The 165,616-nt window shown below is 37.9% G+C and carries 145 protein-coding genes, 4 pseudogenes and 3 riboswitches; of the genes and pseudogenes, 36 read left to right on the forward strand and 113 right to left on the reverse strand.

Annotation, left to right across the window (positions count from 1 at the left end; translation table 11 throughout):
* Positions 1 to 145: 145 nt before the first annotated feature.
* Both odhB and F7731_RS15335 read right to left on the reverse strand, forming a co-directional pair.
* Positions 146 to 1,405, reverse strand: coding sequence for a 2-oxoglutarate dehydrogenase complex dihydrolipoyllysine-residue succinyltransferase (odhB, locus tag F7731_RS15330; RefSeq protein ID WP_151535662.1), 1,260 nt, complete (start codon positions 1,403 to 1,405; stop codon positions 146 to 148).
* Position 1,406: 1 nt separating this feature from the next.
* Entirely contained in the window at positions 1,407 to 4,250 is a 2,844-nt protein-coding gene (locus F7731_RS15335; protein ID WP_151535663.1) for a 2-oxoglutarate dehydrogenase E1 component, read from the reverse strand.
* A 394-nt stretch (positions 4,251 to 4,644) separates the two neighbouring features.
* Positions 4,645 to 4,762, forward strand: a riboswitch (SAM riboswitch).
* Positions 4,763 to 4,981: 219 nt separating this feature from the next.
* Between F7731_RS15335 and F7731_RS15340 the strand changes: the two genes are divergently transcribed.
* The 6 genes from F7731_RS15340 (at position 4,982) to F7731_RS15365 (ending at position 15,306) form a co-directional block, all read left to right on the forward strand.
* Complete coding sequence (locus tag F7731_RS15340; RefSeq protein WP_151535664.1) at positions 4,982 to 6,094, forward strand: methionine biosynthesis PLP-dependent protein; 1,113 nt, start codon at positions 4,982 to 4,984, stop codon at positions 6,092 to 6,094.
* 50 nt (positions 6,095 to 6,144) lie between these two features.
* The gene (locus F7731_RS15345; RefSeq protein WP_151535665.1) at positions 6,145 to 8,010 is read left to right on the forward strand and encodes a bifunctional homocysteine S-methyltransferase/methylenetetrahydrofolate reductase; all 1,866 of its coding nucleotides are present in this window, start codon (positions 6,145 to 6,147) and stop codon (positions 8,008 to 8,010) included.
* The gene (gene metH / locus F7731_RS15350) at positions 7,988 to 11,434 is read left to right on the forward strand and encodes a methionine synthase (RefSeq protein WP_151535666.1); all 3,447 of its coding nucleotides are present in this window, start codon (positions 7,988 to 7,990) and stop codon (positions 11,432 to 11,434) included. The genes F7731_RS15345 and metH overlap by 23 nt, the downstream gene beginning before the upstream one ends.
* A 208-nt stretch (positions 11,435 to 11,642) precedes the next feature.
* The gene (locus tag F7731_RS15355) at positions 11,643 to 13,982 is read left to right on the forward strand and encodes a xanthine dehydrogenase family protein molybdopterin-binding subunit (protein ID WP_151535667.1); all 2,340 of its coding nucleotides are present in this window, start codon (positions 11,643 to 11,645) and stop codon (positions 13,980 to 13,982) included.
* The gene (locus tag F7731_RS15360; RefSeq protein WP_151535668.1) at positions 13,979 to 14,818 is read left to right on the forward strand and encodes an FAD binding domain-containing protein; all 840 of its coding nucleotides are present in this window, start codon (positions 13,979 to 13,981) and stop codon (positions 14,816 to 14,818) included. The genes F7731_RS15355 and F7731_RS15360 overlap by 4 nt, the downstream gene beginning before the upstream one ends.
* Entirely contained in the window at positions 14,815 to 15,306 is a 492-nt protein-coding gene (locus F7731_RS15365; protein WP_151535669.1) for a (2Fe-2S)-binding protein, read from the forward strand. The genes F7731_RS15360 and F7731_RS15365 overlap by 4 nt, the downstream gene beginning before the upstream one ends.
* A 23-nt stretch (positions 15,307 to 15,329) precedes the next feature.
* On the opposite strand, the gene F7731_RS15370 is transcribed toward F7731_RS15365, so the two are convergent.
* From F7731_RS15370 to F7731_RS26520, 3 genes are read right to left on the reverse strand one after another with little or no spacing between them, the layout of a single operon-like run.
* Positions 15,330 to 15,716, reverse strand: a complete 387-nt coding sequence (locus tag F7731_RS15370; protein ID WP_151535670.1) for a hypothetical protein — start codon at positions 15,714 to 15,716, stop codon at positions 15,330 to 15,332.
* A gap of 17 nt (positions 15,717 to 15,733) precedes the next feature.
* Positions 15,734 to 16,057, reverse strand: a complete 324-nt coding sequence (locus F7731_RS15375; RefSeq protein WP_151535671.1) for a YqzG/YhdC family protein — start codon at positions 16,055 to 16,057, stop codon at positions 15,734 to 15,736.
* The gene (locus F7731_RS26520) at positions 16,054 to 16,200 is read right to left on the reverse strand and encodes a hypothetical protein (RefSeq protein ID WP_170289718.1); all 147 of its coding nucleotides are present in this window, start codon (positions 16,198 to 16,200) and stop codon (positions 16,054 to 16,056) included. The genes F7731_RS15375 and F7731_RS26520 overlap by 4 nt, the downstream gene beginning before the upstream one ends.
* A 139-nt stretch (positions 16,201 to 16,339) precedes the next feature.
* Between F7731_RS26520 and F7731_RS26525 the strand changes: the two genes are divergently transcribed.
* Positions 16,340 to 16,504: a hypothetical protein gene (locus F7731_RS26525; RefSeq protein ID WP_170289719.1), complete on the forward strand. Its 165-nt coding sequence runs from the start codon at positions 16,340 to 16,342 to the stop codon at positions 16,502 to 16,504.
* 163 nt (positions 16,505 to 16,667) lie between these two features.
* On the opposite strand, the gene F7731_RS15380 is transcribed toward F7731_RS26525, so the two are convergent.
* A complete protein-coding gene (locus F7731_RS15380) occupies positions 16,668 to 16,871 on the reverse strand; it encodes a zinc ribbon domain-containing protein (RefSeq protein WP_425482018.1) in 204 nt (67 codons plus the stop codon).
* Positions 16,872 to 17,035: 164 nt separating this feature from the next.
* Here F7731_RS15380 and F7731_RS15385 point away from each other — a divergent pair, with 164 nt between their 5' ends.
* Positions 17,036 to 17,428 (forward strand): globin domain-containing protein, encoded by a 393-nt coding sequence (locus tag F7731_RS15385; protein WP_151535673.1) that lies wholly within the window; start codon positions 17,036 to 17,038, stop codon positions 17,426 to 17,428.
* A gap of 27 nt (positions 17,429 to 17,455) precedes the next feature.
* Here F7731_RS15385 and F7731_RS15390 read toward each other — a convergent pair whose 3' ends face one another.
* The 3 genes from F7731_RS15390 to F7731_RS27095 form a co-directional block, all read right to left on the reverse strand.
* Positions 17,456 to 18,022 (reverse strand): glycerol-3-phosphate acyltransferase, encoded by a 567-nt coding sequence (locus F7731_RS15390; protein ID WP_151535674.1) that lies wholly within the window; start codon positions 18,020 to 18,022, stop codon positions 17,456 to 17,458.
* Between the two features lie 141 nt (positions 18,023 to 18,163).
* Positions 18,164 to 20,038 carry a beta-propeller domain-containing protein gene (locus F7731_RS15395; protein ID WP_170289720.1) on the reverse strand — a complete coding sequence of 625 codons (1,875 nt, stop codon included), beginning with the start codon at positions 20,036 to 20,038 and terminating at the stop codon, positions 18,164 to 18,166.
* Positions 20,039 to 20,173: 135 nt separating this feature from the next.
* Entirely contained in the window at positions 20,174 to 20,302 is a 129-nt protein-coding gene (locus F7731_RS27095) for a hypothetical protein (RefSeq protein ID WP_281352552.1), read from the reverse strand.
* A gap of 296 nt (positions 20,303 to 20,598) precedes the next feature.
* Here F7731_RS27095 and F7731_RS26530 point away from each other — a divergent pair, with 296 nt between their 5' ends.
* On the forward strand, positions 20,599 to 20,739 hold the full coding sequence (locus F7731_RS26530) for a YwzD family small protein (RefSeq protein WP_170289717.1): 141 nt from the start codon (positions 20,599 to 20,601) through the stop codon (positions 20,737 to 20,739).
* 48 nt (positions 20,740 to 20,787) lie between these two features.
* Here F7731_RS26530 and F7731_RS15400 read toward each other — a convergent pair whose 3' ends face one another.
* The gene (locus F7731_RS15400) at positions 20,788 to 21,132 is read right to left on the reverse strand and encodes a ferritin-like domain-containing protein (protein WP_246197237.1); all 345 of its coding nucleotides are present in this window, start codon (positions 21,130 to 21,132) and stop codon (positions 20,788 to 20,790) included.
* Between the two features lie 270 nt (positions 21,133 to 21,402).
* Between F7731_RS15400 and F7731_RS15405 the strand changes: the two genes are divergently transcribed.
* Positions 21,403 to 22,401, forward strand: coding sequence for a thermonuclease family protein (locus tag F7731_RS15405; protein ID WP_246197231.1), 999 nt, complete (start codon positions 21,403 to 21,405; stop codon positions 22,399 to 22,401).
* A 215-nt stretch (positions 22,402 to 22,616) separates the two neighbouring features.
* Here the strand turns inward: F7731_RS15405 and thiT are convergent, their stop codons facing one another.
* Positions 22,617 to 23,216 carry an energy-coupled thiamine transporter ThiT gene (gene thiT, locus F7731_RS15410; RefSeq protein ID WP_151535677.1) on the reverse strand — a complete coding sequence of 200 codons (600 nt, stop codon included), beginning with the start codon at positions 23,214 to 23,216 and terminating at the stop codon, positions 22,617 to 22,619.
* A gap of 67 nt (positions 23,217 to 23,283) precedes the next feature.
* Positions 23,284 to 23,386: riboswitch (TPP riboswitch) on the reverse strand.
* Positions 23,387 to 23,577: 191 nt separating this feature from the next.
* On the opposite strand from thiT, the gene F7731_RS15415 reads away from it, so the two are divergent.
* Positions 23,578 to 25,305 (forward strand): AAA family ATPase, encoded by a 1,728-nt coding sequence (locus F7731_RS15415; RefSeq protein ID WP_246197232.1) that lies wholly within the window; start codon positions 23,578 to 23,580, stop codon positions 25,303 to 25,305.
* Positions 25,306 to 25,477: 172 nt separating this feature from the next.
* The gene (locus F7731_RS15420) at positions 25,478 to 26,710 is read left to right on the forward strand and encodes an ATP-binding protein (RefSeq protein WP_151535678.1); all 1,233 of its coding nucleotides are present in this window, start codon (positions 25,478 to 25,480) and stop codon (positions 26,708 to 26,710) included.
* A 243-nt stretch (positions 26,711 to 26,953) separates the two neighbouring features.
* Here F7731_RS15420 and F7731_RS15425 read toward each other — a convergent pair whose 3' ends face one another.
* From F7731_RS15425 to F7731_RS15465, 9 genes are all read right to left on the reverse strand, one after another.
* Positions 26,954 to 27,673, reverse strand: a complete 720-nt coding sequence (locus F7731_RS15425; protein WP_151535679.1) for a cytoplasmic protein — start codon at positions 27,671 to 27,673, stop codon at positions 26,954 to 26,956.
* An 18-nt stretch (positions 27,674 to 27,691) separates the two neighbouring features.
* Positions 27,692 to 28,411 carry a polymer-forming cytoskeletal protein gene (locus tag F7731_RS15430; protein WP_151535680.1) on the reverse strand — a complete coding sequence of 240 codons (720 nt, stop codon included), beginning with the start codon at positions 28,409 to 28,411 and terminating at the stop codon, positions 27,692 to 27,694.
* Between the two features lie 14 nt (positions 28,412 to 28,425).
* Complete coding sequence (locus F7731_RS15435) at positions 28,426 to 29,049, reverse strand: YhbD family protein (RefSeq protein ID WP_151535681.1); 624 nt, start codon at positions 29,047 to 29,049, stop codon at positions 28,426 to 28,428.
* 101 nt (positions 29,050 to 29,150) lie between these two features.
* Positions 29,151 to 29,921 carry a divergent polysaccharide deacetylase family protein gene (locus tag F7731_RS15440; protein ID WP_151535682.1) on the reverse strand — a complete coding sequence of 257 codons (771 nt, stop codon included), beginning with the start codon at positions 29,919 to 29,921 and terminating at the stop codon, positions 29,151 to 29,153.
* A 91-nt stretch (positions 29,922 to 30,012) separates the two neighbouring features.
* Complete coding sequence (locus F7731_RS15445; RefSeq protein WP_151535683.1) at positions 30,013 to 31,086, reverse strand: ABC transporter substrate-binding protein; 1,074 nt, start codon at positions 31,084 to 31,086, stop codon at positions 30,013 to 30,015.
* Positions 31,083 to 31,886, reverse strand: a complete 804-nt coding sequence (locus F7731_RS15450; RefSeq protein WP_151535684.1) for an ABC transporter permease — start codon at positions 31,884 to 31,886, stop codon at positions 31,083 to 31,085. The genes F7731_RS15445 and F7731_RS15450 overlap by 4 nt, the downstream gene beginning before the upstream one ends.
* On the reverse strand, positions 31,883 to 32,686 hold the full coding sequence (locus F7731_RS15455) for an ABC transporter permease (RefSeq protein WP_151535685.1): 804 nt from the start codon (positions 32,684 to 32,686) through the stop codon (positions 31,883 to 31,885). The genes F7731_RS15450 and F7731_RS15455 overlap by 4 nt, the downstream gene beginning before the upstream one ends.
* A complete protein-coding gene (locus F7731_RS15460) occupies positions 32,676 to 33,782 on the reverse strand; it encodes an ABC transporter ATP-binding protein (protein WP_151535686.1) in 1,107 nt (368 codons plus the stop codon). Before F7731_RS15460 ends, F7731_RS15455 begins: the two co-directional genes overlap by 11 nt.
* 203 nt (positions 33,783 to 33,985) lie before the next feature.
* The gene (locus tag F7731_RS15465) at positions 33,986 to 35,164 is read right to left on the reverse strand and encodes a metallophosphoesterase (protein ID WP_246197233.1); all 1,179 of its coding nucleotides are present in this window, start codon (positions 35,162 to 35,164) and stop codon (positions 33,986 to 33,988) included.
* 240 nt (positions 35,165 to 35,404) lie between these two features.
* Here F7731_RS15465 and F7731_RS15470 point away from each other — a divergent pair, with 240 nt between their 5' ends.
* On the forward strand, positions 35,405 to 36,430 hold the full coding sequence (locus tag F7731_RS15470) for an AI-2E family transporter (protein ID WP_151535687.1): 1,026 nt from the start codon (positions 35,405 to 35,407) through the stop codon (positions 36,428 to 36,430).
* A gap of 22 nt (positions 36,431 to 36,452) precedes the next feature.
* Here F7731_RS15470 and F7731_RS15475 read toward each other — a convergent pair whose 3' ends face one another.
* Together F7731_RS15475 and htpG are read right to left on the reverse strand one after the other, a co-directional pair.
* Entirely contained in the window at positions 36,453 to 36,680 is a 228-nt protein-coding gene (locus tag F7731_RS15475) for a regulator of G-protein signaling domain-containing protein (protein WP_151535688.1), read from the reverse strand.
* A 161-nt stretch (positions 36,681 to 36,841) separates the two neighbouring features.
* On the reverse strand, positions 36,842 to 38,722 hold the full coding sequence (gene htpG / locus F7731_RS15480) for a molecular chaperone HtpG (protein WP_151535689.1): 1,881 nt from the start codon (positions 38,720 to 38,722) through the stop codon (positions 36,842 to 36,844).
* 245 nt (positions 38,723 to 38,967) lie between these two features.
* Between htpG and F7731_RS15485 the strand changes: the two genes are divergently transcribed.
* Positions 38,968 to 39,417 (forward strand): SRPBCC family protein, encoded by a 450-nt coding sequence (locus F7731_RS15485; RefSeq protein WP_151535690.1) that lies wholly within the window; start codon positions 38,968 to 38,970, stop codon positions 39,415 to 39,417.
* An 87-nt stretch (positions 39,418 to 39,504) separates the two neighbouring features.
* Here F7731_RS15485 and F7731_RS15490 read toward each other — a convergent pair whose 3' ends face one another.
* The 26 genes from F7731_RS15490 to F7731_RS15615 form a co-directional block, all read right to left on the reverse strand.
* Positions 39,505 to 40,497, reverse strand: a complete 993-nt coding sequence (locus F7731_RS15490) for a hydroxyacid dehydrogenase (RefSeq protein ID WP_151535691.1) — start codon at positions 40,495 to 40,497, stop codon at positions 39,505 to 39,507.
* A gap of 11 nt (positions 40,498 to 40,508) precedes the next feature.
* The gene (locus F7731_RS15495) at positions 40,509 to 41,702 is read right to left on the reverse strand and encodes a thiolase family protein (RefSeq protein ID WP_151535692.1); all 1,194 of its coding nucleotides are present in this window, start codon (positions 41,700 to 41,702) and stop codon (positions 40,509 to 40,511) included.
* Between the two features lie 114 nt (positions 41,703 to 41,816).
* Complete coding sequence (locus F7731_RS15500; protein WP_151535693.1) at positions 41,817 to 42,965, reverse strand: acyl-CoA dehydrogenase family protein; 1,149 nt, start codon at positions 42,963 to 42,965, stop codon at positions 41,817 to 41,819.
* A 13-nt stretch (positions 42,966 to 42,978) separates the two neighbouring features.
* A complete protein-coding gene (locus F7731_RS15505; protein WP_151535694.1) occupies positions 42,979 to 43,755 on the reverse strand; it encodes an enoyl-CoA hydratase/isomerase family protein in 777 nt (258 codons plus the stop codon).
* Between the two features lie 16 nt (positions 43,756 to 43,771).
* Positions 43,772 to 44,410 carry a 3-oxoacid CoA-transferase subunit B gene (locus tag F7731_RS15510; protein ID WP_151535793.1) on the reverse strand — a complete coding sequence of 213 codons (639 nt, stop codon included), beginning with the start codon at positions 44,408 to 44,410 and terminating at the stop codon, positions 43,772 to 43,774.
* A gap of 4 nt (positions 44,411 to 44,414) precedes the next feature.
* Positions 44,415 to 45,131 (reverse strand): CoA transferase subunit A, encoded by a 717-nt coding sequence (locus F7731_RS15515; RefSeq protein ID WP_151535695.1) that lies wholly within the window; start codon positions 45,129 to 45,131, stop codon positions 44,415 to 44,417.
* 87 nt (positions 45,132 to 45,218) lie between these two features.
* Positions 45,219 to 45,989: an IclR family transcriptional regulator gene (locus F7731_RS15520; protein WP_151535696.1), complete on the reverse strand. Its 771-nt coding sequence runs from the start codon at positions 45,987 to 45,989 to the stop codon at positions 45,219 to 45,221.
* Positions 45,990 to 46,003: 14 nt separating this feature from the next.
* Positions 46,004 to 46,876 carry a 3-hydroxyacyl-CoA dehydrogenase gene (locus F7731_RS15525; RefSeq protein ID WP_151535697.1) on the reverse strand — a complete coding sequence of 291 codons (873 nt, stop codon included), beginning with the start codon at positions 46,874 to 46,876 and terminating at the stop codon, positions 46,004 to 46,006.
* Between the two features lie 328 nt (positions 46,877 to 47,204).
* Entirely contained in the window at positions 47,205 to 48,545 is a 1,341-nt protein-coding gene (locus tag F7731_RS15530; RefSeq protein WP_246197234.1) for a flavin monoamine oxidase family protein, read from the reverse strand.
* Positions 48,546 to 48,610: 65 nt separating this feature from the next.
* Positions 48,611 to 50,044: an amino acid permease gene (locus F7731_RS15535; RefSeq protein WP_151535699.1), complete on the reverse strand. Its 1,434-nt coding sequence runs from the start codon at positions 50,042 to 50,044 to the stop codon at positions 48,611 to 48,613.
* 91 nt (positions 50,045 to 50,135) lie between these two features.
* Positions 50,136 to 51,233: an aromatic ring-hydroxylating oxygenase subunit alpha gene (locus tag F7731_RS15540; protein ID WP_151535700.1), complete on the reverse strand. Its 1,098-nt coding sequence runs from the start codon at positions 51,231 to 51,233 to the stop codon at positions 50,136 to 50,138.
* 230 nt (positions 51,234 to 51,463) lie between these two features.
* On the reverse strand, positions 51,464 to 52,207 hold the full coding sequence (locus tag F7731_RS15545; protein ID WP_151535701.1) for an amino acid ABC transporter ATP-binding protein: 744 nt from the start codon (positions 52,205 to 52,207) through the stop codon (positions 51,464 to 51,466).
* A gap of 12 nt (positions 52,208 to 52,219) precedes the next feature.
* On the reverse strand, positions 52,220 to 52,903 hold the full coding sequence (locus F7731_RS15550) for an amino acid ABC transporter permease (protein ID WP_151535702.1): 684 nt from the start codon (positions 52,901 to 52,903) through the stop codon (positions 52,220 to 52,222).
* An 11-nt stretch (positions 52,904 to 52,914) separates the two neighbouring features.
* On the reverse strand, positions 52,915 to 53,736 hold the full coding sequence (locus F7731_RS15555) for an amino acid ABC transporter substrate-binding protein (RefSeq protein ID WP_151535703.1): 822 nt from the start codon (positions 53,734 to 53,736) through the stop codon (positions 52,915 to 52,917).
* Positions 53,737 to 53,878: 142 nt separating this feature from the next.
* On the reverse strand, positions 53,879 to 55,048 hold the full coding sequence (locus F7731_RS15560) for a trans-sulfuration enzyme family protein (RefSeq protein ID WP_151535704.1): 1,170 nt from the start codon (positions 55,046 to 55,048) through the stop codon (positions 53,879 to 53,881).
* Positions 55,049 to 55,515: 467 nt separating this feature from the next.
* Positions 55,516 to 57,084 carry a bifunctional metallophosphatase/5'-nucleotidase gene (locus tag F7731_RS15565; RefSeq protein ID WP_151535705.1) on the reverse strand — a complete coding sequence of 523 codons (1,569 nt, stop codon included), beginning with the start codon at positions 57,082 to 57,084 and terminating at the stop codon, positions 55,516 to 55,518.
* Positions 57,077 to 58,513 (reverse strand): MBL fold metallo-hydrolase, encoded by a 1,437-nt coding sequence (locus F7731_RS15570; protein WP_246197235.1) that lies wholly within the window; start codon positions 58,511 to 58,513, stop codon positions 57,077 to 57,079. Before F7731_RS15570 ends, F7731_RS15565 begins: the two co-directional genes overlap by 8 nt.
* Positions 58,514 to 58,577: 64 nt before the next feature.
* Complete coding sequence (locus tag F7731_RS15575; RefSeq protein ID WP_151535706.1) at positions 58,578 to 59,918, reverse strand: ABC transporter substrate-binding protein; 1,341 nt, start codon at positions 59,916 to 59,918, stop codon at positions 58,578 to 58,580.
* Between the two features lie 125 nt (positions 59,919 to 60,043).
* A complete protein-coding gene (locus F7731_RS15580) occupies positions 60,044 to 60,868 on the reverse strand; it encodes a carbohydrate ABC transporter permease (RefSeq protein WP_151535707.1) in 825 nt (274 codons plus the stop codon).
* Positions 60,869 to 60,884: 16 nt separating this feature from the next.
* On the reverse strand, positions 60,885 to 61,775 hold the full coding sequence (locus F7731_RS15585) for a carbohydrate ABC transporter permease (protein ID WP_151535708.1): 891 nt from the start codon (positions 61,773 to 61,775) through the stop codon (positions 60,885 to 60,887).
* Between the two features lie 12 nt (positions 61,776 to 61,787).
* A complete protein-coding gene (locus tag F7731_RS15590; RefSeq protein WP_151535709.1) occupies positions 61,788 to 62,882 on the reverse strand; it encodes an ABC transporter ATP-binding protein in 1,095 nt (364 codons plus the stop codon).
* Positions 62,883 to 63,554: 672 nt separating this feature from the next.
* Entirely contained in the window at positions 63,555 to 65,171 is a 1,617-nt protein-coding gene (locus F7731_RS15595) for an amidohydrolase (protein WP_151535795.1), read from the reverse strand.
* Between the two features lie 468 nt (positions 65,172 to 65,639).
* Positions 65,640 to 66,368: an amino acid ABC transporter ATP-binding protein gene (locus F7731_RS15600; protein ID WP_151535710.1), complete on the reverse strand. Its 729-nt coding sequence runs from the start codon at positions 66,366 to 66,368 to the stop codon at positions 65,640 to 65,642.
* Between the two features lie 38 nt (positions 66,369 to 66,406).
* Positions 66,407 to 67,063, reverse strand: coding sequence for an amino acid ABC transporter permease (locus F7731_RS15605; protein ID WP_151535711.1), 657 nt, complete (start codon positions 67,061 to 67,063; stop codon positions 66,407 to 66,409).
* A gap of 45 nt (positions 67,064 to 67,108) precedes the next feature.
* Positions 67,109 to 67,927 (reverse strand): transporter substrate-binding domain-containing protein, encoded by an 819-nt coding sequence (locus F7731_RS15610; protein WP_151535712.1) that lies wholly within the window; start codon positions 67,925 to 67,927, stop codon positions 67,109 to 67,111.
* A 504-nt stretch (positions 67,928 to 68,431) separates the two neighbouring features.
* Positions 68,432 to 69,604 (reverse strand): saccharopine dehydrogenase family protein, encoded by a 1,173-nt coding sequence (locus tag F7731_RS15615; protein WP_151535713.1) that lies wholly within the window; start codon positions 69,602 to 69,604, stop codon positions 68,432 to 68,434.
* Between the two features lie 195 nt (positions 69,605 to 69,799).
* On the opposite strand from F7731_RS15615, the gene F7731_RS15620 reads away from it, so the two are divergent.
* Together F7731_RS15620 and F7731_RS15625 are read left to right on the forward strand one after the other, a co-directional pair.
* A complete protein-coding gene (locus F7731_RS15620; RefSeq protein ID WP_151535714.1) occupies positions 69,800 to 70,972 on the forward strand; it encodes a CdaR family transcriptional regulator in 1,173 nt (390 codons plus the stop codon).
* A gap of 403 nt (positions 70,973 to 71,375) precedes the next feature.
* A complete protein-coding gene (locus F7731_RS15625; protein WP_151535715.1) occupies positions 71,376 to 72,896 on the forward strand; it encodes a sodium-dependent transporter in 1,521 nt (506 codons plus the stop codon).
* 209 nt (positions 72,897 to 73,105) lie between these two features.
* Here F7731_RS15625 and F7731_RS15630 read toward each other — a convergent pair whose 3' ends face one another.
* Together F7731_RS15630 and F7731_RS15635 are read right to left on the reverse strand one after the other, a co-directional pair.
* Positions 73,106 to 73,897, reverse strand: coding sequence for an aspartate/glutamate racemase family protein (locus F7731_RS15630; RefSeq protein WP_246197236.1), 792 nt, complete (start codon positions 73,895 to 73,897; stop codon positions 73,106 to 73,108).
* Positions 73,898 to 74,021: 124 nt separating this feature from the next.
* Positions 74,022 to 75,188: an NAD(P)/FAD-dependent oxidoreductase gene (locus tag F7731_RS15635; RefSeq protein WP_151535716.1), complete on the reverse strand. Its 1,167-nt coding sequence runs from the start codon at positions 75,186 to 75,188 to the stop codon at positions 74,022 to 74,024.
* Positions 75,189 to 75,521: 333 nt separating this feature from the next.
* On the opposite strand from F7731_RS15635, the gene F7731_RS15640 reads away from it, so the two are divergent.
* Positions 75,522 to 76,784 (forward strand): CdaR family transcriptional regulator, encoded by a 1,263-nt coding sequence (locus F7731_RS15640; protein ID WP_151535717.1) that lies wholly within the window; start codon positions 75,522 to 75,524, stop codon positions 76,782 to 76,784.
* A gap of 214 nt (positions 76,785 to 76,998) precedes the next feature.
* Here F7731_RS15640 and F7731_RS15645 read toward each other — a convergent pair whose 3' ends face one another.
* The 14 genes from F7731_RS15645 to rpsN form a co-directional block, all read right to left on the reverse strand.
* Positions 76,999 to 78,480: an aldehyde dehydrogenase family protein gene (locus tag F7731_RS15645; protein ID WP_151535718.1), complete on the reverse strand. Its 1,482-nt coding sequence runs from the start codon at positions 78,478 to 78,480 to the stop codon at positions 76,999 to 77,001.
* Positions 78,481 to 78,531: 51 nt separating this feature from the next.
* A complete protein-coding gene (locus F7731_RS15650; protein WP_151535719.1) occupies positions 78,532 to 79,707 on the reverse strand; it encodes an LL-diaminopimelate aminotransferase in 1,176 nt (391 codons plus the stop codon).
* Between the two features lie 180 nt (positions 79,708 to 79,887).
* A complete protein-coding gene (gene corA / locus F7731_RS15655) occupies positions 79,888 to 80,829 on the reverse strand; it encodes a magnesium/cobalt transporter CorA (RefSeq protein ID WP_151535720.1) in 942 nt (313 codons plus the stop codon).
* A 125-nt stretch (positions 80,830 to 80,954) separates the two neighbouring features.
* On the reverse strand, positions 80,955 to 81,836 hold the full coding sequence (locus tag F7731_RS15660) for a GNAT family N-acetyltransferase (protein WP_151535721.1): 882 nt from the start codon (positions 81,834 to 81,836) through the stop codon (positions 80,955 to 80,957).
* Positions 81,837 to 82,126: 290 nt separating this feature from the next.
* The gene (locus F7731_RS15665) at positions 82,127 to 83,002 is read right to left on the reverse strand and encodes a hypothetical protein (RefSeq protein ID WP_151535722.1); all 876 of its coding nucleotides are present in this window, start codon (positions 83,000 to 83,002) and stop codon (positions 82,127 to 82,129) included.
* A gap of 20 nt (positions 83,003 to 83,022) precedes the next feature.
* Complete coding sequence (locus F7731_RS15670) at positions 83,023 to 83,931, reverse strand: TIGR03943 family putative permease subunit (RefSeq protein WP_151535723.1); 909 nt, start codon at positions 83,929 to 83,931, stop codon at positions 83,023 to 83,025.
* A 29-nt stretch (positions 83,932 to 83,960) separates the two neighbouring features.
* Positions 83,961 to 85,019, reverse strand: a complete 1,059-nt coding sequence (locus F7731_RS15675; RefSeq protein ID WP_212031199.1) for a permease — start codon at positions 85,017 to 85,019, stop codon at positions 83,961 to 83,963.
* A 23-nt stretch (positions 85,020 to 85,042) separates the two neighbouring features.
* On the reverse strand, positions 85,043 to 86,230 hold the full coding sequence (locus F7731_RS15680) for a HupE/UreJ family protein (RefSeq protein WP_151535724.1): 1,188 nt from the start codon (positions 86,228 to 86,230) through the stop codon (positions 85,043 to 85,045).
* Between the two features lie 178 nt (positions 86,231 to 86,408).
* Positions 86,409 to 91,769, reverse strand: coding sequence for a CehA/McbA family metallohydrolase (locus F7731_RS15685; RefSeq protein ID WP_151535725.1), 5,361 nt, complete (start codon positions 91,767 to 91,769; stop codon positions 86,409 to 86,411).
* 833 nt (positions 91,770 to 92,602) lie between these two features.
* The gene (locus tag F7731_RS15690) at positions 92,603 to 93,787 is read right to left on the reverse strand and encodes a DHH family phosphoesterase (protein WP_151535726.1); all 1,185 of its coding nucleotides are present in this window, start codon (positions 93,785 to 93,787) and stop codon (positions 92,603 to 92,605) included.
* 234 nt (positions 93,788 to 94,021) lie between these two features.
* Positions 94,022 to 95,218 carry a GTP-binding protein gene (locus tag F7731_RS15695; protein ID WP_151535727.1) on the reverse strand — a complete coding sequence of 399 codons (1,197 nt, stop codon included), beginning with the start codon at positions 95,216 to 95,218 and terminating at the stop codon, positions 94,022 to 94,024.
* Between the two features lie 44 nt (positions 95,219 to 95,262).
* A complete protein-coding gene (locus tag F7731_RS15700; protein ID WP_151535728.1) occupies positions 95,263 to 96,438 on the reverse strand; it encodes an FAD/NAD(P)-binding protein in 1,176 nt (391 codons plus the stop codon).
* Between the two features lie 77 nt (positions 96,439 to 96,515).
* A complete protein-coding gene (locus F7731_RS15705; protein WP_151535729.1) occupies positions 96,516 to 96,902 on the reverse strand; it encodes a hypothetical protein in 387 nt (128 codons plus the stop codon).
* 53 nt (positions 96,903 to 96,955) lie between these two features.
* The gene (rpsN, locus tag F7731_RS15710; protein ID WP_151535730.1) at positions 96,956 to 97,225 is read right to left on the reverse strand and encodes a 30S ribosomal protein S14; all 270 of its coding nucleotides are present in this window, start codon (positions 97,223 to 97,225) and stop codon (positions 96,956 to 96,958) included.
* Between the two features lie 212 nt (positions 97,226 to 97,437).
* Here rpsN and F7731_RS15715 point away from each other — a divergent pair.
* From F7731_RS15715 to F7731_RS15730, 4 genes and pseudogenes are all read left to right on the forward strand, one after another.
* A pseudogene (locus F7731_RS15715) lies at positions 97,438 to 97,590 on the forward strand (DUF805 domain-containing protein); the annotation flags it as partial.
* Positions 97,591 to 97,939: 349 nt separating this feature from the next.
* Positions 97,940 to 98,167, forward strand: a complete 228-nt coding sequence (locus tag F7731_RS15720) for a FeoA family protein (RefSeq protein ID WP_151535732.1) — start codon at positions 97,940 to 97,942, stop codon at positions 98,165 to 98,167.
* On the forward strand, positions 98,164 to 100,173 hold the full coding sequence (gene feoB, locus F7731_RS15725; protein ID WP_151535733.1) for a ferrous iron transport protein B: 2,010 nt from the start codon (positions 98,164 to 98,166) through the stop codon (positions 100,171 to 100,173). The genes F7731_RS15720 and feoB overlap by 4 nt, the downstream gene beginning before the upstream one ends.
* 19 nt (positions 100,174 to 100,192) lie before the next feature.
* Positions 100,193 to 100,348 carry a FeoB-associated Cys-rich membrane protein gene (locus F7731_RS15730; protein WP_151535734.1) on the forward strand — a complete coding sequence of 52 codons (156 nt, stop codon included), beginning with the start codon at positions 100,193 to 100,195 and terminating at the stop codon, positions 100,346 to 100,348.
* A gap of 147 nt (positions 100,349 to 100,495) precedes the next feature.
* Here F7731_RS15730 and F7731_RS15735 read toward each other — a convergent pair whose 3' ends face one another.
* Positions 100,496 to 101,125 carry an NUDIX hydrolase gene (locus F7731_RS15735; protein ID WP_151535735.1) on the reverse strand — a complete coding sequence of 210 codons (630 nt, stop codon included), beginning with the start codon at positions 101,123 to 101,125 and terminating at the stop codon, positions 100,496 to 100,498.
* A 212-nt stretch (positions 101,126 to 101,337) separates the two neighbouring features.
* Here F7731_RS15735 and F7731_RS15740 point away from each other — a divergent pair, with 212 nt between their 5' ends.
* On the forward strand, positions 101,338 to 101,844 hold the full coding sequence (locus F7731_RS15740; RefSeq protein WP_151535736.1) for a GNAT family N-acetyltransferase: 507 nt from the start codon (positions 101,338 to 101,340) through the stop codon (positions 101,842 to 101,844).
* A gap of 127 nt (positions 101,845 to 101,971) precedes the next feature.
* Here the strand turns inward: F7731_RS15740 and F7731_RS15745 are convergent, their stop codons facing one another.
* The 9 genes from F7731_RS15745 to F7731_RS15785 all read right to left on the reverse strand — a co-directional run bounded on the left by F7731_RS15745 (position 101,972) and on the right by F7731_RS15785 (position 110,830).
* Positions 101,972 to 102,745: a creatininase family protein gene (locus tag F7731_RS15745; RefSeq protein ID WP_212031200.1), complete on the reverse strand. Its 774-nt coding sequence runs from the start codon at positions 102,743 to 102,745 to the stop codon at positions 101,972 to 101,974.
* 98 nt (positions 102,746 to 102,843) lie between these two features.
* On the reverse strand, positions 102,844 to 103,809 hold the full coding sequence (locus F7731_RS15750) for an ABC transporter ATP-binding protein (protein WP_151535737.1): 966 nt from the start codon (positions 103,807 to 103,809) through the stop codon (positions 102,844 to 102,846).
* Entirely contained in the window at positions 103,790 to 104,578 is a 789-nt protein-coding gene (locus F7731_RS15755) for a M20 metallopeptidase family protein (RefSeq protein WP_151535738.1), read from the reverse strand. The genes F7731_RS15750 and F7731_RS15755 overlap by 20 nt, the downstream gene beginning before the upstream one ends.
* Positions 104,550 to 105,578, reverse strand: coding sequence for an ABC transporter ATP-binding protein (locus tag F7731_RS15760; protein ID WP_151535739.1), 1,029 nt, complete (start codon positions 105,576 to 105,578; stop codon positions 104,550 to 104,552). The genes F7731_RS15755 and F7731_RS15760 overlap by 29 nt, the downstream gene beginning before the upstream one ends.
* A 21-nt stretch (positions 105,579 to 105,599) precedes the next feature.
* Positions 105,600 to 106,499, reverse strand: a complete 900-nt coding sequence (nikC, locus tag F7731_RS15765; RefSeq protein WP_212031201.1) for a nickel transporter permease — start codon at positions 106,497 to 106,499, stop codon at positions 105,600 to 105,602.
* Positions 106,500 to 106,513: 14 nt separating this feature from the next.
* Positions 106,514 to 107,437: a nickel ABC transporter permease gene (gene nikB / locus F7731_RS15770; RefSeq protein WP_151535740.1), complete on the reverse strand. Its 924-nt coding sequence runs from the start codon at positions 107,435 to 107,437 to the stop codon at positions 106,514 to 106,516.
* A 206-nt stretch (positions 107,438 to 107,643) separates the two neighbouring features.
* Positions 107,644 to 108,474, reverse strand: coding sequence for a carbon-nitrogen hydrolase family protein (locus tag F7731_RS15775; protein ID WP_151535741.1), 831 nt, complete (start codon positions 108,472 to 108,474; stop codon positions 107,644 to 107,646).
* Positions 108,475 to 108,535: 61 nt separating this feature from the next.
* The gene (locus F7731_RS15780; protein ID WP_170289722.1) at positions 108,536 to 110,098 is read right to left on the reverse strand and encodes an ABC transporter substrate-binding protein; all 1,563 of its coding nucleotides are present in this window, start codon (positions 110,096 to 110,098) and stop codon (positions 108,536 to 108,538) included.
* Between the two features lie 66 nt (positions 110,099 to 110,164).
* Entirely contained in the window at positions 110,165 to 110,830 is a 666-nt protein-coding gene (locus tag F7731_RS15785) for an RraA family protein (RefSeq protein WP_151535743.1), read from the reverse strand.
* A gap of 219 nt (positions 110,831 to 111,049) precedes the next feature.
* Between F7731_RS15785 and F7731_RS15790 the strand changes: the two genes are divergently transcribed.
* A complete protein-coding gene (locus tag F7731_RS15790; protein ID WP_151535744.1) occupies positions 111,050 to 112,984 on the forward strand; it encodes a sigma 54-interacting transcriptional regulator in 1,935 nt (644 codons plus the stop codon).
* 82 nt (positions 112,985 to 113,066) lie between these two features.
* Here F7731_RS15790 and F7731_RS15795 read toward each other — a convergent pair whose 3' ends face one another.
* The gene (locus F7731_RS15795) at positions 113,067 to 113,831 is read right to left on the reverse strand and encodes an MIP/aquaporin family protein (RefSeq protein WP_151535745.1); all 765 of its coding nucleotides are present in this window, start codon (positions 113,829 to 113,831) and stop codon (positions 113,067 to 113,069) included.
* Positions 113,832 to 113,843: 12 nt separating this feature from the next.
* Positions 113,844 to 115,058, reverse strand: a complete 1,215-nt coding sequence (fdhA, locus tag F7731_RS15800; RefSeq protein WP_151535746.1) for a formaldehyde dehydrogenase, glutathione-independent — start codon at positions 115,056 to 115,058, stop codon at positions 113,844 to 113,846.
* 272 nt (positions 115,059 to 115,330) lie between these two features.
* On the opposite strand from fdhA, the gene F7731_RS15805 reads away from it, so the two are divergent.
* Entirely contained in the window at positions 115,331 to 117,103 is a 1,773-nt protein-coding gene (locus F7731_RS15805) for a sigma-54-dependent Fis family transcriptional regulator (RefSeq protein WP_151535747.1), read from the forward strand.
* A 200-nt stretch (positions 117,104 to 117,303) separates the two neighbouring features.
* On the opposite strand, the pseudogene F7731_RS27320 reads toward F7731_RS15805, so the two are convergent.
* From F7731_RS27320 to F7731_RS15825, 4 genes and pseudogenes are all read right to left on the reverse strand, one after another.
* Positions 117,304 to 117,468 (reverse strand): annotated as a pseudogene (locus F7731_RS27320) (bile acid:sodium symporter family protein); the annotation flags it as partial.
* 87 nt (positions 117,469 to 117,555) lie between these two features.
* A complete protein-coding gene (locus F7731_RS15815; protein ID WP_151535748.1) occupies positions 117,556 to 117,870 on the reverse strand; it encodes a DMT family transporter in 315 nt (104 codons plus the stop codon).
* Positions 117,867 to 118,217: a DMT family transporter gene (locus F7731_RS15820; protein WP_281352553.1), complete on the reverse strand. Its 351-nt coding sequence runs from the start codon at positions 118,215 to 118,217 to the stop codon at positions 117,867 to 117,869. The genes F7731_RS15815 and F7731_RS15820 overlap by 4 nt, the downstream gene beginning before the upstream one ends.
* A gap of 53 nt (positions 118,218 to 118,270) precedes the next feature.
* A riboswitch (guanidine-I (ykkC/yxkD leader) is annotated at positions 118,271 to 118,369 on the reverse strand.
* Between the two features lie 144 nt (positions 118,370 to 118,513).
* Entirely contained in the window at positions 118,514 to 118,870 is a 357-nt protein-coding gene (locus F7731_RS15825; protein ID WP_151535750.1) for a hypothetical protein, read from the reverse strand.
* Positions 118,871 to 119,318: 448 nt separating this feature from the next.
* Here F7731_RS15825 and F7731_RS15830 point away from each other — a divergent pair, with 448 nt between their 5' ends.
* Complete coding sequence (locus F7731_RS15830; protein WP_151535751.1) at positions 119,319 to 120,917, forward strand: GNAT family N-acetyltransferase; 1,599 nt, start codon at positions 119,319 to 119,321, stop codon at positions 120,915 to 120,917.
* A 197-nt stretch (positions 120,918 to 121,114) separates the two neighbouring features.
* On the opposite strand, the gene F7731_RS15835 is transcribed toward F7731_RS15830, so the two are convergent.
* From F7731_RS15835 to F7731_RS15850, 4 genes are read right to left on the reverse strand one after another with little or no spacing between them, the layout of a single operon-like run.
* Positions 121,115 to 122,701, reverse strand: coding sequence for an ABC transporter substrate-binding protein (locus F7731_RS15835; RefSeq protein WP_170289723.1), 1,587 nt, complete (start codon positions 122,699 to 122,701; stop codon positions 121,115 to 121,117).
* Between the two features lie 45 nt (positions 122,702 to 122,746).
* Positions 122,747 to 124,024: an amidohydrolase gene (locus F7731_RS15840; RefSeq protein WP_151535753.1), complete on the reverse strand. Its 1,278-nt coding sequence runs from the start codon at positions 124,022 to 124,024 to the stop codon at positions 122,747 to 122,749.
* A 47-nt stretch (positions 124,025 to 124,071) separates the two neighbouring features.
* On the reverse strand, positions 124,072 to 124,266 hold the full coding sequence (locus F7731_RS27325) for an AMP-binding enzyme (RefSeq protein ID WP_151535800.1): 195 nt from the start codon (positions 124,264 to 124,266) through the stop codon (positions 124,072 to 124,074).
* A gap of 3 nt (positions 124,267 to 124,269) precedes the next feature.
* Positions 124,270 to 125,055: a DUF169 domain-containing protein gene (locus F7731_RS15850; RefSeq protein WP_151535754.1), complete on the reverse strand. Its 786-nt coding sequence runs from the start codon at positions 125,053 to 125,055 to the stop codon at positions 124,270 to 124,272.
* A 172-nt stretch (positions 125,056 to 125,227) separates the two neighbouring features.
* Between F7731_RS15850 and F7731_RS15855 the strand changes: the two genes are divergently transcribed.
* Complete coding sequence (locus tag F7731_RS15855) at positions 125,228 to 126,091, forward strand: LysR family transcriptional regulator (RefSeq protein WP_170289724.1); 864 nt, start codon at positions 125,228 to 125,230, stop codon at positions 126,089 to 126,091.
* Positions 126,092 to 126,214: 123 nt separating this feature from the next.
* Here the strand turns inward: F7731_RS15855 and F7731_RS15860 are convergent, their stop codons facing one another.
* From F7731_RS15860 to F7731_RS15885, 6 genes are all read right to left on the reverse strand, one after another.
* On the reverse strand, positions 126,215 to 126,565 hold the full coding sequence (locus tag F7731_RS15860) for a hypothetical protein (protein ID WP_151535756.1): 351 nt from the start codon (positions 126,563 to 126,565) through the stop codon (positions 126,215 to 126,217).
* A complete protein-coding gene (locus F7731_RS15865; RefSeq protein ID WP_151535757.1) occupies positions 126,566 to 127,981 on the reverse strand; it encodes an amino acid permease in 1,416 nt (471 codons plus the stop codon). It abuts the gene before it with no gap.
* A gap of 277 nt (positions 127,982 to 128,258) precedes the next feature.
* The gene (locus F7731_RS15870; protein ID WP_170289725.1) at positions 128,259 to 129,527 is read right to left on the reverse strand and encodes an MFS transporter; all 1,269 of its coding nucleotides are present in this window, start codon (positions 129,525 to 129,527) and stop codon (positions 128,259 to 128,261) included.
* Positions 129,528 to 129,546: 19 nt separating this feature from the next.
* Positions 129,547 to 130,203 carry a carboxymuconolactone decarboxylase family protein gene (locus F7731_RS15875; RefSeq protein ID WP_151535759.1) on the reverse strand — a complete coding sequence of 219 codons (657 nt, stop codon included), beginning with the start codon at positions 130,201 to 130,203 and terminating at the stop codon, positions 129,547 to 129,549.
* Positions 130,204 to 130,248: 45 nt separating this feature from the next.
* A complete protein-coding gene (locus F7731_RS15880; RefSeq protein WP_151535760.1) occupies positions 130,249 to 131,442 on the reverse strand; it encodes a MalY/PatB family protein in 1,194 nt (397 codons plus the stop codon).
* 231 nt (positions 131,443 to 131,673) lie between these two features.
* Positions 131,674 to 132,438, reverse strand: a complete 765-nt coding sequence (locus F7731_RS15885; protein ID WP_151535761.1) for an exodeoxyribonuclease III — start codon at positions 132,436 to 132,438, stop codon at positions 131,674 to 131,676.
* A 127-nt stretch (positions 132,439 to 132,565) separates the two neighbouring features.
* On the opposite strand from F7731_RS15885, the gene F7731_RS15890 reads away from it, so the two are divergent.
* From F7731_RS15890 to F7731_RS15900, 3 genes are all read left to right on the forward strand, one after another.
* The gene (locus F7731_RS15890; RefSeq protein WP_151535762.1) at positions 132,566 to 133,012 is read left to right on the forward strand and encodes an OsmC family protein; all 447 of its coding nucleotides are present in this window, start codon (positions 132,566 to 132,568) and stop codon (positions 133,010 to 133,012) included.
* A gap of 93 nt (positions 133,013 to 133,105) precedes the next feature.
* Positions 133,106 to 133,534, forward strand: a complete 429-nt coding sequence (locus F7731_RS15895; protein ID WP_151535763.1) for a cell wall hydrolase — start codon at positions 133,106 to 133,108, stop codon at positions 133,532 to 133,534.
* Between the two features lie 895 nt (positions 133,535 to 134,429).
* On the forward strand, positions 134,430 to 135,347 hold the full coding sequence (locus F7731_RS15900) for a MerR family transcriptional regulator (protein ID WP_151535764.1): 918 nt from the start codon (positions 134,430 to 134,432) through the stop codon (positions 135,345 to 135,347).
* A 225-nt stretch (positions 135,348 to 135,572) separates the two neighbouring features.
* Here F7731_RS15900 and speD read toward each other — a convergent pair whose 3' ends face one another.
* Positions 135,573 to 136,379 carry an adenosylmethionine decarboxylase gene (gene speD, locus F7731_RS15905; protein ID WP_151535801.1) on the reverse strand — a complete coding sequence of 269 codons (807 nt, stop codon included), beginning with the start codon at positions 136,377 to 136,379 and terminating at the stop codon, positions 135,573 to 135,575.
* A 219-nt stretch (positions 136,380 to 136,598) separates the two neighbouring features.
* On the opposite strand from speD, the gene F7731_RS15910 reads away from it, so the two are divergent.
* Positions 136,599 to 137,732 carry a CAP domain-containing protein gene (locus tag F7731_RS15910; protein WP_151535765.1) on the forward strand — a complete coding sequence of 378 codons (1,134 nt, stop codon included), beginning with the start codon at positions 136,599 to 136,601 and terminating at the stop codon, positions 137,730 to 137,732.
* Positions 137,733 to 137,767: 35 nt separating this feature from the next.
* Here F7731_RS15910 and F7731_RS15915 read toward each other — a convergent pair whose 3' ends face one another.
* The gene (locus tag F7731_RS15915; RefSeq protein WP_151535766.1) at positions 137,768 to 138,808 is read right to left on the reverse strand and encodes a CNNM domain-containing protein; all 1,041 of its coding nucleotides are present in this window, start codon (positions 138,806 to 138,808) and stop codon (positions 137,768 to 137,770) included.
* Positions 138,809 to 139,065: 257 nt separating this feature from the next.
* Positions 139,066 to 140,119, reverse strand: a pseudogene (locus F7731_RS15920) (multicopper oxidase domain-containing protein).
* A 344-nt stretch (positions 140,120 to 140,463) separates the two neighbouring features.
* Between F7731_RS15920 and F7731_RS15925 the strand changes: the two are divergent.
* Both F7731_RS15925 and F7731_RS15930 read left to right on the forward strand, forming a co-directional pair.
* Complete coding sequence (locus F7731_RS15925) at positions 140,464 to 141,303, forward strand: undecaprenyl-diphosphate phosphatase (protein ID WP_151535767.1); 840 nt, start codon at positions 140,464 to 140,466, stop codon at positions 141,301 to 141,303.
* A 108-nt stretch (positions 141,304 to 141,411) separates the two neighbouring features.
* The gene (locus F7731_RS15930; protein WP_151535768.1) at positions 141,412 to 141,630 is read left to right on the forward strand and encodes a hypothetical protein; all 219 of its coding nucleotides are present in this window, start codon (positions 141,412 to 141,414) and stop codon (positions 141,628 to 141,630) included.
* Here F7731_RS15930 and F7731_RS15935 read toward each other — a convergent pair.
* Positions 141,627 to 142,601, reverse strand: a complete 975-nt coding sequence (locus F7731_RS15935; protein WP_151535769.1) for an aromatic ring-hydroxylating oxygenase subunit alpha — start codon at positions 142,599 to 142,601, stop codon at positions 141,627 to 141,629. The two genes, F7731_RS15930 and F7731_RS15935, sit on opposite strands and share 4 nt — an antisense overlap.
* A 186-nt stretch (positions 142,602 to 142,787) precedes the next feature.
* Between F7731_RS15935 and F7731_RS15940 the strand changes: the two genes are divergently transcribed.
* Complete coding sequence (locus F7731_RS15940) at positions 142,788 to 144,122, forward strand: uracil-xanthine permease family protein (RefSeq protein WP_151535770.1); 1,335 nt, start codon at positions 142,788 to 142,790, stop codon at positions 144,120 to 144,122.
* Between the two features lie 71 nt (positions 144,123 to 144,193).
* Here the strand turns inward: F7731_RS15940 and F7731_RS15945 are convergent, their stop codons facing one another.
* A complete protein-coding gene (locus F7731_RS15945; RefSeq protein WP_151535771.1) occupies positions 144,194 to 144,649 on the reverse strand; it encodes a nucleoside deaminase in 456 nt (151 codons plus the stop codon).
* A 287-nt stretch (positions 144,650 to 144,936) separates the two neighbouring features.
* The gene (locus tag F7731_RS15950) at positions 144,937 to 146,130 is read right to left on the reverse strand and encodes an iron-containing alcohol dehydrogenase (RefSeq protein ID WP_151535772.1); all 1,194 of its coding nucleotides are present in this window, start codon (positions 146,128 to 146,130) and stop codon (positions 144,937 to 144,939) included.
* 301 nt (positions 146,131 to 146,431) lie between these two features.
* Here F7731_RS15950 and F7731_RS15955 point away from each other — a divergent pair, with 301 nt between their 5' ends.
* The 3 genes from F7731_RS15955 to F7731_RS15965 all read left to right on the forward strand — a co-directional run bounded on the left by F7731_RS15955 (position 146,432) and on the right by F7731_RS15965 (position 149,929).
* The gene (locus F7731_RS15955) at positions 146,432 to 148,186 is read left to right on the forward strand and encodes a SulP family inorganic anion transporter (RefSeq protein ID WP_151535773.1); all 1,755 of its coding nucleotides are present in this window, start codon (positions 146,432 to 146,434) and stop codon (positions 148,184 to 148,186) included.
* A gap of 30 nt (positions 148,187 to 148,216) precedes the next feature.
* Positions 148,217 to 148,564, forward strand: a complete 348-nt coding sequence (locus F7731_RS15960; RefSeq protein ID WP_151535774.1) for an ArsR/SmtB family transcription factor — start codon at positions 148,217 to 148,219, stop codon at positions 148,562 to 148,564.
* 165 nt (positions 148,565 to 148,729) lie between these two features.
* A complete protein-coding gene (locus F7731_RS15965) occupies positions 148,730 to 149,929 on the forward strand; it encodes an MFS transporter (protein ID WP_151535775.1) in 1,200 nt (399 codons plus the stop codon).
* A gap of 303 nt (positions 149,930 to 150,232) precedes the next feature.
* On the opposite strand, the gene F7731_RS15970 is transcribed toward F7731_RS15965, so the two are convergent.
* The 17 genes and pseudogenes from F7731_RS15970 to F7731_RS16050 all read right to left on the reverse strand — a co-directional run bounded on the left by F7731_RS15970 (position 150,233) and on the right by F7731_RS16050 (position 165,430).
* Positions 150,233 to 150,916, reverse strand: a complete 684-nt coding sequence (locus F7731_RS15970) for a hypothetical protein (protein ID WP_151535776.1) — start codon at positions 150,914 to 150,916, stop codon at positions 150,233 to 150,235.
* 38 nt (positions 150,917 to 150,954) lie between these two features.
* Positions 150,955 to 151,110: pseudogene (locus F7731_RS27330) on the reverse strand (histidine phosphatase family protein); the annotation flags it as partial.
* Positions 151,111 to 151,153: 43 nt separating this feature from the next.
* Entirely contained in the window at positions 151,154 to 151,549 is a 396-nt protein-coding gene (locus F7731_RS15980; RefSeq protein ID WP_151535777.1) for a hypothetical protein, read from the reverse strand.
* Positions 151,550 to 152,170: 621 nt separating this feature from the next.
* Positions 152,171 to 152,701: a chromate transporter gene (locus tag F7731_RS15985; protein ID WP_151535778.1), complete on the reverse strand. Its 531-nt coding sequence runs from the start codon at positions 152,699 to 152,701 to the stop codon at positions 152,171 to 152,173.
* Positions 152,698 to 153,270 carry a chromate transporter gene (locus F7731_RS15990; RefSeq protein ID WP_151535779.1) on the reverse strand — a complete coding sequence of 191 codons (573 nt, stop codon included), beginning with the start codon at positions 153,268 to 153,270 and terminating at the stop codon, positions 152,698 to 152,700. Before F7731_RS15990 ends, F7731_RS15985 begins: the two co-directional genes overlap by 4 nt.
* Before the next feature lie 182 nt (positions 153,271 to 153,452).
* A complete protein-coding gene (locus F7731_RS15995; protein WP_151535780.1) occupies positions 153,453 to 155,066 on the reverse strand; it encodes a gamma-glutamyltransferase family protein in 1,614 nt (537 codons plus the stop codon).
* A 109-nt stretch (positions 155,067 to 155,175) separates the two neighbouring features.
* A complete protein-coding gene (locus F7731_RS16000) occupies positions 155,176 to 156,183 on the reverse strand; it encodes an ABC transporter ATP-binding protein (RefSeq protein WP_151535781.1) in 1,008 nt (335 codons plus the stop codon).
* Position 156,184: 1 nt separating this feature from the next.
* The gene (locus F7731_RS16005; RefSeq protein WP_151535782.1) at positions 156,185 to 157,156 is read right to left on the reverse strand and encodes an ABC transporter ATP-binding protein; all 972 of its coding nucleotides are present in this window, start codon (positions 157,154 to 157,156) and stop codon (positions 156,185 to 156,187) included.
* 10 nt (positions 157,157 to 157,166) lie between these two features.
* The gene (locus tag F7731_RS16010; RefSeq protein WP_151535783.1) at positions 157,167 to 158,729 is read right to left on the reverse strand and encodes an ABC transporter substrate-binding protein; all 1,563 of its coding nucleotides are present in this window, start codon (positions 158,727 to 158,729) and stop codon (positions 157,167 to 157,169) included.
* Positions 158,730 to 158,751: 22 nt separating this feature from the next.
* On the reverse strand, positions 158,752 to 159,648 hold the full coding sequence (locus tag F7731_RS16015; RefSeq protein ID WP_151535784.1) for an ABC transporter permease: 897 nt from the start codon (positions 159,646 to 159,648) through the stop codon (positions 158,752 to 158,754).
* A 15-nt stretch (positions 159,649 to 159,663) separates the two neighbouring features.
* Positions 159,664 to 160,605: a nickel ABC transporter permease gene (nikB, locus tag F7731_RS16020; RefSeq protein ID WP_151535785.1), complete on the reverse strand. Its 942-nt coding sequence runs from the start codon at positions 160,603 to 160,605 to the stop codon at positions 159,664 to 159,666.
* Between the two features lie 309 nt (positions 160,606 to 160,914).
* Positions 160,915 to 161,364, reverse strand: a complete 450-nt coding sequence (locus tag F7731_RS16025) for an Lrp/AsnC family transcriptional regulator (protein ID WP_151535786.1) — start codon at positions 161,362 to 161,364, stop codon at positions 160,915 to 160,917.
* 230 nt (positions 161,365 to 161,594) lie between these two features.
* Positions 161,595 to 162,374 carry a PhzF family phenazine biosynthesis protein gene (locus F7731_RS16030; RefSeq protein ID WP_151535787.1) on the reverse strand — a complete coding sequence of 260 codons (780 nt, stop codon included), beginning with the start codon at positions 162,372 to 162,374 and terminating at the stop codon, positions 161,595 to 161,597.
* A gap of 513 nt (positions 162,375 to 162,887) precedes the next feature.
* A complete protein-coding gene (locus F7731_RS16035) occupies positions 162,888 to 163,088 on the reverse strand; it encodes a cold-shock protein (RefSeq protein WP_027322326.1) in 201 nt (66 codons plus the stop codon).
* Positions 163,089 to 163,901: 813 nt separating this feature from the next.
* Entirely contained in the window at positions 163,902 to 164,330 is a 429-nt protein-coding gene (locus F7731_RS16040; RefSeq protein WP_151535788.1) for a DUF4440 domain-containing protein, read from the reverse strand.
* A gap of 18 nt (positions 164,331 to 164,348) precedes the next feature.
* The gene (locus F7731_RS16045) at positions 164,349 to 164,882 is read right to left on the reverse strand and encodes a GNAT family N-acetyltransferase (protein ID WP_151535789.1); all 534 of its coding nucleotides are present in this window, start codon (positions 164,880 to 164,882) and stop codon (positions 164,349 to 164,351) included.
* 332 nt (positions 164,883 to 165,214) lie between these two features.
* The gene (locus F7731_RS16050) at positions 165,215 to 165,430 is read right to left on the reverse strand and encodes a hypothetical protein (protein ID WP_151535790.1); all 216 of its coding nucleotides are present in this window, start codon (positions 165,428 to 165,430) and stop codon (positions 165,215 to 165,217) included.
* Positions 165,431 to 165,616: the final 186 nt, after the last annotated feature.

Genomic DNA, 165,616 nt, shown 5'->3' on the forward strand with positions numbered 1-165,616 from the left:
ATGGATTCATGTCCATTTACATATCGTTCAACCGCTTGGATTCTTTGTTCAACTTTTAATTTTGCCATAAAAAAACCCCCGTAAAAATTAGATTAGTGTCTAACTTTTACGGGGCAGTTCAGCTTCACTCTGCTTTTGTTTGTTTTTAAGCTTCAAATAGAAGTGATTCTGGATCTTCGATTAATTCTTTTACTCGTTTTAAGAACGTAACTGCTTCTTTTCCATCGACGATTCGGTGGTCATACGATAAAGCAATATACATCATTGGACGGTTTTCCATACGCTCTGCATCGATAGCAACTGGACGTAAATTGATCGCATGCATGCCTAAAATACCTACTTGAGGTCCGTTTAAAATTGGTGTAGATAGTAATGAGCCGAATGTTCCACCATTTGTAATTGTGAATGTTCCGCCTTGAAGATCATTTAAAGATAATTTATTGTTTCTTGCCTTCACTGCAAGATCCATAATATCCTTCTCAATTTCTGCAAAGTTTTTGCGGTCGGCATCACGTACAACTGGTACGACTAATCCTTCATCCGTTGAAACGGCAACACCGATGTCGTAAAACTTCTTCAGGACGATTTCATCGCCTTGAATTTCTGCATTTAAGAATTGATTTTTCTTAAGTGCGGCAACAACGGCTTTTGTGAAGAAGGACATAAAGCCTAATTTCACATCATTTTCTTCAAAGAATTTATCTTTGCGTTTTTTACGAAGATTCATTACGTTCGTCATATCAACTTCATTAAACGTTGTCAGCATGGCCGCTGTTTGCTGAACCTCAACAAGACGGTTAGCAATCGTTTGACGACGGCGAGTCATGCGAATACGCTCAACTCTTTTGCCTTCATCTTGCTGCATTGGAACAGGTGCCGCTTTAGGAGCTGGCGGTGTTGGTAAAGCACTCGCTTGTTGCTGTGGATTAAATGAAGAAACGTCTTGCGCACGTACTCTTCCTAAAGGATCAACAGTTGGGATTTGCGTTAAATCGATTCCTTTTTCCCTTGCCATTTTTCTTGCTGCTGGTGAGGCAATCGGACGCTGTTGTTTATCATTAGCCTCTGCCCCGGCAGGAATATTTTGATCAGCTGGCTTTGCAGATTGTTCCTGAACAGGTGCTTCTTGAATAGGTGCCGCGACAGATACTGGAGCTGCTCCCGCTTCCCCACTCTCGTCAATAACAGCGATTGTTTCCCCTACATTCACATTATCGCCTTCTTGCGCTTTTACTTCCTTTAATACACCTGTGAAATCAGAAATGATTTCAACGTTTACCTTATCTGTTTCTAATTCTACAATGTAATCCCCTTTATTAACCATTTCGCCCGGCTTTTTGAGCCATTGGGCAATCGTTCCTTCAGTAATCGATTCCGCTAATTCAGGTACTCTAATTTCAGCCACCTTAATTTCCCCCTTCATGCTTGTCCGTTAATGCTTCTTCAATGATGCGTGCTTGTTCATGTTTATGAATGACTGGATCCCCTTCTGATGGGCTTGAACGACGGCGTCTTCCTGCATAAGATACTTCAATATTTTGACCGCCAAGTTCTTTTAATCGAGGCTCAACAAAGGTCCAAGCCCCCATGTTTTTAGGCTCTTCTTGTACCCAGACAATTTCTTTCAAGTTCGGATATCGTTGAATAATATCTTTAATTGCTTCCATTGGGAAAGGATAAATCTCTTCTAGACGAACAATATGGAACCAATCTTTATTTTCAATATTTTTCAGATTTTCCGCTAAGTCAATGGTCATTTTTCCAGAAGCCATAATTAAACGAGTCACTTTATCTGCTTCCAAACCAAGACCTGGCTGTTCAAGAACTGGCTTGAACTCCCCTGCACTTAAATCTTGGCTGCTTGAAGAAACAAGCTGATGGCGAAGCAGACTCTTAGGCGACATAATAACAAGTGGACGTACTTCCTCACGATTCAAAATAGCTGCCTGTCTGCGTAAAATATGGAAGTATTGCGCTGATGATGAAAGGTTTGCTACCGTCCAGTTATTTTCAGCAGCTAAAGTTAAGAATCTTTCTAAACGAGCACTTGAATGCTCTGGCCCTTGTCCTTCATACCCATGTGGAAGAAGCATAACTAGTCCAGATTTTTGTCCCCACTTCGCACGGCCAGCGGCAATGAATTGATCAAACATGACTTGGGCAGAGTTTGCGAAGTCTCCGAATTGTGCTTCCCATAAAACAAGTGTTTCAGGAGCGAAGACATTATACCCATATTCAAAGCCAAGGACAGCCATCTCGGATAATGGGCTATTATGAACCGCAAATGAAGCTTTCGCCGACGACATTTGATGAAGTGGTGAATATGATTTACCTGTTTCATTGTCATGTAAAACGATATTACGATGCGCAAAAGTTCCCCGCTCTGAGTCTTGACCTGTTAAGCGGATAGGTGTTCCGTCACTTAAAATGGAAGCGTAAGCTAATGTTTCCGCATGTCCCCAGTCAATTTTCGCTTCTCCTTCTAATGCATCCAAACGGCGTTTCAAAATTTTATCAAGCTTATTGAATACATTGAAGTTTTCTGGGAAACCAAGCAGCTCATTGTTGATTTGCTTTAATGTTTCCAATGGAACAGCTGTTTCGATTTTTGGAAGGCCCTTCTCAACGATTTCTGGCGGATCCATATCTTCCATACTAACCTTTTTATCAGGTACTTTTTCATAGGCAGCTTTTAGCTTACTAATAGTATCCGCTTCCATTTGTGCGGCAGTTTCCTTCGTTAAAGTTGCCTGATTAATAAGCTTTTCAGCATATAGTTCTTTTACCGTTAATTCTTGATGTATGATTTTATACATTAACGGATTTGTTGTCATCGGTTCATCCATTTCATTATGACCGAACCTGCGATAGCCAATGAGATCGATTAAGAAATCCTTTTGGAATTTCTCTCTGTACTCACATGCTAGTCTTGCTGCAGCTAAGCATGCTTCCGGATCATTCGCATTTACATGAAGGATTGGAATTTCATAGCCTTTTGCTAAATCACTAGCATATCTAGTAGAACGTGAATCATGGGATTCAGTTGTGAACCCAATCGTGTTATTAGCAATGATGTGGATGGATCCACCCGTGTTATAACCTTTTAATTGACCAAGATTCAGCGTTTCCGCTACTACTCCTTGACCTGGGAAGGCTGCGTCGCCATGAATAATGATTGAAAGGGCGGATTTGAAATCTTCCTTCGGATAGCCCTTGCTTGTGCGTTCATCTTGCGCTGCACGTGTATATCCTTCAACGACTGCTCCTACAAATTCAAGGTGACTCGGATTATTTGCAAGAGTCAAACGGGCAATAGTTGTATTATCATCTTTAATTTTTTTATCTATACCAAGATGGTATTTTACGTCCCCAGTCCATCCATAGCTAATGCCAATAGAGCCTTCTGAAGGTACAAGCTCTTTATTAGGAGCGTGCTGGAATTCTGCAAAAATCATCTCATACGGCTTGCCTAGTACATGGGCAAGAACGTTCAGACGTCCACGGTGGGCCATACCAATATTAATTGTTTTCGTACCCGCAGAGACTGAGTCGGAAACGATTTCGTCCAGTAATGGAACAATAGAATCGAGTCCTTCAATGGAAAACCTCTTTTGACCGACAAATGTTCTATGCAAGAACTTTTCGAATTCTTCTACTTCAGTTAGTCTTTTAAGAACTTTTGTTTTTTCTTCTGCTTGCAGATGAAGTTTGAGATCACTTGATTCGACTTTTTTCCGCAGCCAATCTTTTTCATTTTCATCATCTACATGGTGAAATTCAAATGCAATCGTTCCCATATACACACTTCTCAGATACTCAATCGCATCATGACCGTTTCTAAGTGGTATTTTCGCATCGGTACAAATTAGATGCGCAGGGATGGCCTGTAAGTCTGCCTCCGTTAATCCATAAGCAGATAAATCAAAGAGTTGATTTTCAGGATCACGATTTTTTAATGGATAAATATCAGCTGCGCGGTGGCCATAGAATCTGATGTTATCAGCTAAGCGAATGGCCGCCAAAGTTTTTTCTAACTGATCAGCAGATGGAACTGCAACATTTGTCCCTGCATTATGGGTGCTTGTATTTTCAACAACAGGTGACCCTGTCGCATCGAAATAAGCTCTCATTTCTGGATCTACTGATTCAGGATTTTGTAAAAAGTTTTCGTACAGCTCAATGACATAGCCAAGGTTCGGACCATAAAACCCCTGATTTACAGGTCTTTCACCATTCAATGGCTTTTTCATGAAAAAAAACCCCCATCACCATATTTAAAAAGTTAAAAAAATTTCATTATCCAGTCTCTAAAAAAAATTCGATTAAATAGAAAATATCTTTATATTTAAAAGAATAATATTTTTTTCTGAGATTTGATAATTCACAAAGCCATTCTAACACGTTAATGCTAGTATTTCAAAGGTTTTCCATTCAAATATAGTAGAAATTAAATGTCTTATTTTTCTACTCATCTCTTATATTGATAAAATAATTTAAAAATTTCGAATTGGATGAATTGAGGTTGATTATTTGCTATCTCTCAAACAAAATTTTCTTTAAAATAAATTGATTAGTAAAAATACACTGAAAAAGGATTGACTTTTCTAAATGCTTTAGTGTAGAGTTGAAAGAAAATTAAATCATTTCTTATCAAGAGAGGTCGAGGGTAAGGCCCAATGACGCCTCAGCAACCATCAATCGTAAAATCGATTGAAAAGGTGCTAATTCCTGCAAGTTTTTTTAAAAACTTGAAAGATAAGGAGAATGGCTATGTTTACATGAAAAAGTCTTCTTCTTAAAGAAGGCTTTTTTATTTTTATATTTTAGGCTTTGTTAATGAATATTGTTGGCGATCAAACCGCCTTATGTATACCTGCTTTCTACGTTATTCGTCCCGAATAAAACCCGTTCGCATGCATGCATAAGGCTAGTAATCAACAATAAATCGCTAATATAGCCAAATTTTAAAAGGGGTGCTGACATGCATAAAGTAGACACTATTCTTGCGCAAATTGGAAATCGAAGTGAAAACGTGACTGGTACAGTTAATCCGCCAGTATATTTCTCTACCGCCTTTCGACATGAAGGGATTGGCCAATCAACAGGCTATGATTACATTCGAACAGGTAATCCGACGAGACAATTGCTCGAGAAAGCAATCGCCAAACTCGAGTGCGGGGATCAAGGCTATGCCTGCAGTTCTGGAATGGGTGCCATTCTTACTGTTCTCTCTCTTTTCAAATCAGGTGATGAATTGATTGTGTCCAAGGATTTATACGGGGGAACGTATAGATTATTTGAACAAGGCTATCAAAAATGGGGATTGCGATGTAAGTATGTTCGGGACTTCTCCCCTGTTCAACTTGAAAAGGAAATCTCTTCGAACACAAAGGCGATATTTATTGAAACACCTACTAATCCTTTGATGGAGGAAACTAATATTGAAGAGGTAGCCGTATTTGCTAAACAGCACAATCTTTTACTGATCGTTGATAACACCTTTTATACCCCTGTCATTCAGCAACCATTGAATGCAGGTGCAGATATTGTGATCCATAGTGCGACGAAATATTTAGGCGGGCATAATGACGTTCTCGCGGGATTAGTCGTTGCGAAAGGAAAAGCATTATGTGAATCATTAGCCTTTCATCATAATGGAGCAGGTGCTGTGTTAAGTCCGTTTGATTCTTGGCTTCTCATTCGAGGGATGAAAACCCTTGCTATTCGGATGGAAAAGCATGAAAAGAACGCGAAGGAAATTGTGCGCTATCTTTCTACCCATGAAGCCGTTACTGATGTTCTCTATCCTGGACGCGGAGGCATGGTTTCGTTTCGAATTAAGCATGAGTCTTTAGTGAATCCATTTTTGCAAAGCTTGTCCCTTATTACTTTTGCGGAAAGCCTTGGCGGTGTAGAGAGCTTTATTACATATCCCGCAACACAAACACATGCAGATATACCGGAGAACATCCGCTTAGAAACTGGTGTTTGTAATCGATTATTACGTTTTTCAGTGGGCATCGAAAATGCTGAAGATATTATTCAAGATTTAGAACATGCTTTTGCCAAAGTATTGAAGTGTGTTACGAACTAAAAACTTTCTATTAATTTCAAAGATTAGCATGACCATTAAGGGGGATCACAATGAATTTCCTTGAAAAAATGAAAAATGAAATTGTCATTGCTGATGGCGCTATGGGCACACTTCTTTATTCTTACGGAACGGATAGCTGCTTTGAGAATCTAAATATTACCCATGCCGAACAAATTCAGCAAATTCATGAAGCTTATATTCAAGCAGGTGCGAATCTCATCCAGACAAACACATATGCTGCAAACTATATAAAGCTACAACGATACGGCCTCGAGGATCATGTAAAGGAAATGAATACTTATGCTGTAAGAAATGCGCGAAAAGCAGCAAAGCAAGATACTTTTGTAGTGGGCACGATCGGCGGAATCAGAGGAATTAAGCCAAAAATGATTCCTCTTGAAGAAATTAAAAGGAGCTTCCGCGAACAGCTTTATTGCCTTTTGCTCGAAGGTGTAGATGGTATATTGCTAGAAACATATTACGATTTGGAAGAACTTGAGGAAGTGCTTTCCATTGCACGAAAAGAAACCGATTTGCCGATTATTGCCCAAGTTTCTCTTCATGAAGCAAATGTATTACAAGATCAAACATCTGTTCCTGAAGCATTATTACATCTGGAAAACTTAGGTGCAGATATCGTCGGCTTAAATTGCCGTCTAGGTCCTTATCATATGCTGCGAGCTCTTGAAAATGTGCCGCTGCCAAAGCATGCATTCTTATCAGTTTATCCAAATGCAAGTATTCCAGCTTATACGGATGGGAAATTTCACTATGAGGGAGATTCGGAGTATTTTAGACAGTCCGCACGCGACTTTAGAAACCAAGGAGTCAGACTATTAGGCGGCTGTTGCGGTACAACACCTGATCATATACGGGCCTTCGCTTCCGAATTAAATGGCTTGCCTCCGGTTTATGAAAAGACTGTAAAGAAGCGCAATCAAATTAAGATTAATACACATGCTGCTGCCAATCGGGAAGAACCTCCATTACATGAAATTGTGCAGGAGCGTCCTTCAATTATTGTTGAATTAGACCCGCCAAAAAAATTAATTACGAGCAGCTTTTTTGAAGGGGCGAAAGCATTAAAGGAAGCCGGAATTGATGCGATTACACTTGCTGATAATTCATTAGCGTCACCTCGAGTATGTAATACAGCTCTTGGCTACCGTGTAAAAAAGGAAGTTGGCATCAGACCTTTAGTCCATATTACATGTCGAGACCGCAATATTATCGGTTTACAATCCCATTTAATGGGACTTCATACGCTCGGATTACATGATGTATTAGCAATAACTGGCGATCCAGCCCGGGTTGGTGATTTTCCAGGTGCCTCCTCTGTGTATGACGTCTCGTCATTTGAGTTAATTCAAATGATTAAGCAATTAAATGATGGCTTATCGATTTCTGGTAAGGATTTAGGGGAGAATGCAGCCTTTTCAGTTGGGGCAGCTTTTAATCCGAATGTGAGATCCCTTGAAAAGTCCGTCCAGCGTCTGGAGAAAAAAATTACATTTGGCGCCGACTATTTTGTCAGTCAGCCTGTTTTTTCCGAACAAAAGCTAGTTGATGTTCATGAGGCTACGAAACACTTAAATAGGCCAATTTATATTGGATTAATGCCTTTAATAAGCCATCGAAATGCGGAATTTTTGCATAATGAAGTGCCAGGCATCAAAATTTCAGACGAAATTAGAAATAGAATGGCCGAATGCAAAGATGATCCGATTCGAGCTTCACGTGAAGGGCTTGCGATTACAAAATCATTAATTGATACGGCAGCAGAGCTATTTAATGGTATTTATTTAATTACCCCGTTTATGCGTTATGACCTAACTGTTGAATTATCAAAATATACTCAAGAAGCAAGTGCCAAAATTGCAAGGAGGAAACAACATGCTGAAATCATCACTAACTGAACAACTTAAGAGAAAGATTTTGATTATGGACGGCGCAATGGGTACGATGCTTCAAAACGCCAATTTGTCCGCTGATGATTTCGGCGGCGAAGAATTTGACGGCTGTAATGAAAATTTAAATATTACTGCTCCTTCTGTTATTGAACAAATTCACCTAAAATATTTGCAGGCTGGTGCAGATATCGTTTCTACAAACACATTTGGAGCAGCTAGTATTGTTCTCGATGAATATCAATTAGGTCATAAAGCTTATGAAATTAATAAAAAAGCAGCCCTCATCGCGAGAAATGCAGTCGATATAATTACTTCTTCTGACTGGCCACGTTATGTTGCCGGTGCGATGGGACCTACGACAAAGACGTTAAGTGTCACAGGTGGGACGACTTTTGAAAAGCTGACAGAATCTTATGAAGAACAAGCAATTGGGCTGATTGACGGGGATGTCGATCTTCTTCTATTAGAAACGAGTCAGGATATGCTAAATGTGAAGGCTGGATTTATTGGCATTCAAAATGCATTCGAAAAAACAGGGAAAAGGCTGCCAGTTATCATTTCCGGAACGATTGAACCGATGGGCACAACCCTTGCCGGACAATCGATTGAAGCTTTTTATATCTCATTGGAACATATGAAGCCTTTAGCTGTAGGCTTGAACTGTGCAACAGGCCCGGAATTCATGCAAGACCATATCCGTTCTCTTTCAAGTCTTGCTGCTTCAGCCGTTAGCTGTTATCCGAATGCCGGGCTTCCCGATGAAGAAGGACAATATCATGAAACACCAGACTCACTGGCAAAGAAGCTTGGGGGATTCGCCTCTCAAGGCTGGCTGAACATTGTCGGCGGCTGCTGTGGAACGACTCCAGCCCATATACAAGCAATTGCAGCAGAAATGGAAAAATACGAACCGCGCAGCTATGAAAAATCTTCTGTCCATAAAGTTTCGGGTATTGAGCCATTTATTTATGATGATCCTACCCTTCGCCCGATCATGGTTGGTGAGCGGACGAATGTGATTGGTTCACGTAAGTTTAAACGATTAATAAAAGAAGGCAAATTTGAAGAGGCTGCTGAAATAGCGAGAGCGCAAATTAAAGGCGGAGCCCATGTCATCGATGTCTGTCTTGCCGATCCCGACCGTGAAGAAGTTCAGGATATGGAAAGCTTTATTAAAGAAGTAGTTAAGAAAGTCAAAGCCCCTCTCGTCATTGACTCAACAGATGACACAGTTATTGAAAAAGCTCTTTCGTATTCACAAGGGAAAGCAATTATTAATTCTATTAATCTTGAAGATGGCGAGGAAAGATTTGCAGCCATTGCCCCCCTTGTTCATAAATATGGAGCAGCTGTTGTTGTCGGGACGATCGATGAAAAAGGAATGGGAGTGACGGCTGAGAAAAAGTTGGAGATTGCGAAGCGTTCCTATGATTTACTCGTCAATAAATATGGAATTCAGCCTGAGGATATCATTTTTGATCCGCTCGTCTTCCCTGTAGGCACTGGTGATGAACAATATATCGGTAGTGCAAAAGCAACGGTCGACGGGATTCGTTTCATTAAAGAAGCAATGCCTGAAGTTCAAACGGTTTTAGGGATTAGTAATGTTTCTTTCGGCCTCCCTCCTGTCGGTCGTGAAATATTAAACTCTGTGTTTCTTTACCATTGCACACTGGCGGGCCTTGATTATGCGATCGTTAACACAGAAAAACTTGAGAGATTCGCTTCCATCCCGAAAGAAGAAGTCGAATTAGCTGAGAAACTATTATTTGAAACAAATGATGAAAACCTTGCTGCTTTTACGGATTTTTACCGTGATAAGAAAAAAGAGCAAAAAAGCATAATGCCTGATATGACTCTTGAGGAGCGTCTTGCCTACTATATAGTAGAAGGAACGAAAGAAGGCTTAATTCCAGATTTGGAGGAAGCTATGCATACCTACCCTGCCCCACTTGACATTATTAACGGACCGTTGATGGACGGAATGAAAGAGGTCGGCCGATTATTCAATGATAATCAGTTAATTGTAGCTGAAGTGCTACAAAGTGCAGAGGTGATGAAGGCATCTGTTTCCTTCCTTGAACCATATATGGAGAAGGACGATGCAACTGCTAATAAAGGAAAAATTGTCATCGCTACTGTCAAGGGTGACGTACACGATATCGGGAAAAATTTAGTTGATATCATATTAAGCAATAATGGCTATGAAGTGATTGATCTCGGCATAAAAGTCCCTCCTTCCGAGCTTGTTGAAACGATTAGAAAGGAAAAGCCAGACATGATTGGCTTGTCGGGATTACTTGTCAAATCAGCACAGCAAATGGTATTGACTGCACATGATTTAAAGCAAGCCGGAATTGATATTCCTATCCTTGTCGGCGGGGCTGCCCTTTCTCGTAAATTTACAGATACGAAAATTTCAAAAGAATACGATGGCCTTGTTTTGTATGCAAAAGATGCAATGAACGGCCTTTCTCTTGCAAACCAGCTGCAAGACCCTGTCGAATTTGAAAAATTAAAGAGCGAACAATTTGAAAAGCAAGTGGCAGCGCAAAATGCTGTTCCTTTTGATCGTAGCTCGATCGCTATCGCAACTGCTGTTAAAGTAAGACCGAAATTGAATACAAATGTCCCTGTTTTTGTGCCGAAGGATTTAAAAAGACGTGTATTGAATTCGATTTCAATTTCGCATATTGAGCCATACATTAATAAGCAAATGCTGATCGGACATCATCTCGGCTTAAAAGGCAAGCTTGAAAAACTGCTTGCTGAAGGAGATGAAAAGGCGATTAAAATGAATGACATGGTAAATGAGTTAATTGAGGATGCCAAAGCAAACGACTGGATTACACCAGCAGCCGTGTATCAATTCTTCCCAGCTCAATCAGATGGTGATAAAGTGCTCATTTATAATGAAGAGCAGACGGATATTATTGAAACATTTGAATTTCCAAGACAGGAAGCTGAACCTTATCTCTGCTTAGCAGACTATTTAAAATCAAAGGATAGCGGACAAATGGATTATGTCGCCTTCTTTACAGTGACAGCAGGCAGAGGGATTAGACAGGTGGCAGACCAATTGAAGGAACAAGGCCGTTTCTTAGAATGTCATGCATTACAATCTCTTGCCCTTGAAACAGCGGAAGGATTTGCGGAACTCGTTCACAGACAAATTCGCGATCGCTGGGGCTTCCCTGACCCTGTCGAAATGACGATGAGAGAGCGTTTTGCTACCAAATATCAAGGACAACGCTTCTCATTCGGCTACCCTGCTTGCCCTGATTTAGAGGATCAACGTAAGCTATTCAAGCTGATCAGCCCAGAAGATATCGGTGTAAATTTAACAGAGGGCTGTATGATGGAGCCGGAAGCCTCTGTCTCAGCAATCGTATTCGCTCATCCTGAAGCTAGATATTTTAATGTTTTATAGCATAATAAGTGAAAAGCCAAAAACGTTGATGAACCTTCTTGACGTTTTTGGCTTTTTCTATTCGATTAACAGAGTACACCCATGGCTGAAATCCGCTAATCGAGCTCTGAAATGAATGTTTTACTAGTTTTTGGTTAAAATATGGCTGGAACGAAACATATTAATGTAGGATTTACCGTTTAGTTATGGCTAGGAGGTTTTGAAAATAATGGACGATACTGTTTGGAAATCAATCGGTAAACCCGAAAAAAGATTGGATATTGTGGAGAAAGCAGCGGGTACCGTTAAATATGTCGGTGATTTGGAAATGCCTAGCCTTTTACATGCAAAGCTCTCCACAAGTACACATGCTCATGCGAAGATTCAATCGATTGATACGACTGAAGCTTGGAAGGTTCCAGGTGTTCGAGCGATTGTCACAGGAGATATGTTCCCTTATCATATTGGTCCCATTTTAGCAGACCGCCCTCCTCTAGCTTTTGAAAAGGTTCGCTATTATGGGGAGCCGATTGCAATCGTTGTCGCTGACGAAGAGTATCGCGCAAAGCAAGCTGCTAATAAAATTATCTTTCATTATGAACCATTGCCGGTTGTCAATTCTGTTCAACAAGCTTTTCAAAAAGATTCGCCGCTTGTTCATGAGAATTCTGGACAATATATGAAAATTATAACTAATGTCTATCCTAAGCAAGGAACAAATATCGGCAGTCATATAAAAATTCGCAAAGGGGATTTCATGTCTGCTTGGGAAACATGTGCGGAGCAAATTACTAAAAGGTTTTCCTTTAACATATCAGATCATGTCGCATTGGAAACGAGAAGTGTTCGCGTTGAAATTAATCCCGCTGGTCAAGTAATCGTTCATACGTGCAATCAATCCCCATTTACAATTAAAAAAGTGCTTAACCAATTTTTTAACCTCGAATTAGGAAAAATTATCGTTCATGTGCCGATGCTTGGCGGCGCATTCGGCGGGAAAGGAACAGTGCAATTAGAACCTCTCGCCTATTTGGCCTCAAAAGCGGTCGGCGGAAAAATGGTGAAATTAAATTATGACCGTGAGGAAGATATGATTACAGCACCAGGACATATCGGCTTTGATGCAACGATTAGGCTTGGCGCAAATAAAGACGGTAAAATTATCGCTGGTCAATATACTTTCTTGATCGATTCAGGTGCATATACCGATCAGGCGGCAGGAATTACGAGAGCTGCCGCGTTAGATTGTACAGGGCCATATCAAATCTCAAATGTTTGGTGTGACTCTTATTGTATGTATACGAACCACCCATACGGAACATCCTTCAGAGGCTACGCCCACCCAGAGCTTACCTTTGCTGTCGAGCGGACAATGGATATGCTTGCGAAGAAATTACAGATGGATCCGATTGATTTACGATTAATGAATACAATCAAGCCTGGCGATACTTCTCCAACACAGACCGTGATTAATGCAAGCAATATTGGGGATGCAAACAAATGTATTCTGCGGGCAAAAGAGCTGATTCAATGGGATAAAGGGCAAGTTGTGCAAAATGGAAATAGAATCAGGACTAAAGGTGTCAGTTTATTTTGGAAAACATCAACAACAGCTACGAACGCCCAATCAGGAGTGATTTTGACATTTGAGGCTGATGGGAGCGTAAATTTAAATTGTGCAGCGATTGAGCTAGGACAAGGGACAAAAACAATCCTCGCCCAAATTTTAGCCGAAAAACTAAAAATGGATATCAATAAAATCCATGTGAAAATGGAAGTAAATACACAGTTTGATCCGCATCAATGGCGGACCGTTGCTAGTAGTACGACCTTTTTGGCAGGAAGAGCTGTCATGGTAGCGGCTGAAGATGCTATTAACCAGCTTAAAAAGACGGCATCCATCGTTCTGCAATGCCAATCTGAAGATTTAGAAGTTGGCGGCGGCCGTGTTTATTTAAAGCCTAGTCCCGAATACGGCGTAAAAATCCAAGATATCGCCATTGGCTATAAATATCCAAATGGCCATGCTATTGAAGGACAAGTCCTTGGTCATGGGAAGTATATACAGCGTCATTTGACACCAATGGATAAGGAAACTGGATTTGGCAAGGTTGGTCCTTGGTGGTCTCTCGGTGCACAAGCGGTGGAAGTGGAATGGGACCCACATGATTTTACTTATAAAATTTTAAAGGCCGTAACGGTTTTAGATGGCGGAACAATTATTAATCCAGCAACTGCGACTCAGCAAATGCGCGGGGGGATGTATTTAGGATTGAGCTTTGCTAGTCATGAAGCTTTTGTTTTTGATAATAATGGGATCGTTCTTAATCCACAATTAAGATCCTATCAGATCATGAGATTTGGCGAACAGCCGGAATATGTCGTTGATTTTATAGAATCGCCAACGATTGACGGTCCATATGGAGCTCGCGGCATTGGCGAATACGGTGTAATCGGCATGCCAGCTGCCCTTGCCAATGGCTTATCTGCTGCGGCCGAAATTGATTTAAACCAATTGCCCCTCATTCCTGAACTTATTTGGAAAGCGAAAAAGGAGAGCAACCAATGATTCCTTTCGACTTCGAATATTATCGGCCTTCTACTTTTGAAGAGGCTGTACGAACTTTTCATACACTTGACAACAGCGGAAAGAACGTCATTTTTTTATCGGGCGGGACGGAATTTATTACGATGGCTCGGATGAGTCATGTGAGTGCTGACGCTGTCATTGATTTGAAAGGGATAGCAGAATGTCAGAAGCTTGAGATTAGAGGAGAAAAAGTTGTGATTGGATCTGCTGTCACTTTAAACAAAATTGCCGATACGAATATTTATCCGTTATTAGGTCAGAAATTGAAAGGAATTGCCGATCATACGTCAAGAAATAAAATTACGCTTGGGGGAAATCTGCAAAGCAAGCTTATTTACCGGGAGGCTGTGCTGCCACTTTTATTAGCAGAAGCAACAATTAAAGTCGCTGGGAGCAATGGAATAGAATTCTTTCCAATTGCTGAGGTTTTTAATCAAACATTAAATTTGAAGCACGGACAATTCCTTATGCAAGTATTGGTTGATCGTGAATATACAGAATTGCCATATATTAGTCTAAAAAAAACAAAAATGTCAAAAGTAGGCTACCCGATTGTCTCACTTGCCGCATTCGCTAAAGATAAGAAAATTTGTGCAGCTTTTAGCGGCGTATGTGAATACCCTTTCCGTTCGGAACAAATAGAAGAAATTTTGAACGACTTCTCGATTCCTTTAAAGGACCGAATTATGGAAGCAATAAAGCTGTTGCCTAGTCCGATTGTCAATGATATTTGGGCTTCTGCTGAATATCGGGAATTCGTCTTCCAAAATACGATACAAGAAATGCTTTATGAATTGGAGGGAAAAATCTCATGATCTCTAATGGAACTTCCAAAACAGTCATTAAACTGCATGTTAATGGCGATACTCGCGAGGTTACTGTACGCTCAGCTGATACACTCCTTCACACATTGCGAACTGAACTTGGGTTAACTGGGGCAAAACGGGCATGTGAAAATGGTGATTGTGGTGCCTGTACCGTGTTAGTTGAAAATGAACCGATGCATTCCTGTCTTTGCTTAACGGTCGAGGCAACGGATCAGCCGATTATGACAATTGAAGGCCTAATCGATTCCCCGATGCAAAAATCATTTGTCGATCACTGGGCGATTCAATGTGGTTATTGCACACCAGGCTTCGTTCTCGTTGGTCATGCTTTAAAGGAAAAACACCCAAATGCTGACGATGAAATCATTGACGAATGGCTCCAATCGAATTTATGCAGGTGTACAGGCTATCAGGAGATAAAAGAAGCGATAAAATTTGTTTTACAAGAAACCCAATCGAAGCAAACCCCAAGTTAACATTGTAACTTGAGGTTTGCTTTTTAACCTTTTTTATAACTATTATTTTCATTATTTAATGAATCAATTAGCTGAAGAGTTTGAGAAGCTTGTTCGATTTGCTGCTGAACTTGTTCCAATTGCTGCTGTTGCGTCGTTGCTGACTGAGTTACGGCTATCCCCTGCATATGGGAAAGCAGCTGATTCGCTTGCTGCAGCTGCTGCTGCGCTTGCTGTAATGATTGTAAATCCATTGAGGAAACGTTTTGCTGTATCGTTTGTCCTGCTTGCTGCATCACTTGTAATGCATGCTTCTTTTGCATTTGGAATTGTTGATCGAGTTGAGACTGGTTTAACTTTGCTTCCTGTTGCATTTGCTTGATCTGCTGTTCTTGAAAGCTTTGGCCATGTTGTTGGTTTTTCTGATTCATATCATCCCTCTTTTTATTTATGTAGCCGACTGTCTTGTACTAATTTGAATAATCCGATCGTTTTTTGGATCAAACTCAATATAAATAAATAATCCGAATTCCTTTCCGCCCTCTCTTAGCCATAGTTTAAATTTTTCTATTGATGATTTTACCTTTTCTTCCCTGCCAATATGCAAATAATCAACTATATTTGCGTTTGGATATTTTTCCTTTGCTGTTTTTACGGCTAACTGTCCCCACTTCGCATAAGGTGGAGCATCTGGACGAGCATTTGAAATGTGAGTCATACTTAAGAATAGGATTGTAGAAGCGATGATTACTCTACTGAACAAAAGGATCATATCGGATTATTTCCTTTATTTTCAATTTCCTCGCGTATTCTTTCCTCCTCTTCTAATACCGAAATATAAGCAATCTGTTCTTCTAAATAATGGTGCAATAAATCTTTCCCATCTTTGCATTCCATTCCAATTTCTTTTTTCATTTTAATTCCTACCCGCTTTCAGCTTTTTCGTATAGCGTATGACATTCTGAATCACCTTATTCAATGGGCGAAAAATCCGTAAATATAATGGAATATTTTCTTTAAATTATTGCAAGCTAAGGATAAGGAGGTGTGGAAAATGGCGCAAGAAAAAGACATCCCCGATTTTTCGCAAATCGATGAAAACATGAATAGTGCTTTTACAACAGAAACAATCGTTACGAATTCCTTTCTTGACTTAAATATTTCTACTGAAGAACAGAACACGGTTGAAGTCGTTAATACAAACAATACAGAAGACTAAAAAAGCATTGCCCTTTGCTTGGCAATGCTTTCAGTTCGCCGTCTAGCTCCAGCGCCTACCCCCTCGAGGTCACAAGCCAATCCTCACAGAAAGGAAAGAACACCTTTCTGCAAGGCTCGCCTTGTGCTTGTCGGGGGTGAACAAGGCGCTTACGCATTTGTAATTAACCGCCGAAAAAGAGATCTAATACATTTCCAGCAGTAGATGATTTGCGATTATAAAATTCTGAGTAACCACAGTTTTTACAATAAACGACGAGAAACTTATTATGCTGAATATCAAACATTTTTGATAAACCGCTCCCTGTCATTGCAACCTCCTTTTGACCTGCATCTGTGCTCCCACATTTAATACAACCTTTCTTCAAATTGCTCAATTTTCTCTCCCCTTCCGTTTTCAGAAGTATTATACTAAGGGAAAATATGGATTTAAAAAAGTAAATAGATAATCGTGATTTATATCACAAAACTTCATTTGTGCTACCATTATAATTAGCAATAATAAAGGAAAATATGGATGAAGGTGATCAATATGAGTGCGAATTTAAAAACCCTTTTTACGGAAATTGGCGGACATGAAACAATTGATAAACTTGTAAATGCTTTCTACCCTCGTGTATATGCAGATCCTGATTTAAGCCCTTTGTTTGAAGGTGATATGAAAGAAATTATGAGAAAGCAGCAGATGTTTCTTTCGCAATTTACTGGAGGTCCAGCCCTTTTTAGCCAAGAATTTGGTCCGCCTGCCATGCAGCAGCGCCACCTTCCATTCGAAGTTACATCAAAAAGAGCAAACTGCTGGCTGCGCTGCATGAAGGAAGCATTCCAAGAAATTGGCCTTGATAAAGATCCTGCCGGGCAAGCTTTTTATACTCGTCTAACTCAAGTTGCGGGAATTATGGTAAACACACAGGATCAGGATTAACTGTACATTTTGAACAAAATTCTTTCATTATGTATGGCGGAATTTCTTTATTAAATTTTCAGAATGAGCTAGGATAATAATGATAATTAAAACGACTAGCGTCCACATAAGCTCCATTGATTGGTATAGATAGGAAACTGTTAATGGAATTAAGCAGAAAGCTCCGAGACCTGAAATAGTAAAGCTTTTCGTGAATGGATAAATGATGAAAAAACCACTAACGATAACTATAGCCAATAATGGTTCAAATGTGATGATTCCGCCAATAAACGTGGATACTCCCTTTCCACCTTTAAATCGGAAGAAAATGGGCTTAATGTGACCGATCACTGCAAGAATAAGACCAAAGAGAAGTTCAATTTCTGTAAATTCAAGCATACGACCGACTAAGATGACGAGACTGCCCTTCAACGCATCACCTAGAAAGGTTATGAGAAAAGCCTTTTTACCGTATAGGCGCCCGATATTTCTGGCACCGGGGTTGCCAGATCCTTGACTATTGATTGAGCGTTTACGAAATAACTTCATTAAAATATGGGCTGTCAGGAAATTGCCGATGAAGTATGCCCCTGCTAAAAAGAGAATAAGTTCCATAGTTATCTCCTTTTTTCGAATTAATAGTACATGAATATGTGGAATTCATATGAAATATATCCTAATTATGGACAAGTTTTATTCAATATTCAATAAAATAACACCCATTTTAGATGGGTGTTATTTTAAATCGGCGATTTATTATTTCAAGCTCAATTCTCCTTCTTTCTTCAATGAATGACGTTCGTATGAAGAGATTTTTTCTGGTGATGTGGCATATAGTGAGTCTCCTATATACATTAGCCTTTGAATATTATTCTCCCATTCCTCATATGGCGCTTTCGGGTCCTGATGAGTGATTTTAGCTTTAAGAGAAAAGCCAGATTGAAGATCAATATTGTAAACGTAGGCTCCCTGGAATTCATAAATTGATTCAAATTCGCTTTTCTTTGAATTTTGATAAACTGAAATTGGAAAAGCAAAGAGATGGTTCTTTTTATCAAATAACATTGCTTTATGGTCATAATTTAGTGGTGAGTAAGTTCCCCGGCCGCCAATAATTTCTGTGAATTTTTCTTGCGGATTTTTCATATCTGTCACATCAAATATGGACAGCTTCACGCCATCAGTCAAGATAATCGGCTGGTTCCCAGCCCCCTTTCCGCTTAACACCTTCGTATCATATCCAAAGCCGAGCAGATGGTTGTCATCGATAGGGTGAAGATAATTGCTGAAGCCTGGAATCTTCAATTCACCTAATACTTGTGGATTTTTTGGATCCTTCCCATCGATTACGAATAATGGATCTGTTTCTCTAAAGGTAACGATGTATATGCGGTCATTCATAAAACGGGCAGAATAAATTCGTTCTCCTTTTGCTAAATCCTCAAGCTTGCCAACTTGTGTTAAATTTTCATCCAAAATATATAGATTATTGGCTGAAGGTTTGCGATCATTCCACACTTGACCTTTCGTTGTGGCAATGCGGAAATGTCCGTTATATTCATCCATGGAGAACTGATTCAATACGTTACCAGGTACTTCAGCTGATTTCTTGAACTCAACTTCCATACCATTAACCGTAAATTTATAAACGGTTGTCTTTGACTGGTTATCCCCTAATAAGGATGATTCATAATTGGTGACAGCTAGGTAAAGATTGTTTTTAGACATATATATATTTTGTCCACTGCCGACATAAGTGGAAAATGACATTTTTTCTGTTGGCTTCTCTAAATCAATGACAGCAATATTTGTAAAATTTGTTTCGTTTGAATCGGGGAAGTATTTTATTTTACTATAGTCAACTGGCTCCATTTCGGTTTGTTTAGCTGAATCAGAGTATTTTGGCCGGATATCCATTTGTGTATTTTCCCTTAGCAGCCAAATTTGCGGATATTTATTCGTGATGACATAAACTTTTCCATCCATTAATCTAGAGGCAAGAAGTGATCCTTCTACTTCTAGCTCCCTTATTTTTTGCGGCCTTTGTTTATTTTTCACATCATAAATAACTGCTTTCATAGTTTCATCGATTGGTGCGATCATCATTTTGGCCATTTCTTTTGCATTTGTTTGCACCATATTTCCATAGCTATGACCGATAACCATTAATAAATCATCGTATAAAAATAACTGATAAGGCGAAAAAGAAGTCTCGAAGGAAATTACCGAATCGACCTTCATTTGATTCGCTGGTGCTGCTTGAATAATTTGTACCTTGCCATCTGATACTTGATAAATATGAGTTCCATCAGTCTTTAGAAGATCCCCTTCATCAATGCCTTCAACTTGGACATTTGTCTCGGAGTAATCAGCTCCTGCCGATTCTGCTTTCGCACTTTCCTGTGAAACCATATCCATCGCCACTGAAGTCTTTTCTTCCTTTGCTACAGCCTTAAATCGTTTTAATAAAAGACTGTTTAAGCTGCTTTTAGAATCAAAAGAAGGAAGCCCATCCTTCTTTTCAACTGCTTGAATGCCATGTACACTCTTTTCTTCTGCAATTTGGAATATTGAAATAATAACTCCGATTAAGGCAAAAACACTACCTACTAGCATCCATCTTATTTTCATTGTCCTTCCCCCTTTATTCTCTATTGACGGAGAAGTTCTTCCATTCGTTACAAAAGCTGCATCAAAATCCATCATTTTCTTGGGGAAATAAAAATATCCACTCGTTTTTGAGTGGATATCAATATCTATAATTCATTACCAATCTTGTGTATTTTCAAGTAAATCATCAATTTCAATTTGTCTGATCATATAACTAAACTTGTCTTCTGCAATTTCCTCTGTTGCCTCTAATAATTGATCGATATCAGTATTGATTAATACCATAATCAGACCTCCTAATCTGAGCAAAATCCTCATAGCTGCGTGTTTTATAAAAGTTTTCGAACCGACTGGCTGCATTATGAGGGTCATAAAGAAATTATTTTAAAAACTTTTACCCAAATTTCTAAACAACTAAACTATTTTTATTAACTATGTTGATTTCCTTTAAAATCATTTTTTTATTAAAAATTAGGCTTTGCCTAAATTCACCCAAAAAAAGATCTTCAATATACTGTAATGGGCATTGACGATTCATATTGAGATTTCTTTCATTAAATGAACATTAGTAGGTGTTAAATATGAGAAAGAAAATGAGTTCATATGAGTTTGCAAAGGTTTTGCAATCAGCCGTTATTAAAGGGCAAAATGAAAATCAATTGACAGTCAATGAATTACTTAGAGAAATAACGAGACAACTTGAACCATTAATGAAGAAATGATGACTATTTACATGTAAAATAAAAGAAATCGGTTTGCGCCGATTTCTTTTATTTTTGCTTCACTAAATAATATAAAAACCAAACAGCGTGGTTTTGTTCGTCGGCTGCCGCTCGTTTAAAGGCATTTTTTATAGATATATCAGCAATGTAATCGGCCATTCCTAAATAGAAATCAACTGTTTTTTGTTCGTCTAAAAAGGCGAATTCGAGTCCATTTTTATAATTGTTCGGACATTCCTCAATCACTTGTGGCTGAGGCTCATTGCCTGTTAAGTTTGAATAAATTTGTGAAAAATTTTGGAAATGCCTTATTTCATCTTGTCTTATTTCAAGAATTTGCTCACTCTCTTTTGGTGAAGGTGCCATACTAGCAATTTTTCGATAACAATATATTGCACTATATTATCCATTGATCGCTTTAGTCAAATCATTGATCAATTGAGTTGTCTGTCTTTGCTTTTCTCGATAGTGGTAATATGGATACAAGTGAATACCTCCTTATTTTCATTGATATATATTACGAAAATATGGGTTTATGGTGAATACCGTCATTAATATGTATGTATATGAAATTTGTCGCATTTCGAATATTCTGGAAATAGGGTAAAATCTATTTATATATGGTACTATATTCGAATGAACGTTCAATCGGAGGTAGTAAAAGTGTATAAAGTAAAACAAAATTTAATATTGTTCGCTGCTATCATTTTATTATTTTCTTTTCCTGTTAAATCGGAAGCACATCCTGGAGGAAAAGATGAATTAGGCGGCCATTTCCGGAAAGCTGATTGTGTTTATTTACTTCACGATCCGACTGAGCTTGCAAAAAAAGCGTCAAACATGACAGAACTGATTCAATTAATAAAAACAATTAATAGTAATTCAACCTGTACATCCGGATTAAATGAAGGGAAGGTTGATTTAGAGGGATATTCTTTCTCAAGTCAAAATACCAATGCCGGGCAAATTGAAGCTGGCAAGCAAACGACAACGGTTAACGCCACCCAATCTACTAGTAATGAGCTGAAGCTTGGTGAGAAATATTCTGCAGAGCTCGTAAAATGTGTCGATGGAGATACCGCGCATTTTAATATTAATGGACAAGTTTATAAAACGAGGTTTCTCTATATCGATACACCAGAGAGTACGAATAAGGTTGAACCATTCGGAAAAGAAGCGAGTGCGTTTGCATGTAACTTTTTAAAGTCCGACAAAATTACACTCGAAACGGACGGCCCTAGTCTTTTTGACAAATACGATCGCTTGCTTGCCTGGATTTGGGTTGGAGATCAATTGTTTCAAGAGGAAATTACAAAGGTTGGCTTCGTGAAAAAATTCTATGATTATGGGGATTATTTATATGAAGACCGGATTATTTCTGCCATGGCTGATGCTAAGAAATTATCAAAAGGAATGTATGCCCCTCAAGAAGAAGTTTCTGCAGACGAAAAAAATATTAAACAGCCTATTAATACAGAAGATTTAGAGAAGGAAGTAAATACGTTGCCTATCGAAGAAAAAGTGAGCGATAATAAAAAGGATGAAAGTTCAGGTCAAAATGAAGCACCTGAGTCTAAGAGCTCATCAGGTAATGCAATTATTGGGATTTTAGCAATCATTTCGCTTATTTACTTCTTTAGAAAAAAGAAAAAAAGATCATAATAAAAAGAAAAGTGGAAGCGCCTGTCCAGCCACGACAAGCATAAGCCAATTAGGCGAGAAGGTTGTTCTTTAACATTCTTGACTAATTGGCTTATGACCTCGAGGGGCTAGGTGCTGGAGCTAGACAATAAGAAAAGCTGCCCATAAGTCAGTGTTCCTGACTGAATGGACAGCTTTTTTACTGAAATACGCTTTCATATCTGTAAGCAAATTAATTAAGAAGCTTTATGATGAGTGATTAATAATGTGTCATCTTTTCGAATGATTAATCGAGGTGCTTTAAAAAGCACTAGAATGACAACGATCGAACATAATGCCCATGAGCCGAGCATGCTTGCTCCGTTGGCGGCGAATGAAAATAAAACTGGTGACATCCCTTTTGGTGCATATTCTCCGAAGAAAATCATTCCTGCAATAAAATGCCAGAAATAACGGGCAAGGCTACCAGCAAAGACAGCAGCAATCATCCAGCCAAACGCTTTTTTCTTATCCCCATATCTAAGCTCTTTTTGAATAAAATTATAGAAAAGACCGGCAAAACCAATAAATGCAAATGCTAGAAAATATTCTATAAACCCTTGTACGGGTGTAACGATCCAGGCATCCCCGATCGCAATTTGTAGTATCCCCCAAAGAAATCCAGAAAGCAGGCTGACTTTAAATCCCCAGCGAAAAGCGAGGATAAAGATTGGGACCATTGCGAATGAGATGGACACAGACGGAATTGGCTTAATAGACGGCAACAAATCTAAAACAATCGCAAATGCCGCGAAAAAAGCTGCCTCAATTAATGCAAGTAAACCTAATTTTTTCATAAAAAACTCCCCCTTTTAATCGTTCGTTACCTCAAGGGGGAGAATAGAAAACAGCATAAAAAAAACCATTCTATTCATGCCACATTCCTGCGCTAGTATTATCTAACAGGTTCGAAGGGTCAGAACAGCTTCCTGTTCACTCTCAGCGAAAAGCTCCCCTTGTGGTTACGTATGTATATGTATAATGCACCATAAGTATAACTCAATACCCAATATTTGTGAAGTCTTAGAATAATGATATTGTTCTTACTTGTTATTTGTAAATCAATTCCCATTTATTGCATCATTTTACATGAATATTGACCTATCCCCCCCTTCGATTCTTCTTTATAATAATGAAGTACAGTAAGGAGGTAAAAAGGTGAGATTACAATTTAACAAGTCTTCAACCATAGTTCCGATTATTGTTGGGTTTTTGCTGATAATGGCAGCTATTATTTGGTCTTTTCAATCCGGAAATAAAGCAGTGACAATCCCCTTTTCTTCTGTTGAAAAATTAATCATTTCCCAAAAGGGCGAAATGGTTTCGATAAATGAAGATAAAAACGGCAATTTGACGATTGGGACAGGCGAAGGTGAATATAAATCCCAGGTGCCGCCAAACAGTCAAATGATTGATAAATTAGTAGAAAACTATCATGTTCAATATACATTTTCATCAGCTAGTCCTTATACCCCTTGGATTTTAGGAGGCCTAGTCATTGTCCTTGCTGGATTAGGCATCTATTTATATAAATCTGGTAAAGGCGGGCTTGGCGCAGCAAATACGATGAAACAAAGTGTTTCAAAAGCAAGGCCGCTCCCTTCGATTTCACTTGCTGATGTTGGTGGGATTCAAGGTGAAATGAAAGAGGAAATTATGCAGACGCTTTCGACGTTGAAAGATCCCGAACGTTCCTTGAAATTAGGAGTGAAACCGCCAAAAGGAATTTTATTATATGGCCCTCCTGGAACAGGTAAAACTTTGCTTGCTCAAGCCATTGCGAAAGAGCTTGGTGCGACATTCTTTTCAACTAGCGGATCTGCCTTTAATGAAATGTTTGTCGGTGTTGGTGCATCCCGTGTAAGAACATTGTTTCAAAATGCGCGAAAACAAAAGCCTGCCGTCATTTTCATTGATGAAGTCGATGCCCTTGCAGGAAAAAGAAAGCAACACGGTGGCGAGGAAAGCGAAAAAACATTAACAGAGCTTCTTGTGCAATTAGATGGCGGTCATTCCAATGATGACATTCTTTTCATTGCAGCAACGAACCGTAAAGATATGTTAGACGATGCCTTCTTACGTCCAGGGCGAATTGATTTTACTTTCAATGTACCACTTCCAGATACGAAGGGCAGAAAGGAAATCATTGAAATTCATACGAAAAATCGAATTTTAGCTGATAATGTTTGGAACTCACTTGATGAGCTTGCTGAAAGTACATCTGGTTTTTCAGGTGCTGACCTTCATTCACTTTTCGAAACGGCGAGTCGCAGAGCAGTCCGCAATGAAAAAGAGATGATTTCGAAGGAAGATTTAGATTTTGCTCTTGATCGCACGATTTTAGGAAGCACAACGAGAACATTGCAAAATCAAGATACGAAAAAACGTGTAGCAATTCACGAATCTGGTCACGCCCTAGTTGCGGCCATTACGAAGCCTGGCTCTGTTCGAAAAGCGACAATCATCCCCCGCGGACAAGCACTTGGGTATGTCGCACCAATTCCGAAAGAAATGCAACTGTCGACAACGAGCGATATGCTTGATCAAGTCTCAATGATTCTTGCAGGTGGAGTAGCTGAACGTATTTTCCTCGGTGAGCATAGCATTGGTGTTAGCGGAGATGTTCAGCAAGCGAAGCAGGTTATTGAGCAAATGGTTGATACAGGCTTGCTTGAAGACGGTTTTACTTTAACCTTTAATAAGGTTGACAAAGAAGCAAAAATGCAGGAGTTATTCCAAAAAGCACTGGAAAAATCAGAAATGCTCATTAATAACAATCGTCCTCAATTTTCATTATTAGTTCAAGAACTTCTCAAAAAGGAAACGCTAGAAGGTGCAGAGGTACAAGACATCGTAGAGGTGAAGATAGAAACCGTTTTAGTATAATTAAGATGCTTTATTGCTTGATCGACTCTCTTTTGGAGAGTCGTTTTTTTATGGTTTGTCGAAAAATGCCGTTTAATGAAGGATTATTTTTCATAGTAATTAAAGGAATCATTATGCCATTCGTATAAATAAAAGGAGACATAAAAAATAAGGGCATAAAGGACTGGTTCTTTTGAAAGGTTTTATTTCAGAATTATTTTTCCATTTTTTCATCATGATGATCATTCCGCTTGTGAATATCATTTTACATAGACAAAGCAGATGTCAGAGGAAGAATTGGATTTTTCTTATCGTTATTTGTATTTCCTTATTATTATCAATGTTATTTCCCGTTCGCATTGCTGACGGATTAGAATTTGATTTTAAATATATTCCCGTATTTATTGCATTCTTTTATATCAAACCAAGGTATGGACTCATTGTTATTGGATTCCTTATAAGCGTCACATTCATTGTAGAAATCGATAAAGTTTTACTAACGATTATCAATTATTTTATTATATCTATTTTGTTTTTTAGTGTTTACAAGCGTTATCATAAGAGTAAGCTACCCTTTAAGCTATTTACAGGAATCATCTTCTACCTTTTAATTTTTGGTACACGTTCAATTTATTTAATTCAAATTGGCTATATAGAAGATATTCCTCATCTATTATCATTTTCAGCCATTTCTATTGTTACTCTTTCTGCCATAATTTATTTAATTGAAATGAATAAGCTCCATGTAATTATGATGGAACAATTAAAAAATGCCGATAAATTAAATGCCATTAGCCAGTTAGCTGCATCTATCGCTCACGAAATTAGAAATCCAATGACAACCATTCGCGGCTTTTTGCAATTGATGAAGGATGAAAAAAATTTAACTTCTAATCAAGGAATGTTTATTTCCCTATCATTAGAGGAACTAGATCGGACTCATCATATTATTAATGATTTTTTATCTCTTGCCCGTCCTTCAAGTCCATTAACAGAATCAATTCCCTTGTCCAAAATTATTTTCGACACAGCAGATTTCATGAGACCATATGCTGTTATGTCGAATGTAAACATTATTTTGAATGTGGAAGATAATTTGTTGATTGCAGGAAATATTAATGAATGCAAGCAATTGTTCATTAATGTCATTAAAAATGGGATTGAGGCTATGCCTAATGGAGGGAACTTAGAAATTATTGCTTTCCAGCAAAGTCACCTTGCAATTGTAGAAATAAATGATGATGGGATTGGCCTTTCTCCTCTTCAACTAAAACAATTAGGACAACCTTATTATTCGACTAAAACAAAAGGAACTGGCCTTGGATTAATGATTACATTTGATATTATCAAACGGATGAAGGGTGACTATGAAATTAGCAGTACAGAAAATGAAGGTACGTCATTTAAAATCACTTTTCCGATGTAAAAGAGCGTTGTAATTACGACAGTTTTCGTTTTAAACGTCAATATGCGCTAATTTTTGACGGCAATCACAGGATATGTCTGATTTTGCGCTTTCCCAAGAAATATTGATTTTTTCCATATATTTTGTATTCATTTTTAATTTACTTCATATACTAAATGTAAGGCCGTCCACCTCTTCTAACTTCGCTTCGTTGCGGGACTAACCAGATCGGAATGTGGACGGTCTCCTTGGTTGAATCTCATTTTATAACACTTTTCCAGTTTTTCGTTGTTCTAAGATAGTAGAGTCTTTATCGACAGTTAATTTTGATTCATATTCAACAAGCTTGATGTCACAACCAGTTCCTATGACAACTGTTCTCCCCCTTACAATATCTGCCTTCGTATTTTCAAGAGAAATTTCATCTCCTTCAATCATACGGGCTTCCAGTGTCCCCTCTCCTTTGAAGAATGGAAAAATAGCTGATTTTTTCTTTACCGTAATTTTATTTCCTCCCATTTCATCAGCTTTACTTGTATCAAATCTCAAACTGATTTGAATGGAATCAGCGTTTAACAAGCCCCCAATGTGAAAGTTTCCTGTTGAATTAAATTTCTCAAATTCAGTATCCCCTTTAACGGAAAGACTCCCTTTAATATTTGCTTCCTCGCCTTGAAAGCTCTCCCCAACATCAAGTGTGCCAAAAACACTTGCTTTTTCGATAATTGCACTCCCTCCTACATTGGCAGTGCCAAAAATTTTCATTTCCTCACATGTGAGATTTCCGTGGATGACGGTTTCACCAAAAATAGTGAATTTCCTCGCTTCTCCGCTCTTCAAAGCGGAACTCGTACCATATGTTTTGAAGGTGTCGCAATGAAAGTCAGCTGTGATGGTGCCTTCCCCGTGAATTTTAATTTTATGATAAGCACCGCCACCATAGCTGCCAGAACCGTTTATAACTAAATTTTGCTTTTCTCCCATTTTGAATCCTCCCATACTCTAAATTTGTACATGTTTTGTTACGATTGCATTATTTTCTACATAAAACTTATCTTTATATTCTACTAACCCAATTTCACAATTTTTGCCAATGGTTACATTTTTCCCTCGGACAATTTTTGCCTTCGTATTTTCAAGCGTAATTTCATCCCCTTCAATTACATCAGCCTGCAAAGTAAAGCTCAACACCTTTTTTAAAAGGGACATTACGACATTTTTTTGTTCTTTCACAGTAATTGTCTGTCCGCCAATTTCCTTTGCTTTGCAATCGCCAAACGTTTGAATGTGAATATGCTCAGCACTTAATAATCCTCCGATAGAAAATTTACCTTCTGCTGCAAAATTTTCCGCTTCGCAATCACCGCCGACACTTATCTTTCCTTGTAGTTTCACTTCATCGGCATTTACATTTCCGCCAATTGATAAAGTTCCCGAAACTCTTAATGATTGAGGGGTCACATTGCCACTCACGGATCCGCTGCCTTCAATCGTCATCTTTTCAGAAACGGCATCTCCAGCAATTTTTCCATGGCCTTTTATTTCAAGGGAGTGACTTTCTACCCTTCCATTTACAGTGCCTGCTCCATTTATTTCAAATTGGCGGCACTGTAAATCACCATTAACTGTTCCTTTCCCATTAATCAATACTTTTTCAAAATGGCCCCCATTCGAGCTGCCGAAGCCATTTATTAATAAATCTCCTTTTTTTTCAAAATCCATTACGCGTCCTCCATTCAAATAATTTTTGCTTTTAACTCTTCAATACATGTTTGAACAGGCAACTGAAAAACAACTTTTGTTCCGCGGTCAAAATAAAGCCCTTCTGGATTGCAGATCAGCATACATGAAGAAACTCCGAGCTTTCTTGTAAAGATGATCTTGCACAATTTTTGATTTGTTTTTTCGCTAAAATCAGCTAAAGTTTGTAAAACAAGTTTCCCTTCATCTAAATTAATTTCTCCAGCTTGCAGCAGCTTTTCAAGGATATAAATGTGTAATAATCGTTCGAACGAAAAATGATTCACATGTTCATTCTGCTGAACATATATGTCTAGCACCTCCATCGAAACAATGTTACGATCTAATATATCTTCCTTGGAAAATTGCGAATTTCCGAGCGATGGAGAAAACATATCCGCTAATTCATCTAATGATAAATTGTCTTTCATATCTTTGATTTTCTCAATTCGATCTAATATTTTATCTTTCGGAAAAAACGTTTCCTGACCGGTAAATGTGGACTTCCGAATAAACCAATCGTCCGGAATTAACCGTTTTCTTTTCCAGCGGTAGAGCTGCCCATACGAAATATCCGTTATTTCTAATAAATCTTTTTTCGAAATTAACTCCTTATTCATATCGAATTCTCCTTTCTTGCAATAATGTAACATAACAATGTTACGCTGTAAATAAAATTTTCCACAAAAAAACCGCATAACGAATATGCGGCTTAAACATTTTATAGCTTTTTATCAATTAATTTTAATTCTGGAATAAACTCATGTAATGGTACGATATTGGCTTTATTTTTATAAACAGGGATATATTCATTCAAGACGTTGACCATCATTGGCCCTGAGACACCTACATGTCCAATCGCGATTAGCCGGTCTGCTTTTTCAAGTTTGCCCGCTAATAAATTGGCTTGTTTCGAAATATGTTGAGTCGTGTAAACATCATCGAAAAATAAATTATTCTCTAAAAATGGCACATCCATTTCTGCTGCTAATTTTCCAACAACGCTTTTCCCTGTCGTTTTACTATCGAGATAGAACAGGCCATATTCTTTGCAAACTTCAAGGACAATTCTTATAACCCGTTCATCCTCAGTTGCTTTTGAGCCCATATGATGGTTCATGCCAATCGCATGTGGCACATCTTTAATCGCCGCTACAACCTGTTCTCTAATTTCTTTATCGCTTAAGTTTGTCGTAATAGCGCCAGGGCCAAGCCAGCTTTTCTTTCCCCTTTTCGGTTCCATCGGCAAATGAACAATGACGTCATGACCGTTTTTATTCGCTAGCTCAGCATCTTGCTTTGTCGTCGGCATAAAAGGCATGATGGCTGCTGTTAAAGTAATCGGAAGAGATAAGATTTCCTCAGTCCCTTTCATATTATTTCCAAGGTCGTCAATGACAATGGCCAATTCCTTTTTCATTACAGGAGATTCGGCTATTACTGGCTGATTAAAAGTAAAAAGGAAAAGAAACATACTGATTGCCCACTTCATAAATGCTCACCTCTTTTTTCTAATAGATTCTCCATTTTTGCAAAAAAAATAAGACTGACTAGTTTAAATTTCTTAGTCAGTCTTAATAAAATTATTTCCGATGCATTTTAAATTCTAGGAAGAGATCATTATAATAAGCAAGCATTCTTTTCCCAAGGTTTTCGTATACTTCGTGCTTAGCCGTCATTTCTTCATCTGGATAGAATCGTCTGTCATTAATTATTTCTTCATCCATAAATTGTAGTGCACCTTTATTTGGTGTAGAATAACCAACATATTCCGTATTTTGTGCAGCAACTTCAGGATCCAGCATAAAATTGATAAATTTATGAGCGGCGTCAGGATTTTTTGATGTCTTTGGAATAACCATATTGTCAGACCATATATTTGATCCATCTTTAGGAACCACATATTCGACATCCTCATTTTCCCACATGATTTCTTGGGCTACTCCGGACCAGAGAAGACCAATTCCTGCCTCGCCATTTTCCAATAACAATCGAATTTCGTCTCCCACAATGGCTTTAATATTCGGAGTAAGTAAATCAAGCTTTTCTTTTGCTTCCAACAGATGTTCTTTATTTGTATCATTTAAAGAATAGCCCAGGCTGTTTAAGCCCATACCCATCACTTCACGGGCTCCATCAATCATTAAGATTTGATTTTTGAATTTTGGGTCCCATAAGTCATTCCATTTCGTTATTTCGATATCTCCTAGAATTTTTTTATTATAGGCAATACCAACTGTACCCCAGAAATAGGGAATTGAATATTTGTTTCCTGGATCAAACGGGAGGTCCATAAACCTGGAATCGATATATTCGAGATTTGGTAACTTCGAATGATCTAGTGGAATGAGCAAATCCTCTTTAATCATTTTATCAACTACATATTCTGAAGGCACAGCAATATCGTATGAAGTTCCGCCCTGTTCAATTTTCGTCAGCATCGCTTCATTTGAATCGAATGTTTCATAAATGACTTTAATGCCTGTTTCTTTTTCAAATCTTTTAATTAAATCCGTGTCGATATAATCTCCCCAGTTAAAAATCGTTAGCGTGTTTCCGCTCGTATATCCATGTGCAGAATTAAGCCTATTCACGATGAGGATTAAACAAAGCGAAACAATTATGACTGCAGCTAGTGCACGGATCAGCTGTTTCATTTCTTAACCCCCAATCCAGCAGGACGATTATTGCGCTTCGTAATAAAGTAATACCCAATGACAAGGATCATTGTAAATATAAACAATAATGTAGATAAGGCATTAATATTTAATGAAACCCCACGTCTTGCTAGTGAATAAATTTCAACAGACAGTGTTGTAAATCCATTACCTGTCACAAAAAATGTAACCGCAAAGTCATCTAATGAATATGTTAATGCCATGAAAAAACCTGCAAAAATACCTGGAGTAATATATGGCAAAATCACTTTCGTTAATACATCCCAGCGGCTTGCCCCTAAATCAAGAGCCGCATAAATCATTGATGTGCTCATTTCTTCAATTTTTGGCAGCACCATAATAACGACAATTGGTACACTAAAGGCAATATGGGCAAATAAAACGGAAACAAAGCCAAGCTTAATGCCAATAATCGTAAATAGTATTAAGAAGGATGCTCCGATGATAACATCAGGACTGACAATGAGAACATTGTTTAATGAAAGCAATGTGTTTTTCACTCTTTGTCTTCTTGCATAATAAATCGCCAGTGCACCGGCAACCCCTAGGATGGTAGAAATCGCTGCAGATAATAGGGCGATGATTACTGTGTTTAGGACAATGATTAATAACCTTGTATCATCAAACAGCTCACGGTACCAATTAAGAGTAAAGCCTTCGAAACGATACATCGTTCCACCGCTATTAAATGAATAAAACATTAAATAAAATATCGGGGCATACAAAATGAGAAAGATGATCGCCAAATAAACGGCCGAAAGCTTCATTTTCTTCTTCATAAGATTCCCCTCTTTCTTCTTCCAGTTAATACCATTATGAGAACCATGGCAATAATCAAGAACACAGCAATTGTAGCACCCATTCCCCAATCTTGAGTGACGAGGAAATGCTGTTCAATTGCTGTACCGAGCGTGATAACACGGTTTCCAGCAATTAGTCTAGTAAGCATGAATAAAGATAGAGCTGGAATAAAGACAACTTGGCAGCCTGACTTTACCCCATCTATTGTCAATGGGAAAATGACACGCGTGAAGGTTGTCCACGGTGACGCACCCAAATCATTAGACGCATCAATCAATGAAGGATTTAATTCATCTAATGCATTAAAGATCGGCAAAATCATAAACGGAAGAAAAATGTACACGCTGACAAATATAAAGCTAAAATCGGTAAATAACAGCTGCTTGCTGCCAATTCCTATCACTTCAAGAAAGCTATTCGCTGCCCCATAAGTGCCAAAAATACCAATAAACGCATATGCCTTCAGCAATAAATTGATCCATGAAGGAAGAATAATTAAAAGAAGCCATAGATGTTTATGCTTTGTCTTCGTTAATAAATAAGCTGTCGGATAAGCAATGATCAATGAAAATAATGTAATTAAAAATGCATACCAAAATGAACTAAACGTCATTTTCAAATAAACTGGCGTAAAGAACTTTTTGTAATTAGCTAACGTAAACTGGCCTTCAATATCAAAAAACGAATAATAAACGACTAGGAGAATCGGCGTTACGACAAAGAGTAAAATCCAAATAACATAAGGAATTAAATAAAGATTACGGGATTTAGTTTTCATTGCTTCCCTCATCATATGCTTCTAAGCGTTTATCAAATTCCTCTTCTGTTTCGCCATGTCTCATAACATGGATCGCTTCTGGATCAAAGTAAAGGCCAATTTCTTCTCCTACTGTCGCTTTTTTCGTTGAATGAACGAGCCATTCATTGCCATCTTGGTCATAACAGCTGATCTCATAGTGAACACCACGGAAAAGCTGCGTATCCACTTGTACACGAAGTTTGCCCTGATCTGGCTTCGTAATTTCTAAATCTTCTGGTCGAATGACAATTTCTACAGCTTCATTCGGATTCAAACCACCGTCCACACAATCAAATGTTTTTCCAGTGAACTGAACTAAAAAGTCTTGTCTCATGATTCCGGGAACGATATTAGATTCTCCGATGAAATCTGCGACAAAGCGGTTAATAGGCTCGTCATAAATATCAGTTGGCGTCCCGCTCTGTTCAATTATTCCGTTATTGAGAACAAAAATTTCATCTGACATCGCCAGCGCTTCTTCTTGATCATGTGTCACGAAGATGAAGGTAATACCTAATCTGCGCTGAAGCTCACGAAGCTCATATTGCATTTCCGTACGAAGCTTTAAATCTAAAGCAGATAAAGGCTCGTCCAAAAGAATAACCTCTGGCTCATTCACTATTGCTCTAGCAATAGCGACACGCTGACGCTGACCACCAGACATTTCTCTTATTTCGCGATTTTCATAACCTTCGAGATTGACAAAACGAAGGGCTTCTCTTACTTTTCGATCGATTTCATTGTTCTTCATTTTTTTAATGCGCAATCCGAATGCTACGTTTTCAAAGACATTTAAATGAGGAAATAATGCATAATCTTGAAAAACGGTGTTCACTTGGCGCTTATTCGCAGGTACATCGTTCACTAGTTTTTCATTAATAAAAACCTTTCCCGAAGAAGGTTCAATAAAGCCTGCAATCAAGCGCAGGATGGTTGTTTTTCCACATCCTGACGGGCCTAAAAGAGTATAAAATTTCCCTTTTTCAATTTCAAAGCTTACCTCTTTTAAAACGGGAGGATCATCATCATATTGTTTTGTCACATGTTCGAAACGAATTATAGTATTATTAGTCATTTTATCCCCTTCTATGTAAGAATATTTTCATGTAATGTTGATAAAAGTCGAAATGAATCGAACGATTGTATAAAAACATTCAAACGTAATAATACCATATTCCTATTCATTCATGCAGATTATTTTTAGGAAAATTGTATTGAAGGCAGATCTCCTTTCCTGAACATAAATCAAGCCAATTTGGCAGAGAAATCGTACTTAAACTATTGCGATTTACTCTTCTTCTGCCTGTGAAAATATTTGATGACTTCCTTATGATCTAATTCCATTACTTTCAAGATTTCTAGATCCTCTTTTACAACAGGAATGATTTTATTTTTTATCGTTCGATATATTGGTTTTACTACAGATTGACTGCTTTTTACTACCCAATTTCCATTCACCTTACTTAATTGCAATTCAATGATGCCAAGATGATTGCCCCAATAACCTGCTTGCACTGCGGGAACACCGCGAATGGTACTCGGAGCAGAGCCATTCCCTTCCTTTGTCCCTTTCATCGGAAAAAGTGAATGGCTATGCCCATAAAGGACGGCATCAATCCCCTTCACTTCGCTTAATGCATACACTGAATTTCTTTTTCTATCTTTTAATCCTTTATCTGCTTGGAGACCGACATGGGCGAGTGCAATAATAATGTCAGCTCCATTGTCTTTCATAATCGGAATGAAATGTTCAGCCGTATCCTTTATGTTTTTTATTTTTAATCTTCCTTTAAAGTACCGCTTATCCCACTCAGCTGCAATGGGGGTTAGAAAGCCGATCACTCCTACTTTGATTTGCTGCTTATTCCCTTTCGAATCAGTAAATTCCCTCTCCAATATCGTAAAAGGGTTAAAATAATTTAAATCGTCGTTATCAATATTATTTTGGTCATCAATATAAATATTGGCATTCACATAAGGAAATTGTGCCCCGCGAATACTTTCGTACAAAAATTCAAGTCCATGGTTAAATTCATGATTCCCAACGGTGGCTGCATCATAATGCAATGCATTCATCGCTTTAATAACTGGATGTGTCAGAGGCTCAAGTGTTCCAAGCGGCACTAGCTTCTCATGAAGTTTCAAATAATGGCTTTTGTACACATATTCATCTAATTCGCTTCCTACTAAAACATCACCAACATCAAATAGAAGAGAGTTAGGCTCCTCTAACCGTGCGTTTTTTATTAGCGATGCCACTCTGCTTAAACCGAATTTAAGGCGTGGTTTATTCTTCTTATAGTCATAGCCTAAAATATGGGCGTGTAAATCAGTTGTTTCTAATATGCGTAGGCGTATATTCGATTCCGTTAAATCTTGAGCATTTGTCCGATGTAAGGCAATGAGTATCATATTGATGATTAGAAAGAATTGGAACATAATTTTTATCCGGCTCATCTAAACACCCCTTACCTATTTGTTTACTTATTTTCTCTAAGTTAGAGAATAATAATCAGGATTTCGGGGCTCACACTTTTCAAAATCAATACAATTTATCGTGACATCAAGGTATAATGAGAAAATGATTCAAAAATTTATCTAAATCATTATGAATATATATAAAAATATTATAAAATAAAGGGAGTGATTAATTCAGGGAATTTAAACATCATTGGCATTGGGGGAATAGTACATAAAATGGAGACGATCCGTTCGTTAATTAATAATAATGCATTAAAACGGTTACTTATATTTTCAATCTTAGTATTTATTTTGTATATGGTAAGAAGTATGATGAATTTGATTCTTATCACATTCATAATTTCCTTTTTGGTGGATCGGCTTGTGAATATTTTATCAAATAAATTCAAGCTTAATCGCAAACTCACAGTAGTCATATCATATTTAATCATTATCGGGCTACTGTCCATTGGGATTATTAAATATTTACCTATCATAATAATAGAAATATCTCAGCTCGTTACCCAGCTTCAGCTTTTCTTAACTCAGCAGCATGATCATATTCTTATCAATTACGTGCTTAGCATGATTGAGACGAATCGAATTTCGAATTATTTAGAACAAGGCTTTACGTTTTTACTAAGATATTTTAGCGGAATGAGTAAAATCGGTATTCAGATCATGATGTCACTAGTTCTAAGCTTATTCTTCCTGTTAGAAAAACAAAAGCTTATCGAATTCACTGCAAAATTTAAACACAGCAAAATTGCCCCATTCTATAATGAGATAGAATTTTTTGCGAAAAAATTTGTCTTAACCTTTGGAAAAGTAATTGAAGCTCAATTTATTATTGCTCTAGTCAACTGCGGCCTTACTACTTTAGCGCTATGGATCATGGACTTTCCACAGCTGATGGGTTTGTCCATCTTGATTTTTTTCCTTGGATTAATACCTGTAGCGGGTGTCATTATTTCACTCATTCCTTTATGTGCCATTGCCTATACCATTGGCGGAATTATGCAGGTTGTTTACATTCTAATCGTCATCATGGTTATACATTCAATAGAAGCGTACATCTTAAATCCAAAGCTCATGTCTTCTAAAACCAATTTGCCTGTTTTCTATACGTTTATCGTGTTAATTTTCTCAGAACATTTCTTTGGCATTTGGGGTTTAGTTGTCGGAATTCCTGTGTTCGTTTTCTTATTGGATGTATTGGATGTGATGGATATCAAAACTAATAAAGCAGAAAAGATTCATTGAATCTTTTCTGCTTTTTAATTGTCTAAAGTATTTTCTGTTTATTGTTGAAATCCTCAAGCTGCATTTGCTCTATTTCAAGCTTCATTTTTTGTGTTTCAATTAAATAGTTTTCTTGCTTTAATTTTTCCAGCTCAATTTGATCTTGAATGATTTTGTGTTTAATCTTTGATTGTTTCTGTAAATGTGTGGTTACGATTGCGATGATGGGAATTGAAAATACCATTACAACTGCTACAGTTCCTGTAAACATTATTCCACCTCATGCTTTTCAAACGAGTTCACCGTTTGGGTTTATTTTCCTATATCATATCATATTTAATGATAAAATCCGTGGGTTTTAATGTTATTTTTAAAACAAAAAGAGCCGCGACAGCAGCTCTTAATATAAGTAATAATTTTGAGAAGAAGCACTTAAACCATTACTTTACAAATATCATTCGTAAATTCGACAGGGTCTTCAATTGGCAGCCCCTCGATTAACAATGCCTGATGATAAAGCAAATTTGTATATAATGTTAATTTGTCTTTATCATTTTCAAAGGCGGATTTTAATGATTGAAACACTTCATGGTTCATATTAATTTCCAACACTTTATCCGCTTTTATATTTTGATTATCCGGCATTGCATTAAGGATTTTTTCCATTTCGATCGTTACTTCGCCGTCAGATGATAAGCAGACAGGATGGGATCTTAATCTTTTAGATACCCTTACATCTTTTACTTTCTCTGTTAAGACCTTTTTCATAAAGTCGAACAGATCTTTATTTTCATTCATCTCTTTTTCTGTTTCTTGATTATTTTCGTTTGCGTCAATTCCTAAATCAGCACTTGAAACAGACTTAAATTCTTTGTCTTTATACTTCATGAGCATTTTGATGGCAAACTCATCAATATCATCCGTAAAGTAGAGAATTTCATAGCCTTTTTCCGCGACAAGCTCGGCCTGTGGTAGCTTAGCAATTCTTTCATTTGATCCTCCTGAAGCGTAGTAAATATATTTTTGATCTTCAGGCATTCTAGAAACATAATCATCTAATGTGACAAGCTTCTTTTCTGTTGAAGAGTAGAACATTAATAAATCTTGTAAAACTTCTTTATGCGTGCCGAAATCATTATAGACGCCAAATTTTAACTGTCTGCCAAATGATTGATAGAATGTTTCATATTTTTCCCGATCATTTTTCAGCATACTTTGCAGTTCACTTTTAATTTTCTTGTTAATGTTTTTAGCAATGAGTTGTAGTTGACGATCCTGCTGCAATATTTCACGAGAAATATTAAGTGAAAGATCCTCGGAATCAACCATGCCTTTAACAAAACTAAAATAGTCAGGAAGCAAATCAGCGCATTTATTCATAATTAATACGCCGTTAGAATACAATTCTAATCCTTTTTCAAACTCTTTTGAGTAATAATCAAATGGAATATTCTCTGGGATATATAAAATGGCATTGTAACGGATCGTTCCATCAGCACTAATATGAATATGCTTTAGAGGTTGATCAAAACCATAATGTTTTTCATGATAAAAAGAAGTATAATCTTCTTCCGTTAGCTCATTTTTGTTCTTTCTCCAAATCGGAACCATACTATTAATAATTTGTTCCTCTATATAGTCCTCTAATTCATTTTCACTGCCTTCTATTGCACGTTTCCCTGTAATATCCATTTTTATTGGATAACGGATAAAGTCTGAGTATTTTTTAATAATGGCTTTTAAGCGATATTCGTCTAAATACTCATCATATGATTCTTCATCATGGTTCTCTTTAATTTTTAAAATGATCTCCGTGCCCACTTCATCTTTCTCGCTAGGAACGATTGTGTATCCATCGGCACCTTCAGATTCCCATTTATAAGCCTGATCGCTTTCTAATGCTTTACTGATTACAGTTACAACATCTGCTACCATAAAAGCTGCATAAAAGCCTACACCAAATTGGCCAATAATATCATGTCCATCTTTTATTTCATTTTCTTTTTTAAATGCTAATGAACCACTTTGGGCAATGATTCCGAGATTCGTTTCTAATTCTTCCCTTGTCATGCCAATACCAGTGTCAATAATTCTTAAAGTACGATCTTTTTTGTTTGGAACTATTTTTATGAAATAATCTTCTTTGTTAAAAATTAAGTTTTCGTCTGTTAATGCTTTGTAATAAATTTTATCAATCGCATCACTTGCATTTGAAATTAACTCTCTCAAGAACACTTCCTTTTGAGAGTAGATGGAATTGATCATCATTTCTAATAGTCTTTTAGATTCTGCTTGGAATTGAATTTTTCCCATAATGTCCTCTCCCTTCAAGACCTGATTTTTATGTATGAAAATCTGCTATAGTAATCGGCAATAAGCCAATTTAGCACTCTTCCTATTAGAGTGCTAACCCTATCAATTAAATACCATATTTAAATCACCTTGTCAATTGAACAATTTATTAAATATGGTAAAATTACCTAAGAGGTCAATATTTATAAGCTTTTCATTATTTTCGAATCAGACTTTTTTATAACTCATATAGGGGTGTTAATTAGATGAAAACATGGTCACATGAAATAGAAATTGAAGCACCAATAGAAAAAATATGGAATTTGCTAGATGGGTCATTAGAGAATATGCAAAGTATCATGCCACAAGTAATTGAACATAAGCCAATAAGAATTACCGATGAAGGAGTTGGAAGCATTTATCGCCAAAAGTATAAAGAGGGTAATCGAGTTCAAGAATATGATGTTGAAACATTGGAATATTTAAATTCGCCAACAAATAAGAAGCTTAAAGTTGGATTTGTTTTGGCGAACATGTTTGATATAACTGCTTATTATGAACTAATTCAAATTAACTCTGAAAAGACATTATTTAAGTATACAGTTTCTAATCAAGCTCTAAAGTGGTTTGTAAATATATTCTTATTACTTTCAAACAAGAAAATTGTTGTTGATTTTACAGAGCGAGTAAAAAATGTTGCTGAAGGCGAAAAATGATTTACTAATGTATGGACAAGGATTGTCAACCATTAACCGAAAAGAACTTGGCATACGCCAAGTTCAAATATTTTCTACAGCTCTTGATTAGTTAAATGCTCTATTTATAACTTCAGGATTTCCAATATTGTTTGGGATTTCCCCATTTAGAGCCTTTAGCAAATTTGTTGCTACTGTCGTTGCCATCTTATAATTGCACTCAACCGTAGTTCCGCCTACATGAGGAGTGACTATGATATTTGGGCAAGTAAGAATTGGATGATCCTTCGGCGGCGGCTCTGGATCAAAGACATCTAAGGCCGCGCCGGCAATTTTTCCATTGATTAATGCTTCATATAAATCCTCATGATTTACAATTCCGCCGCGTGCAGTATTAATTAAATAGGCAGAAGGCTTCATAAGTTCAAAATGGTGCTTATTTATAAATCCTCTTGTGTGCGCTGTTAACGGAATGTGGAGAGAGATGAAATCATCTGTTTGAAAAATTTCATTTAAGTCAGTCGTAAGGTTAATCCCTAATTCTTTGGCGAAACAATGCTTTTGTTCATCATATTTTCGCACCCAAACGGTGACGTCCATTTCCAGCCCTTTCTTTAATCTTTTGGCCACTTCCTTAGCAATGCTGCCAAATCCTACTAAGCCTGCCCGCTTTCCTTTAAGCTCATATGCTTTAAGACGAATTCTTGAATCATAATTCCCTTTACTCATCTCAGTATGGAACGGGATAAGCGTTTTACTTAATGCCATTAATAGCGTAACCGCATGCTCCGCTGTTGACACACTATTAACAGCTGGAGCGTGGAGGACAGGTATTCCCTTCTCAGTAGCGTATGAAACATCAATATTGTCTAAACCGACTCCTGCTCCAGAAATTACTTTCACATTGACAGCTGCATCGATAATTTCTTTAGTTATTTTGCAAGGGGCACGCAGAACGATTCCGTCGACATCCTTTACTAGTTTACAGAGATTTGCTTGATCGATATTGTCTGTACGAATAATTTCAGCGCCATCCTGTAATATTTTTTCTCCCGCTTCATGATACATGGAGAGGATTTGTAATATTTTAGGCTTTGTCATACTGGACTCCTTTACACTCTCATATTCTCAACAATGGCTGTCAAACCTTGGCCCCCGCCGATACATAAGGTGACAAGTCCGTATCGGCTTCCTCTTCGTTCCATTTCCTTTATTAACTTGGTCATTAATATAGCACCTGTTCCGCCAATCGGATGCCCGAGCGCGATGGCACCGCCATTGACATTCAGTTTGCTGCTATCAATCTTTAATTCTTTCATAACAGCTAATGCCTGTGCCGCAAAAGCTTCGTTTAATTCAATTAAATCGATGTCATTTAATGTAAGACCAGCCTTTTTTAAAGCTTTTATAGTTGAAGGAACTGGCCCTATCCCCATAATTTCTGGCGATACTCCAGCAGAAGCGTACGACGCTAATCGGAACCGCGGCTGCAATCCCCTTCTGATTGCTTCATCTTCAGACATCATTAGAAGTGCACTCGCCCCGTCATTCCTTCCACTTGAGTTACCAGCCGTCACCGTTCCGCCTTTTTTGAAAACTGGATTTAATTGAGTAAGCTTACTAACCGAAGTAAGCCTTGGGTGTTCATCTATGGCAAACTGGAAGGTTTCTTTGCGATTCTTAATTTCGACTGGGACGATTTCACTTTGAAAAATCCCGTTGGAAATGGCAGCAGCTGCTTTTTCCTGACTGCTATAAGCAAATTCATCCTGTTCCACTCGGCTGATTTGATACTTCTCGGCGAGATTTTCTGCTGTCATCCCCATTGTTAAATGCCCATACGTATTAATTGGCTGTGATCTTGGCTGACTTTCTGTATTCGAATCAACAAGTTCCGCATTGCCGGCGCCATATCCATATCTGGCTCCCCTTAAATAGTAAGGTGCTGTACTCATACTCTCCGCCCCACCGGCGAGGACAATTTCAGCGCTCCCACACATAATTTCCTGTGCTGCATTAATAATGGCTTGCAGTCCTGAAGCACATTGCCGGTGTACCGTATATCCTGGAACTTCAATCGGAATATCAGCTTTCAGTGCGGCTAGGCGTGCTAGATTCGGATGATCGGCACTTTGCTTTGCATGGCCCCAAACAACTTCTTCGATTTCACTGCCCTCTACTCCAGTTCTATTTAATAGTTCCTTCATCACAGTTTCAGAAAGCGTATCAACTTCAATATCCTTTAGCGCTCCCCCCATTTTTCCAATGGCTGTCCGTACCCCATCGACAATTACTATATTCCTCATGACTTCTCCATCCTTTTCACTATTATATGTTGTTCAAAAGTCCGGGAAAAAAAGCTGTCGAATTTCGCGTCAGCTTGCTTCTCCGCTCTTTTAGTCCTTCTTTTTGAACACCCACTATTTGAACTCTCGTTTTAGCTCGTTAGCAATTATATTTTTCTGAATTTGGCTCGTTCCTTCATATATTTTCGTAATCCGAGCATCACGGAAATATCTCTCAATTGGATAATCCCTCATATACCCAATGCCACCGTGAATTTGTACCGCTAAATCTGCTACACGATTATAAACTTCCGAACCATAAAGCTTGGCAATCGCCGCTTCTTTAACAACTCGCATTTTTTGATCGCTCATCCATGCAACCCGGTATGTGATGGAGCGAAGCACTTCGATTTCCATAGCCATATCAGCAAGCATATGCTGAACGGCTTGCTGTTCAAAAATTGGCTTGCCAAATTGCTCTCTTTGCATCGCATAGTCCATGCTCATTTGGAGTAGCTTTTCACTAGAACCTAAATTTCTTGCTGCTAGACCAGCCCGTCCGTTTGCGAGGATTTTCAGGGCATTTACATAGCCCTTCCCTTCTTCCCCGAGAACGTTTTCAACCGGAACCTCCATATTATCGAAAAATAATTCTGCCGAGTGAGATCCACGCAAGCCCATCTTTTTTTCAACTGCCCCGAGTTTAAAGCCTGGAAAGTCCTTTTCAACAATAAAGGAAGTGATGCCTTTTGCACCTTTTGTAGGATCTGTCACCGCCATGACTGTAAAAACATGACCACAGACCGCATTTGTAATATAATGTTTCGAACCGTTAATAATGTAACGGTCTCCTTTTTTCACTGCTGTTGTTTTAAGGTTTGCAGCATTGGAACCAGCGCTTGGCTCCGTTAAAGCAAAAGCACCGATCCATTCACCGCTTGCCATTTTCGGTAAATATTTTTCTTTTTGTTCATCTGTACCTAGCTCTACAATTCCGACAGAACCAATTCCTGTATGTGCACCAATGAGCGTCGTAAAGCCATTATGAGTTTTTCCAAGCTCTTCATAAATGGCACATTTACCGACCATATCTAATTCCAGGCCGCCATATTTTTCGGGAATGCCGAGCCCGAATAAACCGAGCTCCTTCGACATATTGACGATTTTTTCGGGAATTTCATCCCGTTCTTCAATCTCCATCGCAACTTCTTCCACTTCTTCAAGAACAAAATCTCTTACAACTTTGCGCAACATTTCGATATCTTCTGAAAATTTAAAGTCCATTTGGCTTATCCCCCTATTTTCCTGTAAACTCTGGTACTCTTTTTTCTAAAAAGGCTTGCGTGCCTTCATTTTTATCCTGAGATCCCATCAAAATGGTTTGGGCAAATTTTTCTAGTAAGAGCGCTGTCCCCATATCGAGATCGGCCCCTTGGTGGATAACAGTTTTCGCTAGCCGGACAGCTAATGGTCCTTTTTTCAAAATTTTTGCGGCAAGCAATTTCGCTTCTTCCATTAATTCTTCAAGCAATACGGCTTTACTAATTAACCCGATCTCCTCTGCTTGAGAGGCTGTTACTATATCTCCCGTTAAAATCATTTCGATCGCTTTCCCTTTTCCGATTAACCGCGATAATCGCTGCGTGCCGCCAGCACCAGGAATGATCGCCAAATTTAATTCAGGAAGACCTAGCTTTGCATTCGTTGAGGCAATTCGAATATCACAGGCGAGTGCAAGCTCAAGTCCACCACCAAGTGCAAAACCATTGATTGCCGCGATTGTTGCTTTCTCGTATTCTTCTATTTTCCTATAGGTAGCTGTCATATTTGGCTGTAAAGCTTCAAGCATCGTGCGTTTTTGCAGCTGGACAATATCTGCTCCAGCGGCAAAAGACTTATCTCCAGCGCCTGTAAAAATAACGACGAGCACGTCATCATTATTTCTCCAGCTTTCCAATACGAATTCGATTTCTTTTAATGTGTCAAGATGGAGGGCATTACGCACCTCCGGCCGATTAATCGTAATCATGCCTATTTTATCTTTAATTTCCGTTTTAATATATGAATAGGTCAATTTCTCCCACCCTCTCTTAAACTGTCATACACTTCAAATTTTCAGAAACGATAAAGTGGGCCCCTGTCGTTGCTTTAATATCCTCTATAGTCGTATCTTCCGCGATTTCCTCTAAAACCATGACTCCCTCTTTTATGGTAAAAACACCTTTTTCCGTAACAACCATTTCAGCCGATCGAATTCCGCTGCTCGGATAGGTAAGTTCTTTTACGAGTTTAGGAGATAGGTCTTTAGATTGATGGGTAATAGCGACGATAATTTTTTTGGCCCCTGGAATTAAATCCATTGCGCCGCCAACGCCGAGAATATCGGATCCAGGAATTGCCCAGTTTGCTATTTCACCTTTTTCACTTACTTGCAAGGCGCCTAACACTGCAACATCAATATGACCGCCGCGAATCATAACGAATGAATCGGTGCTCGAAAAAATCGAAGCACCTGGATCAAGTGTTACGGGATGCTTGCTTGCACTTATGCAATCCATATCGATTTCACTATTTGGCGGTGTCGATCCCATTCCGAGCATCCCATTTTCGGATTGGAGAAATACATGCTGGCTCGGTTCTAAATAATCGGGGATTAATGTTGGTATACCGACACCAAGATTTACGACCGATCCTCCTGTTAACTCCTTTGCGATGCGCTTTGCAATCATCACTTTAATATCGTGAAGGCTTTTCAACGTAAACACCACCTTTTTTCTCGTAGCTGCTTTGGACGATCAAATCAACATAGTTATGAGGTGTCACGATGCTCTCCGGATGCAGTTCTCCAACCTCAACGATTTCATCGACCTCTGCTATGACCAAGTCTGCAGCTGTTGCCATCATCGGATTGAAATTTCTGGCCGATTTGTCATAGACCAGATTTCCAAGTCGATCTGCTTTCCAAGCTTTAATAAGAGCGATTTTTCCTCGAATTCCTTCAATTAATATGTAGCGCTCATTATTGAAGATTTTTTCTTCTTTGCCCTCAGCAAGATGTGTGCCAACTGCTGTTTTAATATAAAAGCCACCAATGCCTGCCCCGCCAGCACGGATCGCTTCAGCCAATGTTCCTTGAGGAATTAATTCAATTTCAAGCTCCCCTTTTTTCCACGCTTTCACCGCATCCCGATTCGAAGTGAAATATGAACCGACAGCTTTCTTTAAATGACCAGTTGGCAGCAGCTTTCCTAAACCTTTGCCAGCTTCTCCGAGATTATTACTTATAACAGTTAAATTTCTGGCATCATTTTGCTTGGCGATCGTATCAATTAATGTAAATGGCGTCCCACAAAGGCCGAACCCGCCAACTAAAACCGTGTCGCCGTCTTGAATATTGGCAATCGCTTCCTCTGCGCTCGTAAATTTATCTTTATAGATGGGCTGAGCCATTTCAATCCCCCCTTCACAGCCATTTCAAATAGTGAAATGCCGTTTCATTTAATGATGTTTTTTATAACCTATTCAAGGATAGGTTGGTTAAGTGACTTTAGAAGTGAAGCCGCATTTTCGCGAAATCTCTTCAGCTTTTAATAGTAAACGCTCGATTATTTCGCTTGTCTTTTCTTCCTGAAAATGGTCGCCAGGAATCGCGACTGTCAATGATCCAATGACGTTAGCAGTATGGTTTTTGATTGGAACAGACATTCCTAACGTACCTGAAACGAATTCTCCATAGCTAATCGAATAGCCATTGGCTTTAATCTCTTTTAAAAGTGCACGTAATTGATCGATGTTTTTCACGGTTGATTCTGTAAATGGGGATAATTTTATTTCTTTTAAAATTTCTTCCTGCTCCTGTTCCTTCATAAAGGCTAGCAATAATCGGGGCGCCGACCCTGCATATAATGGGGTGCGCAAGCCAATACGAGTAAATAATTTCATCGGCCGATCAGTCTCAACCCTTTCGACATAGACGGCTTCCATCCGATCAAGAATGACAAGATGCACAACTTCGTTTATTTCATTGCGCAACTCCTCCATATATGGGAGCGCGATTTTTCTTAGCTCCATTCCTTCCGCGACGATATTGCCAAGTTCAAACAAACGGAGTCCAAGCTGATAGTCTTTATCTTCCAAATTGTGTTCATTGCGCATTAAAAACCCTTCTTCTTCCAGCGCCCTCAACATTCGGTAGGCGGTCGGTTTTGCCAAGCCAGAATACTTTGAGATGTCCGCCAGTGACCGTTTCGGATTTTCCAACGTGAAATATTGTAATAGTCTTAAAGCTTTAATCACACTTTGGTTCATCGCAATCCCCAATGTTATTTATTCTTTACAGGTTTATGTTCCGTTTGATATGAATAGAAGCCTTGGCCGGATTTTTTACCTAATCTGCCTGCCTTAACATACTTGATTAACAATGGGCATGGCCGGTATTTTTCTCCAAGTGTTTGATACAAATATTCCATATTTCTTAGTCGAGTGTCTAAACCGACAAGGTCAGCTAGCTCAAGGGGGCCCATTGGGTGATTTAATCCAAGCTTCATCGCTTTATCAATGTCTTCGGCAGATGCGACTCCTTCCATAAGCATATTCATTGCTTCATTTCCAATTAGACAGTTCATTCTGCTCGTGACAAAGCCTGGAAACTCATTGACTTCAACCGTTTCTTTGCCAAGTTTTGCTCCGATTTCTTGCGTTTTTTGCACTGTTTCATCTGAAGTATCAAGTCCTCGAATAATTTCAATCAGCTTCATTTTATGAACCGGATTAAAAAAGTGCATTGCGATACAACGATCGGGTCTATTCGTTTGTGAAGCGATTTCCGTCGGGCTTAATGTAGATGTATTCGACGCTAAAATGGTATGCTCTTGGCAAAGCCGATCAAGCTGTTTGAAAATATCCATTTTCAAGGCGATGTTTTCATAGACAGCTTCGATCACGATATCAGCATGAATCACAGCTTCTTCTAATGAAGTCGTGTATTGAATGTTACTTAATGCTTCATCAACCTTTGCGGGATCCACATACCCGCGTTCAGCACTTTTTCTCATTTCCGTAGCGATTTGATTTTTCGCAAATAAAAGGCTTTCCTCTTGAATGTCCTGTAAAGTCACTTGAAAACCACTTAAAGCGGCTGTATAGGCGATTCCCCTTCCCATGGTTCCAGAACCAATTACTGAAAGAAAATTCATTAATTATCCTCCTCCATCAAAAATTTCCTTATAAACCTATTATCAATCTTATTACCCTCTAAAATCTATGGACAAATTCTACAAAAATACTAGGGTATTTCACTGAATATTTATATATTTCTAGCAATTCATACAAATCGATTTATTGTTATTGAATCTATCTGGTTTTATTCAGCCAACGGAATGATAAGGATAGGAATGTAAATACACATCCTTCTTTCCACTCAAATATGGAATGATGAAAATACAAGGGCATCCTGATTAGTCGATTTTCGGCTAATCGGGATGCCCTTTCTTTTCCCCTTGTAAAGCATTCATTTTTTAATAGTCAACCTTTACTAACAGGAAGTCTCTTGGAAAATGTCAATTCACCAGTTAAAAATTTGTGTACTCTTCTACTTACAGTTAATCCACTTTCTATAGCTCCGTCAATAAAGCCAGCCCATCCGTTTGCATACGTAGTTCCCGCTAGGAAGACAGCATTTTCAGGTGTATTCCATTCTTGATGATATGAAGTTAACTGATTTGGCTTCAACATCGGCCATGTTTCTAGTGAAAATTCATCGTTCACCCAGTCATGGCCTGTGCTCTCAATTACTTCAATGTCCGGAATCCAGTACTGTAATGCCTTTTCAACTGCAATTTTGTCACTTGGATCAAGCCAATTGGCGCTTGGCCCAAAGCCAACCACGATGGTATCACCACCTTGATAGCGATCCAAATGAACAGAGTTTAAAGGATAGTTGCCTGGTGCTAATGCATCAAACGGCTCCAATTTCCCTTTCACTTTTGCCCATACCTTTACTCCTTTTGAAGTTTGTCCTTCCTTCGAAGATGCCCGTTTTTCAAGAGAAAGAGCTGGTTGAAATTCAATTTTCTGCAATGTTGTAAGTGGAACCGTGACAATTACAGCTTTCCCGATAAATGTTGAACCATCTGTTGTCATAACTTGTACTCTATTTTCTGTTTGTTCAATCTTGTTAACAATACTTAAAAATTGTATGTGAGCATCTGCATCCGTAGCAATTGCTTCTATCAGTGCTTTTGTCCCTTGTTTTAACTTGTATCCAGAAACGCTTGCACTATGGGTATCCCAGTTACCCTGTGAAAATGCCCACCATCGAAAAATTTGGGTAACAGCGCCTTCTCCAGGTGCTCCGCAAAAATCTGAAGTGACCCAGCCGTGTAAAATATCATATTCCTCTTTTGTAAGGCCAAAATCCTTCATAAACTTTTCAGCCGTAATGCTATCCATTTCTTTCATTAAAGGAGAATTTAAAGGCTGATAGGGAAGAGGCAAATACTTATTGCTCTCACTCATTAATCTTTCAACAGTATTTCGCAATTTCTGCTTAAATTCTTCTGTTGAGGTAGAGTAAGTTTTTCCATCAGAAATCCAATACACTTTTTCAGCTTTCGGTCCCGAGGTAATTTCCAAACCATAACGAGTGATCTCAGTCCAAACATGCGGTTGATGCCAATGAACATACGTCCCTCCCATTTCAAGGTCTGAACCCAAACGGTTATCTACCCAAGTTCTCCCACCTATGCGATTTCGTGCTTCTAAAACGAGAACTTTATGACCTAATAATCGTAGCTCTCTTGCTGCGGTTAACCCAGAAAATCCTCCTCCAACGACAATAACGTCAAAGTTATGCAATTTCTCCAAAGAACTATCCCCTTTCATAAAATAAACTGCAGCTCCACGTTAATGGAACTGCAAAGATTATATATTTAGATTTCTTCGTTCACAGCTGAAGTAGTTTGATCGTCCGTGTTAACAGGCAAAGCAGCGTTTCTCCTAGTAAACATGAAATAATAATATAAGTAGCAAGCAACTACAAAGCCGAATCCCCAATAGAGCGATGTACGCTGTGTCGGATCAAAGGCTGTAAAAGCAAAGATGAATAGACACATAACAATACATAAGATCGGAATAAATGGGTAGAGGCGGACTTTAAATTTCAAATCCTCTACTTTTCCCCCATTTTTAATGTATTGCCTACGGAAACCGATTTGGGCCATCGCAATGGCCATCCACGTTAGTGTTCCGCCAATTCCACTAATGGAAAGTAAAACAACGAATAGCGTATCCTCTGCAACAAAACTTGTCAACAGGGAGAGTAGTGCAAAGGCCAATGTGACTAATAATGCATTTGATGGAACTGCGCGCTTATTTAATTTTCCGAAGACCTTTGGAGCCATTCCGCTCTGGGATAGAGAGTAAAGAATACGCGTACAGGCAAATAATCCAGTGTTTCCAACTGATAAAATGGCAGTCAAAATAACAAAGTTCATAATATCAGCGGCGTACGGAATACCAACCATATCAAATACGGTAACAAATGGACTTTCAAGCACTCCTGCCTCTTTCCATGGGACGAGGGCTGACAAGACAAACATCGCCAAAACATAAAATATGAGAATCCGAAAGACAATATTGCGAATCGCTTTCGGGATGTTTTTCTCTGGTTCTTCCGTCTCTCCTGCTGCTACCCCCATGATTTCTGAACCTTGAAAGGCATAGATGACAGTCATCATCGAGATAAACACACCGATCATTCCAGCTGGAAGTATTCCATCTCCAAGGAAGTTCGAGAAATATGGTGCGGGTTGAGCTTCCATATTAATGAAGCCAAACATTGCTCCTAAGCCGATAATGATAAAAAGAATAACTGCAAGAACCTTAATTCCGGCAAACCAATATTCAGTTTCAGCAAAGCTTCTTGTTGTTAGTGAATTAATGGAGAACAGTAAAATGATAAAGATTGTACACCAAATCCAGACGGGAACATCAGGGAACCATCTCTTCATTAATAAGCCTGCAGCAACAAACTCGAGTCCTACATATAAAGCCCAGCTTAGCCAATAAATCCAGCCAACGACAAATCCAGTCGCAGGACCGATATACTTTGTCGCATGAGCTTGGAAGGACCCGGAAACTGGCATAAAGACTGACAATTCCCCTAAGCAAACCATCGCTAAATACATGAGAAGCCCGCCTATTAAATAGGCAAATATCGCTCCGGCAGGGCCTGCCTCGCCAATTGCATACCCAGAACCTAAAAATAATCCTGTTCCTATGATGCCGCCTAATGACATCATGAATAAATGTCTGCTCTTCATTGAGCGTTTTAACCCGGGCTGATTCTCTTGGGTAACTGCCATTTTTTATACACCTATCTTCCATTTAAGAATAGTAATCATTTTCAGGAAGCGCTTACACAAAGGTGATTTTTAGACAAATAATTTTAGTCTCTTAAAATGCAGTCGATTGTTTATCCGTTTTTAAAGGCAGTTCACCTTCTAAATTTTTTTGTAGAAGTAGATGAAATTGGTGTACACAGTTTTCTGTCAGTGAAAATCTGCCTTGCGTAAAGACACCCGTTTCTAACCCTTTTTGAACGACCTCACAAATATCGAGATCCTCTTTTCTTACTAGCGCGTCAATAGCCATGAGTTCTTCTTCTTCCTTCGTAATTTCATCTGTTTTAAAGAATGTCGTATATACATACTTAGTTGTTTTATGATCGATTGGAATAGATTGGTGGATGGATAGATTAGCAGGACCCGGATCAAAGGAAAACCAAGTATTTGGATAAAGCCAGTAATATCTTCCGCCTTGTCCGAGGCCAAAATCCCCAGTCAGCCCTTTTAGTGGTGTGCCTTGATAGGAATAATTATCATACATTGCAACTTCGTATTGATTCATATCCAATTTAGAAACGAGTGCTTTATGAACGATCGAGCAATGATCACATTCTAAGTAATTATCGATGCCGATTTTCCAGTTTGATTTGCAGATCGTCTCCTTTACGCGGACTCTTTTAAAGCTAGCAAGATCATACTTCTTAACATGTTGAAAAAGATCTGGAAATTGTGAGGACATAGAAGGTGCATTTGGATCTAAATTAATAAAGATAAAGGATTCTAATACTTCTAATCTAATTGTTTTCAAACAATAATCTTCATGATTAAAGTTTTCAACACCATTCATATTCGGAGCTCTATGAAGCGAGCCGTCTAGGCGGAAAGTCCATGCGTGATAAGGACAAGTGAAAACTGGCTTATTTCCTTCTCCTTCTGCTAGTTTTGCAGCCCGGTGTGTGCAAACATTATAAAAAGCGCGCAATTCTCCATCTTGGCCATATGATATGATAATCGGCCGATCGGCTACTTCCATCGTGATATAATCACCTGGTTTAGTAAATTGGCTCGTATGACCTGCATATTGCCACGTCTTGCTGAAGATTACTCTTTTCTCAACGTCTAAAACTTCCGGCTTTGTATAGAGCCAGGATGGCAATGTATATGCTTCGCTCAGCTTTTCACTCACCCTTTGTTCTACCTTTTTCACTTTAAAAACCTCCTTAATATTGATAGAAATTATGACATAAAGTGCTAGAGATAATGAATTAATTGTAAATAATAAGTCTTCTAAATAATATGTATACTTTAAACAAAAATTTGGGCTATTCGTCATGTTATATTGGATTTTTTTCTAAATAGGGGGGTAAAAAAACTGTATATCCAAATAGACGGATCATACAGTTTTTTCACTTGTATTCAATTAGAGTATTTTTTTACTTACGAAATAAGTTTATTTAAAAATTGCAATGTTCGTTCATTCTTCGTTTGTTCAAAAATTTGTTGAGGAGTCCCTTCCTCGACAATGATCCCTTTATCAATGAAAATGACCTTATCCGCTGCCTCACGGGCAAAGTTCATTTCATGGGTGACGACCACCATCGTCATTCCTTCATTGGCGAGTTCCTTCATTACCTTCAAAACTTCTCCAACTAATTCCGGGTCTAATGCGGATGTTGGCTCATCGAAAAGCAGAACTTTTGGTTCCATCGCCATCGCTCGAGCAATCCCTACGCGTTGCTGCTGACCGCCGGATAACTGGAATGGATAATGGTTAGCCCGCTCCTTTAACCCAACTTTTTCAAGTAAGTGCAGGGCTTTTGTCCGTGCTTCCTCCTTACTTTGTTTTCGAATAATGACGAGACCTTCCATTACATTTTCTACGGCCGTCATATGAGGAAACAAATTATACCCTTGAAACACCATTCCAGTTTGTTGTCGGAATTTGATGACCGTGTCTTTTGGGATTCGCTTATGATCCTGAAACTCTAAAGAGAAATCACCAAGCTGGATCTTCCCTTTAGTCGGTTCTTCTAGTAAATTCAAACAGCGTAATAAAGTGGTTTTTCCTGATCCCGACGGCCCGATAATACAAACGGTATTCCCTTCTGCGATTTTTAGGTCAATTCCTTTTAATACTTCTGTTTTGCCAAATTGCTTATGCAGATTCGCTATCTCAATCACAAGAATCCCCCCTTAGCTAGCTACATAACGATCTAGTCGTTTTTCCATTCTTCCTTGTGCATAAGAAAGAACGGTACTGAACATTAAATAAATGAAGGCTGCTTCACAATAGAGAACCAATGGCTCATAGGTTGTTGCTGTGATTTGCTGAGCCACTCTGAACATTTCAGTCACCGTAATGGTAGCCGCTAATGATGTGTCCTTTACTAAGCTAATAAAACTATTAGACAGTGGCGGAATCGAGACCCTTGTTGCTTGCGGAAGAACAATTCTCCTTAAAGCCTGGCGATAGCTCATCCCGATTGAGTAAGCTGCCTCCCATTGTCCTTTTGGTATAGAAAGGATAGCTGCTCTGATCACCTCCGAATTATAAGCACCAACACTAATCGTAAAACCGATAATAGCCGATGGCAGCGGACCGATCGTTATCCCGATGCTTGGGAGCCCATAAAAAATAATAAACAGTTGAACAAGCAACGGTGTTCCCCTAATTATCCATACATAAAATCTAGCAACGGCATCAAGAACTTTAATTCCCGAAATTCGTGCCATTGCTGTGAGCAAAGCAAGAATGAGACCTAAAACGAAAGAAATCAGGGTCAATGGTACGGTAAATGCAACCCCAGCCTTTAACATCGGTAAAAAGGAGCTTAGGATAATATCAATGATTCGTTGCAATCTTTCATCAGCAATCATTCTACTTCTCCTTATTTAGAAACATCTTTTTGGAAATATTTTTCGGAAATGCTCAAATATTTCCCATCTTCCATCATGTCGGAAAGTGCTTTATCCACTGCTTTTACAAGCTCTTCATTCCCTTTTCTGAACATAATTCCCATTACTGCAGGCTCTTCAAGCTCTGCTACCACTTTGACCGGTGCATCAGGTTTCTCCTTTTTATAATCAAGGAAAGACAATCCATCGTTTACAACAGCATCGACCCGCTTGGACGTTAATAAATCGATTCCTTGGTTAAATCCTTCAACTCCAACGATTTCCGCACCATGAGATTCTGCAATATCTCGATAATTACTTGTTAATGACTGAGCAGATTTTTTTCCTTTTAAATCTTCAAATGTTTTAATCGTGTCATTGTCTTCGTGGACAATTAAGTATGGTTTGGATACGATATATGATTGTGAGAAATCGTATTTTTCCTGACGGTCTGGACGAATGCCTACTTGGTTCGCGATCATATCGAATCGCTTTGAATCAAGTCCGGCAAATATTCCGTCCCATGGCGTTTCGATAAAATCTGCTTTCACTCCAAGTCTGCTTGCGATTTCCTCTGCAATTTCGATATCAAAGCCTGTCAATTTTCCTGACGCATCATGGAAGCTAAATGGTGCATATGTGCCCTCTGTCCCAATCTTAATAACGCCATCTTTTTTAATTTGCTCGAGCAGATTGGTCGATTCCTTTCCTTGATTTTTTGTCTGCTCTGCTGTTTGATTATCTGCCTTTCCGCAGGCAGCAAGCAGAAGTGCTGCGAATAGCGTGAAAACGAATAATTTAAAACCCTTTTTCATATTGATAATTCCCCCTTTATTTTAGTGAAGAAAATAGCGGTATGAATCTACCAGAATATAACTTTATTTACTATTTTGTCTATTATACTTTACAGCGTTAAATTAAACTATTGAAATATTCATTTTCATTATTAATTTGGTATTATTCCGACTTTTGATCTAATGCCATTTCAAGGTCCTGCCAAATATCTTCAACATCTTCAATCCCAACAGAAAAACGAACGAGACCATCAGAAAGACCAGCTTTTTCTCTTTCCTCTTTCGGCATGATGGCATGTGTCATTGATGCCGGATGTTGAATTAGGGTACCAACATCACCAAGAGAAACAGCTAATGTGCATAGCTTTACGGAATTCATCAATTTGACACCCTGCTCATAGCCCCCTTTTAAAACGAAGGAAATCATCGCCCCTGGACCCTTCATTTGTTTCCCCATAATACTTCGGTCTTGGAAACTTGCAAGTCCAGGAAAATAAACTCGGTCAATCGCTTTATGTTTCTCCAAGCGTTCAGCCAAAATTTGCGCATTTTCTTGGGAGCGATCCATCCGAACATGCAATGTACGTATTCCTTGGCAGAGAAGCCAAGCATCCATTGGGGCTAATGTTGCTCCCATTGTTTTTTGCACTTCTTTCCTCATTGGGTTAATAATTTCTTTACTGGCAACGACAAGCCCGCCGATAAGATAACCGTGACCTGATAAATATTTTGTTGCGCTATGGACGACGATATCAATGCCACATAAAATTGGATTTTGCAAATATGGCGATAAAAATGTATTATCTACGATTGTTAACGCTCCCTTTTGCTTGGCAACATCTGCAACACTTTTCATATCGACTAATGAAAGTTTCGGATTCGATGGAGTTTCAAAGTAAATCACCTTCGTTTTAGCTGTCATAAATGGTTCAAGCTCTTCACCTGTTTTAAATGGAACAAATGAAACATCTATGCCAAATTTCTTGACGGTTGTACTTAGGAAAGCATGTGTCGCTCCATATAAATCTGTATGCGCAATTACATGATCACCAGCTTGCAATATGCCAAGAAGGCATCCAGTTATCGCTGCCATACCCGAAGAAAAAGCAAGACAAGCTTCCCCAAACTCTAATTCTGCTACTTTTTCTTCTAATTCGCGAACATTTGGATTGCCAAGGCGGGAATACATAAAACCTTCGTCCTCTCCCGCAAACCGTTTTGCGCCTATTTCCGCATTGTCAAAAACAAATGTGGATGTCATATATACAGGGGAAATATGAGAGCCATGACCTGGATCTTTTTTAACATTTACTAGTTTTGATGAATAGTTCATTTTCGCAACTCCTCCTTAATTTACTATGTAATTCGGCTTGTTTCTTATTCTTCCTGCTAGATTTTTTTCAATTATTATTAATATATATGACTAGTTCTAAAAGATTATAAATATAATTCATGTCCTCGAGCTTAGAAAGATATTTAAATTCATTTTGTTGTCATTGTGTCCGTTATCATGGCTTAAAGGACAGTTCAGGGGCGAGTGAAAGTTAAAGTGTCCGTTATCATAGCTATAATGGGCAGTTCAAGGGCATGTGGAAGTCAAAGTGTCCGTTATCATGAGATTAAAGTACTGTTCAACCGAACTCTGTAGACGAAATGTCCGATCAGAAAAATGAATAGGATGATGCAATCATGAGTGCTTCAAGGAACGTGTTAATAAGGAAATATGTAAGTGAAGTGTGCAATGAACTACAAAAAGGCCGGCAGCCTTCAAAGAGGCTAACCGGTTATAATAAATATGTGTCACCAAATGACCTTCCAATTTTGATTCAAGGAAGCTTGGATATATTTTCTTTTCCTAATATAATTTGCTATGAGCTCTGACATATCCATTGGAATCTCTTTCACGACGGGCTTGTCTTTAAACATCATATAATTACCGCCGCCTGTCGCACGATAATTATTCATCACGACATCGAACGTGGAATCGAGGTGTAAAGGCTCACCTTTAAAATGTAATTTTGTCACACGTTGTCCAATCGGTTTGGAAATATCTAAAATGTATTCGATGCCTTCCCACATATCATAATTATAATGTTGCGGTTTTGGCTCTATAAACGAGGGATTTACGGCAATTTCTCCCGCTTGATCAATGGTAAAATAACTTGCACTTTGCTCGAGCGCTGCTTTAATATCATGTCCCGTTAAACGCAAAACGGTCAATGTATTCGGATAAATATAGTTAGCGACAATATCCCGCATTGTTACATTTTTAGGAAAGCCCGGTGAGGAATTATCGAATAATGCGGTATTCGATATTTCTACACCTGCTACATCCATTTGAACATAGTTAATGAATTCAATAAGCGGATGATCTTGTATCCTAACTTGTAACGGGTCGGTTATCAGCATATCGTGGTCTAAAATACCAATCGGCGTATCGAGCCATTTTTGTGTCTTTTCTTCATACAATGCAGCAAGCTGAAGGACCTCTCTATCCGCTTCAACATCATCCACCAACAACAAGTCTGAGTTTTTTGCAACTATCTCTTTTTCTTTATTTAAAGTTAAGGTTACTTTCCCTACTGCCTGTCCTTTAAAAGATGGCTGAATAATTTCTACTCCATTTATCATACCTGTAAGCATTCGATGCTGATGCCCTGTCAGTAATACATCAATTCCTTCGATTTCTTGACAAATGGCAAATCCTTGATTTTCGCCTGATAGGACTTCCGTTGGCTCTCCTGTTCCTAAATCCCTCTCAAAGCCACCATGATACGAAACTATCAATACATCTGGTTTCTCATTTTCCTTAATATATGAAACCCACTTCTTTGTCTCCTGCAGCGCGTCACTAAATTCAATCCCTTGAATATGTTCAGCTTTTTCCCAATTTGGGATGTAATGTGTCGTTATTCCTAAGATGGCAATTTTCACAGTTTTTACTTCTTTAATTATATAAGGTTTACCGAAATAAGGGCTACCTGATATTGAATCAAGCAAATTTGCCGATAGCCATGGAAATTTAGATTCATTTATAGCTTGTTCTAGGAACTCAAGACCATAATTGAACTCATGGTTGCCAATAACGGCTGCATCATAAGCCAATTGATTTAGGAGACGTACCATCGGTTGTTCTTGTTCTCTTAAAAATTGTGCATAATGATACGTTAAGGGCGAACCTTGAATAAGATCGCCATTATCAATTAATAGTAAATGTGGGTCTCTATCCTTTTCCATTTTTATTTTCGTAGCAATCTTACTAAAACCCCATTCTACTGGCTCGTTATTTGCATAATGAATAGGATAAATGGTTCCGTGAATATCAGATGTACAAAGAATAGTTATCTTAATTGACTGTTCATTATCCACCAATTACAACTCCATTATCTTTTTCGATCATTTTCGTTAATTCATTGTTTATTAACAAATATGTGACACCGTACTCAGGCAATACTTGTCTGCCACGCCTAGGAATTAATCGTTCCGGATGAAAACTATGAAGTGGGATGAAGAAATCCGGGTCGAATTCGTCGAGAATATATTGTAAGTGATTCGGAATGGCGTGACCGGATGTCCCAACGAGAACGTGCTCAATGCCGATTCGTTCTAAGAAATTTTGCAAGTTTTGATAGGATGGATCAAAATCTCCTAATGGGACACCATTTGAATGAATATATACACCATTTGCTACATTTAAATCAAACATTTCCATTGTATTCTCATAACTATTCTGCACGAAATAATGCGAAGGATGTTCATTGATTTTTTTTGCATCCAATATTTCATATCGTTCCAATAAAGACTTCTTCCATTCTAATATAGAACCGTTTTTCACTTCAGCTATCGTTTCGGATGATAGATATATTGCGAATTCACTGTCTGGGATGAATAAAGATGCAAGATATGCGGTTTCAGGCTCAAATACAACTGTTCGTTTTGTATTTTTTCCTGCAGTTAAAATACCTTCAATTCGATCGATATTTCGATTGTAAATATTGAAACAGCCGATTCCATTCGTTTCTTCCAATACTTCTTCTACTTTTCTCGGTAATTGAGCTTCCGTTAATAAATTCTCTGGAAGTTTATTCGTTGAAACCAATGGCTCACGATGTTCCTCCACACTTCTTAGAGTCGTTCCTTCCATAATAAGAACATCAAAACCACGCTCTTTTGCTTTCTGAATCATTTGCTCTGTTCGCTCTGGATAGTTTCCATGTAAACGTAGATCACCTGTGTAGAAAATAGATCCCTCTGGCGTTTCTATATGGAAGGCACAAGCCCCAAGAACGTCGTGATCTACTTGGATTGGGGTGACTGTGATTTCTCCTATCCGGAAAGACTGTTCGTAATCACAAAGCTGATATTCTCGATTACCTGGTACACCTTCTCCGATTGTATCAAGAGAACGGTAAAGCTTAAGTGAGTCGCTTGTTAAGTAAACAGGTATTTCAGGAGCAATCGTTCCCATGGCACCAATATGATCAAGATGAATATGGGAAATAATCACAGCTGTTTGCCGCTTGTCTAATTCAGCAGGAATCACTTCTTCATTTCCCGCTAAGTCTTTATCGGAATAGAGACCATCGATCTTTGGGATCATTCCTAACCGTAAATAATCTTGAACAATCGAAGTCGTACGCAACTTTAGCTTTCCATCAAAAAAGTTTGTTGCAGGATCGTATTTTAATCCAAAGTCAAACACCACTCTAGAATCTTTATATTCCACTGTCACGATCGTTCCGCCAATTGTTCGTAATCCGCCCCAAAAGCGAATCTTTGTCTGTTCGAACGTTGTCACCCAAAACACCTCTTCTTCATTTGAAAAGAGGAATCGATACATGATTCCTCTTTGTTTAATAAAATTATTTCGCTTTATCAAGTGCGTTTTGTGCACCTTTTGCTGCATCTTCTAAACCTTGATCTACTGTTTTTTGGCCGAGAAGAACAGATTGAACTTCTTTAGATACAGCATTCTTCATATCAAAAGCCCCGATTGGACGTGGATCGTAAAAGCCAGATTCGAATTGAAGTTGTCCCACTCCGTATACTGGGTTTTCCTCAACATATTGCTTCCAAGCTGGATCTTCTAGGGCAGATGTACGGACAGGTAAATATCCCGTTTCTTTCGCCCAGAAAATAGTTTGTTCTTTGCTTGTCATGAATTTCATGTATTCCCATGCAGCTAATTTTTCTTCATCTGTGGCAGAAGAAAATACAGTAATGTTCGTGCCTTGGAAAGAAGTCGCTGCCTCTTTTCCTTTTGGAAGTGGAGCCGCTGACCAGTTGATATTCCCTTCAGCTGCTTGTGACACGAACGGAATACCAGCTGATGAGCCGATATACATCCCTGTGTCCCCGCGACCAAATGGGTTAGACATGTATTCATCTTCTCCAGCTAATCGTGCAATCCCATCAATCATCATACCATTTAAGAAATCAAGTGCTTCCTTTCCTTCTGGTGAATGAAACATAATTTTATTGCTTCCTTCTTCAAGGAACGTTCCACCCGCTTGTCTAACCCATGTAGGGAATGATGTCCCGATTGAATTCTCAAGTCCGAGCCCAACAATTTTTTTATCTTTATTCGTTAATTTTTGAGCAACATGACGAAGCTCTTCCCAAGTTGTTGGTGCTTCTAAATTATTTTCCTTAAACATATCTGTATTATAATAAAGAATTTCTGTACTTTTGTTGAATGGAACGCCATATAATTTCCCGTCCCAAGTATTCGCATCGCGGAAAACCTTAACAATGTCGTTGAACTCCTCGTCTGTCAACCCATATTTTTCATCATGCAAATATGGAGTTAAATCTGTAATAAGATCATTTTGGATATATTGTGTCATCCAATCTTCATAAGCTTGAGACATGACAGGTAATGTATGTGCTTTTGCAGAAGCCATTACTTTTTTAGAAAGGTCGCCATAGTTCCCTTGGCTGACAAGTTTAACAGTGATTTTATCTTGAGATTTATTAAAATCATCCGTCATTTTTTGTAATGTTTCACCTAAATGTCCGGTCATGGCATGCCAAAATTCAATTGTCACTGGTTTATCAATCGTTGTCGTAATCCCACTTGCTCGCTCACTTTTTGAATTTGATTTTTCATTGTTTGATGAATTCGTTGTTGATGAACCATTTCCACAAGCGGCTAGAACAAATGTTAAAATGGCTGATATGGCTAATAATAGGACTCTTTTCACTGAATAAACCCTCCGTTATCTTATTTCAAATATTGCAGCTTGCCTATTACAGGAATTTTATACGGTGGAACACCACCTCCTTAAAGTCATATAGTTGATCACATATATGACTTTTCAAACGTTCTTTATCCTTTAATGCCCGCTCTTGCAACACCTTCAATGATGTACTTTTGTAAAATGATGTATAAAATAATCATTGGCAAGATAATCATTGTCGATGCTGCCATTAATAGCTCGTACATCGTACCTGATTCTGTACTGAATGACGTTAATCCAACCGGGAGCGTTCGCATTTGCTCTGAGCTTGTGACAATTAATGGCCATAGAAAGGCATTCCAGCTACCAATTGCTTTTAATAAAGCAATCGTGATTAAAGCTGGCTTTGCAAGGGGGACCATGATGGACCATAAAAATCGGAAATCACTGCACCCGTCCATTTTTGCTGCAAATGATAACTCCTTTGGAATCGAAAGGAAAAATTGTCGTAATAGAAAAATACTGAAAATACTCGCTAACCATGGGATAATGAGAGCCTCGTATTGATCAATCCACCCTAAATTTGCGAGTGTGACAAAGTTAGGAATTAACAATACTTCCCCTGGTACCATCATCGTTCCGAGTAAAATAGAGAATGCAATATCTCTTCCATAAAAGTTAATCCGAGAAAAGGCATAAGCCGCTAATATTGTCGTAATTAACTCACCTAGTGTACTGGCTATGACGACAAGCAAACTATTCAATGTATAGCGAGCAAATGGTGCCATTGCCCACGCTGTTGTATAATTGTCCCAGTGAAAAATAGCTGGGATCCATTTTGGCGGCATAATCATGACCTCATTTGGGGCTTTTAGAGAGGTACTAATCATCCATACGAATGGCAAAACCATTAACAGACCGCCAATAATTAATAATATATATATAAAGCCTTTCGAGAGAGCTTCCCTTTGCACCTTTCTCCCTCCTTTTTTAATAATTAACCTTACGTTTGCCTACATAAAGTTGTACAAGAGTCAGGATAAAAATAACGATAAACAAAGCATAAGCTGCTGCTGAAGCAACACCAAAGTCCCATTCTCCATAGAATTTATTAAAGATATAATACACAACGGTTTGTGCACTGTTTGCAGGACCAGGCTGCCCGCCAAATAATGCAAATACTTCATCAAACACTTTAAACGAGTTGATAATCGATATAATCGAAATAAAAAATGTCGTTGATGATAACAATGGGACCGTGATGTTTTTAAATCGTTGCCACGATGATGCTCCATCAATTTTCGCAGCTAAATAGTATTGTTGATTAATATTCTGCAGCCCAGCTAAAAAGATAATAATGTTATAACCGAGTCCCTTCCAAATCGCTAAAATGATAAGGGCTGGCATGGCCATATGAGGATCTGATAACCACTTAATTGGCGATACGCCAAAAAATCCAAGAAAGTAGTTAAGTAATCCATATTGAGTATGGAAAATCCAGCGCCATACGATGGAAACCGCTACAACCGACGTAACGAATGGAATAAAATACACTGTTCTGAAAAAACCTCTAAATTTAATCTTTTGATTTAATAAAACAGCAATACCTAAAGAAAGGATTATAGAAATGGGCACTACGCCAATGACAAAAATCATTGTATTTTTCATAGAAAGCCAAAACTCTGGATCATTAAAAATATAAAGATAGTTACTTAATCCTCTCGCGTATACCATATCTTTAAAATAGTCATAGTCGGTATAAAAGCTCATTAAAAAGGACTTTATTATCGGATAAATATTAAAAGTGATAATAATAAGCAAGGCGGGAGCTAAATAGAGCAAGGCTTTAAGCGTTTTACCAATAGTTGGATTATCGTTCAACAAGGCTCCCTCCTAGTCCGTTTTAGTTTCTAGCAAACTTTCTCCAGTATGAGCATCGAATACATGTGCACGGCCAGGAAGAATGCCTAATTTAACAACATCTCCTCGCTCAATTCGAAAATCTGGAGACACAATCGCTCGAATCGTTTTATTCTGAACTTCGACATTCAACAAGTGATCACGGCCAATCCGTTCGACCATCATTGTTTTTCCGTGAATTCCTTGCTTATTTTCATCCTTTTCAACATAAAAATCCTCTGGTCTGACCCCTAGTATTACTTGCCTAGCATGAGAAATCTTTGTTTTCAATAGAGATGACAGGGAAATAACATCGCCGGTTCCGCTAATTGAAACTTCTTTTAAATTGTCCATTATAGAAGCTGGACATAGATTAATAGGCGGACTTCCTAAAAAACTAGCTACAAACTCATTATCTGGATAATCATACATCTCTTCGGGTGGACAAAACTGTTGGAACTTCCCATCCTTCATTAATAAAATCTTATCCGAAATACTCATCGCTTCTTCTTGATCATGAGTAACGAAGATTGTTGTGATTTTGACTTCCTGCTGGATTCGTCTAATCTCTTCTCTCATTTCTAGACGGAGCCTAGCATCTAAATTAGATAGAGGTTCATCCAAGAGGAGAATTTTTGGTTTTTTTACTAATGCACGTGCGATTGCCACACGTTGTTGCTGCCCTCCTGATAATTGCCCAGGCTTACGATCCAATAAATGACCAATTTGCACGAGTGCTGCCATTTCTCTTGCCAACTCTTCTGCTTCCTTATTAGGTACTTTTCTCATCTTTAAAGGAAACATGATATTCTTTAAAACAGTTAAATGCGGATACAAGGCATAATTTTGAAATACCATTCCAATTTCACGGTGTTCAGGTTCAATTTTATTCACGAGACGATCTCCAAAAAAGATCTCTCCAGCCGTTGGTTTGTACAATCCGGCCAGCATAAATAATGTTGTACTTTTTCCGCAACCGCTAGGGCCTAGCATGGAAACTAATTCACCGTCTTTGATCGTCACATTCAGTCGATCAACTGCTGTTGTATTATTAAATTGCATGGTGACATCTTTAAGTTGTACTTCCAAGATCGGACCTCCTACGTATTTTTCATTTCTATTTCAATATATCATCCGATCCTCTATGTAATATGAAGCATTTGTAAGGTTATTGTTAAGATATGGTTATCTTTGAGTAAAAGTAAAAGAAAAGAAAAAAGGCAGGATTGTATGTAATCCGGCCCTTTTCATGTTCTATAATTGATTTTAGTTGGTTCTTTTTCTTTTTTGAAATAAGCGTGTGACCCCATAACCTAATAAAGCAAACAATATATATACAAAAACGTAACCAAGTGCGCTGCTATTTGCCCATAATGAAATAGTTATGACAAAACCGAGGATAGAAATAACTAATGGAATGAAAATGTTGCTTTTTAATATGGCCGTTATTACACCTTGTATTAGAAAAATAGCTGGATAAAGAACAATTAGTGAAATGAAGAAATATTTGTGATCAGTATGTTGAAAAATCACATCCGTAAAAGAAAAATATCCAATCTTAATAATGGCTATTGCTGGAAGCATTATATTTAAAAAATGATATAGACGCTGCCTTTTTATCCTTGCTCCCTCCTTTGAGGAATGTAATAAATTTTTCTAATTTAATATTTTCTATAATTAATCTATGTTGATTTTTTCGAAAAGTGCATCTAACCAAAAAAGCCGGCAGCCTTCCAAGGGGCTAACCGGCTTTAAATAGATTTATAGATAGGCATGCTCGTTTTCTGATCGTTCGTAGCAAACCTCACCATTAATAATTGTTTGCTCAATATTGGTGGTCAATAATTCATCCGGTTCGATATCGAAGAGATTTTGCGAATACACGGTCATATCTGCATACTTCCCTCGCGTTAAAGTTCCCTTTACAGCTTCTTCATTAGTCGCCAATGCACCGCCATACGTAAAGATGCGCAATGCTTCTTCCATTGTTAATTTCTCACTTGGATTATAGCCGTCATGTGTGTCGTGTGGAGCACGACGAGTAATCGCAGCATGAATGCCTAGCAAAGGTTCAATAGGTTCAACCGGGGCATCGGATCCGCCTGCACACATGATGCCTTCGTCTAGCATTGATTTCCACATATACGTATTGTTTGCACGCTCCCAGCCGATTCGGTCCGCAATCCACGGGAAGTCCCCGACGATAAATCGCGGTTGGATATCAGCAATAATATGAGGGCTTTTTAATCTATGCATTAAATCCTTGCGAAGTAAAGACGTATGAATGATCCGATCCCTGAAAGCCACTTTGGGAAATTGGTCTAACATGTTGAGGACATTTTCCAATGCTTGGTCACCAATCGTATGCACAGCTATTGGCATTTTCGCATCGCGTGCTTCTTTGAACAATCGGTATAATTCTTCCACGTGGTGGATTTCACTTCCCGCATTTTCCGGATCATCCTTATACGGAGAAGACAGATGGGCAGTCCTTCCGCCAAAGCTGCCATCAGCGAAAAACTTGACGGCACCAATTTGCAAGGAAGCATTCCCGTATCCAGCATACATTTTACGCTCAACCAGTTCCTTCACATGAGGATAATAAATTAATAGATTACAACGTAAACCAAGCTTTTCGTTGTTTAATAGTTCATCATACATTTTCCATGTTTGATCGATACCACCAAAGGTTCGCAAGTCCTCTGTATGGACACTTGTAAGTCCACACCTCGTAGCAATTTGGATCGCCTCTTTTAAGCCTTGTTTATACTGATCGTAACTCGGCTCAGGAATATGCCTTTCAATAATTTTTGAGGCAGTTTCAAGCAACAGACCGGTCGGCTTTTTTGTTTGCGGATGAAGCACAACCGTTCCACCATCTGGGATGCTCATATCTCGATGATACCCTGCTAATTCAAATGCCTTTGTATTTGCTAAATAAACATGGCCGCAAACTCTTGTCAGGAATACAGGGGTATGTGGCGCAACAAGGTCGAGTTCTTCGATATTAGGCAAAATGCCCCCAGCAAAACGGTTTTCGTCCCAGCCTCTGCCGAGAACCCACTCCCCTGCAGGAATCTCGGCAACTCGCTCCTTGATTGCTTGCAGCAGCTCACCCTTTGATTCAATTTTTCCTAAATCGAGATTCATTAATTTAGTAGCAATAGAGGAAAGATGCAAATGACTATCAATTAAACCTGGAGTAACCATTTTTCCTTCTAAATCCTTTATCTTTACATCATGACGTCCCCATTGTAAAAGCATATCATCACGGCTTCCCATATCCGTAATCTTTCCATCCTGGACCACAACTGCTTCTACTAAAGGCTGATACTGATCAAGCGTGTAAAACTGTCCATTTGTAAAAATTGTTGTCATAGCGTACTCTCCTCTTGTATTATTTGCTGTCATGAACATTGCATAGTGGCCATTTTGTACGTGGTCCACCCAAAACGAGTGCCATGGACCTACCATAGTGACCATTTTTACTGAAGTCCCCTAAAAACGAGTGCCATGAACGGTTCATAGTTGCCGTTCTAACTGAAATCTCGTAAAAACATATGCCATGAACGGTTCATAGTTGCCGTTTTAACTGAAGTCTCACAAAAAACGAGTGCCATGAACGATTCATAGTAACCGTTTTGTCTGGAGACCACCAAAATCAAGAGCCATGGACCTCCCATAGTGATCATTTTTCCTGAAGTCCGCTAAAAGCGAGTTTCATGACTTATTCATAGTGTCCGTTTTGACGGGTGACTCTCCTAAACGAGCGTCATGAACGTTCCATAGTAACTGGATTTGTTCATTTATTGATTTGCTCTATAATTCGTATTCATTTTCCTCTTTTTAATGATTCAACACCTTTGACAGAAAATCTTTCGCCCGCTCCGTCTCTGGATTAGAAAAGAAATGCTCTGGCGGAGCTATTTCTACAATCTTTCCATCGGCCATGAAGACAATTTGATCACAAATTTCTCGAGCAAACCCCATCTCGTGAGTGACGACCACCATCGTCATTCCGCTTGATGCCAAACCTCGAATCGCATCAAGCACCTCCTTGACCATTTCTGGGTCAAGTGCCGAAGTAGGCTCATCAAACAGCATGACAGTAGGATTCATTGCTAAGGCACGAGCAATAGCTACACGCTGTTGCTGGCCTCCAGAAAGCTGACCTGGAAATGAATTACATTTGTCTCCTAGCCCTAATGATGTCAGTAACTTTTTAGCATCTTCAACCGCTTGATCCTTTGGAATTCTTTTCACCTGTTTAGGAGCAATGGTCACATTCTCAAGAGCGGTCAAATGAGGATACAGATTAAACGATTGAAACACAAAGCCGATATCAGAACGAAGTTTGTTTATGTTCGTTCGTTTATCGTGAACAGAAGTACCGTCTACGATAATTTCACCAGACTGAATGTTCTCAAGTGCATTAATGCTGCGTATAAGTGTGCTTTTCCCAGCCCCGCTGGGTCCGATTAAGGCATATACATGGGATTCTGGTACTTCCAAGTTAATATCTTGTAGTACATTGTTACTCCCGTAATTTTTATTTACTTGTTTAATTTGAATCATTGGAAGTCTCCCTTTGCATTTTAGTTAAAAATGAAAAGTTAATCCGATACGCGATAACGACGTTCTAGTCTATTAATGATATGAGAAAGGAAAAAAGTGATACAGAAGTATATGATTGCAATCGATGTCCACACTTCTAGCGCTTTAAAAGATGTAGCAACTAAATTTTTTGCAACTTGTGTTAAATCAACGACTGAGATGACAGATACTAGAGAAGAATCTTTGATCAATGTAATAAACTGAGATGCCATAGGAGGTACGACTTTTCGAAATGCTTGCGGCAATATAATAAAGCGCATTGCTTGCATGCTTGTCATGCCCGAAGAGCGGGCCGCTTCCATTTGACCACGAGGGATCGCTTGAATTCCAGCTCTAACGATTTCCGCAATAAATGCAGCTGAAAAAATACCTAATGCCATAACGCCTGACCAAAAAGGACCCAATTTCAAAAATTTCCCTAACACGAAGTACATCCACATTAACAGAACGAGTAATGGAACGCCACGGATAAATTCCACATAGCTCACCGCAATTGAGGAAATAATCCGATTTTTCGAAACCCGGCAAAGACCTAGCAATATTCCTAAGGGAATGCTTAATAGAAGCGCAAATGCCGAAAGCTCCAAAGTGATTAGCAGTCCCTTCATTAATAAACCCCAATTACCCGTAACAACATCCCAACCGGAGCTACCCATCGTTATTAAACCTCCTCATCCCTAACCCCTCCATACAAAACGTTCTTATTTGTCCTGAACTTCGTCAAGCCAATCGGTAGAATTAAACCACTTGTTGATCGATTTCTGATCTTCGAGACCATTTCGATAAGAAGCAAGGAATGAATTAAGCCATTGAATAGTCGCATGATCATTTAATTGAACAGCTATACCAAGGTTTTCGCTTGACAGTAATTCATAAATTCCGCGAATCGAGTCACTATTTCGAGATTCATACATGCGAACGGCTGGGTCATCGCCAACGACAGCATCTGCTTGCCCCTGCTTCACAGCCAATGCAGCATTAGTAAAGCCTTCAAAATCAAGAACTTCAGCATTTTTAAACAGCTCTTTTGCTAAAAGAGCACTAGTTGACCCTTGGGAGACTGTAATCTTTTTGCCTTTTTTGTCTAAATCTTGCCAGCCTTTCGTAGTGGTGTCTGTTTTGGGAAGTAAAAGAACTTGACCTGATGTGTAGTATGGATCGGTGAAGCTAACAGCAAGTGCACGATCTCCACGAATCGTCATCGTCGAAATGACCAAATCAATTTCTCCAGTCTGAAGAGCGGGAATAAGACCGCTAAACTCAAAATCTCTGAATTCAACTTCCACATTTAACGCTTTTCCTATCGCACGGCCAAGGTCCATATCATAACCAATAAAATCTCCCTTTTTATCCTTCATCTCAAAAGGAGCATAGCCGGCAGAAGTTCCAATCACTAGCTTTTTCTTATCCAATACTTTTTGAATCGTTGAAGGGACGCTTACTCCTGTACCAGCATCTTTCGTACACCCCGTCATAAACGCTAAAAGAATTACTAAAAATAATAACAACACTTTCCTCATCATACTTCCCCCTCAAATAAGAATAATTACGAATGTCCATTTGCATGGGATGTTCAACAGTTAAAGGCCTGTCCACTAGCAATTTAACTGTGGATTCGAAACAAACGGAAATCATCTCCTACCTTTTACATTAAAGCTCATCTAACTTAATTAGCCTCCTTTTACTAGTACACTTGTTTTATATAAACCAGTAAATAACCGGATTATATTTAATAGATTTTTAGAGAATTCCTTTAAATCAATGCTTAATTTTCTGTAGCTTTCTGCATATTATCTTAGGGAAATCTTTCTCATAAATTTTCATGTCGCACCGGACTATTTATACTTTAAAATCTTAAATTTATTATTGTTTATATAGTAATTCTATAATTAATTGTAAATTATAACTTTTCGGAATTATATGTATATTATAAACAAAAATAGATTAAAGTAAAAATAAATTTTTGTATTACTTATCAATATAGAAAAACACCCTCCTTCGCCTGAACAGAGGGTGCTGAGAACTTATGCATTGACTGCAGATTTTTCTTGTTTCTCAATCTCAGTAATAATAATATTTCTCTTTGACATTTCTTCGATATATTCCTTCCCTGGTACAATTTGCTCTGGAGGATGTACGCCTTTTTTAATAATTGTTTCATTTCCAATCATTTGCGCTACAACAGAAATGGTATTGGCAGTCGCCCGTGCCATGGCCGTTACGTTATTTGCCCGATCTTTAAATGTCGTCATTTCATATTCGTACGCCGTTTTTTGGCCATTTTTCTCGCCTTTAACAATTACACGAAGTAATACGGCATCATCTTTATCCTTTAAGTCGACAATCGGGTCAAGAACCTTTAATAGTACTTCTCTAGGTTTCACCGTTTGCCCTCTTACCTCCACCTCATAATCGTTACGGGTCAGATTAAGGTCAACGAGCAATTTGAATTTCTCGGCATGACCTGGGTAGCGGATCGTTTTATATTCTAATTCATCTAATTGTGGGTATGAATAAGGCAGCGTCGAAGTCCCGCCAGATGTATGAAAGGCTTCTAATGGACCAAATTGCTCAAAATAAATTTTTTCCACTTCTGATAGTGAAGGGACTTCCTGCTTTACTCCGTTGCGGATGATTAAAGATGAATCTGTATAGTGATCAAATAATCCTTCCATTGAAAAAACATGATTATATTCTAGCGGGGCTTCAGGTTTAACAGGGATCCCGCCAACATACATTTTGATTGATTCGATTTTGTCAAGCTTGCTTCCGCCGTAGCCCGCCAAAATATTAATCATACCGGGCGCAACTCCTAAATCAGGGATTATCGTTGATTGTGAAGTTTCCGCCTTTTCCTTCAACTCCATTATCCGATCAGTTATATGACCAATATGTCCGCCGAGGTCAACGGAACTTACTCCCACTTCAATAGCTGTTCTCGCTACAATTTCATTGAAAGAGTAAAATAATGCATTGACAACAACATCATATTGACGTATAAATTGTGCAAGCTCTTTTCGATTACCGGCATCGACTGAAAACGCCTTTATCTTTGGTGACTGAAGCTGAAAGCAGACTTGTTGCGCACGGGCAAAATCAATATCCCCTAACCCTACTGCCTCAACTCCAGCACTTTGCACTAAATCACGGGCCACTTCTTTCCCCATTAATCCAGATCCTAATACAGCTACTTTCATATGATGCTACCTCCTTATATTTGCTAGAATTCACCGTAATTTATAGTTAAAGATGCTGATCTTATTGTAAATTATTAATTTTCGGAATAATATATACATAATACACAAAAATAGATAAAATAAATGGTGTAATATTTGTTTTTTTTTCCAAAGCGAAAGCTTGCAGGTTGAAAAACAAAGGAAGGACGGCAAACAATGAAAATACTTGAACATATTGCACAAGATATTGTTGAAAAGACAAGTGAAATTTTGCAGTATCCGATTAGTATAACGGATGATAAAGGGTATATCATTGGAGCAACGGACAAATCCCGCATTGGAATTTTTCATGAGCCTTCACTTGAGGTGATTAAGAAGAATATTATGATAGATTGCAAGAGTGAAATTGAAAAAAGAATCTTGCCAGGTGTTTCTGTTCCCATAAAGTTCAATAGTAAGGTAATCGGAGTACTTGGGGTTGTAGGCGAACCGAGAGAAGTTGAGAAATATGGTCAATTGGTTAAAAATCAAGTTGAAATGTTGTGTCAGGAAGCCTTTAGGAAAGAAATGGTCGAATTAAAAGAAAAAATGATTGAAGTCTTTGTTCATCAAATCATCCACTATAAAGAAAATGAAGAAAACGACCACATTTTAAATTACGCCAACTTGTTAGATATTGAGATGGACAAGGATCAAGTATGTCTACTAATCGATATACATTCTCTTTCTGAAAAAATTTCTGCTGGTAATTTCCCGTTAGCCTATTTTCAAAGAGAAGTTTTGGACTTTCTAAATTTATTATTTCAAGAAAACAAAGGAGATATTGTCTCGTTTTTAAATATTGAACGCTTTATCATTATTAAATCATTGCCTTTTTATGATTCGTATTCATCTTTTATGAAAAGATTGGACGAAAAACTTGGGAAGTTAAATTCATTTCTAGAGTCAAAGTATCAGGTTTCTGCCTGTATGGCCGTTGGAGATATTAGTCACGGAATAAAGGAAGTTTCCGAGTCTTATAATAATGCAAAAAAAGCTATGAGTATCGGAATTAGCTCAAGTCAAACTTCTAATATATATATATATAATGAACGAGAAATTATGCTTCATCTCTTGCCAAAAGATCTCTCAGCAACCTATAGGAAAAAGCTGATGAAGATCATTGCTCCATTAGTCGAACATGATAGTTATGATGTTCTATCTTCCACTTTTATCGCTTATTGTAAAAATAATATGAAATTAAGTGAGGCTTCTAGAAGTTTGTACATACATCGAAACACAACGATTTATCGACTTGAAAGAATTAGTGAGATCACGTCTCTTAATACGAGCAATTTTGAACATTGTATGCTCTTGTATACCGCTATTCAGTGCTACGAGGAAAAATAAAAAAGATAGTAGAAACAAACAAACCTGAAAACAAATTCTATCAGGTTTGTTTGTTTTTTTATTTCCTCCCCCCTTCCCTTCGATTCTGCTCTTTCATCAATAATAGAGTTTAATCGGCCGGCAATTGTAATAATGTTCTCAATCCCCGCTTTCTAACCCCCTATATTTTCCATCGGTAAAAATATAATAAATTTAAGGCGTATATATGGAAATTTTTTGTGAATGTTGCACGTAGAAATACATTTTAAAGAACTATATAGTTTAAATACAAATAAAACATCTTCACTTAGAAGGGCGGTGAGCAGATGTTTGATAGCGCTTTCATATATCTGTCAGCTTGATTAATTTTTTTCAATGATCATGAGTTTTTTTATGAAATTTAAAAAAGGAGTGTGATCGCCAAGTGAAAGATAATCAGGTAGTCTGGTCGTCGAGAATTGGCTTTATATTAGCTGCAATGTCGATGGCTGTTGGGACAGGGAATATTTGGAGATTCCCACGAATGGTAGCAGAACATGGGGGCGGATCATTTTTAATCGGCTGGGCACTATTTTTATTTCTTTGGTCACTTCCGTTAGTTATGGTAGAAATATTTATTGGCAGAAGAAGCAGAATGGGTACCGTAGGTTCATTTCGGCAATTCATAGGTGAAAAACTGGCCTGGTTTGGACCGTTTGTTACACTCGTTCTAATTGGAATTACTTTCTACTATTCTGTTGTTGTGGGCTGGACTTTTAAATATTTATTTTTAGCTCTAAAAGGATCTTTATCATCTGTATCTAATCCTACAGAATTATGGGACAGCTTTGTTGGCAATCCACTTGAACCTGTCATGTATCATTTTCTAGCTATTGGAGTCTCTGGCCTTGTTGTCTATATTGGAATTACAAAAGGAATAGAAAGAATGGCCAAAATATTTCTTCCATTACTTTTTCTTATGTTAATTTTCACAGCCATACGCTCTATTACATTACCAGGAGCAATGGAAGGCCTATCATATATGTTTACTCCGCAATGGGAATATTTAGGCAAGGCATCTACTTGGATTCAAGCATTATCGCAATCTGCATGGTCAGTTGGAGCCGGTTGGGGATTATATGCGACGTACGCCATTTACACAAAAAAACGTGACGATATAGCACAAAACTCACTTACTGCTGGCCTTGGAAATAACGCTGTTGAATTATTAGCAGGGATGACTATTATTCCTGCAATCTTTGCACTAGCCCCTTCACAGGAGTATATCTCACAAGCTACTAGTTCAGGCAATGTCGGAATAACATTTATATACATGGTGGAATTACTCAATGTCATGCCGCAAAAATATTTATTTGGAGTTGCGTTCTTTGGTGCTTTAGCATTTGCAGCCTTTACTTCTTTAGTTGCGATGGTCGAATTAGTGACAAGAAATATATCGGATCATGGAATCAAAAGAAATAAAGCCATTGCCATAACAACTATACTAATTTTTATTGGTGGAATCCCATCTGCAATCAATATGTCTTTTTTCAACAATCAAGACTGGGTATGGGGAATCGGATTATTATTTTCTTGTTTTCTTTATGCATTTGCAGCCATTAAGTATGGTGTGGCCAAAATGAAAGATGAAATCAATGAAGTGAGCTTTATTAAAATCAATAATTGGTGGGTATATTCGATTAAATATTGCATCCCCGTCTTATTCGTCATCTTAACTTCCTGGTGGCTATATCAAGCAACAATATGGTATCCAGACACATGGTGGAAACCTTTTGAAGAGGCAAATGTAGGAACTGTCGTATTGCAACTAGGGATTATCTGTTTAATCGCTCCGTTAATTCTTCGTTTTAAACAAAGGATAAGGAGCTCAGTAAAAGAAGAAGGATTGGCTGATTCAGAATTTGTGAATACTCCAAAGACTCGCGATGTTAAGGAGGGTATGTAATGGGGATTTCTTCAATTATTATGATGATATTGATTTTAGGTGTCTTTTGGGGCGGCTTCTCATTTATGGTATATAGAACGCTAACGACTAAGTATGACAGGGAATGATAGTAAAAAACAATAGCCAGTGGGCATGATGTCCACTGGTCTTTTTACTAGTTTATTTACTTCTTTTGAAAACACCTTTTTGAAATATGATCACAAACATTCTTAGAAAAAGCCGTAATATGGCCTTTGGCTAGTTGAAAAATGAAGCCATTTAATCATTGTGATAAAATCATATACAGGAAGCTTCACTGATCGTTGGATATCTGCTGCATAAGGCGGCATATCACTGCACTCTAAAAGTATCGCCCCGATATCTGGGTGTTCAGTCACCATGCTAATTGCAGCCTCCACTACTTCCTGACGTACTTTTTCATTATCAAATGAACCCCTATTTTCAAGGATTGCGGAAAATTCTTCTTCTTGACTCAAATCTCTTATTATTAGGTTGCCTGTGTTAGTCACACCACAACTTTCGAATAATTTTTCAGTTAGTCCAGCTTCATAAGCTGTTAATATACCTATTTTTTTTGATGACTTTAACCCTGTCCTTATCCATGGTATTTGGATAACACTAGACAAATAAACTGGGATATCGACTGCTTCAGCTACTTTATCTTGAAAGTTTCCAAAGAAGCCACAAGCTGCACTTATTGCTCTAGCTCCTTCCGCCTCTAATTCCTTTGCAGCATCAATGATACTATCTAACAATGTTGAATCTCCTGAAAGAAGATTGGCCGTATGACACCCAGAAACTACTTTTAATTGAACAGGAAAATCATAAGTTTCAAGATTCGCAACATTCCCAGGAATAACTGGATACCAACAAGCGTCTAAATAAAGAATTCCAACTGAAAAACCTGTGACATATTGCCCTTTTTTTTGATAAACCATTCTAGTCTGTTTTTCCTCTCCAATATAGTTATAACCCGTTTTCTGACAAGATTTAATAATCAAACAGTCTCAACCCCCTTTAAAAAATGCCTTCATTAATATTACATAAATATATAACGGTCTTTTTTGCTATTTATCAAATGAGTCTAAAACCTAGACTCATTTGATAATTTACTAACAAAATATATTAGTAGATTGCATCTTCAATGACTAATTCATTTTCTGCAAATCGTTCCACCCTTAATGGTTTTAAATCAAGCGTTTCGTATTCTCCTGTTCGAATGAGTTCAGATAAGCACTTCCCAACCGCAGGCGCTTGCTGCATTCCATGTCCGCTAAATCCGAAAGCAACAAAGTATCCTTTCATTGCTGGATATTCTCCCAAAATGGCATTATGATCTTTTGTGTTAAAATCATACAAACCAGACCAGCCACGTTCAATTTTCGCCTTTTCAAAGTTATTGATCCGGTTGGCAAGTACTGGCCAAATATTTTCAACGAAGGCAGACCTGCTCCACTTAAAAGTAATACTTGGTTCAATTTCCTCAGCATAGCCGGAAATAAACTTTTCACCTTCATGACGGAAGTATACGCCTGTTGGATCCATCGTTAATGGGAGGTATCTTTTCAATGGTTTTTCGATATCAAACTGAAAAATTTGTCGCGGAAGGGGTACCACTGGTAAAGGAAGGTTCGCTTTTTCACTTAGTATTGAAGCCCAGGCACCTGCACAATTCACTACAATTGGAGCAAAATATTCACTGCCATTAGCAAGCCTTACCCCTTTGATTTGATCCTGCTCTGTCAATAGGCTGTCAACTTCATCGTATACATATTCAGCACCTAATTTCTTTGCATACTTTATATATCCTTGCATAACTGAGTATGGGTCTAAGTAACCACTTTCATTACAATAAAGTCCACCAGCAAGGTCATTAATATTTAGTTCAGGTATGATCTTTAACAATTCATTTCCTTCTAGTAATTGTGAGTTGATACCGTTTTCATTTTGAAGCTTTAAATGTTGTTCAAATCGTAACATCATTTCATCTCTTGCTAGGAATAAATACCCTCTTTGTTTAAAATCAATTTCAACTTCTTCTCCATCAATAGCCATATCTTTTGAAAAATTCTTATAGATTTGTAAACTGTATTTACTTAACTGCATATTTATCACTGTTGTGTAAAGTTGTCTAAAGCCCCCAGCACTTCTTGGAGTCGAGGCAAATTCATAAATTCCATCCTTTTCAAAAACTAATACTTTACCATTGAAGCCATCATTCAAAAGATTGTAAGCAATACTTGAGCCGATTACTCCCCCACCTATAATGATAATGTCTGCCTTATTTTTCATTGATGAACCCACCTTTCATTCCAATATAAACCTATTAATACCAATGTACTAATTTCTTTTAAAGCAGACTACGGGCAATTTCCACAAATTATTGAATATTATTAATTATTTTAATAGTAAAATTATACAAGGGATTTAACATTTAATGAAGAATTCATTATTATACAGAATATTTTAAAGGACATTTTGGCTATAGAATGCGAGCGGATTGTTTTCTCCTAGTGAGTGCCATTTTTTAAGCAGACGCTGCACTCTGGATATAATTCAAGTTTCGGACGATATGAACAACTTCATTAATTAGAGCCATTCTTATATATAAAAGAGGTGAACGGTTTGTACTTTTTAGAAGATATAGCTCAAACTATCGTTGAGAATACGACAAAAATTATCGGATATCCAATTAGCATTACAGATAATAAGGGATTCATTATTGGATCAAGTGATTCAAACCGTTTGGGCAGTTTCCACAAAGCCTCCATCGATGTATTAGAAAAAAAGGAAGCTATTAGTTATGACTTTAATGATGTAAAGAAATTCCGAAATGTACTTCCTGGAATTGCCACACCGATAATAATAAATAACGCATCGATTGGTGTTCTTGGGATAATAGGGGATCCTGCCGAGATAAAAAAATATGCCCAGCTTGTTAAAAGCCATGTTGAATTAATGTGCCTTGAATATTTAAAGAAAGAAATGAGTGTTCTTGAATCTAAAACGCTTGATAATTTTATCCAATACCTTTTGAATTCTGTAAAAACAGGCGATTCAGAGTACCTCGTTCGGTATGGGAAGATGCTTGGCTTTAATCTAGATTTGGATATAAGTCGAGTGTGCATACTAATTGAAATTGATATGCTTTTGAATAGCTTTTCTATACAGCAAAAAAATCATTGTCCAGATAAATTTGCATGGCAATTTCTCCAGAACAATTTAATAGATACTTTAAAATTTTATCTATTCGACAACGAGGAAGACTTGATTTCCTTGTTAACTTTAGATCAATTTATCGTCATAAAAACAAAAAACACGGACGAAGCTCATGATCTTTTTATTAAACGGATGGAGCACAATATCCAAAGAATGGCGAAATACGTAAAAACAAAATTTAATTTAACTGCAAGTATCTCCATAGGCAGTGTAAATAAGGGCATCCGAGGGATTAAAGAATCTTACCAAGATTCTTTGAAAGCGTTAATAGCAGGGAAAAAGACTAAAATCTCACCTGAAATTTATTATTACAATGACTGGAACATTATGTTAGAACTTCTTGCAAATGGCCTAACCCCTTACATTTCTGATAGACTCACTGAGAGAATAGATGATTTTTTAAAACATGTGAATTACCCTACTCTGTCATACACTTTTCTTACTTATTGTAAGGCCAATATGAATTTAAGTGAAACCGCACGGATTTTATTTCTCCACCGAAATTCATTGGTATACCGACTAGAAAAAATTAAAGAACTAACCTCTTTAGATATTGCCAGTTTTGAGCATTGTCTTCTATTATATTTTGCTATAAAAAATTCAGAAACAGTGAATAAACCTTGGAGAATCGACGAGCAAAATACTACCGAGAGAACTATTACTCAGTAATCGATCAAATTGCCGTTGTTAAATACCATCTAATCCAATAATAAAAAAACCTGTATTCCTTGTTGCAGTAAAAAAAGCAAGGAATACAGGTTATATAATAATTGTGAGAAGAGTAAGAAAAACTCGAACCTGAAGGTATAAGAAAACTCGGGCTCGAGTTTTCTTATATGAATCATTTTTACTTTGTATTTACTATTAACCAGCTTTTTGTAGATTAATAATTATCAATTTGGGCTCTTTGTAATTTCCCGCTATAATCGACATAGATGGATTTCCATTCTGTGTATACATCTAATGATGCTACTCCAGAGTCACGGTGGCCGTTGCCAGTTCCTTTCGTTCCGCCAAATGGCAGATGTATTTCAGCACCTGTCGTACCGGCATTCACATAAACAATTCCCGTATCAAGATCTCTCATTGCTTGAAAGGCACGGTTTACGTCAGCAGTATAAATCGCACTTGAAAGGCCAAATTCCACACTATTATTCACTTCAACAGCCTCTTCTAAGCTTTTTACTGAAATAATGGAAGTAACAGGTCCAAAAATTTCTTCTTTTGCAATTCTCATGTTAGGTTTTACATCTGTAAAAATGGTTGCGGCATAGAAGTTTCCTCTATCTAAACCATTTTCTGTTACGATATGACCTCCAACTAAGAGCTTAGCACCTTCATTGATGCCGATTTTCACATATTCATCAATACGTTCAAGTGAGGAGCGATTGATTACAGGGCCAACTTTCACTGATTCATCAAGACCATCCCCTAACTTTAATTCAGAGATCCGCTCAACTAGCTTACTTTCAAGCTTTTCTTTCACGCTTTCATGAACAATTACCCGACTTGTCGCTGTACACCTTTGTCCGCTTGTCCCAAACGCTCCCCATAAAATTCCGTCAACAGCAAGGTCTATATCTGCGTCTTCAAGGACAGTAACTGCGTTCTTTCCGCCCATTTCTAAAGAAGTTCTCTTTAACAAGCCGCCAGCCTTTTCATTAATTTGTTTCCCTACTTCATTGGAGCCAGTGAAGGAGATTAAATCGATATCTGGATGGTCAACCATGGCATTTCCTACAACACTACCGGAACCATTTACTAGATTAACAAGTCCTTTTGGTAGCCCTGCCTCTTCATAAATCCGAACAAATTCTTGAGCAACACCCGGTGTTTCAGTCGCAGGCTTCCAAACAACCGCATTTCCAGAAACAAGTGCAGGAAGGGACTTCCAAGACGCGATCGCAATCGGAAAATTCCATGGTGTAATTAAACCGGCAATTCCAATTGGCACGCGAACACTCATCGCGAACTTATTGCGAAGCTCGGACGGAACTGTATCTCCAAAAAGCCGTCTCCCTTCTCCAGCCATATAATAGGCCATATCAATGGCTTCTTGTACTTCACCCCTTGCTTCATCAATGACTTTTCCCATTTCGCGAGTCAAGATTTGTGCCAATTCTTCTTTTCTTTCCTTAAGCAAATGAGCAACCTTATAAAGGAATTCGGCACGTTCTGGTGCGGGCACTAAACGCCAAGATTTTTGCGCTGTTTTAGCCGCTTGTACGGCACGATCCACATCTTCTGCTGTTGATTGTACAACCTCTCCTAATACCTCTCCATTTGCTGGGTTCGTTACAGTGACAAATTTATTTGATGATGATGCGCTCCATTCACCGTTTATAAAATTCAAATATTTTTTCATTTTTACCTCCACATAGTTTTATAGATTATTCTTGAATATTTTTAGATAGTATTAACTTATTTTAATTTTAAGCTTTTGTTTAATTCGATCTATTGCTTCATATAGCCTTTCAGTGGGCACAGATAGGGATACTCGGAAATAGCCTTCGCCCCCTGAACCAAAGGCATTGCCCGGTGTAATAATCACTCCTGTTTGTTCGAGTACACTCGTGGCAAATTCAGTAGACGTAAACCCTTCAGGAACAGGCGCCCAAATAAAAAAACTTCCCTTTGGCGGATCGACTTTTATGCCAATGGATGCTAGTCCAGCAATCATCGCTTCCATTCGTTCTTTATAGATTTGATTATGTTTTGACACGCAGCTTTGATCACTATTAAGAGCATGCGCAGCAGCTAGTTGGATAGGTGTAAATTGTCCCGTATCCATATTGCTTTTGAGGACAGCCAATGATTTAATGATGTCTTTATTGCCAACAACATACCCAATGCGCCATCCTGTCATATTATATGTTTTTGAAAGAGAGCCAAATTCTACCGCAATCTCCTTCGCTCCTTCGGCTTGAAGAATACTTGGAGCTTTATATCCATCAAAAGTGACCATATTATAAGCTGAATCATGAGCGATCGGAATTTGATTCTCCTTAGCGAATGAAACGGCCCGCTCAAAATGCTTTAAGTCTACGGTTGCCGCCGTTGGATTGCCGGGATAATTCAAAAACATGAGCTTTGAACGAGTCAGAATGTCCTTCGGGATTGAATCAAATTCTGGTTCAAAATTATTCTCTTCCTTTAATAGCATGCTATAAGACTCACCACTTGCCAAATGTGTAGCCATTCGATAAACAGGATAGCTTGGATCCGGAATAAGAACAACATCACCCGGATCAATTAAGGCAGGAATTAAGTGGCCAATGCCTTCTTTTGAACCAATTAAGGCAAGAACTTCAGTTTTCGGATCAAGCTTTACTTTATATTCCCTTTCATAATAATCAGCAACAGATTTTCTAAATTCTTCATGTCCGATGAAACTTGGATATTTGAAATTTAGCGGATGCTGCATTTCTGCTATTAGTTTTTCGACAATATGATTTGGTGTAGGTAGATCAGGATCCCCTATACCTAAATCGATCACATCGATTCCGGTTTGTATCATCGCTTCTTTTTTCTTATTTATTTCAGCAAATAAGTATGGAGGAATTTGACCAACTCTATCAGACTGAAAAACCATTTGCGAACTCACCTCTCTTTTATGAAGTTAGAAAGTTTATTATCGTATGGTTAAAATTTACACGTTTATCGTCTCATTAACTATAGCTGTTTTATACAAAAATAAATGGAATTTCCGTGCTAATTCCGTATGAATTATACAAAGAAAAAAGGACTCCCAAGAAGCCCTTATATTCATGCACTATTTAAACCAGCCCATACGCCAAAAGACAAAAATTAAAAATGAACCGATCAGCAACATGATTCCAAGAACCCCGAAATAAGCCCAATGCCATGAAAGCTCAGGCATAAATTCGAAGTTCATCCCATAAATGCTCGCGATAAAAGTTAACGGAATGAAAATAGAGGTGATAACTGTCAATGTTTTCATAATATTATTCATGCGATCTGAATTTAAAGAAATATAGCTGTCTCGGAGATCCTTTGTCATTTCGCGATTCGACTCAATCATATCTGATAGCTTTAGTAAATGATCAGAAATGTCCATGAAATACATTCGTTCATCTTTCGGAATTATAACCCTTTCAGAATTCAATATTCGATACAACAATTCCCGCATCGGAAAAATCGTTCTGCGGAGCTTTAATAATTGACTCCGGATTTTAAAGACCTCGTTCATTAAATTTTGGTTAGCATTTTCTAATTCAATAGCGCTTAACTCATCCTCAATTTTATATACGGCCGGAAAATACTCATCTACTATTTTGTCCATTAATTGATAAAACAGGTGCAAAGCTCCTCGTTCATAAGGAAAGCCGCTCGCTAATAATTTTTGCCGCACCATCGTAATTTCCGGAGAAGGTGTTAAATGAAAGGTTACAATAAATTTTTCTCCAACAAATATATCCACTTCTTCATGTAAAAGGGTATGTTGATTTAATGTATGAATCACATAAAAATCATACCCCTCATAATAATCAAGCTTTGGCCGTTGCCGTAAATGCAGGCAATCTTCAATTGCTAAAGGATGAAATTGAAAATGTGTTTTAAGAAGAGCCGTTTCATCTTCAGTTGGAGATTCAAAGTCAATCCAAAACCATTTAATATGATCGGCAAATAATTGCTCAATCGGCAAACCCTCTATTAGCTGTAAGTTTTCTGTTACTGCAAAGGAACGTATCATACCGATAAAATCCTCCTAATAAAATGTAGTTTGCACAGGCTTGGAGGAAACATGCTTTTTTTAAATAAAAATGGATTTCAAGTCAGATATTTCGATAAATAATCAAATTGTGAAACCACTATAGATTATGCTTGTGATGTTAACGGATGTTTAATAAATTTAGGGAAAGTATCTTGTTCACCTTCTCTTACAAAAAGCACTTCACTTCCGGTGTAAAGCTGCTTCTCAAATTTTATCCCTTCGTATTCTGGCGTATAGTGAAAAAAAACTTTATATGTACCCTTATTTGTTAATTTTGAAAGGACTACTTCAATTATAATTCCTTTCTTACTAACTAGATCGAATATATGAATCTCGTTTTCTTCTATCTTATATAGAACAATCATATCCTCATTTTCTATATAATAAACATCATTGGAGAAAACATTCATACAGTAAAACATTAATAACTCTTGGGTGTTTTCAGTTCCGAATGTCTTGGATAAAGGAATTCTTTCCGATGAAAAATCATAAATAAATTGCAGATCTTTTCGGTTCTTCCCATCCAGCTTACGGATTTCGGAATGGACAGGTTGATTATTTGTAAACTCCATAGAGTATTGATACTCTTGAACTGGTCGGAACCCAAATTTTGGATAGAAATTTAAAACATTGTGGTTGGCTAATAAATACATAAAATCATATTTGCCAGCAAATTCATTTAAAATATGGTTCATCAATTTTGTTGAAAGACCTTTTTTGCGGTAATCGGGATGCGTCATGACCGTCCCAACTTGTAGGGCGCTTTTTTTCTCCCCGCTAACGATTAAATTAATCAGATTGATCGAAACATTTGCGATTATTTTATTACCAGCAGCTAAAGAATAAGGTATATATTTTTCTGTCCAAAAACCATGCTCGTACCAGCTATGAAAATGAATACCAAACACTTGTGTTGCAAGGTCGAAAAAACTATTCCTCATTTTCTCATTTTCTTGGTAATTTTTGATTAAATTTAGATTAGTCATCGATTTTTCTCTCCTATTAATAAAACAGTCTATACATACAATAAATCCCAAAAAACTCTTTTATCTATTCGCTAAAATGCATTCTGACAATAGATAGTTGCCCTGTATAACACGTCCGTATTTTTCGAATATTTCATATAATAATTATGAAAGCGAATAAATCAAGTGTCAATGTAGATTAACTTAACTCGAATGACTTGAAATATAAAAATATAAAAATATGAAAATATAAAAAGCGACCTTCTATTATTGAAGAGTCGCAATTTTAGTTAGAAATTCATACTAGTGGATTACTCGATAGTTATTGTCCCTTTAAACGATGTTTGATCCAATTCAAATTCATATGTTCCACTATTCGGTTTATTGATAATAAATATATTGTCTCCTTCGCTTAATTCAGCATCAATGCCTAAATCACCTGAAACAAGCCTTAATCCATCCGCCAAATGAGAATCCACATGAAGGGTGATTTTCATCACGGTCCCTTCTGCAAAAATGGTATTTATCGGGCTAAGTCCGGAAGCAGTCACTTCGATTGTCCCTTCTTGGAGATCGTTCTCTTCGTCAAGAGTGGCATACTGTGTTTGCGGCTGACCAATTTGAGTTGTGCTGAAATCATCCTTCTTTAAGATGATGAAAAATGATAAAGTAAAAATGCTGATGGATAGTATAAGTGTAACAATATAGGCATATTTTTGTTTCAGTGGTTTCACAGGCATTTTCGTTAATGTGTTTTGATGACTCATTTCACCTGACTGTCTATCAATCATCCTTTGCAATAAAAATAGGAAAATAACGAAAACCGTATCAGTGATCAGGATGACTTTATTGGAAGTAAATAGCATTACTCCAAAAACCGAGCCGACCATTGCCCCTGCTAATCCAGCTAACACGCTGTTTAATAAGGCTACCAAGCTAACCCTTTTTCCTGAGAAATAACCGACACAGCTAGCAAATATAGAAGAAATAAGCAAAGACAACATAAGTTGATGATCAAAGGTTTGAGCGGATACGATTCCCATGACGATACTTGCAAGGAACGCACCTGTCATGGAGAAGGTCATCCCCATCGTTTCCTTCATCTTTCCTGTTTTTTTAGAAAAATAAAGAATATGATATGTTACTATTAGTAGGATCAGAATCATACTGCCGTAATTGAACAGCACAACAATCACTCCCTATCCAATCAAAGTTTACTAGCAAAATCCCAATCAGGATAAACGTATGCATCTTTCGGCGCTTCAATCGGTTCGATTGTTTCTATCTCTATTTTCATGACTGATTTATCATTATATATTGTTTTTCCAATCGTACCTGTCACAATTACCCACGTATCGTCTGCATATTCATTCGCTTGAGGAAATTCAGAAATGATTCCGAATGGGGCTACATCTGCAATACAGTGAGTCATTACCAATCTGTTCAAAATAAATTGCGACCCTTCCATACCTGGCTCACGATAGATGAATCCTTTCATTTGAATTTTTTTTCCGACAAAGTTATCAGAAAAAGTATCTAATGATAGAATTTTCTCCATGAACCATTCTTCCTTTAATTCGATAACATCTTGCTTATATAGCTGGATTCCTAGCTTCGCATAATCTCGATTATACTTATCAGTTTTAAACATTTCTTTTAACTCGGGATCTTCATTACCATCTACATGAACTAGTTCCCCAGATTGTTTACTGAATGAACCTCCACCTAGGTTCATTCCTTTCTTTTCAACTAAGGAACTAGACAAAGCGGCATTGGGAAGACAAAAACCTAACAACAACGGGAATAGGAATAAACAATAAATAATTGAATTTTCCCAAATGCTACGGGATGGCTCATGGCTATGACCGTGGTCATGGTCATGCCCACATTCACAAACGATCATCGGCCTTTTAAGCGAACAAAAGGCAATATAATATTGAAATCCGGAAACGACTAACAAACCTATGACAGCCAATTCTGCATAAATTTTAAGGTCTGGTGAAATATAGTAAAGAATATCACCCGATACTAATAGATAGATAATCAGCCCAGCAAACCCTAGCAAAATCGTTGCTCTTAAAAAATTGTGCATAACCGTGGAATTTACTTTTTTCATTGCTCAGTGCCTCCAATCCAAATTGTTCACTACAAAACAAACCACTCGAGCAGCAATGCACCTGCTAAAACGAAGAAAAACACCAACGCACTGAGTAAAATAACAAATCTAGGTTTGAAAACAGCCGACATCATTAAGATTCCTTTTAAATTAATCATTGGGCCAAACACCATAAAGACAACGAGTGAACTTTTTGAAAAGGTGTTCGTGAAAGACTGTGCGACAAATGCATCTGAAGTTGAACAAAGTGACAGAATAAACCCTAGTCCCATCATGAGTAAATTAGAACTTACTGGACCTTGACCGAGTGAGATCAATGTACTTTGAGCAACGATTGTTTGCAATAAACCGACAAGCATGGCGCCAAACACCAAATATTTCCCCATCTCAAAAAACTCACTTGTTGCATGGCCCATGACTTCAATGACTTTACTAGGACGTTTGCTCTTGTGACTTGAGTGTTGATGATGGTGCTTGGAATGCTTGAATTTTTCTTTATTTTGCTTATGGTGAATGGGTTCGTCATGATCTCTTAACTGATTCGTTTTCACCAATCGATAGACAATGAGTCCAACGACAAGCGCAACCAAAAAAGCGAGACCCATACGGGAGTACGTAATTTCTGGACGATTCCGAAAAGCGGTCCATGTAGACCAGAATACAATTGGGTTTAATATTGGACCGACTAAAATAAACGTGACAGCCGCATATAATGGCATTCCTTTTTTGATTAACTTACGAATAGCCGGAACCATCCCACATTCACAAATGGGGAAAATAATGCCGATGACGCTTGCCGTAATAATACCCAAAACGGGATTCTTCGGTATCATCCTCTTAATCGTCTGTTCAGATACGAAAACTTGTAGCAACGCCGATATAAAGACACCAATTAAAATAAAAGGCATGGCTTCTAAAATGATACTGATGAAGATCGTTTTAAATATTTGCAGTTGCGGATGAACAGGGATCGATCCAAGATCATTCGTTGAGAAAAAATATAAAATAAAAATAATGGCAAGGCATAGGAGCGCAAGGAAACTGCTATTCCATTGTTTCGGCGTTCTACGTTGAATGGTCTGTTTCAAGAATTTTCTCCCCACTTTCTGATTTATGCATACAACACACGTTCTACAAACCAAATAGCACCCAAAACAAAAGTCAGTATGGATCCAATGAAAATGACTCGCCTTGAATACTTCCAGCGGTGTAAAATTCCGAGCAGAGGCAACAGGAAGATGACAATCCCAAGTTGCACAGTTTCAATCCCAATGTTAAAACTAGCTAAATTTACGGCCTGCTCACTCTTCGGTATGTTCATCTCTTTTAAAATATCAGCAAATCCCATCCCATGTACCAATCCGAAGACAAAGGTCAGAATCCAGCGATAGGATACATTTTTCCGAATCAGGTTGTCAATCGCGACGTAACAAATACTTAGCGCAATTAGAGGCTCTACAATTTTAGGCGACAGGTCAATCCAGCCTAATACCGTTAGCGTTAAGGTTAAGCTATGTGCAATTGTGAAGGACGTGATTACTGCAGCATATTGTTTGAATGTTTGTCGTGCAATCAGCAGGGAAAACAGAAATAATAAATGATCAAAACCTTCAAGAATATGGTTCATCCCAAGTGTAAAGAAAGACAGCCAGCCTGATGTTGTTTTTTCCGTATCTGATGCTGTCTTTTCTACCTCATTTGTTTGCTTGCTTTCTACTTTTGGCTGTGTTTGATCATCCTGCTTTAAACCTGCATAATCTTCATCAGTGAGCTGCATTGCCCAAGCCCGATGATTCCCAGATATGGCTGCTGTACTTGTTTGCTCGCCATAATGAATGGTGAGTAAGTTGGCGTAGTTCGTTTTGGAATCACCTACATACAGATCATCTTTCAAAGAAACCGATTGAGATTCAGAAACTGGAGGATAAATGACACTCAGAATAATTTGCGTATCACTGCCTTTGCGATCTAGTGTGACACTTTCTACACTCGTCCACGATTTTTCTTCCCCATTCATTCTCAACGTGATGTTTTCTTTCAATGTTTCTATAAATTGATCACGGACAGCATCAAATTCTTCTTGTTCTAGCATGCCATTTTGATTAAGATCACCTTTTGTTAACTCAATGACAGACAGTTCATCAAGCGCATAAGTCATCTTCGTATACGATTTTGTCAACTGTAACGTTGTGTAGCTTGCGCTGTAAGGATGCGCATCAACGGATTGCATGGCAGGAAATAAAAATGCGAATAACATGATCGCAATACTTATCATAAAACGCTTCTTAAATTGCAACATGAATAATGTTGGCTCCCCTCTAGTTGACAGTAAGAAAAGGATGACTCAAGGGAGTCTGACCCACACAGTGTACAATTACAGTAGATGTTAATGAATCCAATCTACAATATATTGATATTGCGGGGTCTGACAATTTGTTTATGAGTCATCCTCTTTTTGATTGTTTATGTTTAATTTGTTATTTATTCTTCTTCGTATCTTGGTTTACAATCTTTTGGTCAAGAACAACATATTTACCATATTGACCGATTTCTGCAACCATTTTTCCATTTACAATCTTTCCTGCGATCGGCTCATACGTATGCTTTCCGTCGGCAGAAATGTTGTAAAGTACAGCTGACTTTGGATTTGTATTTGGATCAACTGTAAGTTCAATCGTAATCGGATGATTAAACGTGGTAAAAACCTCATTCTTCCCACTTTTTGTCGTGATGGAAAGAGCAAAATCGTACACTTTGCTCATTTGCTTTATCTCCGACTGAGAGATCGACTTCATGCTGGAAATAAGATCATTTTCCTCCGATGTGGACAGGCGCTTCATTTTTAATGAAATCGTACTATCTTTTAATTCCTTAGTTGAAAGCTTATTAGTCATTTCCTTCAACATTTTCTGTGGTACTTTCATTGTTAGAAGATCTGTTTTAACTTCAAGATCGTTCTTTCCAAGCGAATCGATTGTATTATATGGCAATAGAATTTCGGACGTATGATTAGGAACTTCGACAGAAACCTTTCCTTTATTGCCTTTTGATAACTGCTCAGGCGTAATTGTAACAGGCTTCATTTCCTCATTGTCGATGTTGTCATCAGGTATACCAGGATCTTCATCAATTACATCAGCAAGTTTTTGCATTAGCTTTGTATTACCGACACGAATTTGCGGTCCTGAACCCGTTTTAGCCGTGTAACCAACTGCTTCGAGCGTTTCTCCAACCTTCAATTTAGGGATTGGGCCGGTTTGGTTAATAATATAACCATCAACAAAGACTAACACATCACCACTGCCGTCATTAATGATATAGGAAGGAGAATCCGTTTCAGCGTTACTATTGTCCTTCACTTTTCCTTTTACCTTAATTAATTGGCCTTGATTACGATCGTCTGTTGCCTCTTTCGTCGTCATCACTTTAGGCTGTAATGGCTCACCCGAGCTGATTTTCACGACACTCTCATTAAAGTTGCCGAATTCAACTTCTAAGTTATTTTCAAATGTTTTAATGTGACCGTATACCCTTACGATGTCGCCTTCTTTTAGGGAATTGTCTGGTACTTCGTTAAAAGCCATGATTCCTCCTGTTTCGTCTTGCACATAGAAGGCATCGAAGAATACACCTGCCGCACTCGTCACTTTTCCTTGAACAACGACTTCCTTATCTTCAGGTAAAAGGCGTGCATCACCAATTTTGGTTACTTTCGTTACTTCGCGATTGGCTAGCCAATTCACAATATTAAATGCTAAAGGCACGTTCCCTTTCGGTTCGAAAGATTGATCCATTTGCTTATCATTGAAAATGTTCATAGCTGTTACAAAGATTCGACCTTTCCCAACTTGTTCTGCAGCAGCTAGCGGGATACTTGTTCCGCCTTTCACTTCATCGCCAGGTTGAGCGCCAGCTTTGTAGCTATTGTAAATAGCGGCATCTGGTTTCAAGTTATCTTGGAACGTCGTTTCGTTCCCACTTATAAGAATCGTAACATTTTCGTTTTTATCCGTAAGTGGAATTTTATTTCCATTTCCATCATTTTGCGCTAAACTTGCACCGCTGTAATAGTCTACTTTCGTAACAAAGTCGAGACGATAGTCGTTCAACATCGGTTTCGGATGAGCTCGAACCGCGAAATTCGAAGTTAATGGATTGGCCCAGAAGTTTCCGCTCTTCGATTCATCGAACACACCATCATTGTTTATTAATAGGCTCGAACCAATGCCATGCAATAAGCTATTCGGGCTTTGGTTTACTTTGTAATTGCTCTTACCTGCTACAAGCAAGGAACCACCTGCATGAACAAAATCGTGAATCACCTTAATTTCGCTATCACTATAAACTGTTTCTGGATGTGTGATAATGAAAACTTTCACATCTTTAAGTGTTTCTGCAGTAATCGTACCTAAGTTTTCAGCCAATGTGTACGCTTCTTGTCGTAGCTTCGTGGTAATTTCCTTCATATTATCTTTATAAGTTCCAGCATCTGTTGACGAATTCTCGTTTTTACGTGAAGCGTCAATCATGACTTTGATATTAAGAGCCTCTTTAATTTTAAAAGCTTTGACATACTGATTTTCACCGAGATCATTGCCGTCTTTTGCTTCAAGCACAACAATAATATTGTGTTCACCTGCAACTGGGTTTGACCATGTCATATTCACACTTGTGGACGAATTTGCACCAAGTGCTTCGATTGACGCATCTCCAATGAAATGCGCTTGGTCCACATTGTCGTAATAGAAATGGGCTACCAAGTTACCGACATTTTTCACCCCAAGGTTAGAGATGCCAGCTTTTAATTTTGCAGAGGAGTTCGCGATGATTGCACCGTCAACTGACTCCACATTGCTTACCTTAACCGATAAATCTTCCTCTGGTGACCAGATTGGGGCAGAATACGCTCTGTCTCCATTATCGAGTGTCACTCGAACGACATACCATTGTTGTCCGCCCACCACATTGATCGGTTCCGGCTTCCAATCAAGCTCTTTTGAGTTCGGAGTGATCGTTTTCACCACAGTTGCGCCATTCGTTACGATCTCCACTTTAGAAATGTTTCTGTTTGGCGATGTTCCTTTAATGTCGAAATTCAGCTGTTTTGTGTCTGTCGTAGAACCCATATAGAATCCGCTCGCCAGAACATCCATGTTGAAATCCTTATCTTCTGTAAAATAAACCCTCATTTTTTTCATCGCATCTAGCAATGAATCTTGTGAAAGATCATTCGCGACAATAACCGTTCTTTTGTTCGTTTGTCCCCAAGTAGCGTCATGGTTGTCTTCGCCGTATGTTGGCGCAACATGCCATCCTAGATCAAGGGCATTGAAAAATTTGTTTTCCGTATTTACATATGAATATTTACCTGACCCATTACCTACTTCCAGCATGGTGAAAAGTTTGTCCAGGTTTTTATCGTACGGAATAAAGTTATCAAACGCGTCTTTCGACATGGCTGGGTGGTTAAATTGGGCAACGATATCATCATAAGTTAACACCCATGCATAATATTGTTGTAAATCCTGATAAATTCCGCCATTTTGTTTACGATCGATAAAGTTTTCAGTTCCAAAAACATTAGAATGCCCCCATGTAGTGGAAGTCATTTCGAATGCTGGGAAAACAACAAACTCTTCGTTTTTCGTGTAATCTTTCGCTAATTGCTTCGTTAATTCCCAATCTTTTCCGCCTTTACGCTCCTGCATGCCATTGTGATCAACAGAGTCTTGGCCAACTAATTCAGCATCAATGTCATGGGAATGATCTGAGAACGCAAACCAATCATAATCATGTTGAATCGCTGCCTTGAGCGCGTCTTCCGGCTCACCTACCGCATCATGGGAAATCCTTGTATGGTTATGTGTTGTACCAAGATAATGGTTTCCACCTTTAAATCTCTCCTGAACTTCAAACGTCCAAGTATGGTTTGAACGGTTTCCAAGCTTGTCTGCAGCTTCAACCGTTACTGTATGAGGACCCATGCTTAGGTCATCATTTGGAGTAAGAGCAAGCTTAATTTCCCCATTAGAAATTTCAGCCTTTTTCGTAAAATCAGATCCATCGATTTTCATCGATACTTTTGAAAGATCTACTCCGTATGGATCAGACATTTTCACAGAAATGACCGGGTGTTGTGTATCGATCTTTCCTTGGGGCTGTTCATCGTAGAATGCCGGTCCGGTCTGTTTCGTTACAACTGCTACATCAAATGGCTTTTCAGCCGTTCCGACTGATTTCGTTTTACTGCCAGACTTCGCTTCAATATAGTATTGGAAATGTGCAGGCACATCTTTTTCCGCTATTTTTCCATTGAAGCTAATCTCGTCTTTAATCATCTCGATTGCCTGATAGTCTGTTTTTTGGCTATCTTTGTAAAAAAGAGTAACTGAATCAGCATATTTAGCGATGGCCGTGAAAGGAACGTCCATTCCTGGGTATGTTTCAGAAATCGGCTCGTGGCTTAAGGCTAACTCTCCCTTAATGTCATCGGCGCTTCTTAGCATTAAATAATATCCGTTCGTATAAGGTGCAACGGATTTCGATTGACCTGCAATTCCTACAAAAGTATAGGTATCATTTACTTCAAGGACACTTGCAACATCAATGCCTGTCATGCCTAAAATTTTGACAATCGCTGTATGTTCCCCATCCGCAACAGTAATGTTTAGGTCATTACCATTGGAAGGGATATTGCTTACTTGACCTGTAAAAGAAATAAGTTTTCCTTCTAGAGGTTCAGCTGTGTCATAGCTGCCTAAATCTGAAATGTTCATTTCCTCTGGGCTAAGCACATTTCCTGTTTCAAGGTCTTCCATGCTTTCCAGAACGAATTGTGTCATACCTTTGTTAAAGGCTACATGCCCAGTCACTTTTAATTTTTGACCCTCTATTATTGATAAAGATGGAGCATTCGCACTTATGACATTGATTCCGCTAGTAGAATCTTGGATGAAGAAGCTCGTTTTTTCCGTTCCTAGTTTAACGGCGGTTACAATACCTTCAATCGTAGCTTTATTCCCAAGAGTCGTTGGGATTCCATCGTTATCATTTGCACGTAAATCAGCAATATTTTTTGCACCTAAGTCAACGTGGCCAGAACCCAGCTGATAGGAGGAATTTCTTGGAAATGCACTTGCTGTAGCAAAATCATCTAAGTTGCTAGAAGAACTAAATCCATTCCCGTCACCTAAAACACTCGGATCTAACCCTGTATTTGTTTTGCGGGCGAACGTTCTTGATGCAGGTAAATTTGCGGGTTTACCTATATAATCAGAAGCCGTCCCGTAACCGACAAAATCAACAACGCTCGGATCTGCACTGCCTGTAATACTGTTTGCTTTTTGGTTTGATAATGCAATTTTTCCGCCTGTTGTTGCACTGAAGTTAAATGAGCCTGGGCCAGCTGATTTATCATCCGGCGTTGGCAGAGGTTTTCCATTTGTAGGCTCTACAGGCGGGTTAGCATTAGAACCTGCTTGAATAAGATAATATCCTTTTGCTTTAATTACGCCTGTTAAAATGATTTTTTGTGAATAAGCAGACGTCGCTCCCGCCGCAGCATATTGAAGCGACCAATCCTTTAAATCAATATCTTCGTCAGTCGGATTATAGAGCTCAACGAATTTATAAAGATATTCATTCGGCCCGCTGCCTCCGTATCCGTAAACTTGACTGATAACCACATGATCTGCCGCTCCACCCTGCGGTGAAGTAACAGCCGCCTCAGCTTTAGGCACATTTGTCATCAAATTCGATGGCACGACAAGTGTAAACAACATAAGTAACGTTAAGGCAATGCTGAACCACTTCTTATGCCTGCGATTAAAATTATGCATGTAATCATTCCACTCCTTGTATTAAGTATAAAATTCATCATAAAAGGGTAATTCTGAAAATTAAAAATAATTTTTGCAAAATAGCAATTCCTTCTTTCAAAACGTCTTACATAAAAATTTTGGATAGACCTACATATGCATCAGCTCCTTTCCGTGTTTGAAGAACCGATTTTGATAGAACAGTATTCTGGTTAATGATTTGATAATAAAAAATTGAAAACGAATCTTTCGTATCTATCATTTTGTTAGTTTAATATATTCATTCCTCCATATTTTCTTAAATTAGTTCGGAGAATTTGATGGTTCGATAAAGAAGAAATATTTATTATGTATGTGAGGCTATTAATTCGCTATATCCTCCTTTATTAACCTCTTTTTTAGTATAGTAGAATATTATTAATTCTGTATTACGGATCCATACATAATATTAAGATTTTATTAATTTTCTGTAATCCTACAAAATCCCTAAATAAAATATCAATTATTTTACAGATAATGACTTAAAAGGAATCCTTTTATCTTAGTAAAACTGTATTGTTAGTAAATTATAGGAAAATAGTAAGTGTTGAAAAAAATGTTGGATTTATGACATACACAGGGCACATTTCCTTAATGAATAAATCTCACCAGTATTTACTCATACCGATTAACGAATAAAAAAAGTAACTACCCAAATCACGCATAAAGCGAGGAAGGGTAGTTACTCCTTTTGGATATCGATGAATAATAAATAGTCTTGTTCAGTGATCTACTAATACATTCTGCTCTCGCTTCGCACTTTGTGAAACAAAACTGTGTATCAAGAATGTTCGGTTGAATCCAATACCACCAAATCATTTTTTTGCGTTTTTTACTTCCTTTATCAAGTGCTCAACAAATGTATCATCTCTTACTAGCCAAGCTGCAAACTTTCTTTTCAAAAAGTTTTCTGCCTCTTTATAGGTAGAGTAGCTTTCATTCAGCTTAGTTTTATTCCTTTCAATACTCCAAGTTTCATCGCTGTTTCGTATAACCAGGAATAAATCTTCATTTCGATTTTTATAAAGGGTTCCAAAAGATGTTCCTTTCACATTATAACGATTGTGCTTCGCATCTTCTCTTAACGGCTCTAAATGGAATGTTTCTTTCACGTAATGGCGGTAAGCTTGGTCTGTTAAACTGCAGCCTGATGCCTTCGCATGCCCGCCTCCCCCGTAATGGCTAGCTACTTCAGACACATCAACGTGATCGTGAATGGTTCGAAATCCAAGACGTTTTCCACCGATATTTAGGATGGCAATATAATCTAGATGTGGATATTCTTTCCCTAATTCATTCCCAAGCTCGGAATGATAAGATTCTGCATAAACAATGCCCGCGAAGAATTTCCCAATTTGAGTTTGTACTAATTCCCGCCTTTTCCGGCGTATGTAGCGTTCGATTTTTTCTTCTTCCATATCAAGAATTCTTTGTTCAAACTCATCGAAATAAAAATGGTCACTCGTTTTAAGCCTGCTAATCATCTTCTCTTCGAATCCCTCAATCGAAACGAGAAAAAAGAGTGCATTTAGTCGCTGTGCCTGTTGGTTGTTATTTTTCTCCCATTCCCACGTATCGTATTGGCGGACAAGCTCAACAAACTCGGCAATCGCCTCTGATGGTTGAAGGAACTCGTTTGAAACAAGATATTCATAAAGCAGACTTGTCGCTGATGTTAATCTACCCTTATCATCTTCGACTAAAACTTGTCCCCATTCATACTCATTGTAATGGAGAGATGTTTTATGATGATCAAGCAGTTGGACTTTCCCCCCTGCTTGATAAAACGCTTCAATTCTTTGTTCATTTTCTTGATTGACCGATAAATCGGTAATGATTAAAAAGGTTTCCTTGCTTTCATTTTCAAAAAACCATTCCACTTCACGGTCAAGTCCAGAAACGGAATTGTAGCGGACCTTTACGTCTTTATCAAACGTAAGCTTTGCTAAAATTCCACAGCCAACTCCGTCCAAATCATTATGTGATAATAGTTTGTACATGATATTCACCTCAGTCCACAGGATTCAAAGTCTTTCCCGCTGATGGATAACCTCCAAAGAAAATTTCCTATTTGATTATTATTTGTAAATAACCAATTATTATGACAAAAACTAAGGTAACTGTTTAATTGTATTCACACTCTGTTGTATCAAGAATATCCGGGTGATGCCTGTCTCACCAAATCAGCTTAAAAAACCCCGTTCAATTTTTTGAACGGGGTTTGGCTTCTCAATTTACCTCGGAGACAACTCCCAGCGGAAGGGATCTTTCAGTTTGCTCCATTCATCATTAAATTCTTCGATAGTAAGCAAGCATGCATCCAATTCCTTCGTAATTAACTCTACATTTAAATCAATACCAATGAATACAAGTTTCGTATGGCGGTCACCAAATTCTTCATCCCATGCATCATGAAGCTGAGGATTTTGCTGCAAGATTTCTTGCTGCTGCTTTTCTGAAAGTGAAGCCACCCAATAGGATATAGGTTCAATGTTTACTGATGGACCCGCCTGCGATAAAAGCAAGGCTATATTATTTCTACTAGCGCACCAGGCAATCCCTTTGGCCCGGACAATTTGCAGAGGCATTTCATCGCACCAATTATTGAAACGCTCGGAATGAAACGGCATTTTTCTTGAATAGACAAATGAAGAGATTCCGTATTCTTCTGTTTCTGGAGTGTGATCAGTCGGTCCGATGGTCAGCTCTTTTAGCCAGCCGGCCGATTGACTTGCCTTATCGAAGTCAAATAAATTGGTATTTAAGATTTCCTTTGGATCTACTATACTTTTAACAGCCCTAATGATCTTGGCAACAGGCTGAAGTGATCTTATAACCTTTTCCAGTTTCTCTAAATCTTCATCTGCCACTAAATCGCACTTATTTAAGACTAATACATCACAAAATTCAATTTGATCGATTAATAAATCGGCAATATTGCGAATGTCGTTTTCTCCGACGGCTTCTTTACGATCAAGCAATGAATCGCCCGACTCGAAATCATGCCAAAAACGGTTCGCATCGACTACGGTCACCATTGTGTCCAACTTACAAAACCTTGATAAGTCAATTCCCATTTCTTCATCAATATAAGAGAATGTTTGAGCAACGGGTACAGGCTCACTAATGCCCGACGACTCGATTAAAATGTAATCAATATCTCCTTGTTTCGCCAGTCTTTCAACTTCAATCAGTAAATCTTCTCGTAAAGTGCAGCAAATACAGCCATTGGACATTTCAACCAGCTTCTCATCGGTCCGGGAAAAACCGCCTTGTTTTTGAACTAGTTCACTATCAATATTTACTTCGCTCATATCATTGACTATAACAGCCACCTTTAGGCCTTCGCGATTCTGTAAAATATGATTCAATAAAGTTGTTTTACCTGCACCCAAATAACCGCTTAAAACTGTCACTGGAATCTTTTTCATTTTAACCAACCTTTCATATTTAAAAATTTTAAAACATATTGCCTTTATGAGTACTTCACGATCCGTTCAGCCGCTTGTCTGGCTCCAGAAATATTACGTGCAATTGGACCCATTTCAAGCTCCGCTAAAGCTCCGGTTACATATAAATCCGGACCCCATTGTAAGGCTTTCGTTACTATGGGATATCCGCATTCAGCACAAGGCAATTCCATCGTTTCAATCATCGGCTTAATCCATTCACCGCCAGGGAGGCTTGATAAATATCCAGTGGCCAGCAATACAGTACCAGTTTTTGCAATGATTTTGCCATCATAGTCGAATAGTTGAACGTCGCTATTTTTAACTTCACATCGAGCGACCTCACCCTCTATAACAGCTAGAGATTCACTTTTAACCCTGTTTATCAGCTTGATGTATAAGTCATGAGGAATGGAGCCTCTATGTCTGGCATTTAATATGTCCTCTCTCCTTTTTACAAAACTGCTTTCATTTCGGTATGCGTTCTGTCGTTTTGGACCCAACCAGCCTGGGTCGCTATCAAAATCATGGATTCTAAATGGGTGCCTTTTCAACAATGTAACTTGACTTGGATACAATTCACTTAACCTAAGTGCCAAATGAATGGATGTGATTCCTCCCCCTACGATTGTTATAGGAGTCTTCATTGCATCAAATTCGGGCATCGTTTCGTCAAAAATGTGATAGATACGTCCTAAAGATTGGCTGTCAAGATCGATTGCCCAATCTGGTATATTAAGCTGTTCGCCGATGCCAATGGCCAAGACAAGCTTTTTGCTTTGTATTTCACGGCCGTTTTTCAAATGTACCTTCCAACCCTCATTTGTTTTTAATGCCCCCTGCACATCTCCTTGAACCCATGTTTCTTTTATCGAAAGATCATTTACAAGATGCTCACAGTGATCATTAAACATTTCTAGGGATGGACGCTTATACGGACCATAAAAGGCCGTCCTTTTGTGATAGTAGCCCTTTTTACAAAATGATTGGAGACTAAATGGATCAACATCCAAATGATGAACAGATGGAGAACGTAAATATGGCATAGAGATCATCTTTGTGTTTCTCTTCCAATTTGCTAATGGTTCATGATTACGGTCGATGATCGCTAGTGTATCTACTTTTTCTTTTCCCGTTTTCAACAAATAGACAGCTAAAGTTACTCCTTGAATCCCCCCGCCAATAATCACCCACTCATACATTAAAAACACCTCTCGTAAATCGTGATGTACATATAAATCTCATCATAAATTGTTTTTCTGGCTAATCGCGGAATAGGTTATGAAACAAAAATGAAAGACCACTGGTTATCATTACATCCATACGTCTTTCTCATCTTCTCCGTGCAATCAATCCATTTCATTCGATTACATTTTTCATTTATCACCCGATCAATATCATCTTGTGCCTCATCCATTACATTTTTAATGGATAGAATATCGAGTGAAAAATAGTCCGCTGCAGCTTTATATGGGGAATTTTCACTCATAAGCTGAATAAATTCCTTTTCATTTAGGGAGATGATTTCCAATTGATTTTCCTTATTCTCTATAAATTGATAGATTTCCCGCTTCTTATCCGATAGGTTCGAAACAGCGTAACGATGAAAAAATTCAAATAAAATAGGATTAATTGGTTCTATGCTACTCGCCTCCAGATTTTCCATGGGATGCTTCAGCCGCCAAATTCCTTTATCTGGCGAATGAGCGAGTATAGATTCTACCAGCTTGCCTTTTTCACTCCAGGAATTTGTCCTTTATGAGCGTATTCCCTAAAAGCAATCCGGGACATTTTGAACTTTCTTAAATAGCCTCTTGGTCTTCCTGTCACTTCACATCTGTTCTTTAAACGGGTCGGAGATGAATCTCTTGGAAGCTTCCAAAGGGCTTCATAGTCGCCTTTTTCTTTTAGTTCCATACGAAGGGCCGCATACTTCTCAACCATTGCCTGACGCTGCTGTTCTTTTGCTACTTTCGATTTTTTTGCCATTTCCATTTCCTCCTAGTATAACTTATTCGTCACAAAACGTAATCATTACGATTTGTATCCTAAAAAAATATCCAACATTTCACTTAAGATCAGGTAAAAATTCTTTGTCAAATTATTATAAATCGTAATGATTATTATTTGCAAGCTATAAATTATTTTTCCAATAAACAATTTCATAGCAAATCTTTTACTAAAAAATGTTAATAGCCGTTGCTCGTAGACTGCATGATATCGGAAAGAGTGGATGGTGGCATTTAATTGGCTTGATTCCGCTTGTTGGTCTCATTATTTTAATTATCTTATTTTGTCAAAATAGTGAGCAATACGAAAATAAATATGGACCAAACCCTAAGCTTGAGTACTAATTATTAAACTAAGTGGATCTTTGAAAGACGAGAGGATGACTCATAACCGAAGAATCAGCTCCCCAAACAACAAAATGGTATAGGGGGCTGATCCTTTTGAGTCATTCTCTTTTTCATTTTTTGAAGATTACTTACCTTCAAAACCAATTTTAAAAAATGGGATCGATTCCATCTCATCCTCATTAAATTTCCATTAAAAATGCCTTGACTTGTCTGCCGTAAAGACTTCTCTATTTCTTGTCACATTATCTCAAATGAATATTAAAATTTTTATTTACAGATGATTTTCATTCTCATATAATAAAATTATCATTGATAATCATTATCATCCGCACAGAGGTGAATGGGTATGTTTTTAAAGGATGTACATATTGGGGGAAAAGTGAGAATTACAACTATGAATCGGATGAATGACCTTGTTCAGCGCCGTTTACTAGATCTTGGAATTATGGAGGGGTCTGTTGTGAAAATGAAGCGCATTTTACCATTAGGCGGTCCAGTTGCGATTGAAACAAAAGGTCAATTAATAGGAATTCGCAGATGCGATGCTAAAAGGATTCAGGTGGAAAGCGTATGATTAACGTTGCATTAGCAGGCAACCCCAATACCGGAAAAACATCATTATTCAACAAACTAACAGGTTCTTATGAATATGTTGGAAACTGGACTGGAGTCACAGTTGAAAAGAAAGTCGGTGTCTTAAAAAATAATGGTGGACACCTTATCGATTTACCTGGTGTATACTCCCTCAATCCCTTATCAAAGGACGAAGGAGTTGCCACTCATCACCTTCTATATGATGATATTTCAATCATCTTGAATATTGTTGATGCTTCCCAATTAGAGAGAAACTTGTACTTAACTTTACAGCTTTTAGAGTACGGAAAACCTATGGCAATAGGGTTAAACATGATGGATGTGGCAAAAGTTAGAGGGATTCAGATTGACGATCAACTCTTGGCGGAACATCTTAGCTGCCCAGTTGTCCCAATCGTTGCCCGTTCTGGAGCAGGCTGTGATGAATTAGCAGGAAAGCTCAATTCAACTGTAGATCAAAAAAATCCGCTTGTTATTGACTACGGAATGACTATAGAGGAATCGATTCATTATTTAACTACTTTGCTTCCGGAACATCAAGAATTACCTCCGAGAAGATGGTTAGCCATTCAATTTTTAGAAGGAAATCGTTTAGTTCGGGATCTGCTTTTAAAATATATTCCTGAGTCTAAGTTGAATGAATTATATGAAAAAACAGAGCGCATGATTCAGTCTGAAACAAAGGCAAAATCAATCGCACACCAAATACGGACCATTCGAGGGAACTATATTCATCAGATTTTAGAACGCTGTAAGGTTGATACGAAGAAATTGGAGTATACACTTACAGATCGAATCGATTTTATTCTGACAAATAAAGTACTTGGACTTCCAATATTTCTATTATTTGCCTATCTCATCTTTAAACTTACGTTTGATTGGGTCGGGACACCACTTTCTGATGGGTTAGATGACTTTATTACAGGAGCACTCACAGATACGCTCAATAGTTGGCTTACAGCTGCAGGTGCAACTGAGTTTATTCGGGCCCTTATTTTACAAGGAATTATAGCAGGTGTTGGCGGAGTAATTGTGTTTGTACCACAAATTTTTATGCTCTTCTTTTTAATTTCTTTTATCGAGGATTCGGGTTATATGGCGCGAGTTGCCATGGTTATGGACAAAATTATGGAGGGCATTGGGTTAAATGGAAAAGCATTCATACCAATGATTATTGGGTTTGGCTGTAATGTGCCAGGCATTATGGCGGCTAGAACGATAGAGCAGCCGAAAGAGCGACTCCTTACCATTATTATATCACCTCTAATGTCTTGTTCAGCCCGATTGACAGTGTATAGTTTGTTTGTCGGAGCATTCTTTAAACAAAACCAAGCACTCATTGTGCTTTCTCTATATTTATTAGGAATTATTCTAGCTTTGACATTAGCAAAAATCTTTTCATCTACCATTTTAAAACAAACGAGTTCGTTTTTTGTTATTGAATTACCGCCTTACCGGATCCCACAACTAAAGACTTTATTACAAAGCACATGGGAGAAAGGGAAAGGATTCATTCGCAAAGCGGGAACATTTATTTTCGGGGGATCTGTTATTATTTGGTTATTAACATATGTGGGACCTAGCGGATTGAATGTCCCGATGGATGAAAGTTTTCTTGCTTTCATAGGCGGCGCCATTGCACCGATCCTACAACCGCTCGGATTCGGCAACTGGCAAGCTGGAGCCGCATTGATAACCGGCTTTCTTGCAAAAGAAGTCGTCGTTTCAACGATGAATATCATTTACGTTGCTCCCGACATGCACACATTGCAAGGCGTAATGGCCGACTTTTTCACACCGCTTTCAGCTTATAGCTTTTTAGCCTTCATCTTACTGTATGTTCCATGCCTAGCAACCGTGGCCGCTATTCAAAAAGAAACAGGTTCAGCAAAATGGACATGGTTTTCAGTCATTTACGCTCTTGTCATTGCCTACATTGTTTCAATCATCATTTATCAAGTTGGCCGTTTTCTAGGATTCTATTAATGGAAAGAAGGAATACGCAATGTTAATAAGCGTCATACTTGGTGCGCTCATTTTCGGATACGCCGCTCTTACGGTTTACAGATTTGTTAAACGAAGCAAAATGGGGAAATGTGCAGGATGTTCCATGAGCAAGAATTGTTCATCTTCATGTTCATTCCCTTCAACTAAGGAGTAACATAGTTCGCACTCTATAAAGTACTTACATTCATCTGAAATAGAAAAAAATTTGCAAATAGGTTTAAATAAAGTGGACCTACTCCCCTAGCAAAAAGACAAGGAACGATTAAGCGCCATCATAAATGAGCGCTTAATCATTACCTTCCTATTCTTTTACGATTTCTTCCGATATTAATTTTATTATATCCTCATAATAAGACAGTTCATGTGGAACAAATTCATGTTTCTCGACTTTTTTCCTTACAGTGTTATTTCTTCCAAGTTGATCGATTTCAAATCCCTCCACTGTTATTTCAGCTCTTTTTCCTGACCATAGCTGAGTAAAATCAGTAAAACTTGCCTTTACTAATCCCGAAACCTCTTCTTTTTGCAGTTTGAATGCATCGAAGGTGAATTGGCTTTTGTATAAGAAAACATGAGCAATTTCATTATCAATTAATCCATCTCTAGTAACACTGTACTCGATAATTTCTAATGGAACTAACTCATCAAAAGCGATCTCCACACCTAATTCTTCCTTAATTTCTCTCACGCCATCTCGTATTGATTCATCTGCTAAAATATGCCCAGCTGCAGTAATATCTAATAGATTAGGATAATCTTTTTTTGCAGCACTTCGCTTTTGCAGATAAATATAAGGAAGTCCATCTTCAAAACTTATAAACCAGCAATGAAACGTTTCGTGCCAATGCCCAGCTTTATGTATTTCTTCTCTTGAGGCAATCCCAATTGGGTTTCTTTGTTGATCAAATATTTTAAGCAATTCATTTTCCATAGGTTTCTCCTTTTCTCAAAATATTCTTACCTAATATTACCTATAATTAGTATATCTATAAAAATAGCTTCACAGGGATTAATTTTTCCTAGAGACAAAAAAATGAATTTTTATTTATTAAGCCCCAAATATGATAAAATTGGAAATAGATTTGTATTATTTCATGATTATTTTGAACAGAAGCATATACCAATTTAGTGAGGTGGTTTTCTTTGGATTATTCTATCCGGAGTGCGACAATTGATGATTTCGGACATATCCAAAATGTAGCAAAAACAAGCTGGCATTATACATATGAAGGTATTATTCCGAGGGACATCCAAGATAACTTTTTACAAACTGCGTATAACGATGAAATGATGAGAAGACGGATAGAGCGTTCACATTTGTTTGTTGGGGAAACAGATGGAAAAATTGTCGGCTTTGCTAACTTTTCTTCTGTTAACGATCAAGGAGAGATTGAATTAGGGGCCATCTACCTTTTTCCAGAGTATCAAGGAAAAGGGATTGGAACTGCTTTGCTTCAAGAAGGAATTAACACAATTCAAGGAATTAGAGAGGTTTATATTAATGTAGAAAAGGAAAATTTGACTGGAAGAAACTTTTATGAGGCAAAAGGATTTGAAGTGGTCTCGGAATTTGATGATCATTTTGAGGGACATCTTTTAAAAACGGTGAGAATGGTGTTAAAGGTTGCTGGGAAAATTAAATTAATTTAATTGGATAAAAAGAAGTTAGAAAGATCTTCTAACTTCTTGCTAACATACTTATTTATCAAAAAATTAAATAAAGCATAAGCCCATTTTTATCTCCGTTCTAGAGTCAACACTAATAAATCAGAAGAGATTAAACTTCCAAAGCTTTCTCATTTACGTCTTTGATTCCCCAACTCTCTACTAAAAATTGAACAATCCGATTGACAGAGCGATTGACAAGATTCTCACCTTTCTCCTTCGTTCCTAATGTTGCATTACCTATTGTCCCTGAGTTCGTTTTTTCAGAGAAAGGGGTGTATTTGATAATATCAGGGAAATCATCTCCCGTCTTAGGGGGTTCATTCACCCATTTGTTTAAATCACAAAGATCAGGATATAGATGCATCATAACGGAGGTTCCGGCTTCACTAGCATGTGCGTGAGCAAGTTCCCCGGATTCAATAATTCCATCGCAATGACTTTTTATAAATCGCCAATAATCAATCTGCGCGCACTGAATTTCGTTATTAGATTGTAGATCTCGAGCTATTTGATTAATAATCGGTACATTTCCAGCATGACTATTAATAAAAAGGAATTTTTTAAATCCCCATTTTTCCAAACTCTTTACTGTGTCCCATAAATATTGTTTGAAATTCTCCGCCTTAATCGTCATCGTTCCTGGGAATTCCTCTAAAGCCGTTGAATCACCTACCTCCAGTGTAGGTCCAATAATAGCATTGACACGTTCAGCAAGGATCTCTGAAATCTTTACAGAAACAAGTGTGTCGGTTCCTAACGGTAAATGATAGCCATATACTTCAAACGCACCTGATGGAATAATTACGAGGTCCGTATATTTTTTCCTCTCAATAAACTGAGTCCAACTCATTTCTTTAAGAAAATTTGTCTTTTTTAACATCATTTCGCAACCCATCCTTTAAAATATTTTAATTTTCAGATATATGGAATAAAAATTCTCTTCAAAAGCGAAGTTATTAACTTTTTATTAACTTCACTATGTTACTCGAATAAGTGGCATGCAACCTTTCGGCCATCTACTTCTTTAAATTCTGGTTTAACAGTTTTACAAATCTCCATACATTGACTGCACCGTGGATGAAATGTACACCCAGTTGGTGGATTAGAAGGGCTTGGCACATCCCCACGAAGCATTATTCTTTCTTTTTTCACATTCGGATTTGGTAATGGAACTGCTGATAACAAAGCCTGAGTATACGGGTGCATTGGCTGGCTATATAGACTTTTCTTGTCCCCCATCTCAACAATTCGGCCTAGATACATAACGGCAACACGATCGCTAATATGCTTTACAACGCTTAAATCATGGGCGATGAATAAATATGTTAAATCAAACCGCTCTTGCAAATCCTGAAAAAGATTCACAATTTGTGATTGAATGGACACATCTAATGCCGATACCGGCTCATCAGCTACAATAAATTTCGGATTTAGTGCTAATGCACGTGCAATTCCCACTCTTTGGCGCTGCCCTCCGCTAAATTCATGGGGATAGCGTTTAGCATGGTAGCTGCTTAATCCTACTGTGTCTAGTAATTCCTCAACACGTATATTTTTTTCTTTGCCAGAGGATATCTTGTGAATTTCAAGAGGCTCGGAAATAATTTCGCCAACCGTCATACGAGGATCAAGAGAAGCGTACGGATCTTGGAATACCATTTGCATATCCCTTCGGACTCTTCTCAAATCCTTTGACTTCATTCCGACAAGATTCTCTCCCTCATATAACACGTCACCGTCAGTTGGTGGCTGAAGCTGTAATATCGCTCTGCCCGTTGTTGATTTTCCGCAGCCGCTTTCACCTACTAATCCTAATGTTTCACCCTTGTAAATAGAAAAGTCCAACCCGTCAACAGCCTTTACGTAGCTGACATTTCGACTAAAAGCATTTTTTTTAGTTGAATAATATTTTTTAAGGTTCTTAATCTCAACTAATGATTGCTTCATTATTAGCCTCCTCTGTTGCAACATTGGCTTTTCTTTCTTTATTTGTTTCTTCTGACGCTAGATAATGGTGAACAATGCTTATTAATCCCTTACCAGCCATAACCATGGCTTGTTCATCAAAGTTAAACTTCGGATGATGATGAGGATAATTTGCTTGGATTTTTTCATTTCGGGCTCCAGTATAGAAAAACATCCCCGGCTTTTCTTTTAAATAATACGCAAAATCTTCGCCTCCCATTGAAGGGTCAATTTCAATAAGGGTATTTTCTCCCATGCTTTTCTTTCCAAAAACTGCATCGACCCCTTCTAAACACCCGTCCTCAATCATAGAAATGGCACCGCCTGGGCACATTTCTTCGGCATGTTGATGAAGGAGGACAACTTTTCCAGCAAGCTGTTCACGGTTTTCTTGTAAGACTTTTGCAACAGCTAAAAGAGTGGCCGTGTGCCCATCATGTCCACAGGCATGCATCACTCCATTTACTTTTGACTTGTAAGGAACGTCCTTTTCATCTTGGATCGGAAGGGCATCAAAATCAGCACGAAGCGCAATTGTTTTTCCGGGATTCTTCCCTCTGATTATCCCTACTACTCCTCTTCCTCCTACATTTATACGAACTTCAATACCAAAACCTTCAAGAATTGAAGCAATCATTTTAGGCGTCTCTACTTCTTGAAAAGATAGCTCTGGATGTTGATGCATATGCCTTCGCCACTCTACCATTTGCGCAAAACTTTCTTCAATTTGATTCAACCAACGATTTATCATTTAGGCCTCCCCTTCCATCCATCTCATGGAGCCAGCAGCGACTGAAATGTCCTTGTTCTACCTCTGTATATGCTGGTGCTTCTACACGGCATTTATCCATCGCAAATTCACAGCGAGGTGCAAAATAACACCCTTCATGGAGTGACCCCGGAATCGGCACATTTCCTTCTATAGAGTAAAGTCTGGACTGTTCTTCGGAATCTAATAAAGTAGGTACTGATTTAAGTAGCCCTTGTGTGTAAGGATGTTTAGGATTATTAAAAATTTCCTGAACACCACTTTCTTCCACAACCTTTCCTCCGTACATGACACATACACGGTCACAGGTTTCGGCTACTACACCAAGATCATGGGTTATCATTATTATTGACGTATTATGGTTTTTCTTCAATTCTCTCATTAAGTCTAGTATTTGAGCTTGGATCGTCACATCCAAAGCAGTTGTCGGTTCATCCGCAATAAGTAGACTTGGATTACAAGACATTGCCATTGCAATCATGACACGCTGACGCATGCCCCCCGATAACCGGTGTGGATATTCGTTCACAATTCGTTCCGGCCTAGGAATCCCTACTAAAGCAAGTAGTTCAATTGCTCTCTCCTTAGCTTTAGATTTACTTAGCTCCATATGAATCTGGATTGCCTCCATAATCTGATGGCCCACAGTAAATACGGGATTTAACGATGTCATAGGCTCTTGAAAAATCATCGCTATTTCCTTTCCGCGGATTTTCCTCATCTCTTCGTCAGATAATGCCAGGAGATCCATTCCATTAAATGTAACGGAACCTCCCATCACTTTTCCTTGACTTAATCTCATAGCCGTTAATGCCGTGACACTTTTACCTGAACCAGATTCTCCTACAATCCCTAACGTTTCCCCTTTTTTCACCGTAATACTAACTCCATCAACAGCTGGAACTTCGCCGTTTTCAGTGTAAAAGTAGGTTTTAAGATTATTAATCTCTAGTAAATTCCCCAAAGTCAGTCCCCCTATCATCAGACTATTATCAGCTATCTCTTAAATCTTCATTTGAGGATCCAGAGCATCACGCAGGCCATCCCCTAACATATTGAAACCTAATACAACTAACATAATCATTAACCCTGGAACAGTACTTAAATGAGTGGCAGATCTAATATATTCTCTGCCCTCATTTAACATCGCCCCCCATTCAGGTGAGGGCGGCTGAGCTCCCAGACCTAAAAAACTTAAACCGGCAGCTGTTAATATAGCAGTGGCAATTCTCATTGTAGATAAAACAATAATAGGAGCGATACAATTGGGTATTACATGCTTGATGATAATAAATAGGTGGCTGCCTCCTAACGATTTAGTCGCTTCAATAAACTCCTTATATTTAATAGTAATAACTGAACTTCGCATAATTCGAGCAAAAGTAGGAATGGAGAAAATACCAATCGCAATCATCACATTCACCATACTTGGACCTAGAATGCTTATGATAGCTAATGCCAAAAGAAATCCAGGGAATGCCAAAAGGATATCCATGATTCTCATAATAAACGTATCTAAAATCCCGCCAAAATATCCGGCTATTGTCCCTAATGTTACTCCGACAATGATGGAGATGCCTACGCCGACTATTCCAATCATTAAGGAAATACGAGATCCATGGATGATTCTAGACAAAACGTCGCGCCCAAATTGATCCGTGCCAAACGGATGACTTAAACTAGGGGACTGTAGAAGCGCTTTCATATCATACGCAAAAGGATCATATGGAGAAATCCACGGAGCAAGTATTGCTACAATGATAAAAATAGAGGTAATATACAATCCTATCATTGCACGCTTATTTTTTTTAAAACGTTTGATCATCATTTTCCATGGTGAACGCGGTTCGTAGGCAGGTGCGGCATTTCCCTTTTGTGGAACCATCTCTTCTAAAATTTCCATCGGAAAGCTCCTTTCTAATTATCGTATCGGATTCTTGGATCTACAATACTATAAGAAAGATCAACAAGAAGAATAACGAGGACAAAGATCGTTGAAATGAACAGTATACTTCCTTGAATTGCTGGAAAATCTCTAAATTGAATCGATTCAACAACATATCTTCCTATGCCATTCATTGAAAATACTGTCTCTGTAATCACTGTTCCTCCTAATAAAACGCCAAATTCCATTCCAACAATGGTAATGATCGGGATAAGTGCATTTTTCAAAGTATGCTTGTAAATTACATATTTTTCTTTTACCCCTTTAGCTCGAGCCGTTCGTACAAAGTCCTGATTAACAATTTCAAGAATACTTGACCTTGTAAGTCTAGCTAAAATTCCTGAAGCAGAAAGCCCTAACACAAGCGAAGGGAGAACAAAATGCTTGAATTCGCTGCTTCCTCCAGAAGGGAACCATGGTAGATAATAGGAAAAAACTAGAATAAACATAATCCCCATCCAGAAAACCGGCATGGATATTCCAAATAATGAGAACATCATTGATACGTTATCCCTTACGCTATTTGGCTTAGTGGCAGAGGCAATTCCTGCGATTAGGCCTACGATAATCATCACTGTAAGAGACAGGAACGTTAGAAGAACTGTTGTGGGAAAACGTGAAAATATTTCATCTAAAACAGGCTTGCTGGATCTCAGCGATGTCCCTAAATCCCCCTTGACTATATTTCCTACATAACTTGTGTATTGCTCAAATAAAGGTTTGTCAATTCCTAATTGATCCCGAATAATTTGTACCTCTTCTTCAGATGCAGAGTCTCCAGCAATAATTTGCGCGGGATCCCCTGGCACAGCAGCAACTAGCAAAAACGCAAATAATGTAACACCAATTAAAGTAGGTATTAATTGCAGCAAACGTTTAACAATATAACTTAACAATCTATCCACCTCTCAATCTGAAGCGTTTTTTTATTTTTTCCAATTGTTATTTTCGGTTCGTCGAATTTATTTTCTCCTGAAAGAAATGCCTGGGGACTAACAAAGGAAGCCCCCAGATGTAAAGGTTTGCGAACAGAGGGAGAATTCAGTCAAATCGACTGATTTCAATACTATTCAAAGAGAACGATTAACTTTGACTTTTAATCTCAGTTTGTATAAATTTCTCTATCTTTATATAAGCTTGGTTGTCGGTGTAAATGGGAAGGGAGTTTTTTACGAACTTCCTGAACACGCTCTATATCAATACGGCACGGGATTAAACACTCATTTTCAGTTCCTTGCGCCAATACAACTCCCATTGGGTCAACGACCATACTCTGTCCCATATAGTAGTCATTTACATGGTCACAAGCTACCATATAAACAGTATTTTCTATCGCTCTTGTTGTCACTAAATTTCTCCAATGATGTTCTTTTAAAGGTCCTTTTACCCAACCAGATGGAACAATAATGATATCAGCTCCATGGAGCGCCTGATGACGCGCTATTTCAGGGAATCTTAATTCATAGCAGACAAACAATCCAATTTTTCCAAAAGGCGTATCAATCGGCTCAAATAGAGCATTGCCTGGCTTAATAGAATCTGATTCTTTTCCACCAAACGCATCATATAAATGCGTCTTTCGGTAGACACTTTCAATTAAACCTGCTGAATTTATGACTACTGTAGAATTATAAACTCTCTTATCATCTTCATATTCGGTGCTCTCACGCATTCCAAAGACAACCCATACACCATATTTACTCGCCAATTCACTCATTGCTGTTACAAATGGTCCTTCAATAGGTTCAGCATCATTTAGTTTTTCTTCCGATGGTGTACCCACTTCAAAATAACTCATAAATGCTTCTGGAAAGACAACCAAATCAGCTCCATAAAGATTCGTTGAGTCTTTTAATGCTTTTTCAGCTTTTTGTAAGTTTACTTGTTTATTATCCGATGATCCTAATTGGACCATAACAATTTGAAAAGACATTTTCTTCACTCCTATTTTTTATCATTCAAGATAAGCCTCAGTAATTTCTCTTTGAATCTATTTATTTGTGTACCTTAGTGTAATTCCATAGATGTGTTGGCGGAACAATAAGATCCTCAACATTCTTCCTCATTCCGATATGCACGGTATCTTCATAAAGGAAAATCCATGGAGCATCTTCTTTGATTTCCTTGAATGCTTCCTCATAAATCTTCTTGCGGTTTTCTACATTAGGCTCAATGGCACCTTCCTCTATAGCCTTATCGATATTTGGATTTGAGTAGCGAGCATAGTTGAACTTACTAGTTGAATAGAAAGAATCTCTTAGTACGTCATAAGCATCATTTGTATTCGCAATCCCTCCCCTTAAAAAGAGGTCATATTTGCTTGGGTCATCTAGTGTTTTTAAATAATCATTAAGCTCCAATACTTGGAACTCAACATCAAATCCTAGTAGCTGCAAACTAGTTTGAACAAATTGTCCAGCTTTATGGTCTCTAACAGCGTTGCCAGCTGCTACTATTCTTACTTTCGTGCCTTCTTTTACCCCAGCCTGTTTTAACAATTCTTTTGCTTTTTCCACATCATATGGATAAGAACCCGCATCACTATACATTTCATCCTTAGATGATACGATTGCAGTACTCTTCTTCACTCGGCCTTCGTATAGATCATTTGTCAACGCACCCCTATCAATTGCATAGTTTAGCGCTTGTCGAACCTCAGCTTTGTCAAAAGGAGCTACTGAGTTATTTATTCCTACATACAAAGTACGGTTAATTTCAATTGATTTTACTTTTGTATCCCCACTATTGTTTAATCGCTCAATATCTGTAGGTGGAACGTCAGCAATGAGATCTGCTTCTCCTGTTTCTAGCATGAGTACGCGTGAAGCATTTTCCGGAACAACCTTAAAGGTGATTTGTTCTAATGGCGGAGTACCTCCCCAATAGTTTGGGTTTGCTTCAAAAATTGTATCGCTTCCTGGAGACCAGTGTTTAATTTTATAAGGTCCAGTTCCAATTGGTTTTGTTTTGATTGCCTCTATACCTTCTTCAATCGTTTTGGGGCTTATAATATTATTTCCTGATGGAAAGGCTAAAATATTCAAAAATGGACCTACCGGGCTATTTAAATGAAACACAACTTCATAATCTCCATTGATCGTAATACTATCAAGATATGGACCTAATAGCGGATATCTTGCTAATTTGTTCTCTTCGTTTGTCACGCGTTCAAAATTAATTTTTACCGCTTCTGCATTAAAGGGAGTACCATCGGTAAACTCTACCCCTTCTTGAAGCTGGAATGTCCATGTTTTCCCATCCTCAGATTTCTCCCAACTTTTTGCCAATAGCGGTTCTAGTTCTCCATTTTCATTCAAACTTACTAATGTCTCAGCTACTACCGAATATATTTGCTTAGAAGCAGTATCTGTCGTGTTATGGGGATCTAAGCTATTCGCTTCGCCAGTTAATGCAACAATCAAATTTTTGTCATTCTTATCTTCCTTAGCTTTCTTATCTGTTGATGAGGATTCTTCAGAGCTACATGCACTCATAATGACAAGAAAAATAGACAAAAGCATGAAGCAGCCAAATTTAAATGTTTTGCTTCTTCTCATTTTCATTCCCACCTTATTTGCATAATTTTTTATTGATTCCATAATCTTTGGATCCCTTAATCCTTTTTAGGATTTGGAATAATCAGGATTGAAAAATCGATCAGCCTTACTTATTGAAGCTAACGAAATACCAGAATCAATTTTCCTTTTTGTCTCAGGTTCTCTTAATTGCTTTTCTATCGCAATTTCCCCATATTTAGCCGCTGATTCTGGATTCATCACAAACACCCCATCATTATCAGCTACAACTAGATCACCTGGATTAATGCTTACTCCGCATACACTGACCGTTGTATTAATTTCCCCTTCGATGCCAAGAATGCGTGTAGTTAATGGGCTAACGCCTAGTGAAAATACTGGCAGATTTATCTCCTTAATTTCCTCTACATCATTAATACATCCTGAAACAATGACACCAGCTACTTTTTTCGCGTGCGCAGCGTAAGAAACCATCCCTCCAAAACAGGATCTTTCAACATCACCTGACATATCAATCACAAGGACATCACCAGGCTCAACGATATCCAGAGCCTTATGTACAACTGTTGAGTCCATATGTGGGATGCGAATGGTAACTGCATTGCCTACAAAATGGATTGGTCTAAATAATGGCTGTAACCCTTTTAAAAAACCAAAATCTGTAAGATGGCCGATTGTGGATGTTCCAACCTTTTGAAATAAATCGACTAATTCTGGTGTTACTCCTTGAACCCTTGGTTTGATAGTAAACAAATTGACCCCTCCTGATAATTAAGAATATTCAGCTATTATTCTTACTAATTATTAATGCAACTACCGTGCCAACTATAAATCCGTTGATTTATCGGTAAATTTAAAGTTATTTGAATAAATATTGTTCCAAAAATGAAACAAGTGTCTTAAAAAAGGGATTTATTAAACGATGTCGAAATATTCAGATGCAAAAATAGAACTTTTTAGTTGGAGGGCTATATGAAAACAAAAATTGCGATTGTTGGTCGGGGTGAATTTATAAATCTAGCGAGAAATTCAACGATGAAATTTAAAAATAGCGATATTGAAATTACCGTTTTTGATTGTGCAGGGGACTTGTCCATTACACTCCCAAGAATATTAACTAAATTAGAAGAAAATGAAACAGACATGGTCATTACGGGACATTTTATTAAGATCTTTCTTGAAAAACGGACCAGCATTCCCGTCATAAAATTGAAAGTCACCCCTATCGATATTTTGTTGGCTATCCAGAAATCCTTACCCTTTTCAAACAAAATAGCCATTGTTTTAGCTGACCTCGAAGAACTTAAATACGATTACTCTATCCTAGAAGAACTTTTACAAGTACAACTTCATTACTTTAGCTACAATACACAAACTGAGTTACGACTAAGAATTGAAAATTTTTCAAAATCAAAAGGAACTATTATCAGTACTGGATTTGGGGTGGCTTTTGCCAAAGAATATGGTATTAAAGGAACATTGATTTATTCCGAAGTAAGTATCATTGCTTCTATTGAACGTGCAATGGAAATTATTCACTTTAAAAGGGCAGAAGAAAAACAAAGACAGCAGCTTAAGGCAGTCATTGACTCCGTACGAGATGGAATTATCGCAACAGATGAACAAGATAAGATCACGATTTTTAATGAGTCAGCTTGGAACCTTCTTAATATAGAAAAAAATAATATTGTCGGTGAAAGGCTGTTAAAAATAGTCCCGAATCGCTCCCTTCGAGAAATTACCAAAGATGAGGCATTTCAAAATAAAATTATTAATTTTGACCACGTTACCTTAAACCTTAGCAAAGTTGCTGTTACTCAAAAAGGAACAAAAATCGGCAATATCATCACCTTGCAAGATATTTCGGAAATCCAAAAAATCGAACAAAATTATAGGGTTGAGATCGAATCAAAAGGATTAGTGGCCAAAAACGAATTTAAAGATATTATTTATGAAAGTAAAATCATTCATGAAACAATAGAAAGAGCTAAAAAGTTTGCAAAAACAGATTCTACTATTTTGATTACTGGTGAATCTGGAACAGGTAAGGAATTAATAGCACAGAGTATTCATAATCATAGCTACAGGAAGTCATACCCATTCGTCGCTATCAGTTGTGCCGCGTTACCTGAAACACTACTGGAAAGTGAACTGTTCGGTTATGAAAAAGGAGCATTTACAGGAGCTGCAAAAAATGGAAAAAAGGGATTATTCGAACTTGCTCACCATGGAACCCTTTTCTTAGACGAGGTCAACTCTATTTCACCTCATTTTCAAGCAAGATTGTTAAGAGTTCTACAAGAAAAGGAAGTCGTTCGGATTGGCGGTCATAAAGTCATTCCAGTAAATATTAGAATTATCGCCGCAGCAAATGAGAATTTAATATGCTTAGTACAGGAGAATAAATTTCGAGCTGACTTATATTATCGTCTTAATGTTTTAAAAATCAATCTTCCTCTTTTAAGACAGCGGGCGGAAGATATTATCCCTCTTGCCAAACAATTTATATTTCAAAATCGAAAAGAACTATATCGTCAAATTGAGCCTTATATAGAGGAAATATTCGCTAAATTACTAGTGTATAAGTATCCTGGAAATGTCAGAGAGCTTTACAATATTCTTGAGCGATTTACCATTCTAGCAGAAGTTAACAGAAATGATTTAGATTATTATAAACAGCTTTTAGAAGAGTGTATCGAAGAAATTCAAGATCATCATTTGGCTACAGATGAAAGAATTGTATTTGCGCTAAAGGATAACTATAAAGATAGTTTAATTGAGGCAGAAAAGTCTATTATTAAGAAATTCTTAGATATGCAAAAAGGTGATCGAACAGCTTTAGCAGAAGAGCTTGGAATCGGCAGAACGACATTATATAGGAAATTAAAGGAGTTAAATATTAGATAAGCTAGCAAAAAGTGACTCCAAATCTATAAAAGGTGTTAGTCTTCTCCCCTAGAACGGGCAGTGACTAACACCTTTTTAATTTTTATTTTGCTACTTCATTATGAATAGTTTCATTCGCTAGCGGTAATTCTCTCGTACCAACAATGTAGTTATAAGTAAATGCAGCAGCCATCGCACCAATAATAGGCCCAATTACATAAATAGGAAATTGAATCCAGTTAATATTGCCACCTAATAGACTATCTACAATATATGGACCAAATGTTCTTGCAGGATTAAATGATGCCCCTGTAGCTCCAGCAGTCATCATGATAATCCCTCCGACTGTTAAACCAATTACAAGCCCTCCCCATTCCTTTGGAGCCCGAGAATCTACGGCAATGCCCATGATCACGAACATGAGTATAAACGCTGCAATGGCTTCAATCACGATACCCTGAAAATAGCCGGTAGATGGCGCAAGGACAGTGGCCCCTAAATTACCTAAAAGCACTCCGTCCATGCCTAGAACCGTTACGATTCCGAACGCGCCAATGGCACCACCTACACATTGTGCAATGAGGTATGGCACTACTTCCTTCCATGGAAAATGACCAGTCGAAGCTAAAGCCATCGTAACAGCTGGATTAATATGACAGCCAGATACTCTGCCTATTGAGTAAATCATCGCCATAACAACAATCGCAAACGCGAAACTAATTACTCCTATATCTGCCAACGTTGTAGACTCGTTATTATTAGCCGTAATAATTCCATTAAAGGCAGCTGTTCCAGGACCAATAAGAACTAGTAAAGCAGTACCAATCCCTTCAGCAAAACAACGTTTGAAAAGGCTGGGTGTCTCCATCACCGGCCACCATTATTTCACAAGTCCATGAGGATCAATTACATACTTTCTTGCAGCCCCTTTATCAAACTCTTCGTACCCCATTGGAGCTTCATCTAAGGAAATAACCGTGGCATTTACAGCCTTCGCAATCTGTGCTTTTCCACTTAAAATAGCTTGCATCAAGTCACGATGGTATTGCATGACCGGTGTTTGTCCCGTAACGAAAGTATGAGCTTTTGCCCATCCTAACCCAAGTCGAACTCTTAATGTACCAATTTTAGCATCTTCATCAACTCCACCCGGATCACCCGTTACATAAAGACCTGGAATACCAAGACGTCCCCCTGCACGTGTAACCTGCATGATAGAATTTAATACGGTTGCTGGCGCTTCCACAGCATTCGCTCCATGTGCAGACGCTTCAAAGCCTACGCAGTCAACAGCACAATCCACCTCTGGAATCCCTAAAATTTGATCAATTTGCTCACCTAAATTTGGGTGTTCACGAAGATTTACTGTTTCACAGCCAAAGCTTCTTGCCTGTGCAAGTCTTTCACTATTTAAATCCCCGACGATGACGACAGCTGCACCTAATAGCTGGGCAGAGTGTGCAGCCGCGAGCCCAACTGGACCAGCTCCTGCAATATATACAGTCGATCCCGGTTTAACACCTGCGCTCACTGCTCCATGATAGCCTGTTGGAAAAATGTCAGAGAGCATCGTTAAATCTTTAATTTTTTCCATCGCTTGATCTTTATCTGGGAATTTAAGTAATTGGAAATCGGCGTATGGAACCATAACATATTCAGACTGACCGCCTACCCATCCACCCATGTCAACATAGCCATAAGCTGAACCTGGTCGATCAGGGTTTACGTTTTCGCAAATATGTGTGTTCTGCTCTTTACAGCTCCGGCAACGTCCACAGGCAATATTAAACGGAACAGACACAAGATCGCCTTTTTTGATGAATTCCACATCACGGCCGACTTCAATTACTTCTCCAGTTATTTCATGCCCAAGCACAAGTCCCATTGGAGCAGTTGTTCTCCCTCTAACCATATGCTGATCGCTACCACAAATATTTGTAGTTACAACTTTTAAGATAACACCATGATCACACTTACGACCAACATTGAGTGGATTTACTCCAGGTCCATCTCTCAAAACTAAATCTGGATAACCTATGTCCATTACCTCAACTTTACCAGGTCCCATATACGCTACTGCTCTATTTCCAGCCATCTTTATTCCTCCCCTTTAAAATAAATATAAATCAATCAATCTTTATACTTGCAATTATTGTGCCAATTAGAAATTCCTTTAAAATCAACATTTTTAAGATTGAAAAATATGTATGCTGTTCAGAACATGAACAACAAGTGTCCTATTTTGTTACAAGATAGACATATTATTTAATATTTTTAAAATAATGGAATAATAGTATAATTAATGGAGGTAATTATTTTCATACATAGATTGGCAGCGGGGGATGTTTATTTAAGGGGGTAAAGATATTGATATCATCCGTCAATCTTTTAAATCAAGGGAAAATCATTGATCTTTCATGGAAGCGATGTCATACGTTTGGACTTTCACCCACCGGTCCTGTAAATGATATCTTATTTACGGGCAAGAAATTGCAAAAAGTACTAAAAAAGAATGAATATTTGATAAAACATACAACGGCCATTTTAGAAAAGCTTTATCCAACCATTCATTCGAGTGGACTTGTTACAGTGATTGTGGACCGTAATGGAACAATTATTCATAAAATAGGTAAACTCGATATCGATGAATCCTTTGACCATTTTCCAATTGGCTCAAATTGGTCAGAGGAAATTAAAGGGACAAACGCGATTGGGCTAGCCATTTATGAGAAAAAAAGCATCATTACCCACGCAGAACATCACTTCTATGTTAAAAATCACTTTCTTACATGTGCGGCAAGTCCCATTTTTTCTCCAAGTGGCGATTTTATCGGAGCGGTTAATATTAGCGCAAGGAAAGAGTTATTTCATCCATCGATGGTTTCTTTAGCAAGCATGATTGTAGAAGCTGTACAAAATCGCTTACTTATGGATCGTGTAAAGCAAGAAAAACTTTTAGCATTAAAAGAAATGGAATATGCGGCAAATATATGTTTAACTCCCCATCTTACACTCGATCATGAAAGAAGAATCATCCGGGCAAATCAGCCCGCTCGGCAATTATTAGGCAGTGATTGTATTGGACAAGAGTTTCATATGAAAGACGGCTATTCAGTTGATATAACAGATGATCAGTCAAATAAAGTTTTTCGTTCCGTTGTTTCCTTACATAGAAATAGCAAAAAAACTCTCAGTGACCAAAATCTTTATACAATCACTGACATTATTGGCTCTTGTGAAAAAATAGTAAGCGTAAGGAAAATGGTAAAAAAAGCTGCCTTATCAGACTACCCTATCATCATTTATGGAGAAAGCGGAACAGGTAAGGAATTAATTGCACAATCTTTACATTCAACTGGACCACGTAAAATAAAACCATTTATTGCGGTTAATTGCAGCGCCATTCCTGAAAGTTTGATTGAGAGTGAATTATTTGGCTACGAACGAGGTGCTTTTACAGGTGCGAAGCGGGAAGGAGCAACCGGTAAATTCGAAGCGGCTGACGGTGGTACGATATTCCTTGATGAAATTGGTGACATGCCTTTGAAGGCGCAGGCAGCCTTGCTCCGAGTTTTACAAGAAAAGTCGGTAACCCGAATTGGTGGAGATACAGTTAGAGTGATAGATACAAGAGTAATAGCGGCAACAAATAAAAATTTGCGCGAAGAAGTACAAGCGGGAAGATTTAGAGGGGATTTATACTATCGGTTAAGAGGTATTTTTATTACCCTACCTCCTCTGCGCAACAGAACCGACATTATCGAGCTAGCAGAGCATTTAATAACAGAGTTAGATAGCCCATTTATTCGTTTATCCAACGATGCGAAGCAAAAACTAATCTCCTACCATTGGCCAGGTAATATACGGGAACTAAAAAGTGTTCTTATGCAGGCATCTTTTTTTGCAGAGGATCATGAAATTAATGGTAAGGATTTACATTTTGAAGATGAGTTTGAACGGCAGCCTAGTCTTGGAGATTCTGAAGTAAATACTTCCCTTTCTCTGATGGACACTGAAAAATCTGCAATCTTAAAGGCGTTACATTCTGTAGAATGGAATATTACTAGAGCTGCTAACATTTTACAAATTAGTCGAAATACACTATACATGAAAATAAGAAAATATAATTTAAGGCAATAGCCCTTTTCATTTTTCAATACTTTATGGTTAGATACTTAATTTAATCAAACTTCCTTAGATAACTTTTTACAATCAGCATATAACGATGAAATAATGAAAAGTAGATTAGATTACCATGCAATGAGAAATGCCTCTTAAACATGGACAGCCATTGTAAAATTGAAAGGCCGCCTGACTATACCTCCAGCGGCCTTTCAATTTCAAATACTTTTCCTTTTTTGCACGTGTGAACTCAGTAAATCTCGGGTATCTTTCACCGGCTTTTTCGCCCAAAACGTAGCGAGAATAGGGCCTGCGATATTATGCCAGACAGCACCAAGGACACTAGGTAGCGCAGCGAGTGGTCCTAAATGTGCGGTGGCTAAAAGTAACCAATTCTCCAATGATAAAACTTATAAACGGCTACTTTTTCTTTGTCCCTTGTTTTACTTAATGACTATTCCTACATGTTGCTATGACGTTAATTTCAATCCAACGGCTGCACCGAGCACTAGAAAAATAAAAAATATCCGTTTCCAATCTTTAGACTCCCCATATAAAATCATACCTAAAACTGCTCCCCCCGAGGCCCCAATGCCTGTCCAAATGGCATATGCCGTTCCCATTGGCAATTCTTCCATGGCAAAGGCAAGTAATAGAAAGCTACCGCCAAATCCAGCAAAGAGCATAAATAAGGATTGCCAATTTCTATTTTTATGAAGACTGCTTATCATTGTTACACCAAACATCTCCAGCACTCCCGCCAATATGAGATAAATCCAGCTCACAGTGAGGACTCCCCCTTTCTTTCATGATCTTCATCCTTAGTAACAAGCTTTAGTCCGATGACTCCAGTTAATAAAATCAAAACAAGAATAAGCTTCGAAACTTTAAAAGGCTCCCCGAAGAAAACAATTTCTGATAATACAGTTCCAGCTGTCCCCATCCCTACAAACACAGCATAAACCGTTCCAACCGGCAACTTCTTTCCAGCATTAATCAACAAATAAAAACTAATAATAATTGAAATAACCGTTCCTGCCCATGTCCATACATCATCTGCATGTTTTAGACCAATGACCCAGAATACTTCAAAAAAGGCTGCAATAAAAACCTTTAGCCAATTCATGTTCATCCCTCCATTTTTTCACCAAAACAAAAAGCCTAAGAGATTTCTGTTAAACAGTCATCTCCCAGGCTTTTATCCTTCCGTGGCACAGGCTTTGCCTGTGAGTTTTCTCTCGGACCAGACCAGTAAAAAGCTGCGGAACCCTAGAAAACATTTTTATGCATTTCATTTTATTATATTTAATAATCAAACGAATTCAAGTTGTACATTAAGTGATTTTTGCAGAAAAACAGAGTCATTCATTATGATTCCTTAATTATTCTCTCCTATTCTTTTATTTCCACTATATTTTACTCATCAAACTAGAACTTCCAAATAACGAAAAAGATTAATATTATTAGGAGACATCCTCCTCCTAACGAAGTGAGAATTTGTTTCCAAAAAATCACCTCATCCCTCTCTTCCCTAAATTTTTCAACGATACTTATATTAACCTCTTCGAATTGGGATAAACGCCACCATTTAATAAAGCTTAGATGAAATGTTTTAATTTCCTTTTTCCCTCCTCTAGGGCTGTAAATCTTAATAGTTGCATCCTCGATAATAAATTGATGTTCATTAGAAAAATCGGAACTTTCCTCAGTAAATGGAATGGACAATCGGGTTAATTCCGATCGAACCCGATCAGCTAGTATTCGCTTTGACGTATTATTTATCACCATCACCCGTCCATTTACATATAATCGATAAACAAAAATGATAATGGCAATTATTATTGAAATAATTAGTGGGAAAGTGACATCCATTTCATAAAAATGATTTGCAGAAAGTAACGTTTGACTAATAAAACCTGTATAAGTGAATAGAGATTCAACCTTTGATTTGAAAGCAATCCCCTTATAAAGTTGAACTCTAAAAGCTTCATAAAAGCTTAGTAATGATCCACTCCAGTGATGATTAATAAGCCGATCAAAAATTCATCCATAAGTATCTCCTAGAATATCAAATCTATAAAACACTACAATTTTAACACAACCTACAAACAGAATTACAATTTTACCAGATTTAGGAGAAAAATATTTATTTCATTCTACAATTATGCGAAAATAGAATTTAGTCAGTAAGCATACGATATAGAAAGAACATGAACGAAAAGAGGTTTTCTACATGTATTGGTGTAAAGTTGCCCGCACAGAGATGGAGTTTGCTGAAATTGCCAAATTAAATTATGAAACCTTTGTTGAAGAGATTCCTCAGCATGAGCCTGATGAACATGGCTTTCGAGTAGATTCTTTTCACGATGAAAATAAATATATTATAGTTTTGAAAGATCAAGAGCTCGCAGGAATGATTGCGATCCGTGATCAGCGTCCTTTTTCCTTGGACAAGAAAATCGGCCCTGTCGAGAAGCTACTTCCCGAATATGCATTGGAGGGAAAACTTTGCGAAATCCGCCTTCTTGCAGTAAGAAAAGAACATCGGAATGGCCGTGTATTTTTTATGCTTGTCGGGGCATTGTCTGACTATGCGTATAAGCAAGGCTATAGTGCCGCAGTTATTTCTGGTACGGTTCGGGAACAAAAGCTTTATAAGCAAATGGGATTTGAAGCATTTTCAGATGCGGTTGGTACAGAAGATGCACAGTTTATCCCTATGGCGCTAACTAGAAAGCAATTCGAACAATCCGTCGCTGCGAGACTCAAACAAAAGAGATTCTCTTTTTATCCAGGGCCTGTATTATTACATGACGAAATAAAGTCCGCACTGACTGAAGAACCTGTTTCCCATCGATCGTATGATTTTTCACTTACTCTAGAAAAAGTAAAGAAAATGCTCGTTCACATGAGCCATACCAAATATGTACATTTGTTAACTGGAAGTGGAACTCTAGCAAATGAAGCAATGATCGCTCAATTAAAATCCTTGCCCGGAAAAGGACTAGTCCTCATAAACGGGGCTTTCGGAGAAAGGTTATTAAATCAGGCAAATAGATGGGGACTATATTTTGATACTTTATGTAATGACTGGGGACAGCCGTTTGATGAAAAAAAAATCGCTGCTAAACTAGCAGAAAATAATTATGAATGGCTATTAATGGCTCACGGTGAAACTTCGACTGGCATGTTAAATCCATTAAAAAATCTTCAACAGCTTTGCAAGGAGTATCATGTTAAGCTTTGCGTCGATTGTGTCAGTTCCTTTGGTGCCTTGCCATTTTCACTTGCAAATGTGTACTTGGCAACAGGTGTCAGCGGAAAAGCTATAGGAACGATGAGCGGTCTTTCATTTGTTTTTTCAAACCATGAAATCAGGGAAAATCTATCCCTCCCCTCTTATCTTGATCTAGGATTATATGCAAAAGGAAATATTCCATTTACATATTCATCACAGCTATTAAAAAGCTTGGAAAGTGCATTAAGTTTTTATAAGGATGGGAACCGCTACACATTACTGAAGAATCGATATGAACTGCTTCTTACCGCTGAGAAAAATGGAGAAATGACCTTTTTAACCGAGCAAGGCTATCCAATGATTGTCACGTTAAAAGGAGAAGAGAATTCTTGGAACATGGCTGAGGATGCCGCTCTATCGGGATTTGATTTGCACTATAAAAGCGCTTATTTAACTGATAGAGATTGGATACAGATATCAATTATTCAGCCGAATTTTGGAGAAGCATGGGTGAAGTTTCGGAAATGGTATTTGAATTATAATGAGTACCATAATAGGCAAATAATCAGTTGTAGAGTAGAAAACAGGAATTAGATATGCCTTCTTGTCCTTTGGTTTCAGGTGTTCCACCTTACTAAGCCAGACAAGAGGGCAACTCCTTATCCTGCTTCCCCTCATTAAACCGTACGAGAGGTTTTCCCTCATACGGCTTTCCAACGTTCTTCTTTCTTTGGGTTTACGGTATAAACTTTGTAACACACGAAAAAATGTATTTCTAATCTATTAGCCCGCTATTCTGCTAGACTAGTATTCCATAAAACAATCCCTTCAAAGTAGCCGATGCCTTTTACAATATCTTGGTATGCTGATAATCTGTAGAAATCTCCTAGTTTAATATAGGAAAGGTATTCGCTCCAATTATATTCTTGTAATTCCGCCAATTTTGCTAATGCTACTTCCTGGGATTCGGCCTTACGGATCCCTTCCAGCAGACTAATTAGTTTCTCATCTTCTGGCCAGCCCGGGCTATCCTTATCAAGTAATGTTGTTTGGGTCGGAGTGGAAACAGGAGCGTAACCATTGAACAAAACTTCCCATCCATTGGGTTCTCTAACTTTTTGGACTAATGTACCCCAATCTGTAATATCTAATTTTACGTTTACTCCGATCCTTTCCATTTGCTCTTTAAAGATAACAGCTGGAGTATAGACAAAATTATAATCACGTGTTGCCAATACTCTAATTTCTTCACCATTATAGCCAGCTTCTTTTAATAGCGCTTTCGCCTTTTCTAAATCCTGTCCGTTATAAAATTCTTTCCCTGCATCCGTATTCCATTTAACCTGTTCTTTAAGCATGACACCGTTATCTAATCGGTAAAAATCTTTATTAATAAAAGTCCCCGATAAAATTTCCTCTTTATTAATAGCATAATTGATGGCTTGTCGAAGTTTTGGATTTGTTACTATCCCTTCCTTTTTGTTAAAAACAATATTATGCGCCCCATACAGGTTAACTGAAGGTTCTAAGCCTGGTGTTTTTTCAATTTGGTTATAATTATCATAGGATAAACCATATGCATAATGGTATTCTCCTGTTATGAGTCCGGCTAACCTAATGGATTCATCAGTTACTACGTCGAAGTAAATATTATCAACTAACGCTTCTTTTTTTCCCGATAATCCATCTGAAGGCAGGTCAACTGGCACGTAATCATCAAACTTTTCCAATTGAATATATTGGTCTTGTTTCCATTCGACAAATCGGAATGGTCCTGTCCCTATTATTTCTGTTACAGGTCCGTTAGAAGCCGATTCAATCACTTCTTTTGGCATAATCGCAGCAAACTGGTTGGTTGCGGCAAAAACATCGAGCAGGCCAAAAGCAGATGACTCAAGTTCAAATACAACAGTATATTCATCTTTTTCGGTAAAGATCCCAGCCCCAACTGCATTTGCAGCCCTAGGCGCGCTCTTCAGCCATCTTTCCATAGAAGCAATGACGTCTTCTGCCTTCATTTCTTTCCCATTATGGAACTTGACGCCTTTTCTTAAATGAAATGTGTAAGTCAGTTGGTCTTCACTTTGTTCATAAGATTCAGCAAGCATTGGAACTACTTCATAATTAGAATCGACAGTTAAAAGGGTCTCATATATATGTCTGGCAATTTCTTTTGTTGCGGTCGTGCTGACAGTATGCGTATCTAAAGTTGAAGGTTGGGCATCAATTGCTATTCGAAGGTCCCCGCCGCTATACGCATTTTCTTTAGGATCATTATTAACTCCTTTTACATCTTTATGTATTGCCGTCGATTCAGAATTGCATGCTGCCAATAGCAGAATTAGGATTAAAATTATTGATTTGTTTAACGTTTTCAACATAATCCCCCTCGCATCCTTTTGTTTCACATTTTTTAAGCTGGGTTAATTCTTCAACTCTTTCAAGTTTTTTGTTTCTGGTTGGAAATTAATTGTCACATCGCTACCCAAAAATTCAAATGTATATTGCAACGTTGCCGCCACACCTAGCTTTAAAACATCCTCATCCATATCAAATTTAGGATTATGATGTTCCGCACCTGTTCCTTTCTCTTCGTTTTGAATCCCTACAAATGAAAATACGCCAGGGAAATATTTTTGATAATAACTGAAAGGTTCTGATGCCATCCATGCTGGATATGGATACACGGCCTGTTCTCCGATTGAGTTTTTCACTGCACTTAAAGCAATTGCGGCACAGTCCTCTTGATTGTAAACGCATAAATCCCTTGCTTTTGGTTCATTAATATATTCATACGTGCAATGATGCAGTTCACAAGTTTTCTCTAAAATCCTTTTAAATTCTTGCTCAGCCTTTACCCCTTGATCATATTGTAAATATCTAACCGTTCCACTAAATTGCAACGTATCTGGAATTACATTTGCAGCGGATCCCGCATAAATGCTTCCAATTGAGTACGTAATCGCTTTAAACGGATCTAATGCATTCAATCTCATCATTTTTAAATGGTTATAAAAATCAGTAAAACAATCTAATGGTGAATGCGTTAAATCTGGGCGTGACCCATGACCGCCTATCCCTTTTAAAATAATGTTAAAAGCGAATGCACTTGACATTCTTGGACCCGGGTCTACGGAAATTTTTCCAGATGGGATATCTGATTTTAGATGTATCCCCCAAACACCATCTGCTCCTATTTCTATAAGCCTTTGTAAAATGCCGATAATGCCTCCTCCGATTTCTTCTGCTTGCTCAAAAGCTAGGATTACTTTTCCTTTTATTTTGTTTCGATTTTGGGATAAAATTTTCGCAGTTCCAAGTAGCATCGCAGTGTGGCCGTCATGACCACACGTATGGGAGACCCCATCATATTTCGAAACTACTTGCTTAACATCTTTAAGATTTGTTTCATCTTCCTGCATAGGCAGAGCGTCTAGGTCTGCCCGCAAAATTAATGACTTCCCTTGTTCTTCCCCCTCTATGATGCCGATAACTCCTCCATTCGGAACGATTTCATATGCCACTCCCATTTTTCTCAATTCTTCTGTTACAACTTTTATAGTGCGTTTTTCTTGCAAGCCTACCTCAGGATGCATGTGAAAGTCTCTCCTTAGGCTAATAACATATTGTTCTACTTGTTTAGCGGACTCTAGCGAATCTATTAAAAAGGAACTGCATTGAACTGAATCTGTTGTTTTCATAAACTATCACCTCGGTTATTAATTAATATATTGAATCATATTTTTACTTATTTCTTGCTTGGCAATTTTACCAACCGTCGTTTTTGGTATTTTTTTTTCAATGATAAACTTTTTGGTTGTTTATAACCGGCAAGACCACTCTCGCAATATTCTCTTAATCTATCAATATCAAGATCAACATCATCTTTCGGTACAATGAACGCATATCCGGTCTGACCCCATGTCTCGTCCGGTACTTCAATATCTTACCTGCTTTTTTTACCATAACTAACTTGAAGACCAGCTGTAACGTCCATTTGAATGCCATATTGAGGAATGGGATAACGCAATCCGTTTCGACTTAAATGTTCTAATCCGTCTAAGGCTTTTAATAAGTCTTCTGGAGGTAATGCCATTAACATTTCTTCATCCAACACCCCGCCATACCTTCGCTCCGCAAAACAGGGAATGGATAAGCTTGGTTTTCTAGTAGCAAGGGCACGTCCCCATGAGTCTGCACATGACGATTCGCCAACTACACTCCATTCAAATTTTTCATAGTTTTTCCACTGTAATCCGTTAATAAAAAGAATCATTTGGCCAGGGGTCCCATATAGTAAACAAATATCCGGGTCTGCTAATCTATTAGAGGTGAGCGGAGAAACGGCCATAGCTTCATATTTTCCATATGGAACGACCGTCATAGCTTGTTGGTGAGCAGAAGAATCTTGTTGATTTTCAAACCAAACCCCTTCCATTTCCTTTCCTGAAAGCCATTCTTCGTTTCTTGGATGTAATCCCAAGACAACTTGACACTGTGGGCCTACAAGATCTTCTGCCGTTATTCCAACTGTCCATCCTAATCGTGCTGCTTGTGCGACAATTTGATCGGTCGTGTGAATGTTTTTTGGACGGCGAATTTTTGGTATTGATTCCATATCTTCTTTCTTCTCAAACATCTTCATCCCGATAGGAATTGTTTTAAATTTTAAGTATTGATAAAGTCTATTTACAATTTCTGACCAATCGTAAACCTTTTCTACCTTTGCCATTTTTATACCTCATTTCTACCATTAGATTTCATTAGCTTTTAACTATTTTCTAAATTTACTAAATATTCATTTTTATTTAATCATGTTAGCTGATATAATGTAAAATATCAATATTCAATATTTATATAAATTTTGCCTATGGATGGTGAACAAATTGCGAATAGAGCAACTGATGTATGTTGTTGAAATCGCTAGAACGGGGTCAATCTCTGCAGCTGCTGAACGTCTGCATGTATCGCAACCAAGTATTAGTCAAGGAATTTCATCATTAGAAGTAGAATTAGGGATAAAACTGTTTATACGTTCAAAAGTTGGTGCCTTACCAACTGAATCTGGAAAATCAGTCATTTTTAAAGCACAAGAAATCCTAAACAAAGTAGAAGAATTACAAGAAATAGCAAATACTGAATATTCACTTTTAAAGGGGCGTTTATCAATCGCAGCTATTGCCGGCATTAGTACGAGTATATTGCCCAAAACTTTAGTTTCATTTAAGAAGAAGTATCCTGGTATTGAACTTGAAATTATCGAGGAAGATTCTCACATCATTAGACAACTTGTAAATGATGGAAAAACTGACATTGGTTTAATAGGTGGAGAGTATAACGATTCGAATCTTGTTTGCGGCAAGCTTTTTCGTACTGTAGCTATAGCATGCGTTGGAAAACATTCAATTTTTGCTAAGAGAGAGGCTATTTCAATAAAAGAGGTCATTAACCATCCTGTCATTTGTTCATCAGAAGCTCTTAAAAATATTTTAAATAAACACGGAAATCCAAACTATTTAATCAAATCAAAGAACTTAGAGGCAGCCAAGCATATCATTGCCCAAGGCATAGCCATTGGCTTTTATACTGAAATGTCTTTAAAAGTAGACCCCTACGTCCAAACTGGTGATATCATACCATTAGAAATTTCGGATGAGACAATAGCGGTTGATTATTCTTTCATTCAATTAAAAACGCATCGCTCCACTGCAAGTCAGGAATTTTTAAAAGAGTTAAAGGAACAAATAATTTTGTTTCAAATGATATAATCAACTATTTTAGTACGCCCCCATAATAAAAATAAATTATGGGGGCTTTTTATTTCACGCTTCTCATTATCATCTTCGTATTTCTAAATTTTTTTATTCAACTAATTGGTTTGCTGTAATAGTCTAGAAGTTCATTAGCTTTCTCAACTCTTTTTCTTCAGGTGAAAAATCAATTTCATTTTCGTAGCTCAAAAAATCCAATGTATATTGTATGGTTGCAGCAACTCCTAGCTTTAATACATCTTCAGCAATATCAAATCTAGGATTATGATGTTCCGCTCCCGTCCCCTTTTTCTTATTTTCAATCCCTACAAATGCAAATACACCAGGAAAATACTTCTGATAATAATTAAATGGTTCTGATGCCATCCACGCTGGATAAGTATAACGGTAATATCGAAATCTCAATGAAGCAAATGTTTTTGGAACCTTCCTATCGTATCTTCTTCTAGATTGCTCAATCTCCGTTGGCATTTAAGCTGAATGATCTTCTATGACTGATGCATTTACTTTCTTTTTCGCAATAAAAACTTTATAACATATAAACAGGACCAGCGTCCAAATCGGCATGACAATAAGAGGTATTCGGGTTTTTTCGTCAAAGGCCATGGCAATCACAACTATTGCTAAAATTAAAAGGGAAAAATAACTTGAATATGGCCAAAACGGCATTTTGTATTTTAGATCTTTGACTTCGTTATTACTTATTTTTATCTTTCTGAATTTTAATTGACTTAACAAGATTAATACCCATACCAAAATAAGTGTACCCGTTACAATTGAAGCGAAATAAACAAAAGCTGTAGCCGGCATAATGTAGTTCACCACAACACCGAACAACTGAACTCCCAGTACTAAAATTATGATGAGCCATGGAATCCCATTTTTGGAGACCTTCGTCATAAAATTAGGACCGTTCCCTGTAACACACATTCTATAAATTTTGCGGCTGTAGGTATAGACAGATGAGTTCATCGCTGATATTACAGCGGTTATGACGACAAAATTAAGAATATGAGCTGCCGCTGGAATGCCGATCATGTCGAATACCTGGACAAAGGGACTCCCCTCCTGCCCGATTTTATTCCACGGGTTGAGGGCTATTAGGACAACAACAGCTCCGACGTAAAAGATTGCAATTCGCCAGAAAACACCTGTAATCGCCGAAGATATGGTTTTTTCCGGGTTTTCGGCTTCACCGGCTGCTACAGCAACATTGTCAGTGCCCCCATAGGCGAAGGCTACCATTACAAACGCCAGAATAAAACCGGATATGCCATTCGGGAAAAAGCCGCCGTGATTGACAAGATTGCCGAATCCGACAGGGTCGCCATGATTACCAATCCCAAACAAAATAGGAAGCAATCCCAATATAATCAAAAGAATGATAGCTGTGGCTTTTATTCCCGCAATCCAATATTCCATCTCTCCATAAAGCTTTACTGCAACAATATTTACAATAAAAATCAGAGCTACGACACATGCCGCACTTACCCAGATTGGTACATTGGGAAACCAGAACTGGACATACCGTCCCAGGGCGTTGTAGGTAGCCGCACTGCCGGCAGCACCCCCTAAAAGAGTAGTCCAACCAATTAGAAATGCCCAGAATGGATGAAGATAACGGTCTGCAAGAGATACTGGGCCTCCGGATACAGGTTCCTCTACGGTGACTTCACCTATCGCACGGCAAATAAAATAAATTGCTATTCCAACTATTATATAGGCCAGAATACTCGATGGACCAGCTGCTGTGATAGCTCCTGCGGATCCATAAAACAAGCCCGTCCCTATTGCACCTCCAATAGCAATCATTCGCAAATGACGCGTTTTTAGACCTCTTTTCAGTCCTTCCTTTTCAAGGGCTTTTACATTTGTTTTTTGATCCATATTTAACCTCCTAAATATGTGTTTTAATTAATCTAACCACAATATAAGCTAGTGACAAAAATGGCCATGTAAAAGGAATTCATTGTCAAAAATATTTTTTTCGCCATTTGGTGTTTGCTCATTTTTTGAAGTTTTCTCTGAACTTGAACAACCTGATACTAAAAGTAGTACAGCTGTAAGCAGAATTAGAAATTTCATTTTACTGAATATTAATCCCAATGAAATCTCCCCCAATTTCTATCAAAAACGGTTTATTTGAAAATGAGAAATTAGCTCTTCACACAACACTAGTAACCTGTTTTTCCTTAACTTGCTCTGTTTTTTTATAAAGCGATCGTAATGTTGGAGAGATTAATAGTAAAACAATTGTCAAAATGACAAAGGTGCCTCCAGTTGAAAGCATATTGATTTTCGGAGGAATGAATTTGCTAAGCGATCCGTATACAAAGTTTCCGATCGCCATCGCTCCAGAAGCGAGTATAAAATTCACACTTGCTACACGCCCGCGAAATACATCATTGGCTCTTTGCAAGACAAATGATAGATTAATTGCCATAAAAACAGCTTGAGACGCTCCGACTGTAAGCCCAACGATAAAGGCTAGTAGTGCTGTATTTGTAAGCCCAAGCAGGAATAAGGAAACACCGCTTGCCAATGCTGTAATAATATAGAGAATCCCCTGTCCGCGCGGTGTGGAGATAGAAGCAGTGCTTAAATTTCCAAGGATGGCCCCTAAACCGATAAACATCATGAGGCTGCCGTAAATCCCGCTATCAGCACCCAGGTCATCTCGAATAAATTGTGGCAGTAAGGATGTATAGGCCATTGTTAGTAAGCAATGAAAAAAAACCATGACGATTAGAAGACCGAGAGCGGGTGTTTTGCGAATATAAGCAAACCCTTCAATGATGGGTTGAAAAAAGTTTCTAGCATTCAGATTTCCTAAGCTAGATGTAGATTGATTCGTTCGTATCCAAAGCGACTGTATTCCTGCTCCCGTGTAAAGCAAACAACATAATGCAAAGACTGACTCTGGACCAACAAATACGAGTAACGGACTAGCCATTGCAGAACCAAGAAATCCAGCACCATGCGAAATCGTTCCTTGAAGCGCGGTTGCATTGTACAGTGTGTTTTTTGGTATTAAACCAGGCATGGTGGCATTCGTACAAGTGTTTTGCAAATTAAAGCAAATTCCTAAGAAAAATGCGCTTGTTATGATAACCCAAGGTGTAATAAACCCGAGGATACTAAGTAATGCTAAACAGCCGGTATTACATGCGTTGAAAAATAATGCGGTGGTCAATAATTTCCGGCGATCATAGCGGTCAACCAATACTCCAATAATGGGTCCAAAAAGAACTCCTGGAATCATTGTGGCGAATACAGCCGTTCCAACGAGGGCTGTTGAATCGGAAAGAGAAAAAATGAGCCAGCTGGCCGCAACCGTAAACGAATATTGTCCGGAATTGGCCAAAGCTGAACTGATCCACAAATATCGATAATATTTAAATCCTAATGAAGCAAATGTTTTAGGAATCTTCATCTTTGTATCTCCATCTAGTTCACTCTCCGTACGCATTTAATGCATTTATACTGTGGGCAAGTGCGGAACCGGCTTTTAAAGCTGTGGCAACAAAAATAGCCTCCGTCAATTCTTCCATTGACGCTCCAAGTTTTTTCGCCATTTTTGTATGAGCATCAATGCAGTAGGAACATCCAGTCACATGAGCGACAGCGACAGCGATACATTCTTTTTCCTTTTGGCTTAATAGGCCTTGCTTCATTGCTTGGTGGCTAAAGCCTAGGTAAGAACGGAATAAATCGGCATTTTCTTCACGAAATTCCTTCAGCCTATTCATATTTTTTAATGAATATAGATCATCGTCTCCCGTTCCATCATAAGCCTGTAGCGCATTGGCTCCGTGTGCCATTGCAGAACCCGCTTTCAGCGCAGTTGCAACCATAATAGCTTCAAACATCTCTTCTTTTGATGCTTCAAATTGTCTTATTTTCTTTACATGGGCTTCGATGCAATAAGGGCAGCCTGTGACGTGTGCAACAGCTACAGCAATCAATTCTTTCAGTTTGGCTGATAAAGCACCTTCTGCAAGTGCTTTTTGGTTAAAAGCTCCAAAGGCGCGATAAGCTTCTGGTGCTAACTTCCCTAATTCATTAAGTCTTTTGCTGTCCGATTTTTTGTATAAACTTTCAGTGTTCATTATTTTATCCCTCAAATTTTATTAATATTTTCTAGAAAAGTAGACTTACTTTTTTGCAGCAAAGTTTTTAGATTTAATTATCGCTTTATGAAGCCTTTCTAATCCTTCATGAACTATTGATCTAGGACAACCGATATTCACACGTATGAATCCTTCTCCTCCAGGTCCATAGGTATACCCTTGATTAAAAGCGACCTTAGCTTCCTTCAGCATAAATTGCTGAAGTTCTTCTTTATCAAAACCTAACTCTCGGCAATCGAGCCAGACTAGATAACTTGCTTCAGGTTTGATGACTTTAACCCCTTCTATATTTTTTTCGATGTACTCCGTTAAAAACTCCACATTTTTTTGCATATAATCCAATGCTTGTTCGAGCCATTCTTCGCCATATCGGTACGCACTCTCGGTAGCTACGATGCCAAAAGTGTTTGTATGTCTAAGTGCCAGCTTGTTCATCAACGCAGTAAATTTATCTCTTATGTGAGGATTCGGAATAATGATATTTGATGTTTGTAACCCGGCCAAATTGAATGTTTTGCTTGGAGCTGTACAAACAATCGAGTTCATAGCAAATTCCTCAGAAATTGCGGCAAATGGAATATGCGTCTTTCCTTTAAAAACTAAGTCTCCGTGGATCTCATCGGATACGATCAGAATATTGTTCTCAATACAGATATTGCCGAGTTCTACTAGCTCATCCTCTGTCCAGACTCGTCCGGATGGGTTATGAGGATTACAAAGGATCAGCATCTTCACGTCTTCATCCAATTTATTTCGTAAGTCCTCAAAATCCATCTTGTATTGACCATTTTCGAATTTTAGTTGATTATGAACAATTTGTCGGCCGTTTTCAACGATCACATTTGTGAAAGGATAATAAACAGGTGGCTGGATGACAATTTTATCTCCTGGATTTGTATACGCTTGAACAATATAACTTAGGGCCGGAACTACGCCGAGACTAAAACAAATCCATTCCTTTTGAATGTTCCAGCTATGTCTTTCTTTCATCCATTGAATAATTGCCTCATAGAAGGAATCAGGTCGTGTTGTGTACCCAAATACTCCATGCTCAGCTTTTTGCTTGATTGCCTCAATTACAGGCTCTGGAGACTTAAAATCCATGTCCGCCACCCACATTGGCAGAAGTTCCTTTTCCCCAAATAAATTCTCTGTTTCATCCCATTTTGCTGATGCAGAGTTATACCGATTAATTTCTTTGTCAAAGTTGTAGATCATTAGAAATCCTCCTATCTCTTTATGTTACAATTTCTTTAACTAAATAAGAAAATTCAAAATAAATTGAATATTTTTTTCATTAAACCATATAAGATGGACTTATGTAAAATATCAATACCTTATAGTAGTATTGACTTGACCTATAGATAGGGGAATTTTTAGTTCGAAAAGATAATAGTAAATAAAAAAACATCAGTTTCATTTCGAAAACTGATGTTCTGCTGATTGCTTTTAGTATTCTTTTTTCCCCATCTCCAACACCACTGGACAATGATCGCTGCCCATGACATCACAATGAATTTGTGCTGCAGTAATGGAATCTTTTAATCTTTCAGAAACGATAAAGTAGTCAATGCGCCACCCGATATTTCGTTCTCTTACCTTTGCCATATAAGACCACCATGTATAGGCGCCCTCTGCATCTGGATAAACATGTCTGAAAGAATCCACAAAGCCTAAATTGAGCAAAGTTGTCATTTTTCCTCTTTCTTCTTTCGTGAAGCCGGAGTTGCCATCGTTTGATTTCGGATTCTTTAAATCTATTTCTTGATGGGCAACATTTAAGTCTCCACAGTAAATGACAGGTTTTTGTTGATCAAGCTCGCATAAATATTGGCGAATTTCATTTTCCCATTCTAAACGATAGGAAAGGCGCGCTAAATCTCTTTGTGAATTTGGGGTATACACATTAACTAAGTAGAAGTTTTCAAATTCAAGTGTAATAATTCTACCTTCGTCTTCTGTTTCTTTCTCCCCTACTCCATATTTAACTGAAAGTGGCTTTTCTTTCGTAAAAACGGCTGTACCGGAATAGCCTTTTTTCTGTGCGTAATTCCAAAATTGATGATAGCCTTCAAGCTCAAGATTGATTTGCCCTTCTTGCAGCTTTGATTCCTGAATGCAGAGGATATCTGCATTTACTTCATGAAAATAATCTAAAAAGCCCTTTTTCACGCAGGCTCTTATTCCATTAACGTTCCAAGAAACAAATTTCATGCTGATTTAACTCCTTTTTAAAGCTATTGATTAATAGAATATCATGGATCGAACTTGTATGCGAAAGTTTTGATATGATTACTATAGTAGAATTAATATAAAAGTAATTTTTCAAGGGGGTTCATATATGGCTGAACATTTGTTTCATTTGAAGGCACATTGGCCTGGACTTAGAAATGATGTTGGGGAAATAGAATCAGGTCAGCTGAAAACAAAGGTTTCGATCCCTCCAGAAATGGATGGGCCTGGAATTGGAACAAATCCGGATGAGATGCTACTCGGGGCAGCTGCGACCTGCTATATTATTACATTAGCTGCCATGATGGAGCGCAGCAAGCTTGAAAAAGTGGATTTAACAATGGAATCTGTTGGGATCGTTGACGTGACAAAGGGCGTGATCACATACAAAAAAATCATTCATCGTCCAGTAATCATTTTAAAAGCTGAGGCGTCAGAAAAAGATGAAACATTAGCACTAAAGTTAGCTGAAAAAGCAGAGGCATCGTGTATGATTTCACGTGCTTTAAAAGGGAATGTCGAGATTGAAATGGAAGCAACAATCCTTAGACAGTAACTTTTTTCCGAGAACACTTGAAAAAGCTTTCGACTGTCAACATTTCTATTCCTAGGCAATATGATAATTGTATAACATCTAGGTGGTGATGTGATGGCAGTTGTAAGGGCACGTCAATCTGATATAGATTTATTAGCTAGATTACTTAGGGCTGAGGCTGAAGGTGAAGGTGAAAAAGGGATGATGCTCGTTGGAAATGTGGGCATTAACCGGATTCGAGCCAATTGCTCTGACTTTATAGGTTTGCGTACGATTCCGCAGATGGTCTTCCAACCTCATGCGTTTGAAGCGACAACGAAAGGATATTTCTATCAAAGAGCAAGGGAAAGTGAAAGAAGGCTGGCAAGACGTTCTGTTAATGGAGAAAGGCAATGGCCAGGCAAGTTTTCATTATGGTATTTTCGCCCACAAGGAAACTGTCCGCCAACATGGTATGACCAGCCATTAGTGGCGCGCTATAAGCTTCACTGCTTTTATCAGCCAACAGCAGAACTATGTCAAAGTGTTTATACGACCTTTTAACTTGATGCGGTAAAAAAATATTCGCGCAAGGTCATTTCGGGTGATGTTTGATGATGTGCTAAATTTGTTTCGTTTTAAGGAGACAGATTTAGCACATTTTTACTTTTCATCGATTGGACTTACTGGAGATGTAAATACTATTTAGAAATAATTCATTCTATGAAAGGAGAACATCATGCACAATTCATAGGACGCGTTTTCTGAACTCTCCTCTCAAAACGAGCACCATGAATACTTCATAGTATGCGTTTTTGGAACTCACCACTCAATACGAGCATCATGAACACTTCATAGGACGCGTTTTTGGAACTCTTCACTCAAAACGAGCCCCATGAACGCTTCATAGGACGCGTTTTTGGAACTCTTCACTCAAAACGAGCATCATGAACGTTTCATAGTACGCATTTTTGGAACTCTTCACTCTAAACGAGCACCATGAACACTTCATAGGACGCGTTTTTGGAACTCTTCACTCAAAACGAGCTCCATGAACGATCCATAGTATGCGTTTCTAGAACTCTTCACTCAAAACGAGCTCCATGAACGATCCATAGCACGCGTTTTTGGAACTCTTCACTCAAAACGAGCACCATGAACGATTCATAGAACGCATTTTCTGAACTCGCCACTCAAAACTAGCATCATAAACGCTACATGACACTAGTTTTCAAAGGTCACCTTCCAAAAAGGTCACCATAATCTCTTTATGGCACACGTTACATAGGTTACATTGAAAAACCATCTCAATTTCTGCTGAAATCCGTCTTGTTTTGATAGCTTTTGTCATGTAGCAGGAAAAAGGCATAACCTTTGCTGAATACTTTTACAAAGCAAATTTCGGAACTTGCTTCCGAATCATTCATAACGACATTAGACTGGAAGGATTGAAGTAAATATGACCAATCAATTCGTCAAGGCGTATACCATTCAAGAGGTTTCGAAAATGATGAACATTCCCCCCGGGACATTGCGGCAATGGGAAAAAGATCTGGAAGGCTTGCTCATCATCCCACGTTCCAAGCAGGGAGCGAGATTTTATACAGAAAATGAAGTTAATATGCTGGAAACTATTAAACAAATGCGCAGCAAAAATCTCAGCAAAGAGATGATTAAGGAATTGTTTAAGCAACGGCTTCATTCGGAAGCTAGTTCCGAAACAGTCGAAACCTCTTTGGCCCCTGCTACAACTGAAATTAATGAAACAAAACAAAATGAAATGGACATGCTTTATGCAGCAATGGAATCATTTAGAATTCAATTAATCGATGATGTAAAAACTGAAATTCGGACGAGCATTCGTAAAGAGGTTATAGACGAGGTAAAAAAGGAAATTTCAAAAGGGAATTTACATACAGTGAAAAGTCTTTCCGATTCCATTTATAAATCAAATGAAAAAACGCGGCTGGAAATCAATGAGCTTTCAGGCAATATACATAAAGCTTCGGAACAGACTTCCGAATCGCTCGAAACCTTATCTAAAAGGGTTGCGAAAGCTTCGAAAGGCACTTCCGAACAAATTCGCAGCTTAGTACATCGTGTCGCTGAATCATCGGAAGCGGCATCGGAGGAATTTAAGACGATGATTCATTATATTTCAAGCTCAGCAGAGGTCACACATACTGAAATTAGTGCATTGATCGAAACGTTGAACACAGACAGAGAAATTTATATTGAGACGATCAATCGGGAACGGGAACAGTATTGGGAAGACGTCAATCACCGAGAGATGATGTTTCAAGATTTAATGCTCAGCTTCAGAAAAACTGCAGCTGCGGAGGAAAAAGCGAAATCTTGGTGGAGATTTTGGGGATAAAGTATTAGGTTCTATTGGTCAGGATGCTAGCTTCGATCGTCAATTCCGTCCAATAGAACCGCTTTTTGAATAGCTTTGTTGAATACTTTGTTGATGTATAAACCGCCATACCGCACATATTCTCCCATGCTTTTGTACCGAAAAAAACCCGTTCAAATGTACGCATATGGCTAAAAATCAACAGCATACACAAAATTAGCTTTTTGAATAAGTCTCGGCCGGTGACTAATTCATATTTGTTCCGTAAAAAATTTCATCCATTTCTGTTGTGAGCTTTTCTGTAATTTCTTCGACTTCAGCTTTCGTTAATTCATCTTTCGTATAGCCGAAAAGATAATTATTTAAGTCAAAGTCACGGATACGGCATTTCGTATGAAAAATATGGGACTGATAAATATTGACATCAATCATATCAAAATCTTTTTTAATCTCTTCAGGAATATAGTTTTGAATGGAGCTAATATTGTGATCGATAAAAAGTTTTTTTCCATCTTTATCGCGAGTAAAGCCCCGAACTCGGTAATCAATTGTCATAATATCTGTATCAAAAGAATGAATTAAATAATGCAAAGCCTTCAAAGGAGAAATTTCTCCACAAGTAGATACATCAATATCCGCTCTAAATGTACTAATACCATCTGACGGATGGTACTCTGGATAAGTGTGTACGGTGATATGGCTTTTATCAAGCTGCATAACGACATTATCAGGCAGCGGCCCAGGTGATTCATGAAAGGATTCAGTCGGTACCTCAACAATTGGGCCTTCCGATACGAGCACCGTCACACTTGCTCCTTGTGGGACATAATCTTGCTGAGCAATATTTAATACGTGAGCACCAATAATATCGGAAACATTTTTTAAAATTTTCGTCAGTCTCTCCGCACTATATTCCTCGTCAATATACTCAATATAAGCTTCCCGCTCCTCCTTCGTTCTCGTAAAACAAATATCATACATATTAAAACTTAGAGATTTTGTTAAATTATTAAACCCATGCAATTCAATTCTCTGTTCTGGATTTTTTTTCAACATCAATTCCCCCTCCTATATAGCCACTCCTATTCTGTTCATACCCGTAAATATTCTTATATTACCCAAAGTTTATGGTAATGATTAATTTATTCGGATATTCAGCTACTTGCCATAATTAACTAAGAGGTTATTATTTTATAAATTCGTTATTAATCTTTATAATTGTAGGGTAATAATGGTGAGAGAATGGACCTTTTATAGAAAGAAGTTGAAGCTTTGAGGAAGTTTTTTCGTACATTAATTTTAGTGTTTATTTTATATATTTCATGGCCTTTTATTGAAAAACAAATTGAGAAAACGGATATGTATCCTATGTTGGAAAGGTTTCGAACAGAGGTACAAAATATCGCGGATAATCCGAGTGTTGCTGCGGCAATGGATACGATTTACACAACAATCAATCATCTTACCGGCAAAATTGAAAACGGTGTAGAGCTTCTCCCGCAAAAAGAAGAGCTCAAATCAATTGAAAAACCAAATTTGACGATCCCATCAGAACAAACTTTCTCCGTCCATAGCATCGTCCTAGGGGAAAACAAAGAAACAGTAGAAAAACTGGCAGGTGTTCCGAAGCGCTCTTCCGTTAATGAGTACGGGGTGGAATGGAATACGTATCATGAAAATTATCATAATTTCTTCATGATTGCTTACGACTCTAATAATCACGTCGCAGGTTTATACACGAATCAAGACTTAATTGCTTCCTCTAAAGGGATTAAGATTGGCAGTACGAAGGAGACTGTTCTTCAGCAGCTTGGAAAGCCAATGACGCAAATCCGCAAAGGTTTTGTCTTCTATCAATTTGAAAAAGATCGGGATTATGATGTTTTCCATATTGATCATAGCTATGTGACAATTTTCTACGATCAACATGCTAATAATACAGTTACGGCGATCCAGATAATTGATGAAGATTTGGAGCATGCGAAAAGCCATTTTTATGTAACTGTCTCCGATGTTTTAAAGGAAGGATTCGAATATCAATTATTTGATTTAACGAATGCAGACCGGGTGAAGCATGGCTTGGCCGTGTTGAAATGGGATGACAATGTAAAGGTAACTGCGCGTAAGCATAGCGATGATATGGCAAAGAATCATTATTTTTCGCATACAAACTTAGCCGGTCTCTCTCCGTTTGACAGGATGAAAAACGATCAGATCTTTTTTACAATGGCTGGAGAAAATTTGGCAACAGGTCAATTTAGCAGCATTTTTGCCCATGAAGGGTTAATGAACTCTCTTGGGCACAGGGAAAATATCCTTAAGCCTGAATATCGATATTTAGGCGTTGGAGTGGCGTTTAATTCTGAATCTCAACCTTATTACACAGAAAATTTCTTTAGAAAATAAAAATGGCCGATCTTACATGTCCGGCCATTTTCTATTTAGACTAATTTTTCCCGAAGATTATTGACACTGTGGCTTTCACCTTCAAGTGGAAGCATTTTGTATCCTTCATCTGTTTCATCTTCTATTTCTTGACCTAACATGCTCTCAAAAATATCCTCCAAAGTGATCAGCCCTTTCGTTCCCTTATACTCGTCAAGAACAATAGCCATATGCTTTCTTTCACGTATCATTAATTTAAAAACCTTCTCAATCGAATGAAATTCAAAGGCAAATAAAGGATCGTGATCCATATAGTGATCCAGTGATTTTTCAGGATTTAAAGACCAGGCCAGCAATAGTTTAGAATGAAAAACGCCGATGATTTCATCCATATTTCCTTTATAAACAGGATACCGCGAATATTTATTTTCTAAAACAATTTCCCTTGCCTTTTCGAAAGTTGATCCATAAGGGATTCCTTCCATTTCTATTCTCGGTGTTTTTAACACAGCTTGTACATCTAACCGGTAAAAGTCGATTACTCCTTTAATTGTTTTCGTTTCTTCATTTCTGAACGTTCCTTCAATTCCAGCTAGATCGACCATTGTTATTAATTCTTCCCTTGAGACTGAAATTAGGCTGAGCTGATTTTTTGTGAAAATTTTAATAATTGCCCGTGTAAAACGTGATAATAAAAAGGTTAAAGGCTTCAAAATAATTAAGAGCAAGTTAATCATTGGAAATACAGCGTAGGCTACTTTATCTGATAATGAGGCGGCAATTGATTTAGGAAGCACTTCACAAAAAATAATCAAAACGGCCGTTAATATTCCTGTAGCTAAACCAACATGCAACCCATATTTAATAGCGATAATTGTCACTAAAGTTGGAAGCATAATATTAGCAATATTATTTCCTATTAAAATGGCTGTAATCAATTCATCCGGTTTTGACACAAGTTTTAGAAGCTTTACGGATTTATGATCATGATTCTCTGCCCTCGTCTTTAGCTTCATTTTGTTGACAGCTGTTAATGCTGTTTCACTTCCGGATAGGAAGAATGACATGAGCATAAAAAACACAATGGCGATAAACAAAATAGGCAGCCTCCAGTAAAATTCCTTTGTCTTATATTTGTTTCCATTTTTCCGTTTCTTTAATTCTCGGATCGGAATTTTTTTCTAATATCTAACAAAGTCGAAGGATTAAAGGCTGTTGGTGTAAGCTATTATTACCTTTTGTGGTAAATGCAAAGAGCCCTTCCATTACCCGAAAGCTGCTCTTTTGCTTGAATATTATGATTCACATTTTTATTTTTTTCTTGTAAAATTTGAGTTGAGTTTTGTTTTATTTTTTAGTGGCTCATTGTAGCCTCGCCGTCGTCTTCGCCTGTTTCAGTTACCTTTAGAATAGCGACGGCTCCTTTTTGTGCATGATTGAATTGATGGGTAACGATTGGATAGCTTCCGACTCTTGTTACTGTGAATTCGACTACTGCCCCGCCACTTGCTGGCAGCATCACTGTTTGCAAGCCTTTAAAATGGTTATAGGGGTTACCGTCCATATAAACGTCATCCAAGATTGTACCAACTACATGGAATGAGCTTACTTCATTCGGACCTACATTATTAATGTAGATTCTTACGCGATCGCCCACTTTGGCTAATAGCGGCTTTTCTTTCAGGGAGAATGTATCGCCATTTGTATTTTGGTCGCCTTCATGTAATGCTTTTGTTGAGATAACGACATGACTTGGGACACCATTTGTAAAATCATTTAGATCGTTATATTTATACCATTCGTTTTGAATCATTACAAATTCACGGTCAATGCCACTATCTGTAGGATACCCTTCTTTCGGTTTAACGATAATTGTTCCGTGCATACCGTTAGCAATATGTGATAGGACAGGTGCTGTACCGCAATGATACATAAAGACTCCAGGTTTACTGGCTGGATAGCTGAACGTTCCTGTCTCATCAGGCAACACATTGGAAAAATCTTTTGATGGTGCTGCATGACAGCATGGAAGTCCATACTATGTGGAATGGCAGGATCCATATTTTTTAATGTGAAGTTATTAGTATCTCCCTCATTTACGACTATTACTGGACCAGGTGCCTCCCCATTAAATGTCCAAGCCTTATAAAATTTTCTTTATCAATTTCTATATCAGTAATTTGTGAAGTCATTTCAACGTTTACTTGTTGGACCGACTCTTTCTACTTTTAATGGGATCGGTTTTTGGTTTAGCCCTTATGTGAAGTAATGATTTCAATTTCCCCTTTTTCTGCTGCCAGTACCTTTGGTTCCCCCTTTTTATCTTCTTGAACTAATTGTTGGTTACATGCTGTTAATAAGCTTAATCCGATGGCCGATGTAAGTAAATATTTGACTCCGTTTCCCATGGTAATTTCCTCCCTATTTGTTTTTTGTTTTTGTTTTCGATCTACCTATATAATAGGTTTTTATAGCTTTTTAATAGGTGATTTTTCTCACAAAAGCACGGCAATCTGTGAATTGTTTGTGAAGTTATATTCAAAAAAAAATTCCCGAACGTTAATGTATCTCCCCCGTTAAAAGCTTGGTCATGTTGCTTTTATTTGTGCTATACTTTAACAGCGAATGTTTATATGTAACTTTTAATCTTTAACTGTAGGGTTTCAATGCTTTTGTTTCGTCTATTGTAATGTAGCAAGGAAATTTTTTTTCGAGTTAAACCATACATAGAAAAAGGAGAATTTCAGATAAAATGATTGTTGATTTTATGATGATTTTGAAAGCTATTATTCTTGGGCTTGTTGAGGGCCTAACCGAATTTGCCCCCGTTTCTTCTACAGGGCATATGATTATTGTTGATGATATGTGGCTTCATTCGAAGGATTTTTTATCAAAGTCCACTGCGAATACTTTTAAAGTAGTCATACAATTAGGCTCTATTCTAGCAGTAGTCATTGTATTTAAAGATCGCTTATTTGGTATGATTGGACTTAACAAATTAATCAAAAATGAGGCTATTAGAGGAGAAAGCCGCCTGAAGCTAACTCATGTCATCGTTGGACTGATTCCGGCAGGTGTACTCGGCGTTTTATTCGAGGACTATATTGATGAATACCTTTTTTCGACGAAAACCGTTTTAATTGGCTTAGTAATTGGGGCTGTCTTCATGATCCTTGCTGACATTTTTGGCGGAAAACGAACAAAAGTGACTTCTGTTGACCAAATCACTTATAAACAAGCGTTCGCCATTGGACTTATTCAATGCTTCTCCCTATGGCCAGGCTTTTCCCGTTCTGGTTCAACGATCTCAGGCGGCGTATTACTTGGATTAAGCCATCGTGCGGCTGCAGATTTTACATTTATTATGGCTGTCCCAATTATGGCAGGAGCTAGCCTCATCTCCTTATTGAAAAACTGGCAATATTTCACATTAGATGCTTTGCCATTTTTCATCGCTGGTTTTATTAGTGCATTTATCTTTGCTCTATTGTCTATCCGATTCTTTTTAAAGCTAATTAATCGAATTAAACTCATTCCATTTGCGGTTTATCGAATCGTTTTAGCTGTGGTAATATATATCGTTTTCTTTTAATCTAAGACCGAACCTGCTTCCATATGAAGCAGGTTCTTTTTGTTTTAAGAATCTATTTACATAACTTCCAATTATTGTGGAAAACTTGAGGAAAGGGATGTGCTTGTGATGCTGATAAATTTGATAAAGAAATTTAATAAATCACGAATGAAAGCGAACTTCTTTCACGAGAAATCGAATGCAAATGAGATCGACTTAAAGCAACAGCCAATTAGTGAAAACTTAGAGAAAACAATTAGTATTTTCAAGAAATTCTATTCGATTCCGACAATATTGATGTTTTTAAGAAACGCGACCATTAATGCTGGTCGCGTTTCCTTTTATTAATTTGTTCCTAAAACAACACCTAGCTCTTTTAAATACTGGCGATAAGCAATGCTCATTCTATCACAAACGAGTGAGAGTTCAACTTGCAAATCAAGCGGCAGCTCTTCTGGTTTTTGGTTTTCAACGACGGGCTTGTCTTGAGCAAAAATTTCATCTTGAAACTTAATAATTTCTTCATCTGTTAAACCTGGATCATAATCGAATGAAAGAATTCCGTAAGCAACGGATTTATTTTCGTTTTCTGGACGAATGGTTAGTAAAATCCTCATATGTGTGCCATTTTCACGATCTTTCTTCGTAAATAAAACCGTTAAAGGACGAATAATTTCGTATGTGTAGTAAACATATTTCGGTTTTCCAGAACCATCTGGATCAGGCTGATAAATGGCGATTTCATCGGAATAGATTCGATTTCCCACTTTATTGACAGAGTAATCTTGAATTTCACGATGTGAGTCCGTTCCTAAATAGCCTTGGTGAACGACAGCTAAATGACCAACATCTAAGAAATTTTCTACTATGCGAGGCGGTTTCGCATTCACATCTTGAGGTCCCCATATCACATTACGGTATAAAGGTGTTGCCATTTCTTTATATTGGAAAAATTCAGGATTATTATTCGCTAAGTTTACCCAAATAAAACCGTATTTTTCTATACATACATATTTGATTGCTTTAGCTTTTTTGGGGATTGCCCTTCCTTCAGGAAGCTGTGGAATCTTGACACAATCGCCATCATGATGAAATTCCCAAGCATGATATGGACAAACAAGGCAGTCATTCTTGACTTCACCGAGAGATAGAGCAGCTCCTCTATGAATACATAAATCTTTAAAGGCGTGGACCCCTTCACTATTTCTAAAAATAGCAAGCCTCTCACCCATTAATATTACTTGAATCGGTTTTTTATTTACATCTGTTGAACGACAAGCAACAATCCAATCCTCTAGCAAAACTTTATCCTGTATCATTTCGCTCTCCCCTGTTCGTCTTTTCTGTCTTTATTGTAAACAGAGATTTTGAACTGGTCAACTAAAAATACGAACAAAAAATATTTTAATTAAAATAATGTTCGTTTTTTATATACAAATACTTTATTTTTTTATATAATCCAGTTGAAAAGATGAAAAACACGGATAATCAAGGAGGAATACCGTTTGGAAAAGAAACAAGATAATGGGATTATCATCGGAGTAGATGATAAGATTAGTTATGGCAAGGCACTCCTTCTTGGAGCACAGCATGTTTTGGCGATGGATTTATATATTGCACCAATTATCGTTGCAGGACTTTTATCTTTAGGAACTGAAAATACTTCTTTCTTTATTCAAATGTGTTTCTTAGCAACAGGGCTTGCTACCTTAATTCAAACCGGGGCTGGAATTAAGCTTCCTGTAGTACAAGGACCTTCTTATGTTCCTATTGGGGCCATTGCGGCAATTGGTGGGAAACTTGGGTTAGGGGCGGTTGCAGGGAGTTTAATTCCTGGAGCAATTATTGTCGCTCTTTTAGGATATCCATTGAAATGGTTCGCAAAAGTCGTGAAAAAAATTATTCCACCGCTCGTTGGAGGAACAGTTATTATCATTGTTGGCATTGCCTTGATGCCAATCGGATTAAATAATATTTATATCGCGCCGGGTAATATTGGAGAGAACATCATTATTGCTGCGGTTTCGGCTGGAGTCTTAATTATTTGTATGCTCCTGGGACGGAAAGTTAATGGACTTGGGACGTTTTTTCGCTTAGTTTCTGTTTTGATCGCTATACTAGCCGGTATAATGACTGCAAACTTTTTTGGCAGTGTTGATTTTTCGCCTGTCAAACAGGCAGCTTGGTTTTCTTTGCCTTCCATTCTTCCATTCGGAAAGCCGGTCTTTAATATGAGTGCAATTATTACGATGGTTTTTGTTTACTTTATTATTTTGATTGAAACGACGGGAACTTGGTTTGTTGTTTCAACTGTTACAGGGAAAGAGCTGGATGAAAAACGATTGAATCGTGCATCGGTCGGTGAGGGTCTTGGCTGTTTTGTAGGTGCCTTATTCGGAAGTACACCAATGACTGGATATTCATCTAATGCCGGACTGCTTGCTATCACTGGAGTTGCAAGCAGATTAGCGATAATGGCAAGTGGAGTTATTCTTGTTTGCCTAGGTCTTGTGCCGAAGCTTTCTACTGCAATTACTTGCATTCCTGAGCCGGTCATCAACGGAATCTTCGGAATTGTTTGCGTAGCGATTGTCACCAACGGAATGAAGGTCATCCAACCAATTATCATTGATGACCGCAATATGATGGTCATAGGAATTCCTATTCTATTAACGATCGCGGTAACTGTACTTCCTAAGGAAGTACTATACAGCGCTCCAGATTGGGCAACATACATTTTATCATCAGGAATTACAGTCGGTGCCCTAGCGACAGTTATCTTAAATTTAATTATCCCAAATGAAAAAAAGAAAACTGTAACAGAGGCGGTAAAAGTATAATTTAAAAGGCTAACATGAAAAAGACGGTCTTTTCTTATAGAAGACCGCCTTTTTTAGATAATAAATATAGCCTATTTATGCTTCTCTGCCCATTGTTTCATTGGATCAGCAACGGACTGATCATTTGGCATAGAAATCATTCTAATCTCTCTATCGCTTCTTTCCTTTGCCAAGTCAAGATATATCATTTTTGATTTCCCGAGTCCTACTTTTTCAGCATCATCAATGGATGCAGCATAATAAACGGTTTTAATGCCAGCAAAATACATGGCCGTTAAGCACATGGCACAAGGCTCACCGCTAGCATAAATTGTGCAGTCGCTTAAATCATTTGTTTGGAGTTGCATCTGTGCCCTTCTAATCGCTAATAATTCCGCGTGTCCACTAACGTCAAAATGAATATGAAGCTCGTTTACTCCTTCAGCTATTACTTCATTATCTTTTACTAAAACCGCTCCGAATGGCTGCCCGCCATGTGCAACATTATTAATTGCAAGTTGAATGGCATGCTTCATGAATTGATTCATAACCTGTCTCCTTCTATACCTAATGATATGAAAAATATGATCACATCAAAAATTGTATCATAAGTTTCAACTATGTATTTGATTGGAACACCCACTCAGCACATTCTACCGCTCGCTTACCAGCGTGATGTCATCATTTTTCTTCTCGTATAAAATTCAACACCATCGGTTCTATTCGCGTGAAGGTCTCCATAAATATTAATCCGTTTTTGCAGACACCCACTCACCGTTAATAAATTTTTTTACTATTTTAGTAGTTGTTGTAGTCATGAATATTTTCCCCTTTTTTAATTAGATGATTTATTCATGCTCGTAAATTGGTAGTGATAGCAAGTATGATAGAGTTCCTCCAGTTCTGTAATCGTCGGCACTTTCGGATTGTTCGCTGGGCTTCCGCTGTCAATCGCATCCCTTGCCATCTTAGTTACCGCTAAGTTAAAACCCTGTTCATCAATTCCCCAACCTTTTAGATTAGGGATGTTTAATGCTGCGCAAAGTTCTTTAACAGACTCCACTGCTACATCGGCAGCTTCCTCGTTCGACCCTGCTTCTGCTTTAAATATTCTGCCTAAATCTGCTAAGCGATCAATACATTTCTCTTTACTAAACTCTAAAACAGCCGGCAGCAGCATGGCATTAGAATACCCATGCGGAACGTGGAAAACTGCCCCGATTGGCCTAGACATGCCGTGAACAAGACAAACTGAAGAATTGCTAAAAGCCATTCCTGCTTGAAGAGAACCTAGAGACATGGCTTCACGCGCTTGAATATTTTCCCCATCCTGGTAAGCTGTTTTTATGTTTTCAACAATTAATTTCATCGCTGATAATGCCATTGTATCTGTCATTGGATGGGCCCTTTTTGAAAGATATGCCTCAATCGCATGGCTAAGTGCATCGACGCCTGTAGCTGCTGTTACATGAGGGGGAGAGGATAAAGTCAAATGCGGGTCGACGATTGCAACTTGGGGCATAAAGGCTGGCTGTTTGATCATCATTTTGACATCGTTTGATGAGTTTGTAATAACTGTTGCATCGGTTGCTTCAGAGCCCGTTCCAGCTGTTGTTGGAATTGAAATATGCGGAATTGAATCATTTTCAGCAATTTTCTTGCCTCGCATATACTCACCGATATATCCGCCATTTGTGGCAAGGACGGCTACTGCCTTGGCCGTATCGATACAGCTCCCGCCTCCCAAGGAAATCACAAGATCACATTGTTCTTGTTTGAACAGCTCTTGTGCTTCTGCAACATAGAGGTCAGTAGGTTCTGTTTCAACTCCTAGATAAATTCTGTACTCTACTCCGTGTTCTTGGAGGTTCTGAATACATTGGTTAACATAGCCAAGTTGTTCCATAATCCTATCACTAATAATCAAAGCCCTATTTCCTCTCAATGCTGCTTCTTGTCCCACTTTTTCAAAAGACTGACATCCATAAATAATCGTTTGCGGTGATCTGAATGATGCGTAATTTTCCATTTGGCATCTACTCCTATTTTTCTGCTTTTTATAAGATAATCCAATCGATGTTGAAAGTATGACAGCTAATTAAATGCCGGTTTCTTCGTATGTAAATACACAATAACAGAAAACACAGAATTATCACACTAACACAATTCTACCACTATTTTAAAATTGGGTGTGTTTTATAATCGTTAATTTTCACATCATTTCCGCATAAATTCTTTGACACATTCACGGATTAGGTATAAATTCATATTATAGTATATTCAAATAATCAAATATACTAATATATAAATATTACAAAAGAAGGGATAGCATGAAGCAGGAAAAGTGGTTTTTTACGGGCAGATTTAAAGGATATTCGATAGAGGGATTTCAGAAGGATCTCTTATCTGGATTAATAGTTGGGGTGATTGCCATTCCTTTGGGCATGGCGTTTGCCATTGCTTCTGGGGTAAAGCCTGAGTATGGAATCTACACAACGATTATTGCAGGAATCTTAATAGCCTTATGTGGCGGATCAAAATACCAAATTGGCGGTCCAACGGGCGCTTTTATCCCCATTTTGTTTGGAATTGTCATTACTTATGGCTATGAAAATCTTCTGATATCTGGTTTTTTAGCGGGGGGCATTCTTTTCTTAATGGGCGTCCTTCGATTAGGAGCTTTAATTAGGTTTATTCCAAAGCCCGTTACAATCGGCTTTACTTCAGGTATCGCGGTGATCATTTTTACAGGACAAATCGCCAATTTTCTTGGTCTCCAACATGTAAAGCAGCATGAATTTTTCCATCAAAATATAATTGAATTGTTTAGCCGCATTCAAACACTCAATTTATTTAGTTTGCTGACTGCCGGAATATGTTTGTTATTCATCTTATTTACACCAAAACTGTTTCCAAAAGTCCCTGGACCTATTATAGGTCTGCTTATTTCAAGCATTATTGCAGCCATCTTTTATCCTGGGGAAGTGGCTACCATCGGTTCAACCTATGGAGATATTCCAAGTACCCTACCGCGATTTTCATGGCCCCAGATTACATTTGAAAAAGTCATACAGCTCATCGGACCCGCTTTTGTCATTGCGATGCTAGGTGCCATTGAATCATTGCTTTCTTCTGTTGTTGCGGATGGAATGACCAATAGTAAGCACCACAGTAACCGCGAGCTTGTAGGCCAGGGAATTGCTAATATGGTGACACCGCTATTTGGCGGAATACCGGCAACAGGGGCAATTGCCCGAACAGCAACGAATATTAAAAACGGTGCTGTCTCCCCTATCTCTGGGATCGTTCATGGTATCATGGTATTATTAATACTACTGCTCTTTGCCCCTTATGCTTCTAGCATTCCGTTAGCCAGCATGGCACCAATATTAATGGTTGTTGCTTGGAATATGAGTGAAAAACATAGATTTTACTATATTTTAAAAACTAGAACAGCTGATTCTCTTGTTCTCACTATCACTTTTTTCTTAACAGTTTTTATTAATTTAACGGTCGCGGTCGGAGTTGGTCTCTTATTAGCGATCGTGTTATTCACAAAAAATATGAGTCAGCTAATCGTAACAGCAAAAGCACTGCCCGATCCGAAAGACAAACATAAGAAAATAAAAGCAAATATGGTGACTGATACACATGATTGTCCGCAAATCTATATTTATAATGTAGAAGGTCCATTATTCTTTGGAGCGGCACAAGCCTTTTCCCAATCTATTATGAATACGACAACCGATAAACCGGAAGTTCTGCTATTAAGATTGTCTGGTGTTCCATTTATGGATACAACTGGAGAAGCATCTTTAGCCAGAATGATTAAGGAATTTTCAAAACATGGGACTGTCCTCATTTCAGGAGTTAAACCACAGCCGAAAAAAATGCTTAAGAAGACTGGGTTATACGATGTGATTGGAGAAGAGTATTTCTTTGAGCATACTGGCGAAGCAATCGATTTCGCATTAAAAAATGTGAACAAGGCAAAATGCCTTGGCTGTAAGCATTTTGCTTTCAGTGAATGCACTGTCCTATCCGGGTCTAAGCCAGTTCCTGGTGAAAAAGAATTATCATCATAAAATTGTACGAAATAAAGAGGAGTTAATCTTATGAATCTAGAAATGCAAAAATTCAAAGCTGATTTCTTTAAGGCTTTGGCCCATCCGCTTAGAATTCGAATTCTCGAGCTTCTTTCTGAAGGAGATAAAAATGTCAACGAAATTCAAACACTTGTTGGCAGTGAGGGCTCTGCTGTATCTCAGCAATTAACCGTTTTGAGAACAAAAAATATCGTAACAGGCACGAAAGATGGAAACCGGGTGATTTATTCATTAAGAGATCCATTGATTATTGAATTATTACAAGTGGCAAAGCAAATTTTTAATAATCATCTTATAGATGCCATTACAATGTTAGATAAGCTTTCGGAAAGCGAAAGCGGTGATGAGGTGGAATGACACAGCATTCATTGGATGCTGTGTTTTTTGCTGAGAATAAATCACCTTTATTAGCTCACACTAACGGCAAACAGATTTATAGAATTTTTATCCAATTTCATTTATAATGTTCAATGTATTTAGTATCCCTAAATATTTTCATCAATCTCCTAGGAGGATATCATTATGAGTCATCAAATAGTCGGTGAAACTCCTCGGAAAAAGGTTACATCTGAAAAGATTTGGACACGGGATTTCATTCTCATTGTCATGTCTAATTTTTTTATTTTTCTTGGGTTTCAAATGACGCTGCCGACCATTCCGCTTTTTGTTGAAGAATTAGGCGGAAATGATCAGCTAATTGGAATTGTTGTTGGGATTTTTACGTTTTCTGCTCTGCTTCTTCGCCCTTTCGCTGGTCATGCATTAGAATCAAAGGGCCGTAGATTTGTCTTCTTAATTGGCTTAGCTATATTTGTCATATCCGTAGGATCTTTCGGATTTGTTCCAAGCTTAATGTTTTTATTTATGTTGAGGATTATCCAAGGGGTGGGCTGGGGGTTTTCTACAACTGCCTCTGGGACTATTGCCACCGATCTCATTCCGCCAAGAAGGCGCGGTGAAGGAATGGGATATTACGGGCTATCAGGAAATTTAGCGTTAGCCCTCGGCCCTACACTCGGTCTTGCTTTAGCTGGGATGATTACGTTTAAGACATTATTTATTATTTGTGCCCTTTTTGGATTCATTGCTTTACTACTTTCTTCAAAAATACGTTATAAACAAGTGGAAGCACAGGCTGTCGCACTTAAGAAATGGGACTTTTATGAAAAGAGTGCTCTTCCGCCTTCCATTTTATTATTTTTCTTAACTGTTACGTTTGGTGGGATCGCCTCTTTCCTGCCTCTTTATTCCGCACAAAAAGGAATTGAAGGGATTCAATGGTATTTCTTGCTGTACGCATTTGCACTATTGATTTCACGGACCTTTGCCGGAAAAATTTATGATCAAAAGGGACATCAAGCTGTTTTTATTCCAGGTGCGTTGCTCATTTTGATTTCGATGGGTCTCCTATCATGGCTCCCAAATAGTATGATTCTTTATGTAGCTGCTATTTTATACGGCTTGGGCTTTGGTACGGTCCAGCCGGCCTTGCAAGCCTGGTCAGTCAAAGGTGCTCCTAGCCATCGAAGAGGCATGGCGAACGCCACCTTCTTCTCCTTCTTTGATTTAGGGGTCGGGATCGGCGCGATGACATTTGGCCAAATCGGATATTTATTCGGTTATAGTGCTATTTATATGGTAGCCGCGGCCTCCGTTCTATTATCAATTATGCTTTATATTATAATTTTGATCAGAACCCGTGAAAGAGCTGTTAGCAGATAAATCGGTTAAATTACTATAAGTGTAAAGCGACAATAAAGTTATTTAATTTTAAAACTTCAAACACGTATAACCCCGTTCTGCTTTTCAGGACGGGGTTAAAATTAGTTGTTTAATTTTTGAAGTAAAAAGTCTTTTCGCACTTAAAAACGTAACAATAAGTCGTTTAAATATAAGGGTTTATTTAACAATCGCCCTTTTCTTGAATAACTTATATCGTATTATAAGAGTTCAAATATGTATCTATAGACAAAATACTAAATTATGTAGAAATACTGGTGCAGCTAGTTCGATGGCACCGTGTAATCATTCATTCGATTTAATCCATACACGGAGTGGCCCCGTCGATATCCATCCAGATGAATGTGTTGCTGTAAGTTTACTACTGTGCTCATATCCTACCATGGATAGCCCTGGAAATTCGTTTGATACAATTTTGGGAATATCCCGCCACAGACTCTTATTTTCATTACCTACTGAAAAAACATTGGATATCCCTACAACATTGGCATTCAAGTTAGCAATAAATCCATATATTCCATCGTTTTTCTCGAGTATAAAAATTTTCACATTTTTTAGTTTTAATAGATCTGGTTTAATCACACATTCCAATTCACTTGTAATAGTCCATTGAGCTAAATCTTTTTCTGTCGTAATCACTCGCCAGTTTGTTTGAATGGGCTCTAATTCTGATACAGATGCATGATAAATCCATTCTGCCTCAAATAGAATATTAAAACCAAAACGTGCCATATCATGATTTGCATAACTATCTTTAATGCTTGAAACCTCTCCATTTTCAATAAAGTACTTTAATTCTTCAATAGTTACATTCTTACTTGCCGTAATTATTTCGGGGTAAAATGTCGGTGCTTTTGAAAGCAATCCCCATAGGTTTTCTTTTGAAATCCCAGAAATTCCATGTGTATCACATACAATCCTACACCAAGCTATATTATTTAAAACAGCTTGATCTACTTGGATATTCATCTATCATTCTCCTTTATTTTTTTATATAGAATTAAAAATTAATTCAAAATTGGAAAACTGGATATATCACTTGTAATAATCATATCCCAGCTCTTATCTTCTGAAAGTCTATTTAAGAGATTAATTGCTTGCCTTATGCCTTCATCATTTAATGGAACATTAGAAATACCTTGTGCTTTACCAAGATAATTCCATTCTGTAACACCCCCGTTACTTTAAGTACAGTAATTCACAAACTTATTCAATTTTTCCTTCTCCTCTCAATTGTGTTCCATCTACCAAACCTAATTGACCAAAAGTATATACATATTCAGATTGATTCCTCTTTTTTACACCTTGAATACTTACAAAGTATTCATTACCTTCTTCTAACAAATTATATATTCTCGAGTCCTCAATCATTATCTTATATCTCTCTTTATTTGGACTGTTATCATTAGCATTAGAGCCTATGACCCACATCTTAATATATTTTCCTGGTTCAATATGATGTTCTTTCTTTTCAATTTCAATAATCATTGAACTACTTTTATAAGATTTTCCTCCCTCAAAATACAAATATAATAGAAAAATTACTATTAAGAATAAGATAATTAGCAAAACTACCCACTTTTTACAAGAAATCTTATGCAAAAATACACCTCCTGATAAAAGTTTTTCTTCTACAAAACTGCCCTTAGTTTAAATACAATTTTTCAAAAACACATACTAGTATTACATAAGTATTCAATTTCTCTTGAGATTCTTCCTCTATAAAATGCCCCTTCGTATTATAAGGTCAGCAAGATATTTCCGGTTGATCATTTTTTATATCGATATATGATTACGGTAGCAAAGGCAGAACGGGATCTCATATAACAAGCGAAGCTATGAAACTATATGAAGGAATAGGGGTTACAGGTTAATTGGATGATAAGGAGGAGAAAGTTGATGAATCCAGTCATTGGTCTAGATGTGGAAAAGAGTGAAAGTCAGGTTCAAGCCTTCTTGGATAAGATTCTTATAGTGATTTGACAGATGCGGTAGATGCTTTGCCAAAGTTTTAAACATTTTATTTAAAAGATAAGGAAGTGGAAATAGTGTATCCTTTTTGTGATAGCACAATGAGGAGAGCAAAAAAGACCCAAGTGAATAAATTTCATTTGGGTCGTGTTGAAGTCGCGTTAGCGATTTTATTCTAGTTAGTTATCATACCTGGTTACTGTTTCAAAACTCTGACCGATTTTTCCGGCACTAGTTGCCTAGACTTGTTGATTAAGCTAAGATAAGTCCGCCATAAACCAGTGACCCTGCAATAACATAAGCGGGGTGAACCTTTAATTTTTCCATCAGGAAAAATGCAGCAGCTCCAAGGAAAATTGTTTGCCATACCCCTTCTCCTTTATAGGAGATAACAAAAAAATCAATGGTCATGATTCCTAGCAGGACCGCAATGATTGGCCTTACAACTACAGTCAGCCTTTTTACCTTTGGAGATTCTTTATATTTCATCAATAGTCCAAGCAGGCAAATCATAAGAATAAGTGAAGGAGCAACGGTTGCAAAAACACCAACAATAGCTCCTAAGATCCCAGCTTGATCATAGCCAATATAACCTGCCATTTTTGTCGCGATTGGGCCTGGTAGAGTATTGGCCAATGCCAAAACCTCACTGAATTCATTGACTGTCATCCAATGGTATCGGTCGACAACCTCATTTTCAATTAATGGAATTGAGGATGGGCCCCCTCCATACCCAAGGATTCCGGGGATAAAAAGGGCTAAGAATATTTGTATATAAATCATGCTGTGCTTCTCCCCTTTTTCCCTTCTTCTTTGTTCTTATCCTTTTTAACTAATGCGCCTACTAACAAACCAAGAATAATGATGGCAGGATGAACGTTAAGAAGCCCCATTAAAATAGCACTTGTAATTATAAACGCGACTGTCCATTTCCATCCTAAGGGGGATTTAATTGACTTCCCCACAAATTCCCAAGTAAGAGTTCCTAGCATAACCGCAACAACTGGGACAACAGCCTTTGTCATTCCGGCAACCCATGGCTGATCCTTATAGGCATTTAACGTAGTTAAAAGTACAATCAACAAAATTATCGACGGTAAAATGGAAGAAAGAATAGCATTCAGCATTCCAATCACACCGCCAACCCGGTAGCCGATGTAACCCGCCATTTTCGTATTAATCGGACCTGGAAGTGCATTCGCTAGGGCTAAGATATCGCCAAACTCATCGGAATCCATCCAATTAAATGTGTCTACCACTTCTTTATGTACAAGTGGTATCGACGAAGGGCCTCCCCCATATCCAAGCATGCCCGATCTAAAAAACGCTATAAAAATTTGAAGCTGTTTCACTGCGGCGAGCCACCTCTTTTCAAAAAACTATTAAACCAAATTAGGAAAGAAAGGGGGGAGTATCACTTTTCCCCGTTTCTTCATTATATACGAACATAGAAATGGTATTTTCCCTATTTTCAAAGATCCCCTACCTGTTTGGTTCCGAAAATTCGGTTTACTAGTCGTGCATCCCCCAAAAATTACCAAGCAGCAATTGTCCCATCTGTACGTGATTCGGTTCCGCCAAATAGGACGCCTGTTTCCGGATCACGCCAAATGATTTGCCCTCGTCCGAAACCACCAGAATCAACAGTTACCTCAATCTGGTGGCCTTTCCTTACTAGAGCCTGAGCAATGTGATTAGGGAATTGGGGTTCAACTAATACCTTTTTTCCTTCAATCCATTGCCATCTTGGTGCATCAAGGGCAGCTTGCGGATTTAAGTGAAAATCCACAGTATTCATAACTACCTGCATATGCCCCTGCGGCTGCATAAATCCACCCATTACCCCAAAAGGACCAACTGCCTGATTGTCTTTCGTTAGGAACCCTGGAATGATTGTATGATAGGTTTTTTTCCCTGGCTTTAATGCATTCGAATGCTTAGGATCTAACGAAAAATCGCAGCCTCTATTTTGCAGGGCAATCCCTGTTCCTGGAACAACGATTCCTGAACCAAAGCCCATATAGTTACTTTGAATGAAGGAAACCATATTTCCCTCTCCATCTGCCGTAGCAAGATAAACGGTTCCGCTGGTTGGCACTTTAATAGGGTTGTGATCTAATGCCTCATCACCAATCTTTGCACGCCCTGCTTCACCATATTGTTCAGATAAAAGCTCTTCAACATCCACCTTCATCTCACGAAAATCTGTTATACAAGCCTTGCCATCCGTAAAAGCTAATTTCATTGCTTCAATTTGTTTATGATAGGAATCAACGCTTTCCCGATGGTTGAATTCAAAGCCGCTTGCAATATTTAAAGCAAGCAGGGCTAGAAGGCCTTGTCCATTTGGCGGAATCTCCCAGACATCGTATCCCCTGTAATTAATCTTAATTGGATCGACCCACTCCGCTTTGTATTCTGCTAAATCTTCTTTTGAAATAAAACCATCGTATTTTTCCGAAAATTCGTGAATCTTTTCAGCAAGATCACCTCGGTAAAAGCTTTCAGCATTTGTTTCCCCAATTGATTTCAATGTAGAAGCATGCCCCGGTGAGCGCCAAATATTTCCTGCCTGTGGTGCACGGCCGGCCGGAGCAAAGGTTTCAAACCAATGCTGAAATTCTGCATCTGTAAAAGTCCTTTTAAAACGATTAAAAGCAATATTCCAATACTTAGCTAAAATAGGGGTCAACGGGTAACCATTTTCCGCATAGTTGACCGCAGGCTCAAGCACCTCTTTTAATGAAAGCTTTCCGAATCGTTTTAATAATTCAGCCCAAGCAGATGGTGCTCCGGGAACAGTTACAGGAACTAATCCATATGTAGGAATCTTATCATAGCCCCTTTCTTTTAATGCTTCAATCGAAATTGACTTTGGTGATGGTCCGCTTCCGTTTAGACCATAAAGCTGCTTATCCTTAGTCCATACAAGAGCAAAAGCATCACCACCAATTCCATTTGATGTAGGCTCTAGAACAGTAAGTGCAGCAGCTGTTGCAATCGCAGCATCAATAGCGTTTCCTCCCTTTTTCAGGATATCAAGCCCTGCCTGTGCTGCAAGCGGCTGCGAAGTTGCAACCATCCCGTTTTTCGCCATGACAGTTGTTCTTTGTGAAGAATGTGGATGAAAGTGATAGTCTAATTTCATTAAGCACACCTCATTGTTTGAAATAATAGAATAATAGGGAGATATAATCCCAATGTAAGAAAGTAAGGAGCTAACTAAAATGCAGCTCCTCCCTAAATGTTAAGCTAACTTAAAGTATGGACTGTCCCGCAAAATGACATGCAGCAAAATGTTTGGGCTCGTATTCTTCCCAAACAGGCTTTTCTGTTTTACACATATCAGCCGCAATTGGACATCTTGTATGAAATGAGCAGCCATTTGGGGGATCAGCAGGATTAGGTATATCACCTTGTAATTGGATACGTTTGTGTTTAGAATGTACAGTCGGCCTTGGAATAGCTGATAATAAAGCTTGAGTATATGGATGTAATGGCTTATTAAATAAATCGTGAACCGTTCCAAGTTCAACCGTGTTTCCAAGATACATAACGAGAACACGATCACAAAAATATCTAACTACCCCGAGGTCATGGGAGATAAATAAATAGGATAATTGATATTTCTCCTGCAGCACCTTTAATAGCTTTAAAACTTGGGCTTGTACGGATACATCTAGGGCGGAAACGGCCTCATCGCAAATCACAAAGGAAGGATTTAGGGCAATGGCTCTTGCTATCCCGATCCTTTGTCTCTGACCTCCGCTAAACTCATGAGGATAACGATCGAAATGCTCCTCCTTTAATCCAACCTCCTGAAGAAGTTTGATTACCATTTCTCTTTTTTCCTTAGCTGACATATTAGTATGCATCGTAAATACTTCTTCCAACGCATGGCCAATTCGTTGCCTTGGATTAAGAGAGGCAAAAGGATCCTGGAATATCATTTGCATTTCCTTTACAAACTTTAATTTTTCTTTCCTTTTTAAATGTTGTATTTCCGTCCCGCTGAAAATGATTTTTCCCGAGGTTAATTCTTCTAAGCCCAAGATTGTTCTGCCTAAAGTTGATTTACCACAGCCTGATTCTCCGACAATCCCAAGACTTTCTCCTTTATATAGCTTTAAGGAAACATCCTCAACTGCTTTTACGTCACCTTGTTTGCGTTTAAGAATACCACCAGTAATCGGAAAGTACTTCTTTACCCCTTTTAACTCTAAAAGAACCGCTTGTTCTTGATTTTCTTTCACAGCGATTGGCATCTCAGTTATCCCCCTCTAGCCAGCAAAACACTTGATGTGAATCGGATAGTTTAAACTCTGGAGGCTCTTGGATTCTGCAAATATCCTTTGCAAATTTACATCTCAAATGGAATCGGCAGCCTGAAATTTGTTCATCTAAACTAGGCAAAGATCCAGGGATTGGCTCTAATTCAAAATCAGGATCATCAACATTTGGTACGGAATTAAGCAATCCAATGGTATATGGATGTTTCGGCTTATCAAAGATTTCCTCCACTTTTCCTTCCTCTACCTTTTTCCCTGCATACATAACCATAACCCGGTCCGCTACCTCGGCAACTACACCCATATCATGGGTAATCATGAGGACACCCATATGAAATTCGTCTTTTAACCTATTAATAATGTCCAAAATTTGGGCTTGAATGGTGACATCAAGTGCAGTTGTTGGTTCGTCAGCGATCAATAGCCCAGGATTGCAGGATAAAGCAATGGCGATCATTACCCTTTGCCTCATTCCGCCGCTAAGCTCATGAGGATATTGATTCATCCTTTTTTCCGGATAAGGAATACCAACTTGTTTTAATAGCTCAATCCCTTTATCTATTGCTTCTCTTTTTGATAGCTTTTGATGGATCATAAGAGGCTCTCTTATTTGATATCCAATCGTCAATACTGGATTTAAGGCTGTCATCGGCTCTTGGAAAATCATTGAGATTTTATTGCCCCTAATTTGTCTCATTTTCTGTGCAGGTAGTTGATGAATGGCCTTTCCTTCATATAGAATTTCCCCGCTTGTAATTTTTCCATTGCTGGGTAATAATCCAATGATGGAAAGGGACGTGATACTTTTCCCACAGCCCGATTCTCCAACGATACACAATGTCTCTCCTTTTTGGAGAGAGAAGGAGACATCACGGACAGCAGAAAGCTGCCCGTCTGCTGTCCGAAACTCAGTCACAATGTTTTTGACCTCTAGTAATGTCTCTCCCATAACGACTAACCTACTTTCTTGTTACTTTTGATAAATCCCATTTACCATTAGGATCTAACACCAGACCCGTATAATCATTATTAAGTGCAACTGTCACTACACCGTGGTACATAACTACTACATCGTCATTTTTAAGCATTAGCTCGTTTGCCTGATTTAAAAACTTTTGTCTTTCATTTTGATCTACCGTTGTTCTTGAAGAATCTACAAGCTTATCAAATTCAGCATTGCTGTACTGTGCACGGTTAGAAGATCCAACGTTATCACCATGGAAGTTAGGGTAAAATAATTCTGAACCATCCCCTGTGATATTTGACCAGCTTAGGAAAGATAGGTCATATTCGCCTGCACGAGCTGAATCAAGGAATGCTGCCCATTCCATGGACTCAATACTTACATTAAAGCCTGCTTCTGTTAATTGAGATTGAACAATTTCGGCCATTAATTGGAAATTACCTCTATTGGCTGTTAATAATTTTAATGGGCGTTTGTCATAGCCGTTCTTCTTTACCAATTCCTTTGCATTTTCAACATCGTATGGTGTGCCAGCTTTATCTGCTGAATCCTGGTATCCGAAAACCTTAGGTCCAACAACACTATCACTTCTAAAACCTAAACCATTTAATTTAGAAACGAACGCATCTCTGTCAATTGCACTAGCAAGGGCTTTTTTGAATTCTGGATCTTGATTTTCCTTTTTCGCATGGTTCACTGTAAAATAATAAACTGGAGTTCCATCAACCTTCTGGACCTCTACATTCTTTAAGCTTTCGATACGTTTCATTTGTTCAGTCGGAAGATTATCTAAAAATTGAACCTCACCTGCTTGGAGCATAGAAATAGCTGTTGATACCTCAGGTACTACTTTGAATACTACTTTCTTTAATTCCGGCTCTCCGCCCCAATATTCTGGATTAGATTTTAAAACAATTTGATCTCCTGGTACCCAGCTAACAAATTGGAATGGGCCTGTACCAACTGGACTGTTCATTAAATCTTGCTTCTGGTCTGCAGTTGGACTTACAATGGCAGCATTTGTATGTGCTAAAGAGGCAAGGAATACACCATACGGATACTTGGTTTTAATTTCAACTGTGTACTCATCTTTTACTGTGATTGTATCTACTGGTTCCAATAATGATGCTCTTGGTGCAGCTGTTGCTGGATCACGAAGCTTATCAAATGTATATTTGACTGCTTCTGCATTAAACGGTGTTCCGTCATGGAACTTAATTCCCTCTCTTAATTTGATAACCCAAGTATTTTCATCTGGATTCTCATATGACTCAGCTAAAACTGGTTCATATTCCATTGTGTTGGGGTTTCTTTCAAATAGCTTTTCATACACATGGTCCGTGATATTAGCTGAAGCAGAATCATTCATTAAAATGGGTGAAAGGCCAACTGCATCTGTAACAGAGGCATAAGTTAATGTTAATTCTTCATTCGATTTTCCATTGTTCCCGTTGTCTGACTTCTCTGGATCAGATGATGCGCCTTTTTCGCCAGAACAAGCTGTTAAAAGGACAAGTGCAAAAACAAGTGTGAATAAAAAAGTGAAATTTCTTTTCATTCTTTTTCCTCCTAAAATAGTTTTATTGAATATCCATATTTGGATCTAAAGCATCCCTTAATCCATCGCCAACTACGTTAAAGGCAAAAACAGTTAACATAATAGCAATGCCTGGAACGATCGTTAAATGTGGTGAACTCCACATGAAGCCTTGACCCTGTGCAATCATCGCACCCCATTCAGGTGTAGGCGGCTGTGCTCCTAAACCTAAATAGCTTAAGGCTGCCGTTGATAGAATAGCTGTTGCCATTCTCATAGTGGCAAAAACAATGATTGGTGCAAAAGCATTTGGCAAAATATGTTTAACCATAATTCTAAAATCCGATGCACCAAGTGATTTCATAGCCATGATGTATTCCTTTTCCTTTATAGAAAGAACAGATCCCCTGACAATCCTTGCACAGGATGGAATGGACCAAATACTAATAGCGATGGCGACATTGACTAAACTTGTCCCTAAAATAGCTATAATAAGCATGGCCAGTAAAATCCCTGGGAAAGAGAATAGCAAATCTACAATTCTCATAATAATTCCATCTAGTTTCTTATAATACCCACCTAATAGACCAAGGATAATTCCCCCGATAAGTCCCAAGCTTACTGCAGTTATTCCTACGACTAGGGAAATCCGGGATCCATATACAATTCTGCTCCAAACGTCTCGTCCATAGTTATCTGTTCCCAGCCAATGATCCTCGCTAAAAATAGGAAGTTCGCTATTTGCTAAATTTTGTTTAATAGGATCATGGCCAGTTAAGAGCGGTGAAAAGATAGCCATACAAATTTGAATAGCAATAATGATTAGCCCAATCACGGCTAGCTTATTTTTTATCAACCGCTTAGTAATAACAATAAAATTCCGTTCTTTCTTCTTAGGCTTTTTTATTCCTAGTTCAGCAATGCTGACGGTTGGTTCCATCGTATCCCTCCTAACCTATTGAAATTTAATTCTTGGATCGATATAGGTATAAACGATATCAACAATTAAATTGACTAAGACAAACAAAGTGGCTACCAATAAAACGGAACCTTGTACCATTGGGAAATCACGTGCAGCAATCGCATCGATCATTAATCTTCCAACGCCGTTAATGGCAAAAACTTTTTCTGTAATAATCGTCCCTCCAAGAAGGACACCAAAATTCAAGCCTATAACCGTAATAACTGGGATCATGGCATTTTTTAAAGTATGTATCCAAATAACATTTCGTTCTTTTACTCCTTTTGCTCTCGCCGTCCGAACATAGTCTGCTTTGACAACTTCAAGCATTGAAGATCTCGTCATCCTCGCTATCATAGCTGCCGAACCTGTTCCTAATGTAATCGCAGGTAAGATGAGTTCCTTTAAACCTTCTACCGTATAAAATGGAGAAGACATTCCGCCAACCGGCAACCACTGAAGATTGACTGAGAAAAGCAAAATCAAAACAGCTCCAAGCCAAAAATTCGGAATAGATATACCTGCTAAAGCAAAAGTAGTGCTTGTCACATCGAGCCAGCTATTTTGTTTTAGAGCTGAAATCAACCCTGTAATTATCCCTATAATTACTGCAATGATGATGCTGGCTATGGCAAGCTTGAGCGTGTTAGGAAAACGAATAGCGATTGCCTCCGATATTGGCTGGCGGGTTTGGTAGGAATAACCTAAATCGCCCTTTACCACATCGCTTATGTATCTTCCATATTGAACTAAGAACGGATCATTCAATCCAAGATTATTTCTAATTGCTTCAAGATCTGACTCGGAAGCTGTAGGTCCTCCAATCATTGTTGCAGGATCCCCCGGAGCAATGTGCATTGACGAAAAAACTAGGAAAGAAATACCAAACAATAGAAAAATGAGTTGAAAAAACCTTCGGACAATCATTGCAATCATATCAACACCCCTTTTTTATCAATTGTTAATTAAATATTTCTTTTTGATTACCAAATGTTTTAAAATTATTAAAATCGATTATAATTTATAATAATCTAAAAATCCATATTATTTTGATAATTTTTTATATTATTTTATTTTTTACTTTCTTTTTGTCGATTAATTACATAAACGAATTTCCTTTTGGCTTAACTTAGGGTTTTTATTCTTTTTTATTGATTATTCAATTGTTGATCGCTACGATATCATTTCGTAAAGCAAAAGGACCTATCAGTCGATAGGTCCTTTTCGTGCCATTCTACTCATTTATTAAAGCTTTAAACCGCTCCTGCTCTTAAATCTACGTAATAGAATATGACTTTCCACACGTGTAATTCCTTCTAAAGCATAGAGCTCCTCATTGATAAATCTTTCCAATGCAATGAAATTATCCACTAACACATGCATATGAAGGGTTGAAGGTCCTGTCATTTGATAGCAGCTGGCTACATTCATATTTTCCGTAAGTGCCTCAGCTACGTTAACCAGTGAACTAGGTTCGCAGTCAATTTCAAAAAACGCGGAGACTTCCTTTCCGAATTTCTCACTATTAACAACGACAGTAAACTGTTCGATGACCCCTTCTTCCACAAGTTTTGAAACCCTCTCCCTAACGGCGACCCTAGAAAGTCCTAATTGTTTGCCAATTTCAACGTAGGAGATCCGGCCGTTTTTAGTTAGAAGTCTTATAATATCCTTATCAATTTTGTCCATTTTCAACGTCCTTTCTCTCATCCTTAATTAAAGATATTATAAGAGAAATTCAAACAAAACGGAATATTTTAATATTATATTTTTTCATTTTGTTTATCCAATTACAGATTTATTAACAAAATGAAGGTTGAATATTTTACTTTTCTACATTATAGTACACGCTAAATTAATCAGATTTTTAATATTATCAATAAATTGGATTTATTCAATAGTTTTTATTTATTGTACAAATTTTCCTAAACATTTATATATCCTTCTAAATAAGATACAGCTTCTCCAGACATTTTTACTGTTTCACCTAAATCAGTACAATATAGCTTTCCGCCTCTTTCTGATAATTGCAATGCGGTAAATTCATTTTTATTCAATATATTCTTCCAATACGGAACTAACGTACAATGAGCAGAACCTGTAACTGGATCTTCATCTATTCCTGCCTTTGGTGCAAAAAATCTTGATACAAAATCTACTTCATTCCCTTTAGCTGTCACTATTACACCAAAACCATCTAGTTTTTTAAGTTCATCCATATTTAATTCAAGATCTAAAATATCTTGTTCTGTATCAAATACCACCAAATAGTCTCTTGACTTATAGACCTCTTTAGGTACTTTACCTAAACCTTTAATAAGTTCCTCTGGAGTATCACATTTTTCTCCTTCTCTAGAAGGGAAACTCAATGTAAATAGACCGCCATCCTTAGATACTTCTAAAAGTCCACTTTTTGTATTAAACTTTACATTCTTTAAATTTTTATCTAAATAAGTGCATATTACATAAGCAGAAGCTAATGTTGCGTGTCCACATAAGTCTATTTCCCCTTTTGGAGTGAACCATCTTATCTCATATTCATCATCTTTTTTTACAAAAAAGGCTGTTTCAGATAAATTATTTTCTTCTGCAATCTTTTGCATTAAATCCTCTTTTATCCATTCGTTTAATGGACATACTGCCGCTGGGTTTCCTTTAAATAGTTCATTTGTAAAAGCATCAATCTGATAAATCGGGATTCTCATTTTCTTAATCTCCTTGTTGTTCATTTAAACTACTTATTTCATACTAAAATTTTGTTATTTAGCTAAATTATACATTATTAGTGATTTATTTAACTATTCTGCCTCGTTTTGAAGAAGAAAAAGACTTCACTTCATATTGAAGCAAAGCACCCGTAGTGAAACAAGCTCATATTAAATGAGTTCTCCGTAATGCTTATAATGTTTTAGAAATTCTACAATATCTTTTATTACACTGTCTTAAGCCCCATAACCATCAATAGCAGTTTCATTGTTACTTTCTTCTGTCAATCCTCTTAAAATACCGATAATGTCTTCTGTAGGTTCTATATTTAGAAGATACTTTCAATTTAGGCGATGAAATTAGGAACCTTAGAAATTATATGTTACAATGTGTTTACCATTTGATTTACTGTTTTCATGTTCCCTACTCATTCGTGAGTGGGGTTTTGTGTATTTTTAAGAAAAATAAAAAACAGACTCTAAAAAAGAGTCTGTTCATGTTTGGCATTATAATTAAGCCTTACGAACGTTTGCTGCTTGTGCTCCACGCTGACCTTGCTCAACATCAAAAGTCACTTCTTGACCTTCTTCTAATGTTTTGTACCCTTCGCCTTGAATAGCTGAGAAATGAACGAATACGTCTTCTCCACCCTCACGTTCGATGAAACCGAAGCCTTTTTCGCCATTAAACCATTTTACTTTACCTTTTTCCATGTTTGTTGCCTCCTAGTGTGTTAGCACACACAATGTATTACTATCCTTGTTCTCAGTGATCATCAAGACGAAAAGTTTTACTAATACTATCCTTTACACCGAACAAAAATAATTCATATTTAGAATAGCCTTTTTTGAAATTGTTTGCAAGGAACCCAAGGTACCCTAACTAAAGCACCATATTGTCTAAGTAGAATCCTTTACAATCTTTCTTTTGAACCGAATATATGATGGGAAAATTCTTGTTCTGGATTTCCTTCCTTCTGATGGTTTAAGTACTTTGCTCCGGTGTAAAAAACATTGGAGCGTAATCTACATTATTAAGCCATATATGCTCTGACCATTTAAAGCATTTTTTACCCATACATCACCTTTATTTTGCTCTGCCATCTTTCGAAACCAAGTAAGATAAGATCCAACAACTTGAGGTTTAATCCCTCCTACTAATAGAATTACAAATAATTTTGGTAATTCACAAGGATAATATGGGAATTTGTCGATTGGTTGCAACTGCTTTATTGGCAGCATGTTTTGAACCTATAAGAACGTGTATTGTCTTGGTTCTTGTTATGGCTGTATAAAATAAATTATTTCGTAGCAACTCTTTAGAAAACAATTCTATTTCCAATCCGGGGACTTTTCGTTGAATGGATTATTGTAATTCTCATTCACTTTAAAGATTATCCTGACTTTAAAAAACTAGGCTACGTCATCTACTTTTTTCAAGATAAGTAGAAATCCCAAAAACTATGTCACCACATCCTTTGGAACAATTAGAATAAGACTCTCTAGAGAGGAGAGTCTTTTGCATAGTTAAAATTTTCGATACCTTTCCGGAATGGTTAAGTCTTTTCTTTCATCATCCCAAGCTATTGAGCTTATCTTCCAACCAGAGGGTGTGCAAATGAACTGCATTGTTTTCATGCCCATTGTATCAAATGCTTCGCCAGACAACACACCTATTTTTCGATACAGGCTGAAGCGATGAGCGATATTTCCGAAAATCTCTGTGATTTCGTACACTTCTTCTTCCTTGAAATTCATCAAGTTCCCTTCACTTAATAGTTTCTCACGGGGTTCGATAAACTGCTGAAGACTATAAATAAAAGGAGCGCAATCTGTATTTTTAATAATCATTGCCTCTGGAATAAATAATTCAGAAAGGGCGCATACATTCGGTTTATTTCCATTTTTATTGGTAAACGCATCGAAAAAAGAGGCGGTTAATCGATCTAGAATCACTTTTGTTTCTGTTGATTCCTACTGTTTTTTGATGTAATTTTCGGTTTTGTCGAATACAAAAAGCTTAAGCTCTTCGGGATCATTGGCTAGTTGAATCAATCTCTCAAACCGAAAATCTAATTTTTCGAGCAGCCTGGCTGAAGCTTGATTCTCTTGTGCCGTGATTGCCACAATGCGAGTAAGTCCCAATGTGTCTTTTCCATAGGACATTACTGCGGAAGCTGCTTCATAGGCGTATCCTTTTGACCAATATTTTGGGAGAAAGGCAAATCCAATATCCACATCTTTCAAGGAATCTCTTTTTACCAGACCGCAAATTCCAATCTGGGCATGATCCTCCTTTCGTTCCACCAAATAAAGGCAGAAACCGAATTGCTCATACATGCGAACAGGTCCATTCAAAATATAGGTCCTTGCGTCATCCAGCGTTCTCACACCGCGATCGCCTATGAACTGCAACCAGGAAGGATCATTTAAAAGCTCAAGGATAAACGCAGCATCGTCGGGTTTTTGCAGGCGAAGGATAAGTCGTTCAGTTTCAAGAATTTTCAATAAAATTCACCATCCCTTTATATTTTTCCCAATTAACTAATAATATCAGATGTTAGATTAAACTTTGAAAATAATCAAAAGGTTAATTTTGCCGATGTATCGAGTTTTTCACCCACGTTGATTCATATATTACTTTTGAAAATGTATCCGTATTATTAGCTCTCTTCTAAATTTTAACCTATAAACCAATTTTCTTTAAAGGCATTACTCCACAATATGGCCCTTTTCATGAAGAAAGACGCTTTCCTTATTTCAGAAAAGCGCCCGATTGTGGAAGATCCTAAATACATCTTTATTGAAAGTCGATTCTGTTTTTTTACTACTCAAAGTAATCATCGACTAATATCCTCATGTTTTTCTTTAAGAGCCTTTATCAGTTCATCAAAATTATCATTAAATCTGCTTAATTGGTAATCATTATTATTGTTTGCGGTGTTATCACCTAAATATCTTATAGCACTTGAAATATTAGAAGCAGAAATTAATATACATATACTTAAAATTACTATTGCACCAGTTAAAGATAATCTTATTTTTTTATCGTTCAATTCTATTCCCCCCTTTAATACAGACTACCACATATTTCCTAATGGTTGTTGAACTATTCAGCTCCTTTAGTAGAGTAGAAAACTGATTTCATAGGGATAGCTTACGCTATCTCTTTTACTTTCAGTTTCCCCTCATCAAACCGTACGTGAAGTTTTCCCTCATACGGCTTTCCGATGTTCTTCTTT

Source organism: Cytobacillus depressus (genome assembly GCF_008923245.1).
Lineage (GTDB): Bacteria > Bacillota > Bacilli > Bacillales > Cytobacillaceae > Cytobacillus > Cytobacillus depressus.

Coding starts and splice junctions, on each gene's coding strand:
- feoB (WP_151535733.1), top strand. CDS start 98,164: ATGATTAACGTTGCATTAGCAGGCAACCCCAATACCGGAAAAACATCA.
- F7731_RS15375 (WP_151535671.1), bottom strand. CDS start 16,057: ATGATCCTTTTGTTCAGTAGAGTAATCATCGCTTCTACAATCCTATTC.
- F7731_RS15520 (WP_151535696.1), bottom strand. CDS start 45,989: ATGAACCAAAGTGTGATTAAAGCTTTAAGACTATTACAATATTTCACG.
- F7731_RS26520 (WP_170289718.1), bottom strand. CDS start 16,200: ATGAAAAAAGAAATTGGAATGGAATGCAAAGATGGGAAAGATTTATTG.
- corA (WP_151535720.1), bottom strand. CDS start 80,829: ATGATACGTTCCTTTGCAGTAACAGAAAACTTACAGCTAATAGAGGGT.
- F7731_RS15370 (WP_151535670.1), bottom strand. CDS start 15,716: ATGAATCAGAAAAACCAACAACATGGCCAAAGCTTTCAAGAACAGCAG.
- F7731_RS15795 (WP_151535745.1), bottom strand. CDS start 113,831: ATGGAGACACCCAGCCTTTTCAAACGTTGTTTTGCTGAAGGGATTGGT.
- F7731_RS15485 (WP_151535690.1), top strand. CDS start 38,968: ATGAAAACATGGTCACATGAAATAGAAATTGAAGCACCAATAGAAAAA.
- F7731_RS15390 (WP_151535674.1), bottom strand. CDS start 18,022: ATGGAACTTATTCTCTTTTTAGCAGGGGCATACTTCATCGGCAATTTC.
- F7731_RS15465 (WP_246197233.1), bottom strand. CDS start 35,164: ATGAGCCGGATAAAAATTATGTTCCAATTCTTTCTAATCATCAATATG.
- fdhA (WP_151535746.1), bottom strand. CDS start 115,058: ATGGCTGGAAATAGAGCAGTAGCGTATATGGGACCTGGTAAAGTTGAG.
- F7731_RS15930 (WP_151535768.1), top strand. CDS start 141,412: ATGCTGATAAATTTGATAAAGAAATTTAATAAATCACGAATGAAAGCG.
- F7731_RS15600 (WP_151535710.1), bottom strand. CDS start 66,368: ATGATTCAAATTAAACAAGTAAATAAAAATTACGGGAGTAACAATGTA.
- F7731_RS15820 (WP_281352553.1), bottom strand. CDS start 118,217: ATGAACATGAATTGGCTAAAGGTTTTTATTGCAGCCTTTTTTGAAGTA.
- F7731_RS15985 (WP_151535778.1), bottom strand. CDS start 152,701: ATGATTTATATACAAATATTCTTAGCCCTTTTTATCCCCGGAATCCTT.
- F7731_RS15935 (WP_151535769.1), bottom strand. CDS start 142,601: ATGATACAGGATAAAGTTTTGCTAGAGGATTGGATTGTTGCTTGTCGT.
- F7731_RS15705 (WP_151535729.1), bottom strand. CDS start 96,902: ATGGAAAATCTGGAGGCGAGTAGCATAGAACCAATTAATCCTATTTTA.
- F7731_RS15880 (WP_151535760.1), bottom strand. CDS start 131,442: ATGATCTACAACTTTGACAAAGAAATTAATCGGTATAACTCTGCATCA.
- F7731_RS26525 (WP_170289719.1), top strand. CDS start 16,340: ATGGCGCAAGAAAAAGACATCCCCGATTTTTCGCAAATCGATGAAAAC.
- F7731_RS15965 (WP_151535775.1), top strand. CDS start 148,730: ATGAGTCATCAAATAGTCGGTGAAACTCCTCGGAAAAAGGTTACATCT.
- F7731_RS15790 (WP_151535744.1), top strand. CDS start 111,050: ATGAAAACAAAAATTGCGATTGTTGGTCGGGGTGAATTTATAAATCTA.
- F7731_RS15515 (WP_151535695.1), bottom strand. CDS start 45,131: ATGGCTCAGCCCATCTATAAAGATAAATTTACGAGCGCAGAGGAAGCG.
- F7731_RS15595 (WP_151535795.1), bottom strand. CDS start 65,171: ATGACAACAATTTTTACAAATGGACAGTTTTACACGCTTGATCAGTAT.
- F7731_RS15950 (WP_151535772.1), bottom strand. CDS start 146,130: ATGGAAAATTACGCATCATTCAGATCACCGCAAACGATTATTTATGGA.
- F7731_RS15535 (WP_151535699.1), bottom strand. CDS start 50,044: ATGGCAGTTACCCAAGAGAATCAGCCCGGGTTAAAACGCTCAATGAAG.
- F7731_RS15780 (WP_170289722.1), bottom strand. CDS start 110,098: ATGAGAAGAAGCAAAACATTTAAATTTGGCTGCTTCATGCTTTTGTCT.
- F7731_RS15840 (WP_151535753.1), bottom strand. CDS start 124,024: ATGAAAACAACAGATTCAGTTCAATGCAGTTCCTTTTTAATAGATTCG.
- F7731_RS15720 (WP_151535732.1), top strand. CDS start 97,940: ATGTTTTTAAAGGATGTACATATTGGGGGAAAAGTGAGAATTACAACT.
- F7731_RS15680 (WP_151535724.1), bottom strand. CDS start 86,230: ATGTTGCAATTTAAGAAGCGTTTTATGATAAGTATTGCGATCATGTTA.
- F7731_RS26530 (WP_170289717.1), top strand. CDS start 20,599: ATGAGAAAGAAAATGAGTTCATATGAGTTTGCAAAGGTTTTGCAATCA.
- F7731_RS15945 (WP_151535771.1), bottom strand. CDS start 144,649: ATGAATCAATTCATGAAGCATGCCATTCAACTTGCAATTAATAATGTT.
- F7731_RS15870 (WP_170289725.1), bottom strand. CDS start 129,527: ATGAAGATTCCTAAAACATTTGCTTCATTAGGATTTAAATATTATCGA.
- F7731_RS15890 (WP_151535762.1), top strand. CDS start 132,566: ATGGCTGAACATTTGTTTCATTTGAAGGCACATTGGCCTGGACTTAGA.
- F7731_RS15645 (WP_151535718.1), bottom strand. CDS start 78,480: ATGAAAAAATATTTGAATTTTATAAACGGTGAATGGAGCGCATCATCA.
- F7731_RS15555 (WP_151535703.1), bottom strand. CDS start 53,736: ATGAAAAAGGGTTTTAAATTATTCGTTTTCACGCTATTCGCAGCACTT.
- htpG (WP_151535689.1), bottom strand. CDS start 38,722: ATGGGAAAAATTCAATTCCAAGCAGAATCTAAAAGACTATTAGAAATG.
- F7731_RS15700 (WP_151535728.1), bottom strand. CDS start 96,438: ATGTATGAGTGGGTGATTATTGGCGGGGGGATTCAAGGAGTAACTTTA.
- F7731_RS15670 (WP_151535723.1), bottom strand. CDS start 83,931: ATGAAAAAAGTAAATTCCACGGTTATGCACAATTTTTTAAGAGCAACG.
- F7731_RS16005 (WP_151535782.1), bottom strand. CDS start 157,156: ATGGGAGAGACATTACTAGAGGTCAAAAACATTGTGACTGAGTTTCGG.
- F7731_RS15660 (WP_151535721.1), bottom strand. CDS start 81,836: ATGACTAATCTAAATTTAATCAAAAATTACCAAGAAAATGAGAAAATG.
- F7731_RS15955 (WP_151535773.1), top strand. CDS start 146,432: ATGAAGCAGGAAAAGTGGTTTTTTACGGGCAGATTTAAAGGATATTCG.
- F7731_RS15445 (WP_151535683.1), bottom strand. CDS start 31,086: ATGAAACAGCTGATCCGTGCACTAGCTGCAGTCATAATTGTTTCGCTT.
- F7731_RS16010 (WP_151535783.1), bottom strand. CDS start 158,729: ATGAAAAGAAATTTCACTTTTTTATTCACACTTGTTTTTGCACTTGTC.
- F7731_RS15385 (WP_151535673.1), top strand. CDS start 17,036: ATGAGTGCGAATTTAAAAACCCTTTTTACGGAAATTGGCGGACATGAA.
- F7731_RS15760 (WP_151535739.1), bottom strand. CDS start 105,578: ATGATAGGGGGACTGACTTTGGGGAATTTACTAGAGATTAATAATCTT.
- nikC (WP_212031201.1), bottom strand. CDS start 106,499: ATGGAAATTTTAGAAGAGATGGTTCCACAAAAGGGAAATGCCGCACCT.
- F7731_RS15345 (WP_151535665.1), top strand. CDS start 6,145: ATGAATTTCCTTGAAAAAATGAAAAATGAAATTGTCATTGCTGATGGC.
- F7731_RS15620 (WP_151535714.1), top strand. CDS start 69,800: ATGAAAATACTTGAACATATTGCACAAGATATTGTTGAAAAGACAAGT.
- nikB (WP_151535785.1), bottom strand. CDS start 160,605: ATGATTGCAATGATTGTCCGAAGGTTTTTTCAACTCATTTTTCTATTG.
- F7731_RS15475 (WP_151535688.1), bottom strand. CDS start 36,680: ATGTTTACAGGAACTGTAGCAGTTGTAATGGTATTTTCAATTCCCATC.
- F7731_RS15690 (WP_151535726.1), bottom strand. CDS start 93,787: ATGTACAAACTATTATCACATAATGATTTGGACGGAGTTGGCTGTGGA.
- F7731_RS15490 (WP_151535691.1), bottom strand. CDS start 40,497: ATGACAAAGCCTAAAATATTACAAATCCTCTCCATGTATCATGAAGCG.
- F7731_RS15435 (WP_151535681.1), bottom strand. CDS start 29,049: ATGAATAAGGAGTTAATTTCGAAAAAAGATTTATTAGAAATAACGGAT.
- F7731_RS15560 (WP_151535704.1), bottom strand. CDS start 55,048: ATGAACTATTCATCAAAACTAGTAAATGTTAAAAAAGATCCAGGTCAT.
- F7731_RS15470 (WP_151535687.1), top strand. CDS start 35,405: ATGGAGACGATCCGTTCGTTAATTAATAATAATGCATTAAAACGGTTA.
- F7731_RS15860 (WP_151535756.1), bottom strand. CDS start 126,565: ATGCCAACGGAGATTGAGCAATCTAGAAGAAGATACGATAGGAAGGTT.
- F7731_RS15615 (WP_151535713.1), bottom strand. CDS start 69,604: ATGAAAGTAGCTGTATTAGGATCTGGATTAATGGGGAAAGAAGTGGCC.
- F7731_RS15500 (WP_151535693.1), bottom strand. CDS start 42,965: ATGGACTTTAAATTTTCAGAAGATATCGAAATGTTGCGCAAAGTTGTA.
- F7731_RS15875 (WP_151535759.1), bottom strand. CDS start 130,203: ATGAACACTGAAAGTTTATACAAAAAATCGGACAGCAAAAGACTTAAT.
- F7731_RS15865 (WP_151535757.1), bottom strand. CDS start 127,981: ATGGATCAAAAAACAAATGTAAAAGCCCTTGAAAAGGAAGGACTGAAA.
- F7731_RS15970 (WP_151535776.1), bottom strand. CDS start 150,916: ATGAATATCCAAGTAGATCAAGCTGTTTTAAATAATATAGCTTGGTGT.
- F7731_RS15440 (WP_151535682.1), bottom strand. CDS start 29,921: ATGAAGTGGGCAATCAGTATGTTTCTTTTCCTTTTTACTTTTAATCAG.
- F7731_RS15730 (WP_151535734.1), top strand. CDS start 100,193: ATGTTAATAAGCGTCATACTTGGTGCGCTCATTTTCGGATACGCCGCT.
- F7731_RS15995 (WP_151535780.1), bottom strand. CDS start 155,066: ATGAAATTAGACTATCACTTTCATCCACATTCTTCACAAAGAACAACT.
- F7731_RS16000 (WP_151535781.1), bottom strand. CDS start 156,183: ATGCCAATCGCTGTGAAAGAAAATCAAGAACAAGCGGTTCTTTTAGAG.
- F7731_RS15900 (WP_151535764.1), top strand. CDS start 134,430: ATGACCAATCAATTCGTCAAGGCGTATACCATTCAAGAGGTTTCGAAA.
- F7731_RS15685 (WP_151535725.1), bottom strand. CDS start 91,769: ATGCATAATTTTAATCGCAGGCATAAGAAGTGGTTCAGCATTGCCTTA.
- F7731_RS15885 (WP_151535761.1), bottom strand. CDS start 132,438: ATGAAATTTGTTTCTTGGAACGTTAATGGAATAAGAGCCTGCGTGAAA.
- thiT (WP_151535677.1), bottom strand. CDS start 23,216: ATGAAAAAATTAGGTTTACTTGCATTAATTGAGGCAGCTTTTTTCGCG.
- F7731_RS15855 (WP_170289724.1), top strand. CDS start 125,228: ATGTATGTTGTTGAAATCGCTAGAACGGGGTCAATCTCTGCAGCTGCT.
- F7731_RS15395 (WP_170289720.1), bottom strand. CDS start 20,038: ATGAAAATAAGATGGATGCTAGTAGGTAGTGTTTTTGCCTTAATCGGA.
- F7731_RS15960 (WP_151535774.1), top strand. CDS start 148,217: ATGAATCTAGAAATGCAAAAATTCAAAGCTGATTTCTTTAAGGCTTTG.
- F7731_RS15775 (WP_151535741.1), bottom strand. CDS start 108,474: ATGTCTTTTCAAATTGTTATGGTCCAATTAGGATCATCGGATAATAAA.
- F7731_RS15695 (WP_151535727.1), bottom strand. CDS start 95,218: ATGAAAAAGATTCCAGTGACAGTTTTAAGCGGTTATTTGGGTGCAGGT.
- F7731_RS15650 (WP_151535719.1), bottom strand. CDS start 79,707: ATGGTTTTTCAGTCTGATAGAGTTGGTCAAATTCCTCCATACTTATTT.
- F7731_RS15430 (WP_151535680.1), bottom strand. CDS start 28,411: ATGGATTTTGAAAAAAAAGGAGATTTATTAATAAATGGCTTCGGCAGC.
- F7731_RS15365 (WP_151535669.1), top strand. CDS start 14,815: ATGATCTCTAATGGAACTTCCAAAACAGTCATTAAACTGCATGTTAAT.
- F7731_RS15450 (WP_151535684.1), bottom strand. CDS start 31,886: ATGAAGAAGAAAATGAAGCTTTCGGCCGTTTATTTGGCGATCATCTTT.
- F7731_RS15425 (WP_151535679.1), bottom strand. CDS start 27,673: ATGGGAGAAAAGCAAAATTTAGTTATAAACGGTTCTGGCAGCTATGGT.
- F7731_RS15745 (WP_212031200.1), bottom strand. CDS start 102,745: ATGATGTTAAAAAAGACAAATTTTCTTAAAGAAATGAGTTGGACTCAG.
- F7731_RS15925 (WP_151535767.1), top strand. CDS start 140,464: ATGATTGTTGATTTTATGATGATTTTGAAAGCTATTATTCTTGGGCTT.
- F7731_RS15830 (WP_151535751.1), top strand. CDS start 119,319: ATGTATTGGTGTAAAGTTGCCCGCACAGAGATGGAGTTTGCTGAAATT.
- F7731_RS15755 (WP_151535738.1), bottom strand. CDS start 104,578: ATGATAAATCGTTGGTTGAATCAAATTGAAGAAAGTTTTGCGCAAATG.
- F7731_RS15605 (WP_151535711.1), bottom strand. CDS start 67,063: ATGGGTAGCTCCGGTTGGGATGTTGTTACGGGTAATTGGGGTTTATTA.
- F7731_RS15455 (WP_151535685.1), bottom strand. CDS start 32,686: ATGAAAACTAAATCCCGTAATCTTTATTTAATTCCTTATGTTATTTGG.
- F7731_RS16015 (WP_151535784.1), bottom strand. CDS start 159,648: ATGGAACCAACCGTCAGCATTGCTGAACTAGGAATAAAAAAGCCTAAG.
- F7731_RS15335 (WP_151535663.1), bottom strand. CDS start 4,250: ATGAAAAAGCCATTGAATGGTGAAAGACCTGTAAATCAGGGGTTTTAT.
- rpsN (WP_151535730.1), bottom strand. CDS start 97,225: ATGGCAAAAAAATCGAAAGTAGCAAAAGAACAGCAGCGTCAGGCAATG.
- F7731_RS15525 (WP_151535697.1), bottom strand. CDS start 46,876: ATGAATTTTCTTTCAGTAATTGGTTCTGGAACCATGGGAAGGGGAATC.
- F7731_RS15510 (WP_151535793.1), bottom strand. CDS start 44,410: ATGATTGCAAAGCGCATCGCAAAGGAGTTAACAGGAGGATCGGTCGTA.
- F7731_RS15495 (WP_151535692.1), bottom strand. CDS start 41,702: ATGAGGAATATAGTAATTGTCGATGGGGTACGGACAGCCATTGGAAAA.
- F7731_RS15550 (WP_151535702.1), bottom strand. CDS start 52,903: ATGATTGCTGATGAAAGATTGCAACGAATCATTGATATTATCCTAAGC.
- F7731_RS15355 (WP_151535667.1), top strand. CDS start 11,643: ATGGACGATACTGTTTGGAAATCAATCGGTAAACCCGAAAAAAGATTG.
- F7731_RS15360 (WP_151535668.1), top strand. CDS start 13,979: ATGATTCCTTTCGACTTCGAATATTATCGGCCTTCTACTTTTGAAGAG.
- metH (WP_151535666.1), top strand. CDS start 7,988: ATGCTGAAATCATCACTAACTGAACAACTTAAGAGAAAGATTTTGATT.
- F7731_RS16035 (WP_027322326.1), bottom strand. CDS start 163,088: ATGGAAAAAGGTAAAGTAAAATGGTTTAATGGCGAAAAAGGCTTCGGT.
- F7731_RS15460 (WP_151535686.1), bottom strand. CDS start 33,782: ATGACTAATAATACTATAATTCGTTTCGAACATGTGACAAAACAATAT.
- F7731_RS27095 (WP_281352552.1), bottom strand. CDS start 20,302: ATGGTATTAATCAATACTGATATCGATCAATTATTAGAGGCAACAGAG.
- F7731_RS15340 (WP_151535664.1), top strand. CDS start 4,982: ATGCATAAAGTAGACACTATTCTTGCGCAAATTGGAAATCGAAGTGAA.
- F7731_RS15610 (WP_151535712.1), bottom strand. CDS start 67,927: ATGAGGAAAGTGTTGTTATTATTTTTAGTAATTCTTTTAGCGTTTATG.
- F7731_RS16030 (WP_151535787.1), bottom strand. CDS start 162,374: ATGAGAATCCCGATTTATCAGATTGATGCTTTTACAAATGAACTATTT.
- F7731_RS15635 (WP_151535716.1), bottom strand. CDS start 75,188: ATGAAAAATAAGGCAGACATTATCATTATAGGTGGGGGAGTAATCGGC.
- F7731_RS15850 (WP_151535754.1), bottom strand. CDS start 125,055: ATGGCAAAGGTAGAAAAGGTTTACGATTGGTCAGAAATTGTAAATAGA.
- F7731_RS15895 (WP_151535763.1), top strand. CDS start 133,106: ATGGCAGTTGTAAGGGCACGTCAATCTGATATAGATTTATTAGCTAGA.
- F7731_RS15735 (WP_151535735.1), bottom strand. CDS start 101,125: ATGGAAAATGAATTGCTTAAAATATTTGATCAACAAAGAAACCCAATT.
- F7731_RS15750 (WP_151535737.1), bottom strand. CDS start 103,809: ATGAAGCAATCATTAGTTGAGATTAAGAACCTTAAAAAATATTATTCA.